196 protein-coding genes, 3 tRNA genes and 2 pseudogenes (1 of these 201 only partly in view) are annotated in these 230,686 nt (G+C 46.8%); 151 read left to right on the forward strand and 50 right to left on the reverse strand.

What is annotated here, in order from left to right:
* The 4 genes from L6468_RS00625 to L6468_RS00640 form a co-directional block, all read left to right on the forward strand.
* Positions 1-1,260 carry the 3' portion of a fasciclin domain-containing protein gene (locus tag L6468_RS00625; RefSeq protein WP_237794213.1) on the forward strand. Its footprint begins 639 nt before the window's first position, so 1,260 of the gene's 1,899 nt are visible here — the last part of the coding sequence; the start codon falls outside the window, past its left edge; the stop codon is at positions 1,258-1,260.
* A 33-nt stretch (positions 1,261-1,293) separates the two neighbouring features.
* A complete protein-coding gene (locus L6468_RS00630; protein ID WP_237794221.1) occupies positions 1,294-4,611 on the forward strand; it encodes a SusC/RagA family TonB-linked outer membrane protein in 3,318 nt (1,105 codons plus the stop codon).
* Positions 4,612-4,667: 56 nt separating this feature from the next.
* Positions 4,668-6,551, forward strand: coding sequence for a RagB/SusD family nutrient uptake outer membrane protein (locus L6468_RS00635; RefSeq protein WP_237794229.1), 1,884 nt, complete (start codon positions 4,668-4,670; stop codon positions 6,549-6,551).
* 109 nt (positions 6,552-6,660) lie between these two features.
* Complete coding sequence (locus tag L6468_RS00640) at positions 6,661-8,958, forward strand: MCP four helix bundle domain-containing protein (RefSeq protein ID WP_237794231.1); 2,298 nt, start codon at positions 6,661-6,663, stop codon at positions 8,956-8,958.
* A 756-nt stretch (positions 8,959-9,714) separates the two neighbouring features.
* On the opposite strand, the gene L6468_RS00645 is transcribed toward L6468_RS00640, so the two are convergent.
* Both L6468_RS00645 and L6468_RS00650 read right to left on the reverse strand, forming a co-directional pair.
* Positions 9,715-11,742, reverse strand: a complete 2,028-nt coding sequence (locus tag L6468_RS00645; RefSeq protein ID WP_237794233.1) for an alpha-L-arabinofuranosidase C-terminal domain-containing protein — start codon at positions 11,740-11,742, stop codon at positions 9,715-9,717.
* Positions 11,743-12,128: 386 nt separating this feature from the next.
* A complete protein-coding gene (locus tag L6468_RS00650) occupies positions 12,129-12,554 on the reverse strand; it encodes a GxxExxY protein (RefSeq protein WP_237794235.1) in 426 nt (141 codons plus the stop codon).
* 717 nt (positions 12,555-13,271) lie between these two features.
* Here L6468_RS00650 and nusG point away from each other — a divergent pair.
* The 17 genes from nusG to L6468_RS00735 all read left to right on the forward strand — a co-directional run bounded on the left by nusG (position 13,272) and on the right by L6468_RS00735 (position 27,174).
* A complete protein-coding gene (gene nusG / locus L6468_RS00655) occupies positions 13,272-14,555 on the forward strand; it encodes a transcription termination/antitermination protein NusG (RefSeq protein ID WP_237794237.1) in 1,284 nt (427 codons plus the stop codon).
* 1,499 nt (positions 14,556-16,054) lie between these two features.
* Entirely contained in the window at positions 16,055-17,269 is a 1,215-nt protein-coding gene (locus L6468_RS00660; protein ID WP_237794238.1) for an AAA family ATPase, read from the forward strand.
* 11 nt (positions 17,270-17,280) lie between these two features.
* Complete coding sequence (locus L6468_RS00665) at positions 17,281-17,877, forward strand: hypothetical protein (protein WP_237794241.1); 597 nt, start codon at positions 17,281-17,283, stop codon at positions 17,875-17,877.
* A 49-nt stretch (positions 17,878-17,926) separates the two neighbouring features.
* On the forward strand, positions 17,927-18,547 hold the full coding sequence (locus L6468_RS00670; RefSeq protein ID WP_237794243.1) for a hypothetical protein: 621 nt from the start codon (positions 17,927-17,929) through the stop codon (positions 18,545-18,547).
* 234 nt (positions 18,548-18,781) lie between these two features.
* Entirely contained in the window at positions 18,782-19,072 is a 291-nt protein-coding gene (locus tag L6468_RS00675) for a hypothetical protein (protein WP_237794245.1), read from the forward strand.
* Between the two features lie 412 nt (positions 19,073-19,484).
* Positions 19,485-20,861, forward strand: a complete 1,377-nt coding sequence (locus tag L6468_RS00680; protein ID WP_237794247.1) for an AAA family ATPase — start codon at positions 19,485-19,487, stop codon at positions 20,859-20,861.
* Entirely contained in the window at positions 20,854-21,396 is a 543-nt protein-coding gene (locus L6468_RS00685; RefSeq protein WP_237794248.1) for a hypothetical protein, read from the forward strand. Before L6468_RS00680 ends, L6468_RS00685 begins: the two co-directional genes overlap by 8 nt.
* Positions 21,397-21,765: 369 nt before the next feature.
* Positions 21,766-22,161 carry a four helix bundle protein gene (locus L6468_RS00690; RefSeq protein ID WP_237794250.1) on the forward strand — a complete coding sequence of 132 codons (396 nt, stop codon included), beginning with the start codon at positions 21,766-21,768 and terminating at the stop codon, positions 22,159-22,161.
* 391 nt (positions 22,162-22,552) lie between these two features.
* Positions 22,553-22,840, forward strand: a complete 288-nt coding sequence (locus L6468_RS00695; RefSeq protein WP_237794252.1) for a DUF7724 family protein — start codon at positions 22,553-22,555, stop codon at positions 22,838-22,840.
* Entirely contained in the window at positions 22,833-23,054 is a 222-nt protein-coding gene (locus L6468_RS00700; protein WP_237794254.1) for a DUF7723 family protein, read from the forward strand. Before L6468_RS00695 ends, L6468_RS00700 begins: the two co-directional genes overlap by 8 nt.
* A gap of 3 nt (positions 23,055-23,057) precedes the next feature.
* Complete coding sequence (locus L6468_RS00705) at positions 23,058-23,336, forward strand: DUF4160 domain-containing protein (protein ID WP_237794256.1); 279 nt, start codon at positions 23,058-23,060, stop codon at positions 23,334-23,336.
* Positions 23,337-23,406: 70 nt separating this feature from the next.
* Positions 23,407-23,616, forward strand: a complete 210-nt coding sequence (locus tag L6468_RS00710; RefSeq protein WP_237794258.1) for a hypothetical protein — start codon at positions 23,407-23,409, stop codon at positions 23,614-23,616.
* Positions 23,613-23,903: a hypothetical protein gene (locus tag L6468_RS00715; RefSeq protein WP_237794260.1), complete on the forward strand. Its 291-nt coding sequence runs from the start codon at positions 23,613-23,615 to the stop codon at positions 23,901-23,903. The genes L6468_RS00710 and L6468_RS00715 overlap by 4 nt, the downstream gene beginning before the upstream one ends.
* A 67-nt stretch (positions 23,904-23,970) precedes the next feature.
* Positions 23,971-24,333, forward strand: a complete 363-nt coding sequence (locus L6468_RS00720) for a four helix bundle protein (RefSeq protein WP_237794262.1) — start codon at positions 23,971-23,973, stop codon at positions 24,331-24,333.
* A gap of 34 nt (positions 24,334-24,367) precedes the next feature.
* Positions 24,368-25,495, forward strand: coding sequence for a GDP-mannose 4,6-dehydratase (gene gmd, locus L6468_RS00725; protein WP_237794264.1), 1,128 nt, complete (start codon positions 24,368-24,370; stop codon positions 25,493-25,495).
* A 154-nt stretch (positions 25,496-25,649) separates the two neighbouring features.
* Positions 25,650-26,051: a four helix bundle protein gene (locus tag L6468_RS00730; protein WP_237794266.1), complete on the forward strand. Its 402-nt coding sequence runs from the start codon at positions 25,650-25,652 to the stop codon at positions 26,049-26,051.
* Between the two features lie 181 nt (positions 26,052-26,232).
* Positions 26,233-27,174, forward strand: a complete 942-nt coding sequence (locus L6468_RS00735) for a GDP-L-fucose synthase family protein (protein WP_237794268.1) — start codon at positions 26,233-26,235, stop codon at positions 27,172-27,174.
* Positions 27,175-27,178: 4 nt separating this feature from the next.
* Here L6468_RS00735 and L6468_RS00740 read toward each other — a convergent pair whose 3' ends face one another.
* Positions 27,179-27,598, reverse strand: coding sequence for an N-acetylmuramoyl-L-alanine amidase (locus tag L6468_RS00740; RefSeq protein ID WP_237794275.1), 420 nt, complete (start codon positions 27,596-27,598; stop codon positions 27,179-27,181).
* Positions 27,599-27,909: 311 nt separating this feature from the next.
* Positions 27,910-28,470: an HU family DNA-binding protein gene (locus tag L6468_RS00745; protein WP_237794277.1), complete on the reverse strand. Its 561-nt coding sequence runs from the start codon at positions 28,468-28,470 to the stop codon at positions 27,910-27,912.
* 785 nt (positions 28,471-29,255) lie between these two features.
* Here L6468_RS00745 and L6468_RS00750 point away from each other — a divergent pair.
* From L6468_RS00750 to L6468_RS00885, 29 genes and pseudogenes are all read left to right on the forward strand, one after another.
* Complete coding sequence (locus tag L6468_RS00750; protein ID WP_237794279.1) at positions 29,256-30,128, forward strand: DUF2806 domain-containing protein; 873 nt, start codon at positions 29,256-29,258, stop codon at positions 30,126-30,128.
* Between the two features lie 265 nt (positions 30,129-30,393).
* Complete coding sequence (locus L6468_RS00755; protein WP_237794281.1) at positions 30,394-31,170, forward strand: hypothetical protein; 777 nt, start codon at positions 30,394-30,396, stop codon at positions 31,168-31,170.
* Positions 31,167-31,442 (forward strand): hypothetical protein, encoded by a 276-nt coding sequence (locus L6468_RS00760; protein WP_237794282.1) that lies wholly within the window; start codon positions 31,167-31,169, stop codon positions 31,440-31,442. The genes L6468_RS00755 and L6468_RS00760 overlap by 4 nt, the downstream gene beginning before the upstream one ends.
* 421 nt (positions 31,443-31,863) lie before the next feature.
* Positions 31,864-34,182 carry an AAA family ATPase gene (locus L6468_RS00765; RefSeq protein ID WP_237794284.1) on the forward strand — a complete coding sequence of 773 codons (2,319 nt, stop codon included), beginning with the start codon at positions 31,864-31,866 and terminating at the stop codon, positions 34,180-34,182.
* Positions 34,182-34,412 (forward strand): hypothetical protein, encoded by a 231-nt coding sequence (locus L6468_RS00770; protein WP_237794286.1) that lies wholly within the window; start codon positions 34,182-34,184, stop codon positions 34,410-34,412. Before L6468_RS00765 ends, L6468_RS00770 begins: the two co-directional genes overlap by 1 nt.
* A gap of 3 nt (positions 34,413-34,415) precedes the next feature.
* Positions 34,416-36,188, forward strand: coding sequence for an AIPR family protein (locus L6468_RS00775; RefSeq protein WP_237794288.1), 1,773 nt, complete (start codon positions 34,416-34,418; stop codon positions 36,186-36,188).
* Between the two features lie 289 nt (positions 36,189-36,477).
* The gene (locus tag L6468_RS00780) at positions 36,478-36,648 is read left to right on the forward strand and encodes a hypothetical protein (RefSeq protein WP_237794290.1); all 171 of its coding nucleotides are present in this window, start codon (positions 36,478-36,480) and stop codon (positions 36,646-36,648) included.
* A 105-nt stretch (positions 36,649-36,753) separates the two neighbouring features.
* A complete protein-coding gene (locus L6468_RS00785) occupies positions 36,754-37,212 on the forward strand; it encodes a four helix bundle protein (RefSeq protein WP_237794292.1) in 459 nt (152 codons plus the stop codon).
* 507 nt (positions 37,213-37,719) lie between these two features.
* On the forward strand, positions 37,720-37,869 hold the full coding sequence (locus L6468_RS14780) for a four helix bundle protein (protein WP_431356697.1): 150 nt from the start codon (positions 37,720-37,722) through the stop codon (positions 37,867-37,869).
* 118 nt (positions 37,870-37,987) lie between these two features.
* The gene (locus L6468_RS00790) at positions 37,988-39,328 is read left to right on the forward strand and encodes a Gfo/Idh/MocA family oxidoreductase (protein ID WP_237794294.1); all 1,341 of its coding nucleotides are present in this window, start codon (positions 37,988-37,990) and stop codon (positions 39,326-39,328) included.
* On the forward strand, positions 39,328-40,068 hold the full coding sequence (locus tag L6468_RS00795; protein ID WP_237796622.1) for an SDR family NAD(P)-dependent oxidoreductase: 741 nt from the start codon (positions 39,328-39,330) through the stop codon (positions 40,066-40,068). Before L6468_RS00790 ends, L6468_RS00795 begins: the two co-directional genes overlap by 1 nt.
* Positions 40,069-40,125: 57 nt before the next feature.
* The gene (locus L6468_RS00800) at positions 40,126-40,932 is read left to right on the forward strand and encodes a LicD family protein (protein WP_237794296.1); all 807 of its coding nucleotides are present in this window, start codon (positions 40,126-40,128) and stop codon (positions 40,930-40,932) included.
* Between the two features lie 11 nt (positions 40,933-40,943).
* Entirely contained in the window at positions 40,944-41,735 is a 792-nt protein-coding gene (locus tag L6468_RS00805; RefSeq protein ID WP_237794298.1) for a hypothetical protein, read from the forward strand.
* Positions 41,735-42,628 carry a glycosyltransferase family 2 protein gene (locus L6468_RS00810; RefSeq protein ID WP_255779408.1) on the forward strand — a complete coding sequence of 298 codons (894 nt, stop codon included), beginning with the start codon at positions 41,735-41,737 and terminating at the stop codon, positions 42,626-42,628. Before L6468_RS00805 ends, L6468_RS00810 begins: the two co-directional genes overlap by 1 nt.
* Before the next feature lie 19 nt (positions 42,629-42,647).
* Complete coding sequence (locus L6468_RS00815; protein WP_237794301.1) at positions 42,648-43,649, forward strand: acyltransferase family protein; 1,002 nt, start codon at positions 42,648-42,650, stop codon at positions 43,647-43,649.
* A gap of 33 nt (positions 43,650-43,682) precedes the next feature.
* Entirely contained in the window at positions 43,683-44,768 is a 1,086-nt protein-coding gene (locus L6468_RS00820; protein ID WP_237794303.1) for a glycosyltransferase family 4 protein, read from the forward strand.
* Between the two features lie 43 nt (positions 44,769-44,811).
* The gene (locus L6468_RS00825; protein ID WP_237794305.1) at positions 44,812-45,270 is read left to right on the forward strand and encodes an acyltransferase; all 459 of its coding nucleotides are present in this window, start codon (positions 44,812-44,814) and stop codon (positions 45,268-45,270) included.
* 45 nt (positions 45,271-45,315) lie between these two features.
* A complete protein-coding gene (locus L6468_RS00830) occupies positions 45,316-46,440 on the forward strand; it encodes a DegT/DnrJ/EryC1/StrS family aminotransferase (protein ID WP_237794307.1) in 1,125 nt (374 codons plus the stop codon).
* 131 nt (positions 46,441-46,571) lie between these two features.
* Entirely contained in the window at positions 46,572-47,687 is a 1,116-nt protein-coding gene (locus tag L6468_RS00835; RefSeq protein WP_237794309.1) for an O-antigen ligase family protein, read from the forward strand.
* Entirely contained in the window at positions 47,688-48,875 is a 1,188-nt protein-coding gene (locus L6468_RS00840; RefSeq protein WP_237794311.1) for a glycosyltransferase, read from the forward strand.
* Positions 48,876-48,888: 13 nt separating this feature from the next.
* Positions 48,889-49,914, forward strand: a complete 1,026-nt coding sequence (locus L6468_RS00845) for an acyltransferase family protein (RefSeq protein ID WP_237794313.1) — start codon at positions 48,889-48,891, stop codon at positions 49,912-49,914.
* A complete protein-coding gene (locus L6468_RS00850) occupies positions 49,914-50,963 on the forward strand; it encodes an acyltransferase family protein (RefSeq protein WP_237794315.1) in 1,050 nt (349 codons plus the stop codon). The genes L6468_RS00845 and L6468_RS00850 overlap by 1 nt, the downstream gene beginning before the upstream one ends.
* Positions 50,964-50,983: 20 nt before the next feature.
* Positions 50,984-52,399 carry a lipopolysaccharide biosynthesis protein gene (locus L6468_RS00855; RefSeq protein WP_237794317.1) on the forward strand — a complete coding sequence of 472 codons (1,416 nt, stop codon included), beginning with the start codon at positions 50,984-50,986 and terminating at the stop codon, positions 52,397-52,399.
* Between the two features lie 14 nt (positions 52,400-52,413).
* Positions 52,414-53,646: a glycosyltransferase family 4 protein gene (locus L6468_RS00860; protein WP_237794319.1), complete on the forward strand. Its 1,233-nt coding sequence runs from the start codon at positions 52,414-52,416 to the stop codon at positions 53,644-53,646.
* Entirely contained in the window at positions 53,643-54,734 is a 1,092-nt protein-coding gene (locus tag L6468_RS00865) for a nucleotidyltransferase family protein (RefSeq protein WP_237794321.1), read from the forward strand. Before L6468_RS00860 ends, L6468_RS00865 begins: the two co-directional genes overlap by 4 nt.
* A gap of 26 nt (positions 54,735-54,760) precedes the next feature.
* Positions 54,761-55,672, forward strand: coding sequence for a glucose-1-phosphate thymidylyltransferase RfbA (rfbA, locus tag L6468_RS00870; RefSeq protein WP_237794322.1), 912 nt, complete (start codon positions 54,761-54,763; stop codon positions 55,670-55,672).
* Between the two features lie 2 nt (positions 55,673-55,674).
* Positions 55,675-56,094 carry a sugar 3,4-ketoisomerase gene (locus L6468_RS00875; RefSeq protein ID WP_237794324.1) on the forward strand — a complete coding sequence of 140 codons (420 nt, stop codon included), beginning with the start codon at positions 55,675-55,677 and terminating at the stop codon, positions 56,092-56,094.
* The gene (locus tag L6468_RS00880) at positions 56,081-56,503 is read left to right on the forward strand and encodes a sugar 3,4-ketoisomerase (protein WP_237794326.1); all 423 of its coding nucleotides are present in this window, start codon (positions 56,081-56,083) and stop codon (positions 56,501-56,503) included. The genes L6468_RS00875 and L6468_RS00880 overlap by 14 nt, the downstream gene beginning before the upstream one ends.
* Before the next feature lie 253 nt (positions 56,504-56,756).
* Positions 56,757-56,984: pseudogene (locus L6468_RS00885) on the forward strand (DegT/DnrJ/EryC1/StrS family aminotransferase); the annotation flags it as partial.
* Between the two features lie 74 nt (positions 56,985-57,058).
* Here the strand turns inward: L6468_RS00885 and L6468_RS00890 are convergent.
* Positions 57,059-57,868 carry a transposase gene (locus tag L6468_RS00890; protein ID WP_237794335.1) on the reverse strand — a complete coding sequence of 270 codons (810 nt, stop codon included), beginning with the start codon at positions 57,866-57,868 and terminating at the stop codon, positions 57,059-57,061.
* A gap of 140 nt (positions 57,869-58,008) precedes the next feature.
* Between L6468_RS00890 and L6468_RS00895 the strand changes: the two genes are divergently transcribed.
* The 13 genes from L6468_RS00895 (at position 58,009) to L6468_RS00955 (ending at position 71,524) form a co-directional block, all read left to right on the forward strand.
* A complete protein-coding gene (locus L6468_RS00895; RefSeq protein WP_237794337.1) occupies positions 58,009-58,269 on the forward strand; it encodes a hypothetical protein in 261 nt (86 codons plus the stop codon).
* 147 nt (positions 58,270-58,416) lie between these two features.
* Complete coding sequence (locus tag L6468_RS00900; RefSeq protein ID WP_237794339.1) at positions 58,417-58,962, forward strand: hypothetical protein; 546 nt, start codon at positions 58,417-58,419, stop codon at positions 58,960-58,962.
* Positions 58,955-59,872, forward strand: a complete 918-nt coding sequence (locus tag L6468_RS00905) for a histidine kinase (protein ID WP_237794342.1) — start codon at positions 58,955-58,957, stop codon at positions 59,870-59,872. The genes L6468_RS00900 and L6468_RS00905 overlap by 8 nt, the downstream gene beginning before the upstream one ends.
* Before the next feature lie 12 nt (positions 59,873-59,884).
* Entirely contained in the window at positions 59,885-60,178 is a 294-nt protein-coding gene (locus L6468_RS00910) for an STAS-like domain-containing protein (protein WP_237794344.1), read from the forward strand.
* 215 nt (positions 60,179-60,393) lie between these two features.
* Positions 60,394-62,184, forward strand: a complete 1,791-nt coding sequence (locus L6468_RS00915; protein ID WP_237794346.1) for an SIR2 family protein — start codon at positions 60,394-60,396, stop codon at positions 62,182-62,184.
* Between the two features lie 251 nt (positions 62,185-62,435).
* Positions 62,436-63,269 carry a transposase gene (locus tag L6468_RS00920; RefSeq protein ID WP_237794353.1) on the forward strand — a complete coding sequence of 278 codons (834 nt, stop codon included), beginning with the start codon at positions 62,436-62,438 and terminating at the stop codon, positions 63,267-63,269.
* A gap of 25 nt (positions 63,270-63,294) precedes the next feature.
* Positions 63,295-64,812: a PDDEXK family nuclease gene (locus tag L6468_RS00925; RefSeq protein WP_237794354.1), complete on the forward strand. Its 1,518-nt coding sequence runs from the start codon at positions 63,295-63,297 to the stop codon at positions 64,810-64,812.
* A 402-nt stretch (positions 64,813-65,214) separates the two neighbouring features.
* Complete coding sequence (locus L6468_RS00930; RefSeq protein WP_237794356.1) at positions 65,215-66,492, forward strand: DUF2971 domain-containing protein; 1,278 nt, start codon at positions 65,215-65,217, stop codon at positions 66,490-66,492.
* Positions 66,493-66,679: 187 nt separating this feature from the next.
* Positions 66,680-67,165 carry a Panacea domain-containing protein gene (locus L6468_RS00935; protein WP_237794358.1) on the forward strand — a complete coding sequence of 162 codons (486 nt, stop codon included), beginning with the start codon at positions 66,680-66,682 and terminating at the stop codon, positions 67,163-67,165.
* Positions 67,162-68,013, forward strand: coding sequence for a hypothetical protein (locus L6468_RS00940; protein WP_237794360.1), 852 nt, complete (start codon positions 67,162-67,164; stop codon positions 68,011-68,013). Before L6468_RS00935 ends, L6468_RS00940 begins: the two co-directional genes overlap by 4 nt.
* A 61-nt stretch (positions 68,014-68,074) precedes the next feature.
* Positions 68,075-69,349 (forward strand): DegT/DnrJ/EryC1/StrS family aminotransferase, encoded by a 1,275-nt coding sequence (locus tag L6468_RS00945; protein ID WP_237794362.1) that lies wholly within the window; start codon positions 68,075-68,077, stop codon positions 69,347-69,349.
* Positions 69,346-69,939 (forward strand): sugar transferase, encoded by a 594-nt coding sequence (locus L6468_RS00950; RefSeq protein ID WP_237794364.1) that lies wholly within the window; start codon positions 69,346-69,348, stop codon positions 69,937-69,939. The genes L6468_RS00945 and L6468_RS00950 overlap by 4 nt, the downstream gene beginning before the upstream one ends.
* Before the next feature lie 166 nt (positions 69,940-70,105).
* Complete coding sequence (locus L6468_RS00955; RefSeq protein WP_237794366.1) at positions 70,106-71,524, forward strand: metallophosphoesterase family protein; 1,419 nt, start codon at positions 70,106-70,108, stop codon at positions 71,522-71,524.
* A 29-nt stretch (positions 71,525-71,553) separates the two neighbouring features.
* Here the strand turns inward: L6468_RS00955 and L6468_RS00960 are convergent, their stop codons facing one another.
* Complete coding sequence (locus L6468_RS00960) at positions 71,554-72,363, reverse strand: transposase (protein WP_237794374.1); 810 nt, start codon at positions 72,361-72,363, stop codon at positions 71,554-71,556.
* 775 nt (positions 72,364-73,138) lie between these two features.
* Between L6468_RS00960 and L6468_RS14785 the strand changes: the two genes are divergently transcribed.
* The 4 genes from L6468_RS14785 to L6468_RS00975 all read left to right on the forward strand — a co-directional run bounded on the left by L6468_RS14785 (position 73,139) and on the right by L6468_RS00975 (position 75,633).
* Positions 73,139-73,279 carry a hypothetical protein gene (locus L6468_RS14785; protein ID WP_431356646.1) on the forward strand — a complete coding sequence of 47 codons (141 nt, stop codon included), beginning with the start codon at positions 73,139-73,141 and terminating at the stop codon, positions 73,277-73,279.
* Between the two features lie 439 nt (positions 73,280-73,718).
* Positions 73,719-74,129: a type II toxin-antitoxin system HicB family antitoxin gene (locus L6468_RS00965; RefSeq protein WP_237794376.1), complete on the forward strand. Its 411-nt coding sequence runs from the start codon at positions 73,719-73,721 to the stop codon at positions 74,127-74,129.
* A gap of 297 nt (positions 74,130-74,426) precedes the next feature.
* Positions 74,427-74,948, forward strand: coding sequence for a UpxY family transcription antiterminator (locus tag L6468_RS00970; RefSeq protein WP_255779483.1), 522 nt, complete (start codon positions 74,427-74,429; stop codon positions 74,946-74,948).
* A 451-nt stretch (positions 74,949-75,399) separates the two neighbouring features.
* The gene (locus tag L6468_RS00975) at positions 75,400-75,633 is read left to right on the forward strand and encodes a helicase associated domain-containing protein (protein ID WP_237794378.1); all 234 of its coding nucleotides are present in this window, start codon (positions 75,400-75,402) and stop codon (positions 75,631-75,633) included.
* 87 nt (positions 75,634-75,720) lie between these two features.
* Here the strand turns inward: L6468_RS00975 and L6468_RS00980 are convergent, their stop codons facing one another.
* Both L6468_RS00980 and L6468_RS00985 read right to left on the reverse strand, forming a co-directional pair.
* Entirely contained in the window at positions 75,721-75,942 is a 222-nt protein-coding gene (locus tag L6468_RS00980; protein WP_237794380.1) for a DUF2188 domain-containing protein, read from the reverse strand.
* Positions 75,943-76,050: 108 nt separating this feature from the next.
* A complete protein-coding gene (locus L6468_RS00985; RefSeq protein ID WP_237794382.1) occupies positions 76,051-76,356 on the reverse strand; it encodes an HNH endonuclease signature motif containing protein in 306 nt (101 codons plus the stop codon).
* 320 nt (positions 76,357-76,676) lie between these two features.
* Here L6468_RS00985 and L6468_RS00990 point away from each other — a divergent pair, with 320 nt between their 5' ends.
* From L6468_RS00990 to L6468_RS01020, 8 genes are all read left to right on the forward strand, one after another.
* Positions 76,677-78,014: an AAA family ATPase gene (locus L6468_RS00990; RefSeq protein WP_237794384.1), complete on the forward strand. Its 1,338-nt coding sequence runs from the start codon at positions 76,677-76,679 to the stop codon at positions 78,012-78,014.
* 396 nt (positions 78,015-78,410) lie between these two features.
* Positions 78,411-79,892 (forward strand): RNA-binding domain-containing protein, encoded by a 1,482-nt coding sequence (locus L6468_RS00995; RefSeq protein WP_237794386.1) that lies wholly within the window; start codon positions 78,411-78,413, stop codon positions 79,890-79,892.
* A gap of 61 nt (positions 79,893-79,953) precedes the next feature.
* The gene (locus L6468_RS01000) at positions 79,954-80,184 is read left to right on the forward strand and encodes a hypothetical protein (protein ID WP_237794388.1); all 231 of its coding nucleotides are present in this window, start codon (positions 79,954-79,956) and stop codon (positions 80,182-80,184) included.
* Positions 80,185-80,513: 329 nt separating this feature from the next.
* On the forward strand, positions 80,514-80,804 hold the full coding sequence (locus L6468_RS01005; RefSeq protein WP_237794389.1) for a DUF7724 family protein: 291 nt from the start codon (positions 80,514-80,516) through the stop codon (positions 80,802-80,804).
* Positions 80,805-80,920: 116 nt separating this feature from the next.
* Entirely contained in the window at positions 80,921-81,130 is a 210-nt protein-coding gene (locus L6468_RS14790) for a Helicase associated domain protein (RefSeq protein WP_489146329.1), read from the forward strand.
* A gap of 163 nt (positions 81,131-81,293) precedes the next feature.
* The gene (locus L6468_RS01010) at positions 81,294-82,559 is read left to right on the forward strand and encodes an ATP-binding protein (protein ID WP_237794391.1); all 1,266 of its coding nucleotides are present in this window, start codon (positions 81,294-81,296) and stop codon (positions 82,557-82,559) included.
* A 323-nt stretch (positions 82,560-82,882) separates the two neighbouring features.
* Positions 82,883-83,113 carry a helicase associated domain-containing protein gene (locus L6468_RS01015; RefSeq protein WP_143005658.1) on the forward strand — a complete coding sequence of 77 codons (231 nt, stop codon included), beginning with the start codon at positions 82,883-82,885 and terminating at the stop codon, positions 83,111-83,113.
* Positions 83,114-83,297: 184 nt separating this feature from the next.
* Positions 83,298-84,614, forward strand: coding sequence for a Fic family protein (locus L6468_RS01020; RefSeq protein ID WP_431356499.1), 1,317 nt, complete (start codon positions 83,298-83,300; stop codon positions 84,612-84,614).
* A gap of 162 nt (positions 84,615-84,776) precedes the next feature.
* Here the strand turns inward: L6468_RS01020 and L6468_RS01025 are convergent, their stop codons facing one another.
* Positions 84,777-85,838 carry an NAD-dependent epimerase/dehydratase family protein gene (locus tag L6468_RS01025; protein ID WP_091816613.1) on the reverse strand — a complete coding sequence of 354 codons (1,062 nt, stop codon included), beginning with the start codon at positions 85,836-85,838 and terminating at the stop codon, positions 84,777-84,779.
* A gap of 12 nt (positions 85,839-85,850) precedes the next feature.
* Positions 85,851-87,029, reverse strand: a complete 1,179-nt coding sequence (locus L6468_RS01030) for a GHMP family kinase ATP-binding protein (RefSeq protein WP_237794393.1) — start codon at positions 87,027-87,029, stop codon at positions 85,851-85,853.
* A 147-nt stretch (positions 87,030-87,176) separates the two neighbouring features.
* On the opposite strand from L6468_RS01030, the gene L6468_RS01035 reads away from it, so the two are divergent.
* From L6468_RS01035 to L6468_RS01065, 7 genes are all read left to right on the forward strand, one after another.
* Complete coding sequence (locus tag L6468_RS01035; protein WP_237794395.1) at positions 87,177-87,914, forward strand: nucleotidyltransferase family protein; 738 nt, start codon at positions 87,177-87,179, stop codon at positions 87,912-87,914.
* Between the two features lie 813 nt (positions 87,915-88,727).
* Positions 88,728-88,979: a DUF2971 domain-containing protein gene (locus tag L6468_RS01040; RefSeq protein WP_237794397.1), complete on the forward strand. Its 252-nt coding sequence runs from the start codon at positions 88,728-88,730 to the stop codon at positions 88,977-88,979.
* A gap of 319 nt (positions 88,980-89,298) precedes the next feature.
* Positions 89,299-89,883, forward strand: a complete 585-nt coding sequence (locus tag L6468_RS01045) for a superoxide dismutase (protein WP_237794399.1) — start codon at positions 89,299-89,301, stop codon at positions 89,881-89,883.
* A 17-nt stretch (positions 89,884-89,900) separates the two neighbouring features.
* Positions 89,901-90,212: an MGMT family protein gene (locus L6468_RS01050; protein ID WP_091851285.1), complete on the forward strand. Its 312-nt coding sequence runs from the start codon at positions 89,901-89,903 to the stop codon at positions 90,210-90,212.
* Between the two features lie 170 nt (positions 90,213-90,382).
* Positions 90,383-91,816 (forward strand): ATP-binding protein, encoded by a 1,434-nt coding sequence (locus tag L6468_RS01055; protein WP_237794401.1) that lies wholly within the window; start codon positions 90,383-90,385, stop codon positions 91,814-91,816.
* 33 nt (positions 91,817-91,849) lie between these two features.
* Positions 91,850-92,650 carry a DNA alkylation repair protein gene (locus L6468_RS01060; protein ID WP_237794403.1) on the forward strand — a complete coding sequence of 267 codons (801 nt, stop codon included), beginning with the start codon at positions 91,850-91,852 and terminating at the stop codon, positions 92,648-92,650.
* A 3-nt stretch (positions 92,651-92,653) separates the two neighbouring features.
* Positions 92,654-93,334: a uracil-DNA glycosylase family protein gene (locus L6468_RS01065; protein WP_237794405.1), complete on the forward strand. Its 681-nt coding sequence runs from the start codon at positions 92,654-92,656 to the stop codon at positions 93,332-93,334.
* A 65-nt stretch (positions 93,335-93,399) separates the two neighbouring features.
* Here L6468_RS01065 and L6468_RS01070 read toward each other — a convergent pair whose 3' ends face one another.
* A complete protein-coding gene (locus L6468_RS01070; RefSeq protein ID WP_237794407.1) occupies positions 93,400-93,675 on the reverse strand; it encodes a TIGR03905 family TSCPD domain-containing protein in 276 nt (91 codons plus the stop codon).
* A gap of 154 nt (positions 93,676-93,829) precedes the next feature.
* On the opposite strand from L6468_RS01070, the gene L6468_RS01075 reads away from it, so the two are divergent.
* Complete coding sequence (locus tag L6468_RS01075) at positions 93,830-94,999, forward strand: FprA family A-type flavoprotein (protein ID WP_237794408.1); 1,170 nt, start codon at positions 93,830-93,832, stop codon at positions 94,997-94,999.
* Here the strand turns inward: L6468_RS01075 and L6468_RS01080 are convergent.
* The 10 genes from L6468_RS01080 to gltB all read right to left on the reverse strand — a co-directional run bounded on the left by L6468_RS01080 (position 94,996) and on the right by gltB (position 113,485).
* Positions 94,996-95,877, reverse strand: coding sequence for a FimB/Mfa2 family fimbrial subunit (locus L6468_RS01080; protein ID WP_237794409.1), 882 nt, complete (start codon positions 95,875-95,877; stop codon positions 94,996-94,998). The genes L6468_RS01075 and L6468_RS01080 overlap by 4 nt on opposite strands.
* An 8-nt stretch (positions 95,878-95,885) precedes the next feature.
* Positions 95,886-97,193, reverse strand: a complete 1,308-nt coding sequence (locus L6468_RS01085; RefSeq protein WP_237794410.1) for a FimB/Mfa2 family fimbrial subunit — start codon at positions 97,191-97,193, stop codon at positions 95,886-95,888.
* Between the two features lie 159 nt (positions 97,194-97,352).
* Positions 97,353-98,141: a Cof-type HAD-IIB family hydrolase gene (locus tag L6468_RS01090; protein WP_091851269.1), complete on the reverse strand. Its 789-nt coding sequence runs from the start codon at positions 98,139-98,141 to the stop codon at positions 97,353-97,355.
* Complete coding sequence (locus L6468_RS01095) at positions 98,142-100,358, reverse strand: helix-turn-helix domain-containing protein (protein WP_237794411.1); 2,217 nt, start codon at positions 100,356-100,358, stop codon at positions 98,142-98,144.
* Positions 100,359-100,441: 83 nt separating this feature from the next.
* The gene (gene asnB, locus L6468_RS01100; RefSeq protein WP_237794413.1) at positions 100,442-102,109 is read right to left on the reverse strand and encodes an asparagine synthase B; all 1,668 of its coding nucleotides are present in this window, start codon (positions 102,107-102,109) and stop codon (positions 100,442-100,444) included.
* A 41-nt stretch (positions 102,110-102,150) separates the two neighbouring features.
* A complete protein-coding gene (locus L6468_RS01105; RefSeq protein WP_237794422.1) occupies positions 102,151-103,383 on the reverse strand; it encodes an LL-diaminopimelate aminotransferase in 1,233 nt (410 codons plus the stop codon).
* Between the two features lie 38 nt (positions 103,384-103,421).
* A complete protein-coding gene (dapF, locus tag L6468_RS01110; protein ID WP_237794429.1) occupies positions 103,422-104,255 on the reverse strand; it encodes a diaminopimelate epimerase in 834 nt (277 codons plus the stop codon).
* Between the two features lie 185 nt (positions 104,256-104,440).
* Positions 104,441-107,134 (reverse strand): glycoside hydrolase family 95 protein, encoded by a 2,694-nt coding sequence (locus tag L6468_RS01115; RefSeq protein WP_237794431.1) that lies wholly within the window; start codon positions 107,132-107,134, stop codon positions 104,441-104,443.
* Between the two features lie 167 nt (positions 107,135-107,301).
* The gene (locus L6468_RS01120) at positions 107,302-108,756 is read right to left on the reverse strand and encodes a glutamate synthase subunit beta (protein ID WP_237794433.1); all 1,455 of its coding nucleotides are present in this window, start codon (positions 108,754-108,756) and stop codon (positions 107,302-107,304) included.
* 73 nt (positions 108,757-108,829) lie between these two features.
* Positions 108,830-113,485 (reverse strand): glutamate synthase large subunit, encoded by a 4,656-nt coding sequence (gene gltB / locus L6468_RS01125; protein WP_237794434.1) that lies wholly within the window; start codon positions 113,483-113,485, stop codon positions 108,830-108,832.
* 281 nt (positions 113,486-113,766) lie between these two features.
* Here gltB and L6468_RS01130 point away from each other — a divergent pair, with 281 nt between their 5' ends.
* From L6468_RS01130 to L6468_RS01170, 9 genes are all read left to right on the forward strand, one after another.
* Positions 113,767-114,114 (forward strand): P-II family nitrogen regulator, encoded by a 348-nt coding sequence (locus L6468_RS01130; RefSeq protein WP_091816563.1) that lies wholly within the window; start codon positions 113,767-113,769, stop codon positions 114,112-114,114.
* A 45-nt stretch (positions 114,115-114,159) separates the two neighbouring features.
* Positions 114,160-115,416: an ammonium transporter gene (locus L6468_RS01135; protein ID WP_237794452.1), complete on the forward strand. Its 1,257-nt coding sequence runs from the start codon at positions 114,160-114,162 to the stop codon at positions 115,414-115,416.
* Positions 115,417-115,554: 138 nt separating this feature from the next.
* Entirely contained in the window at positions 115,555-116,271 is a 717-nt protein-coding gene (locus tag L6468_RS01140; protein ID WP_237794459.1) for a hypothetical protein, read from the forward strand.
* 103 nt (positions 116,272-116,374) lie between these two features.
* Positions 116,375-117,271, forward strand: coding sequence for a bifunctional hydroxymethylpyrimidine kinase/phosphomethylpyrimidine kinase (locus tag L6468_RS01145; RefSeq protein ID WP_237794461.1), 897 nt, complete (start codon positions 116,375-116,377; stop codon positions 117,269-117,271).
* A 6-nt stretch (positions 117,272-117,277) separates the two neighbouring features.
* Positions 117,278-118,153: a pyridoxal 5'-phosphate synthase lyase subunit PdxS gene (gene pdxS, locus L6468_RS01150; RefSeq protein ID WP_237794463.1), complete on the forward strand. Its 876-nt coding sequence runs from the start codon at positions 117,278-117,280 to the stop codon at positions 118,151-118,153.
* The gene (pdxT, locus tag L6468_RS01155; protein ID WP_237794465.1) at positions 118,150-118,716 is read left to right on the forward strand and encodes a pyridoxal 5'-phosphate synthase glutaminase subunit PdxT; all 567 of its coding nucleotides are present in this window, start codon (positions 118,150-118,152) and stop codon (positions 118,714-118,716) included. The genes pdxS and pdxT overlap by 4 nt, the downstream gene beginning before the upstream one ends.
* A 157-nt stretch (positions 118,717-118,873) precedes the next feature.
* Positions 118,874-120,532, forward strand: coding sequence for a CTP synthase (gene pyrG / locus L6468_RS01160; protein WP_237794467.1), 1,659 nt, complete (start codon positions 118,874-118,876; stop codon positions 120,530-120,532).
* Positions 120,533-120,545: 13 nt separating this feature from the next.
* Positions 120,546-122,330, forward strand: coding sequence for an amidophosphoribosyltransferase (locus L6468_RS01165; protein ID WP_237794469.1), 1,785 nt, complete (start codon positions 120,546-120,548; stop codon positions 122,328-122,330).
* A 105-nt stretch (positions 122,331-122,435) separates the two neighbouring features.
* A complete protein-coding gene (locus L6468_RS01170) occupies positions 122,436-124,652 on the forward strand; it encodes a glutamine synthetase III family protein (RefSeq protein ID WP_237794470.1) in 2,217 nt (738 codons plus the stop codon).
* Between the two features lie 173 nt (positions 124,653-124,825).
* Here the strand turns inward: L6468_RS01170 and L6468_RS01175 are convergent.
* Positions 124,826-124,899: transfer RNA gene (locus L6468_RS01175), tRNA-Asn, on the reverse strand.
* A gap of 172 nt (positions 124,900-125,071) precedes the next feature.
* On the opposite strand from L6468_RS01175, the gene L6468_RS01180 reads away from it, so the two are divergent.
* The 9 genes from L6468_RS01180 (at position 125,072) to sufB (ending at position 138,151) form a co-directional block, all read left to right on the forward strand.
* On the forward strand, positions 125,072-126,733 hold the full coding sequence (locus L6468_RS01180; protein ID WP_237794472.1) for a S41 family peptidase: 1,662 nt from the start codon (positions 125,072-125,074) through the stop codon (positions 126,731-126,733).
* A 111-nt stretch (positions 126,734-126,844) separates the two neighbouring features.
* On the forward strand, positions 126,845-127,315 hold the full coding sequence (gene rimP / locus L6468_RS01185; protein ID WP_091816527.1) for a ribosome assembly cofactor RimP: 471 nt from the start codon (positions 126,845-126,847) through the stop codon (positions 127,313-127,315).
* Between the two features lie 12 nt (positions 127,316-127,327).
* Complete coding sequence (gene nusA, locus L6468_RS01190) at positions 127,328-128,587, forward strand: transcription termination factor NusA (protein ID WP_091816523.1); 1,260 nt, start codon at positions 127,328-127,330, stop codon at positions 128,585-128,587.
* 37 nt (positions 128,588-128,624) lie between these two features.
* Complete coding sequence (gene infB, locus L6468_RS01195; protein ID WP_237794475.1) at positions 128,625-131,552, forward strand: translation initiation factor IF-2; 2,928 nt, start codon at positions 128,625-128,627, stop codon at positions 131,550-131,552.
* A gap of 29 nt (positions 131,553-131,581) precedes the next feature.
* Complete coding sequence (locus tag L6468_RS01200) at positions 131,582-132,361, forward strand: M15 family metallopeptidase (protein WP_237794476.1); 780 nt, start codon at positions 131,582-131,584, stop codon at positions 132,359-132,361.
* Positions 132,362-132,615: 254 nt separating this feature from the next.
* Positions 132,616-134,547, forward strand: a complete 1,932-nt coding sequence (locus tag L6468_RS01205) for an FN3 associated domain-containing protein (RefSeq protein ID WP_237794478.1) — start codon at positions 132,616-132,618, stop codon at positions 134,545-134,547.
* 44 nt (positions 134,548-134,591) lie between these two features.
* Positions 134,592-134,768 (forward strand): hypothetical protein, encoded by a 177-nt coding sequence (locus L6468_RS01210; protein WP_237794479.1) that lies wholly within the window; start codon positions 134,592-134,594, stop codon positions 134,766-134,768.
* Positions 134,769-135,545: 777 nt separating this feature from the next.
* On the forward strand, positions 135,546-136,214 hold the full coding sequence (locus L6468_RS01215) for a four helix bundle suffix domain-containing protein (RefSeq protein WP_091851213.1): 669 nt from the start codon (positions 135,546-135,548) through the stop codon (positions 136,212-136,214).
* A gap of 431 nt (positions 136,215-136,645) precedes the next feature.
* Positions 136,646-138,151, forward strand: coding sequence for a Fe-S cluster assembly protein SufB (sufB, locus tag L6468_RS01220; RefSeq protein WP_091816509.1), 1,506 nt, complete (start codon positions 136,646-136,648; stop codon positions 138,149-138,151).
* Positions 138,152-138,163: 12 nt separating this feature from the next.
* On the opposite strand, the gene L6468_RS01225 is transcribed toward sufB, so the two are convergent.
* Both L6468_RS01225 and L6468_RS01230 read right to left on the reverse strand, forming a co-directional pair.
* Positions 138,164-140,164: an ATP-binding protein gene (locus tag L6468_RS01225; protein ID WP_091851210.1), complete on the reverse strand. Its 2,001-nt coding sequence runs from the start codon at positions 140,162-140,164 to the stop codon at positions 138,164-138,166.
* A complete protein-coding gene (locus L6468_RS01230; protein ID WP_091816504.1) occupies positions 140,161-140,853 on the reverse strand; it encodes a hypothetical protein in 693 nt (230 codons plus the stop codon). The genes L6468_RS01225 and L6468_RS01230 overlap by 4 nt, the downstream gene beginning before the upstream one ends.
* 142 nt (positions 140,854-140,995) lie before the next feature.
* Between L6468_RS01230 and sufC the strand changes: the two genes are divergently transcribed.
* Positions 140,996-141,751, forward strand: coding sequence for a Fe-S cluster assembly ATPase SufC (gene sufC, locus L6468_RS01235; protein ID WP_091816501.1), 756 nt, complete (start codon positions 140,996-140,998; stop codon positions 141,749-141,751).
* An 83-nt stretch (positions 141,752-141,834) separates the two neighbouring features.
* A complete protein-coding gene (gene sufD / locus L6468_RS01240) occupies positions 141,835-143,190 on the forward strand; it encodes a Fe-S cluster assembly protein SufD (protein WP_237794481.1) in 1,356 nt (451 codons plus the stop codon).
* 95 nt (positions 143,191-143,285) lie between these two features.
* Here the strand turns inward: sufD and L6468_RS01245 are convergent, their stop codons facing one another.
* Positions 143,286-144,044 (reverse strand): hypothetical protein, encoded by a 759-nt coding sequence (locus L6468_RS01245; RefSeq protein ID WP_091816495.1) that lies wholly within the window; start codon positions 144,042-144,044, stop codon positions 143,286-143,288.
* A 254-nt stretch (positions 144,045-144,298) separates the two neighbouring features.
* On the opposite strand from L6468_RS01245, the gene L6468_RS01250 reads away from it, so the two are divergent.
* The 6 genes from L6468_RS01250 to rnhB all read left to right on the forward strand — a co-directional run bounded on the left by L6468_RS01250 (position 144,299) and on the right by rnhB (position 154,262).
* The gene (locus L6468_RS01250; protein ID WP_237794487.1) at positions 144,299-147,580 is read left to right on the forward strand and encodes a SusC/RagA family TonB-linked outer membrane protein; all 3,282 of its coding nucleotides are present in this window, start codon (positions 144,299-144,301) and stop codon (positions 147,578-147,580) included.
* Positions 147,581-147,592: 12 nt separating this feature from the next.
* Positions 147,593-149,041 carry a RagB/SusD family nutrient uptake outer membrane protein gene (locus L6468_RS01255; RefSeq protein ID WP_237794491.1) on the forward strand — a complete coding sequence of 483 codons (1,449 nt, stop codon included), beginning with the start codon at positions 147,593-147,595 and terminating at the stop codon, positions 149,039-149,041.
* Position 149,042: 1 nt separating this feature from the next.
* Positions 149,043-149,834, forward strand: a complete 792-nt coding sequence (locus L6468_RS01260) for a hypothetical protein (protein ID WP_237794492.1) — start codon at positions 149,043-149,045, stop codon at positions 149,832-149,834.
* A 159-nt stretch (positions 149,835-149,993) separates the two neighbouring features.
* Positions 149,994-152,357, forward strand: coding sequence for a zinc-dependent metalloprotease (locus L6468_RS01265; protein ID WP_237796625.1), 2,364 nt, complete (start codon positions 149,994-149,996; stop codon positions 152,355-152,357).
* Between the two features lie 66 nt (positions 152,358-152,423).
* Complete coding sequence (locus L6468_RS01270) at positions 152,424-153,641, forward strand: aminotransferase class V-fold PLP-dependent enzyme (protein WP_237796626.1); 1,218 nt, start codon at positions 152,424-152,426, stop codon at positions 153,639-153,641.
* 12 nt (positions 153,642-153,653) lie between these two features.
* A complete protein-coding gene (gene rnhB / locus L6468_RS01275) occupies positions 153,654-154,262 on the forward strand; it encodes a ribonuclease HII (protein WP_091816480.1) in 609 nt (202 codons plus the stop codon).
* A 9-nt stretch (positions 154,263-154,271) separates the two neighbouring features.
* Here the strand turns inward: rnhB and L6468_RS01280 are convergent, their stop codons facing one another.
* From L6468_RS01280 to L6468_RS01300, 5 genes are read right to left on the reverse strand one after another with little or no spacing between them, the layout of a single operon-like run.
* Complete coding sequence (locus L6468_RS01280; protein WP_237794493.1) at positions 154,272-156,056, reverse strand: alpha-glucuronidase; 1,785 nt, start codon at positions 156,054-156,056, stop codon at positions 154,272-154,274.
* Positions 156,053-156,562, reverse strand: coding sequence for an RNA polymerase sigma factor (locus L6468_RS01285; protein ID WP_237794494.1), 510 nt, complete (start codon positions 156,560-156,562; stop codon positions 156,053-156,055). The genes L6468_RS01280 and L6468_RS01285 overlap by 4 nt, the downstream gene beginning before the upstream one ends.
* Positions 156,555-157,562, reverse strand: coding sequence for a glycoside hydrolase family 43 protein (locus L6468_RS01290; RefSeq protein WP_091816473.1), 1,008 nt, complete (start codon positions 157,560-157,562; stop codon positions 156,555-156,557). The genes L6468_RS01285 and L6468_RS01290 overlap by 8 nt, the downstream gene beginning before the upstream one ends.
* Positions 157,563-157,569: 7 nt before the next feature.
* On the reverse strand, positions 157,570-158,679 hold the full coding sequence (locus L6468_RS01295) for an endo-1,4-beta-xylanase (protein ID WP_091816470.1): 1,110 nt from the start codon (positions 158,677-158,679) through the stop codon (positions 157,570-157,572).
* A complete protein-coding gene (locus tag L6468_RS01300; protein WP_091816467.1) occupies positions 158,679-160,070 on the reverse strand; it encodes an MFS transporter in 1,392 nt (463 codons plus the stop codon). The genes L6468_RS01295 and L6468_RS01300 overlap by 1 nt, the downstream gene beginning before the upstream one ends.
* A gap of 167 nt (positions 160,071-160,237) precedes the next feature.
* Here L6468_RS01300 and L6468_RS01305 point away from each other — a divergent pair, with 167 nt between their 5' ends.
* The 7 genes from L6468_RS01305 (at position 160,238) to L6468_RS01335 (ending at position 169,433) form a co-directional block, all read left to right on the forward strand.
* Positions 160,238-162,172 (forward strand): sialate O-acetylesterase, encoded by a 1,935-nt coding sequence (locus L6468_RS01305; protein WP_091816464.1) that lies wholly within the window; start codon positions 160,238-160,240, stop codon positions 162,170-162,172.
* An 82-nt stretch (positions 162,173-162,254) separates the two neighbouring features.
* The gene (locus L6468_RS01310) at positions 162,255-162,923 is read left to right on the forward strand and encodes a DUF4923 family protein (protein ID WP_237794495.1); all 669 of its coding nucleotides are present in this window, start codon (positions 162,255-162,257) and stop codon (positions 162,921-162,923) included.
* Position 162,924: 1 nt separating this feature from the next.
* On the forward strand, positions 162,925-165,888 hold the full coding sequence (locus tag L6468_RS01315; RefSeq protein ID WP_284438409.1) for a TIM-barrel domain-containing protein: 2,964 nt from the start codon (positions 162,925-162,927) through the stop codon (positions 165,886-165,888).
* A 152-nt stretch (positions 165,889-166,040) separates the two neighbouring features.
* Positions 166,041-167,561 (forward strand): 2,3-bisphosphoglycerate-independent phosphoglycerate mutase, encoded by a 1,521-nt coding sequence (gene gpmI, locus L6468_RS01320; RefSeq protein ID WP_237794496.1) that lies wholly within the window; start codon positions 166,041-166,043, stop codon positions 167,559-167,561.
* Entirely contained in the window at positions 167,561-168,169 is a 609-nt protein-coding gene (locus tag L6468_RS01325; protein ID WP_237794497.1) for a RasGAP domain-containing protein, read from the forward strand. Before gpmI ends, L6468_RS01325 begins: the two co-directional genes overlap by 1 nt.
* Positions 168,166-168,831, forward strand: coding sequence for a uracil-DNA glycosylase (locus L6468_RS01330; protein ID WP_091816448.1), 666 nt, complete (start codon positions 168,166-168,168; stop codon positions 168,829-168,831). Before L6468_RS01325 ends, L6468_RS01330 begins: the two co-directional genes overlap by 4 nt.
* A complete protein-coding gene (locus tag L6468_RS01335; protein WP_237794498.1) occupies positions 168,825-169,433 on the forward strand; it encodes a DUF3109 family protein in 609 nt (202 codons plus the stop codon). Before L6468_RS01330 ends, L6468_RS01335 begins: the two co-directional genes overlap by 7 nt.
* A 1-nt stretch (position 169,434) precedes the next feature.
* Here L6468_RS01335 and L6468_RS01340 read toward each other — a convergent pair whose 3' ends face one another.
* From L6468_RS01340 to L6468_RS01350, 3 genes are all read right to left on the reverse strand, one after another.
* Positions 169,435-170,307, reverse strand: a complete 873-nt coding sequence (locus L6468_RS01340; protein ID WP_091851162.1) for a helix-turn-helix domain-containing protein — start codon at positions 170,305-170,307, stop codon at positions 169,435-169,437.
* A 112-nt stretch (positions 170,308-170,419) separates the two neighbouring features.
* Entirely contained in the window at positions 170,420-172,828 is a 2,409-nt protein-coding gene (locus L6468_RS01345; RefSeq protein ID WP_237794499.1) for a beta-galactosidase, read from the reverse strand.
* Between the two features lie 92 nt (positions 172,829-172,920).
* Positions 172,921-174,435 (reverse strand): glycoside hydrolase family 30 protein, encoded by a 1,515-nt coding sequence (locus tag L6468_RS01350; protein ID WP_237794500.1) that lies wholly within the window; start codon positions 174,433-174,435, stop codon positions 172,921-172,923.
* Between the two features lie 98 nt (positions 174,436-174,533).
* Here L6468_RS01350 and L6468_RS01355 point away from each other — a divergent pair, with 98 nt between their 5' ends.
* The 3 genes from L6468_RS01355 to L6468_RS01365 all read left to right on the forward strand — a co-directional run bounded on the left by L6468_RS01355 (position 174,534) and on the right by L6468_RS01365 (position 177,534).
* The gene (locus L6468_RS01355) at positions 174,534-175,370 is read left to right on the forward strand and encodes a phosphate acyltransferase (RefSeq protein ID WP_091816435.1); all 837 of its coding nucleotides are present in this window, start codon (positions 174,534-174,536) and stop codon (positions 175,368-175,370) included.
* 21 nt (positions 175,371-175,391) lie between these two features.
* Positions 175,392-176,462 (forward strand): butyrate kinase, encoded by a 1,071-nt coding sequence (gene buk, locus L6468_RS01360; protein WP_091816432.1) that lies wholly within the window; start codon positions 175,392-175,394, stop codon positions 176,460-176,462.
* A gap of 193 nt (positions 176,463-176,655) precedes the next feature.
* Positions 176,656-177,534, forward strand: a complete 879-nt coding sequence (locus tag L6468_RS01365; RefSeq protein WP_237794501.1) for an AraC family transcriptional regulator — start codon at positions 176,656-176,658, stop codon at positions 177,532-177,534.
* Positions 177,535-177,631: 97 nt separating this feature from the next.
* On the opposite strand, the gene gyrB is transcribed toward L6468_RS01365, so the two are convergent.
* From gyrB to L6468_RS01380, 3 genes are all read right to left on the reverse strand, one after another.
* A complete protein-coding gene (gene gyrB / locus L6468_RS01370) occupies positions 177,632-179,608 on the reverse strand; it encodes a DNA topoisomerase (ATP-hydrolyzing) subunit B (RefSeq protein WP_091816427.1) in 1,977 nt (658 codons plus the stop codon).
* 132 nt (positions 179,609-179,740) lie between these two features.
* On the reverse strand, positions 179,741-179,995 hold the full coding sequence (rpsT, locus tag L6468_RS01375) for a 30S ribosomal protein S20 (protein ID WP_091816424.1): 255 nt from the start codon (positions 179,993-179,995) through the stop codon (positions 179,741-179,743).
* Between the two features lie 169 nt (positions 179,996-180,164).
* Positions 180,165-180,239: transfer RNA gene (locus L6468_RS01380), tRNA-Glu, on the reverse strand.
* Between the two features lie 105 nt (positions 180,240-180,344).
* Here L6468_RS01380 and recO point away from each other — a divergent pair.
* A complete protein-coding gene (recO, locus tag L6468_RS01385) occupies positions 180,345-181,100 on the forward strand; it encodes a DNA repair protein RecO (RefSeq protein WP_237794503.1) in 756 nt (251 codons plus the stop codon).
* 40 nt (positions 181,101-181,140) lie between these two features.
* On the opposite strand, the gene L6468_RS01390 is transcribed toward recO, so the two are convergent.
* The 4 genes from L6468_RS01390 to L6468_RS01405 all read right to left on the reverse strand — a co-directional run bounded on the left by L6468_RS01390 (position 181,141) and on the right by L6468_RS01405 (position 184,910).
* A complete protein-coding gene (locus L6468_RS01390) occupies positions 181,141-182,181 on the reverse strand; it encodes a hypothetical protein (RefSeq protein WP_237794505.1) in 1,041 nt (346 codons plus the stop codon).
* Positions 182,178-182,996, reverse strand: coding sequence for a barstar family protein (locus tag L6468_RS01395; protein ID WP_237794507.1), 819 nt, complete (start codon positions 182,994-182,996; stop codon positions 182,178-182,180). The genes L6468_RS01390 and L6468_RS01395 overlap by 4 nt, the downstream gene beginning before the upstream one ends.
* A gap of 529 nt (positions 182,997-183,525) precedes the next feature.
* The gene (locus L6468_RS01400) at positions 183,526-184,509 is read right to left on the reverse strand and encodes an IS3 family transposase (RefSeq protein WP_255779486.1); all 984 of its coding nucleotides are present in this window, start codon (positions 184,507-184,509) and stop codon (positions 183,526-183,528) included.
* Positions 184,510-184,514: 5 nt separating this feature from the next.
* Positions 184,515-184,910 carry a glutamate--cysteine ligase gene (locus tag L6468_RS01405; RefSeq protein WP_237794509.1) on the reverse strand — a complete coding sequence of 132 codons (396 nt, stop codon included), beginning with the start codon at positions 184,908-184,910 and terminating at the stop codon, positions 184,515-184,517.
* Positions 184,911-185,362: 452 nt separating this feature from the next.
* Here L6468_RS01405 and L6468_RS01410 point away from each other — a divergent pair, with 452 nt between their 5' ends.
* The 7 genes from L6468_RS01410 to L6468_RS01440 all read left to right on the forward strand — a co-directional run bounded on the left by L6468_RS01410 (position 185,363) and on the right by L6468_RS01440 (position 191,680).
* Positions 185,363-185,782 (forward strand): hypothetical protein, encoded by a 420-nt coding sequence (locus L6468_RS01410; RefSeq protein WP_237793646.1) that lies wholly within the window; start codon positions 185,363-185,365, stop codon positions 185,780-185,782.
* Positions 185,770-186,153, forward strand: coding sequence for an IS66 family insertion sequence element accessory protein TnpB (gene tnpB / locus L6468_RS01415; protein ID WP_237793647.1), 384 nt, complete (start codon positions 185,770-185,772; stop codon positions 186,151-186,153). The genes L6468_RS01410 and tnpB overlap by 13 nt, the downstream gene beginning before the upstream one ends.
* 65 nt (positions 186,154-186,218) lie before the next feature.
* The gene (gene tnpC, locus L6468_RS01420) at positions 186,219-187,778 is read left to right on the forward strand and encodes an IS66 family transposase (protein WP_237793648.1); all 1,560 of its coding nucleotides are present in this window, start codon (positions 186,219-186,221) and stop codon (positions 187,776-187,778) included.
* 359 nt (positions 187,779-188,137) lie between these two features.
* On the forward strand, positions 188,138-188,635 hold the full coding sequence (locus L6468_RS01425) for an RNA polymerase sigma factor (RefSeq protein ID WP_237794511.1): 498 nt from the start codon (positions 188,138-188,140) through the stop codon (positions 188,633-188,635).
* Positions 188,632-189,309, forward strand: coding sequence for a hypothetical protein (locus tag L6468_RS01430; protein ID WP_237794513.1), 678 nt, complete (start codon positions 188,632-188,634; stop codon positions 189,307-189,309). The genes L6468_RS01425 and L6468_RS01430 overlap by 4 nt, the downstream gene beginning before the upstream one ends.
* A 15-nt stretch (positions 189,310-189,324) precedes the next feature.
* Positions 189,325-190,488, forward strand: coding sequence for a hypothetical protein (locus L6468_RS01435; protein ID WP_237794515.1), 1,164 nt, complete (start codon positions 189,325-189,327; stop codon positions 190,486-190,488).
* Positions 190,489-190,615: 127 nt separating this feature from the next.
* A complete protein-coding gene (locus L6468_RS01440; RefSeq protein WP_237794517.1) occupies positions 190,616-191,680 on the forward strand; it encodes a M20 family metallo-hydrolase in 1,065 nt (354 codons plus the stop codon).
* Here L6468_RS01440 and L6468_RS01445 read toward each other — a convergent pair.
* From L6468_RS01445 to dut, 4 genes are read right to left on the reverse strand one after another with little or no spacing between them, the layout of a single operon-like run.
* A complete protein-coding gene (locus tag L6468_RS01445; RefSeq protein ID WP_237794519.1) occupies positions 191,670-193,142 on the reverse strand; it encodes a peptidoglycan DD-metalloendopeptidase family protein in 1,473 nt (490 codons plus the stop codon). The two genes, L6468_RS01440 and L6468_RS01445, sit on opposite strands and share 11 nt — an antisense overlap.
* A gap of 29 nt (positions 193,143-193,171) precedes the next feature.
* Entirely contained in the window at positions 193,172-194,023 is an 852-nt protein-coding gene (gene lolB1 / locus L6468_RS01450; protein WP_091818781.1) for a lipoprotein insertase outer membrane protein LolB1, read from the reverse strand.
* Positions 194,020-195,717, reverse strand: a complete 1,698-nt coding sequence (locus tag L6468_RS01455; protein ID WP_237794526.1) for a tetratricopeptide repeat protein — start codon at positions 195,715-195,717, stop codon at positions 194,020-194,022. Before L6468_RS01455 ends, lolB1 begins: the two co-directional genes overlap by 4 nt.
* A gap of 26 nt (positions 195,718-195,743) precedes the next feature.
* Entirely contained in the window at positions 195,744-196,178 is a 435-nt protein-coding gene (gene dut / locus L6468_RS01460; protein WP_237794528.1) for a dUTP diphosphatase, read from the reverse strand.
* 140 nt (positions 196,179-196,318) lie between these two features.
* Here dut and dgt point away from each other — a divergent pair, with 140 nt between their 5' ends.
* Entirely contained in the window at positions 196,319-197,653 is a 1,335-nt protein-coding gene (gene dgt, locus L6468_RS01465; RefSeq protein WP_237794530.1) for a dGTP triphosphohydrolase, read from the forward strand.
* 74 nt (positions 197,654-197,727) lie between these two features.
* Here the strand turns inward: dgt and glsB are convergent, their stop codons facing one another.
* A complete protein-coding gene (glsB, locus tag L6468_RS01470) occupies positions 197,728-198,717 on the reverse strand; it encodes a glycine N(alpha)-acyltransferase GlsB (protein WP_091818784.1) in 990 nt (329 codons plus the stop codon).
* A gap of 31 nt (positions 198,718-198,748) precedes the next feature.
* A complete protein-coding gene (glsA, locus tag L6468_RS01475) occupies positions 198,749-199,570 on the reverse strand; it encodes a lyso-glycine lipid O-acyltransferase GlsA (protein ID WP_237794532.1) in 822 nt (273 codons plus the stop codon).
* Positions 199,571-199,851: 281 nt separating this feature from the next.
* Here glsA and L6468_RS01480 point away from each other — a divergent pair, with 281 nt between their 5' ends.
* The 19 genes and pseudogenes from L6468_RS01480 (at position 199,852) to L6468_RS01570 (ending at position 222,784) form a co-directional block, all read left to right on the forward strand.
* Positions 199,852-200,301 carry a division/cell wall cluster transcriptional repressor MraZ gene (locus L6468_RS01480; protein WP_091818786.1) on the forward strand — a complete coding sequence of 150 codons (450 nt, stop codon included), beginning with the start codon at positions 199,852-199,854 and terminating at the stop codon, positions 200,299-200,301.
* A gap of 3 nt (positions 200,302-200,304) precedes the next feature.
* The gene (gene rsmH, locus L6468_RS01485) at positions 200,305-201,219 is read left to right on the forward strand and encodes a 16S rRNA (cytosine(1402)-N(4))-methyltransferase RsmH (RefSeq protein ID WP_237794539.1); all 915 of its coding nucleotides are present in this window, start codon (positions 200,305-200,307) and stop codon (positions 201,217-201,219) included.
* Between the two features lie 3 nt (positions 201,220-201,222).
* A complete protein-coding gene (locus L6468_RS01490; RefSeq protein WP_237794540.1) occupies positions 201,223-201,735 on the forward strand; it encodes an FtsL-like putative cell division protein in 513 nt (170 codons plus the stop codon).
* A 13-nt stretch (positions 201,736-201,748) separates the two neighbouring features.
* Complete coding sequence (locus L6468_RS01495) at positions 201,749-203,878, forward strand: penicillin-binding protein (protein WP_237794547.1); 2,130 nt, start codon at positions 201,749-201,751, stop codon at positions 203,876-203,878.
* Positions 203,879-203,887: 9 nt separating this feature from the next.
* Entirely contained in the window at positions 203,888-205,342 is a 1,455-nt protein-coding gene (locus L6468_RS01500) for a UDP-N-acetylmuramoyl-L-alanyl-D-glutamate--2,6-diaminopimelate ligase (protein WP_237794550.1), read from the forward strand.
* A 31-nt stretch (positions 205,343-205,373) separates the two neighbouring features.
* Entirely contained in the window at positions 205,374-206,645 is a 1,272-nt protein-coding gene (locus L6468_RS01505; RefSeq protein WP_091818791.1) for a phospho-N-acetylmuramoyl-pentapeptide-transferase, read from the forward strand.
* Positions 206,642-207,973, forward strand: coding sequence for a UDP-N-acetylmuramoyl-L-alanine--D-glutamate ligase (murD, locus tag L6468_RS01510; protein ID WP_091818792.1), 1,332 nt, complete (start codon positions 206,642-206,644; stop codon positions 207,971-207,973). Before L6468_RS01505 ends, murD begins: the two co-directional genes overlap by 4 nt.
* 2 nt (positions 207,974-207,975) lie before the next feature.
* Positions 207,976-209,253 carry an FtsW/RodA/SpoVE family cell cycle protein gene (locus L6468_RS01515; protein ID WP_091851094.1) on the forward strand — a complete coding sequence of 426 codons (1,278 nt, stop codon included), beginning with the start codon at positions 207,976-207,978 and terminating at the stop codon, positions 209,251-209,253.
* Positions 209,250-210,362: an undecaprenyldiphospho-muramoylpentapeptide beta-N-acetylglucosaminyltransferase gene (gene murG, locus L6468_RS01520; RefSeq protein WP_091818794.1), complete on the forward strand. Its 1,113-nt coding sequence runs from the start codon at positions 209,250-209,252 to the stop codon at positions 210,360-210,362. The genes L6468_RS01515 and murG overlap by 4 nt, the downstream gene beginning before the upstream one ends.
* A gap of 9 nt (positions 210,363-210,371) precedes the next feature.
* Positions 210,372-211,751, forward strand: a complete 1,380-nt coding sequence (murC, locus tag L6468_RS01525; RefSeq protein ID WP_091818795.1) for a UDP-N-acetylmuramate--L-alanine ligase — start codon at positions 210,372-210,374, stop codon at positions 211,749-211,751.
* 24 nt (positions 211,752-211,775) lie between these two features.
* Positions 211,776-212,510, forward strand: a complete 735-nt coding sequence (locus L6468_RS01530) for a cell division protein FtsQ/DivIB (protein WP_237794558.1) — start codon at positions 211,776-211,778, stop codon at positions 212,508-212,510.
* Positions 212,511-212,532: 22 nt separating this feature from the next.
* The gene (gene ftsA / locus L6468_RS01535; RefSeq protein WP_237796629.1) at positions 212,533-213,972 is read left to right on the forward strand and encodes a cell division protein FtsA; all 1,440 of its coding nucleotides are present in this window, start codon (positions 212,533-212,535) and stop codon (positions 213,970-213,972) included.
* Positions 213,973-214,004: 32 nt separating this feature from the next.
* Positions 214,005-215,335: pseudogene (gene ftsZ / locus L6468_RS01540) on the forward strand (cell division protein FtsZ).
* A gap of 112 nt (positions 215,336-215,447) precedes the next feature.
* On the forward strand, positions 215,448-216,944 hold the full coding sequence (locus tag L6468_RS01545) for an L-fucose/L-arabinose isomerase family protein (RefSeq protein ID WP_091818798.1): 1,497 nt from the start codon (positions 215,448-215,450) through the stop codon (positions 216,942-216,944).
* Between the two features lie 123 nt (positions 216,945-217,067).
* Complete coding sequence (locus L6468_RS01550) at positions 217,068-219,119, forward strand: beta-galactosidase (RefSeq protein WP_237794560.1); 2,052 nt, start codon at positions 217,068-217,070, stop codon at positions 219,117-219,119.
* A 66-nt stretch (positions 219,120-219,185) separates the two neighbouring features.
* On the forward strand, positions 219,186-220,994 hold the full coding sequence (locus L6468_RS01555; RefSeq protein WP_237794562.1) for an AMP-dependent synthetase/ligase: 1,809 nt from the start codon (positions 219,186-219,188) through the stop codon (positions 220,992-220,994).
* Positions 220,995-220,997: 3 nt separating this feature from the next.
* Positions 220,998-222,119 carry a peptide chain release factor 2 gene (gene prfB / locus L6468_RS01560; RefSeq protein ID WP_091818801.1) on the forward strand — a complete coding sequence of 374 codons (1,122 nt, stop codon included), beginning with the start codon at positions 220,998-221,000 and terminating at the stop codon, positions 222,117-222,119.
* 26 nt (positions 222,120-222,145) lie between these two features.
* Complete coding sequence (locus tag L6468_RS01565) at positions 222,146-222,295, forward strand: hypothetical protein (protein WP_176944324.1); 150 nt, start codon at positions 222,146-222,148, stop codon at positions 222,293-222,295.
* Positions 222,296-222,298: 3 nt separating this feature from the next.
* Positions 222,299-222,784, forward strand: a complete 486-nt coding sequence (locus L6468_RS01570) for a CYTH domain-containing protein (RefSeq protein ID WP_091851076.1) — start codon at positions 222,299-222,301, stop codon at positions 222,782-222,784.
* Between the two features lie 31 nt (positions 222,785-222,815).
* Here L6468_RS01570 and L6468_RS01575 read toward each other — a convergent pair whose 3' ends face one another.
* A complete protein-coding gene (locus L6468_RS01575; protein ID WP_237794564.1) occupies positions 222,816-223,214 on the reverse strand; it encodes a VanZ family protein in 399 nt (132 codons plus the stop codon).
* Between the two features lie 96 nt (positions 223,215-223,310).
* Here L6468_RS01575 and L6468_RS01580 point away from each other — a divergent pair, with 96 nt between their 5' ends.
* Together L6468_RS01580 and L6468_RS01585 are read left to right on the forward strand one after the other, a co-directional pair.
* On the forward strand, positions 223,311-224,708 hold the full coding sequence (locus tag L6468_RS01580; protein ID WP_237794566.1) for a sodium-dependent transporter: 1,398 nt from the start codon (positions 223,311-223,313) through the stop codon (positions 224,706-224,708).
* 1 nt (position 224,709) lies between these two features.
* Positions 224,710-225,627 (forward strand): helix-hairpin-helix domain-containing protein, encoded by a 918-nt coding sequence (locus tag L6468_RS01585; RefSeq protein WP_237794568.1) that lies wholly within the window; start codon positions 224,710-224,712, stop codon positions 225,625-225,627.
* Between the two features lie 15 nt (positions 225,628-225,642).
* Here the strand turns inward: L6468_RS01585 and L6468_RS01590 are convergent, their stop codons facing one another.
* Both L6468_RS01590 and L6468_RS01595 read right to left on the reverse strand, forming a co-directional pair.
* Positions 225,643-226,083 carry a DUF6078 family protein gene (locus tag L6468_RS01590; protein WP_237794573.1) on the reverse strand — a complete coding sequence of 147 codons (441 nt, stop codon included), beginning with the start codon at positions 226,081-226,083 and terminating at the stop codon, positions 225,643-225,645.
* Positions 226,084-226,235: 152 nt separating this feature from the next.
* Positions 226,236-227,471 carry a VapE domain-containing protein gene (locus L6468_RS01595; RefSeq protein ID WP_237794575.1) on the reverse strand — a complete coding sequence of 412 codons (1,236 nt, stop codon included), beginning with the start codon at positions 227,469-227,471 and terminating at the stop codon, positions 226,236-226,238.
* A 465-nt stretch (positions 227,472-227,936) separates the two neighbouring features.
* Between L6468_RS01595 and L6468_RS01600 the strand changes: the two genes are divergently transcribed.
* Together L6468_RS01600 and L6468_RS01605 are read left to right on the forward strand one after the other, a co-directional pair.
* Positions 227,937-229,742: a helix-turn-helix domain-containing protein gene (locus L6468_RS01600; RefSeq protein WP_237794577.1), complete on the forward strand. Its 1,806-nt coding sequence runs from the start codon at positions 227,937-227,939 to the stop codon at positions 229,740-229,742.
* A gap of 468 nt (positions 229,743-230,210) precedes the next feature.
* Positions 230,211-230,420, forward strand: coding sequence for a hypothetical protein (locus tag L6468_RS01605; protein WP_237794584.1), 210 nt, complete (start codon positions 230,211-230,213; stop codon positions 230,418-230,420).
* Between the two features lie 169 nt (positions 230,421-230,589).
* Here L6468_RS01605 and L6468_RS01610 read toward each other — a convergent pair.
* A tRNA-Pro gene (locus L6468_RS01610) sits at positions 230,590-230,662 on the reverse strand.
* Between the last annotated feature and the right edge of the window lie 24 nt (positions 230,663-230,686).

Genomic DNA, 230,686 nt, shown 5'->3' on the forward strand with positions numbered 1-230,686 from the left:
CTGCCCAGCCAGAGTGTTACCGGTAGTTTCGTCAACGGTAAGATGCAGTTTCTGGACTCTGTGTTCGCACAGCGCAACGAGCTCTACAGCTATGTGGGCCTGATCAACTCTGAGGATAGTAACTATGTGATGGTGGCTCCTACCAATGCGGTGTGGAAACAGCTCATCGAGGAGTATCAGCCTTATTTCGACTATCCTGAGAAACTGCAGGATCGCGACTCAATGGCTTATACCAATGCTCGCCTGGCTATCGTCGAGGGTACTACCTTCAGTCGTACGTTCAACACGGATCAGTCGCTCAACGACTCTGCCATGTCAACATCTTGTACCCGCAGCTACACTTCTCGTAAGGCTATCTGGGGTGGCGTGCCCTTCGAGTACTATCAGTACTATATGCCTAAGGCTGCCAAGGGCGCTCTGAACCAGACGGAGATTATGCACTGCAGTAATGGTGAGGTGCGCAAGGCTACGGAGTGGAACATCGACAAGCGTATGACTTTCCATTCTTTCCGTTTGGTTGATAATTATGATCTGAAAGAGGTGAAGAAGGACTATGACAACAGCACCAAGGACTCTATCGATGCTGTGAGCCATGTAATCGACTATGTGACTGCCGACAATAAGCAGTTCTACAACAAGGTGTGGAACAACTCGTTCACGACCTTCGAGTCGCAGGTGGCTACTTCTAACCACTGGATGACTTATACCATCCCTGGTGTTCTTTCTAATATTAGTTATGACATCTACTTGGTTTACGTGCCTGCTTTGGCTGCCGATACTACAGCTACCCCTGAGCAGCGTCTGCCAACGAAGTTCAAGGCTAAGCTCATCTCTCCGGGATTGCCTTCAGATGGTTTGGACCTCCAGAACACGGCCGATCCCTACTTCCAGTCAAAGGGTTCTGCCTATCAGCCTAATCCAGATAGCATCTGCTACGTGAAACTGGCTGACGACTTCACGTTCCCCAAGGCTACCTGGGGCGTGGGCGACGAGACCATGAAGACGTATCTGAGAATTGATTCAAGTGTATCAAACAACGAGCTGAGAAAGAAGACGCATACACGTACCATGCGTATCAACTGTATCCTGGTAGTGCCTCACGGCAGCATCGAACTGGTTGACGCTCTGCCTGCAACAGTGGGTACTGGCAAGAAGATGACTAAGATTTCTGCATCGGCTCAGGGTCAGCCTGGCGTCCTGTTGTATCCTCACGGACAATACGACGACAGAGACTATAAGGCTTGGTACATGCAACGCTAATGTTCACATGACTAAAATAAAAGAAAGAACGATATGAAACGATATATCTTATTTGGAATGACGCTGCTGATGGCTTTCCCTCTCTGTGCTGTTGCGCAGGACGAAGATACTGAAGAGGAAGAGGAGGTTGTTCAGGTAAAGCGTGTAGTAAGGGTTCAGAAGCACTACGAGACGCGTACCGTCAAGGGTTATGTGTTCGACGCTGCTTCGCAAAAGCCTGTGTCGGGTGCCATCGTCCGCGCAGCCGATATCGATGGTTATAGTGTGCTGACCGACGATGATGGTAGCTACTCTCTGAAGTTGCCTCTCTTCTCTACGTCACTCTATATTTCTTCTCCCGACCACAACCCCGTGAAGATCGGTTTGTCCAAGGACGAGGCTCAGAAGAGCGTGAATCTGTATCCTTCTGCTTTCACTGCCGAGTATGGTCTGCAGACCAACGTACGTGGTGACTACGGGGCTACTGATTTCAAATATTCTCCTGCCATCAATATCAAGGACGAGGTGCAGAAGCAGCTCGGTGGTCAGGTCTACACCATCAACCGCAGCGGTACGCCCGGTATCGGTAGCGTGATGTTCATGCAGGGTCTCAACTCACTGAACGTGAACGCCCAGCCGCTGATCGTTATCGACGACGTGATCATCGACCAGCAGTATGGCCGCACCTTGCTGCACGATGGTTTCTATAATGATGTGCTGAACAACATCAACCCTGCTGATATCGAGAAGGTGACGGTCATCCGCAACGGTACCGCGCTCTACGGTTCGAAGGGTGCCAATGGTGTCATCCTGATCCAGACACGCCGCAACAAGTCCATGGCTACCCGTATCACGGCCAACATCTCTGCCGGCGTCACCATGGAGCCCAACTATATCTCGGTGATGAATGCTGACCAGTATCGCAGCTATGCTTCTGAGATGCTGAAATCTACCAATACCACACTGCGCGACTTCAAGTTCCTGAAGTCTGAGTACGATGCTAGGGGTAATAAGTACTATTACTATGATCAGTACCACCAGAACACAGACTGGAAGGACTATGTATATCGTACGGCCATGACGCAGAACTATGGTATCAATATCGAGGGTGGTGACGATGTGGCTAACTACAACTTGTCTGTGGGCTATACCAACGCACAGAGCACCATGAAGTATAATGATATGGACCGTCTGAACGTACGTTTCAATACGGACATCTCGCTGAGCAACAAACTGTCTGTTCGCTTTGACGCTTCATTCGCCAACCAGACGCGCGACATCCGTAACGACGGTGCGCCCGAGGGTTATGACGAGGGTACGCCTACCGCTCCTTCTTTCCTGGCTTATGTGAAGAGCCCCTTCATGAGTGCTTACAGCTATGGTCACGACGAGACGGGTGCAGGCCGTTTCTCTAAGGAGCACTACGACGTCGCCCCGGAGTCTTACCTGAGTGAGGCTTTGGCCAACTACAACAAATACAACTGGCAGTTGGGCAACCCCGCTGCTATCAACCAGTATGCTGAGGCTAATACCAAGAACCGTTTCGAGACATCTATGCTGAACCTCACGGTGACACCGAAACTGGAGATTGCACGCGACCTCTACGTGAGCGAGCACTTCAGCTATAACCTGGTGAACACCAACGAGATGTTCTATATCCCCATCAACGGTACGCCTAAATATTATGTCTTTAGCTTGGGTGACAATGATTTTGACAACGAGACTCGTTCTTTGGCTTCTAAGCAGAACTCAGTAATGAGTGACACCCGTATCGACTGGAAGAAGCGTTTCGACGCTCACTTCCTCCACCTCTTCGGTGGTGCCCGCATCAACTGGGAGAGCTTCACTTCTACTTCTCAGGTGGGTTACAACACTGGTAGTGATAAGACACCGTTCTTGAGCGGTTCTCTGCAGGACAAGGATGTTGTGGGTATCAGTGAGAACTGGAACTCGCTCTCTTGGTATGCACAGGCTGAGTACAATTACAAAGGTCGTTACTATGCACAGGCCAACCTGACCATCGACGGTTCTTCTCGCTTCGGTCAGGAGGGTGGCGACTTCCGCCTCTTCAAGGCTGCTTGGGGTGTGTTCCCCAGCTTCCAGGCCGGATGGGTGGTTACCAACGAGCCTTGGATGGCCGACGTGAAGGGTATCGACTACCTGAAGCTCTCTGCCGGTTACGACATCAGCGGTAACGACGATATCGACTACTATGCTGCTCGCAGTTATTTCCGTGCTGCTCAGTTCCTCCACACCATCTCTAGTATCGCTTTCGAGGGTATCGGTAACACGAAGATTCAGTGGGAGACCACCCGTCGCCTGAACCTGGGTCTGGAGGGTAGCTTCTTCGACAACCGCCTGAGCTTGGGCTTCAACTACTTCCGTTCTAAGACCGACAACCTGCTCACACTCCAGCAGCTGGGCTACCTCAGTGGTCTGAAGGAGAACTGGTCTAACGGTGGTAAACTGAAGAACGAGGGCTTCGACGTGAGCTTCACGGCTAAGGTGCTCAACCTGAAGAACTGGCAGTGGCAGATTGGTGCCAGCGCTGGTCACTATAAGAACCAGATCACCGAACTGCCTGATGGTAAGCAGTTCATTGACAACGAAATCTATGGTGCTACCGTTCGCACGCAGGTGGGTGGCGTAGCCAACGCTTTCTATGGCTACAAGACTCTGGGCGTCTTCAGCACCACGGCCGAGGCTCAGGCTGCTTCTGCAGCTGCCGCTGGTGCCGCTACCTATGATCCCAATGGTCTCTATTTCGTTGGCGAGAATGGTGTTGACCATGTGTACTTCGAGGCTGGCGATATGCATTTTGCCGACCTGAACAACGATGGCATGATTACAGATGCTGACCGCACCTTCATCGGTGATCCTAATCCTGATATCTATGGTAATATCTTCACCTCTCTGTCTTTCAAGCGCTTTAAGTTGGATGTCAACTTCAACTACTCTCTGGGTAATGATATCTACAACTATATGCGCTCTCAGCTCGAGGGTGGCTCTCGCTTCATGAACCAGACCACTGCTATGCTTCGTCGCTGGCAGGTGGAGGGTCAGCAGACGGATATTCCTCGTATCACATTCCAGGATCCTCTGGGCAACGGACGTTTCAGCGACCGCTGGATCGAGGATGGTTCTTACTTGCGTCTGAAGAGTGTCACACTCTCTTACGACCTGCCTGTGAAGTCTGAGTATCTGCAGGGCTTCCAGTTCTGGATCCAGGGCAACAACTTGCTCACCTTCACGAAATATCTGGGCAGCGATCCTGAGATGACTGCTACTTCAAGTGTCATCGGTCAGGGCTTCGACCTGGGCCGTCTGGGTCAGAGCCGTAGCATCGTGGCTGGTGTGAAGATCAACCTGTAAAGAATTGAGAATTGATAATTGACAATTGATAATTGACAATTGAAAACTAAAAGATTATGAATATTAAAAATATATATCGTAAAGGGGCTGGATCAATGGTCTGCGGCATCGCCGCAGCCATGATGGCTCTTCCCGTGCTTACTTCGTGTGAGGATTTCTTCACGCAGGAGAGCGATGATGTTCTCTATGCTGACCAGGAGCACCTGAATATTGCTGAGGACTCTATCTATTCTGTCACGGGTATCCTCACAAAGTTGCAGGCGCTGGCCGACCGCACCGTCCTGCTGGGTGAACTGCGTGGCGACTTGGTGGACTTGACTACTGTGGCTAACAATGACCTGCGCGAAATCTATGAGTTCAATGTCAGCGATGATAATAAGTATAATCAGCCTAGCGACTACTATGCTGTCATCAACAACTGTAACTACTTCATCGAACATGTGGATACGGCGCTGCACGACAACCGTGGCGAGATTATCTTCATGAAGGAGTATTGCGCTGTGAAGGCTATCCGTGCCTGGACTTACCTGCAGCTGGTGCTCAACTATGGTGAGGTGCCTTTCTTCGACAAGGCTTTGCTCAGTAAGGAGCAGGCCGAGCAGGCTGAGAGTGCCGGTAAGAAGAACATCGAGGAGATCTGTACGTATTTCATCAACGACCTGGCTACACTGCCCGAGCGCTACAACACCGAACTGCCTGGCTATCGTCAGATTCGTGGTTTGGAGTCTAAACTGCTCTACTTCCCCTTGAGCATCGTTCGTGGCGACCTCTACTTGTGGCGTGCTACCATGACCGGTAATGTGGAGGACTATAAGAATGCTGCCCGTCACTACTATAAGTATATCAGCGAGCGCAATGGTGCTTTCTCTGCTTATCCTACAACGGAGAGTCGTGTCTGCTGGACACCTGGTCAGACCAACTGGAGCAGCCGTACTGCTTACTCAGATGTGGCTTCTTTCTCTGAATTGGTGAATGCCAATGCTGAGTTGATCTCGCTAATCGCGGGCGACTCTATCCGTGCTGAGGGTCACTACAGCGAACTGCGTAACATCTTCACGTCTACTAAACTGAATGACTATAAGGTGAGCGTAACGCCTTCTCAGCGTCTGTTCGATATCTCTGAGGCTCAGAACAACTGTGTGCTGGCTGCCAATGGTCTGAGTGTTTACTACGCTCCTAAGGGTCTGAATGAACACAGGTCTGGCGACCTGCGTCTGTCATGGTATTACGATCAGTCTTATACCATCGATGCTGTTTCCAACAAGCGTATCGATACGCAGGACATCTCTAAGTACAACTCTCGTAACGTGCATATCTACCGTCGTACCATGGTGTATATGCGCTTGGCTGAGGCCCTCAATGGTGCCGGCTATCCCCGCATGGCGTTCCAGATTCTGGCCCAGGGTCTGAGCAACGAGGCTATCGAGGAGAATGTGATGTCTCGCTACTACAACTACGATGCTGAGAACGACACCATCGTGATGTCTCAGAAGGACTCACTCTTCCTGGCTGAGTTCAACTTCGACAACAACCTGTATGGTGTCTGCGACAACCTGGATCTGGCTAAGACGACTGCTGCTGGTCACAACCAGATTGGTATCCACATGCGTGGTTCAGGTTACACACCTATGGACACTACTTATGTGCTGCCTCACGACACCATCGAGACCGACCCCGTGAAGCGTGCTAAGCTCATCAAGGAGCAGCAGGCTGCTGTCGATACACTCCTGCTCACAGAGTCTGCGCTGGAGTTTGCGTTCGAGGGTACCCGCTACTATGACATCATGCGCTTCGCCAAGCGTCAGGCCAACCCTGCCGCTGCCATGAAGCAGATCATCGAGGCTCGTCGCGGAACAAAGGGCACCACGTCTGTGCCTCTCACCGACGAGAGCTCTTGGTTCCTGAAGTGGAACGGCAAGCTCGGTGTCTTCAAGAATTAACTCTTGAACTTATAACATATAGTGGCGCAAAGCGTTAAAGATTTTAAACGCTTTGCGCTACTTTGTTTTTAATTCGTATCTTTGCACTATTAACATTCTATTGACGCGTATGAAAATCTGTAACTGGCTCGTTTCATTGCTCCTTGTTGGAGCACTGATGTCGTGCTCTTCTGAAACTCAAGTGGATTTGCTTTCCTTGTCGCTCGACAACTACAAGCCCGTCGACGAGTTTGTAGATGCCTATGAGGCTATCAGCAAGCAGGAGGGACTGCAGTCGGGTAGGGACTACGACCTGGAGAAGACGGTGCGGGTGCTCAATGCGCTCGAACTGGCACAGGTGCGCTCCGAGAGTTTCGATGAGTTCCTCGACTATATGGCGCGTCAGGATTATACGGGCGTGGCGCCCGATGTGCTGGAGGCCAAGCGCAAACTGTTCCCCGTCCTGGAATATACGTACCGGTTGCGCGAGCAGGACGAGCAGCTGTCGGATGCGTGGATGCTGATGCGTGGTGCCGCCAGGGGCGGGGAGACGCTCGTCCGTAATACGTCTGCCAGCACGCTCCTCCGTGCCGCCCTGGGCGATATGTTCGCCGTCCTGGGCATCGTCAATGGCGAGGATGCCGAGCGTTCTACCAACGAGGCTTTCGCCCAGTACGAAAAGGATAAGAAACTGAAGTCCCAGCTCCGTGACGACCTCCAGAAGCTCCGCGCCTCCTACCGCCAGTACCTCGAGGACTATACCCCTATCTACAAGAAATATATGCAGGAGTACGATGCCCTCTGCATCGAGAAGGACAAGGCCTACCTCGCCCTCTATGCCGGTCGCACCGAGGAGGCCCTCTCTCACACCCAATCCATCCTCCAGAAATACCCCGACAACCCCGAGGCCATGCTCCTCCACGCCATGGCGCTGATCATCCAGTCTAAAGGGTTCAAGGTTCAAGGTTCAAGGTTCAAGGTTCAAGATTCACGGTTAATGGTTAATGATTCAGCCATCAGCCATCAGACATCAGACATCTTCCCTGACTCCGTGAATCCTGACTCTTCCCTCTTCCCTCTTCCTTCTGACATCTTCCGTGATTCCGTGATTCCTCAGCAATTGTCAATTGTCAATTATCAATTATCAATTATCAATTATCAATTATCAATTGCTTCGCAGACGCTCGCGCGCTACGCGACTCGCTACCCCTCCCGCACGGCTCCTGCCTTGGTCCTCGAGGGGCTCTTGCAACAGCAGCTGGGCAATGAGCAGGCGGCGATGAGCAGGTTCCACCAGGCCAGTGTGGAGTATCCGCGGCAGGCGGCACAGCTCACGGATATGCTCGACAGCTACAATAGGCGTAACTACCTCACGCGGACGCCCGAGGGACAGTACCTGCGGCGTCTCTATGCCTCTACCATGGAGGGCTATGGCCTCTTCTCGCCTAATCTCCTGAAGGCGAAATATTATGCCGACCAGGGAAAGATGGACCAGAGCCGTGAGGAGATCTATAACCATTTCTTCCGTCGTGGCAACCAGGGTATCTACGACGAACTGCTCTCTGATATGCAGTTCTGTGAGGAGCATCTCTACGGGGCGTTCAAGGGGTTGCTCCTGGAGTCGTCGTATATCGATGTGAGCATCGAACCGGAGTCGGAGTGGCTCTTCTGGGATAGTGATGATGTGATGCGGGTGAGGATCAACAACCGGTCCGACCTCGACCTGGAGAATGTGCGGGTCTTCCTCTGCATCCACTATACGGATATGTATAAGGATGAGTACGATGTCATCAAGGTGCCGCATACGGCGAATATCATCGCAAAGCATACCACGGCCGACCTCGACACCGTCACCCTGCGCTATCCGGGAAAGACGTATAAGGATATCACGCGTATCCGTGCTATCGCTATGACCGACGACCGCATCTGTTGGGTGGATGATGTCAACTATAAGCAGTCGCATGCGCTGAGCTTCCTGCGGGGCGGACAGCGCGATGCCAGCGCTCTGCAGGCGCAGGCCCGTGAGGAGTACCTGCGTACCTACTCTCTGGAGCCGCAGAAGTTGCGTCGCACCATCCAGGAGGGCATCACCATCCTGCCTCCCGAGGAGGATCCCACGGCCGACCGCTCGTGGTGGGACACCTTCCTCTCCTGGTTCTCCAGCCCCGACAACGACTTGAAGCTGGAGCTCCCCCGTGTGCTCGCCATGACCGACCCCGTCTTCTCCCTCCACCCGTTGGATAGCGATGATGCCATCACGCCCGAGGACAACTACCTCTCTGGCACCACTATCCACCTCCGCTTCCCCTATGTCCCCGCCTACGGCGACCATCTCCCCCTGTATATCTACACGGAGTCCGCCACCTTCCTCGCCGACATCCTCTACCGCGGCAAGGACTCCCAGGTCCTCTCAGTCACCATCCTCTAATCTCACACAGAAATCACGGAAGGTTTAGCTCGACGGCCCGAAGGGGAAAGTCAAATCACAGAAATGGGGAATCGTAGACGATTCCGGGGATACGGGTCGCCTAAAGGCTCAAAATTATAAGAAAATTAAAATAAAAAATTATAAGGACCTAAAGGTCCAGAAATAAAGTCACACAGAAATCACTGAAATCACGGAAAGTAGAATCGCCAGCGATTCTTTATTTGAGGTCGCTTCGCTCAAAATTATAAGAAAATTAAAATAAAAAAATTATAAGGACCTAAAGGTCCGGAAATGGAGGAGTGCCTCTAACGAGGCAGAAATCCAACAAAATCGGAACAAATCGAGCAAATTTTTATTTTGAACATTAATTATCATGTAATTTAACCATTAATTATCTTTAATTGCTTCGCAGCATATTTACGACCAACTCAATTGCTTTGAAAAAAAATAATTAATGAAAAATTAATGTTCCAATTATATGGCAATTATATGTTGAAAAAGAAAAATCATTGATGTTAGGGGTTTGGGCACCTTGGGCAAGGTATATATGTTTTTTCTTGTTTTTTCAAAAATTATTTGTTCGATTTTGAATAGATTTGTTCGATTTCTGGCCGATAGGCCACTCCTTTATTTCTAGACCTTTAGGTCTTTATAATTTTAGAAATTAATTTTTTTATAATTTTGAGCCGATAGGCGACCATGAAAAAAGCCCGGCGTTGGCCGGGCTGTATAGAGAGATTTTGTGGGGGAGACGGGTTAGAGGGTGTACTCCAGCATGATGAAGGTGTAGGGAGCCACGTCGAGGGTGCACTTCTTCTGAGCCTTGACGGTCTCCTTCTGAGGCGCGATGGGCTGCTTGTCGTAGTTGTTCTCATCATTGGCAGCACCAGTGAGGACAGTCTTGATGGCGTTCTTCTTAATACCGAAACGACTCAGGTTGATGTTAGCCTTCTTCACCTCGTCAGAGGCGTTACAGATCTTCACGTAGAGCTTGCGCGTCTTCACATTGAGGATGACAGACTGACCATAGTGCACATTCTCCTGAGGCTGGATGACATCAGCGGCATCGCCCTCGAACTTCACACAGTCGCCATAGTAATACTGACCGCTTGACTGACCGAAGAGCTGCTGCACATAATAGCTGCAGGTGAGGTAAGCACGCTCGTTATCGAAATAGATCATGTCGGGGTTCCAGTTGGTATTGTCCTTACGGGCGAAGAGAGGAGCATAAGAGGTCATAGACACGATATCACCATTACGCTCTACATGGAGCAGGTACAGACCCTCGGCCAGGGCATCGATCAGTTTCTTGTCCTTGGCAGCATACTCACCCAGATAGACCTTCGTCTTGCGGTCGCGGGGGTAGTTGTCGTACTGGCGCTTATTGAGGAAATAGCTGTTGGGCTCGTAGTAGTGCTCGTCGATGATAGGCATGCCCAGCTCGTTGGCCAGCTTCCAGCCATTCTCGAGGTCGGCATTACCGGGGTGAGAGCCAGGACCGGCAGTACCCACGATGATAATCTCGGGGTGGGCCTTGGTGACACGCTCGTAGATATACTTGAAACGCTCTGCAAACTCAGGAGAGATCTTCTCCTCATTGCCCAGACCCAGATATTTCAGGTTGAAGGGTTTGGGATGACCGGCATCAGCACGCATCTTTGCCCATTTATTCGTGGCGGGATCGCCATTAGCCCACTCGATGAGGTCGATAGCCTCAGCCACCCACTCGTCCATCTCGCTCATAGGAACGGCATCCTGTGCCTGTGTGGGGTACATGTTCCATCCGCCATTGGCACCCTGACAGCTGACACCGCAAGGGAGGATAGGCAGGGGCTCCATGCCGAGGTCCTCACAGAACTGGAAATACTCGAAATAGCCAAGACCCATGCTCTGGTGATAGCCCCAGGTATTCTTCAGACCCTTACGCTGCTCCTTAGGACCGATGGTGGTCTTCCAGCGATAGGTATCCCAGAAACCGTCGCCACCACCATGAACGACACAGCCGCCAGGGAAGCGCATGAACTTTGGATGCAGGTCAGCCAGTGCCTGGGCGAGGTCTTTTCTGAGGCCATGACCCTTATAGGTATCCTCGGGCATCAGTGACACCTGGTCGATATCGAGGTCGCCCAGTGTGAGCACCAGAATCTGCAGAGAAGCATTCTTACAGTCGGCCTCGGGCACGAGGACAGCCTCGCACTTCTGCCATGACTTAGCGTCGATCTCGAGGTGTGCCTCAGCCAGGAGCTTGGGGTCTTTGCCCCAGCCCTGAGGCTCGACCAATGCGATACGGATCTGGAAGGATTGAGGTTGGAGGTTTGAGGTTTGAGGTTTACGGAAGAAGGCAGAGAAGTCATATTTCTCGCCGGCCTTCACGCTGATACCGTTGAAACCGGTGTTTTCGATACCGAAGCCTTTCCAGCCCTTATAGTCATAGTACTCCTTGACACGCTCTGTGTGCAGACGCATATACGTGGGGTTGTTCGGGTGGATAGGGTTATCCATACGTACCTGGAGGGTACCCAGTGAGTGGCCCGGACGAATCTGTTTCCATGCGGTGCCTGCGCCCCAGCCGTCACGCTCTCCGGGGTTGAACTCGAAAGAGCCGTTCTGGAGGAGTTCGGCATAGAGTCCGCCATCGGCAGCGCTACTGATATCCTCGAAGAAGATACCGATCAATTCGTCACTGATTGCCTTTCCGCCAGCAGGGGCTTTCATTGTTTTCTGGGCTTGCATACCCAGTGTTGCTGCCATCATTGCAGCGCCAAGAAAAAATACTTTCTTCATTATTTGTAATCGTTAAAGGTTTTTATGTTTGGTGCAAAGGTAATAATTACACTTGAAAACACAAAGAAAATTATGTTTTATTCACACAGAGGGAGAGGCATGAAGATGCCAATTGGCTCGCGCTAAAGCGTGAGCAGAGGAATGTCACACAGAAAACACGGAAATCACAGAAAGGAGAATCGTAGACGATTCTTTATTGGGGTGGCCTAAAGGCCACTTAAATAGGAGTCGCCTTACGGCGAGAAATCTAACAAAATCGAAACAAATCGAACAAATAATATAATATCAAGATTTTGTTAGATTTTGAATAGATTTGTTCGATTTCTGGCCGATAGGCCACTTAATAATAAGAATCGCTGGCGATTCTGGATTGTGTTATGCCATCATTACATCAACTTGATTCTGTCTATGGTTCCAAGCAATGGGTCACGATGGTACCATTCACTATAAAGGCCATCAGGACTAAAATTCATGAGCATTCCATAAGGTAGATGGGTAAGATTCATATAATTCCATAACTGACGGCGATGAGGAGAATCTATATGACTTATGGCCTTAAGTTCAACTATGATCTTTTCATTGATAACAAGATCTAATCGATATGACTGATCCAATCGTACATCATCCCAATAAATTGGAAGAAATTTCTGGCGTTCTACAGTATACCCTTTCTGTTCAAGAAGGTATTTTAAGGCTGCTTCATAAGCCGACTCCAATAAACCACCATGATATTTTCGGTGAACACGCATTGCTTCGCCTGTGATATCCTTGAAAAACTCGTATCTCTTATTATATTCTTGTATTAAATCCATAATCATTAGAACTCTTCTTCATTAATTAACGACAATATCTTCATTTTCTTATAATCTGAATCATCTTTTTCTTGGAGTAGCCTAAAGGCCACTAAAAAAAGAGTCACCTTACGGTGAGTAATCGAGTTCTACTCGCTTCGCTCGTCGAAGAAATCGAACAAATCGAAACATATCGAGCAAATAATATAATATCAAGATTTTGTTAGATTTTGAATAGATTTGTTCGATTTCTGGCCGATAGGCCACTCAAAATAATAAAGAATCGCTGGCGATTCTCCTTTCCGTGCTTTCCGTGCTTTCTGTGTGACCCCCTCCCGCTCACGCTTTAGCGCGAGCCAAAATCCGTGCCATCCGTGCCATCTGTGCGACCAAAAATTTTTTCCGTGTGCGCACCCATTTCACCGACTCATTCCCCCTTTTCATCCGTTAAATCAGTTAAATCCGTGGTCAAACCAATAAAAACTTGCAATTTCTTTCCGGTTTCAGTTTAATTTCGTACCTTTGCACCGATATACACATCTCTGCTTACCAAAATGAACAGTTTTGTGTAGTATCAAGACAGGTGACTCTGCCGCCGTTCTGAAAGTACCCCCTGCGGGGACTGACAAGGGAAAACGCAAAGGCATGACGAACCAACGGGAAGGGTGCCCCGAGCACCCATAAAAGTAGAAATTGTCCAAACAGCCCACTGTGCGGACCAAGCGGAACTCGTCTCTAATGAATCGTAGCAATATAACAGGAAAAGACAATAAGGAAAAACGATGGTGCATCCTCCGTCATCCGGATGCAGACCTGATCGGAGAGATTCTCAGTGGCAGGCGAAAGGTCTTCGATGCCTCTGGGGAAGTCTCGTATTCATATAATTTCTTCATCCCCTTCGAGGACCTGAAACTCCGACAGCGCCAGGTACAAAACTCTCCTGATGACGACTATAAAGACTATGATGCCATGCTCGATGAGCGTGCGCTGCGCAGCGACCTGCACCATTTCATCTTTATCTGTGCGTCGAAGGATGATATCGTGAAGCATATCCTGAACAGCCCGTGGAACAAAGCGCTCACCCATCGTCTCTATGCCTATCGTGATGAGCATGGCGACCCGGTGGAGGTCAGCCATGCCGAGGTGCAGCGTTTCATGACCGTCATCAAACGTTACGATTTCCAGATTCTTAATGGCGAACCCTCCGACGAAGTCCGTGAGGGCGACCGTGTCACCGTCATCAGTGGTCCTATGGCAGGCAGCGATGGTATCATCCAGGAGATCCGTGAGCGTGAGGGCCAGATCCTCCTCACCATCACCTTCGCGATGTTCCAGAACAAGATGCATGTTGCCGTCCCCGGCATCCGTATCTCTGATGTCCGCTTGACGTCTGCAGAGGCCCAGCGGCTCATCCAGGACCCCGTCATCGGTCATTTCGAGGACCAGCTCATCGAGCTCCTCTGCCATCTGCATGGCAAGAAAGGCTCCCACGAGCTCAACAAGGAAGACCAGCGCCAGCTCCGCTTCCTCTACCAGTACACCACCATCCAGTTCGACGACCCCGCCAACCGCACCAAGTTCGCCGCCCTGATGCTCATCTGCGCCTACCTCATGAACGACAAAGACGAGGTAGCCCGCCGCCAGCAGGAGGTGGAACAGCTCCTGATGTCTGAGGTAGAAAAGATGTCTGATGTCGGAGGTTTGAAGTCTGATGTAGATCCTGAACTCCGTGATTCCGTGACTCCGGATCCCGTAATTCTGGGCTCCGTCCTCCGTGAATCCGTAGTCCGTGATTCCGAATCCCGTGACTCCGTGAATCCGGGCTCCGCCTTCCGTGATTCCGTGACTCCGGTTCCCGTGATTCCAAACAATGACATCTCATGTTATTTAACGATGTCATTGTTCATCGTCACTCACAACCCTGAGTACCGCTGTCAGGTGAAGGCCTGGCGTCAGTCGCACCCCGACTGTCCCCTTGTCATCCGCCGCTTCCTCTCCATCGCCAAGCAAATCCGGTGTTGACGGCATTCTCGACTTCACCTCTGAAAAACGTCCTCGCTTCTCTGCGGAATGTTTTGTCAGAGCCAAAGTCTCCGACGGAAAAACCGGTAATAAGAAAATTTGTTTCGATTTTGCTCGATTTCTCGCCCTTGGGCGACTCCTATTTCCAGAATCGTCTACGATTCTCCTTTCTGTGATTTCAGTGCTTTCTGTGTGCCCCCTCCCTCTCACGCTTTAGCGCGAGCTAATTAATGATAAATTAATGTTCCAATTAATGGTAATTAATGTTCATCAAAAAGCTGTCGTTGATGTTAGGTTCAGGGAAGAAACTGTTTTTCCTGTTTTTGCCTCGGATGCTTTCTGCGGTTCGTTAAGCGAACCCATTGATAGCACGGTCTTTGTGCGAGAACGCGTTCTCAGGCACAAACGAGCGAGGTAGCAATGAGGCCATAGGCTGCAGACAGCAGTAGAGGAGTTTTTATTGTTTTTTTCAATTTCAACAATTTGCTCGATTTTGATAAGATTTGCTGGATTTCTGCCTCGCAAGAGGCACTCCTTCATTTCTAGGACCTTTAGGTCCCTATAATTTTCGAATTTAATTTTCTTCAAATTTTGAGCTTCGCGACCTCCCTCCTCACGCTTTAGCGTGAACCTTCCGTGTTTCCGTGCAATTCGTGCTTCCGTGTTCGCCCTCAGCCATCAGCCGTCATCCATCAGCCTTCATTCACGCGACAATCACCTGTCTGTCATTTATGTCGGTTTATCCCGATTTTCTTGATTTTACCGATTCCTGCCTCCTATGAGGCATATATATAGCAAAGAGAGTAGATTTATGAAACAAGAAGAAATACAATCACTGTTTAAAAGTTACGAAGAGGCGGCCTGCATGATAGACGAGACTGAGTGAACGTAGGACAGCCACTCTCGGACCATTTTATTGACGTCAATAAAAAGGTCGAGTTGGGAAGTGGAGCATTTCGTGAAGTCGAAGATACTATGCTCACTCTAGCAAAAAAGAATAAAGAGATTTCCCACGATTTCTTCGACGAGCGAAGCGAGTAGAACTCGATATCTCGCCTTTAGGCGCCTTACTCACGCTTTAGCGCGAGTCCATCTGTGATATCCGTGCTATCTGTGTGACATTTATTTTTGGACCTTTAGGTCCCCCGATTTTAAAATAAGATTTCCCGGAAGTTAAATAAAGAAATACAAAGAGAATCATTAAGACTCTTGTTAGATATGGGTGCTTCAGTATGACAGTTACAACGTCTGACTGGGCTGGGAACTTCTGGAGCAGCGAGTGCCGTGAGTGCTTGCACTATGACGGCCGAGTCGCGACAGAAGTCAACATTGTTAAGTGACCTGATACAGCGCCTTTGACCTCCAGGTGACACGACCGTCCCCCTGATCTTTGATCTTTCTATAATGAGCCTCTAAAGTAAAACAACACAACTATAGGTGACGCGACTTGTCATTTGTCATTCACCTTGTCACCCTAGTAGAAAAGTTTTTGTATATATATGAGAAAATTGATAATCAAAAATTTTGGGCCTGTTATAAATTCAGAATTAGAACTTAAGGCCGTTAATTTACTTATTGGTGAGCAGTCTATAGGTAAGAGTACGATTGCAAAACTGATTACTATCATGACCGACATATTCTCTTTAAATATGGTTATTCGTTATGGTCATAAAGGTTGGTCAGACCAGTTGAAATCATATGGACTGGATATCTATAGTAAGGATGATTACCATATTCAATATGAGTGGTTTGAGAAAGAAATACACCTCATTTTAACAATAACAAATAAGGAGGCAAGCATCTCTCTTACGAAGGGTAAGACCAGCATAAAAGATACAGACAAAATCACTAAAACGCTTGCAGGATTGAAACCAATTTTTCATCAAGAACAGTTTTTGAGTCAACTGAAAGATTTGGTAGACAACGCAAAAGGAGCAAAGCCTAAAGATTTGATATCATCATTACAACAGTTGGTCTTTAATTCTATCTATATTCCTGCAGAACGAAACTTCTTCTCTTTTTTCAGCAAAGCATTGCCCGCTCTTAACCTTGTCAGAGAATCAATTCCTCAAAATCTTCTCCGTTTTTCTCTGGAATACCAAAATGCTAAGTCTGCCTACAATAACTATGATTCTCCGCTATTGAATGTATCATACGAATATGACGGTTCTGACGATTATTTTACGGACCATTCCAGCAATCAAAGGAACAGGTTGTCTTATGCCTCATCAGGCATTCAGTCAACAATACCTCTTTTGTTGGTTCTCCAGTATGCAGTCAATAAAAGAGAATACTCTTCTTTCGTTATAGAGGAACCAGAAACGAATCTGTTTCCTGATAAGCAGGTTAGTCTATTAAGACACATACTCAAGACTGTCAACAGCGATGGTCGGACTTTGACAATCACTACTCATAGTCCGTACCTTCTCTCTGCATTAAACAATTCTCTATTTGCTGGTTTGTTGATAAAAAAATATGGTGAAGGAATTGATAAGGAACTTGCAGAGATTATTGACAAGGATTGTTGCTTGACACAAGATGAGTGTTCCGTTTATTCTTTGGGTGAATCCGTGAATGGCAAAGATTTTTATTGCAAGTCAGTTGTTGACCCAGAGACGGGTATGATTGATAGTAATGCCTTGGATGGTGTTTCTTTGTTATTAAGTGCTGAATTCAGTAAATTGGAAGACCTTCTGTTGTCACACAATCAATAAAGCGGATAAATATGAATTTTGGAGCGATAAATAATTTACGATTAAAAGAGGCCTTCGATGAGTATGAATTGTTTCAGCATATATCCAAGGATGAAGATTGGCTGGATAAACTGTTCGAATGTGACAGCAGAGGACAATTGTTTGTGTATGATGATGCGGAAGTTGGTCACGTCGTATATGTTAAAGATACTAAAGGTCTTGGACGTGACAAAGTTTATGGATTGGTGAATAAAACCCATAAAGATGTTTTTTTGTGGCATATTGATGGTGTTATTTACGAAAAGACGTCTAAGTGCGATTGTGCTGTTATTACTGCAGATGAAATGGATTTTATCGAATTTAAGACCAATGCGTCAAATAGTACGCAAGAAGCTATTATCGATAATTATCATAAAGCAAGTGAACAGTTGCAGAAAATAGTTATGGATGTCAAGAATCGATGTTCTAAAGTGGGGGTGAAGCTGACCTCAGTCGTTCCCGTTGAGGCTCATGCAGTTTTCAATCCGACAGTTCCCTCAGACAATGCGATGAAGAAGAATATCTCTGCAAAATTTCTTTTCCGCACAGGAATCAAACTCAGTTTTGATAACATGAAGGAGTTGAAGTAATAAAGTATCTATATTCTCTTCATAGAGATTGAACATTTGAAACACAATTATGCCAGACGACTCAAAATGGAAGGTTAAAACAAAACGCTATGTGGCCTTTCTGGACATATTAGGGTTTAAAGACTATGTCTTACGGCATGGCATCGACGACGTGTATAAGCGTCTTCAGACATTGAATGCCTTACGTCCTGAAGATGACAACTCTTTTACCAATTTACGTCATTTCCTGACCTACGTGAAGAGAGTAATGCGAATGGCATTGCGTGCGGAGATTCCTCTAAAAGGTGCTATTGCATATGGGGATATTATTGTGGATGAAGAGCAGAATCTGTTCTGTGGACAGCCAATAATAGATGCTTACCTCCTTGAAGAGGACTTGCAGTATATGGGAATAGTATTCCATCATACCTTTGAGGAACCATTTGATAATCTGTCTGATGCGCACTACCATAAAGTGAAGGGGTGGATAAAAGAGGTTCGAACACCTTTTAAGTATGGTAACCGTGTGCACCTTAATCTTAATTATCCTGTGGCTGGCTCAAAAACATATGAGTTCTCTACAATCGTTGAGACTCAGCGATTCTATTCTTCAGGTGATGCTCGAAAGTACGTAGACAATACATTAGAGATGCTTAAACAATTTGAAGACAAAGATCATGGAAAAGAATAAGAGTACCAAAACCACCGTAAAGAAATCTCCTGAACCCAGACATAGTCGCAGAGTTCAGGATTCGAAGCCAAATGTTGCAAAAAGGAGAGGTGGTGGCAGTTTAGACCCTGGACCAAACAAACCTAAGAAATAATGAAATTACAAGATATCTTAGATTAGTATCATAATGATTCTGCTCAGGCAAGTGATATAGCGAGAAATCTCAATTATGCCCTTTTAGGTGTAGTGTGGATTTTGTCGAAGGAGAATGTTGGGAATCTGGTTAATTACAAAATTCTGCTATTCTTTATTGTTATCTCGCTTGCTGCTGACTTCCTTCAGTACTTCATTAAAGGACAATTTGAGAAATGTCATTTTGATGAACAAGAAAAGAAAGCGACTGATGAGAAAGGCAACATCAACGAAGAGTTTGATGCAGCTCCATATCCAGTTCGTATTAAGATCGTGGCCCAGTTGTTTTATTATTTGAAGTTGATCTCAACTGCTGTAGCAGCAATTATTATTGTTTGCAGACTAGCAGCTTAAATTGTCAGTAGAAATGTGTGAAGTGAAATCTAACATCGAACAATTAAAAGAAGACGTTGAGTTCAATAAACAGAATCCTCGGTTTGCCGAATGTGAGGAAAGTCAACATAGTTAATTATCAAGGCTTACGGGTATCAGTTACGGTGTTATACAACGAATAAATAGTAAAATGAAAGTGGGTCAGTAGAAGGTTTAGCTCGACGGCCGATAGGGAAAGTCAACCGTCCCCCCGACCCGTAGAAAAATTAATTTGCCCCATGGAGCCTACAGCCATTTAGGCATAACTCCACCGCAGGAGGCAATTAACATGAAAATGTATTATCGAAAAAGGAAATTGTAGTAAAAAACTTGCACAATTTCAAGAATTGTAATATATTTGCAGCACAGAATTGTAGTATAAAAAAATGCGAGTATGAGAATACAGATAAAGAATTTAGGAAATGTCGAATTTGGTGATTTAGATATTTCTAAGCGATTGACTGTTTTCTGTGGACCAAATAATACGGGTAAGACGTATGTTTCATACGTTATATATTCATTATTGAAGCCTCAATATTATTATGATAATACGAATGTTCCAAATCTTTCAGGAGTATTTGTAGAGGACAACGTAACTGTAGAATTACAAACAAAAAATTTGCTTTCTTTCCGAAAAAGCAAATTGCAAAACGTTCGCTCTAATTTGGAAAGTCTATTTGGTATTTCAGATAGTGATAAGCTCTCCTTATTTAAGGATTTAAACCTTCAGTACTGTTTGTCTGATGATGATTTCTTGAAGAAAGTATCAAATCTTAAACTTAAATTTCCGGTTCAGTGGAATGGGCTTACTTTTCTTGTCCAAAAAGAAGAGGGCAAATTAAGCGTTAGGATAAGTAAACCAGAAGGAGTTTCTGTTATTTCAGAGGATTCATATTTTTTTTCCTGGCAGATAATGACCTCTATCTATGAGATGCTTGTGAATTATCCTTTTTCTAAGTCTTGTATATTCCCTGTAGAACGTAATTCTATTTACACTTTTAATAAAGAACTCTCAATTCAGCGTAATGAGCTGATAGAACAGATGCAAGCATTGAAGGACAATAAGCGAATAGGCTTTGACTCTGTTGATCGTCTATTGGGTCGTAGTACTCGTTATCCACTTGCTATCCGTGATTGCTTGTCTGTTGCTAATGACCTCAACAATTATAAAAAGCATAAAAGTGAATATATGTCTTTTGCTGAGATATTAGAGCGTAAGCTATTGGGCGGAAAAATCTCAGTAACAAAGGAGGGAGAGGTGGAATTCGTACCTAAGAAGGGACAACGTTTACCTATTCATCTATCTGCATCAATAGTTAAAACGTTATCAAGTTTGACTTTTTATCTGAAGCATCTTGCCGTACGTGGTGACTTGATAATAATTGACGAACCAGAGATGAATTTACATCCCGATGCTCAGGTTATGCTTGCTCGTATTTTTGGGCAAATGGTCAATAATGGCCTGAATATATTGATTAGTACTCATAGCGACTACATAATCCGGGAATTAAATAATATGATTTCATTGGGATCAATTAGCGATCGTCAGGATTTAATGACGGAACTTAATTATTCTGAAGATGAAGTGTTGTCTGCTTCTGATGTTTCTGTCTATTTATTCAAACCCAAGAGAGCAAACTCAAAGATGGTCAAATTGGAGCGAGTAGAAGTAAAGGATGATGGTTTTTCTATGGAAACCATTGACGAGGTAATATATACGTTGAATGTAAATTCGGATCGTATCAATTACAAACTGCGCTACGATGAGTAAAACGATAGATACTTTAAAAAGAATTTTTAGTGACAGCTTTATTGAAGCATCACATGATAACATAAGTGAACCGAAGGAAGATATGGTTCGTAAGATATGTAAGGGAGGAATAGCGGATGAAGATATCCTTATCTGTCGTTTGGATCAAGAGGGTGGCTCTAATTATGCTGACCCATTTCCTTATATTAAAGGTGATTCTGTAAACCATGGACTTCGAGGAATGAAACGTGTTAGTGATTATGTAATGTTTGTGGATAAGGATGGTGTGTTATTCGTCTTGATATTTGAGCTAAAGAAAGGGAAAGAGTCTCCAAAGGAGCAGCTTGATGTAACAGAGCCTTTAATTGATTTTATCTTTAATCGAGCCAAAATCCTCAAACACTTTGGCGAAATAAAGTATGAGGTTCGCAAGATTGGAATCACTGAAGAGGTTGGTAAGCGAAGTACTTCCGAGAGAGGAGAAATAATATATGATAATAGATTTGTCAAGCTTTATAGAGGTAAGTATATTTACCTGCGGAAACTATTGCATTAATTTAATCAATGCCCCGACTGATTGACTTTACGACGCTTGCTACCATAGGGACACAAGAAGTTAAGGTGCCTCCGAAAGGCGACCTCGTCATAAGGCTCAAATGATATCTAGTCTCAGACTGTAAGATTTTGAATCAGATTTTGAAAGATTTCTCGCCTTCAGGCGACTTCATCAATTTCTGGACCTTCAGGTCTTAACAATTTTTGAATATAATTTTCTTCAAATTTTAAGCATCGCGACCCCATCCACAGAATCGCCTGCGATTCTCTGATCTGTGCCATCTGTGGCATCTGTGCGACAATCATCATGTCTGAAATTTCCGACGCAATCCAATCCAAATGTCTCGCCTTTGGCGACCGCATAATCAAATTGAATGATTACCTCCTCAAAGAGGCTGCTAATGCCAAGCCAACTTACAAACTAGTTAAGGGCAAACGGGTGTATGAGAAAACAGTCCCCGTTTATTTGCAATCAATCTCAGCATTATGTAACCAATTGCTTCGTGCAGGCACGAGCATAGGCGCCAATAACGCTGAAGCATGTAACGCTATCAGCAAGGCAGATTTCAAGTCCAAAAGTTTTATTGCTCTTAAAGAAGCACGGGAATCTTTATATTGGATTGACCTGCTTCATCGCAATAGCTACTTGGACGATAAACAATACCAAAGCATATACAACGATGCTGAAGAACTTGTTAAGATACTAGTTACAAGGTGTAAGAAATTAAATCAAGAAACATTAAATAAAGAAGATGAAAAAGAGTAGAGTAGTTGGGATTGTAGTGGGCGTTGGAATTTCTTCCTTCTTCCCTCTTACATCTTCCATCATAAAACTCTTCCCTCTTACATCAAACATCTGACATCAAGCGAAGCGTAAGTGGTCGAGTAGCATGGACTATTGACAAGTTTATTGTGTTGGTGGGCAAGTGGGCAGAGCCAATTCAAGAGCAGCTCACCGAATTGCTGGAGCAGGAGTTCTCCCTGCCGTATTTCGAGTTCGTGTACGCGGAGTGTCCTCCCATTGAATTGGGAGGAACGGCTTCCGCCTAGAAGGGCTAATCTATTAAATCCACGGCTGGTCTGGCGTCATGCCCACAACCCGATAACCCTGCGGGAATAATTTCTCCCCTCAAACCTCAAGCAAAGTAATAACGACGATGAAAAGAAACGATACAACACAAGAGGCAATCCTCAGCAGTGCGGGGGGCTTTACTGCCTTCAGCTACGGAGGGTACAACATACGATTCAAGGCACCATACAGCCTTGAACGTTACACCGATGTCCTCAAGTGGGACAACGGGTATTTGGTGGTATTGGCCAAGTATAGCCACAATGATGAGCCTGAGGAGGAGTATATCGACCTCAAGCCCATTCTGGCTGGTCTCTACATCGACTCGGATGCCTTCTTAAAACCGATAAAAACTGTACGTATAGCATATGCCTGATATCAAGACAATTGCCGACAATGCTAATATCGTTGTCAACGGATATGCCTTCACCCGCGAGGAGGATGGTATACATGTGCTCAACCTCAATAGTCCCGACAAGGCTGTCGTGTTCAGTGAGGATGGCGAGGTGCTGGAGACCACGATGGACGATATCGAACTCTCCATCGCCAGCCGTTATCTACAGCAGAACTTGAAATATATGGAGGACTGAACCATGCCGAAGTACTACGATTTCAAAGTGGCTGGCTACTATCTGTATTTCACCTCTTTCTGTGTGGTGGAGTGTATGCATGTGCATGCCAGTGATAGCAAACTGTCCGAGGGAGGTTCTGCCAAGTTCTTTGTCAAGAGCAATGGCGATGCGGTACTTCAGAACCGTGGTGCCCTTAACGACCGTGAGATTGCAAGGATTTCCGAGTTCATCAAGGACCACTATCAGGAAATGTACCTTCGCTGGTCTCAGTATAGTAGAAAGGGTTTTTATGAGAAGTAGGGGAGGCTAGGTGTCATAAATTTCTTCCTTCAAACGACAAACGAAAACAAACAATATAAAATATAACAATATGTGTACAGTAAGTGTTAAGGTGAACGAGGCATTGCTTCGTGGCATGCGGCCGGAGCTGAACTCCACGGCAGCTATCCGTCAGTGGGCACAGCAGCAGATAGACTTGCGTATTCAGCAGATGGAGCTCGACGACCAGGAAACGATGACTATCGATGAAGCCCGCGAGTTGACATTGGCGGCAGTAAGGGATGAGTATGCGAAGTTATGAAACATGTTATTAGGAAACGTTGCGCACAGAAGATAACAACCTTCTATCGCAATGTGTCCAAGAAATATAAGCATACCTATTCTCAGAAGTTGATGGAAAAGAACGTGCATGACGCCTATGACTCCATGTTTCAGATAGAGCGCACCCTCCTCCGCCGCGAGCCAACCATCTCCCAATGGGCTGGCTACCACATGGCTAATACCGATAAGTGGTACTTTGCCTACACGATAGATGGCGACACCATCACAGTAGTCGATGCTCGCCATGCACAAAACATGAGGGAATAATTTCTCCCCTCAATCGAAAAAACAATGCAAGAGCAGAGACCAAGTGCCTGATAAACGAAAACGAATTATGGATAAAGCCCGCAATTTTAGGAACTACAAGGTATGGCAAGATGCTGTAGAGTATAGCTCTATGATATATCAGGAGACAGATAAAATGCCTTGGTTCGAGAAGAAAGGGCTATGTGATCAACTTCAGCGGGCAGCAGTAAGTATTGGCAGCAACATTGCCGAAGGTTCTGCAAAGCCTTCAAATGTCGAATTTGCTCACTATCTTGATACAGCTTTAGGCAGTGCTTACGAAGTTGAAACACAGCTGCTGATTGCAAACAAAATAGGATATATAGATAACGAAAAATATAAAGAGTTGCATAACGGAATCATCAACATCGAAAAGCAACTTGCGGGATTAATCCGTTCATTGCGTCAATAGTTTTGGTTTTCGTTATGGTTTTGGTTTCAAAAGTATGAAAACAGCATTAATTACTGGTATTACAGGCCAAGACGGATCTTATTTGGCCGAGTTTTTATTAGAGAAGGGATATGACGTACATGGAACGATACGTCGTAGTTCCGTGGATTTCCGTGAACGTATAGCACATTTGGAGGGTACGCCTCATTTCCATCTGCATTATGCAGATTTGGGCGACTCTATGAGTGTGCTGGGCGTGATTGGTAAGGTACGCCCCGATGAGATATATAATCTGGCAGCTCAGAGCCATGTGCAGGTCAGTTTCGACTCTCCGGAGTTTACTGCTGATGTTGATGCAGTGGGTGTGCTCCGTATTTTGGAGGCAGTTCGCCAGCTTGGCATGACTGAGACCTGCCGTATCTATCAGGCATCTACTTCCGAACTCTATGGTAAGGTGGAGGAGGTCCCTCAGAACGAGAACACCCCCTTCCATCCCTATAGCCCATACGCTGTAGCAAAGCAGTACGGCTTCTGGATTGTTAAGGAGTACCGTGAGGCCTACAATATGTATTGCTGCTCAGGTATCCTCTTCAATCATGAGTCTGAGCGCCGTGGTGAGACCTTCGTAACAAGAAAGATTACCCTTGCTGCAGCCCGTATCTCTCAGGGAGTACAGGATTGTCTGTACCTCGGTAACATGGATTCATTGCGTGACTGGGGCTATGCCAAGGACTATGTGGAGTGTATGTGGCTCATTCTTCAGCAGGATAAACCAGAGGACTTCGTGATTGCTACAGGTGTTCAGCACTCTGTCCGTGAATTCACGGAACTTGCTTTCAAACATGCAGGTATTGAACTCGAATTCAAGGGAAAAGGTCTTGACGAAGTTGGCGTAGTAAAAACCATCAACTCAGCCATCAGCCATCATCCATCAGCCATCAAACCCGGCGACGTAGTCGTAAGGGTTTCCCCGGACTTCTATCGTCCTACCGATGTTGTTAACCTTTGGGGTGATCCAACAAAGGCGAAAGCCAAACTGAAGTGGAACCCCAATAAGACTTCATTCGAAGAATTGGTTAAGTTGATGGTCGAGCATGATATCGCAAAGGTAGCAGCCGAAGGTGCCGCCGCCAAGGTCCGCACCAACCTTGCAGAATACTTGGAGAAAGGTATTGTAAAGTAAACTTCAGAGTTTAAGGGGTTTAAAAGTTTAAGAAGTTTAAGAAACAAGAGTTCAAGTGGTTTAATGGTTCAAGAAGTTTAAGAGGAAAAGCGTAAAGCGCCTTAAACCCTTTAAACATATTAAACTTTTTAAACTGACTTACAAAGCGAATAAAATGAGCGCAGTACGGGACTTTGAAGAGCTAGCAATCTTCCAGAAAGCACGTGAGCTTTCAAAGAAGATTTATCCTGTTACTAATAGGGATGGTTTCAAGTCAGATTTCCGCTTTGTTCAGCAGATACGTGCAGCAGCTGGTTCCATCATGGATAATATTGCAGAAGGGTTCGAAAGAACCGGCAATAAAGAATTCTTAAACTTCTTATACATAGCAAAAGGCTCTTGTGGCGAAGTCCGCTCTCAGCTCATTAGAGCTAACGATGTTGGCTACTTGACTCCAGAGGAGTTTGATGAGTTATATTCAGAATGCCGTAAGCTTTCAGCTGGCATTATGAACTTCATCAAAGAAATCAAAGCGAGCGACTTGACGGGTGCTAAGTTTAAAGAGTTTAATGGTTAAAAAGTTCAAGAGGACTAGCGCAAAGAGCCTTAAACATCTTAAACCCTTTGAACATCTTAAACCTTTAAACCACCGCTTTTGCGGCTTAAACCCTTAAACCCTTTGAACATCTTAAACATTTAAACCACCGCTTTTGCGGCTTAAACCCTTAAACACCTTAAACATCTTAAACTTTTTAAGTATGAATCTTGATTCAAAAATATATGTTGCAGGACATAGAGGCATGGTTGGTAGCGCCATTGTCCGTGAACTGCAAAGACAAGGATATAATAATCTGGTGTTGAGAACCCACTCGGAGCTTGACCTGACCCGTCAGGAGGCAGTAGAAAAATTCTTTGCCGATGAGAAGCCCGAATACGTGTTCCTTGCTGCCGCCAAGGTAGGCGGCATTGTGGCTAACCAGAGCGCCCTTGCCGATTTCATGTACGACAACATGATTCTCGAGATGAACGTCATCCATGCCGCTTGGAAGAACGGCTGCAAGAAGCTCGAGTTCCTGGGCTCCAGCTGCATCTACCCCCGTCTGGCTCCCCAGCCCATGCCCGAGAGCTGCCTGCTCACCAGTGAGCTGGAGAAGACCAACGAAGCCTATGCCCTGGCTAAGATTAGTGGCCTCAAGTACTGCGAGTTCCTCAACCGCCAGTACGGCACTGATTATATCAGCGTGATGCCCACTAACCTCTACGGTCCCAATGATAACTATCATCCAGAGCACAGCCATGTGCTCCCCGCCCTTATCCGTCGCTTCCATGAAGCTAAGGAGGCAGGTTTGGAAAGCGTCACCTGTTGGGGAGATGGCTCACCACTCCGTGAGTTCCTGTATGTTGATGACCTCGCCAACCTCTGTGTGTTCCTGATGAACAACTACTCTGGCAACGAGACCGTCAATGCAGGTACCGGTAAGGAGCTCACTATTAAGGCCCTCACCGAACTGGTTGCAAAGGTGATAGGCTATAAGGGCAAAATAGAGTGGGATACCACTCGTCCGAATGGTACCCCACGCAAACTCCTTGATGTCTCTAAGGCCACCAAACTCGGCTGGACCTACAAGACCGAACTTGAAGACGGCATCCGCCTGGCCTACGAGGACTTCCTGCACAACCCGATGCGAGCAGAACGCTAGCCTGTCATTTCGGTTGCAAGTCCCGGTATTCCCTCACCGCATCAAAACACGGACACTTCTTGTTGTGCGTGAGGTCTCGGTGACCAACAATCACCGCGTCTGGGAACCGCTGATGCAACTCCTCTAAGAGCTTTCTCAGCACCCGCTTCTGCTCCGGCGTCCTGGTATCCGCGGCTTTCCCAGCCTCATTCAGTCCACCCTCATAGCAAATCCCGATGCTGTAGCGGTTATGAGGATAACAGTGAGCGCCAACCTCTTCAAGAGGTCTCCCCAGTTCCACAGTACCATCCCGTCTCACCACATAGTGATACCCGATGCCCTTCCATCCCTTATCCTTATGCCAGTCGTCAATATCCTCTGCGGAGCTCTGCTGTCCCGGACGGACAGCAGAGCAATGTACCACAATCAGCTTAATGCTTCTCATAAGCTTCTGAAACTTAATGTTTAATCTTTAATGTTTAATCTTTCATGTTTAATGTACCACGCATGAGCTAGCCCCCAGCGCCGCCACGATGGCCGTTAAGATATTGATAAGTGTTTGGATACCGAACTTCAATAATTTCTTGTTACCTGTCTTCATACAATATAAATTTAGTTGTTAATATAAATTATCCCGCCACCCTCCCTCTGATAATTATCAATTGTCAATTATCAATTGTCAATTGTTTACGGCCCTTCAGCCCTCTTACATCAGCCTTCAGACCTCTTACATCTTCCATCTTCCCTCTTCCATCATCAGGGATTCACCGGTCCGCTCTCACCGCCACCATTCGTTGGCTCTGTGTTCTCACCGGTGTTGTTTGTAGGCTCCGTGTTGTTCTGAGGGTCAGTCTCCTCCACGGTCTCCGTGAGCGCTTTCTTGACACGTTTCAGTTCTACGCGTTTCTTGAAGATGTCGTTCCAGCTCTTGGGGAGATCCACTTCGATGGTGGCGATACAATCAGAAATGGCGAGGTCACTGGTTGTCAGCTCACGATCGACATTGATTTGAGCCGCTTTCTCAGGATCCGACTCCGCCGCTTTACGAGCTACGAGCTTTGCTTTCAGCTCACTCTGCGAGATGCGACCTGACACCTTTGGACGGAACACTAGTCCGTTAGGCGAACAGATCACTTTCGCATTCAGACTCACAATCTCAGGCAGCTTATCCTCGATCTGCTGCATCACTGCCGCCACGTCGGCTGCCGTCACAGTACTGCCGTTCGCCATACGGTTACACCAGTCGTTGAAACCAACGGTCTGGGTGTTTACCACGCGAGCCTGTACCATCTGCTCATTCTTGAGCTTGTTAAACATTTTAATAAACTGTGTAGAAATCATTTATTTGCCCCTTGTCAGTAGAGGACTCAGTATTTCCGTTCAACACGACATTGTGTCTCATCGGCTGACGGTGCAAAGGTACTATAATTCACGTCCAGGAGGTTCCTCGGTATACCGTGAAACCAAATGGGTAATATATTAACATTAATTATCATAAATCATTTTTAAAAATCTACATTAGACTGATGAGATTTACATTTTCGGCGAAATTTCGTCAAGACCGCTGTCACGCCCTACTGAAGGATCTGGGCAGTGTAATCGATGACTATCGTTTGCAGAGCGGTTGTAATGTAAAGGAAATGATGGCAGAACTACACATCAGCCATCCGGTATTAAAAAAGTACTGACGGGCGAACCCGTCCACGTGTACTACGTCTTGGCGGTCCTCCTTTATGTCGTGTGTAAAACGCACATGTGGGATCAACTCAGAGACAATCTCTTAGAACACCTCAAAGAAATCATTATCAAATACAGTGAAGAAGCCCCTCCTCCCTGGGTCTTTCTCCTCTGCCCTAATACCCCCAAAATCGTCACTCGAGTGAAATCATCGATTGAGCTAGCTGAATTCATGAAATCACTCGAGTCAAATCACGATTTCAGCTATATAGGTAAAACAGAACCAAAATTTGAGCATTTTTTGGACCTGAAGGTCCTTGTATTTTTTGAGATATCTGGGAATGTAGTTCTCACTGCTACAATGTAAACAAAAACGAGAAATAACAACGGGATGTTGCATTATTATGCCCCCTACCTCCACTAATATGAGCGAAGATAATAAAGAAATCAAAGGATTATTTACTTTGAACGTAAAAGATTTAGCTGGACTCAGTGAGCCATTAAAGCGAGTGATTGATTGCCTCGATAAAGGCATCAGTTCCTTGATGCATCCGTTTGCTTTCAAAAGGGACGAACGGGCTAAAATGGTGATAGAGCAAGAGCGTTCAAATCAGAATGCAATAATTGCTCTAAAGGAGGCAATGGCTCAGGATATAATTAATGTTGCCAGGACTTCCAGAGACCGCAACGAACTCCATAATATCGCTGAAATATATGGAGGTGCTATGGCTGAGCTCCAAGGTCTTGATCCGTCAAAGTTGCCCGCTAATTTGCCAAGCGACGAGTGGTCAGCTCACTTCTTTGATTGCGCTAAAGACTGTTCTGATGATCAAATTAGGGTTCTGTGGGCAAAGATTCTAGCAGGTGAAATAAAAAAGCCGGGTAAGTATTATAAGCGAACGCTGACTTGTTTGAAGCAAATAGAGAAGCATGAGGCTGAGTGGTTTGCAGAATTATGTAAGATGTCTATAGAGAATGCTTACGTACCAGATTTTATTTTGGATGACAACAAATTCTTCCGTTTTAATCAGTTTCAGTCATTAGTTGATTGCGGATTTGTCAACGGATCAAAAGGTACAATAACGATAGATAAGGACTGCGTCTTAGAGTGTAAATCGTGCGATATAGATTTAAAATTGACTAGTGGTGAAGTCTTCTTGCATGTATTCACTTTTACGGATACCGGTTTCCAGATATGTCAATTATTAGAATGCAAAACAGACGACACATTTGTACAAGAACTGTTAGAATATCTCAATAAAAGGGGAGCAGCAAATGCTTGTGTCGTGGGTCAGTAGAACCGTCCCCCTGATTCCTGCTCCAGGGAGCAGGCTAGGAGCAGGCTAAGGCGAAGGTGAAGCGACGCAAATAGGTTATAGATGTCGAGATTCTCTGCCTTGTGATACGATAATGAAGTAATAGTAGATAGACTTTTCTGTCTTTATGTCTTCAAAGAAAAATACAAGATTACAAAGAAGGCATCGATATGTTGCATGCACAAATGATTCTACAAATAAATGCTTAACGAAGACGAATAAAAGGTCGTCTGAGACTGGTAGTGCGATGGAGATGAAGAATGAAATGAATTCAGATATGATGCCGCAGACAATACGGGATGAAAAATCTAAAAACACAGAAGGTGAGGTGAAACCTACGTTGCCTAAAGAAGACATTCCATCTGTTCCACCAGTTGATAATTCTAAGTCATCAACATGTAGTGTCAGGAGTTATAAGGAAATCTATATCCTGATAGTTATACTTACCTCCTTGTTTACGATAGGTGCTTTTTATTTGTTATCTAGAACATTTTATAATGTTTCGGAAAGAATTGTAGAGATACAACAACGAGATTATGTGAATTTGTCCCACTTATTAAGTGATACCTGTAATACATGTTTCCCAATTGATGAAAAAGGAATCTTGTCTATTGAAGAAATAATAGATAAGCATTATGAGCGCACAGAATCGTTATTGGAGCTTCAGTATAATAAATTGCAGAATGACTTCAATTTTCTTTCGATGTGGGCTGCGGTTATCACGATTGTATTTTTGGTGTTTTCTATTTACTCGATATTCAAAACAGACGAAATGCTGTCTCGTGCTAAAGATGAAACCGCAGAGATACATAAAATGTCACTTGAGGCTAAGGTACATAGTACAACAATCGAATCAGACATCAAATTGGCGGAAGAAAGGATTAAAACACTACAAGGTAGGGCTGAAAAAATTGAAACTCAATTATCGGCAATAGAGACAAGATTTGATAATATGAACAAATCTTCAGATGGTTCTTTGGATGCCTCAGAAGATTCAAACGACGAAACAGAGAGAGAAAAATGAAGGTTTATTTATTTACATTTGGACTAAGTTTTGGAAGTCGCGAAGAAGCTAAGGCAATCCTCAACAAGTGCTCTTCTGTAAAAGGTTGGAGGACGGATATGATGCGTTCTTTCTATCTTAAATCAGAAGAATCAGCCGATACTATAGCAAAGGAGATAAGAGAGCATAAAAAAACAGGTCGTTTCATTGTTGTTGAAATTACCGATAATTCTCAGGGATGGATACAAAAGGATAGTTGGAAATTTATTAATGACGAAAAAAACAAAAAATAGTCTTTCGTGTAATCCTATCCGTTTCTGTAATGCGGAAATGATAGTGGAACTTTTCCGTCCGCAGTTAGAACATCAGACATCATACTTCAGCCATTAACCATCTTTAGGATTGTACCATCACCGCAGGTGACACGAACCTGCCCCTTGTCACCCTTCAGTTAGAACATCCTACAGACCTGCAAAAGAAAGAGAAGTCAGAACGTAACGAAATACTTGCCGAAGCTATCCAGTATGGCATTCCCCTGAGGCAACTCAGTCGCCTGACCGGTATCAGTTACGGAGTGATACAGAGAATAAATAACAAAATGAAGGTTCAGAAAGTGGGTCGGTAGAACCGTCCCCCCGACCCTGAACCTGTCCCTACATTCTATCTCAGAACCGTCCCCGACCAAAAGCGCGAAGTAAAGCAAAGTAAAAGCAAATGAATCCAGTTTATATTGATATACATATCCATACCTCACCTAATCATGAGGAGCCAAATAAGAAGTACGATACTTGTACTTTGCTGGCAGGGGTGGATCGTATGGCGCAGGGTGCTGATGCACTAATCTCGCTGACGGACCATAATATGATTAATAAAGCGGCTTATCTTGCTTTGTTGGCTAACGCAGCACCGCAGGTGCACGTGCTTTTGGGCGTGGAGCTGAACATCAAGAACTACGAGGAGGCACCTTCCTACCATTGCCACATCATCTTCGATTGTGCCACCAACGAGGAGAATATAGATGCCATCAATGGCATACTTGATGAGTTGTATCCCAAGAAGCGCATCGAGCGTGACGATAAGAACATTCCCGATATTAGCAGGGTTATCAACGCTTTTGATAGTTTCGATTTTCTGTTGCTACCGCATGGCGGACAGTCACATGCCACTTTCGACCACTCAATCCCGCGAGGTGTAAAGTTCGATACCACGCTGATGCGCAGCATCTACTACAACCAGTTCGACGGTTTCACTGCCCGCACCAATGCCGGCCTTGAAGAGACCGAGCGCTATTTCAAGCGCCTTGGCATCAATGAGTTTGTGAACCTTGTTACCTGTAGTGACAACTACGAGCCCCATCGCTATCCCGAGGGAAAAGACCACACGCCTTTCATGCCTACGTGGATGTTTGCCGAGCCCACCTTTGACGGCCTGCGACTATCGCTGTCCGAGAAAACCCGCTTCCTCTATTCTGAGCAGAGACCCAGTTCATGGTCTGAATACATCAAAAGCGTACGGTTGAAGGGCGACGGCATAGATATAGATATCCAACTCACGCCCGGTCTGAATGTCATCATTGGCGGTTCTTCCAGCGGCAAGACGCTGCTAGTCGATTCCATCTACCGCAAGCTGTGTGAGAAGAGTTTTGCCGACTCTGAGTACGAGAAGTTCAGGGTGTCCAACATAGAGGTTTACAACCCCTCTTCCACGCAGCCTCATTTTCTGCCTCAGAACTATATCATTAAGATTATAGACCCCGATGCAGAGAAAGGCATTGAGAACATTGAGATTATTCGCAACGTGTTCCCTGAGAATGCTGAGCTGAAGCTGAAGGTGGCCGATGGTATCACCAAATTGCGCGAGGATATGACCCACTTGATGAACTGCGTGGAGGAGATAGAGAAGCTGGAGGAGCAGCTGCGCAAAATACCTAGCATCGGGCGACTGATTATCAAGGGCACAATTAAACGCAACATCCTGAGTAGCCTTGTGCCGTCTGCCGATGTCCGTGCCACTATCCATTATGATGAGCGTAGCTATAATGAGCATAAGAATATGTTGGACGAAATTCGGCGTTTGTTTGTCGCCAATCCTTTTGCCGCTGAGCACACGGCAGCCATGGACGAGATACTGAATGAACTCCACCATCTTTACTCCGTGAGCGAGATAGAATCCTCAGTCTATCAGACCATCAATGCCGCAAAGCGCGACTACGAGGAGATTCTGAGCACTCAGAGCTATGAGAACCAGCAGAAAAACCAGAATCAGGAAACCCTGTTGGACAGCATTACTAAATATATAGAGTTACAGCAGCGTTTTCGCGAAATTCTCAACTCCATCTCCATTTATTCCATTTCGGTGGAGACCAAGGAGATAACTTCTATGGGACACCACTTGTTCCTTCAAAACGACTTCAAGCTCACTAAGGAGAAAGTGCTGGAAACCTTTAACGAATGTCTGAAGTCGCAGTATGCGATAGCCCACTTCCAAGACATCACGCCCCAGAGCCTTGTGCAGGGTCGCTTCAGCCAGCGAGCTCCTAAAATATGCTCCTATAACGAGTTTATAGAGAAGGTGGTGGAGAAATTCTCTAAGTTGAACAAGACGCTCTATAGAATTAATACCAAGGATGGCAAGAGTTTCGATGAACTCAGTGCAGGTTGGAAAACCAGCGTACTTTTGGACTTGGTTCTTGACTACGACAAGGATATGGTTCCCATCATTATTGACCAGCCCGAAGACAATCTGGCCAGTGCCTACATCAACGACGGTTTGGTGAAAGCCATCAAGAAGACCAAGACCCGCAAGCAGATAATCCTGGTGTCGCATAACGCCACCATCCCCATGCTGGCCGACGCCCAAAACATTGTCTATTGCAAGAACGAGAATGGTTTTATAACCATCCGCTCCTCCTCGTTGGAGGGCAAGATAGACGGGGTGCCTGTCTTGGACTTGATAGCCAAGATAACTGATGGCGGCAAGACATCTGTTAAGAAGAGAGTAAAGAAGTATAACCTCAAAAAATTTACTGACTGATGAAGCTGTTTTTTAAGAAAGACGAACACGGTGAGATTATACTCGAAATCCAGAAAGGTACTGTACGCACCGGTTTCGACTATGTGGAGATGCTGCGCCAGTTGCTGGAGCATAACGAGATAGAAGAACCTGTGTTCGAGAAAATGGACGACGAAGAAATCACCAAGGTAAAAGAGTTGCTTGCCAAAATAAAGAATGCAGTGGCCGCAGGATTGGCAAAAAAAATATAAACGATGAAGAAGGAGATGGAGAATAGAATTGTTAAGAGTTATCTTGATAATTATCTGAGCAATTTTGGTATCGAGGAAAAGAATGAGACAACTGCATTTGAGCATTTTTCTAACTATTGCATTTTGTCTCATATTAACCCGGATGCGTATGCTTCTGATAAATTCTTTTACCAAGATGCCCATACGGGAGAGGGTGGCGATAAGGCAATTGACGGTATTATGATTATGGTGAATGACATTGCGGTCACTTCGCTTGAACAATTTAATTCCGTTATAGGCACTTCGCGCTCGTTTAGTGTAAAATTTGTCTTTGTTCAAGCAAAAACCAGTTCCTCATTCGAGACTCACGAAGTCCTAAAAATAGGTTCTGGCGTGAAATCCTTTTTTCAGAAAGAGAAACTGAATGCCAATCCTAAAGTTTTGCGGTACAAGGAAATCTCAGATGCTATATTTGAGAAGAGCATGCGCTTTGCCTCTAGACCAGAGTGTTATATTTACTATGTAACCATTGGTACGTGGATGGACGATGCCAATGTAAAGGAAGCGATAGAAGATGTTGAGAAACAGCTTCGTGACCTTAATTATTTTACGAATCTGAAGTTCTTTCCGATAGATGCTGACCGTATTTCAACCATCTACAGGGAACTTAACAACACCATTTCGCGAGAAATTATCATTTCAAAGAATGTAGCATTCCCGGCAGATATTCAAGGAATAAAAGAGGCGTATCTTGGACTTGTCCAGATGAAAGAATATATGAAACTAGTCACCGACGAAGACGGAGTACTTCAGGCGGGCCTGTTCTATGAGAATGTGCGTGGATTCTTGGGAGAGAACCCTGTTAATAATGAAATCCGTGAGACTCTTGAACGAGCAGAATCTATTCAGTTTCCTATTCTGAACAATGGTATCACCATAGTGACAAAGTCACTCCGTCTATCAGGAGAGAAGTTTGCTTTGACGGACTTTCAAATAGTCAATGGTTGCCAGACTACCAATGTGCTCTATCAGTGTCGTGATAAGGTATCACCTAATTTGATGATTCCTGTTAAGATTATTAGCACCGACGATAGCGAACTGATAAATAGGGTTATCCGCTCAACGAACCGTCAGACACAGGTACTTGATGAGGCATTCGAGTCTTTGAAAGAGTTTCATAAGAAATTGCAGCAATATTATGATACCTATACAGGTCCGCACCGTATCTATTATGAGCGTCGAACACATGAGTACGATTCAGAGGGAGGCATTAAGAAGAGTAATATTGTAACTTTGCCCATACAGCTTTATTCCGTTATGAGCATGTTCTATGGCGAGCCCCATAGCGTACATCGCTATTATGGAGAGTTACTACGGGCTAATGCTAGCAAAGTGTTCCAAGATGGACATCAACTGAGCCTTTACTATGCTAGCGCCTGGATGCTGCATCAGATAGAGTTCGCAATGCGCCGGAATGAGATAAAAATGGAGTGGAAAGCCTACCGCTACCACTTGTTGTATCTTATTCAGATTTATATGCGCACGCTAAAGAGGATGAATAAACTTCCATGGCTAAACTCTCATGATATGGATAGGCTTGCCAAAGCTATTATCCAGGTTGCAAATGACCAGAAAGCCTTAGGTGCATTGTTACGCTATCTAACAGAAATCCTGACAGAGGCAATAAATGAGGCACCTGCAGCGTGGTCAAAAGATGGCAATGCCTTGATACGTATCAAAGATTTTACATTTGATATAGAGGCTCGATTGTTAGCAAAGATGAATTCAAACAAATAGAATTTGCGGCAAGGAGCCGCAAGGGTTTTACGCACAACCAGCGTTCTTAATGGCGATGTGGAGTTAAAATCTTCCGCATAGTTGAAGAATTGCCAGTTAGGCCAGATAGTCAAGCTCAAATAATTTCTGGTCGCAGACTGTAAGATTTTGAATCAGATTTTTGTAGGATTTCTTCGACGAGCGAAGCGAGTAGAACTCGATTACTCGCATAGCGCCCCAAGTATAATTGACGAAAAGAGTGCTAGCTGCATTTCAAGAAATGATAATGGAGGTTTATCCAAATTTCAATGTGCAAAAGAATGAAACTCTTGTTGAGGTTAAAGGGCAAGCTCAGCAGAAGATGGTCAAGGACAGTCTTGAGCGTGCCTTCAACGAGTTGCACGCAGGCAAGGTACGTAAGGATGCCCGTAAGCTCTTCATCTCTCCACAGTCTGGCTCAACAGAACGAGACACCGAATGAGTAGCAGCGACCTCCCTCACGCTTTAGCGCGAGGCTATCCGTTCCATCCGTACCATCAGTGTTCACCTTCAGCCTTCAGCCATCATACATCAGACATAATCGAGCATGAGTGAGATTAGTGACGCAATACAATCTAAATGCCTCGCCTTTGGCGACCGCATAATCAAACTGAATGATTACCTTCTCAAAGAGGCTGCAAATGCCAAGCCTACTTACAAGCTAGTTAAAGGCAAACGGGTGTATGAGAAGACTGTTCCAGTCTATTTACAGTCGATATCAGCCCTATGCAATCAACTGTTGAGAGCTGGCACCTCAATCGGTGCAAACAACGCTGAAGCATGTAATGCTATTAGTAAAGCGGACTTCAAATCTAAAAGTTTCATTGCGCTAAAAGAAGCAAGGGAATCTTTATACTGGATAGACTTGCTACATCGTAACGATTATCTGGACGATAAACAATACAAAAGCATATACAACGATGCTGAAGAACTTGTTAAGATACTAGTTACAAGGTGTAAGAAATTAAATCAAGAAACATTAAATAAAGAAGATGAAGAAGAGTAGAGTAGTTGGGATTGTAGTGGGCGTTGGAATTTCTTCCCTCTTCCTTCTTACGTCTTCCATCAATATTCTCTTCCATCTTCCCTCTTCCTTCTTCCATCTTCTCGGTTAATCCCGGCTGGATTTTCATCCGATGCCCTTTCTTGGAGTTCCAGAATCCAACTTCCAATCACGAAAATACTGAAGGAGGCGATAACGAAAAAAGGATAATAATTAGAAATACTGCCTCGAGGCAGATATATAAAAAATCGTTACGAGGAGGGGAAGTGCTCACTTTTCTCATAAATAATAAGGTTCAATAAGGTGACCCTCTCCTCCTTTATACAAGAAAATCATGAGTAGCATAGCAGATGCAATCCAATCACAAGGCTGCGATTAAGTGAGTGTAATGTGAACTTGTTCATACATTGCCGAGCGTGAGCAGTCTCGACCGAAGGTCAAATGTATGGCATTTAGCGATAGTTATAATAAACTAAATGATTATCTCCTCAAAGAGTCTATTGGATTGACCTGCTACATCGAAATGGCTACATAGACGATAAACAATACCAGAGCATCTACAGCGATTGCGAAGAATTAGTTAAGATTCTTGTCACTCGTTGTAAGAGAATTAATGAAGAAATAGAAAAGAATAAAAATTGGGCTGAGAGAAATGAATGAGTTGTATGAATCTTAATATTAATTCTTACATCTGAGATCATAATCTCTTTCATAAATAAGGTTTCCCAGTTCTGATAACCCTACCTCTTTTTTTACATTACTTCAAAGTGTTTCAATAATGACTAAAGTTATCACATACGGAACGTATGACTTACTTCATCAGGGTCACATCAATTTGTTAAGACGGGCTAAGGAGTTAGGTGACTACCTCATAGTTGGAGTTACCAGTGATAGTTTTGACCGTGGGCGTGGGAAACTAAATGTCCGTAATAATGTTCTTGAACGCGTTGAGGCTGTAAAAGCCACTGGATATGCAGACGAGGTGATTATTGAAGATTACCTTGGACAGAAGATTGATGATATTCAGAAATATGATGTTGACATATTTGCTATAGGTAGTGATTGGATCGGGAAGTTTGACTACCTGAATGAGTATTGCAAGGTGGTGTATCTTCCTCGAACAGAAGGAATATCTTCTACTATGCTCCGAGCGGAAAGCCAGGATACATATAAGATTGGTGTCATCGGTAGTGGAAGAATTGCCAACCGTTTTGTGCCTGAAACAAAAGTTGTTAATGGCGCAGAGGTGGTTGCAGTACTAAACCCTATAGCAGAAGAGGCACTATCTTTTGCCAATTTGTATAATATTGAGGCTTATACTGAATTTGATTCTTTTATTGAGAAGGTTGATATAGTTTATATTGCTTCACCTCATTTGACACACTATGACTACATTAAGCGAAGTTTGATAGCAGGCAAGCATGTATTATGTGAGATACCTTTTACGCTGAACAAAGATGAGGCTCTTGAATTGTATCGTCTGGCTGAAGAAAAGAATCTTGTTCTGATGGAAGCCAGCAAGACGGCTTATTGCCCCGCGTTTGGTCATATTGTAACGCTTATTAAGAGCGGCATTATTGGTGATGTGGTTGATGTTAAAGCATCTCTTAGTAAGATGGTGGAACCTCCAACTCGTGAATTGGATGCTGCTCAGGCAGGTGGCGCAATGACTGAACATGCTCCTCTAACTGTAATGGCAATTATAAAGCTTTTGGGCCTTGGCTGGAAGGATATAGATTTCCATACAAAACGAGAGAATGGAGTTGATATCTACACTAAAGGTGTTATCAACTATCCTCATGCTACTTCATCATTTACTTTGGGCATTGGAGTGAAGACGGAAGGAAATCTTGTGATTTCTGGCACAAAGGGCTATGTATATGTGCCAGCTCCTTGGTGGCTTACCAGTTACTTTGAGGTACGTTATGAAGATCAGACCAAAAACAAAAAATACTTCTATAGCTATGATGGGGAAGGCCTCCGCTATGAAATTCAGGAGTTCCTTTCAATGATTGTGAACGACCGTCGAAGTTGTTACAAGTTACGCAGACGTGAGAGTGTCGCCATAGCTGAAATAATTGAGAAATACCGTAATAGAGAAAACGTAACAGAGATATGATAAAACGAATACTTGTTGTCGGTGGAGCAAATGGCATAGGGTTAAGTATCGCCACTGAGCTTTCTAAACGAACTGAAGTTGAGAGAATCTATATCGTTGATAAAGCACCTTTATTAGAGGAATTCAATCATCCTAAGTTCGAGTCTTTCCAGTTTGATTTAACCAATGAAGATTATTCCTTCTTTGAACGTTTTACTGACATTAATGCCCTTATGATAACGGCTGGGTTTGGAAAGCTTGCGCTTTTTAAGGATGTGCAAGAGAGTTATATTGTGAACTCGTTTAATGTTAATACGATACCGGTCCTTCGATTAGTGCATAAGTTCTATGGAAAGTTGGAAGCACACGAGAACTTCTATTGTGGCGTGATGGTGAGTATAGCTGGCTTTATGTCTTCACCCTTCTTTGCTGTATATGGAGCGACCAAGGCTGCATTGAAGATATTTATAGAAAGCGTTAATGTGGAGTTGAAGAAGAGTGGGGCAACTAATTGTGTTCTCAATGTCAGTCCTGGTTCACTAAAAGGCACCTCATTCACTGCTGGAAAAACAGACTTAAGTGTTACTGCACCTATGGCAAATGCGATCATTGAACGTCTTGAAGCAAAGAAGGACTTATTTATTCCACAGTATGAGGAGATTTTTAAAGGAGTACTTGAACGTTACCACTTGGATTTCAGAGCTGAAGGTATGCATAGTTATGAGTATAAAATTAAGAGTGGACGAATGAATAAACAGTAATGTCGTCCTGTATTGTATTTGTTTTTTTGACAATACTGAATAGTCACTTGTTACATTATGAAGGAGTTATCTTTGAATGAATGCCATGGTAGGCTAATTAAAATAGCTAATCTGTTTCATATTATTTGTGAAAACAATAATATTCCTTATTACATGATAGGGGGTACAATGTTAGGAGCGATTCGCCATAAGGGATTTATTCCCTGGGATGATGACATGGACTTTGGTGTTCCTCGTAAGTATTTTGACTTATTAATTGATGCCCTTGAAAAGGGGATACATAGTCCATACCGTGTTATTTCATATAAAACCGCAAATTATCCTCTAAGCTTCATAAAGATTGAAGATACAAAGACTTGGATAGATGATCCACAAAGACGTGGGCATAATGATTTACGCATAGGTATTAATATTGATATTTTCCCATTGGAAGAATGTAGTTTGGATAGTAATAAGGTAAATCCGTATATAAAAAGAAAACAATTAGATACGCTTTTAATTTCAGCGTATTATCTGTCGTTTGTACATGAGTCATGGCAAACTAGGCTGTTTCATAAAATAGTTCACATTCTTTTTAAAAATAAAAGTGTTGATTATTGGCTAGAACGAGATAGAAAGTTTATTGAGAAAGTCAATAATACTGGTGATGAGGCATATATTAATTTTTTTGGTATTTATTGTGACAGAGGAATCATAAATCGGATTTATTATGGTTCGCCTAAATTATATCAATTTGAAGATTCTTCTTTTTATGGAGTAGAACAATATGATGTCATATTAAAACAAATATATGGTAATTATATGGAGTTACCCCCGGAAAATAAAAGAAGAAATCACTCCAATAAAATTTACGAATTAGATTAAATCATTTAAATATGAATAATAGATATTCAGTTGTCGTTTCGTCTTGTGATAATTACAGTGATTTATGGGCTCCATTTTTTTCTTTGATAAAAAAATATTGGCAAGCCTTTGATTTTCCTGTATACATTTGTACAGAGAGTAAATCATTCACATATGAGGGGTTTGATATCCATTGTCCTCTTAATGTTCCTCAAACGAATACATGGTCTCAGAATCTTATTGATTTGTTAGATCATATTGATAGTGATTACATCATTTTTATGCTTGATGATTTTTGGTTGAAATCTCCAGTGAATGTGAACTTGTTAAACCATTGTATGGAAGTCTTTGAAAATGATAAGAATATGGGCTTCTTGTGTCTTATTCAACAAAAAGCTTCATCTCTTTCAGATAAAAAACAAGATTTTAGAGACGTGGTTCAAGTGCCTAAATCACAATTCTTTCGTATAACCACACAAGCAGGTATATGGCGAAAGAGTTATTTACGCCAAGTATTAAGAAAACATGAGACGGCTTGGCAGTTTGAATGGTTCGGTTCAAAACGTAGTAAAAGATTAGCTTTGCAACCTTATGTAGTTAGCGAGAAAGTTGGCAGTGTTTTTGACTATGATTCAGGTGGCGTTTTATTCAGAGGCGCATATGTAGAGGAGTATATAGGTAATTTTTTAAATAAAGAAGGAATTGTATTATCTAAAGAACGACCTATAGCCCCAAAGGCCCAATTGGAAAACAAAGAGTATAGTAAAAGGCGAAATTTATTCTCTCCTCGGTATATTTATGACTATATTCGTTCAATGATTTAATGTTTCTCATAAGTAAGAAATCAGTGAAGAACTATAAATTTACAATCTTTACACCATGTTTTAATGGCGCAGATACTATAAACCGTGTCTTTTCTTCTATGGAGAAACAGACCTATACTAATTTTGAATGGTTTATAGTTAATGACGGATCTACGGATAATAGTAAAACAACGATTATAGATCTAATTAATAATAGCACTATTAAAGATAAGATCACCTTTATTGATCAAGAAAATTGTGGTAAGCATATCTCTTGGAATAAGGTTGCAGGTCTCGCAGATAGTGATTATTTTATATGTGCAGATTGTGATGATAGTTTTGTTAACATTTCTTTGGAGTTTTTAAACGAGAAAGCGAATTATATAGAGGACCTTAATGATTCAACTATCGTAGGTATTAATGTGTGCACACGTGACCCCAATACTGGGAACATGAAATGTGACCCTTATCCTAAGGATGGTCTAATTTGTGACTATATAGAACTTGAATATAAATATAAGTGCACGGGTGAACATTGGTATATCAATAAGACAAACGAAATAAAGCAAATTGTTTTTCCTAATATTAAAAGTCGGTTTTATCCTGAAAATAGGGTCTGGTTTGCACTTTCTGTTAAAGGACTAAAACAAATTTGCTTCAATGCTTGCTTAAGGGATTACTATTTTAGTCCTAATGGGTTATGCGCGAATAGAGACTGGCAGTGGAGAATTGATATCAAAAAAGCCAAAATGTATTTGCATTATTATGCATGGATGGTATTTGTCCCTGGCCGGAGAATATTTAATATCTCTCCTTTAGCTTTCTTCCGCAGAATAAGGATGCTCATAGTTCAATTTTTCAAATATCTGTTTTTATTAGTTCTAAATGTCTTCACAGCACATACACGTGGATAAATTATATGATATATACATAATGAGGCCAGTATTAATATTAATATTGGTTTTTTACCATGCATTTGCTATTTCGAATGGTGGTTGGGATATTCCCATGGGTTATTCGGGTAATACAGTTTATTCATGGCTGGCAAGTTTCTTTTATGGCTTTATGTTGGAATCTTTTGTTTTTATGTCTGGCTATGTATATTCATTCCAATGTATAAAGCTCAACAAGAACTATACATTTTGGGACTTGATAAAAAAGAAAAGTGTAAGATTATTAGTCCCTTTTGTTGTCTTTGGAATTATATATGTTGTTTTATTTTATGATATTTCTGACGTCAAAAAAACTCTGATTGAAATTTGTTGGGGTGGAATTGGACATCTCTGGTTTCTTCCGATGCTGTTTTGGTGTTTTATTCTTTGCTGGCTATTCCAATATATAAAATTAAATGATGGTGTAAAATTGCTTATTGCTTTTTCCCTTGCTTTAATTAGTTTCGTCCCCCTCCCATTTAGAATGACGTCTTCTTTATATTACTTCTTTTATTTTTATACTGGATTCTTATGCTTTAAGAATCAGACATCTTTCATGGGGAAAATAAATAAGCTAAATGTGATACCCTTATGGATTATTTATGCCATTTTCTTCACATTAGTATTTAAACTAAGAGGGTCTTTAGAATCCATTTACTTGGAGAAATCAGAGTTGATATCTAGGGCCCTTTTGTTGGTGTTGGATAATTTACTCCACATAATGTATTCAATAATTGGCACGCTTTTGTTTTGGCTAACTTGTCTTAAAATATCCAAAAGATTTACAGTTAGTGATTGGTTGATTAGCGTTGGAAGTGGTTGTTTTGGTGTTTACATTTTTCAGCAGTTTATTTTAAAATATATATATTATTATACTGAGGTCCCTCAGTTTATCCCTTCCGTTATTTTGCCGTGGTTCGGTTTTGTGATAGCACTATTGTTCTCATATTTGTTTTCAGTATTGTTACGCAAGAACAAAGTTGGGAGGTTTTTAATCGAATAATGCTAAAAATATTATTTCGTCAAAGAAGCTAAAATGAAAAGAATTGTTTGTTTTACAGAATCTTTGTCAGGTGGAGGTGCAGAGCATCAATTGGCCATATTAGCAAATTTATTAGCTGAAAATGGTTATGAGGTTTCTTTTGTGACATATTCTGATTTACCAGATCATTATCAATTGTCTAACTCAATAAAGCGCATTAACCTAACAGACCGAAAGTCTGCCATTGGTAGATTGTTTTCTGTTTTATTATATTTTCTTCAAGTCAAAACAGACTGTGTTATTAGTTATCGACAAGCATGTAATGCAAGGGTGATTATACCTTTATTGTTCAGGAGTAAGAAGAAAATTAATCTGATTTGCGGCGAACGAAACACTCATTATGGGAAGTCAGATAAATATGAGAAATTTTTATTCGGAGGAGCTTATAAAAGAGCCAACTATATTGTCGCAAATAGCTTCACTCAAAAAGATTATATAAACACAATCCGTCCTAGATGGAGTAATAAAGTATACACGATTATTAATTATACCGATTTAAACAAATATAGTATTGTCAAACTTCCTCCTTATAAAGATTGTTTTAGAATAGGCGTTTTTAGTCGTGTCGGGCTGCAGAAAAACGTAAGGAACTTCATTATCGCAATGAATAACTTGAAGAACGAAACAAGTAAAAAATTTGAAGTTCATTGGTATGGTAATGTAGAAAGCGATTGTCCGTATAAACAATGGGCTGAAGAATATAAAACAGGAGAGTATTTGTTCTTCCATAGTGCTGTTAAAGACACGCGGCTATTCATGGGGCAATTTAATGCTATCTGTCAGCCATCACTATTTGAGGGTTTTTCTAACTCTATTTCTGAAGCAATTTGCTGTGGCATGCCGATGTTGGTTGGGGATGTTAGTGATAATAGTATTATGGTAAAGGACGGCATAAATGGTTACCTATTTAATCCGACGGAGGTTCAAAGTATCGTGTCTTCTTTCTTGAAAATTTTTCTGCTGGATGATAATCAATTGGAGCAATTTGGTAAAGAAAGTAGAGTTATTGCAGAAAGCCTATTTGATAAGGAAGTATTTGTGAGTAGTTACACTAAACTGATAGAAAATGAACCTGTTTAAGGTGTTTCTTTCTTCAAGATTAACAACATAGATTGATAAAATTATGATACATGAGCTAGCTGATTGTAAAAATAGTAACATCCCATCATCTACAAACGTGTGGCAGTTCTGTGTGATATTCCCTGATTGTAAGATAGGAGAGAATTGTAATATCTGTTCCCATTGCCTTATTGAGAACGAAGTAGTGATAGGTAATAATGTTACAGTTAAGTGTGGCGTACAAATCTGGGATGGAATTACACTAGAGGACAACGTAATGATTGGCTCTAATGTGACATTCACCAACGATATGTATCCGCGTTCTAAGAATAAGGATTGGAAGTTATTTAAAACGAGAGTATGTAAAGGCGCAACTATTGGAGCTGGGAGCGTCATTTTGCCTGGAATTACCATAGGTGAGGGCGCTTTTGTGGCCGCTGGTTCTGTGGTTACTAAAGATGTTCCTGCCGGAGAGTTGTGGTTAGGCAACCCCGCAAAGTTTTATAGAAAAGTGAACTTCTAAATCTAGTTTCAAGTTTCAAGATTCAATTATAACAAGAATAACAATATGAATATACCTTTTTTAAGTCTTAAAGACGTAACTGCTCTGCATGGAGCTGAGATTAATGAGGCTGTTAGTCGTGTAGTAAATGGTGGTTGGTATCTCCAAGGAAAAGAAAATGAGCGGTTCGAAGAGAACTACTCCATGTTTATTGGAACAAAGTACACCATTGGTTGCGCCAACGGTCTGGATGCTCTTATCTGGATTTTCCGTGCATACATCGAGATGGGTGTGATGCAGCCTGGTGACGAGGTTATAGTTCCGGCAAACACTTACATTGCCACCATCCTTGCAATCACAGAGAATGGTTTAAAGCCCGTTCTTGTAGAGCCCAAGTTGAACACTTTGGAAATTGATGATGACCTTATTGAAGCAGCTATCACTCCTAAGACCAAGGCTATCGCAATTGTCCACCTTTATGGGCGCAATGCTTATACGGATAAGATTGGTGCTCTTTGCAAGAAGTATAACCTGAAACTGGTTGAGGACAATGCTCAGGCTCATGGTTGCAAGCACACAGATGGACGTGTAACCGGTAGCATTGGTGATGCGGCTGGTCATAGCTTCTATCCAGGTAAGAATCTTGGTGCTCTTGGCGATGGCGGTGCTGTAACAACCAATGATCCAGAGTTGGCTGCTGCTGTACGTGCTTTGGCAAATTATGGTTCACAAAAGAAATATGTCTTCAAATACACGGGTCGCAACAGCCGTCTGGATGAGATTCAGGCAGCTGTGCTGGATGTGAAGTTGAAATATCTGGTGGAAGATAATGCTCATCGTAAAGAGGTTGCTCATTACTATTATGAGCATATCAACAATCCACTAATTACACTTCCTGATTTGCTACCAGATGAGCAGAATGCATACCATTTGTTCCCGATTCTAGTGGCTGAAGGCAATCGTGATGCCCTACATGATTATTTGGAGCAGAATGGTGTGGGTACGGTATGTCACTATCCCATTGCCCCCCATAAGCAGGAGTGCTATGCAAAAGAAGAGTGGAATATACCTCAGTTGAGCCTGCCTATTACTGAGAAGATAGCAGATGAAGAACTGAGCCTCCCTATAGGTTCCGCTATAACAATAGAACAAATTTCTCAGGTTGTACTTTTACTGAATAACTTTATTTAACATTAATGGTTTTCTTTTTCTTCTACTTATTTTCAATACTGGTCTTAGGTTCATATAATGTTGGACCTTACTCGATAAGAGTGTATATGACCGTTATAATGCTGATTGTTTTATTATGTAAAAGAATCAGTATGGGAAAAGCGGGGGTTGTTTTCCCAATGCCGAAAAAAGTAGTTTATTCTTACGCAATTTTCGTGATTATTACAGCTTTAACACTCTTTCTCAATGGAGAATATGGAGCGTATGATTTCACGAAGATGTTTCTATCATATTATTTGAACTGTTTCATTACATTCTTTGCTTTTGAATACTATATTAATGATCAAAAGCAGTTGAAAGCTGTAATATATTTTCTTTTAGCACTTATTATCGTAGATGGTGTCGTTACCGTATTGCAGCATATAGGGAATCCTATCGGGAAAGCTATTGCAATGGTAATAACTACGGTTTCAGATGAGGTTTCTGACATCTCAAGTGATGGTAACTATGATATTAATCAGTTATTTGGTGCATCGTTACCCATTGGTATTTTCGGCCGTGTCTTTACTAATGCTAATTGCTTGGCAACAATAGGAATAATGTCAATGGCATATATGTTCACTAAGGTTAAGAGAATCGAAAAGTTGGGCTTGATAGGTTGTCTATTTTTTTGTTTTTTTTCTTGTTTTGTGACACAAGAACGCACTGCTTTTGCTGTTTTTCTCCTTACCGCTGCCTATCTATTCTTTAAAGAGAAAAATAATAAAAAGATTTTATTTTTTGCTGTTTTAGCCATTTTAATATTCGTTGTATATTATTTACCTGATTTGTTATTAAGTGATAAGTTGGGTAGAATTAGTAATACAAACTTTAAGGAGGACGATAGAATGGTTATTTGGGCGATGGCTGTTGAATTTCTTAAGCAAAATTTGTTATTGGGCGGGCCTGTGTCTTATAGTAAAATGACAGATATTGCTCCTCATAATTTCTTTTTGCTAGCATTTATTAATAGTGGCCTTGTTGGAGGTATTGTTGCTATCTACATATATATTTATATGATTTGGATTTCTCTAAATTTCTTTTTGTCAAAAAGAATGGGTACTGTTCGTACATTAGCAGGATCTGTTTTAATCTATTCTGCTATATGTCTATTTCATAATGCATCGATTGTAACTGGTGATACTTTGATTTTCATTTTATTCCCCATTTTCTTGAAAGCGAGTCTTATATTAAAGGCTGATTCAAGAGTAATAGTAAAGCGATTTTAGATGAAGCATAATTTGTATATTTTTTCGGCTGTCTATCCGTATAATATCATGGGTGATTGTTTCTTAGAGGATGAATTAGAATATATTAGTAGATACTTTGACAGCATTATTATTATTCCATACACTTGGGAAACGGATTCAAAAAAAGGTATTCCTGATAATTATTCAGTTTTGCCTCCTATTCTAAGTAATAAATTTTCGTTTATTTTAAAGGGGATCTTTTCATTTACTGGCTTCAAGCTGCTGTTCCCTGAGTTATTTAACTTGAAAGTTTTTACCAGTAGAAAGAGATTGATTACCTGGATTAAAGCCTACTCTTTTATGAATAATCTTTGTCATAGAAATGATATAATGGGAATAGGCGATAATCTATCGAAGAATGATGTATGCTATTTCTATTGGGGGAAATGGAGTAATCTTCTGAGCGTGTTGTGGAAAGGAAAAACAAACATTGTTTCAAGATTTCACGGAGAGTGGGATTTATGGGAAGAATCAAGTGGAGGATGCGTCCCCTTAAGAAGCCAGGTGGCCGATAGTTTAGATATAGCTGTATTTATATCAAAGAAGGGGGAGAAATATTTCAAGGAACGTTACCGAACAAAACGTACAGTACATGCGCCTTTGGGGAGCAGAGATTTTGGCGTTTCTGAAAAAAGTACAGATGGGATTATACGAATTCTTTCTTGTTCTTCAATCTATCCCTTGAAAAGGGTCTCTATGATCTATGATTGTGTGAATCGATTTGCAGCCTCTCATGAAGTGTTATGGACCCATATAGGTGGCGGGGAAGACGAACTTACATTAAAAGAACGGATAAAGAATACAGCAAATAGTAATCTGAAGGCTACCATTACAGGAATTAAGCCTCACGACTATGTTGTTGATTATTATCAACATAATCAGGTGGATGTATTCATTAATCTAAGCACATCAGAAGGAATTCCGGTATCAATCATGGAAGCTATTTCTTGTGGAATCCCGGTTGTGGCTACTAATGTTGGTGGTAATAGCGAAATCGTAACAGATGAAACTGGGGTTCTTGTTAGCGATAACCCATCTATTGAAGAAGTTTGTAAGGCTATAGAAATAGTATTAAGCCATAATTACGATACTCGTTCTTTTTGGAATTCAAACTACAATGCCGATGTCAATTATTCAAGGTTTGCATTAGAATTGAATAATTTGTAAAAACGAATTTATTATGAGCCATAGAATCGAGTATCTTGACTTTTTACGTGGTATTGCAATTGTTTTTGTTGTAATGGGGCATTTTATTCAGTATAATTTGACAGGAACCACTGCAACAAGTTGTTTTAATTCCATATACAGTTTTCATATGGGTTTTTTCTTTTTTTTAAGTGGGTGTGTCGCTGCTCTTTCGTGCTCAAATAACACTTGGCAGAGATTTCCTTCATTTTTAAAAAAGAAATCCATACAGCTACTGCTCCCATTCTTAGTATGGGGGGGGGTACTTTCAATGAAACTAGGTCAGTTAAATTTTCTTGAGATTCCGAAACGCTTATTTGTTATTCTTAAAGATCCTTATATTGATGCTCCATGGTTTTTATTTGAATTATTTTTTATCCAAATTATATATTATATATGTTGTACTGTTAGTTCTGGCTGTAAAAATCGTTTAGGTCTGAATGCTTCATTACTATTGTCAGTTCCTGTTATTGTTATATTATTATTGATTAAACATAGATTAATAGGCTCTGGCTATTCATGGGTTAACCCAATGTACCTTTGTTGCTTTATATGGGGGCATATGGTGCAAACTTATTCTGACATAAAAATAAATGAGAAACTGAATATGCTGATCATTTTTATTGCGGCATTGTTTTTCTTTTGCATAGTTCCATTCTACGATTTTAAAATGGAACCAGCGTATTATAGAGAGGCTATAAAACTTACATGTTCAGTTTTGTTCTCTTTGGTGGCCTATGCGATCGTTAAGCATTATTATAGTAATATTCCTGCAAAGGTTCAAGGGCTTTATAACTATTTGGGTACACATACTATAGAAATTTACTTAACGCATTTTTGTGTCATATCAATTTGCTTGAAGTGTTGTCTAGATACAAGCATGATAAATAGTATTCCGCTGCTTCTTGCATTATATGTGATTTCTATTCCATTTGCATTACTGACAATTAAGATTTCAGATATAATTAAAGCTATACCCTTTTTGTCTTTGTTGTTATACGGAAAGAAAAGTTTATGGTAATGACCGATATTAAAATATTAAATCAAAGAACTCAAAGTAACGTTAGTTCTAGAGATAGTGCTTTGGATGTTGCTAGAGGCATGGCATTATTCTTAGTCGTGTTGTCTCATGCTTGTATTGTTTCATATTACTTGACCGAGTTTTATATCGTTGCATTTTTTTTGTTGTCGGGTTATTTGAGTAAGGAGAGAAACAGTTATTGGTCCAGCATAAAGAAAAAAAGTAAACGTGTTCTTTTGCCTTATTTCGTTAACAGTTTAATTCTTCTCATTATATATGCAGTTTTAAACTCTTTCTCTTCAGATTATATAATAACATCACTTTTAGGAGTCTTATATTCACGTAATTCAATTTACATAGGAGGTGAATCTATAATGGTTAGTGGTAATGCTCCTCTATGGTATTTAACATCGTTCTTTTCAACTTCAATTCTATTCCATGCTGTTATTGGTTATTATTCTAGAAGTTTCAGGAAAGGACTTTGTTTACTTGCTGTTCTTATTTCTGTCTCCATTGCATTGTCATCTATACCAATTTTATTGCCATGGAGTATTGATATGGTACCCTTTTTTACTGTAGTGATGCTTATAGGGTATTCTTTAAAAAACAAAAATATTAGTCTTAACTTTAATTGGTTAGCTACAGCGACCCTACTATTATGCTATATTGCAGTATGTTATGATAATGGTCCGGTAAATCTAAGCATAAGAAGATTTTGGGGGGGGCAAATTAATACTTTGATTGCTGGGATTTGTGGTTCACTGTTTTGTATTAGTTTATGCTATAAAAAATTACTTTTACCTGTTCGTCTATTTTTTGAGAAGATTGGAACGAATTCTATTGTGGTGTTGTCATATCATATTTTATTTTTTGGCTTGTATCGGAGAATAATTAGTTTGATTTTATCAAGTAATGAAGTTTCAATCGTGGATTCGTTTTGGTGTAATATGCTAATCGTAATTATTTCTATAATCACTTGTATTATCATAGGAAGAATCGTGGAGTACATCAAAACGTTTAAAATAGAGCGTGATATAAAGAGAGACTAGTTAAACTCGCAATATACGGTATGAAAAGCGAAGCAAAGAGTAGTGTTCTTTGGAGTGGTATTCAAAATATTGCAAACCAGGGAATTCATTTTATTATAACAGTAATAATAGCCCGCCTGTTGACACCTGAGGACTACGGCTTAATAGCTATGCTTGCTATCTTTTTTGGCCTAGCACAAGCTTTTATTGATAGTGGTTTATCTGGCGCATTAATTCAAAAGAAGAATTGTACAGATAAGGATTTTAATAGTGTGTTTGTTTTTGCTGTCAGTGTCTCAGTAATATTGTACCTTCTTTTGTTTATATGTGCTCCTCTAATAGCAAAACTATATAAGAATGACTTGTTAATAAGCTTAACAAGAGTATATTTGTTTAGTCTTGTTATAAATGCCATAGGGATAGTTCCTATGACAATTATGCATAAAAACCTACAATTTAAGCAATTTGCGTATATAACCACAGCTATTAATATATTTTCAGGAGTCGTAGCTATTATCACGGCATACAACGGTTTGGCTTATTGGGCCCTGGTTATCCAGATAATGATAACATCATGCTTGTCAACTATAGCTTATTTCTTTGTTACTAAATGGAAACCATCCTTTGAATTTTCTATGGAATCATTTAAGAGCATGATTTCTTTTGGCTTTCCTGTAATGTTAACTTCTGTGGTACATGCAATCTATAATAATTTGTATTCTTTAGTTATTGGAGCCAAATATGACTCAAGAGAACTTGGCCTTTACAACCGTGCGTATTCTTTCTCTAGCCTTGTACCGACAACGTTTAGTAATTTTTCAATGAGGGCAATGTTTCCTGTTCTTGCACGAGCTCAAGATAATAAAGAAGAATTAAAGAATAAAGTTTTAGAGATGCTACACTTATCATTATATGTGGTAGTGCCTATTAATGTATACTTGTTGGTTAATTGTCATGATATTATAATGATTGTGCTAGGAGACAAGTGGCTTGATTTGGTGCCATATTTAATGATTCTATGTGTCTCTTGTCTTTCCTATATATATACAAACATTCATATGACGACATTTAAAATTATAGGGAAAACAAAGAACCTTTTCGTTTCAGAAACAATTCGTAAATTACTTGGTCTGTTAACTATAATTATAACTGTTCCATATGGGGTTATGGTAATGGTTTATGGTTTATTGGTATATTCAATTCTTGATGTTATAATTAGCGCATTTATATTGGACTACAGTTTCTCAATAGGTTTCTTTAAACAGCTTAAAGCTTCTTTTACGCCGGTTTTGTTTTCCGTGATTTCGGGATTTGTTTGTTGGGGAATAATGTTGGTTTTCACTAATCTCTATGTGCGTTTTGCTATTTGTACTTTATCATTCGGTTTTTGTTACTTAGCTTTATCATTGCTAGTTAAAGAACGTGGTTTATATTTTATAAAGAATTATTTTAAATAACTTTTATTTGTCTAATGATTATTTGGTTTGTCAATAAAGAGGCGGCACCATCCACTGAATTTGCTACTCACATGAGGACTTTGCGACAAGCGAAGTTCTTTCAAGACAAGGGGTATGAAGTAAAGGTGTTCTGTTCTGCAGTCATCCATAATTCAAAGATAGTTCATAAGTTTAAAGGTATTTATCAGGAAGAGATTCATGATGATGTGCCATTGGTGTTTGTAAAATGCCCAGAATATGGGGAAAGTTTTGTGAAACGAGTGCTCTCGTTCATTGTGTTCTCCATCAATATGCTGAGAATAAAAGCAGACAAGAAACCAGACATCATTGTCCACGAATCGAAAACGCCCTTTGATATTCTCTGTATGAGGCTTGCCAAGAAATACAATGCTCGCTATATTGTTGATATTGAAGATCTATGGCCGTTTGAGTTTGAGCAAGTTGGGGTAATATCAAAGAATAATCCGATACTAAAACTTTTCTATAGGCTTCAACGTTATATCTATTCGAAAGGAGAGCATGTCGTAATCTCTATGGAGGGCGGCCAAGACTATGTAAGAGAGAGAAAATGGGATAAAGAACAGGGAGGTCCTATAGACATAAACCGTGTTCATTATGTTAATAATGGTATTAGTCTAGAAGAGTTCAAATATAATGCTGAGAACTATACTGTTTATGATGACGAATTGACGGATAAAGATACATTCAAAGTTATTTATCTTGGTAGTATCAGGCTTGCTAACAATCTCGACCAACTTCTAGATGCCGCCAAAGTACTACAGACAGAAAGGAATATAAAGTTTCTAATATTTGGTGACGGTCCTGAGCGTGCAGGATTAGAAGCACGTTGCGAAAAAGAACATATTGGAAATGTTGTATTCAAAAACAAGTGGATAGAGCTGAAATATGTTCCTTACGTTTTGTCTCATGCTGATTTGCATATACTTAACTATGGAAAAAACTGGGCACCTTATGGTGGATCTATGAATAAGATGATGATGGCATTTGCCAGTGGCAAACCGATGGTTTGCAATGCGGATTTGCCATACTCTGAAATCAATCGTCATAACTTGGGAATTGACAAGGTTTTTGATAATCCAGAAGAATACGCACAAGCTATCAAAAGCATCTATGATATGCCTAAGAATGAGTATGAGGCAATGTGTAATCGCGTGAAAGAGGTCGCCCAAAGATATGATATCAATTATCTATGTGAGAGGTTTGCTGAATACTGTGAGATAAAATGAAAGAAGTTATTGTTCCCCTGTTGAGAATGGGGTTGGGAAATAGTTTGGCAGAAGACGAGAATCTGTCAGACTATATTATGCTACCAGCAGATAAGTGGGAAGCATTAGGGAACTTAGCTCGTGAACAGGGCGTTTTGGGTATTATGCTCGACGGCGTAGATAAATTAGAGACCACGCCCTATGGTGCAACTAGGGCTTTAAAAGCTAGCCAGAAGCTAGAGTGGATTGGTGAAGTGTTGCTAATTGAGCAAAAAAATCGCCAGCAGACAGCTGTTATGAACGCCCTTGCTACGAGGTGGAAGAATAACGGTTGTCGTGTGATGGTGATGAAGGGACAAGCCAATGCTACGCTCTATCCCAAACCTGAGCATAGAAATCCAGGGGATATTGACTGCTATCTTTTCGAACATTATTCAGTTGGAAATACCATTGCTCGACAGGAGGGAAGTTCAGTAGATGAAAGTTGGTATAAGCATTCTGTTATTAACTATAAAGGTGAAACATTTGAAAACCATCAATTCTTTGTGCACACCCGTGAGGGTAAAAGAAGCAAATTATTGGAAAAGGAATTGGAAGAGGCTTTGAAAGTTGAAGAGAGTGAGTTTAAACAACTTACTCCTTCTACTGTTATGCCACCTGTTCAATGGACGGCAATGTTTCTGACCTATCATGCTTGTGCTCATTTTTTAACTGAAGGTTTAAGATTGAAGCAGGTTCTCGACTGGGCAACTTTCTTAAAGGCTCATCAAAATGATGTCGATTGGATAAAGTTCTATACGTTTTGTGAAAGATTTCATTTGAACATTTTTGCAGAGACGATAACCTCTATCTGCTGTAATCATTTAGGTGTTGAGATTTCAAATTCAGAAATTAGGATGAATGAAGCCTACGCCGAAAGAATGCTAAATAGTATTCTATATGATGATGACTATATTTACAATGAGGGTGAAGGCGGATGGAGGGAAAAGTGGCATATTGTGAGGAATCTTTTTCATTACCGTTGGAAATACGAGGATATATATAGAGATAGTATTTGGAAACAGTTGTGGTATTATGCAGCTGGATATATTTTTAATACTGAAAGTTAGTTTATTCTTTTGAAATATGTGTTGACATGAAAGGCATAGTACTCGCCGGAGGTTCCGGTACCAGACTTTACCCTATCACAAAGGGCGTGAGCAAGCAATTGCTCCCAATTTATGATAAACCAATGGTTTATTATCCTATTTCTGCACTTATGTTGGCTGGAATTAGGGATATTTTAATCATTAGTACGCCATACGACTTGCCAGGCTTCAAACGTCTTTTAGGTGACGGATCTGACTATGGCGTACACTTTGAGTATGCGGAACAACCTTCTCCCGATGGACTTGCTCAGGCATTTATTATTGGTGAGAAGTTCATTGGTGATGATAGCGCGTGTTTGGTTTTGGGTGATAATATTTTCTATGGTGCGGGGTTTACAAAACTCCTGAGAAATGCTGTGGAAGATGCTGAGGTGAATAAGAAGGCCACTGTTTTTGGCTATTGGGTTCACGATCCTGAACGCTATGGCGTTGCTGAGTTTGATAAAGAGGGAAATTGTCTCTCTATTGAGGAGAAACCTGCTAATCCGAAGTCAAATTATGCAGTGGTAGGTCTTTACTTCTATCCCAACAAGGTAGTTGATGTGGCGAAGCATATCAAACCTTCAGCCCGTGGCGAATTGGAGATTACTACCGTGAACCAGGAATTCTTGAAAGATGGCGAACTGAAGGTACAGACCTTGGGGCGTGGATTCGCATGGCTTGATACCGGTACCCATGATTCTCTCTCTGAGGCATCAACGTTTGTTGAGGTAATAGAGAAACGTCAAGGATTGAAGGTCGCTTGTCTGGAAGGTATTGCTTACCGCAACGGTTGGATTAGCGAGGAGAAGATGCGCGAGCTGGCTAAACCTATGCTGAAAAACCAGTATGGTCAATACCTGTTGCGCGTGATTGATGAACTGAAAGAATCAGTTAATTCTGATACATTTAGAAGATAACTATGGCAACAGTCGAGGACGTTAGAATAATAGAACTGCCCAAGTTTTTGGATGCTCGTGGGAACCTCTCATTTGCAGAACAGAATAACCATATTCCGTTTGAGATTAAACGGACATATTGGATTTATGATGTTCCGGGAGGTGAAGACCGTGGCGGTCACGCATTCAAAGAGAATCAGGAAGTGGTAATTGCTCTATCTGGAGCATTTGATATGTTGGTGGATGACGGAGAGCATCAGAAGAAGTTTGAACTGAACCGTTCTTATTACGGGTTGTATATCCCTGCTGGTCTGTGGCGCACTATGGAGAATTTCTCTACCAACTCGTTTGCATTGGAGTTTGGTTCAGTGAAGTATTCTGCAGAAGACTATATCCGTGATTATGATGAATTCTTAAAACTGAAGAAAGATGGCAAAATATAGTGTGTTCGACTGCTCGATGGTGGAGCTGGATAAGCACCATAGCGACCGAAAGGGAAACCTGACAGTGGTGCAGAATGGTGAGACTTTGCCATTTGATGTGAAGAGGGTGTATTACCTGTATGACGTACCGGGTGGTGAGAGCCGTGGCGCCCATGCACACAGAGATTTGGAACAATTGATCATTGCTGCATCTGGTTCGTTTACTGTGACGCTGGATGATGGTAAATGCAAACGCTCTTTCTTTTTGAACAGACCATATCAAGGACTGTATGTAAAGCCAGGGATGTGGCGTGATCTTGAGGATTTTTCTTCTGGAGCTGTATGTATGGTATTGGCTAGTGAGGTGTACCAAAAAGAGGATTATATTCGGGATTATCAGGAGTTCTTGGAGTTCCGGAAAGAGGAATAGGTTATGTTACCTTCGCAATTAAAAAGACGTTTGGAACTGTTTCTTGAAAACGAGGCTCGCTCATGTTCAATGGATTTTGGATGTGTTACACCTGAATATGTATTCCGCTCTTGGGGTGGGAGCGTTGCTATAGATGAGATAGCAACGGGACTTACTGAACTGCGGAAACAAGGAGTCCCAGAATTGGGAATATGAAGAAACCTATATTATTGAATTTGAATAATAAAAATCATAGAGTTGTAGAATTATGAACATGAAACTTAGAAATATTCCTTTTTCGCCTCCTGACATGACTGAGCAGGAGGCTGACCTCGTACGTGAGGCGATTATGTCGGGCTGGATCACAACGGGTCCGAAGACAAAAGAGTTTGAACGACTGATTGCTATGTGCTGCGGCACAGAGAAGGCGGTCTGTCTGAATAGTGCTACGGCTTGTATGGAATGCATCCTGAGAGGACAGGGGGGACAGGTCAGCGTCTCGCGGCGGCGTGAGGGTACAAGTCGAGCTGCTTAGTTCGGCTTGACTTTGATAATAGAGTGAAGAATAAAACGGTATTAGAGTTTCCCTGAATTCCAGATACGGTGGATGACTCCTTTGCCTATGCCAGTGAGTCGCTCCAGTTGTCGCAAGGAGGCGCCGCAATCTTTTAGTTCGAGAAAGACTTGTTGCTTGGTGTTGTTGTCCAACTGTTGAAAGGCATTGTTATTAGTAACACCAGTTTTCTCTATAATAAGTTTCCAAATCTGATCGTCTGAGGGCCTGCGGCGAGAGCTGCCTTCAATATCCAGGCAATAGACGTCTTCGGGTAGAGGCTCGTTTACCCAGGCTTCAAGTTCGGTAAAGGGAATACGATTCAGCACTGTCTTCGTATTGCAAATCTGAAAGACTGAATCTACGCTTCCGTCATATTCAGACCAGGAACTATACTCATAGTCTTTGACATGTTCAACAATGCCTGCCTTGACTGGGTTCTGATGGATGTAGCGCAGTAGGGTGGTGAAGTAGGCCATGTCGTTTACTGGCTCTGATTTGAATCGCTCTTTGAAGAGATGCCCATCACGGCCGTATTTCCGATTATAGTAATAAACGTAAGAACTGGCAATACGCTTGATGGTGTCTCCAACGGGTTCTTCTCGTTCACGTATTAGCAGATGGAAGTGGTTTGACATCAAGCAATAGGCATAATAGGTGCAGTTGGTGCCACAGGGATTGCCATCATCATCGTATTGGACGCGCATACGGTCGAGGGTGTTGATGAACTGGTAATAGTCCTCTGCATCGCAGAAGATCTCCTGATGGTTAATACCTCGCATCATGACATGAAAGATACCGGTGCTTGATGGTTTACGTGGCTGTCTGGGCATGAGTTTTTTCTTTTGACGCGCAAAGGTACGAAATAATTTATATAGAGAGAACGGAAAACGGGGATTTTTGAACACGAATCACTCGAATATCACGAATATGACTAAAGCGAGTCTTGGATCTATGAATTAAACTATTTAGAATGAATATAAACCCATTTAATGCCTATTGCGATGGCGCTTTAAGGACGGCTATTACTTCATGCCTCATTAACGGAAGAATTTCTGAGCAGCAGATTGACTTTGTGAAAGAGGTTATTTCAAAATTCAGAGAGGTGGAGATTGATAACTCATCCCTTCCTGATGCTGATAAGGAGAATCTGAAGCACCAATGGAAACAATGGCTTGATGCCACTGCCCATGGGATAAAGGATGAGCTGAGAGCGGAAGGGAAACTGGTGTAGCTGTTGAATATGGTGAAGAGGAAAGCAAGAATTTATTCTCAGCAGTGGAACCGGTGAGGAGAAGGGAAAGTAAGGTCTTGTCGAGATGCTCTGGAAATGGTGGTAAAGTTCGGCAATACCGCAATATTCAAGGACAAGAAGAGAAACATGATGATTACAAAAGAAAAGGTGATAGCATCACTAAAAATGTTGAAGTATATGATTCTCGGAACAAGGATAGTGAGACATCTATCCAATAACCGCTATATATACTTTACACTGGTATGTATTGCTATACCTATAATCATCTACTGGCGACACTTTGGTGCAAATGGCCTTAGCGACTCAACTGATAATTGGGGAACTTTTGGTGACTATATAGGTGGATGTTGTTCGTTAATTCTCGCATTAATAGCTCTTGTTATTACCAGAAAAATGGATAGAAAGGAGCGAAGAGATAAGAAAAGAGAAGAAGCTGCAGAAGAATTATATAATCAGATACAGAAGATTATAAGCAACGATTATGATGCAAGGCATGTTAACAAGTTGCGTCGAGATGCGGAAAAACATAGACTATATCTTTCTGAGGATTTATATCGGACCTTGATGAGACTTTCGGACTACTTTCTACAAGTTAGAGATGGAACGAAAAAGGAAAACCCAGAAAGGGAGGAAGAGGTTATCCTTAGGCTAAAGAACTTATACTATGAGTGATATTGTTTTTACAATACCTGTCGAGTTTACAATCACAACGGCGAGATACTTCTTAAAGGAGGTGGAAAGCGTTTTCAAGTGGAATGACCAAGAGAAACGGAATTTTAAACTTGAAGTTGGCTTGACAGAGAAAATAGACATTTTTGGCCAGTTATTGCTGTATAAATTCTTAGAGTATAGTGTTAAGCATCGCTGTTTCTATATGCCTAATATTAATGTGAACAGAGTTGTTACTGAAGAACTTAGAAAATCGACATTCTGGAGTTTGATAAATGACTTTATACGGAATCAAGATGTGAACTATAGAGAATTGAAGTTCCGCGAGTTTAAGGGAATATTTATCGTACCAATCAACTTGACAACCAAAACGAAAGATGAGGCAGAGGCTCTCTATGCACCTCGTATCACGCAATACTACCAGGACAGAAAGGTGCAATTTGTAGTATTGTCGTGTATGGGAGAGGTAGCCTCAAATTTCCACGAACATTCTAATGATAATACGAATGCCATATTAGTGGCATCCGGCGATAATAGTTGCTTTAGAATAGCATGTGCGGACACTGGCGTTGGAATAGTCACGTCACTTAGACCAGCCTTAGGTATCGAATACCAGCGCAAGAATAAATTTGAGGTGCTCCATAAATCTGTAGGAAAAGAAGTGACCTCCAAACGTAATACCGACCATACGGGATGTGGATTATGGCTTATAGACTCGTTTGTTACGGGTTTGAAAGGAGAACTGCATATTTACTCTGAAGGTGCATACTATATTAATCGCCAAGGAAAGATTAAACGGGGTGAGTGTTCTTATTGGAAGGGTACAATAATTTATGTGAACCTCCCGTTTAGTAATAAGAATGCTTTGATAGAAATGAGGAAACTCATGGAAGATGGACTGGTTGAAATATAAAAAGATTAAAATATGGAAAAAATTAATTTGAATAAATACGCTCCATTAATAACACGCAGAGAACTTGGTGGGGAGATTTATTCTCTTATTAGGCGTGGTCTTGATAGGAATGATGAAATTGAAGTGTCGATGACTAATATTGTTTCTATGACAACATTTTGCGCCAAACAAATTTTTGGCAAACTATATGTAGAATTGGGACGAGATGAGTATCTGCGTCGGATTCACCTCGTTAATCTCTCAGATGACGTGAACTTTATCATAAGGATTGGCATTACCAATGCAGTGAAGGAGTCGAAAGAGTAGGATGGCTGGGAGGCATGCCAAGAGAAGATGGCAGGGGGATAGTTCTGACATGAGAAATCATCAGTCACAAGTTTTTGGGTTCATGGTTCATGATTAATGGTTCATGGTCAATTGTGATTCAGGGCACTAACGGTTCATGGTGAATGATTCATGGTTCTTGAAGATAACCGTGACTCATTAATCGTTAACCGATAGTAACTAGCAAGTTTTTTAAAATGGATGAAAAAAAAGTTGATGAGATAACCAGATTGGCGATGAACATATATTCCAATAAAGGTGTGTATGCTTTATTGCTTGGTTCTGGCATTTCACTTTCTGCAGGAATTCTTTCTGGCTGGAGAGTTACTGAGGACTTGCTGAGGAAGTTGGCCTTTATGCAGGAAGGACATAATCCTGATGATGTGTTCCTGTGGTACAAAAATAAATACCACAAAGAAGCAGAATACTCGGATTTGTTGGGTCAACTGGGGCATCATCCAGCAGAGATAGGCAATTTACTATGGTCTTATTTTGAACAATCAGAAGAGGACAGGAAGAATAAACGGAAAGAGCCTACTAAGGCTCACGTGGCTATAGCTGAATTGGCTTCGAAAGGCTATTTCAAAGTCATAATCACTACTAATTTTGACAGATTGTTGGAAAACGCCCTAGACCAAAAAGGAGTGAAGTTTCAGGTGGTTTCAAATGAAACAAACTTAGAAGGGGCCGTTCCCATTGTTCATTTCCCCGTGACATTATTTAAGGTTAATGGTGATTATAAAGATACCCGTGTTAGGAATACGGAAGAAGAGCTAACTAATTATCCTCCGGTATGGAATAATTATCTGCTCGCAATACTTAAAGACTTCGGACTCGTTACATGTGGTTGGTCTGCAACTTGGGATAAGGCTGTGATAAATGATATCCTGAATAATAAACATCACCAGTATAGCTATAACTTTACTTACGTTGACAAGGATAAATCAAAGGAGATTATTTCTCTTAGTGATGATTGCAATGGTTCTACTTTTGGTATAGACGGGGCAGATGATTTCTTTACAGAACTGGCAGAGAGAATTAAGGCTTTAGAATTGATACATGACAAGGATATGGAGATAGATAAAGAAATTGCTATTGCCCGGGTAAAGGACTGTATTATGCGTGATGAAGATATAATACGCTATACAGACCTCTTTGAAAATGAAACTGCGCGAGTTATTCAAAAAGTTGGCGAGTTTACGTATACCAATGAATACATGAATGCCACGCTGTATAGTCAGATTTATTCAACGGCAATAAGTTATTTGTCAGTTCTCTTGCCTATGAGTGTTGTTGCTGTGAGATGGACCGATAGCAATCATGCAGAAGCAATTGTTAATGCTTTATCGGCCTTGGCAAATCGACCGATAATTATTAGTGGCGTGTTTACTGACGAAGGAAAGCTACAGAACCATGTTGTTGATACATTGTACCTATATGGGACGGGAATCGCATGTCTCTATTATCGGAAGTACGAACTGCTTGACAGGCTATTTAGAGTGAAACTTGATGACGCTGATAGATTATCATCTTCTTATCTGATAGATATTGCAAACTGTTGGCTAATTGATAGGGATAGGTGGAACGCTACATCACAAAACAGATTGAAGACACCGTTCAGTTGGTTGGTTTCAGATTTGTTGAGGCCCATGTTTGCAGTTATTAAGGACAAAGAGGAATTCGATACCTATTTCTGTGTCTTTGAGAAATTGCTGGCTATGTATTACTATATGCTGATATCTTCAACCATGCAGATAGAGGAATTTCGTCATAATGCTCCGATAGGACAGTTTGCATGGCAGTCGTTCTATTTTACTCGAAAGAATGACAATAAGTATGAAGCGTTCTTTAATGAAATAGTAGATCTAAAAGAGCAGTCGTCTCAACTTAGAGGAGGGTTGTTTGAGGGTAAATATGAATTATTTAACGAGGCATATGCTGAAGTTAATGAGATAGAAAAGAGGGTCAGACCTTATATGATGTATTAGGGGACGATTTCGGATGGCAGAGGCTGATTTGCGGCATAAAAAATCATTACTCACATTGTTTTAATAATTGCAAGGACCGGGGGGATGGGTACCTGTTTCACGAATAATAGGAGTCAGCAATAATCAATAGTTGAGAATGCCAAGGTGAGCGAGACAAACATCAGGAACGGGGATTTATCACGTGATGATGCGTGGTATAAATCACTAGAACCGACGCACGCAGCAGGCGCAGAGCCAAACGTGTTTGAGCTATGCCTTGCAAGAAGGAGGAAGACGAAGTCAATATTTTTGAAGAGCAAGAGGACTATTACCAGTTTCTCAAGACATTGGACATGATGGCTCTGTCGTATGAGCCTGATGGTACCCCCTCTGGAAGAAACTATATCCTTTATGCTTACTGTCTGATGTCGAACCATATCCACCTGCTCATCCGTGAACGAGAGGACACAATTGGAATGGCTATAAAAAGGATTGCTTCATCTTATGTGTACTATTATAATCACAAGTATTCTAGAGATGGTCATCTTTTTCGCGAGCGGTTTAAGAGTGAGCCTGTGAACGATATGGCTTATTTTGTAACGCTTCTCAGGTATATACACCAAAACCCTGTGAAGGCAGGTATGGTGGCAGAGGTGAAGGATTATGAGTTCAGTAGTTGGGATGAGTACATTGATAAGAATAGTACGTTGTTCCCTTTATGTGATACTCGCACTGTTTTGAACCGAATACCCTTTAGTGAGTTGAATGAACTTGTTAATGAGCCTTTGTCTGCTGATATTGTCTGCCTTGATATAGAGGATGCTTCGAAAGGACGACCTTCGGATGATCAGGTTATGATGCTGATCAAGGAAAAGACTGGCGCAACGAATAGCAGCGCTTTTCAACAATTGCCTGCAGATATAAAGAAGTCTCTGTTAATAGAATTGAAGGGTAAAAGAGCATCATTGCGTCAGTTGGAGAGATTGACTGGAATCGGAAAGAGCATGAATGATATATCGCATGTGATGAAACAGGGACCCGTCCCGGCGGTTCTCTATCGGGGAGAAGCAAGAGGGATATCGTTTACGACGCAAGATGAGAAATAGTGGTTTTATGTAAGGTTGTAATAATATGAAACTATTATTGCTAGAGCAGAATAAAGATAAAAAAGGAACACTACTTGAAACCATAGTAAAAGTCCTTTTGGAGTATTTGGGGTATAAATATGTTACCACGAACGAAATCGGTAATGGAGGTAATGAAATAGATGTACTTGCTGAGAGACGTCAAAACAATTTTGGTGGCTCTACGACCTATCCTTTGATTTGTGAATGTAAGGCTCATGAGAACCCGATTGGCATGAATGATTGGCTGAAGTTCTTGGGCAAAGTGTACAAGGAGAAGCGTAATAATTCACTTTCATCCGGACTAATGATTGCTCTTTCTGATGCAAATGGTAATGTGAAGGGTGATATCAGAAATACGAACTATCAGGACGATGCTCGTTTGTTAACTGGCGGTGATCTTATAGAGCCGATAAAATCTTATTATAGACTTTGTTCTTATTCGCATGTGGCAGAAATAGTTAAATATTGGACAAGTTTGACACAGACGGATTGTGATATTGCCTTTTACGAGAATACGCCATACTGGATCGTTTATTTTTCAAATGGAAGCTTCTCTGTTCTTGATAAAAATGGGGACTTCTTAAAAGTAGATATCCTAAATTCGATTGTAACAGAATTTACGGCAGTATCCACATATTCTTTTGATAAATACATTGATATAAGAAAAGACAGATCCGTGTATTATAAAAAGAAAGCAATTAAGGATATTTCTATTTGGGCATTAATGAGTGGACCTTTAACTTATAATCAGATTCTTGAAGAGATAAAACGAAATACTGGTAGTGAGTTGCACGTTGAAGAATATGAGGTTGACATGTGCCTGAAAGAATTGGATTTTGTTAAAGCAGAAGGTAATGAAGCATGTTTAAAGCCTATATCAGAGATTAATATGATTGAGTTTTATAAGACCGTTTTAGGGCTTGGTATCCCGACTAAACTATACAACAAATACTATATTGATCATATTGATGAAGCTCTATTGGAAGAAATTATGCTGTTGCATGACAATATTGAGCTTAACACAGAAGAACGAAAGACGGTCTTATTCTTAATGAAACATTCCCCTTCTGCATTAAGGATGGCATTGTATCCAAATCCTCTTTTTGCACCGAAGTCGAAGGTTGTAGGCGGTGATGCAAAAGCACTAAAAGAAAGCATCAAGAGTACTTTCATACAAACACTGGCAAACTGCCTTGAGGTGGACGCAGATAGCGACATCGCTATGCTGCTGTTTGACAGGTTGGAATTAAGAGACTTCTATAAACAAACGAATTATCATGCTGTTTTGAAGGATGGTTCGCAGATAACAATTCCTGTTGCCAAGAGATTATATTATATACCATTTGAAGAGGAAGACGGTGGTGTTGTAATGCAAGCAAGCCATGATTTTGTGGGTAAATATGATTCGAAGGCCGGCTACATGGTAGGAGGCAAGAAAAAGAATCAAGAGGAAAAAACATTCTTCGGAATTGTGAAGCATAAGACTGGTGTAGATGAAGAATATTTGTCTATATTTGCTTGAAAAGTAGCGGTATTATGACCCAAGACGAGAGGTGGCAGAAACGGTACCAAGAGGTAGTCGTGTTATTTATGTCAATAAGCGCAATCCATCGCGTCATCGAATAGAGGAACATGATATGCTGAACTTGGTGAAGGCGAATAGGAAAGCCCTTAATGCTGAAAAGATGAGGCCAGAAAAGGTGAGGCTTTCGGGAGGTTGATGAGGCTGTACGAACTGTATAAGAGGAAGAGTCAATATGAGTGATTCTTATGAAACGAACACAATCATTCTTCTTGCTGAGTCTAGAAATATGGCTTGTCTTTTCTTGTGTGGAAAGGATGAGCCATTTGTGCTTTAAAGAGATCATCCTGGACTTTATTATGGGACTAGAGTATAATCAGAATTCTAAAATATTTGCTGCAGATGCTATCGTTTGAATTGAAATACGACGGGAAACCGGATATAGAAGTCTGGGAAGAGGGCTTCAAGAAGTGGCTGTCGGCCATAGAGATAGATAGGGAGAAGTTCAAAGTTAAGATTGTATCGGGCTTTGATCGTCTTCCTAATCTGGGGAAGATGGTGGCTACGTATGATGGGAAACTATTGTTTGACATTCATCTATACCGGAAATATGGGCGGAGTGAAAACGGTCACAGAACAATATGCGGTATGTTTACTGTCAGCATACAAGACGAGGGAAAGATGCTGATGAAGCCAGGAGAAAAACTGCAACTGAACATTGATGATAAAGGGAGAGTGAATTATATGGGTAAACAAACGCATATTGTTGAGGCGCTGATGGATGTGTTACCATTGCGAGACGAGAAGGTTGTGAAGAAAATAGCAAATGCACTGGGTGTTGCTCCTGAGCATATTAAGATGGATACTTATCAGAAGAGGTATGTAATAGATACGCCTATTCCTGAATTGGACTGGAAGGCGGATCCTATGCCTAGTTCTTTCTATAAGTATGTTCCACTGAATGTATTCCACCTGATGTTGCTGAACGGCACGTTCAGAATGAATTCTATCATATCTCAGAGTGATACACAAGAGTCTTTCTATATTGGTGACTTTGTGTGTAGTGACTATGAGGATGAATTCAAACGGTTTGCAGGGGTAATCTCAGAACAGAACACACTGATATCCTCTTTTACCACTGAATATGACAGTGAGTATATGTGGAGAGAGTATGGCGATAATGGGCAGGGCGTTTGTCTGTGTTTCAATTTGATAGGAGGACAGACGCTAAAACAGATGCAGTACATTAATGAGGAGACAACAACCCTGTGGAAATATAAGAAGGTGGTTGACCAGTTGAAGAAAGAGGGAGTGCATGTGCATTTCTCAGCAATAGATGATTGGCATAGGTTTGTGAAGAACGACAAGTACGACGATGAGAAAGAATGGCGGTTGCTGATCGATTATAAGGGTGATATAAAATATGATTTATATGGCAACAGATGCGTATCGTACAAGGACTTTAAGTTTAAGGGGCGTGATTTGCCTGAGATTGGCTTGCAGCTAGAATCTATAGTGATAGGACCAAACCAGCCCAAAGGGGCAAGCAACTTTCCGCTACTGACCCAAAGGGCGCATAAGTTGTTTGGTGATGAGGTTGTTGTTAATAGGAGTCAGTGTGTTATGAGGCCTTTCTTGCTGAGAGCCATATCAATAATCGGCCAAATGTTATCAAAATAGAAATGATATGGAGGGAACAGATGTCTCGAAAAACTCGTCATGACAAGAGGATGGGCTCGAGATGACAGGTGGAAGTGTGGGCAAAGGATAATAGGATAAATAATAGGTATGAAAATGCGTTTTTTTGAGATAAATTGCGGGAGATTCAAAGAAAAGTTGTATTTTTGCAGGTGTAAAGTTGGTGTATATGGAAGAACTTAGGCAAATAGCATCTTATATTTGTATGCGCTATCAAAAGGAATTTGGTAGATGCATAGATGAGATGAAACTGCATAAATTATTGTATTTTGTGCAGCGGGAATCTATTGTGCAGTTGGGTGCTCCAATATTTAAAGAGGAATTCGAGGCATGGAGGTATGGTCCTGTGCTTGTTCCTGTGCGTCAACTGTACAGAGACGGTATGCTTGATACTCCATTGTCGGCAGAAGCTATAGAAAAGTATTCGGCTGTATTTGACAAGGTGTTCTCGCAATATGCGGTGAAGGACTCCTGGAGTCTTAGTTCACTTACGCATGGCGAGTATTCTTGGAGGCATGCCAGACAGGGCGTTCCTGATGATGTGAACTGTACGAATAAAATGACCGTGGAGGATATCTCTATCGATGCGCAAAGGATTAAGACGCGTCGATTGCTATTGTCTGCCCTAAAAACGTCAGAGGATTTTTCGAAATGAGAATTACAAAGGAACAACAGGAAATACTGGATTCTTTGGTTTGTGAACGTTTATCTCGTAATCCGGCGAATATGCGTGAGATAGATCAGTTCTTTAACTCGAAAAATGATAAATTGGTAGAGAGACTTCTAAACGAGGCTTATTCTGAGGATGAGGGTGACAAGATAGCCTATTATCTGGTGAAAGATAAAGAGGGGCATATCTTGTTCTATTTCTCATTGAAATGCGGACAACTATACGATAAGCATCTAGACTTCGACTTGTTTAAGTTGTTGGGCGAGTTGTATGATGGTCTTCTTAAGATGAAAAGTGAGCCGGATATTACTCCAGAGGACTCATTAGCTATTGATAAGATACTTGAGGAGATTCGTTCGCGAAAAGGTGTTCTGAAAGAGGACCTGAAGAAGATTACAAAGAAGAACCGATCTATAGAGGACTTTGAAAAGCTCTTTAAAGATGATGCGGATAAGGTAGGCGCAACTTTCTCTGGAATAGAAATCGTACAATTCTGTTCAAACGAGGACTGCTTGGACTATTGGAAAAATTTCGGTATAAATCAAAAACTGGGTGTCGTTGTCTTTTGGCAGTTTATTGTACCAATCATCATAAAGATAAAGGAATGGATAGGGTGTGAATATCTTTTCCTGTTTGCTGCAGATGACTCAGAAGATGAGAACTTGGTGAACTACTATAAGTCATGGCTAAAGTTTGAAAGCTCAAATGAGAGATCTGCGGCAACACCTGTATATGATTTGACCTGCAAATTCCTATATCAGGAAACGTGTTCTCTTGAAGAGAAACGTGACGCATTCTTTAAGAATTTCAATCCAGACGAGGATGCTGTTTGATTTTTAGTTCTAGAATCTGCAAACATATTCGCATAATACAAGAAAAACAAATAACTAAGATATGAACATGAAATTGAGAAATATTCCTTTCTCTCCGCCTGATATGACGGAGGCAGAGGTGAAAGAGGTGAGAGAGGCTATTCTCTCGGGTTGGATTACTACGGGTCCAAGAACGAAGAAACTGGAGGCACAGATCTCAGAGTTTGTGCATACTGATAAGACTGTGTGTCTGAACTCGGCAACGGCAGCACTGGAGATGGTGCTGCACCTGCTGGATATTCAGCCAGATGATGAGGTGATAGTGCCGGCATATACCTACACGGCAACGGCATCGGTAACTCAGCATGTGGGCTGCAAGCTGGTGCTGGTGGATAGCCAAAAGGACAGCGTGGAGATGGACTATGACAAGTTGGCTGCAGCTATCACGGAGAAGACTAAGGTGATTGCACCTGTAGACCTGGGCGGTATCGTGGCTGACTATGACCGCGTGTTTGAGATTGTGGAGGCAAAGAAGGGTTTGTTTAAGCCTAACAATGCTTTGCAAGCGAAGATTGGAAGGATTGTGGTGTCTGCTGACTGTGCGCATAGCTTTGGCGCCAACCGTAAGGGTAAGATGGCGGGTGAGATTGCAGACTTCTCTTCATTCAGCTTCCATGCGGTGAAGAACTTCACAACAGCTGAAGGCGGTGCACTCACTTGGAATCTTCCATTTGGCAATGAGGTGGTTCCTGCGGATGCGGATTATATGCATACAGTGCCTAAAAAGGAGGGCGAGACATGGAATGAAATGCTTTACCGTCTAAGCCAACTATTCTCTCTTCATGGGCAGAACAAGGATGCCTTGGCTAAGACAAAACTGGGTGCCTGGGAGTATGACATCATTGGCCCTTGGTACAAGTGCAATATGACTGATATCATGGCTGCAATGGGTTTGGTGCAGATGGAGCGGTATGAGGGCTTGTTGAAACGTCGTCAGGAGATTGTGGCTAAGTATAATGAGGCGTTGAAGGATCTGCCCGTGGCAGTTCTGAATCATAAAGATGCTGACCACTGCAGTTCTCATCACCTGTATCTGGTGCGCTTGCTGGGTAAGACCCGTGAGGATGCCAACAAGGTGATAGAGCAGATGGCAGAACGTGGTATAGCCTGCAATGTACACTACAAGCCACTGCCTATGATGACAGCATATAAGGCACTGGGATTTGACATCAAGGATTATCCTAATGCATATCATCTGTTTGAGAATGAAATCACGTTACCATTACATACAAAACTCACAGATGAGGATGTTGAGTATGTGATTACTAACTTCGTAGATATTTTGAAGAATTCGTGAAAAGAGCGTTTGATATAATTGCGAGCGGATTGGGACTGATAGTACTCAGTCCGCTCTTTTTGGTTTTAGCTATCTGGATTAAACTGGATAGCAAGGGGCCTGTGTTTTATCGTCAGGTGCGCGTGGGCTTTAAGAACAAGGATTTCCGCATCTTTAAGTTCCGCTCTATGAGAGTTGGGGCTGATAAAGGAAGCCTTGTAACCATTGGTGGTCACGACCCTCGTGTAACTCGCTCTGGCTATTTTATTCGTAAGTTTAAATTCGATGAACTGCCTCAGCTGATTAATGTGTTCCTTGGGGATATGTCGTTGGTTGGTCCAAGACCTGAGGTAAGGCATTATGTAGACTACTGGACGCCCGAGCAAATGCACGTGTTGGATGTCCGCCCAGGTATTACGGACCCCGCTAGCATCAAGTTCCGCAACGAGAATGAACTGATGGAGCAGGCGGAGGATCCCGAGAAGTATTACATCGAGGTCATCATGCAGGAGAAGATAAAGCTGTATCTGGAGTATGTGGAGAAGCATTCCTTCTTCTATGACATAACGCTAATCTTTAAAACCTTTTGGGTAATCGTGAAGGAACGGTAATATGGATGTTGTTGAGCGTTTGAAGTCATTCATTGAAAATGAGACTCGTTCATGTTCTATGGATTTTGGTTGCATTACAGCGGAGTATGTATATAGATGCTGGGGTGGGAAAGTGCCATTGGAAGAGATAGAGGTTGCTATGAAAGAGGTCAGGAATCTTTCATGAATGGTCTATAAAGAAAAGGATAATTGTACTGAAATCATGAACAAATTTTCGATACTTCATATTTCTGATATTCACAAGATAGAAGATGTGACATACCAGTCGCTATTGAATTCGATAAAGAAGGATATGGCGAATTGGAATAATGAGGGCATACAAAAACCTCACTTTATCGTAATCAGCGGCGATCTTATTCAAGGCGCAAAGACAGATGAGGAAATAGAAAAGCAGTACCAAGAAGTGACTTGGTTACTGGAAGAGTTGACCAACCTTATCCTTGACGGACACAAAGAGAGGCTTATTATGGTGCCTGGAAACCACGATGTGAACTGGTTTAGGTCGAATGAGAGCATGGAAGTGTCGGATGACAAGGATGCCGATAAGGATTATGACACATACTTCGCACCAATACTGACTGATGTGAGATGGAGCTGGAAGGAGAGGAAATACTTCAAAATAAAGGATTATAGTATATACAACTCCAGGTTTGAGCTGTTTGCCAATTTCTATAACAACTTTTATCAAGGGATTTACACTTTCCCCGCAGAGGCTGTAAAGGGGGCGAACCTGATTTACTTTGAGCAAGAGAAAATAGCTTTTGCCTGTTTCAACAGTAATTATAAATTGGACCACCTGAACCATAGTGGTAGCATAGACGAGGATGCCATAACAAACATCAGTGATAATCTGGAAGAACTTTATGAAAAAGGGTATCTGTTGGTGGGCGTATGGCATCATAACTATTACGGGGAACCGCGCCAAATGGACTATATGGACAAAAACATATTTGCTCCGATGTTAGCCTATAAAATAAGGATGGGTCTGTTTGGCCACCAACATATAGCACAAGTGGCTGAAGAATATGCCAATATGGAGGAGCCAGAGGAGAGCAGAAGAGAAAATAAGCTCTTGCTCATTAGCTCTGGAACTCTATTCGGTTTTGAGAAGGTACTGCGTCCAGGACAGAGGCGGCAATATAATATCATAGAGATTGAGATGGGATATGGAGAGGCTGATGTGGCAATAAACACCCGAGAAGACTGGAATCCTAACTCTAACTCAAAGATACCGATGTGGCGGTTTAAGGAGGTGCGGCAGAGTATAGACAATAAGATACACGCAAAAGTATACCTAAAGAAAACGCCACTGATGGACTATGTGCTGGAGATAGACAGAAAGGCCAGGATGACGGGAGATTATGAGTCTGCCTGTGATGAGCTGGTCTCTCTTGGACTGGAAAAAGAAGAAGTGAGGAAATTCTTTGATGACTATATTGGAAGAACATGTGACCAATATATCTGTAAGCAATTTGAGAATCTGAATTCTCCGGACGGCTATATACTGTTGTGGGAGGACAGGGGGGACAGGTCAGCGTCTCGCGGTGGCATGAGGATGCAAGTCGAACTGCTTAAAGTGGCTTGATTTGATAAAATGAAGGACGTAAATCTACATCAGAGTTTATCTGAGTTCCAGATACGGTGGATGACTCCCTTACCTATGCCGGTGAGTCGTTCCAGTTGTCGCAAGGAGGCGCCGCAATCTTTTAGTTCGAGAAAGACTTGTTGCTTGGTGTTGTTGTCCAACTGTTGAAAGGCACTGTTATTAGTAACACCAGTTTTCTCTTTAATAAGTTTCCAAATCTGATCGTCTGAGGGTCTGCGGCGAGAGCTGCCTTCAATATCCAGGCAATAGACGTCTTCGGGTAGAGGCTCGTTCACCCAGGCTTCAAGTTCGGTAAAGGGAATACGATTCAGCACTGTCTGCGTATTGCAAATCTGAAAGACTGAATCTATGCTTCCGTCATATTCAGACCAGGAACTGTACTCATAGTCTTTGACATGTTCAACAATGCCTGCCTTGACTGGGTTCTGATGGATGTAGCGCAGTAGGGTAGTGAAGTAAGCCATGTCGTTGACAGGTTCTGACTTGAAGCGCTCCTTGAACAGATGCCCATCGCGACCGTATTTCCGATTATAGTAATAAACGTAAGAGCTGGCTATGCGTTTGATGGTGTCTCCAACGGGTTCTTCTCGTTCACGTATTAGCAGATGGAAGTGGTTTGACATCAAGCAATAGGCATAATAGGTGCAGTTGGTGCCACAGGGATTGCCATCATCATCGTATTGGATGCGCATGCGGTCGAGGGTGTTGATGAACTGGTAATAGTCCTCTGCATCACAGAAGATCTCCTGACGATTTATACCTCGCATCATGACATGGAAGATACCGGTGCTTGATGGTTTACGTGGCTGTCTGGGCATGAGTTTTTTCTTTTGACGCGCAAAGTTACGAAATAATTCACATAGAGAGAACGGAAAGTAGAAAAAAACAGAAATAACCCTTTTCGATGTTTGTAGCTCCTGTAGAGCTCTAGTGATAAGTGGTATGGACTTGGCTTTAAGAGCGAGCTCTTATGCCCACTCCATGCCACTTATCGCAATAACTGCGTTATTACAAGCATCGAAAAGAAAAAACAACGGCTTGGAAAGCCTGAAAAATCATGTTTATCTCGACCATAACAGCAATGATATTCTTTTCGTGAACATGTAATTGCCATATAATTGGAACATTAATTTCTCATTAATTGGCTCGCGCTAAAGCGTGAGTAAGATATGGTCGCCTAAAGGCTCAAAATTCTAAGAAAATCAATTAAAAAAATTATAAGGACCTAAAGGTCCGGAAATGGTGATAGTCACCTAAAGGTGAGTAACCGAGTTCTACTCGCTTCGCTCGTCGAAGAAATCGAGCAAAATCTATTCAAAATCGAGCAGAATCATAACAAATCATTCTCTAAGATAAGGGAGAAATATAAGATTTGAAAGGGCAGATAAAAGGGCAGATAAATAAGCAAATAAGTAAGTAATTAATTAAGCGAAATGGTTGTAACTTGCTGAAAATCAGTGTATGTGAAAGGGCAGATAAAAGGGCGGATAAATAAGCAAATAAGTAAGTAATTAATTAAGCAAAAGCGACGCTGATGGTGCGGATAGAACGGATATGACGCAGGAAGAACGTTGGAACTTTCGGTATCAGGAGATGGTTGATTTCATTCAAACCAATCATCGTAATCCGTCGAAGTATCGGATTGAGGAGCATGACATGCTGAACTGGGTGAAGACGAACAGGAAGGCGATGAATGCGGGGAAGATGAGGCCTGAGAGGGTGGAGGCGTGCTGAAGCAACGGAATCAGGAATCCAAGGATTCACGGAAATACGGAAGATGTCGGATGGCTGATGGCTGAGGGCGTGCTTCGCAGGAATTATGGAAATGCGGAACATAGCTTCGCTGGATCTACGGAATTAAGGATCTACGGAAATACGGAAGCACTACGTGTGGAATTACGGATCTGAGCTTCGCTGGAATTACGGATCCAGGGATTTACGGAATTACGGAAATGGCTGATTGTTTTTTCAGACTGAAATGTTAAATTTGTATACGAGGAACGATTTTGTTCCAAAAATATTTGGGAGATTGGAACGAAAATGTTGCCTTTGCGCCATATTTCACAAATTAATAATTATAGATTATGAAGTTTAGTGAATTCTACAAGCTACTCGAAGAACACGGGTGGCGAAAAGAAGTTTCAATCAACAATTCAACAACAAAATCGCTATTATGAAAAGGAAGTTAGTCGGTGTTATAGAAAAGGCAGGTGACGGAGGTTACGGCATCTATGCACTTGAAGATGTGATTCCCGTAACAGGTTACGGACTCACAGAAGAAGAAGCAAAGAAGGACTTTGTGGAACAAATTAAGGAACAGGCCGACTATTACAAGGAGAAAAAAGGTATCTATCCCGATTGGTATGAAGAAAACCAGGAAGTGGAGTATAGGTATGACATGTCAGCCTTCTTTATGAGTTTCCCATTTATCAATGCTTCAGAGTTAGCAAAGAGTCTGGGTATTAATCCGTCTCTCATGAGAAAGTACAAGAGTGGGCTCGCAAAAGCGAGTGCCAAACAAAAGGACTTGATTCAGGAGAAGTTTAACGGATTGGTTGAAAGGCTAGAGTTAGTGAAATTCTAAACATTATGGCAGAAAAGAGAGAAATGGGCTGCAAGCAGTTTGCTTGTGGCTCATTTTTTTGTAAAAAAAGTGGTTGATTTGTATCAATGTCAGAAATAATTTGTATTTTTGTGGCGTTGAACGCAGCCGCGCAAGAATGGCGGCTGTGGTTAAAGTCATAGAGCGACTGAAAATCAGAGTGGTATGATGGAGACGGAAGACGGGAGAAGGCTGAGGTCTGAGGGCGGAGAACCGAGGGCTGAGGCGAGAATTGGGCGCGACACAACAGTGTGTGGTGACCCCAATCTTTGGTTTCCAATGAGGGTGACGTATGCTCGTGAGATGAAGGTGAAAGCGGAGCTGGACAGGCTTGGGATAGAGAATTTCGTGCCGATGACGTACCGGATAGTGGAATCACGGAAACAGGGAGAGGTGGAATCACGGAGGGTGTTGGTGCCTGCTATCAATAACCTGATTTTCATTCACTCTTGTCAGGAGAGGATAAGTGAGCTGAAAGCGAAGAACGAGATACTGGAGCCGCTGAGGTATATGATGGACCATACGGCTAGCGAGGCGCACACGATTATGACGGTGCCTGGCAGGCAGATGGAGAACTTTATGCGGGTGGCTTCGAAGACGGATGACAGCGTGATGTGGCTGGATGATGAGACAATCGTAGGAAAGGAGGGTAAGCGCGTGGAGATCATGGGTGGTGCGTTTGAGGGCGTGACTGGCGTGATTAGGCGGATAAAACGATGTAAGAGGGTGTGCGTGGAGATTGAGGGGATCGCGAGTGTGGCGATAGCGTATGTGCCGGTGGGACTGCTGAAAGAAGTGTGAAGGCTGATGGCTGAAGGCTGAAGTGTGAACACGGATGGTGCGGATTGGACGGATGGGTACTCTGGTCGCAGAGCTCAAAATTATTATAAAATTAATTTGGAAAATTGTAGGGACCTAAAGGTCTAGAAATGGAGAAGTGCGCTAACGCGCAGAAATCCAACAAATCTGATCAAAATCAAGCAAATTATTGAAAGAAAAAAACAAGAAAAACTCTCACGCAGTATGTGTTGGACTTGCAGTCCAGACAAGATGTGAGGCGCCTATTTTTCCTTGTGTGCAAGCACCCAGGAAAAAACAGTCACCTTACATCTCGGTCTCTTGCAGAGACAGTACATACAACGTGAGCAAAAACAACGGCTTGGAAAGCCTAAAAAATGGTGCACGCTGGATTGTTGGAGGGTAGGTTCGTGTCAACTGATGGTTCAGTGTTTATGGTTCTTGGTTCACGATTATGACACAGGAGGAAAGATGGTTGGAAAAATATCATGAAGTGGTTGAATTTATCGAAACCAATCATAGAAATCCATCGCGTCATAACCCCGAGGAGAGGTATAAATATTGCAACTGGCTAAAGCATACTAAGAAGCAATTCAATGCGGGCGAACTTAAACCAGAGAGGGTAGAGCTTTTTATTAGACTCCTTGCATTAGCAGAAGAGAATAAGCATGTAAACCAGTGGATATGATTCTACAGAAATAAAATAGGGAGTGGCGAAGCACTCCCTGTGGCAGCTTAATAACTAAAAACAAAAAAAATATTGGCAACAACCACATTAGCCCTTGGGGGGATAAGGGTCGTTTCCATAACTTCTTTTGTCGCGGATATGTCCGTCCATTGCATGAATGGTCAGTTCCTTGCCTTGATTAATCGCAATCTGCCTTCCGCGTTCAATAGCTTGGTACTGATGATCGAAGACACCTGAACTGCGAGTGCAGCCATCTTGCTTCAACTTCCAGACATTTCCGTTTCTTACTACGTGAATCTGATTTCCCATAGCGGTAACGAAATTAAGTTGTAAAAATTTAAAATAAGTATCTGAGCTCGAAGCTCGCACGAGTGGGTTCATTTCATGCATCAATTGCAAATACTCTGAACAAAGGAATTAACCAACCTTCTTATAGTTTTGATTACCGTAAGAGTAAATTGGGCATGTGAGGGGGCCGTCTTGACGAGATGCATTGTTGTACCACTGCAGAGGACGAAGATTCCAGATATAATCTGATCCTCCTTTAGCTTCAGGAACGATATGGTCTACTTCCCAACCATAAATGCTGTTTCTGTTGCCATACAGCGATTTGCAAATCCAAGCGCCGCAGTCATCTTTGCGCCACTCTGCTGGATTGTAACCAGCTACTACGTGGCCTTTTTGCCAAACGGTTTCAACGGTTTCATCAGAAAATGTTGCCATTGTTTTTACTAGATTAAAGTTGTCAAAAATTTAATTAACATAGCTGAGCTCTAAGCTCGCACGAGAGTAGTCAGCCCTATACAGTTTGCCCCTGTTGGGGCTGACGAAATCCTTATCAAAAATAACCGTAGTCATTATCCTAAATCCAATGTAGTGGTTGGTGACATGGTTAACGGGGGCAAAGATATGAATTATCAGTGAAATAACCAAACTTATTATGAGAAATTTTGGATTTCATATACAAAATGTATATTCAAATGCTTAAAATTTGGTGCTTCTGCTTAAATTTACTACCTTTGCATCCAAAAATTGTATAAGATATGATAGAGAAGATATGCATAACAAACTATCTCTCCATTAAAGAAAAGATGGAGTTTTCTTTTGTTAGTTCAAGGGAAAAAGAAAAGTTTGATGGCAAAACTACGTGGTATGAACAGTGTGGTGATAAGAAGCTTGCTAAGTTAGTATTTGTTCTTGGTAATAATGCTGCTGGTAAGACAAACTTTATTAATGCTGTTCGTACAATGAGAACGCTTGTTATCTCAAAACCTTCGGAAAGAGATGACTCGTTGGAATATATGCCCTTTATGCTTGATAAAGAATCAAGGTATAAGCCAACGACATTTGATATTGTTTATTTTACTGAAGATACCAGGTATCTTTATAGTATTACATATAATGAAACAGTAATATTAGAAGAATCCTTAAAGCAATCAAGAAGGACTCGTGAGATACCAATATACCTAAGGAGATACGACAAAGATAGAGGTTTGTCGATTGTTGAGTTTGCGCCTGACTGTGGTCTTTCTGCGTCAGAGAGGATTGATTTGCAGCGTCAGACGACGACTAATACTTCTGTTTTGTCATCGTTTTGGGGCATGAACTTAAATAGTAAAGCCTTAAGCGATAGTTATCTTTTCTTCAGAGATAAAATAGGCATGAATGTAGCCCAGGATGAAAATCTTGCTGATATATTGTCGAAGGGGACAAAAATAGAACAGAAAAGGCTCAAAAATGATCTTCTAATGTTTCTGAACATAATAAATTCTAATATTACTGACTATAAAATAACTGAGCATAGATGGAAGTCTCCTAGGCCTATGGCAAGGTTTGGAAGAATGGATATGGGCGAGATGACACCTGATATGTTTGTTATGGAAGAGCGAGTCATACGAACAATAACATTTTATCATCAAACAGAAAGTGGTGAATACCCTCTAGAGGAGGACCTCGAATCTGACGGAACGATAGCGTTGATAAGATTAATTGCAATGACGCAGACGCTAATTAATAATGGTATGACCGTGTTCTTAGATGAGCAACCGGCCGGTATTCATGAGCAGGCTTTGAAATATATGATCTCATGCTACTTGTGCTTGGCCACTGATTGTCAGCTGGTTGTTGCTGGGCAAGATACATCTTTTTTGTCATATAAGAAGTTACGTAGGGATTCCATTCGTGTTTTCAAGAAAGATAACGATGGTAATACTTATTTGTTTAAGGATGCTGATAATAAAATGTTTATGAGCAATACAAATGTACGTAATTTCGTGTTTGGCAATTCCGATATATTCCAAATTGCTGATGAATCAGATATTGAGTTTCTTTTTGAGACGCTTAAAATGATGTATTACCGAAAAAAAGGAAAAAACGGATGAACTATCCTGCCGGATGATAATCGGGAAGACACCGCTTTATGGTGATGACAATGTGCCTGCAAGGCTCTTTGACATCAGGGCCTGCGGGTGGGGGATATAAGCAATGTCCCAACCAATTATGAAAGAAATCAATAATACAATTACAAAGAGATCAGGGGACGGTTCTGAAGTGAACCCAGAAAGTTGGACACAACTGAAAGGTTCAAATGAAAAAAGAATTTAGTTTAGAAGAAAAGATGCCCGCAATTGTGTTTGTTCCCGTCCCGGTGGTTTCCGAAATTTACGGAATTAGGGATTCACGGAGATAGAGGCAGGTGGTAAGGAATACTTACGGACTGATGGATACAAAAAAATGGATGTCACAGATTGTGATACCCTATTGAAAGAGGATACGATATGACAATAGAAGATATACAGAAATCGACGGAGTTTCAGACTCTGATTGCTGAATGTACGGCATACGACTATAAGGAATCTCTGGAGGAGAAGAAACCTAAGAGTTGGCTGAAGAGCGTGAGTGCTTTTGCAAATACCATGGGCGGTTCGTTGTTCTTTGGAGTGGATAATGATGGCAACGTTAAGGGGCTGGATGATATTCAGCACGTGACAGAAACCATCAGCATGAAGATCAGAGATTATATGGATCCGCTGCCGGATGTGGAGATGATTCCGTTGGAACAGGAGGGAATGCATGTTCTCCAGCTGAAGGTGAAGGAGGGCTTGTACACTCCGTATTATTACGTTGGTGACGGTCAGCGTGTGGCTTTTGTGCGCAATGGCGACGAGAGTCTACCGGCAACAGCAGAGCAGATGGTGAGACTGGTGCTGAAAGGTACGAACAGAACGTATGACTCGTTACGTACGGATAAAAGGGTGGAGGATTATTCGTTTGCCATCCTGGCAAATACCTTCAAGGAACGTGTTCAGCAGGATTGGGACAAAAAGTATCTGCTATCGTTTGGACTGATAACGGATGATGGCTATTTGACCAATGCGGGTGCACTGTTTGCAGATGACTGCTGGCTGAGTCAGTCGCGACTGTATTGTACACGGTGGTATGGTCTGGAGAAAAGTGATGCCATCAATGATGCGGAGTATAAGGGGAATATCCTTTTGTTGCTACGTGAGGCGATGAACTTTGTGAAATCGAACACCAAGAAAGGGTGGGAGAAGCTGCCTGACGGCAGGAAGAACAAACCCGAGTATGCAGAAAGAGCCGTATTGGAGGCTATGGTGAACCATTTCATTCACAGGGACTATACCGTGATGGGCGGTGAGGTGCATCTGGACATCTATGATGACAGGATTGCTGTAACCTCGCCAGGCGGTATGTATAGCGGTCAACAGGTGCAGGATGTTCCGCTGGAGGATATTTCGTCGTTGAGGCGAAACCCTGTGCTGGCAGACGTGATGGCGCAACTGGATTATATGGAGAAGCGTGGTAGCGGCTTGAAGCGCATCTGCAACGAAACAAAGGCACTGGAGGCGTATAAGGATGACAGACGGCCTGTGTTCAAGTCTTCGCCTAGTCAGTTTATGACGATTATTTACTCTGTTGATTATAAAGATGCAGGTCAAGTAGCAGGTCAAGATACAGGTAATGTTACTAAGCAGTCACTAAGTTGGGACCAAGTTGGGACTAAGTTGGGACTAAGTAGGGACCAAGTTGAAAAGTTGCTTTTGAGCGCAATTCAGGCAACTTCTGCTGCTGAGATTAGGCAGGTCATGAATATGACGAATGCTACAAAATTCAAGAGAAATTATATAGACCCTCTCTTGGAACTGAGAATACTTGCCATGACACAACCAGACTCGCCTAAGAGTCCTACCCAGAAGTATTATCTTACAGAGTTGGGTAAGCAATTAATTAAGAAATGAAACCGTTACATCTATAGGATGGGGGTGGTGAGCAAGAAAGTGATTGCATGAAGTAAGATGTATGACGCAAGAAGAAAGGTGGAACGTGCGCTATCAGAAGGTGATGGAATTTTTAGCGAAGAACCATAGAAATCCGTCACGTCACCGTTTAGAGGAGCATGATATGCTGAACTGGCTGAAGGCCAATAGAAAGGCTCTTAATGCGGGGAAGATGAGGCCTGAGAGGGTGGAGGCTTTCGGGAGACTGATGGCTTTGATGGAGGAGTATAAACGGAAGAATCAGTATGAATAGGATAGGGAAAGTCAGCAGATGGGCTGGCTTTTCTTGGTTTATATGGGGCACGTGGAGAGAGTAAGGCGCACAGATTACGCTGATGGCACAGATATGCTCGCGCTAAAGCGTGAGAGGGGTCGCGATGCTCAAAATTCTAAGAAAATCAATTTAGAAAATTATAAGGACCTAAAGGTCTGGAAATGGATGGAGTCACCTAAAGGTGAGTAACCGAGTTCTACTCGCTTCGCTCGTCGAAGAAATTCATACAAATCGTGACAAATCATACAAAATATTTGCTTTTTTGCTCGTTAAATCGTATATTTGCACCGAAGAATAATTGGTTTTAGATGAACAATTGCAAGAATTCAAATACAAAGGATGAGGCTATCCTCAGTAGTGCAGATGGCTTTACCGCCTTTAGCTTTGGCGGCTACAACATCCGTTTCCGGGCGCCATATAGCTTGGAAAGGTATGTCGATGTCGTTAAGTGGGACGATGGCTATCTGGTAGTGCTGGCCAAGTACAGCCACAACGCTGAGCCCGAGGAGGAGTATATCGATCTAAAACCTATTCTTGAGGGATTGTATATCGACTCTGCCTCTTTTTTGAAATCCATAAAAAGTGTACGAATAGCTTAAGGACCGGGGGGACGGGTATGGTTCATGGTTCAGGGTTCATGGTTCTTCGACGAGCGAAGCGACAGAGTCGAGCGCATGGTTAAGGGTTCATGGTTATGACCCAAGATGAAAAGTGGATGCTAAAGTATAACGAGGTAGTCGTTTTTATAGAGACTAACCATAGAAATCCGTCACGTCACCGTTTAGAAGAGCATGATATGCTTAACTGGGTTAAGCAGCAAAGAAAATTGAAAAATAAGGGAGAACTGAAGACGGAGAGAGCGGAGATGTTGGAAAGGCTGTTGTCTTTGTGGGAGGAGTATAAGAGGGTGAATCAATACGTTTAGTTTACTGTTTACTGTTTACCGTTGAGAGGTTAGGAAAAGCTACGGCTAAATATGATGATTGGCCGTGTTATTTGAAAAAACGAAGTTAAAATTGAAAATCTTGGGAATTTTTGATTGAAAATCTTGGGAATTTTGTATCTTTGCACCGTCAAACTGATATAAAATGTATTACGAAAGACTTATAGAAGAGCAGATTGCGCTGAAATTGAGGACTTCAGGAGCGGTGGTTGTTGCGGGACCAAAGTTCTGCGGCAAGACTACTACGTGCATGCTGTACCAGAAGAGTTTCGTGAAACTGAACACGAAACAAGCTATTGCTATGGCCAGGATGAACCCGAAGGCAGTGCTGGTAGGGGAGAATCCAAGGCTGATAGACGAATGGCAGAAGGCTCCGGACATCTGGAATCAGGTGAAGGATGACCTGGACTTTAACTATGAGTTTGGGAAATACATTCTGACAGGCAGCAGCACGCCTGCTGACAAGACTGAAGTACATCATAGTGGTGCAGGCAGGATTGCTCCGCTGAATATGCGCCCCATGACACTATGGGAATCAAAGGAGTCGAAAGGAACGGTATCGTTGAAAGATCTGTTTGAGGGTGGTGAGAACTTCCCGTGGGACATGAACCAAGACTTTACACTGGAAGATGTGGCATTCCTGCTTTGCAGAGGCGGTTGGCCCATTGCGGTATTGGCGCCCCGTGACATTGCCTTGGAGATAACCAAGAACTACTATAACGGGCTATTTGTGTTTGAGGACAGTGAGAACGAGCGCTTCCGGAACAAGAAGCCCGAGGTGTTGCGTATGATTCTGAGGAGTTATGCAAGGAATATATCATCAGAGGCTGCTGTATCTACAATCATCAGTGATATCCGCCAGAGCAATGAGCGTACGATGGATACCAAGACGTATGATGATTATATGGAGGCGCTGAAAGACCTGTATATCATTGAGGATATGGAGGCTTGGAATCCGAATATTCGGTCAAAGACTTCGATAAGGAGTACACCGACGAGACATTTTGTGGATACCTCTATTGCTTGTAGAAGCTTGGGTGTGAGTCCTGGTGACTTGATGAATGACTTAGAGAGTTTTGGACTGTTCTTTGAGGATTTTGCCGTGAGAGACCTGAGGGTTTATGCTGACAGGCTGGGCGGAGTGGTAAAACACTACAGGGACAATGCCGGCCTGGAGTGTGACGCAGTGGTGCATCTGGAAGATGGCCGCTGGGGTGGTATTGAGATTAAGCTGGGCGGCGATGACCTGATAAATGATGGTGCAGAGTCGCTGAAAAAACTGCGAGACAAGATAGTGGAGAAGAGTGACGAGAAGGCTCCGTCGTTCCTACTGGTGCTGACTGCCGTGGGTGGTGCATACAAGCGAGAGGACGGGGTGTTTGTGGCTCCGATTAATTTGTTGAGGCCGTAAGGATTATTAGCTATTAATGATGAACAAAGAGAAACCGGTTTTCGGAACGACAGAGTGAGGATGCCTCAAATTTGAATTATATTAAAGGCTGTAGCAATGATTGTAAGTATTGCTTCAGTAAAGAAATGGCTATCCGTTTCAAGAGGAAAACGCTGGAGAACTGGAAAGAGGGAAGGACCGGGGGGACGGGTACCTGTTTCACGAATAATAGGAGTCTGCAATAATCAATAGTTGAGAATGCCAAGGCAACTTATGGTTCATGGTTAAGGGTTCTTCGACGAGCGAAGCGACAGAGTCGAGCGCATGGTTAATGGTTCACGGTTATGACGCAAGATGAAAAGTGGATGCTAAAGTATAACGAGGTAGTCGTTTTTATAGAGACTAACCATAGAAATCCGTCACGTCACCGTTTAGAGGAGCATGATATGCTGAACTGGGTGAAGGCGAATAGGAAGGTGATGAATGCGGGGAAGATGAGGCCTGAGAGGGTGGAGGCTTTCGGGAGACTGATGGCGCTGATGGAGGAGTATAAACGGAAGAATCAATATGAATAGGATATGGAAAGTCAGCCGATGGGCTGGCTTTTCTTGGTTTATATAAATTACTATCAATTTTATTCTGTATTTGAGAGATTTAGTTGTTATATAATGTTAAATATATAAGGCGATTCTTTCTAATTCTTTCCAATCCTTGCAAGATTGGAAAGTTTTTTCTATTTTTGCTGCAAAAATTTTATATATGAGTATAATAGAACCCCCTCCCCAAATAGATGATCAGGAGTTGTTCGATTCTGTAGTCAATCCTCCCCATGAAGATGTTGCAGCATTGGTGGATAAGATAAATGAGGAATATGAGTATTGGGATACTATTAAGTACAAAAAGAGTACAGAAAAGTGTTCTTCTGAGAAGTTGTGGGCTTATGTAAAGGTCTCTAGAATGAGGAATATGATTAGTGTGTGGCCTCAATTCAATATGTTTCTAGGTGTTACTAACCAAATGCAACGTATATGTCATGAGCTTGACATGAACTTTGGGGGTTCGTGGGGTACGAGTTCCATAATTTCTGGAGACTGCAAAGAGAGATACTTGGTCAGTTCGTTGATGGAAGAGGCAATATTCTCTAGCCAGATGGAAGGGGCTGCTACTACCAGACAGGTGGCTAAGGAAATGCTTCGTAAGAAGATGACTCCAAAGGATAAGTCGCAACAGATGATAGCCAACAATTATCAGACAATCCAGTTCGTTGTTCAGAATCAAGATACACCTTTGACTGTAGAACTATTACAACGCATTCATCGTCTGATGACTGAAAAAACATTAGATAATCCTGAGGATGCGGGACGATTCCGTTCGAACGACGATGTGGTGGTAGAAAACGGTATTACCCACGAAATAGTGCATCGTCCACCTTCATACACAGAGATACCTTCTTTTGTAAAAGACCTGTGTAGATTCTTTAATGATGAGAAACCAAAGGTCTTTATCCATCCGATTATCCGAGGGATTATTATTCATTTTATGGTTGCTTATATGCATCCATTTGTTGATGGTAATGGAAGAACTGCTCGAGCTCTCTTCTATTGGTATATGCTGAAGCAGAAGTATTGGCTGACGGAATATCTTTCTATATCAAGGGTTATTGCAAATTCGAAGAAGTCGTATGAGAAGTCTTTCTTGTATACAGAAGCAGATGGTAATGATATGGGGTATTTCGTAACATATAATCTGAGAGTGTTAAATACCTCGTTTAAACAGTTGCAACGTTATCTGAAAAGAAAACAGGATGAAAAGAAAGCTGCAAATACGTTCCTACAATTAGGAGATATTAATGACCGACAGGCTCAGATTATTAAGATGTTTGTTGATAATCCGAAGGAAGTTATCACTGTTAAAGATATTCAAAGTAAATACTTAATTAGTGCTACGACTGCAAAGTGTGATATTATGGGGCTTGTGAATCGTGGTCTAATTGATGAGTTTGCCTTTAATAAGGTTAAGAGAGGTTATGTGAGAAGTGATAAGTTTGAAGATGCTGTCAAACCATTCTTAAAGTAATTCTTTCCAATGTTTAAAGAATTGGAAAGGATTGGAAAGGAATAGAATATTGAACGGTTCTCTGACTAAGATAGGTAAAATGGTTGAAGTGTTACAACCTTATTCAGAATATTTTGAAACACTACGGCTAATTCATCTATTAGCCGTAGTTTTTTGCTTTAGTCATTTTTTGTAGAATTGGGCGTACCACTCGGCGAAGTGGCGGAGACCTTCGCGGAGGGTGATCTTCGGGGTGAAGCCGTAGTCGCGCTCAAGGGCGGTGGCGTCGGCATAGGTAGTGGGGACGTCGCCGGGTTGCATGGGGACGAGCTGTTTGTGGGCCTCGAAGTCGAAGTCCTGGGGGAGGACGCCGGCACGGACGAGTTCTTCCTGAAGGATGGTGACGAAGTCGAGGAGGTTCTCGGGTTGGCCGCCACCGATGTTATACACGGCATAGGGTGGGATGGGGAGGCCGTCGTCGCCCTTCTTGCGCTCGGGGGCGCCTTGCATCACGCGTACGATGCCTTCTACGATGTCATCGACATAGGTGAAGTCGCGACGGCAGTTGCCGTAGTTGTAGATCTGGATGGTATCGCCCTTGAGGAGTTTGTTGGTGAAGCCGAAATAGGCCATATCGGGACGGCCGGCAGGACCATAAACGGTGAAGAAGCGTAGGCCGGTAGAGGGGATGTCGTAGAGCTTACTGTAGCAGTGGGCCATGAGCTCGTTGGACTTCTTGGTGGCTGCATAGAGGGACACGGGGTTATCTACGCGGTCGTCGGTAGAGAATGGGACTTTCTTGTTGCCGCCATAGACGCTGGAAGACGAGGCGTAAACCAAGTGCTCAACGGGGTGGTTGCGGCAGGCCTCAAGGATGTTGTAGAAGCCGATGAGATTGGACTGGATGTAGGCATCGGGGTTGGTGATGCTATAGCGGACACCTGCCTGGGCGGCGAGGTTTACCACCACATCAAAGTGGTACTGATCGAAGAGTTTATCGATCAAAGGTTTGTCGGCAATGTCGCCCTTGATAAATTGATAATTGCAACCTTCTGGTTTCAGGGCCTCCAACTCTTTGAGGCGTGATTCTTTTAACGATACATCGTAGTAATCGTTCATGTTGTCGATATTCACGATGGTAGCGCCTGAGAGGTCCTTGAAGAGGCGCTTCACAAGGTTGCTGCCAATGAAACCGGCTGCACCGGTTACAAGGATTGTTTTGTTGTTTAAATCTATTTGTTGCATAATGTTACTATTTTAATCGATAAAGCGGGCTCCGTCGTCGGGCTTAACCCAGAAGACTTGGAAGGTGCGTTCGTACTCAGGGAACTGGGCGAGGTAGCGCTCGGTGAGGACTTTCTCGATTTCTGCTTTGTGGGCAGGGTCGACCAAGGCGATGCAGGCGCCTTTGAAGCCGGCACCAGAGAAGCGACCGCCATAGACTCCGGGGAGGGAACGCATGATTTCGTAGATGGCGATGAGCTCGGGGGAGCCGCACTCGTAGTTGTGGATGCTGGACTCGCAACTGTCGAACGAGAGCTTTCCGAAGAGCTTGAGGTTGCCTGTTTCCCAGGCTGTGACACCCTGGCGCACACGACGGTATTCGCTGTAGAAGTGCTCTGCACGGCGGGCGAAGCGGGCGGGCATGGCGATGCGGGTCTTGTCGAAGGTGGCCTTGGGGATATCGCGCAGGAAGGTCTTATCGAAGGTTTTCAGGGGCTGCTCGGTATAGGCGAGCATGTTCCATGCGGCGGTCTTGCATTCGTAGACACGGAGGTTGTAATCGGAATTGACAAGGCTTCGGGTCAGACCACTGAAGAAGATTCCAATCTCAAAAGGTAATTGAGAATTGACAATTGACAATTGAGAATTTTCTGTTGATTGCTGTTGGCCGCCAAAAGGTATCAGGCGGTATTCGTTAGAATCGCAATCTAGGAACAGGAGCTGATTCTTCTTGCCCAGGGCGATACAGGCCTGGTCGAGTAGACCGTTGTTCAGTCCGATATACTCGCGCTCGGCCTCGGAAGCGATCTTTACGACCTCGAAGGGCTGGAGGGTGATATCATTGGCCTTGGCAAAAGCCATAACGTAGGCGATGAGTACTGCTGCTGATGAGCTGAGACCGCCTACGGGCAGGGAGCCCTGGATGACACCGGTGATGCCTCGCTTGAGTTCAAAGCGTTTTTTGAGGGCATATTTGGCTCCACGGGCATAGTCGCCCCAATGGCGCTCGCGCACCTGAGAGGGTGCGTCAATATCGAAGTCTACAATGCCCTCGAAGGTCTTGGATTCAAGGTGTACATGGCCGTCGTCGGCTACATCGAACCAGAGGTCGACGCCCTTGTCGATGGCGAAACCTGTGACCAGACCATGCTGGTGGTCAACATGGGCGCCCAAGGGACATACGCGGTAGGGCGAGAAAATGTGATACTGCATAGGTGATAATTATTGATTTAGATGCAAAAGTACATAATATTTCAAAAACCACAAAAAAATATCCAGTTTTTCTAGGATTAATGCTGATGTTTGGTAATTAATTCGTATCTTTGGAGCCCGTTTTATTTAAAAGAACACTGATTTACAATGAAGAATATTGTTATTGCGGCTGGTTATGCCACGAGGCTGGGTGAGTTGACAAAGAATTTCCCGAAGCCTTTGCTGAAGATAGGTGAGAACACGATTCTGGGTAGGATGCTCGATGATATAGATAAGATTCCGGAGATCACGGAACATATTATTATCTCAAATCATCGCTTCGCTCCCATTTTCGAAAGATGGCAGAAGGAAGAGGGAAGATGGCAGAAGCCCATCACGATTGTGGATGACGGGACGGAGACGAATGAGACGCGTCTAGGTGCGGTGTGTGATTTGTTGTTTGCGATGGATAAGTTGAGTATTGATGACGATATGCTGGTGGTGGCAGCGGATAACTTGCTGTTCTTCTCATTCCAGGAGTTTGTGGACTTTGCAAAGGAGAAGGGCACGAGTTGTATCATGTGTCATGAGCAGCCTTCAATAGAGAAGTTGCAGCGCACGGGTGTGGTGGAACTCGACGAAAACAATAAAGTGCTGGGCATGGAGGAGAAACCTCAGGTGCCTAAGAGTCATTGGGCTGTGCCACCATTCTACATCTATCTGAAGAAGGATTTGGACTTGGTGCGTCATTCAGTGGAGAATGGTTGCGGCAAGGATGCGCCGGGTAACCTGGCACACTATATGGTGGAGCATACGACGATGCATGCATGGCCGATGAGTGCCGGACGGTTCGACATAGGGTCATTAGACACCTATTACGAAGCGGTTGAGAAATACGGCAAGTAACGAATACGATTTCATGAAGACAATATTAGTTACAGGAAGTGCTGGATTTATCGGTTCGCGGGGATGACAGGGGACGGTACCTGTCAGAATCAGAAAAAAACAGAAATAACCCTTTTCGATGTTTGAAGCTCCTGCAGAGCTCTAGTGATAAGTGGTATGGACTTGGCTTTAAGAGCGAGCTCTTATGCCCACTCCATGCCACTTATCGCAATAACTACCGTTATTACAAGCATCGAAAAGAAAAAACAACGGCTTTGAAAGCCTGAAAAACAATTTTTCTTGAACATATAATTACCACTAATTAAACCATTAATTTCTCATTAATTGGCTCGCGCTAAAGCGTGAGTAAGATATGGTCGCCTAAAGGCTCAAAATTCTAAGAAAATCAATTAAAAAAATTATAAGGACCTAAAGGTCCGGAAATGAGGGAGTCGCTAAAGCGAGAAATCGAGTTCTACTCGCTTCGCTCGTCGAAGAAATCATACAAATTGATTCAAAATCTAACAAATTAATAGGGTTGAAAAAAAACAGAAATAACCCTTTCTGATGTTTGTAGCTCTTATCAGAGCCTGTGTGCTAAGTGGTGTGGGTGTGTCTTTAAGAACTCTTACGCCATGCCCATAACACTTATCACGTAACTGCGTTATTACAAACACCTGAAAGAAAAAACAACGGCTTTGCAAGCCTGAAAAATCATTGTAGAGTAAAATATACCTGTGATCCGCTTGGGGGCCAACCCCAAGACCCCAAAATTTAAAAAGGTAACCGCTAACTAAGTTGAAGTACTTGGTTAGCGGTTATTTGCTATCGGAAATGAATAAAAAGGTTATAGGGTTATTACTATTTGCAGATGTTTTCGTATATTTGTCAGGGAAAATATATGAAGGTTTTAATTTGCATACCATGTGGGGACTATATGCTGATAAGGGGTATGGGGCCTGTTTAGTATTTGATAAAAATAAACTGAAACTTGCTGAAGGAGATTATGCAAGAGATGTTGAATACATGGATTATGTGCTCCCTGATTATGCTTTTCGTAACAAAAGTAAGAAAGGGCTGAAATAGGAAGCTGCCAGTATTGTCTTATGAATTCGGATTAGACTGGTATGAACTATGGAGGGATGTGCCTGATGACCCTATTTGGACTGAAATGAGTGGGTTCTATATTTGACACTTGGTATATTCATTCCAAAGTGGGGGGGCAAGTAGTTTTTTTTATGAAGTATGACACACCTGAGTTTCATGCCTTGGCGGCAGAGATTGCTAATTTTAAGTAGGAGAAAATCTAAAATGTTACGTTGGAAATTCAGAAAAAATGCAAAAATGGTGGATTTCTCGCGAAAAAGTTGTATATTCGCAGCAGAAATCTAAAACTATAAGATGTATGGGAAAGTTTGAATTGATGGTGTTGCCGTATGCGATAGACGCATTGGAGCCGGTGATAAGCAAGCAGACGCTGGAGTTTCATCATGGGAAGCATCTGGCGGGGTATGTGAATAACTTGAATGCTCTTTTAGAGGGGAGCCCGTTGGCGGGATTACCCTTGGAGGAAGTCGTGTGTAAGGCCGAGGGCGGCATGCTCAATAATGCGGGGCAGATACTGAATCATAATCTGTATTTCGAACAATTTACGGGGGAGCCGACAAAGTCAGCTCCTACAGGACAATTGGCTGACGCCATTGTGCGTGACTTCGGGTCGTTTGAGGCATTCAAGGAGGCGCTTCAGAAGGCGGGCGCTACGCTGTTTGGTAGTGGCTGGGTGTGGCTATCTTCAGATAAGGATGGTAAACTCCTGATTACGCAGGAGACGAATGCGGCGAACCCGGTGCAGAAGGGGTTGAAGCCGCTGCTGACCTTCGATGTGTGGGAGCATGCGTACTATCTGGACTATCAGAACCGCAGGCCTGACCACCTGGCTGCGCTTTGGCAGATTGTGGACTGGAGCGTGATAGAGAAGCGCTACGAGTGAGGGATTATCCTGATAAAATGACGCCAGCGCAGGCGAGTAGATTTCGCGATGATGTGCTAAACATTGTCGCTCAGATTCCTTATGGCCGGGTGACCACGTACGGCCATATTGCCGCCTTGGCAGGCTGGCCGAGTCATTCGCGGATGGTAGGCCGCACATTGAGATACACCCCAGGTGCAGAATCTCTTCCTTGTCATCGGGTGGTGAATAAGGAAGGACGCACAGCACCTGGGTGGAGTCGTCAGCGCACGCTCTTAGAAGAAGAGGGCGTCCAGTTTAAGTCTAATGGGCATGTGGATATGGCGCGGCATCTGTGGGAGCCGGAGTGATTGGCTAATATCGCGTTTTTTTTGTTTTTCGTTGAAAAAAGTGCAGAAATAGTTGTTTTTTCTTTTAAGAAAGTGTATCTTTGCGGCGGAAAGTCGTTTAAAAAAGTGTAACGATTCAATAAAAAGTCGTTAAGAAAAGTGTGATATTTTTAATGTGATTCACTTGAAAAATGCTGAGAAGAAAGATTGAAAACACGCTGGAACAGTGGAAAAGTACCTCTGGGCATAAGCCTTTGGTGATTATGGGTATCCGCCAATGCGGAAAGACGTTCATCGTGCAACATTTTGCAGCCGCCCACTACAAGACGGTTGTATATATCAATTTCATCAAGCAACCTGAGCGTATCAATGCGTTTGTGGGTTCGAAAGATGTAAACGTTATACTGCTGAACCTTTCTGCTCAGATTCAGGGCGTTTCGTTCACACCTGGCGATACCTGTTTCATCTTTGATGAGATTCAGGAGTGTCCAGAAGCACGCACCTCGCTCAAGTTCTTCAAGGAAGACGGGCGTTTTGATGTGATTGCCACAGGTTCATTGTTGGGTGTTCAGGGATATGGTGACGAGAAGAAAAAGCAACGTCGCAGACTTGTGGAGCTGAAAGAGCCTGGCATTAATTCCGTACCAGTCGGCTCGGAAGATATTATAGAGATGTTTCCACTGGATTTTGAGGAATTCCTTTGGGCAAATGGTCTCAGCGAGGATGTTGTCGAGACTCTCAGGAAGTGCTATCGCGAGGAAAAACCTGTTCCTGCTGGCATTCATGTAGCAATGAAGCAATTTTTGAATTTGTATGTAACTATCGGTGGGCTACCAGAACCTATCAATGTCTTTCTCAAGACCAACAACATGAACGAGGTTAGCAAGGCTTATAAGTCGATTTTGAAAGAATATCGCGACGATATGGTGAAGTATGCTCCAGATAAAGACAAGCCGCATATCCGAGAGTGCTTCAATTCCATCCCCAAGCAGTTGGCGAAGGATAATAAGAAGTTCCAATATAACAAGGTGAAACCAGGTGGTAGAAGTGATACCTATCTGGGGTCGCTACAATGGCTGGAGGATGCAGGCATCATCTGTCGATGCTATAATACTGACATCACAGGTTTGCCAATGGAAGGAAATGCGAAGGATAATGTGTTTAAGGTCTATACGGCTGATATAGGTCTGCTTGTCGAAATGCTGGGGCCTGGTGTTCGTGCGGACATCCTTCAGGGTAATCTGGGTGGATTCAAAGGAGCAATCTATGAGAATCTGATGGCTGATACGCTGCATAAGAAGGAACAGAACCTTTATTATTTCCAGAAGGATTCTGGTATGGAATTGGATTTCCTGGTGCGGATAAATGGCGAATGTGTACCGCTTGAGGTTAAGGCAAAGACGGCGCAAGCCAAAAGCGTTAAAACTGTGTTGAACCATCCTGAGAAGTACAAGGTCAAGCACGTCATCAAGTTTGGTGATTTCAATATCGGTAGGGACGGACAGTTGCTGACACTTCCCAATTATATGCAATTCCTGCTGAATTTGGAGCCAGAAGAAATTGTCTTGGAGCCAATCGATGTGGATGCTGTAAATGCATTGGCCAGTGAGATCATAAAAGAATGATATGTCCCTTTGCAATCAAATAGCATTAATACGATGACAGCAAAGGAGATAATCGCGTATATGGAGTCGCTGAAGAATGAGGAGCAGCGACGGGTGCTCATGGGGTTCTTTAAAACGGGGCCTGGTGAGTATGGAGAGGGCGATGAGTTCCTGGGACTGAAGGTGCCGCAGACGAGGGAGGTGGTCCGGGATGTGTGGAAGGACTTTCCTTTGGACGAGGTGCCGGAGTTACTGATGTCGAAATGGCATGAGGTGAGGCTCTGCGGATTGCTGATACTGGTGGCGAAATTTGAGAGACTGGCAACTAAACGCCTTGAGAATGATGAGAAGGCTATCCGTGGGCGCGATGAAATTCTGACGATGTACCTCAAATATGCGGAACGGGCGAATAACTGGGACCTGGTGGATTTGTCTGTACATAAAATCTTGGGGCATTGGCTGTTGTTGCCGACAAATTTGGGAGACCCCCTCTCATCCCCCTGCTTAGGGGGAGGCCTACACAAAGATTATAAATTGAAGGTGCTGGATGAGCTGGCGCAGAGCCCCTGCTTGTGGAAACAGAGGATGAGCATCGTGTGCTCGTGGAAGACGTCGCAGATGGGGGACCCGTCGTGGTGTCTGAGGTATGCAGAGATTCATCTGCACCATCCGCACGACTTGATGCACAAGGCGGTGGGGTGGATGCTCAGGGAGATGGGCAAGCGATGCTCGATGGAACTCTTGCGTGAATTCCTGCGTCAGCATGCCCATGAGATGCCTCGAACGATGCTTCGCTATGCCATAGAGAAGATGCCGGAGGAGGAACGACAATACTGGATGAAAGTTGAAAGTTGAAAAGTGAAAAGTGAGAGTTGGTTGAACACGGAGCATATCAAGAGGAGTGGGGAGGGGATTGAATATCACCCGCTGATTCCTTTTCTGCCGGAGCAGGCGAAGGTGCTGTTCCTGGGCAGTTTTCCGCCACAGCGCAAGCGGTGGTGCATGGATTTCTATTACCCGAACTTTATTAATGACCACTGGCGCATTGAGGGTCAGATATTCTATGGTGATAAGAACCACTTTGTGGACCTCGAGGCGAAGCGATTTAAGATAGATGAGATCGTGGCATTCTGCGAGGAGAAGGGGCTCGCCTTCTTTGATACCTCCACGGCTATACGTCGGTTACAGGACAATGCCTCGGACAAGTTCCTGGAGGTGGTGGAGCCAACAGATATCACGGCACTCTTGAAACGGCTACCCCATCTCCGTGCCATTGTGACTACGGGCGAGAAGGCTACGGAGACGATATGCAGGACGATGGGGATAACGGAGACCCCGAAAGTGAACTCATATGTGGAGATAACGAACACGGATGGCACGGATGAAACGGATATTTTTGCGAACACGAATAGCACGAATATGACGAATGGAGGCGGTCTGCTATTATATAGACTGCCCAGCAGTTCCCGTGCCTACCCCTTGTCCTTTGACAAGAAGGTAGAGGCTTATCGTCGATTCTTTGACTTCATAAAAATTTAATTCCTAACAACTATGAATATTGGAGACAAGGCGCCCGAGATTCTGAAAGGTGACAGGGGGTAGGGTTATTCCTCTGTCAGGGGAGCCTGCTTCAGTTGTTCGAGGGCGCGGCATAACTGGTCGGGGCAGGAGGTGCCTTTGCTGCCGCAGCGGATGCCGTTGATGCGGGGGATGACATCGTCGATTTTCTGGCCACGGACCAGTTGGCTGATGCCTTGCAGGTTGCCGTTGCATCCGCCAAGGAAGAAGACTTGCTGGATAACGTCGTGCTCGTCGGCCGTTACGTCGATTAACTGTGAACAGGTGCCGTGGGTCTGGTACTGTATGTGCTTTGTTTTCATTGTAGATTCTGTTTTTTTGATGTTTAGACTGCAAATATAGCGAATCTTTTCCGAAAAATCGCCTGGAAAAGCATTTTTTCTTCTTTCAGCATGTAATATTTGGATAATTCAATTCTTATTCCTAAATTTGCAGTCGAAGAAAAAGTTTGAAACTATGCATATGATTAGTGATACAGTTAAATATATCGGTGTGGATGATCTCGACATCGATTTGTTCGAGAGTCAGTATGTGGTGCCCGAGGGCATGAGTTATAACTCTTATCTCATCGATGATGAGAAGATTGCGGTGATGGATACGGCCGACCGTAGAAAGGGTGAGGAGTGGAAAGCGAACCTGAAGGAGGCCCTGAACGGACGTCAGCCGGATTATCTGGTGGTTCACCACATGGAGCCCGACCACTCGGCACTGGTTGCCTGGATGATGGAGACGTATCCCGGTGTGCAGCTGGTGTGCAGTGCGCAGGCCGTGAAGATGCTGTCGAACTTCTTTGAGGGTGTGGATTTCACGGGTCGTGTGCTGACCGTCAAGGAGGGCGATACACTGTCGCTGGGTAAGCATACGCTGCAGTTTATCGGTGCTGCGATGGTGCACTGGCCCGAGGTGATCATGAGTTATGACACTAAGGACAAGGTGCTGTTCAGTGCTGATGGTTTTGGTAAGTTTGGCGCTCTGGTCAACGAGACCGACGACTGGGCTTGCGAGGCACGTCGCTATTATTTCAATATCTGCGGTAAGTACGGAACGCAGGTGCAGAGCGTGTTGAAGAAGGCGGCAGGTCTGGACATCCAGGCTATCTGTCCGCTGCATGGTCCTGTGCTGAAGGGTGAGGCCCTGGCTGAGGCTGTGCGCCTGTATGATATATGGAGCAAGTACGAGCCCGAGAGTGAGGGCATCCTGATAGCTTATGCCAGCATTCATGGCGGTACGGCCGCTGCTGCTGAGCGTTTTGGAGAGATACTAAGAGAGAAAGGTGCCAAGAAGGTGGTGGTGAGCGACCTGAGTCGGTCGGACATGGCCGAGGTCATTGAGGATGCGTTCCGCTATCCTACCGTTGTGGTGGCTGCTTCGAGCTATGATGCCGGTGTGTTCCCCGTGATGCACGACTTCCTGTATCACCTGCAGATCAAGAACTACCAGAAACGCAGGTTTGGTATCATAGAGAACGGCAGTTGGGCACCCACGGCCGGCAAGACCATGCGCACGATGATAGAAGCCCTGAAGGACTGTGAGATTGTGGAGCCCATGGTGACCATCCGTTCACGCATGAAGGCTGGCGATGAGGCCCTGCTGGCGCAGTTGGCCGACAGTCTGCTGAACGATTAATAGGTGAAATACAGTTCTCCCTGCCACTGGGTGTCAATATCGACGGTGGCGGAGAACGACTCAGTGGGCGTGGACTGGATGTCGGAGAAGAGGTTGCCTTTTAGCCATGTGATCTGGTTCTGATACATGTCTACGCCCATGGATTTCTCGAACAACATATTGCCACTGGCATCGTAGGCCGTCACCTTCAGGTGAAGGGAGCCTTCTGTGCTGTGCAGGAAGGTGTAGAGGTCGTATTGCGTTTGTTTCATACCGGCCTGTACATCATACTTCATGACCTGTGTGCTGTTCACGCAACCGTATCCGGTGCTGGCGTCAAACGAGCCGCTGCCGCCCTTGTATGTGAACTCCAGCTTTGCCACGCCCTCGGGGATGGCGTCGTTGACGACGAAGCGGCAGAGCGAAGTGATGCGGTGAAGAGAGAGCGAGAGTGTCTGCGACTCCGTGCCGACAACCACTTTCTTATAGTAAAGGAAGGTGTCGGTATAGCCCTGTGAGTTGTTGAACTGTATCTTCTCGGGATTCGTCATCGTGGGGTTGCCGTTACTGCTATGTGCCAGTGCCACGATGATGTAGGTGCCTTCGGCTAACTGGAACGTGGCGGTGCCGAAGTCAGCGTCGCCCAGTTTCTGGTTTGTCTGTTTGACGCGCGTTCCTGCCGTGTCGTAGATGGCGAAGTTCAGGCGATTGCACGCCTCTGACGCAGACTTCCGTGTCAGTTCTGGAAAAGGGGTATGCTCGACCTCACAGATGGTCAGGGTGAGGTTGCCCTTCTTTTCGACCGTTTCCTCCGTGTCCGTATCGGAAATGATGGGTTTCTCGCATCCCGCCAGCATCAGCAGCAGGAGGGCAAACAGTATATGGTTGAGGTATTTCATATGTTGTCTTAGTATTTGATGTCAATGACCGGACGGAGCAGCACAAAGTCGGCAAACCCCGTTGTACCGAAATGTTGTTCCTTGCCTTCCGTTGACTCTGAGCCGTAGGTCCAGTACAGAGTCCCGTCCTTCGTGGCATAGAAACTCTTTGTCATGCCCTTTCCTTCCACAAAAGCAGCCTGACTGCCCGTTGTAAAGCAGGCGGCCTCATCGAGCGTAGGCAATCGCCAACTGTTCGTTATGCCAGATGGTTTTGCCGTAGCTGCCAGTGCGGTGTTTAATGCCTCCAGCCAGACGCTGGCCTCCTCGCCTTTTGCAGGTGCTGCATATGGGACGGTTTCGGGCGACAAGAGGACGGCGGTCCTGTTGGTGGCGTCGGTAGAAACAACATAATAGCCACTGCAGAACTTGCCTGCCTCGGGTTTGGAGAAGCCCTTCTGACTATCATCAAAATCGAATGTGATTGTGCGCTTCTCGCCCCAGTCCTCCGACGTCAGGACACCTGTCAGCGTGACGCCCTGGGCCGCCTTGCAGGTACCGATGATGGCGTAGTGGTGGTTGGCAGGGAAATCCTCTGAGGCGGTGTAGGAATAGCTTGTGGTACCATCCTCGGTGGTGAACGCTATCTTGATATTGGGCATGCCCTTCGAGGGGAACAGCATCTGGTTGGGTGACGCCTTCCATGTTTTCTCATCCTCCTGTCTGTTGAGCATGATGCGGTATGACTCCGTGGGTGCTTCAGGATATTCGCCATCCAGATAAACTCCACTGTAGAGCGGGGTGAGCATGACCTCAACCTTTGTGACGCCTGAAGGCACCTGCAGGATTTCCAGTTCATCAATACAGATGACTTTGTGGGCCAATGACATATTCTGCGTCATCTCCTCACCGTCGGCTATGCTCACCGTGGCGTGTTTAATCTGCAGGTCGTCCATGGTCTTGTCTGTCATCCGCTTGATGATACTCTTGGGGGTAGCTGATTCCTGAGAGGGCAAAATAAACCGTGAGAGGTCTTCTCCTCCCACGGCATATAGGTCGTATGTACCTGCGGCCATTGTGACTGTAGCCGCGTTGCTTTCCTCGCTGGTAGAGAGCAACTGTACACATTTTCCCTTCTCATTGAAAATGTAGATTCTGCCATCCTTCACGGCATTCTCGTCGCTGGTGGCGGCACGCATGACGATGTTGAGACGGGCTGTTGTAGGAGCCTCGATGACCGTTTCTTCTTCAGTGTTTTCATCGAATACCGCTTTCTCGCATGATGCGAAGAGAACAGCGGTGCAAAGAGTAGCAATTAGCTTAAAATTTTTAATCATGATATGTGTTATCCTTTTTTGAGGCACAAAAGTACCTATTTTCAAGGAAAATCACGTGCAGATGTAAAAACCTTTAACCAAATTTTAACTTTCATTTCTCATATCTGCCAATCTAGGGGAAAAACAGATGAATTGGACCCGGAAAACGAAGGTTTTTCCTTAAATGACATGCAGGTGCCGGAGGGCATTGAGGATACCATTATCATCTACAGACGTGGTGATATAGTCGGCCTGCTGTTTCAACTCCTCAATGGCGTTGCCCATGGCCACACCGATACCCGCCTGGATGATCATGGAGGTGTCGTTGCCGCCATCACCAAAAGCAATGGTGCGACTGACGTCGAAGCCTTCGTGGCGTGCCATGGCGAGGATACCCTTGCCCTTGTCGGCCCCGTTGGCCGTGATGTCGGTAAACTCCGGATGCCAGCGGCCAGAGACGCACTGGGGCATGCGCGCCATCAGTTCCGGTTCGTAGTCGGCCGGGAAGAACGGCGTGAGCTGCAGGATATCCTGCTGGAGCACCTCGTCGAGCGGTGACGCCTTGTCGAGATTCTTCACAGCCAGCATCTGGCGGAAGATACGGTCCACGTCGCCCTTGGGGTCGAGTACGGCCACGTCCTTACGGCCCACCACAATTAGGCTGTTGCCTTTCTCCTGGCAGTCGTTCACGCATGTCAGAACATCTTCCTTGGGGATAGGCTGGCAGGTGACCAGTTCGGTGCCCACATAGCACAGTGCGCCATTGGTGGTGATATAGCCGTCGATCAGTGGTTCGATAGCCCCCAGGTTGGTAATGATGAGCGGTGGCCGGCCCGTGGCGATATACACGCGCGAACCATTGGCCTTGGCCTGTGTCAGCGCCTGGATGGTGGACTGTGGTATCTCGTGGGTCTTGAAACTCACCAGTGTACCGTCGATATCGAAGAATAGTGCGTATGTCTGTGTCATTTATGATTCCTTTTTTTGTTGCATGTGTTGCATCACCAGGCGGATTTCATCGTAGGTGATGTCGGGTGGACAGAGGTTCTTGATAGCCTTGGAGCCCTCGGTGACGCCAATCTTGGTGATGATGCGCCGGATGGTTTGCTGGTGGTCTGCCGGCACGAGGTCGTCGAAAGATACCTCACCGGATTCCACATAGCGGGTGAGGTGTCCGATGACGGTGCCCAGCGTGAGGCTCCGTGCCTTGGCGATGAGGTCGGGCTTCATGCCATCCTGATAGAGCTGGAGGGATATCTCCCAAGTCTTGGGCTTCACCTCCTTGGGGGCCTTGGAGGCCTTCGGCTTACGCTGGCGCTTGGCCTTTACGTCATCCTCGCTTAGGGCATCGAGCATCGACATCTGTTTTTCGTGCAGGTAGTTGTCGACGGAGAATCCCATCTCGGCCATCTTCTCGAGCAGATAGCGACGACTGAGGCATGCCTGCCTGAGGTCGGGCAGGGCATTGTCGAGGCGGCGCGCTGCCTGCTTGTTTTGTGTCTCTACCTTGGCACTGAGTTCGATGGGCTTGGCCAGAATCTCTCGCAACTGGTCGGAGAAATACCCGGCACTGCGCATCACACGGTCCTGGAAGTCGGCCTCGTGCAGGCCCTCGTACGGCATCGACTGGATGATCTGCTGCCATTTGCCGGCTACGTCGAGGACGCGCTGGCGCAGGTCCATCAGGGCCTGGTCGTGCAACTGTTTCAGGGAGGCATGACTGTGGTAGAAGAACTCAGCGAAGATGCGCACCATGGTCTCCTGCAGGGCAAGGACGGAGCGGAAATCGAAGAGCTGCAACAGCAGATAGCGCTCGTATTCCTGTTTGAGCAGGGGCAGCTGACAGATGCTTCGCTCAGCCTCGTACTCCTGTTGGGCAATGTATGAGTCGACCCGTTTGTCGTTGATGATGGAACGCGCCTCCAGGGGCGATGCCAGCAGCAGACCTTCGAGGGTGCGGCAGCGGCTCAGGGCCACATACACCTGTCCGGGTGCGAAACTTTGGTTGGCATCGATGATGGCGTGGTCGAAGGTCAGTCCCTGACTCTTATGGATGGTGATGGCCCAGGCCAGTCGCAGGGGCAGTTGCTTGAAGGTGCCCTGCACCTCGGCCTCAATCTCGCGTGTCTTCTCGTTCAGCGTGTAGCGGGTGTTCTCCCATTCCAGCGGTTCCACCTCGATGGCCTCGCTGTCGCCCTCGCAATAGACGGTGAGACGGTTGTCGCCGGCCTCCATCACACGTCCGATGCGACCATTATAATACCGGTGGTCGCCCGAGGGGTCGTTCTTTACGAACATCACCTGTGCGCCCTCCTTCAGGACCAGTGCCTCGGCCGTGGGATAGGAGTATTCCGGGAACGTGCCCTTGATTTCTGCGCGGTAGGTATAGGCAGGCGTGGACAGTTTCCGCAACTCAGACTCATTATAGTTGTTGGCGATATTATTGTGAGTGGTCAGTCGGATGTAACCACTCCCCTCCCTCGCAGGGAGGGGCTGGGGGGAAAGTCTGCTGTTCAGCTTTGCCAGCACCGCTTCCGACGGATGGCCGTTGCGTACCTCATTTAATATATTGATGAACGAGGCATCCTGCTGGCGATAGACATGTTCCAGCTGGATGGTGACATAGTCAATCTGCTGGAGGGCCTTCGACGCAAAGAAGTAAGGGGTGCTGTAATAAGGTTTCAGGATTCGTTCGTCCTCAGGGGTGACGACGGGCGTGAGCTGGGCCAGGTCGCCAATCATCAGCAGCTGCACGCCACCAAAGGGCTGGTCGTGTTCACGGAAACGCCGGAGCACGGCATCGATGGCGTCGAGCAGATCTGCACGTACCATCGATATCTCGTCGATAATCAACAGGTCTATCGAGGCGATGATCTTGCGTTTCTCACGACTGAAATCAAACTTGTTTTCCACCTTGGCGCCCGGTACATAGGGCGAAAAGGGCAACTGGAAGAAGGAGTGGATGGTGACGCCCCCGGCATTGATGGCTGCCACACCCGTTGGCGCCACCACGATGGGGCGCTTCCTGGAGCCTGCCATCACCTCCTTCAGGAACGTCGTCTTTCCCGTTCCCGCCTTACCAGTCAAAAAAATGCTGCGCCCCGTGTTCTCGACGAAGTCCCACGCGGTGCGCAACATACCCGACGTGTCGTCGTCGGTCCGTAGTGTTCCGTTATTTTGTTCCATCAATCAGTATCTGTCTGTTTGCGGATACAAAATTACAAAGAAATAATGAATAATGAACGGATTGCCGGCAGTTTTTCTCAGAATTACTGATAAGCCTGTTCGTGAACACCTTTCACAGCTCGGCCACTAGGGTCGTTCATGTTCTTAAAGGCAGCATCCCATTCCAGGGCGATGGCTGTGGAGCAGGCCACGGAAGCCTCGCTGGGTACGCTCATGGCGGCAGAGTCGCTGGGGAAGTGCTCGGCAAAGATAGAGCGGTAGTAATACTCCTCCTTGTTTTTTGGCGGGTTGATAGGGAAGCGTTCGGCAGCATGAGCCATCTGTTCATCGGATACAGCCTCAGAGGTGATTTGCTTGAGCGTGTCAATCCAACTGTAGCCTACGCCATCGCTGAACTGCTCCTTCTGGCGCCAGGCCACCTCTTCGGGCAACATATCCGCAAAGGCCTCGCGGACAATTTTCTTCTCTATGGTCTTACCTGGACACATCTTGGCCTTGGGATTGGTACGCATGGCCACATCCAGGAACTCCTTGTCGAGGAAAGGCACGCGCCCCTCGACACCCCAGGCAGAGAGACTCTTGTTGGCTCGCAGACAGTCGTACAGATAGAGTTTGGAGAGCTTACGCACGGTCTCCTCGTGGAAGTCCTTGGCCGATGGCGCCTTGTGGAAATAGAGATAGCCACCAAATATTTCGTCGGCCCCCTCGCCACTGAGCACCATCTTGATACCCATCGACTTGATGACACGTGCCAGCAGATACATAGGGGTTGAGGCACGGACGGTGGTGACATCGTAGGTCTCGATGAAATAGATGACATCACGGATGGCATCCAGTCCTTCCTGAATGGTATAGTTGATCTCGTGGTGAACGGTACCGATATGGTCTGCCACGAGTTTGGCCTTGGCCAGGTCGGGCGCGCCCTTCAGGCCCACGGCAAACGAGTGCAGGCGGGGCCAGTAGGCCTTGGTCTTTGAATTGTCCTCGATGCGCATCTCACTGTATTTCTCGGCAATGGCAGAGATGACGCTGGAGTCGAGACCGCCAGAGAGGAGCACACCATAGGGCACGTCGGACATCAGCTGACGCCTGACGGCATCCTCCAGCGCATCGTGGACAGCCTCGACAGAGGCAGGATTATCCTTCACGGCATCATATTTGAACCAGTCGCGCTTGTAGTAGCGCTTCATGCCTGGGTCGGCACTCCAATAGTAATGACCGGGCAGGAACGGCTCGTAGTGCTCACACTGTCCTTCGAGCGCTTTCAGTTCGGAGGCCACATACACCTTGCCGTCGGCATCGCAACCGATATAAAGGGGAATCACACCGATGGGGTCGCGGGCAATGAGAAACTCGTCGGTCTCCTCATCGTAGAGCACGAAGGCAAAGATGCCGCTCAGGTCTTCGAGGAAGTCAACACCTTTCTCGCGATAGAGCGCCAGGATGACCTCGCAGTCGGAGCCCGTCTGGAACTCATACTTCCCAGCATAGCGGCGGCGTATATCCTGATGGTTATAGATCTCGCCATTGACAGCCAAGACCTGTTTCCTGTCGGGTGAGAACAGTGGCTGACCACCTGATTCGGGGTCAACGATGCTCAGACGCTCGTGGGCCAGGATAGCACTTCCGCCAGAATAGATGCCACTCCAGTCGGGTCCGCGATGACGGATCTTCTGACTCATCTTCAACGCTTGTTCACGCAGCTCGTGTGTCTGCTCCTTGACATTCAATATCGCAACGATTCCGCACATAATCCTATCTAATTATCAATTGTCAATTTTCAATTATCAATTTATTTCTTGCTCCAAGTGGTGATGCGGTCCAGCGCCTCATCCGTTTTCTCATGACTGCCGAAGGCCGTGAAACGCACATAGCCCTCGCCGGCAGGACCAAAGCCCACACCAGGCGTGCAGACCACGTTGGCCCCGTAGAGCAGGTTCTCGAAGAACTGCCATGAACTGTTACCGTCGGGCACACGCATCCAGATATAGGGGGCGTTCTCGCCGCCATAGACCTCATAGCCCAGCGAGCGCAGGGTGGCGAGCATCTTCTTGGCATTCTGCATATAGTAATCGATGGTGGCCTTTACCTGCTGCTTACCCTCTGGGGTGTAGATAGCCTCGGCGGCACGCTGACTGATATAACTGGTGCCGTTGAACTTGGTGCACTGGCGACGGTACCACAGGGGGTTCAGGGCGATGCGCTCGCCTGTGAGCGTGGCTGCCGTCAGGTCCTTTGGCACGACGGTATAACCACAACGGATGCCCGTGAAGCCGGCCGTCTTTGAGTATGAGTGGAACTCGATGGCACATTTGCGGGCACCACGAATCTCATAGATGGAGTGGGGGATGCTGTCGTCTTGGATATAAGCCTGGTAGGCTGCGTCGTAGAAGATCAGCGCATCATTATGAAGGGCATAGTTCACCCATTTGCGCAGTTCCTCGCGGGTGATGACCATACCTGTGGGGTTGTTGGGATAGCAGAGGTAGATGACGTCCACGCGACGTTTGGGAATCTGCGGTACAAAACCGTTCTCTGCATTACAATGCATGTAGATGACGTTTGACCATTTGCCGTCCTCAACTGTTCCGGCGCGACCAATCATCACGTTGGAGTCGATATACACCGGATAGATAGGGTCGGTCACGCCGATGGAGTTGTCCCAGCGAATCAGTTCCTGAATATTACCGGTGTCGCTCTTGGCACCGTCGTTCACGAAGATCTCGTCGATATCGAGGTGGATGCCACGCGGCAGGAAGTCGTTCTTCAGAATGGCCTCGCGCAGAAAATCGTAGCCCTGCTCAGGACCGTAGCCGCGGAATCCCTCAGCGGTGCCCATCTCGTCGGCAGCCTTGTGCATCGCCTCTATCACGGCGGGACACAGCGGCTGGGTGACGTCACCAATACCCATGGAGATGACGTCGGCCTTGGGGTGCATCACTTTGAAGGCGTTCACCTTCTTGGCTATATCTGCAAACAAATAGTTGTTTGGCAGTTTCAGGAAATGTTCGTTAACTAATGCCATATATTACTAATTGATAATTTACAATTGATAATGGATAATTATTGTTCTAGCTCGCCGTCAAAGACGAAGGCGGCAGGCCCCGTCATATAGACGTGGTTCTTCTGGAAAAAGCGTCCTCCGTCCGAGCGGTCGGCTTCGCACCATTCGATGTTCAGCGTGCCGCCATCCATCACGATTTGTGAGGTGCGGCCAGCCTTGCCGGTCAGGGCGGCTGCCACGGCCGTGGCGCATGCGCCTGTGCCGCAGGCCTGAGTGATGCCGCTGCCACGTTCCCAAACACGGGTGCGGATACTGCCGTCGGCCTCAATATGGGCAAATTCTATATTGCAGCGTTGCGGGAAGGCCGGATGGTATTCCAGTGAACGGCCAGTTTCGCCTACCTGGTCGACATTCTCTGTGAAGATGACGAAATGCGGGTTGCCCATCGATACAAACGTGCCCATATCCAGTCCTCGGGAAGCGATGAACTGTGTGGCATCTTCCAGTATCGGTTCGCCCATATCCACGGTGACGCTCTCTACGATGTCATCGGTGATATGCAGATAGAGCACCTTGATGCCCGACAGCGTCAGCAGACGGATCTCTGTCTTCGTGGTGAGGCCTTTCCCAAAGAGGTATTTTCCGATACATCTCGAGGCGTTGCCGCACATCATGGCCTCACTGCCGTCGGCATTGAAGATGCGCATGGTGAAGTCGGCCTCGGGCATAGAACTCTTGCCAATCAAAACCAATCCATCGGAGCCGATGCCCTTATGACGGTCGCTCCATTTGATGGCCGCTGCCACAGGGTCATCGATGGGGTGCTGTGCTACATTGACATAGATGTAGTCGTTGCCGCAACCGTGCATTTTTGTGAAGGGTATCTTGCTCATGTGCTGTCTTTTTTTCTTATCGGATGCAAAGGTAATGCAAAATGACAGGATATAGAAACGAACCGACTGGTTTTAGTGGTAAAAATCAGTTGAAAGTATCAAATTGAAAATATTTTGTTGAAAAAATAGCGCATTTTGATATTTCTTGTTCGGAAAATGTGGCTTTTTTGTTACAGATTGAAAGTTTACCAACAGGCCAAGGCCCCTTTCTTCAGTTTCAGGGTCTGCTGCTGGCCGTTGGCAAGGAGCGTTACCGTGCAGGGCTGTTGGGCGGTGAGCGTCAGGTGCGTGATCCGTTTGTCCTGCCATGTCATGTCGACGGTGATGCCGCCACGGGCACGGATGCCGCTGACGGAACCGTCCTTCCAGTTGTCGGGCAAGGCGGGAAGGAGTTCGAGGGTTGTGAGGGGAGACCCCTCACACACAGTGTATTCACTCTGTATGAGCATCTCGATGACACCAGCACAGCCACCGAAGTTACCGTCGATCTGGAAGGGCGAATGGGCGTCGAGCAGGTTGGGGTAGGTGCCGCCGCCACGACGGGCATCAGGACCGCGGTAGCCGTCGGGACTGACGTAGCTGAGCAGTTTGCGGTAGATATGATAGGCATTCCTGGCATCATGCAGGCGGGCGTAGAGATTCACGCGCCAGCCCGTGCTCCAGCCCGTGGTCTTGTCGCCCTTGAGTTCGAGGGTGCGTGAGGCGGCACGGTGGAGTGCCTCCTTGGTGTTGGTGCCGTCGTCGAGGTGATGGCCGGGATAGATGCCGAAGAGATGGCTCTGGTGGCGGTGGTGCGGATCCTCGTCTTCCCAGTCGTAGAACCACTCCTGGAGGTTGCCTTTCTTACCGATTTTGTAGGGGTGAAGGCGGGCGATGGCGGCGTTGAGTTCGGTGATGAAGGGGGACCCGGCGACGGAGGGGAACCCGGCGACCGAATCGCCGGGCACACTACAGGAACCGCCGGGCACACTACAGGAATCGCTGAGTACAAGGGCGGCGTCGCGGGCATCGGTGAGGCATTCGCGAATCATGGCGATGTCGGCAAAGCCACCGAAGCAGGTGCGCCCGTGATAGCCGTCGGGGGTGACGAAGGAGTTCTCGGGCGAAGTGGCAGGGGCGGTGATGAGAGGGCTGATGGATGATGTAGGATGTGAGATGTCTGATGTAAGAGGGCTGATGGATGATGTAAGATGTGAGATGTCTGATGTAAGAGGGCTGATGGATGATGTAGGATGTGAGATGTCTGATGTAAGAGGGCTGATGGATGATGTAAGATGTGAGAGGGGTGAGGGCTGAGGGGTGTAGTCGGAGAGGGGCTGAAGCCAAGCGAGGCAGAACTCGGCTGCACCTTTGAGAACGGGATAGTACTCGCGCAGGAAGGCTTTGTCGAGCGTGAAGGTGTAGTGCTCCCAGATATGGGTGGCGAGCCAGGCACCCCCCATGTTCCAGTTGGCCCACATGGGGTCGCCGGTGTGGAGACCCACAGGACAGGTCATGGCCCAGATGTCGGTATTATGTGCCAGGCACCAGCCGCGGTTGACACCGTAGTAGGCCTTGGCGGTGAGTTCGCCAGAGCCCTGCAGTTCCTTCATGAAGGTGAAGAGCGACTGGTGCATCTCGGGCAGCGCAGCCGTCTCGGCCGCCCAGTAGTTTTCCTCCACATTGATATTGCTGGTGTAGTTGCACGACCAGGGCGGCAGGATGCTCTCGTTCCACAGGCCCTGCAGGTTGGCCGGCACATTGGGCGTGCGCGAGCAACTGATAAGCAGGTAGCGGCCGTACTGGAAATAGAGGGCTTCGAGGTCGGGATTGAAGAGTGACTCGTCGGTGTAGGCACGGAGCTGGGCGTCGGTCGACTCTCCCCCATCCCCTCCCTGTGAGGGAGGGGCGTAGTAAGTTGACGAGTCGGCGGTCAATGAGAGCTTGACGCGGTTGTAGAGGGACTGATAGTCCTTGATGTGGCACTGTCGGATGGTCTTGTAGGGGATGCCGGAAAGATGGCGCAGGCGCGCGTCGGCCAGTTGCTGATATGGCTTTCCCTGTTTGACGGGGTCCTTGTCGTAGCCGTTGAACGAGGTGGCATCGACGATGTAGAGCGTCACCTCTTTGGCGCCATCCACGAGGAGCGTCTCCCCCTCGGCCCTGACATTCCTGGCGCTGACCTGCACCTTGGTGCGGAAGTGGATGCCGCGCTGAGGGTCGTAGGCGAACTTCTCCCTGGCATCGTAGTAGCTGGGCAGTGAGGCATAGCCGGCATAGCCGTCGGTGGTGAGTGTCTGGCCGTTGGCCGATGTGGTGTGGCGCAGCTGACAGCTCAGCGACAGTCGTGCATGGATGCCCCTGGGATGGTTGGTGGTGATGCGGATGACCAGTCCGGAGTCGGGATGGGACGCCAGATACTCCGTGGTATAGCGGTATTTGCCGCGCTGGTAGGTGGTATGGGCCGTGGCGTCACCGATGTCGAGCCAGCGGCGATAGCCGGAGACGGCCTCCGTGGTGTCGAGATACTCGATGGTGAGTTGTCCCAGCGGCTGATAATTCTGTGAGAAATGTCCCTGCACGTCGCGTTGCAGACGGTCGGCCTCCCGGTAGTCGCCCTTGCTGAGCGCCTCACGGATGGCGGGGATGGATTTGTGGGCGTCGGGCGAATAGACCTGCATATTACACGGCTCGCCCGTCCATAGCGTGATATCATTGAGTGATATCCTGTCGGTCCGGGTGCCGCCATAGACGATGCCGCCCATGGTGCCGTTGCCGATGACGAGCGCCTCCTCGAAGAACGTGGCCGGCTGGTTGTAGTGGAGTGTCTGGGCTCCTGTCGTGGTGGGGAGTTTCAGCCATAGGCAGATAACGGTGAAAAACGCAACGTATTTCCTCATTGTTTCCTTTGTGTTAGATTCGGGCGTCAAAGGTACGAATAAGTGAGTGAAAAACCAAATGTATTTGAGTTTTTCCGAGCGAGAGTACTATAGACGAAGTCAGAGGTACGAAAAAATCCCCGATTTCCATCACGGAGACCGGGGATTATTACTTCAAAGATAAAACGTTATTTTTGAAGGAAACCATTAACTTTCTGTGCAGTCTGACGACCACTAGCCATGGCGCGAACCACGAGTGAGGCACCGTTGGCGGCATCACCGCAGACGAAGACGTTGGCAGGGTACTCGGGGTGCTCGGGCTTCAGGAAACCCATGGCGAGGAGTACCAGTTCGGCCTTGATGACTTCGGGTTTGCCCTTCTCTATCATGATAGGACGACCACCGTCGGGGTTGGGCTTCCAGTCTATCTCTTGTACCTTCACGCCGGTAAGTTTGCCATCCTTACCCAGGAACTCCAGGGTGTTGATGTTCCAGCGGCGGGTGCAGCCCTCCTCATGACTGGATGTGGTCTTGAGGGTGCGAGGCCACTCGGGCCAGGGGTTCTTGGGATCCTCGGGTCCCTCAACGGGCTTGGGCATAATCTCAATCTGGGTGACGCTCTTGCAGCCCTGGCGGTGGGCCGTACCGATACAGTCGGAACCTGTGTCACCACCACCGATGACCAGCACATCCTTGCCCTTGGCGGTGACGCGTTCGTCCTTGCTGAACTCCATGCCTGCGAGGACGCGGTTCTGCTGAGACAGCATCTCGAGGGCGAAGTGTACGCCCTTGAGTTCGCGGCCGGGAGCCTTGAGGTCACGGGCGGTGGGGGTGCCGGTTGAGATGACTACTGCGTCGTATTGCTGCGACAGGGTCGCAACAGACAGGATGGAGGAACCCGCCGGAGAACCGGCGGGCGTGGTGGCTGCGGAACTGTCGGGCGTGGTGGCGGAACCCGCCGGAGAACCGGTGGGAGTGGTGGCTGCGGAGGTGATTTCGGTGCCGTAGCGGAAATCGATGCCCTCCTGTTCGAGCAGGGCGATGCGGCGGTCGATAACGGCCTTATTCAGTTTAAAATTAGGGATACCGTAGCGGAGCAGACCGCCGGCAGCTTCGTTTTTCTCAAACACGGTAACGGTATATCCCATGTGGTTGAGGTCGTTAGCGGCAGCGAGTCCGGCAGGACCGGCACCAATCACTGCCACCTTCTTACCGTTGCGAGCGATATCGGTCTTAGGCACGATGAAGCCCTCCTGGAAGGCCATCTCGGTGATGGCTGCCTCGTCCTCACGGTTGGTGGTCGGCTCGTGGTTGAAGCGGTTGAGCACGCAGGCCTTCTCGCAGAGTGCAGGGCAGATGCGGCCGGTGAACTCGGGGAAGGGGTTGGTGCTGTTGAGCAGACGGTAGGCCAACTCAAAGTCGCCTTTGTACAGGGCGTCGTTCCACTCGGGTGCTTTGTTGCCCAGCGGACAGGCCCAGTGGCAGAAGGGTACGCCGCAATCCATACAGCGGCTGGCCTGCAGTTTGCGTTCGCGAGTAGAGAGCGTCTGCTCTACCTCGCCAAAATCGTGGATTCTATCGTGAATCGGACGGTATCCCGCCTCCTGGCGGTGTATCTCTAAAAATGCTTTTGGATTTCCCATCTTAATACATTAAACATTAAAGATTAAACATTAAACGTTAAACATTAAACATTAAAGATTAAACATTAAATGATTAATAGTCGCGCTGGATGTCGGCAATCTTCTCGTGGAGCTTCTTCATCTTCTCCTCCTCGAGCACGCGCTTGTACTCGATGGGCACTACCTGGATGAAGTCCTCGATGTAGCGGTGCCAGTCGTCGAGCATGCGGCCTGCGAGGGCTGAACCCGTGTGCAGGTAGTGCTGGCGGATGAGCTCGAGCAGTTCCTTGCGGCTGACGCTGTCCTCAACCAGCGAGAGTTCCACCATGTCCATGTTGCAGAAGTAATCGAACGTGTGGTCGGGGTCGTAAACATAGGCCACACCGCCTGACATACCTGCGGCGAAGTTGCGTCCTGTCTTGCCCAGCACCACCACGCGACCGCCAGTCATGTACTCACAGCAGTGGTCGCCGGCACCCTCAATCACGGCGATGGCACCAGAGTTGCGCACGCCAAAGCGTTCGCCCACCTTACCGTTGATGTAGAGTTCACCAGAGGTGGCACCATAGAGACCGGTGTTACCAGCGATGATATTCTCCTCGGCCTTGAAGTCGTCGCTGCGACGGGCAGGAGGCAGGATAGAGATACGACCGCCAGAGAGACCCTTACCGAAGTAGTCGTTGGTCTCGCCCTCAAGGCGCAGATCCAGACCCTTCACGGCAAAGGCACCGAAGCTCTGGCCGGCAGAGCCCTTGAACTTGATCTTGATGGTGCCGTCGGGCAGACCGTCCTCACCGTATTTCTTGGCAATCACACCACTGAGCATGGTACCCACGGCACGGTCGGTATTCTTGATGGCATAGTCGAGTGTCACCTCTTCCTGCTCGTCGATAGCCTTTTGGGCAGCCTTGATCATCTCCTCGTCCTTCACGCCAGTCACCTTGGTGTAGGCGCCGCGGTCCCAGTACAGGGCCTTGTCGGTAGCGGGCTTGTGGAGCAGGCGGGCGAAGTCGATGGTGCGCCATTTCCCGACGGCGGCGGAACCCGATGCTGATGCCTCGGGCACAGTGGCTTCTATGAGCTCGGTATGACCGATGATTTCCTTGAGGCTCTTCACGCCAATCTCGGCCAGGTATTCGCGTACCTGCTCAGCCAGGAAGGTGAAGTAGTTGACCACGTACTCAGCCCTTCCCTCAAAGTGCTTGCGCAACTCAGGATTCTGGGTGGCCACACCCATAGGACAAGTGTTGGTGTTGCACTTACGCATCATCACGCAGCCCAGCACAATCAGGGGAAGCGTACCAAACGAGAACTCGTCGGCACCCAGCATCGCCATGATGATGACATCCTTAGCAGTCTTCAACTGACCGTCGGTCTGCAGGCGCACCTGATTGCGCAGGCCGTTGATGACCAGTGTCTGCTGCGTCTCAGCCAGTCCTATTTCAGGGCTGATACCTGCGAAGCGCATACTTGATGCAGGGCTGGCACCCGTACCGCCCTCGGCACCTGAGATGACGATGAGGTCGGCCTTGGCCTTAGCCACACCGGCGGCAATGGTTCCCACGCCACTCTCAGCTACGAGCTTCACACTGACGGCAGCCGTTGGGTTGATATTCTTCAGGTCGAAGATGAGCTGTGCCAGGTCCTCGATACTGTAGATGTCGTGATGAGGTGGGGGAGAGATGAGCGAGATGCCGGGGATGGCGTTACGCGTCTTGGCGATAATCTCGTTGACCTTAAAGCCAGGCAGTTGTCCGCCCTCACCAGGTTTTGCACCCTGTGCCACCTTGATCTGTATCTCTTCTGCATTCACCAGGTACTCGGCGGTTACACCAAAGCGGCCACTGGCAATCTGCTTGGTCTTTGAACTCAGACTCACGCCATCCACTTCTGAGTGATAGCGCGTGTTGTCCTCACCACCCTCACCGGTGTTACTGCGTGTACCCAGTTTGTTCATGGCCAGAGCCAGTGCCTCGTGGGCCTCGATGCTCAAAGCACCAAACGACATGGCACCTGTTACGAAGTGCTTCACGATGCTCTCAACGGGCTCTACCTCGTCGAGGGAGACGGAAGACCCTCCCCCCTGCCCCTCCCTGTCATGGAGGGGAGTAGTAACTTTCTTGAATCGAAGGAAGTCACGCAAGAAGATGGGAGATTCTTTCTCGTCAACCAATTTTGACCACTCTTTAAACTTCTCGTACGAGCCTTGACGGCAGGCCAGTTGCAGTTTGGCGATGGTCTCGGGGTTCCAGGCGTGCTTGATACCGTCCTTGCGCCAAGCAAACTGACCCTGGTTCTGCAGCACGGCTGTATTTGTCGCTGTGGCACAGCGACCTACTCCACCTGCCGCATGCAGACGGATGGCATCGCGTGCAATCTCCTTCAGGCCCACGCCACCGATGGTGCTCACCTCGGTACCGAAGTAGCGGCGCAGCAGGTCTTCGCTCAGTCCGATGCTCTCGAATATCTTGGCACCGCGATAGGAGCGGATGGTAGAGATACCCATCTTGGACATAATCTTCTTCAGACCCTTGTCCACCGCCTTGATGTAGTTCTTCTCGGCTGTGGCGTACTCCTCCTGAATCTTGTGGTGCTTCACCAGGTCATCAAGTACGGCGAACGTCATGTAAGGACACAGGGCGCTGGCACCATAGCCCAGCAGCAGGGCAGCGTGCATCACCTCGCGAATCTCACCGCTCTCAACAATCAGGGCGGTCTGCACACGTTTGCCCACGCTAATCAGGTAGTGGTGAACGGCACTGACAGCCAGCAGTGATGGGATGGCTGCATGCTTCTCGTCGAGGTCGCGGTCAGAGAGGATGATGTAGTTTACACCCTCGTCTACACTGGCTTCAGCCTGATGACACAGATTGTCGAGCGCCTTACGAAGTCCTTCCTCGCCCTTTGCTATCTCAAAGAGGATAGGCAACTTCTTGGTGTTGAAGCCCTTGTAGCGGATGTTACAAAGTATATCAAGTTGTGTGTTGGTCAGTACGGGTTGTGGCAGGCGCACCATCTTACAGTTGGATGCATCGGGCGTCAGGATATTCGTTCCCACAGCACCGATATACTCCGTCAGACTCATCACGAGTTCCTCGCGGATGGGGTCGATGGCAGGGTTGGTGACCTGTGCAAACTGCTGACGGAAGTAGTTGAAGAGAATTTGCGGACGGTCACTGATGACGGCCAGCGGGGTGTCGTTACCCATGGCGGCTACAGGTTCCTGTCCGGCTGTAGCCATGGGGATGATGGTCTTGTCGATATCCTCCTGACCGAAGCCGAAGGTCACCAGTTTGGCGTTGAGGTTGCTCACGCCGTTGTCCACCTTACGTCCGCTCTTCAGTTTCTCCAGCTGTACGCGGTTCTCGTTCAGCCACTCGCGGTAGGGATGGGCCTTGGCCAGTTTCTCCTTGATCTCGCCATCATAGTAGATTTTGCCTTCCTGTGTGTCAATCAGTAGGATCTTACCGGGCTGCAGACGACCCTTCGATACTACGTCGCCGGGTTCGAAGTCCATCACGCCAACCTCCGAGGCTACCACCATCATACCCTGCTTGGTGATGGTATAGCGGCTGGGGCGCAGACCGTTTCTGTCGAGCATACCACCTGCGTAGCGGCCATCGCTGAACAGCAGGGCTGCGGGACCGTCCCAGGGCTCCATCAGGATAGAATGATATTCGTAGAACGCCTTCAAGTCTTCGCTGATGGGGTTCTTGTCGTTAAAGCTCTCGGGCACCAGGATGGCCATGGCCTGAGGCAGTGAGAGACCGCTCATCATCAGGAACTCGAACACGTTGTCGAGACTGGCAGAGTCGCTCATACCTTCCTGCACAATGGGGCGCAGGTCCTTGATGTCACCCAGCGCCTCACTGTTCAGCACGCTCTCGCGGGCCTTCATCCATCCGCGGTTACCACGGATGGTGTTGATTTCACCGTTGTGGGCCAGCAGGCGGAAAGGCTGTGCCAGTTTCCATTTTGGGAAGGTGTTCGTAGAGAAACGTGAGTGGACTAAAGCCAGTCCGCTCGTAAAGTAATCGTTAGACAGGTCGGGGAAGTAGCGGCGCAGTTGTCCGCTGGTCAGCATGCCCTTATAGATAATATTCTTTGAAGAAAGGGAGCAAATGTAGAAATCGGACTCTCCCCCCTGCCCCTCCCTGTGAGGGAGGGGAGTAGATGCCTCCATTTTGGCTACCCTATTCTCGATTCTCTTCCTTATTATATATAATGTGCGCTCGAATGCCTTCTCCTCTTCGTCTGGAGTGTAATCACTCCCCTCCATTACAGGGAGGGGATGGGGGGTGGGTCCCCTCTTTACAAATATCTGCTTAATGTCGGGTTCCACCTCACGGGCAGCCACGCCCAGTACCTCCGGGTTGGTGGGCACCGTGCGCAGGTGCATCAGTTGCAGTCCCTCGCGCTCGATCTCCTCTATCATCACGCTCAGTATCTGCTGTTGGGCCTTCTCGTCTTTAGGCAGAAAAACCAGTCCGGTACCATATTTTCCTTTTTCAGGTACGGGAATACCCTGAAGAAGAATAAACTCGTGGGGAATCTGTACCATGATACCCGCACCGTCGCCGGTCTTGTCGCGTGTCTCGGCACCACGGTGTTCCATGTTCTCAAGCACCTTCAGTGCATTGTCCACCAATTCATGACTCTTGCCGCCATGAATATTCACCACCATGCCCACGCCGCAGGCATCATGCTCATACTCACTCTGGTAGAGTCCTTTTCTTTCGCTTCTTTCCATATTATCCTAAATAAAACTTCTCTTATCTATAAAATCGGGCGCAAAATTATATCAAACTGTAAGAAAAACAAATATTTTACTGCCCTTTTAATCTACATTTTTTGCTAAAATAACAAATTGTAAGCAAAGACGTATGTTTTTATTGCAGATTGTAATTTGTGTAAAAATTGTAAATCGAAAGCCGGGGAAGATGTCTTTCTATGTCGGGGAAAGGTCGTAATTTTGCCAGCGAATTCAGAATAGTCACAGTGACAAGTAGTATTAATTAAAGGTATTAAGGTATGAAAAAGATTGAAGCAATTATCCGTAAGACCAAGTTTGAAGAGGTCAAGGAAGCCCTGCTGACGTCGGATATCAACTGGTTTGAGTATCACGACGTGCATGGTATCGGACAGAGCCGCCAGGAACGTATCTACCGTGGTGTGATGTATTCTACGGATGTCATCGAGCGTGTAGCCATCACCATTGTTTGTCGTGACCAGTTCTTGGATCCCACCATCAAAGTACTGCTTGAGGTGGCCCATACAGGTGAGGTCGGTGACGGACGTATCTTTGTGAGTGATGTGCTGGAGACCTATTCTATTCGCACAGGCGAGAAGGGTGACACCGTACTGAGAGACAAGAAATAGTTCGACATTAAACATTAAAAATAAAACATTAAGATTTTCAGGATTATGAACGAAATAGGAATTTCACTCGATACCGTATGGATGCTATTAGCGGCCATGTTGGTTTTCTGGATGCAGCCCGGTTTTGCGCTGTGTGAGGCTGGTTTTACACGTAGTAAGAACACGGCAAACATCCTGATGAAGAACTTCGTCGACTTCATGTTCGGTTCTTTGTTGTTCTTCTTCCTTGGTTTCGGTATTATGTTTGGTGCCGATACCCTGGGTGGTTTCATTGGTATGCCCAACTTTGGCGACCTGAGCTTCTACGAGAGCGATCTGCCCGTAGAGGGATTCTTGATTTTCGAGACAGTATTCTGTGCTACCTCTGCCACCATCGTCAGTGGTGCCATGGCTGAGCGCACCAAGTTCTCTATGTACCTTGTTTACAGTGCCGTTATCTCACTGATTATCTATCCTGTGGAGGGTCACTGGACCTGGGGTGGTGGCTGGTTGTGTAATGATGCTGCTGACAGCTTCATGATGACCACCTTCGGTGATGTGTTCCATGATTTCGCGGGTTCTGCCATCGTTCACTCTGTAGGTGGTGTGCTGGCCCTGATTGGTGCCCTGGCACTGGGTCCCCGTGTAGGCAAGTACGACAAGGACGGTAAGAGCCGTGCTATCCCCGGTCATAATCTGGCTATGGCTGCTCTGGGTGTATTCATCCTCTGGTTGGGATGGTTTGGTTTCAACCCCGGTTCTCAGTTGGCTGCCAGCGGTGAGGTGAACCGCGTGGCTATCTCTCACGTGTTCCTGACCACCAACCTCGCTGCTGCTGCAGGTGGTGTTTCTACCATGTTCCTCACCTATATTAAGTATGGCAAGCCCTCACTCTCTTTGACGCTTAACGGTGTGCTGGCCGGTCTTGTAGGTATCACTGCCGGTTGTGACCTCGTATCACCTTTCGGTGCTGTCATCATCGGTCTGGTTTGCGGTATTGTCCTGGTTTACGCCATCGAGTTCATTGATCACAAGCTGCACATTGACGACCCTGTAGGTGCTAGCTCTGTACACGGTGTCTGCGGTATCCTGGGTACCATCATGACCGGTCTGCTGTCTGTCAGCAATGGTGCTTTCTACGGTCATGGCTGGGGATTCTTCGGTGCGGAGTGCTTCGGCGTATTCGTGATCGACCTCTGGGCTGCTGTTTGCGGATTTATCCTGTTCTATGGTATTAAATATATCCACGGACTGCGTGTCAATAAGCGTATTGAGGAGGAAGGTCTCGATATCTATGAGCACGGAGAGGCTTGCTACAACTAATCATTAATTTAAATAAAACGATTATTTAACTGAAACGAATTGCCATAATTATCATAATTTATCCATAATGAAAATAATAGAAATTACGAGTCAATTATGTGTATTACGGCAATTTGTTTCCATAAAAAAGTAAAGCGTATGAAGAAGATTGTTTTATTCGCATTGGGTATGGCCATGAGCATGACCACCTTTGCACAGGACGAAGTAGAGACAACGATTAGTGCTGACGTTGTAAGTAGTTATATCTGGCGTGGTCAGGATTTGGGTAGCACAGCTGTGCAGCCTACACTGGGCGTAGCCTATAAAGGTCTGTCGTTGACAGCCTGGGGCAGTTATGGACTCGTGAATCCTGCTGACACCAAGGAGTTTGACCTGACGTTGGCTTATACCATTGGCGGACTGAACATCGGTATCACTGATTACTGGTTTAACCAGGCTGTTGGTGGTGATCCTCTGAACCGCTACTTTAAATATGAGGCCCACGGCACCAACCATGTGTTTGAGGCTAACGTAGGATACGACTTTGGTGTGGCTTCACTCCAGTGGTTCACCAATTTCGCAGGAAACGACGGTGTAAACAAGGACGGCAAGCGAGCCTACAGCAGTTATGTCGAGGCCATTGTCCCATTTAAACTCGCTTCTGTCGATTGGACTGCCACGGCTGGCGCCGTCCCGTTTGCTACCGATTTCTATAATGGCTGGACGAGTGGTTTCGCTGTAACCAACCTGTCGTTGAAAGCAACGAAGGATATAAAGGTTACGGACTCGTTCTCTGTCCCTGTGTTTGCACAGGTTGCTGCTAACCCTTGCACTCAGAATGCCTATTTTGTAGTAGGATTAACCCTGATACCATAGTTTGTTTTCAAAAACTGCATTTTCTTTTACCGAAAGCGGAACATCCTTATTGGGTTTCCGCTTTTTTTCGTATTTTTGCAACCGTTTTAAGCGATAACAGCAGATGAACACGACGATATTGACCATTACAGGTTCTGACGGCACAGGCGGCTCTGGCGTGCAGGCTGACATCCGACTTATCCATGAGTTGGGTGGACGGGCGGCATCGGTCATCACCTCTATCACCGTACAGAATACGCTGGGTATTCAGGAGTTTCATGATCTGCCAGCATCTGTGGTGCGCCAACAGGTGGAGGCTATCATCAATGACCTGCAGCCACAGATTGTGAAGATAGGACTGTTGCGTCGTACGGATGTAGTGGAGATGCTGGCCGAGGTGTTGCGCAAATATCAGCCCCGTCAAATCATCTATGCGCCGGTGCTTACCTCTACCAAGGGTGAACAACTGGTGTCGGCCACGGTCTATGAGTCCATCAAGCGGCTTCTGCTGCCACTGTGCACCATCGTGCTGCGTCCGTCAGATCTCCCTACAGGTCCGCGTCATCATGGTGATGCCAATCAACTGGCGTCAGCTCTGGCTTATTATCTCAGTCTGGGTGAGACTCATCGGGATGCCATGCTTCATGCGCAGACTTACCTGAAAGCGTTGCCCGCAGATTATGCTGAGGGGAATAGTCGCAGCGAGGAACTGTATAACCAGTTTCTGATGGCTGTAGAGCACTATTTTAATTGCTATGCCGACGTGGCTTTCTATGCTGAGCAACTCAATGTCAGTGCCCGCTACTTAGGACAGGTAACGCGTCGCATCAACGGACGTTCGCCCAAGGCGATCATCGACGAGCGCATTATGAACGAGATAACCTCTTTGCTTACCTCTACCAACCGTCCTCTGAAAGATATCGCCCAGCGTCTTGGCTTCTCGTCGCAGGCTCATCTCTCGCGTTTCTTTAAGAAACATAAAGGGCAGTCGCCAACGGAATTTCAACACAAAAATAAATAAATACAAATGACAAACGAAAGAACATTACTCAACCGCCAGTTGGCTCAGATGCTGAAGGGTGGTGTTATCATGGACGTGACTACCCCCGAACAGGCCAGGATTGCTGAGGCTGCCGGTGCCTGCGCTGTCATGGCCCTCGAACGAATCCCTGCTGACATCCGTGCAGCGGGTGGTGTGAGTCGTATGAGCGACCCCAAGATGATACGTGGTATCCAGGAGGCCGTGAGCATCCCTGTGATGGCGAAGTGCCGCATCGGTCATATTGCCGAGGCCCAGATTCTGCAGGCTATCGAGATTGACTATATTGACGAGAGCGAGGTGTTGAGTCCTGCAGATAACATCTATCATATCGACAAGACGAAATTCGATGTTCCCTTTGTCTGCGGTGCCAAGAATCTGGGCGAGGCCCTGCGTCGTATTGCTGAGGGCGCCACGATGATTCGTACCAAGGGCGAGCCTGGCACGGGTGATGTGGTTCAGGCTGTGAGTCACATGCGATTGATGCAGAGTGAGATCCGCAGACTGGTGAGCATGAGTGAGGATGAGCTCTTTGAGGCTGCCAAACAACTGCAGGCGCCCTATGAACTGGTGAAGTTTGTGCATGAGAACGGCAAACTGCCTGTGGTCAACTTTGCCGCTGGTGGTGTGGCTACCCCTGCTGATGCCGCGCTGATGATGCAACTCGGTGCCGAGGGCGTGTTTGTGGGCAGTGGCATCTTCAAGAGTGGTAACCCCGCCAAGCGTGCTGCTGCCATCGTGCAGGCCGTGACCAACTACAAGGATGCCAAACTGCTGGCCGAACTGTCAGAGGATCTGGGTGAGGCGATGGTAGGTATCAACGAGCAGGAAATACAACTCTTAATGGCTGAACGCGGAAAATGAAAGTGGCAGTGTTGGCCCTGCAAGGGGCATTCATAGAGCACGAGCAGATGTTGCAGCGCTTAGGCGTGGAGACCTTTGAGGTCCGACAACTTAGTGACTGGCAGCAACCAAGGGATGGATTGGTATTGCCTGGTGGCGAGAGTACCGTTCAGATGCGCCTGTTGAAAGAACTCGGCTTGTACGAACCTATTCGTGAGGCTATCCTCGGAGGTATGCCCGTCCTGGGCACCTGTGCCGGTATGATACTTCTGTCGGAGGGACGCCTGGGCACGATGGATATCGAGGTGCGCCGCAACGCCTACGGACGGCAGTTGGGCAGTTTCCATACCGTGGATACCGTCAAAGGCATTGGCACGGATGTTCCCATGACCTTTATCCGTGCTCCCTATATCGAGCGCGTGCTGAGCGACAAGGTAGAAGTCCTGTCCACCGTCGATGGCCATATCGTGGCTGCCCGCCAGGGCAATCAGCTTGCTACCGCCTTCCATCCGGAGCTCGACGACGGCACCCGTCTGCACGAGTTGTTCCTGGGGATGGTTGTTGGACGCTCTGACAAGGAGTAGTTTTTGCTTGTTCGACTGGTTACAATCTGCAAGAAAATGCATTCTTTTTCTTGCAGATTGTTATTTTGGGTGAAAATGTAGATTGAAAAATGAGACGCTTTTCGGTTGAAAAGTGAAAGAATACGTAACTTTGCAGTCCATAAAATACATTCGTTTTATGGACACAAAATATATCTTTGTTACAGGCGGTGTCGTTTCCTCGTTGGGAAAAGGCATTATCTCCGCCTCAATAGGAAAATTGCTGCAAGCACGCGGCTATAAAGTAACCATCCAGAAGTTTGACCCCTACATCAACATCGACCCAGGTACGCTGAACCCCTATGAGCATGGCGAATGCTATGTGACGGCCGACGGTATGGAGACCGACCTGGACCTGGGGCACTACGAGCGCTTTACAGGTATTCATACCACGCGTCATAACTCCATCACCACCGGTCGTATCTACAAGACGGTGATAGACCGTGAGCGTCGTGGCGACTATCTGGGCAAGACCATTCAGGTGGTGCCTCATATCACGGATGAGATTAAGCGCAGGATGCTGCGAGAGGACGAGCAGAATGAACAGCTCGACTTCGTCATCACTGAGGTGGGCGGCACCATTGGTGATATTGAGAGTGCACCTTTTATGGAGGCCATCCGACAGTTGCGCTGGCAGTTGGGTAGGAATGCCGTGTGTGTGCACCTGACCTACGTGCCCTATCTGAAGGCTGCCGATGAGTTGAAGACAAAACCCACGCAGCACTCCGTGAAAGAGTTGCAGGGTATGGGTATCCAGCCGGATATCCTGGTGCTGCGCACGGAGCGTCATCTGGACGACGGCATGAGGATGAAGGTGGCTTCTTTCTGTAATGTGGACCTGGAGTGTGTGGTGCAGAGCGAGGATATGCCCTCTATCTATGAGGTGCCTGTCAGTATGCAGAGACAGGGACTTGATGCGGCTATCCTACGTAAGATTGGCATCCCCGTTGGAGAGACGCCTGCCATGAAGCCCTGGCATGATTTCCTTGACAAGCAGCGTAACGCTACGAAGGAGGTACGCATTGGACTGGTTGGTAAGTACGACTTGCAGGATGCGTATAAGAGTATTCGCGAGAGTTTGAACCTGGCCGGTATATATAATCATGTAAAGGCAAAGATTCAATTCGTTAACAGCGAGGAGGTGACAAAGGAAAATATTGCTGAGAAACTGAAGGGCATGCAGGGCGTACTGATCTGTCCGGGTTTCGGTCAGCGCGGAATTGAAGGCAAGATTATCGCTGCGGAATATACCCGTACACACGATATCCCCACCTTTGGTATCTGTCTGGGCATGCAGATGATGGTGATTGAGTTTGCACGCAACGTGTTGGGCTATAAAGATGCTAACAGCGCAGAGATGGATGCCAATACAAAATATAATGTTATCGATATCATGGAGGAGCAGAAGAGTGTCACGCAGATGGGCGGTACCATGCGTCTGGGTGCCTATGAGTGTGAGCTGGTGAAGGGCAGCAAGGTCTACGAGGCCTATGGCGACGAGACATTGATTAGCGAGCGCCACCGTCACCGCTATGAGTTCAACAACAAATATCAGGAGGAGTACGAGGCCAAGGGCATGAAGTGCGTGGGTATCAATCCTGCCGCCAACCTGGTGGAGATCGTGGAGATTCCTGAGAAGCGCTGGTACATCGGCACGCAGTTCCATCCCGAATATTCTTCAACGGTGCTGCATCCCCATCCACTGTTTATGAGTTTCATTAAAGCCTGCAATCATTCTTGCGTCCCTTCGGTAGCAAGCGCCACCCTACGGGATGTCGAGCGAAACATTAAAGATTAAACATTAAACATTAATGGAGCAGTTAAAGCATGAGTGTGGCGTGGCGATGATTCGCTTGTTGAAGCCCCTGGATTATTACGAGAAGAAATACGGTACGTGGGCCTATGGTTTCAATAAGCTCTACCTGATGATGGAGAAGCAGCACAACCGTGGACAGGAGGGTGCTGGTATTGCCTCGGTGAGCCTGACCAACGAGCCCGGCACGGAATATATGTTCCGTGAGAAGGCCGAGGGTAAGGATGCGATTACGCAGATTTTCTCTCGTGTCACGGAAGAGATGAAGGGAGAACTGCTGATGGGTCACCTGCGCTATTCTACCACGGGAAAGAGTGGACTGACGTTTGTGCATCCCTTCCTGCGCAGAAATAACTGGCGCGCCAAGAACCTGTGTCTGTGCGGCAACTTCAACATGACGAATATCGATGAGGTGTTTCATTTCCTGACGGAGCAGGGTCAAAGTCCGCGTATCTATGGTGACTCATATATCACGCTGGAGCTGATGGGACACCGTCTGGACCGTGAGGTGGAGCGACTCTATCAGGAGGCTACGGCAAAGGGACTGACGGGCACCGATATCACACAGTATATTGATGAGCATGTGGAGATGGCCAACGTGCTGCGCTCTACGATGGAGCACTACGACGGCGGTTATGTGATGTGCGGTCTGACGGGGAGTGGCGAGATGTTCTCGGTGCGCGACCCCTGGGGCATCCGTCCTGCGTTCTATTATCGTGATGATGAACTGATTGCCATTGCCAGCGAGCGTCCTGTGCTGCAGACCACTTTCGATATCCAGGCAGAGGATGTGCATGAGTTGAAGCCTGGTCAGGCTATCATCGTGCATCAGAACGGTGAGAGTCAGCTGGAGCAGATCATGCCTGCACAGAAGTTGAGCGCCTGCTCATTCGAGCGCATCTATTTCAGTCGCGGCTCTGACCGTGACATCTATCAGGAACGCAAGCGTCTAGGCGAACAGTTGACGCCGGCTATCCTCAAGGCCGTTGATAACGACGTGACCAATACCGTGTTTTCATATATCCCTAACACGGCCGAGGTGGCCTATTATGGTATGACCGACGGCTTCCGTCAGCAGGGCTATAGTGTGAGAACGGAGAAGGTGGTGTGGAAGGACATCAAACTGCGTACTTTCATCACGGACAATTCGGAACGTAATGACTTGGCGGCCCATGTCTATGACATCAGCTATGGCAGTCTGAGGGAGGGCGTGGACAACCTGGTGATTATCGACGACTCGATAGTGCGCGGCACCACACTGAAGGAGAGTATCTTCAAGATTTTGGACCGTCTGCATCCTAAGAAGATTGTGATGGTGTCGAGTTCACCCCAGATTCGCTACCCAGACTACTATGGTATCGACATGGCACGTTTGGAGGAGTTCTGTGCTTTCCGTGCCACGATGGCGCTGATAGAGGAGCGCGGCATGTGGCAGCTGGTTAACGATACCTACCTGGCTTGTAAGCGTGAGCTAGAGAAGCCGAAGGAGCAGATGGAGAACTGTGTGCGTGCGGTGTATGCACCCTTCACCGTCGACGAGATCAACCATAAGATTGTGGAGATGTTGCGCCCTGTGGATATGAAGGCGCCCATCGAACTGGTATTCCAGAGTATCGAGGGACTGCATGAGGCTTGTCCTGACCACCCTGGCGACTGGTATTTCACGGGCCATTATCCCACACCAGGCGGCACGAAACTGGTGAACCAGGCGTTTGTAAACTATATCAACAAAACTTACACATTGAAAGAAAATAATGGTGGTTTACTTTCAGATTGTAAGTAATGAAAAGTTTTTAGATTTTTGTTGCAAGCAAAATAAAGGATAATCTGACAGAACGATATAACTTTGCAGCCGTAAATAAACAAAGTGTAACCAAAAAGTAAAAAGATGGAAGCATTAAGATTTCAGGTTGTCGGAGAGGCATTCAAAAAGAAGCCACTCGACGTAAAAGCACCAAGTGAGAGACCTAGCGAGTATTTTGGCAAGAAGGTCTTCAATCGTGAGAAAATGTACAAGTACCTGCCTAAGGACGTGTACGAGAAGATGATTGATGTGATGGACAATGGCGCTCGTCTTGACAGAGCCGTGGCCGATGCTGTTGCTGCTGGTATGAAGCAGTGGGCTACGGAGAATGGCGTCACTCACTATACGCACTGGTTCCAACCTCTGACCGAAGGTACTGCCGAGAAGCACGACTCGTTCATTGAGCACGACGGCAAGGGTGGTATGGTAGAGGAATTCAGCGGAAAACTGCTGGTCCAGCAGGAGCCTGATGCTTCTTCATTCCCCTCTGGTGGTATCCGTTCTACTTTTGAGGCTCGTGGTTACTCAGCCTGGGATCCCACCTCTCCTGTATTCATCATCGACGATACCTTGTGTATTCCTACCGTGTTTATCTCTTATAGCGGTGAGGCCCTCGACTATAAAGCACCTCTGCTGCGTGCCCTGCACGCTGTGAACGTAGCTGCCGTAGATGTTTGCCATTATTTTGATCCTGCAGTGAAGAAGGTCACTTCCAACCTGGGTTGGGAGCAGGAGTACTTCCTTGTAGACGAGGGCCTCTATGCTGCCCGTCCAGACCTGTTGCTCACTGGTCGTACCCTGATGGGACACGACTCTGCAAAGAACCAGCAGATGGACGACCACTATTTTGGTTCTATCCCCGAGCGTGTACAGGCCTTCATGAAGGATTTGGAGATTGAGGCTCTGGAGTTGGGTATTCCTTGTAAGACCCGTCACAACGAGGTGGCTCCCAACCAGTTTGAGCTGGCTCCTATCTTCGAAGAGACCAACCTGGCTGTTGACCACAACATGCTGCTGATGTCGGTCATGAAAAAGGTGGCTCGTAAGCATGGATTCCGCGTGCTGCTCCATGAGAAGCCCTTCGCAGGTATCAACGGTAGCGGTAAGCATAACAACTGGAGCTTGAGCACCGATACGGGTGTGCTGCTGCATGCACCTGGTAAGACACCAGAGGCCAACCTGCGCTTCGCTACATTCATCGTAGAGACCCTGATGGGTGTTTATCGCCACAACGGCTTGCTGAAAGCTTCTATCATGAGTGCTACCAACGCTCACCGTCTGGGCGCCAACGAGGCGCCTCCTGCCATCGTTTCTTCCTTCCTCGGCAAACAGCTCTCAGAGTTGCTCGACCATATCGAGAAGGCTGACAAGGACGATCTGTTGGCAATGGCTGGCAAGCAGGGCATGAAGATGGATATTCCTGAGATACCAGAGTTGCTCATTGATAATACCGACCGTAACCGTACATCTCCTTTTGCCTTCACAGGCAACCGTTTTGAGTTCCGTGCCGTAGGTTCTGAGGCCAACTGTGCCAGCGCGATGATTGCCCTGAACAGTGCCGTTGCCGAGGCTTTGGTTGAGTTCAAGAAGCGTGTGGATGCCCGCATTCCTGAGTTTGCAGAGAAATTGAAGGGTACCGGGCACAGTGCCACCTTCCACGCTATTATCGACGTGCTGCGCGAGGATATCAAGACCTGTAAGCCTATCCGCTTCGACGGTAACGGTTACTCTGACGAATGGGTAGCTGAGGCTGAGAAGCGCGGTCTGGACGTAGAGAAGTCTTGTCCCAAGATCTTCGAGCGTTACCTTGACGAGGCCAGCATCAAGATGTTCGAGAGTCTGGGTGTGATGACCAAGAAGGAGCTCGAGGCTCGTAACGAGGTGAAGTGGGAGACCTACACCAAGAAGATTCAGATTGAGGCTCGTGTGCTGGGTGACCTCTCTATGAACCACATCATCCCTGTGGCTACACGCTACCAGAGTGAGTTGCTTACCAACCTGAACCACATGTCTGTTGTGTTCCCCATTGATACTGCTGATAAGCTTTCTGCTCGCAACAAGAAGATTATTCAGGAGATTTCTGAGCGTACTTCTGCTATCGAGAAAGGTGTAGAGGAGTTGGTTGAGGCTCGCAAGAAGGCCAACAAGATTACTGACGAGCATGAGAAGGCTATTGTCTACCATGACAAAGTAGAGCCTTATCTTGACGAGATTCGCTATCAGATTGATAAGTTGGAGCTCATCGTGGATGATGCCCTCTGGCCTCTGCCAAAATATCGTGAACTGCTATTCATCCGTTAAGGATATAAGTTCTATAAAACGAAAGTTCCGTAGGCTTCGGCTTACGGAATTTTTTTATGATCATAGGGATGAATCGGAAGGACCCGAGAATTGTCTGAGATGTGATAGGGAAATAAAAAAATACGGGAAGGAAATATAAACAAAAAATCCCAACCTTGCGATTGGGATTCTTGCGCTTCAGGATGGGCTTGAACCAACGACCCCCTGATTAACAGTCAGGTGCTCTAACCAACTGAGCTACTGAAGCAGTGCTTTCGTTTTCTCGATTGCGGGTGCAAAGGTACGGCGAAAATTTGAATTCTGCAAACTTTTCGGGAAAAATTTTCAATGAAACGTGATTTTTTTATAAAAAGTAGGGGAAAAAGGTGCATTTTTAAGTAGAATGCGCTAAATTTGCAGGCAAAATAATATATAAAGATATGAACAGGCGTATAAAAACCATACTGATATCACTACTGATGTTGCCCCTGACAGTCACAGCTCAGACCAATCATCAGTTGGAGGTGGGTAAAAATCTCGATATTTTCAATGCGTTGTACAGTAATCTGGATCTGTTTTACGTGGATACATTGAATCCCAAGCAGACCATGACGGCAGCCATTGACGGGATGTTGCGCTCACTGGACCCCTATACCGAGTATTATCCTGAGGAGGAGACCAAGAACCTGAAGATGATGCTGACGGGTAAGTATGCGGGTATTGGTGCGCTGGTGAAATATCACACCCGCTTGAAGCATGTGGTGATTGACGAGCCCTACGAGGGGATGCCTGCAGCAGAGGTGGGCTTGAAGAAGGGTGATATCATCCTGAGTATTGATGACTCCGTGATGACCGACAAGCAGGTGTCGTATGTCAGTTCGCATCTGCGTGGTGATGCCGGCACCACCTTCGTGCTGAAGGTGAAGCGCCCCTCTACCGGTAAGGAGATGAAGTTCAAGATTACCCGTAGGAATATCAAGTTGCCCGAACTGCCTTATTGGGGCATGCGTCCAGACTCTATAGGCTATATCAACCTAAACCAGTTTACCGAGGGCTGCGCCAAGAGTGTGCGTCGTGCCTTCGTGGAACTGAAACAGCAGGGTGCCAAGGGACTGGTGTTCGACCTCCGCGGTAATGGCGGCGGTTCCGAGATGGAGGCTGTGGATATCGTGAATATCTGGGTGCCCCAGGAACAGACCGTCGTAGAGAACCGTGGAAAGGTGCGTCAGGCCAACCGTGTGTATAAGACGCGCCTGGAGCCAGTGGATACAGTGATGCCTATCGTGGTGCTGGTGAATGGCGAGACAGCCTCGGCTTCAGAGATTACCAGTGGTGCGCTGCAGGACCTGGACCGTGCAGTAGTATTAGGTACGCGTACGTACGGTAAGGGACTGGTGCAGGTGCCCCTTGACCTGCCCTATAATGCCAACGTGAAGATTACCACCTCTCATTATTATATCCCCTCTGGCCGTTGTATCCAGGCGGTGAACTATAAGCGTAACGGTAAGGAGCGTATTGCCGATTCCCTGACGAACGTCTTCTATACCCGTGGCGGACGTGAGGTGCGCGATGGCGGCGGCATCAAGCCCGATGTGGAACTGAAGAACGACACCATGCCGAATATCGCCTATTACCTCTCGGCTGGCGGACTGGATTCTACGGAGGTGCTCTTCGATTATGTGGTGGACTATATTGATCATCACCCCACGATAGCACCCGCAAAGGACTTCCATCTGACTGATGCCGACTGGCAGGCATTCCGCCAGCGAGTCATAGAGAGTGGTTTCTCTTACGACCCCGTGTCGCAGAAACAGTTTGACGAACTGGTAAAGACGGCGAAGTTCGAGGGCTACTACGACGATGCCAAGGAGGCTTTCGAGGCTCTGGAGAAGAAGCTGAAGCACGACGTGGCCAGCGACCTGGATAAGCATCGTGAAACCATCCAGCAGATTCTGGAACTCGACATCGTTGGAGCCTATTATTACCAGCGTGGCAGCATTGAGGCAGGGCTCAATTACGACAAGCAGTTGAAGGAAGCCGAGCGCCTGTTGAAGACCCCTGCTGAATATCGTAAAATACTGGAACCTAGGCAGAAAAAGTAAAATATACATAGAAAAATTTGCAGGAATGGGGAAAAAGTCGTACCTTTGCACCCGTTCAGTGGAATGAGAGACCCGCAAGGGCCTCTCATTCTTGTTTAAATAACCGTTAGAATGATAACGAAAGAGACATTAAAGACTTTAACGGAAGAGTGGCTGCAAGGTCAGTCGGGCTACTTCCTGGTAGACATTGAGATGTGTGATGACGACCGTATCGTCATCGAGATCGACCATGCCGATGGCGTATGGATTGAGGATTGTGCCGCATTGAGCCGTTTCCTTCAGGAGAAGGTAGGCGACGAGATGGGCGACTATGAATTGGAGGTAGGCAGTGCCGGTTTGGGACAGCCTTTCAAGGTGGAGCAGCAGTATGCTAACCACGTTGGCGATGATGTAGAAGTTATTGATGCCGATGGCAAGAAGATTGTAGGTGTGCTGAAAAGCGTAGAGGGCCGTACGTTCGTCATTTCTACTCAGGAGAAGCAGATTCCTGAGGGCAAGAAGCGCCCTGTGAAAGTGGAAGTAGACAAGACTTACTCTATGGATGAGGTAAAATCTACAAAGTACGTGTTGAATTTTAAATAAAAAAACAGATAAATGGCAACAAAGAAAGAAATTGCAGGTCCCAGCATGTTTGAGACCTTTCAGGAGTTTAAGGAAACCAAGAATATTGACCGTACCACATTGGTGAGCGTGCTCGAGGAGAGCTTCCGCAATGTGCTGGCCAAGATGTTTGGTTCTGACGAGAACTTCGACGTGATTGTAAACCCTGACAAGGGTGACTTTGAGATCCACCGTAACCGTGTGGTAGTAGCCGATGGTGACGTGAAGGATGAAAACAAGGAGATTTCTCTCACCGAGGCTCAGAAGATTGAGCCCGACTACGAGGTAGGCGAGGAGGTTAGTGAGGCTGTAGACTTCACTAAGTTCGGTCGTCGTGCTATCCTGAACCTGCGTCAGACGCTGGCTTCAAAGATTCTGGAGCTCGACCACGATGCCCTCTATCAGAAGTATAAGGATAAGGTAGGCACCGTTATCAGTGGTGAGGTTTACCAGATGTGGAAGCGCGAGGTGCTCCTCATGGACGATGAGGGTAACGAACTCCACCTGCTGAAGGGCGACCAGATTCCTTCTGACACCTATCGTAAGGGTGAGACCGTACGTGCCGTTGTGAAGGAGGTGCAGAACGAGAACAATAATCCTCGTATCATGCTGAGCCGTACCAGTCCTGAATTCCTGAAGCGTCTGCTCGAGGCTGAGGTGCCCGAGATCGCTGATGGCCTGATTGCTATCCGTCGCGTGGCCCGTATGCCAGGTGAGCGTGCCAAGATTGCCGTTGAGAGCTTCGACGACCGTATTGATCCCGTAGGCGCTTGTGTAGGTGTGAAGGGTAGTCGTGTACATGGTATCGTTCGTGAGCTTGGTGGTGAGAATATCGACGTGATCAACTACACCAGCAACGTGCAGCTGTTTATCCAGCGTGCCCTCTCTCCTGCCAAGGTTACCAGCATCACGCTCGACGAGGCTAACCACAAGGCTGAGGTTTACCTGCAGCCCGAGGAGGTTTCACTGGCTATCGGTAAGGGTGGTATGAACATCAAGCTGGCTTCTATGCTGACAGAGCACACCATCGATGTATTCCGTGTGGTTAACGAGGGTGAGACCGATGAGGATATCTACCTCGACGAGTTCAGCGACGAGATCGACCAGTGGGTTATCGATGCCATCAAGGCTCTGGGTTACGACACTGCTAAGGAAGTGCTCAACGCTCCTCGTGAGCTGCTCATTGAGAAGGCCGACCTCGAGGAAGAGACCGTTGACCATCTGCTGGAAGTGCTCCGTGCGGAGTTCGAATAATTATCAAGTATCAATTATCAATTATCAATTCGACTAAATGGGAGTAAGATTAAATAAAGTATTAACAGAACTGAATATAGGACTTCAAACGGCAGTTGATTTCCTGAAGAAAAAGAGCAGTCTGGGCGAGATTCGCGACGACGCTACCACCAATACCAAGATTACTGACGAGCAGTATGAGGCGCTGGTGCGTGAGTTTAGTGGCGACAAGGCCGTGAAGACGCAGGCCGAGAAACTCTTCACCAAGATGAAGGAGAAGAAGGATAAAAAGCCTGCTGAGAAACATGCGGCACCCGCTCAGGAGAAAAGCGACGACGCTGCACCTGCCCGTCAGCAGTTCAAGCCCCTGGGCAAGATAGACCTCGACAGTCTGAACAAGCCCAAGGCAAAGGCTGCCGAACCTGTTGTAGAGACAAAACCCGAGCCCGAGGCACCTGCCGAGCCCGAGGCTCCCGTAGTGAAGGAGGAGAAGAAAGTGGAGGCTGTAAAGCCTGCCGAGCCAGAGGTGGCAGAGCCCGTGAAGCCTGCAGAGCCAGAGCCTGTCAAGGAGGAACCTGTCAAGGCTCCTGTGGAGGAAGTGTCAAATGATGCTCCTGAGGCTAAGGAGGCTGAAGCACCCAAGGCAAAAGAAACTCCCGCAGAAACAGAGCCTGCTAACGATGGTCCTGAGATCTTCACCCTGAAGAGCGAGGCCAAGTTGGCTCCAAAGGTGAACGTACTGGGTAAGATTGACCTCTCAACCCTGAACCAGAGCACTCGTCCTAAGAAGAAGACGAAGGAGGAGAAGCGCAAGCAGCGCGAGGAGAAGGCTGCTCAGATGCATGGCGGTGCCAACAACGGACAGCCAGGCGAGAAGCGTAAGCGCGAGCGCATCCGTGGCGGTAAGGTTGACATTGAGGAGGCTGCAAAGCAGCAACAGCAGGGTCAGAACCAGAACAACAACAAGAAGAATAAGAACAAGGGAGGCAACCAGAACTTCCAGGACAATAACAACAACCAGCAGCAGGGCGGTAAGAACAAGAAGAACAAGAACCGCCAGCCTGTTCGCTCTATCGAGGCCAACGAAGAGGATGTTGCACGTCAGGTTAAGGAGACGCTGGCCCGTCTGACCTCAAAGACCTCTCAGAACAAGAAGGGTGCCAAGTACCGTAAGGAGAAGCGCGATGCCGTCCAGGAGCGTATGAGCGAGGAGATGGCAGCAGAGGCAGCACAGAGCAAGGTGCTGAAACTCACGGAGTTCGTTACGGTTTCTGAGCTTGCAACCATGATGGACGTACCTGTTGTGAAGGTCATCGGTACCTGTATGTCTGTGGGTATCATGGTGTCTATCAACCAGCGTCTGAATGCAGAGACCATCAACCTCGTTGCCGAGGAGTTCGGTTTCACCACAGAATATGTTTCTGCCGAGGTGCAGGAGGCTATCACCGAGGAGGTGGACGATGAGAACGATCTGGTTTCTCGTGCACCTATCGTCACGGTGATGGGACATGTTGACCACGGTAAGACTTCGTTGCTCGACTATATCCGCAATACCAATGTGATTGCCGGTGAGGCTGGTGGTATCACTCAGCACATTGGTGCTTACAACGTGACGCTGAAGAACGGTCAGAGCATCACCTTCCTGGATACTCCTGGTCACGAGGCCTTCACGGCTATGCGTGCCCGTGGTGCCCAGGTGACGGATATCGCTATCATCATCGTGGCTGCCGACGACTCTGTGATGCCTACTACCAAGGAGGCTATCGCTCACGCCCAGGCTGCCAACGTGCCAATGGTGTTTGCTATCAACAAAATCGATAAGCCAGGTGCCAACCCCGATAAGATTCGTGAGGACCTGGCCAATATGAACCTGCTCGTAGAGGAGTGGGGTGGTAAGTACCAGTGTCAGGAGATCAGTGCCAAGAAGGGTATTGGTGTCTATGAACTGCTGGAGAAGGTGCTGCTCGAGGCCGAGATGCTCGACCTGAAGGCTAATCCTAACCGTAAGGCTACAGGTTCTATCATCGAGTCTTCTCTCGACAAGGGTCGTGGCTATGTCTCTACCGTGCTTGTATCTAACGGTACGCTGAAGGTGGGCGACGTGGTGATTGCTGGTACTGCCTGGGGTAAGGTGAAGGCTATGTTCAATGAGCGTAACCAGCGCATCGAGAAGGCCGGTCCTGCCGAGCCAGCTATTATCCTGGGTCTCAACGGTGCTCCTACTGCTGGTGACTCGTTCCATGTGATGGAGAGTGAGCAGGAGGCTCGTGAGATTGCCAACAAGCGTATCCAGTTGCAGCGTGAGCAGAGCTTGCGTACCACGACGAAACTTGGTCTGGACGAACTCTCACACCGTATCGCTCTGGGTGAGTTCCATGAGCTCAATATCATCGTTAAGGGTGATACCGACGGTTCTATCGAGGCCCTCTCAGACTCGTTCATCAAGCTCTCTACGGAGAAGGTACAGGTCAACGTTATCTCTAAGGCCGTAGGTCAGATTTCAGAGAACGACGTGATGCTGGCATCTGCTTCTCAGGCTATCATCGTGGGCTTCCAGGTGCGTCCTTCAAGTGAGGCTCGCCGCTTGGCTGAGCGCGAGGGTGTGGAGATCAATACCTACTCAATCATCTACGATGCTATCGACGATGTGCGTTCTACCATGCAGGGTATGCTCGACAAGGTGAAGAAGGAGGTCGTTTCTGGTCTCATCGAGGTGAAGCAGGTATTCAAGATTTCAAAGGTGGGTACTGTTGCCGGTGGTCTGGTTACCGAGGGTAAGGTACACAACAAGGATAAGGCTCGCGTGATCCGTGATGGTATCGTGGTTCACACCGCTCCTATCGATGCTTTGAAGCGTTATAAGGACGATGCTAAGGAGGTGGCTACAGGTTTGGAGTGTGGTATCTCTCTGGTCAACTTCAACGATATCCAGGTGGGCGATATGATTGAGACGTTCACTGAGATTGAGGTGGAGCAGAAGTTGTAAGAAGGTGACAGGTGAAAAAGTTTACCGCTATGAAGAGGAAAGAATTTTGGACTGCTTTTGTGCTGCTTTGCGCTGTTGTGGTGCTGAGCGCATGTGGGTCAAATCGCGACGAGGATGCGGTCAGTCCTACTGATGATTCCAGTCAGTTTGTTACGCTCACCGATGCCGTGCCCGATGCCATCCTTGAGATACGTTATTACGGCACCTACAATTTCGTAGGTGCACGTATTGACGGCTACTTGGAGCCTACGGCACTGCTCACCCGTGTGGCTGCCGACAGCCTGCGTGCTGTCAGCGACGACGTCATCAGTCAGGGTTATCGCCTGAAGATCTATGATGCCTATCGTCCGCAGAAAGGTGTAGATCATTTTGTACGCTGGGCAGAGAATGTCTCTGACACGCTGATGAAGACCTTCTTCTATCCCGATCTTGACAAGAGCGTGCTCTTTGAGCAGGAGTATATCTACGAGAAGAGTGGGCATACGCGTGGCTCTACCGTTGACCTGACGCTCTTCGACATGCAGACAGAGAAGGAGCTGGATATGGGTGGCACGTTCGACTGGTTTGGCCCTGAGAGTCATCCTGACTTCTGTGGCAATCCTGAGACGGGCGAATACACAGGCGATAACTCAAAATCGCCAGCTGGTCGCAGCATCACCCCTGAGCAGTTTCGCCATCGCATGATTCTGCGCGAGGCTATGCTTCGTCATGGCTTCAAACCGCTGGACAGCGAGTGGTGGCACTTCACTTTAGCCAACGAACCATTCCCCGATACTTACTTCACTTTCCCAGTGAAGCAACTGAAGTAAAGCTTACGGATTATACAAAATAATGAGAGCATGTCAGCAGATGCGTTGGCATGCTCTTTTTTTGTAAAGACAGAGTAACACAAGAACAAAGACACAATAACTTTTTTTAAAAGACACAATAACAAAATAACATAATATTTTTTTTGCGTTTTAATGAATATACACTAACTTTGCATCGTCATATATCTCAACCGTAAATGATAGCGCTTAGCGCTCCCATAGACCTAAATTATAGTAAACTCAATTATACAGCTATGAAACATTTTAACTTATTAAAAACGACGCTCCTGCTATGTGCCCTGATAGTAGGTAGTTTGAGTGGTTGGGCAGAAGAGACGACTGCAACTTTGGATATGACAAAAGCACAAACATCGCCAGTCGTTGTAAATGGAGTAACGTTCAGTTGGACTAGCTCTTATATTATAACAGGAGCAGCTTCCGATGCAAGTAATGGCTTTGGAGGTAAAAGTGGTACTGCAGACATGACTATCACTATTCCTGAAGGGAAAAAGTTGGTGGGAATTTCTAAAGTAAATGGAAACAACTGGGGCTCGACAAATATAAACGTTTACGCAGGTACGGATACAAAAGGTAGTTTGGTTACAGAGATTAAACAGTCTACAAATTCATATACAATTTCAACTAATAATACGGGTTCTACATATTATCTTGTAACCTCAGCTAAAAAAAATGCTTGGATAAAATCGTTAACTATTCAGTATGATGACGCCTCTACCAGTGGCAAAAAGTCTGTAGATGCTCCGACCTTCTCTCCTGCAGCAGGAGCAATCACGGCAGGAACAACGGTTACCTTGACACAAGCAACCGCTGATGAAATCCGTTACACGCTTGATGGTACAAATCCAACTAAGACCACGGGAACTGTATATTCGTCTCCTATTGAAATTACGACTCCTACTACGATAAAAGCCATTGCTGTCAAAGGTGATGATGTTAGCTCGGTGATTGCAGCCGAATATACAATTAATGTTAATTCGCCCGAATTCAATATCCTTTCTCAAGGAAACTATTTGAATGGTACAGAAGTAACGTTAGCTTCTGCTGGTAATACCATTTATTATACTACAGATAATACTACACCGACGAGTTCAAGTATACAATATTCTTCTCCTATTTCTCTTGATGGTAAGATGACAATTAAGGCAATCGCCTATGATTCTTATGGTAATTCAAGTGGGGTCGTTACTCGAACTATGACAGGTATAGCCCCAGCCACATTGCCTTTTAGTTGGGCTGGCGGTACAACAACTGAATTCACGAGTATGACGGGTGTTATAGGTGGTTCCCTTGGAAATTATTCTGATAATAATAGACCTTATCTTGTACAGATGGATAAGACGGGTGATTACATTGAAATCTTTATGGATGCAAAACCAATCAAGCTTGCAATTGGGGTTAAAATGATTGGCGGTGGATCTACCTCAAAGATTACAGTTCAGGAGTCTGTAAATGGAGTTGATTTTTCTGATGTTGAGGAACTTACAATAAGTGGCTCTCAAAACAGTGTAGTTAATCTCGAGACATCCGAAGACTTTTCTGCTACTACAAGAGTTTTAAAATTATTGTTTACGAAAGGAAGTAATATTGGTGTTGGCCCAATTAGTATAACTTCAGAAACTTCTCCCGTATCCATAAGCGCAGCAGGCTTTGCAACGTTTGTTAGTGATTTTGACTTGGATTATTCTTCTGTTCCTGGTTTGAAAGCATATAAGGCAACTGTAGATGGCGTCACTATTTCATTTGACAAAGTAACTACCGTTCCTGCAGGAGAGGGTGTTTTACTTCAGGGTGATGAAGGTACATATGATGTTCCTCTTACTTCTGGTGTTACTCCTTGGGCTGATGACGACAACGCATTCGTGCGTGGTACTGGTGCTGCTGTTGCAACAGGTGATGGTCCTTACAACTATATCTTGAACAAGGTTAATGGTGTTGTTGGCTTCTACAAGGCAAACGGCCAGACTGTTGCGAAGAACCGTGCATACTTGCAGAGCATGACTGCTGCTGCTCGTATCAGCCTGAACTTTGATGAGGAGACGACAGGTGTCTCTGAGGTAGCGAAGTCAGATGTCAATAACAAGGTATTTGATCTGCAGGGTCGTCATATTGCTCAGCCTACAAAGGGCCTGTATATTATGAATGGCCGCAAGGTACTTGTTAAATAATACGTGAAAATAACTATTCAAACTCTAATATAAAGATAAGAAATATGAAAAGAACATATATATCACCAGAAACGATTCAGGTGAACGTTGAGGTTCAAAAGCTGATGGTAAATTCGTTCACAAAGGATGCTAGTGGCGACGTTACTCAAGGTGAACTCATAGATGAGAATGCTGACGAACCTGGTTTGTCTCGTCAAAGCCTCTGGGATGACGAAGATTAAATCATTAAAGACCGATGTTCGCAAGGATGTCGGTCTTTTTTAATGTCTCACAGGATTTGTGACAATTGTGACAAATGACAACGCGTTTTTTTTCTTCTTCCACGCAGATGAGGATAGAGATGATAATAGATGATGATATTAATAATGAAATAGATAATTGATAATTTACTTACTTACTTCTATTCTTATTACTAAGCCCTTCTCCACCATGTGCGCAAAAATGACTGTCACAATTGTCACAATTGTCACAGCCTCGACGAGATGCAGCCCTTGTACTTTTTCCCATGAAGACTCCATGTTTCGGATAGTTGTCTTATTTACAATCTGTGGTCATTTGGTCAAGGTCATTTGGTCAAAATCAATTTCGGGAACGCGGTCATTGCTCACTATATATAAATATAAATATTTATATTATAGTGGCGGATTTTGACAGTCAGTTTTCGATTTTGACAAATGACCAAATGACCAAATGACCGTGCAAGACAAAATAGACAAAATACGTCGTTGACGTACTCCGTGTACGTCGTCCGCGAACTCTGAGTCCGTCGCCTACGTACGGAATAAAGAGAAACGACGAGTTACTGATAGAGAAACGACGAGTTACTGATAGAGAAACGACGAGTTACGACCACTAACAAGAAAAAACATGTGGACAGGCGTTTTTTTTCTTGATAAGTGAGAGACGTCAAAGTGTTGTTTTAGGTACTTCAGCTCTGAAATGAAAAGAAAGGTATGCTTTCCTTTTGCATTTCGCACGCTTATTCGTACCTTTGCACTATGGAATACAATACGAAGGGTAAGGTATTAAAGAAAGCTGTAGTTTGGAGAGACCTGTATTTCTACCGTAAGAGTGATGCAATCTATCAATTGACAGTTGATTTCTGCCATCGATTCCTGCCTCTTTATGGTGATCGTACAGTAGACCAAATGGTGCAGGCTGCACGTAGTGGCAAACAAAATATTGTTGAGGGTAGTGAAGATGGCCAGACCAGTTCGGAGATGGAGATAAAACTGCTGAATGTGGCACGAGGCAGTCTTCAGGAATTACGGTCAGATTATCTGGATTACCTTAATACACACCATCTTTCGATATGGCCAGCAAATAACGAACGACAGCAACGACTTCGAGTTTTTTGTCATTCTCATAATGACTTTAGTGACTATGAACCATTGGTCGCTAAAATGAATGATGAGGAGATGGCGAATCTACTGCTTACTCTTTGTCATCAGACAGACAAGATGATGTGTGCCTATTTGGAGAAACTGGAGCATCGTTTTGTGACGGAGGGTGGTATCAAGGAACGTATGCATGCGGCCCGTACAGGCTATCGTCAGGAGGTGGATGCGCGTCTGCGTGCCTTGGAAGCTGAGAATCTGCAGCTAAAAGCTAGAATTAAGGAGCTTGAGGGGTTGTTGGGAGAGATAGGGAAGCCTAGGAAGGTATAGGAAACCCTAGGCATTTTTAGGAAACCCTAGGCATTCCTAGGAAATCCTAGGTGGTCCTAGGTTAGCCTAAACAGTCCTCGAACTCCTAGTTAATTATCTGTAGTACAATGTTATACTGAGGGTAGTAGAATCTTAAAATGAACACGATAAATGTCGAAATAACACATATAAAAATCGAGGATTATTCGATGAAATATGGCAGATTAACACACTTTAACTTAAAATGCTTTCAAGATTGAAAAATCTGCTTTATCTTTGCACTCGATAAAGATGATAACATTGGTTTACTATAATTTTATATTCTACTACCTGAAATATACGCAAAAAAGGCTGAGTCCAAGTGGACATCGGCCTTTTTTATTTAAAATAGGTGAAAATGGGGTAGGAGTGGAGTTTTTTTTGTAATTTTGCAGACCGAAAAGAACTTGAGAATGGAAGATAACAATCAGAAGATACAGAATCAGCCCGAGCAGGACAACGCACTGGTGCGCCGTATTGCTGAGCAGAAATACGAATTTGGTTTCACAACAAATGTCGATACCGAGGTGATCCCCGTGGGATTGAACGAGGATGTGGTGCGACTGATTTCTGCGAAGAAAGGTGAGCCGGAATGGATGCTGGAGTTCCGCCTGAAGGCTTTCCGCTACTGGAAAGAGCAGCAGGAGCCTAAGTGGGGCCATGTGCATGTACCTGAGATTGACTATCAGTCCATTTCATATTATGCCGACCCCATGGCTAAGTCGAAGGAAAAGGGAAAAGTGAATAGTGAAAAATCTGCTACCGCTGAAATAGACCCTGAATTGACAAAGACCTTCGATAAACTGGGTATCCCCTTGGAAGAGCGTCTGGCACTGAGCGGCAATACGGCTGTGGATGCCATCATGGACTCTGTGTCCGTGAAGACTACCTTCAAGGAGAAACTGCGCGAAAAGGGCGTTATCTTCTGTTCTATCGGTGAGGCTATCAAGGAGCATCCTGACCTGGTACGTCAGTATCTGGGCACGGTGGTTCCCTATAAGGACAATTTCTTTGCTGCACTCAACTCGGCTGTCTTCAGCGATGGCTCGTTTGTCTATATCCCCAAGGGCGTGCGCTGTCCTATGGAACTGAGTTCCTATTTCCGCATCAACGCCAGGAATACGGGGCAGTTTGAGCGTACGCTGATTATTGCCGACGATGATGCCTACGTATCATACCTCGAGGGCTGTACGGCCCCGATGCGCGATGAGAACCAGTTGCATGCGGCTATCGTGGAGATTATCGTGATGAACCGTGCCGAGGTGAAGTATTCTACCGTGCAGAACTGGTACCCTGGCGACGAGAACGGTAAGGGCGGCGTGCTGAATCTGGTGACGAAACGTGGCGACCTGCGTGGTGTAGATTCCAAACTCTCGTGGACACAGGTAGAGACGGGTTCGGCCATCACTTGGAAATATCCCTCATGCATCCTGCGCGGCGACCGTTCACAGGCTGAGTTCTATAGCGTGGCCGTGACCAACAACTATCAGGAGGCCGATACGGGTACGAAGATGATTCACCTGGGCAAGGATACCAAGTCGACGATTATCTCGAAGGGTATCTCGGCAGGACACTCGCAGAACTCGTACCGCGGACTGGTGCGCGCTGCTGCTACAGCAGATAATGCGCGCAACTACTCGTCGTGCGACTCGCTGTTGTTGGGTTCCGACTGTGGTGCACATACCTTCCCCTATATGGACGTTCACAATGATACGGCTATCTTTGAGCACGAGGCTACGACCTCAAAGATTTCAGAGGCACAACTGTTCTATTGCAACCAGCGTGGCATACCTACCGAGCAGGCTGTCGGACTGATTGTCAACGGCTATGCGAAAGAGGTGATTCAGAAACTGCCGATGGAGTTTGCCGTAGAGGCACAGAAACTGCTCAGCGTATCGCTGGAGGGTACCGTAGGATAGGAAAATCCCACCTTATTTATTTAAAGGCAATGTCATGATGAAACGGGCACCGCTGGTATAAGTGGTGTCAAGGACGACGTCGCCACCCAGACGGTTGGCTATGCTGCGGGCCACAGTAAGACCGATACCCGTGCCTTCGTTGTTCTCATCGAGCTGCACAAACTCCTCGAAGATATGTTCGGCCTCGGCCTTGGGCACACCGATGCCAGTATCCTCAACGGTATAGCGTACAACCTTGTCTGAAGGCACGTCAACCTTCAGATGGATGGCACCCTCCCTGGTGTATTTCTCGGCATTGTCAAGCAGCAGCACCAAGGCACGCGTAGCAGCCTGCTCGTTGGTCTGGATACGTACGTCGTTAGTACTATTATCCTGTTGCAGGTCAATGGGAATCTTGTATTTATTGCCAATGGGGAAGGCATTCATCGCCTCTACGGCAATCTGGGTGGCAGGGATGTTTTCAGTACGCTCTATCACCGTCTTGCTGCTGGCCTCACTCATCTCCAGCATCTTGTTGACCAGTTCGGTGATGCGCACGGTATTCTCCATGATCTTACGGTTCATGTCCTGCTTGGTCTCCTCGTCGAGCTTGATATCGGGCGTAGAGATAATCTGCGCAAAACCACTCAGGATATTCAGCGGCGTACGTATCTCGTGCGACATCTGATGGATGAACGAGGTCTTCATGCGCGATGACTCCTTGGTCTTCTCGTTGGCTATCTCCAGTTGGTAGTAAGCCGTCTCCAGTCGCATGGCAGCCTTATGGCGGAAGAAGATAATCAGCACGAAGAACAGGATAATCAGGGCGAGGGCTACGATGGTGGCCACCATGCGCTGGCGTGCCATATCAGCCTTCTGCTGTACGAAGACCGTCTCTTTCTGCTGCAGGTTATAGAGGGTGGCCAGTTCCAGGGCCTCGTCCTGCTGCGTCTGTACGATAGCGCTGTCGAGGGCCGTACAGATCTCCATACCAATGTATACGGCAGAGTCGAGTTGCTGAGCACCTACATTAGCCCTGTATTTCGGCAGGAGATAATGCTGGATGATGTCGAGCGAGAGCTTGATGCCGTATTTGCTGACCTGCTCGTCGAAAATCTCAAAATTATGGGCTGCCTCTTCCCAGCGCTTAGCTGCCATCAGATAGGTGGTAGCCTCCAACTTACCCTCGTTGGTCCTGGCATAGTCGGTCAGGCGGGCCTTGTCGTAGGCCTTTGCTGCCTCGGCATGCTGTCCCAGTCCCTCCAGGGCGGTGGCACGATAGAGGTTCAGGCGCGTCTTCTGCTTGTCGAAGAAGGTCTGTTCGGCATCAGGCAACATCTGGTATTGGTTGAGCAGTTCCTCTAGGTGTGAAACCCAATAGAAAGCCTCTGTGAAACGCTTCTGCAGGAGGTAATTATCCGTAATGGTGATAACACCCACTATGGCATTGGTATACTGGCTGGCCGTAGGGTCTTTGGTGGTCATTTGGGAATAGCGCAGGTAGGCCTGGTCGAAATTCACGGCGGCCTCTGTAGGCTTCTCCAGTTTCAGTTGGCAGCAACCCAGGGTGACCAGCAGATAGGTATAGTCGGAAGTCTCGTCCAGTTTTGCCTCCTTCATCATCTCCATGGCAGGGATGGCCACCTTCATCGTGGCCTCATATTCGCCCTTGAGCAGCAGGATGCCTGCCAGTCGGTTGGCCGACTTCGCATAGTATTCCTTATCCTCGTCTGTCTGGATGTCGAGCGAGATGGCACGTTGCCAGTTGCTCTCTGCCAGGCGCATCTTCTGCTGACGCGAGAACGCATAGCCGCGCCAGTAGCAAGCCTTCATGTCAGACAGCTCGCCAGTCTTCTGCATACTGTCAGCCAGGATAATCAGACTATCGTAGTTGTGATTCTTATAGGCTATGTTGATGAGGCTGTCGGCCTGGTTGGTGTTGGCGACGATGACGTATTTCTCACCACAGGAACAAAACGTGGTGATGATGGATAAGGTTGCCAACAGGAAAAGGATAAGGCTGGTTTTCTTCATGAGAGATATTTTCCGTAATTGCTAATGGAATAGGCGATATACATAAACATGCCTGCACCTGATGTGAGGAGCAGGAGGAAGGGGATGATATCGTTGGGGAAAATAGCGGTGATAGCCACGCTGCCTATACCAAAGAGTACAATACAGTCGCAGCATACTTGCATCCAACGAATGAATTGCATCACGTTGCCGGATGTCATGCGTATCATGCGGAGACTCACGCGGTTGTAGGTCCTGTAGAACGTGAATACCGACCAGGCCGCATAGGCAAAGAAGATGCAGAAGGCCAGGCAGACATACGTTGGCGCATGGTGCCACAGCATGGCTACGGTCCAGTAGGTGATAAGGCCTACAACATAGATAAGAAGGTCGCGAATCACGACGCCCTTCGTCAGGTAATTCGGATTAAGCAGGGGAATATAGCCCCAGTTGAAACAGATGGCTCCGATATGGAAGAAGCTCACGGTGAGTGCCGATGCGGCAGTGGGCCAGGTGTAGCGCCATAGGAAGATGGCCTGGATGAAGTAGCCTAAGCCAAAAGCAACGAGCCACAAGATAGTCAGCAAACGTGCACGAAGGTATACGGTTTGCTGGCGATAGGCCTTATTGCCTACAAAAAGGATGCCCCCCATGGCCAAGTTGATAAGTCCGGTCAGTATAAGGGTAACAATGTAGATTGCCTGTTCCATTTTTTGATCGGTAGATATTTTCGCGACAAAGTTAAGCATAATAAATGAGAAAACTAAATATTATGGAGGATTTTTGCGTTTTCTCTTTGAATTTCTTATGTTTTTCCGTAACTTTGCACTCTGAAATGAATAATTACTTAAGATGTTAGAAGTAAGAAACCTGCATGCCAAGATTGGCGATAAAGAAATATTGAAGGGTATTGACCTGGTGATTAATGATGGCGAGACACATGCTATCATGGGTCCTAACGGTTCTGGTAAGTCTACGCTCAGCGCTGTGCTCGTGGGTAATCCACTCTACGAGGTGACTGAGGGTGAGGCTTTCTTCAACGGCAAGAACCTGTTGGAGATGAAACCTGAGGACAGGGCTCACGAGGGTCTTTTCCTGAGTTTCCAGTATCCTGTGGAGATTCCTGGCGTCAGCATGAACAACTTCATGAAGGCTGCCATCAACGAGAAGCGTAAGTATCAGGGACTGGAACCTCTGAACGCTGCTGAGTTCCTGAAGCTGATGCGCGAGAAGCGTAAGGTGGTAGAGCTCGACTCAAAACTGGCTAACCGTTCGGTAAACGAGGGCTTTAGCGGTGGTGAGAAGAAGCGCAATGAGATTTTCCAGATGGCTATGCTGGAACCGAAGTTGAGCATCCTTGACGAGACAGACTCAGGTCTGGATGTGGATGCAATGCGTATTGTGGCCGAGGGTGTGAACAAACTGCAGACACCTGAGACCAGTTGCATCGTGATTACCCACTACGACCGACTGCTGGAGATGATCAAGCCTCAGTTCGTGCATGTGCTCTACAAGGGAAAGATTGTGAAGACGGGTGGCCCTGAGCTGGCTGTCCAGATTCAGGAGCACGGCTACGACTGGATTAAGGAAGAAGTGGGAGAGGAGTAGTCTTAAGGGAAAAGTGAAGAGTGAAAAGTGAAAAATTTCTTGCCGTGCAAGCGTCCAAAGGCCGAGCGGCTACCGCACTTGATATGCAGTCTGAACAACAATACATAGAACTATACAATGAGGCACGTGAGATGATTTTCTCGCATGCCCCAGAGGCGATGAACGCTGTGCGTGATGAGGCCTTTGAGGACTTTAAGGCCCAGGGCTTCCCGTCTAAGAAGGTGGAACGCTATAAATATACGGATATCCAGAAGCTCTTTGAGCCTAACTTTGGTGTGAACGTCAATCGTTTGCAGATTCCTGTGGATCCCTACGAGACCTTCCGTTGCGACGTGCCCAACCTGAGTACCAGTCTCTATTTTGTGGTGAACGATATGTTTTTCCACGACGAGAAACCAAAGGGACATCTGCCTGAGGGTGTGGTTATCGGCTCTATGCGTGACTATCCTGAGCTGGTGAGCAAGCACTACACGAAGTTGGCTAAGACCAGTGAGGATGCCGTTACCGCACTTAACACGATGCTGGCGCAGGATGGCCTGCTGGTGTATGTGCCTAAGAATGTGAAGGTTGACCGTGCCATTCAGGTGATTAATATCCTGAAGGCAACGCCTCAGAATGCGCAGCGCGTGGTGCCCGACCTGATGGTGAACCGTCGTGTGCTCATCGTGGTGGAAGAGGGGGCAGAAATCAAGATGCTGTTCTGCGACCATGCCGCTGATGACCGCAACTTCCTGACCACGCAGGTTATAGAGGCCTTCGTAGGCGAGAACGCTTCGCTGGACCTCTACTGTCTGGAGGAGACGCATTATAAGAATGTACGTGTAAGCAATGTGTATATTGACCAGCAGCGCGACAGTCGTGTGACGCATAATGTCATTACGCTGCATAATGGTGTGACACGCAATAAGCTCGACCTGACATTCTCGGGCGAGGGTGCTGAGTGCCAGTGCTATGGTTGTGTGATAGCTGACAAGAAACAGCATGTGGACAATAACACGCTGATAGCACATAAGGTGCCTCATTGCACATCCAACGAACTTTATAAGTATGTGCTCGACAATCAGGCGGTGGGTGCCTTTGCCGGCAGGGTGCTGGTAGAGCATGGTGCTCAGCAGACTGCCTCGCAGATGACGAACCAGAACCTCACGGCCACGAAGGAGGCACGTATGTACACCCAACCGATGTTGGAGATTTATGCCGACGACGTGAAATGTGCCCACGGTTCTACGGTGGGACAGCTGAATGATGCGGCACTCTTCTATATGCGCCAGCGTGGTATCTCTTTGGAGGAAGCCCGTCTGCTTCTGCAGAATGCTTTTGTCAACGAGGTGATAGACCACATGCAACTGGAGCCTCTGCGCGACCGTCTGCATTACCTGGTGGAGAAGCGCTTCCGTGGCGAACTGAATAAATGCACAGGATGCAAGCTTTGTAAGTGAAAAGGGAATAGTGAAAAGTGAAAAATTTGCTACCGCAATATGAAAAAGGCGAGGACCAAAATCCTCGCCTTTGTTGTTGGTGTTATGCTTTTGTTTTACTTCTTCAGCATCTTCTTGCCTTCCTGCACGTAGATGCCTCTGTCGGTCTTGTTGAGCTTACGTCCGCTCAGGTCGTAGGTTTCGTCAGATGATGTCTTGATGGTCACGCTCTTGAGGGCTGTGACGTCTGACTGCTTGAGGTGTACGATGCGAAGCTCTTTAGCAGTAGATGCCTGCTTGTCCCAAGAGAAACCACAACGGGTGGGGAGGAAAGCCTTGTCGGCCTCGGTGCGGATAAGCACGGCCTCCAATGGGGTGACGTCCTGCTTGGCAGGAATGCCGTATAGACCGTTTTTCGTTACGGTTTCCCAGTTGCTACTGAAGGTCACGGCGTTCCCTTTGTTATCGCTCATATGGATAGCTTTCAGTTCGGTGTTGAGGTTAAGGGCATCGCTATTCTTCAGGCGCAGATACTGACTCTTGGGTGAGTTGATCAGATAGGGCACACCAGCCAGAAGACCTTCGTTGGTGCACTCCACGAAATAGAGGTTCAGCACGTTGCCTTCCTGCTGGATGCTTAGGAAGCGCTCGGCTTTGAGGTCGCCCAACTGTTCAGCTGATACCGACATGGGCAGACAGAGGGTGTTGTAGCCTGCAAAGAGATAGCGGTTCAGTTGTACGGTCTGATTCGTGTTCTGTAGCAACTCTGTGTTCAGTTTCTCAGAACTGGCATAGATGTTTCTCACCTGGCCTTGTGCAAACGCAGAGGTGCTCAGGGCCGTTACCATTGTTACTGCAAGTAATAAGTGTTTCATACGCTATAAGTTTTAAGTGTTTAGTCTCTGGGTGCAAAGATACAATTTTTTTCTTTATCATCATCACTTTTGGCGAATATTTTTTTCTGGAATCTTTCAAGGCATTTTGGTTATAGTTTTGTTGTAATTCTGCGTTTTTGGTTAGCATTTTGTTGTAAAATGGCGAAAAAAGTAAGAAAGTAGTACAACTTTTTACTCAACGCTTTGCGTTTTATGAAATTTTTTGTATTTTTGCGACCTAAAACATTCGATTCATGAGATTGTATCTTCTATTTATCTCCTTTGTTATCCTATTTGCCGGTGAAGTGAAAGCGCAACGCATGGTGACGGGTACTGTGTCAGACACAAAAGGTGAACCTCTTTATGGCGTGACGATAGCAGTCAAGAATGGAAAGCATACGGCTGTTACAGGACTTGATGGAAAGTACCGTATTCCTGTGGACAACGAGAATGCTGTCTTGCTGTTCCGTTATGTGGGTATGGAACCTTACCAGACGACCGTGAAAGGTCAGGTGACGGTGGATGTGAAGATGAAGGACCAGACAACCCAACTGGCTGAGGCTGTGGTGGTGTCAACGGGTTATCAGCGACTGAGTCGGGAGCGATCAACTGCCGCCTTCGGTTTTGTGGACTCTACCAAACTGAATCGCGTGATGCATAAGGATATCCTGTCGGCCCTGGAAGGACAGGTGGCCGGCCTGCGCATGGATATCAATCCGAATACGGGCGAGGGTAGTCCTGTATTGCGTGGCGTGGGCACATTATCTACCAGTATAGGTACGAAACCACTGATTGTGGTAGATGATATGGCCACCGACATGGAACTGAGTGAGATTAATCTCTATGATGTGGAGTCGGTAACGGTACTGAAGGATGCCGCTGCTGCCAGTATCTATGGTGCCTTGGCGGCCAATGGCGTTATCGTCGTCACAACCAAGCAGGGAAAGAGTGAGAAGACAACGGTCAGCGTGAATGCCGACTGGTATATCTCTACCAAGCCAACGTTTGATGCGATGCACTACGCCTCGACATCGGATATTATTGACTACGAGACCAATGTCTATAATGCACGTGTGAACAGCAGTGGTAGTGTGGCAACGCTCTTTAACAGTTTCTCCAAGAATTATTATTCACCGCTCTATCAGCTATACCGCGATCAGGCGGAGGGGCGCATCACGCAGGATGACGTGGACCGCACACTCGGACAATGGCGACAGAATGATTACTATAATCAGTATCGTGACCTGGTATGGCGCTCGGCAGTTACCCAGCGGTATAATGTGTCTTTGTCGCAGAAATCACAACGGTCCAACCATTTTGCCTCGTTTAACTATGAGCACGACAAGAACCGTGTGAAGAATGATAACAGCGATGTCTTCAGTATTTACTTGAAATCGAATTTCAAGCTGAATAAGTGGCTGAGCATCAAGTTGGGTATTGATACACGATTCTCCAATAGTCAGGTGCCTGATTACGCATACACCAATTATAATATCCAGGAGCGCTATGCCTCTATAGTAGATGCGCAAGGCAACCTGGTGATGACGCCGTATGTGAATATCAGCGGATTTGCAGGTGGTTCGCTCAACGGTTCGGCCATAGCTGACAGTCAGCAGCAGCTGGCCAGTTCGGATGTGCTGATGCCTTTCTCATTTAATGTGCTGCAGTCGCTTGATGAGAGTCTGACGCAGAACCGCAACCTACGTATGCGTCCGTTTGTCAATGTGGAGGCGAAATTCCTTAAGTGGTTTAAGTATAACCTGATGTTCCAGTATGAATGGACACAGTCACGTACGGAGAAGTATGACGAGCCCAACTCCTACCTGATGCGTATGACGCATAATGCGCTGATAGACCTGGATGGTGTGAGTCAGTTGCCATCGGGTGGACGTTATCGTCAGACAACCAATAACACGCGTCGTTATACCTTCCGTAACCAGTTGAACTTTGAGAAGAGTTTCCTGGAGTCAAAGCATCATGTGAATGCCATCATGGGTTTTGAGTTGAGGGAGAACCGTGCTGCACGTCCGATAGAGCAGCAGATGTATGGCTATAATGACGTGGCGCTCACTTCTGTACGCATGGACTGGGCGTCGCTGAATAATGTGGGCGTGGAGAGCCTGGTCTATGGTAACACCGTGAAACTTGGCGGTCCTGCCACCAGTCAGACGGAGATATTCCATCGCTATGCCTCATTCTATGCCAATGTAGGCTACGATTACCTGTATCGTTATAACATCACGGGTAGCATACGCTGGGATGAGGCCGACCTCTTTGGACTGGATACGAAGAATCAGCATCACCCGTTGTGGTCGGTGGGTGCCGGATGGAATATCTCTGAGGAGGCATTCATGAAGGATTTCTCATGGCTCGACTTCCTGAAGCTGCGTCTTACCTATGGTGTGAATGGTAATGTGGACCAGAGCAGCACCACATATTTCGTGGCTCGCTACCGTACGGAGAATAATGATCCTACGAATACGCAGTACTTGAGATATACGGATGACAACCTGCCGAATCCCAGACTGAGATGGGAGAAGACGTCGACATTCAATGCTGGTGTGGATTTCCGCGTGCTCAATAATGTGCTGAGCGGTTCGCTGGAGTTCTATAACCGTGTAGGTGATGACCTGCTGGTACGTAAGTACCTGGACTCTACGCTTGGTGCTACACAGCGTGTTATCAATAACGGAAAGATGCGCAACCAGGGTGTGGAACTGCAGCTTAATGCCAATCTGCTGCGCACAAAGGACTGGACATTGTCTGCTGGTTTCAACATCGCATGGAACCATAATAAGATGTTGCGTGTAGAACATTCTTCTACTGATATCGCCTCTAACTTCATTACTGCTCCTGCCAACTACTTCGTGGAGGGTACGAGCTATAATACCCTATGGGCTTATAGGTTGAGCCGTGTGGTGAATGGCTATCCTGTCATCCTTGATGCGGATGGCAACGAGATGGCTACATTTGATGCTGATGGTAATCCTACAGAGGTTCAGGTGTCATCAACGCTGAAAGGAACTGACGCGCTGGTGAATATGGGCAGTCTCGTTCCTGTCTATAATGGTTCGCTGACTCTCAGTCTGCGTTGGCGTGAACTGGAGCTGAACACGTTGCTGGTATATGCCGGTGGTAACAAACTGCGTCTGGATGCGACGGACATGAACTCATACCAGATGGTTACGGACCACGTGAACGACCATACCGTGAAGCACTATTACGAGATGCCAACAGGTAGCGTGGCTCAGCAGTATGCCTCTACTTTCTCTGAGTGGTGGCGTTATTGCGACGCACAGGTGAAGCCTGCTGACTATATCAAGATGCGTAGTATCAGTATGGCATACCATCTGCCGGAGGCTGTCACGAAGAAACTGCATATCGGACAGACACGTCTGACACTGCAGGTCAACAACTTGTTCTATTGGTCAAGGGTGGGACATGATATCGATCCGGAGTCTTATTCCCTGAACTCTGCCTCACGCACGCTCCTGCAACCCAAGACATTCAGTATCGGTTTCTCTACATCATTCTAACAGACTGTCATCATGAAGAAAATCATATATTCCCTGTTTGTCCTTCTGACAATGACAACGGTTGGTTGTGACAACTATATCGACATCACACCTAAAGGGGCGGTCACGGTTGACTCTGCCCAACAGTATTACGAGCTGATAGCTACGCCCATGCGCGCCTATTACCCTTCATCATTCATTCTTCTGAGTGATGACCAGTGGGTGAAAGAATCGGAAATCCTGGGTTATGAAAGTATATCGGCAGATGGCATCAACTTCACCTTCAATGAGAAGGCCGACCGCACTATCCTGCCTGATAATAACCTGTACGAGAATATCTATAGTTTCATTCTGCGTTCGAACCTTGTCATAGACAATGTTGACAAAGGACAGGGCTCGCAGGAACTGAAGACATTGGCAAAGGCGGAGGCACGTACTTTCCGTGCCTTTGACCATTTCCTGGCTGTGAACACGTTTGCCAAGGCCTATAACCCTGAAACGGCAGCCAGTGATGGTGGTGTGTGCATCATGGACCATTATGACCTGGAGGCAACGCCTGTGAAGTCGACGGTGGCTGAGGTATACAACTTTATCATCAATGAACTGGAACAGGCTGTGCCTCTGTTGGAAGAGAAACCAGTGAATATCTATCATCCTAACCGTGCTTTCGGTTATGCCTTGTTGGCCAAGGTCTATCTGTTCCATCGTGACTGGGCTAAGGCACAGGAGGCTGCAGAACAGTCGCTGAAACTGAATTCTCAGTTGGCCGACTATAACCTCATTAACGATGCTGGTGGTACGGCACGCTATAAGAACTTTGCCAAGGATGGCAACCCTGAGGTGCTCTCCTATCACTGGATGGCAGGCTGGGGCAGTGGTGAACAGGTATGCTTGTATCACTACGGTATGATCAGTCCTGAACTGAAGAGCCTGTTTGAGGCTAATGACCTGCGTTATAGCCTTTTCCTGCGTGATACGGGTACGAGTATCACCAGTTGGTTTGATAGTGGCTCGGGTGCCGCAATCTGGACACCTGCCATTACGAATCTGGACAGGTTTACCTATATGTCCGTGGGACTGCGCACGGCGGAGGTTTATCTGATAATGGCAGAGGCCTTGGCACGACAGAACAATCTGACGGAGGCTGCCAACTACGTCAGTCAGTTGCGCGACAAGCGTATCAAGGGTGGCAACGGACATGTGGATGCTCCTGCCACACAGGTGGAAATGGTGAAGATTATTATTGATGAGCGTCGCAAGGAACTGCTCTTTGGCTTTAACCGTTTCTTTGACCTGAAGCGACTGAATATTGAGCCGGAGTATCAGAAGACCATCACGCGTGTCTTCCCTGTGCAGAATATCAGTGAGGCACACCCGCAGCAGACCTATACGCTGAAGCCTGACTCCAGGTTGTATATCATCCCCTTCCCACACTCTGCAAGGGATAAGAATCCGAATCTGACACTTAATACTGATGAATGATATGAAGAAACTTTACGCAACAATCTTAATGGCCATGATGGCCATGGTGTCAATGGCTCAGGAAACCAACGACACGACCTATGTGATGATGGACTTCAATGCGAACCCTTGGAGCTATTCTGCGACTGAGCTGACATCGAAGTGGTATCCCGACTATACTGACTTGGATTCACCAGGTGCCATCCTGAATGAAAAGGATTTCTCATGGCCAGTCAGCGAAGGTTCATCCTCGAATGTCAAAGTGACGGTCTATCCTGTTGACCTTGATGAGTATTCAAAGGTGTCGGTATATGCCAGCTACACACTTGATGAAGCCGATGTTGCTGCTTTGGGAATCAATGCTGGTAAGACCAATATGCTTTATACCCAGCCTGGAACCACCATGCGTTTTGAGGCCCCTGCAGGATATAAGTTCGGTAAGATGGTGTTTTACAACTACCGCAATGCCAACTTCCTGGTAGGTGATGACTACGAGGAAGAGTTTGAATACGAATATAACAACACGGTGTTTAAGCAGAAGCTGAAAGTGTGGACACCTGCTTCGCCCAAGAAGAATGCATATGAATACGACATCTGGCAGGGTGATGATACCAATGTGCTGTTCAACTATTCTTACTTCTCGGCTGTTTTTGTCAAAATTGACATCCGCCTGGTACCCAACGGCTCTGCCGGCATTGGCGAAATCGTCAATGGAAAATCGTCAAATGGTGCATGCTACGACCTGCAGGGACGCCGGGTAAATGTCAAGGAGAAAGGCATTTACATTGTTGATGGCCGAAAAATTGTAAAATAAGCATAATAATTGATATAGGCTGACGTGTAATTGTCTTTTTTGTTGTAATTTTGCAACATGAAAAAGACGTTTACAGGATTATTCATTTTGGCTGCATTGCTGCCCTCTACGGGACTGCATGCAGCCAATATTGTATGTAGTGCAGATACCGTGGTCACCATGGACTGTTGTGTTGATACCACGGCCAAAAGTAAGAATGACCCATATCTTAAAACAATAAAGGAGGGGGGCTCTGTGCGTGAGGGTCTCTTCACCGTTCGTCATATTAAGAATGACTGGTATCTGGAAATACCTGACTCATTGCTGGGACGTATGATGCTGGCGGTAACCCGTTTTGCCAGTGTGCCACAGGAATTCAAGATGGTGACAGGTGAAGAGGTAAACCGTTCGGCAGTATATTTTGAGCAATATGGCGATAAGACCATCTTCCTGCGTGAATATGTACAGTCGCAATATGCGAAACCTGAAAACCGTATCGCTATCTCGCTCAAGCAGTCCACGACAGATCCTATTGTGTGGAAGTTTGATGTGATAGGTCGTAATCCTGAGACTCATGCGCAGCTGATCAATATAACGAAATGGCTCATGGGAGAGAATAAGGTGACGAATTTCTCTTCCAGCGACCGTACGATTCTTGGAATCGGTTCCGTGCAGAGTGATCGTACCTTCATAGATACTATCAAGACATATCCTATCAACGTGGAGATTGCGTCGCTGCGTACCTACGGTATGAGTTCCGGACGTGTTCCTGCAGCTAAGACCGGTGCTGCCACGCTCTCGCTGAATACATCGTTGGTATTGCTGCCACGGGAACCTATGCAGCCTCGTTATGCTGATGAGCGTGTGGGCTATTTCAACAGTAAGATAACGGAATTTAGTGATGATGAGACTTCGAATCACGAAGCTATCATTATGCGCTATCGTCTGGAACCGAAGGATCCTGCAGCCTATAAGGCCGGTAAACTGGTAGAACCGAAAAAGCAGATTGTATTCTATATAGATCCTGCAACGCCTAAGAAGTGGGCTAAATATCTGAAACTGGGAATTGAAGACTGGCAGAAGGCCTTTGAGGAGGCTGGCTTCAAGAATGCTATCGTAGCCAAGGACTGGCCAAAGAATGACTCTACGATGTCGATAGATGATGCCCGTTTCTCTGTATTGCGCTATCTGCCTTCGGAAACGGAGAATGCCTATGGACCGCGTATTGTGGATCCGCGTTCTGGTGAAATCATTGAGGCGCATATATGCTGGTATCATAACGTGATGAATCTGGTGAAGAAATGGTATATGGTACAGTGTGGCCCGTTGGACAAGAGGGCACAGAAGATGGACTTCAGCGATGAACTGATGGGACAGCTGATCCGTTTTGTGAGCAGTCATGAGGTAGGACACTCACTGGGTCTTCGCCATAATATGATTGCCTCACAGGCCACTCCTGTGGAGAAACTGCGTGACAAGGCTTGGGTGGAGAAATATGGACATACGGCAAGTATCATGGACTATGCCCGATTTAATTATGTAGCTCAGCCTGAGGATAAGATCTCAGAGAAGGGTCTCTTCCCCCGTATCAACGATTACGATAAGTGGGCTATCAAATGGGGCTATCAGTACCGCCCGGAGTTCAAGGACCCTGCCAAGGAAAAGAAGGTCCTGCGTGCCGAAACGACTAAGGTGTTGAAAGGCAACCGCCGTTTGTGGTGGTGTGGTGACGAGGGAAAAGGTAGGGATCCCCGTTCACAGTCAGAGGATTTGGGCGATAATCAGATGCGTGCCAATGACTACGGTGTGAAAAACCTTCAGCGTGTGATGGCGCATATAGAGGAGTGGACAGCACAGCCTGATGGCCAGTATGATGATCTGAGTTTTATTCACCGTGCTGTGCGTTCGCAATATCAGCGCTATGTGAACCACGTACAGAAATATCTGTTCAGCAAGTATGTGAACAATGCCCCAGGTGAAAAGCCTTATGATATTGTGCCGCGTGACTTGCAGCGCGAGGCGGTGGACTGGTTGTCGCGCAATGTGATGGAAGCACCTATGTGGCTTTATCCTAAGAGCGTTGTAAGTAAGCTTGGCGTGGATTATGCCGACGAGATACGTAACCGTCAGCAGACGCTCATTGCCATGCTGTTGTCACCCAACGCTATCTCGAATTTGATGGGGGAGCAGTTTATATCTGACAAGGCTTACCCTGTAGAGGAGTATTTCGATGATATATTCGGAATGGTATGGAAGCCTTTAACAGATAAGGATGAGGAGCAGAACAGTTTCCGCAGACTGCTGCAGCGGTCTTATGTTGATTTCCTGGGTGTAGCGCTTAATGGTGGCTCCGGAGCAGACGGAACAAATACGAGTCTGGCAACCCGTTCTGATGCCATACTCTATATAGCACAACATTTAGACAAGGTAGAGAACTACCTCCAGAATGTTTCTCAACAGCAGTCAGCGCTTAATGCTCTGCATTATAAGGATTTGCTGCTTCGTGTGAAGAAGATTCGTGAGCGTCACGAGTCTGGTAAGTAGTCTTTGCAGGCTGACTGTTGTGTTGTAAATTAAAGAGTAATATTCACGTGATAACAAATGAAGGATATGTACGACGTTAAGAAAATACGTGAGGACTTCCCCATTCTTCAGCGGGAGGTATACAAGAAACCGCTGGTTTATCTTGATAATGCGGCTACTACACAAAAGCCCTTGTGCGTGCTGGATGCGATGCGCGAGGAATACCTGAATGTGAATGCTAACGTGCATCGTGGTGTGCATTATCTGTCGCAACAGGCTACGGACTTGCATGAGGCGGCGCGTGAGACAGTACGTGCCTTCATCAATGCTCGAAAGATTGAGGAGGTGGTATTTACCCGTGGTACCACGGAGGCTATCAATCTGGTGGCACAGACATTCTGTGAGTCACAGATGAAGGCTGGCGACGAGGTGCTGGTCACGGATATGGAGCATCACTCAAATATTGTGCCCTGGCAGTTGCAGGCCAAGAAGATGGGTATCGTAGTGAAGCATTTGCCAATTGATGATAAAGGGTGCCTGGTAAGTTGCCATGACGTGGCAACATACATAACTGAACGTACCAAACTCATCAGTATCGCCCATGTGAGCAATGTGCTGGGTACTATCAACCCTGTAAAGGATATTATCAAACTGGCTCATGAGCGCGGTATCCCCGTGTTGGTGGATGGTGCTCAGAGTGCACCTCATATGAAGATTGATGTGCAGGACCTGGATTGCGACTTCCTGGCGTTCAGTGGTCATAAGATGTATGGTCCCACAGGTATCGGCGTGCTCTATGGCAAGGAGGAATGGCTGGAGAAACTGCCTCCGTATCAGGGTGGAGGTGAGATGATTGACAAGGTGTCGTGGGAAAAAACGACTTTCGAGCGTCTGCCTTTCAAGTTTGAAGCCGGTACGCCTGACTATGTAGCCACACACGGTTTGGCTACGGCTATCAAGTATATGGAGTCGCTGGGTATGGAGAATATCGAGGCACATGAGCAGGAACTGACCCGCTACTGTATGGAACAGATGCGCACGATACCCAATATGCGCTTGTTTGGCGAGGCTCCTCTCAAGGATGCCGTAGTGTCATTCCTTGTAGGCGATATTCATCATCTGGATATGGGTACGTTGCTCGATCGTCTTGGAATCGCTGTGCGTACTGGTCACCATTGCGCTCATCCGTTGATGGATCGTCTGGGGGTAACAGGTACTGTGCGTGCCTCTTTCGCTCTCTATAACACAAAAGAGGAGATTGACGCTCTTGTAGCGGGAATCCGCAGAGTCAGTGCCATGTTCTAAAAGCTTAGGTGTATGTTGCTGGATCATTATTACGAAGGAAAGGTTGAGGCAGGATGTGATGAGGCCGGACGAGGCTGTCTGGCTGGTAGCGTCTATGCTGCTGCTGTTATCCTGCCTGTGGGCTATCAGAATGAACTGTTGAACGATTCGAAACAGCTCACGGAGAAACGTCGTTATGAGTTGCGTGAGATTATCCAGCGTGATGCTGTGGCATGGGCTGTCGGCATCGTGACACCAGAGGAGATAGACAAGATAAACATTCTGAATGCTTCTATTCTGGCCATGCATCGTGCCTTGGACCAGTTGCAGGTGCGTCCTGAGGCTGTCATCGTTGATGGTAACCGGTTTAAGAAATACAAGGATTTACCTCATACGACGATTGTCAAGGGTGACGGTAAATACCTTTCGATAGCTGCCGCCTCGATATTGGCCAAGACTTATCGTGATGATTATATGAACCAGTTGGCTGAGGAGTATCCGCAGTATGACTGGCGTTCCAATAAGGGTTATCCCACCAAGAAACACAGAGAGGCCATCCGCCAGTATGGCACGACACCTTATCATCGTATGTCGTACAACTTACTGGGGGATGGCCAACTCTCGCTTGATTTTAAGGATTAAGTTGTTGCTTTATTTCTTTTCTTGTAGTTTTCCGAAGTAACCCAGACAGACGTCGCGCCACTCCTTGGCATCCTTCAACTGGCGCTGCAGACGGTCGTTGACTTCGCGCCAGCGCTGCTCGTCAATCTCAGGACGGGCTTCTTGCCAGATGTGAATAAAGTCTTCCACCTCGCTTACTCCCTGGTTATAGCGCCACTGCATCTCTTCCCAAAGGGTGCGTCCGCTGTTCATGCGACGTGTCCAAGGCACGCGGTGGAACCAAAGCAGATAACGCTCAGGACAGGTGTTGATATCGTCGTAGAGTGAGCAATAGGGCTCTGGGTATTGTCCAGTAGCATTACTACCTGTGTGGGTACGGTCAACACCGATGCTGTCGCCATTGGCACGGTGGTAGTAAACGGGGCACCACTCAATAGGATAGCGTGCAATATATCCGTCAGGCTGAGGTCCCATGTGGTGGTCGAACTTGAATATATGGTGTAGTCCCAAGGGCATCATATAGTCTACGCAGGCTTCGCGAGAACGGAGCATGACGGACGTGATAGCGGAAGCAAATTCTCTACTTTTCACTATTCCCTTTTCATTTCCAAATGTCTGCTTCAGCCATTCCTCTGCTATCTGTCGTGATGACAAGGCGGGGTTCCATGCCAGACGACCGAAGGCATACCAGTTAGCCTGCGAGAAATGATGTCCGCACCAGTTCTTGTCCAGTCCGATATTGGCTACACCAGCGATACCTACGAGCTTTTCGGGCTTTACGAAGGTAAAGAACTCTTTCCACATGGGGGCGAGATAGACTAAGTGCCAGCTCTGGCCCAGATACTCCTGTGTGATCTGCAACTCAGCCATCTGAGGCGTTTTCTGCATCTTATCGAAGATGGGTGCATAGGGCTCGCGTGGCTGGAAGTCAAGCGGACCATTCTTCGATTGCAGAATCACGTTCTCACGGAACTTACCATCAAGTTCTGCAAATTCTGATACAGCCTGGTTCACACGGTCTTCACCATGATGCTTGGCACCATAGACAAAGGAGCGCCAGATCACGATACCTTTATAAGGCGCCAGTGCATCGGCCAGCATATTTGCACCATCAGCATGGGTACGTCCGTAGTCGAAAGGACCAGGCTGTCCCTCACTGTTGGCTTTCACCAGGAATCCGCCAAAGTCGGGGATGGCAGTATATATTTCCTTGGCTTTCTTCTGCCACCAGCGCTTTACCTGTGGGTCTAACGGGTCGGCTGTCTTTGTCTCTCCCAGTGCCTTGGGTGTTCCAAAGTTCACAGAGAGATAGACCTTGATGCCCCAGGGGCGCAGAATGCCGGCAATCTCCTTCACCTTATTTATATACGTGCGTGTGAGCATCTTGGGTGATGCGTTCACATTGTTCAGCACCGTACCATTGATACCGATAGAGGCATTGGCTTCAGCGTAGGCTGCTATCTTCTCATGGTCAATGACAAGGTCGTTGTTCCACAGGATACTCTTGCCAGCATAGCCTCGTTCAATAGTGCCATCCAGGTTATCCCAGTGGTTCAGGATACGCAACTTATAGAAAGGGTGTGACTCTCCCTGTTCGCCACGCAGCAAGGCATAGCGTCCGTATAGCAGCCCCATCTTTGTGCGGGCGGTGATGGTATGTCCATTGATACGATAACCATCATCATCGGGCATGGTGGGGTCAATCTTCTCTACCACATCGTTGGGCAATTCGCTACGTAGCCACAGACGGTGACCATCCTCAGCGCTTGCCGACAATGAGAACAAGGCGAAGAGGAACAATATAAACTTCTTCACGATATATGTCTTAAGTATTTTCTGATTTCTTTTCTGGCAATGCCAAGGCGATACTCCACGGATTTGTAGTTCTCGCCTGTCTGTTGAGAGATATCGCTTACCTGCATACCGTCATAGATATGCATGCGGTATAACTCCCGGCATTTCTCAGGAACACGCAGCAGACCACGTTCCAGGAATGCCGTCATCTCGTGAATGGAGAGTGGACGTGCGGCTTCATCTTCGGCTGTAACGGTCTGCTGTCTGTAATCAATGGGCTGCATACTATATTTGATGGCCCATTGCTTCCTGCGATAATAATCCGTAATGAGGTTGCGGGCTATTGTAAAGGCAAGTGCATGAAGCGTACTCTCCATGATAGGACTGTTGTTTTGCAATAGTCGCAGGAAGACATCCTGAACGATATCTTCAGCCTCCTCTTTGCCACCAAGCCTACTGCTCACGAATGCGAGCAGCTCGGCCTGATGGTGGTGATAGTAATATTCTATGATGTTGAGGTTATTCATTGACAACGGTCTTGATGGTGCCGTCCTCGTTGTAGAACAGACGCTGCACCTTCAGTGAACGCAGATGTGTAATGTCGTTAGAGGGTACGCAGTCGTGATACAACAGATACCACTGGCCCTTGAACTCTACGATGCAATGGTGGGTTGTCCAACCTACCACGGGCTCCAGGATAACACCCTGATAGGTGAAAGGTCCGTAGGGGTTGTCGCCAATGGCATAGCACAGATAGTGGCTGTCACCGGTAGAGTAAGAGAAGTAGTACTTGCCATTGTACTTATGCATCCAACTGGCTTCGAAGAAACGGTGAGGATCACCGGCCTTCAGAGGCTGTCCGTCATTATCTACAACCAGAACCTGACGGGGAGCCTCTGCAAACTGCAGAAGATCATCGCTCATGCGTGCCATCAGGCTGGGCAATGCGGGCATATCGGGAGCGGTAAACAGTTGGGTCTTACGGTCAGGGGCAGGCCCCAGGTCAACGCCTTCCTTCAGCACCTTTTGAGGAGCTACATTCCACTGGAGCTGTCCGCCCCAAAGACCACCATAGTAGCAGTAAACCTGTCCGTCGTCATCCTTGAACACGCAGGGGTCTATGCTGTATGCACCACGGATGGGATGCTCCTGAGCAATGAACGGGCCTTCTGGACGGTCAGCAATGGCTACACCGAGATGGAACACGCCGTTATAGTCCTTAGCGGAGAAGATGAGGTAGTACTTGCCGTCTTTCTCTACGACATCGCTGTCCCACATCTGTTTCTCTGCCCACTTAACATCCTTTACATCGAGTATCACACCGTGATCGGTAGCTTCATCATTCTCAATGTCATTGAATGACAGGACGTGATAGTCTTTCATCTGGAAGTGACCACCATCATCATCGAAAGCGGCACCAGCCTCCCAGTCGTGTGAGGGATAGATATACAATTTACCGTTGAATACGTGGGCCGCAGGATCGGCCATGTAGTCACTAGGGAATAGATAACGAGGTAATTTAGCCATAGTATTGTTATTTATAAAGTTTGATGATTTCGTTAATCACTGGTTTCTCCTTGTACTGGCGGTCGAAGAGCAAGGGATAGTTTGTGCGTCCCTTGATAGGCCAGCCATTGAGCCATGAACCACCATCGCTGACACCCCACAGGTTGATGCGGGAAATCTGGTCGCGGTGCTTATAGTATATCTTGAAGAGATCAAGCCAGCGCTGGTCCACTTCCTTCTGCTTTGCAGCAGGCAGTCCCTCTGTATAGGGATTGAAACGCTTCTGCAACTCAAAGTTCTGTGCGATGTCGGCACCACCGAAACCCTCTGGGTTGGGCAGTACGTTCATATCGAGTTCCGTAATCATCACCTTCACGCCGCAGGCAGCAAAGGCGTCGATACTCTTCTCGTATTCAGCCAGGTTGGGATAATCCAGACCATTGTGGCTCTGCATGCCCACGCCGTCGATGCGCAGACCCTTGGCTTTCAGTTTCTTCACCAACTTACATACGGCCTCGCGCTTGGCGGGTTGTCCCATCGAATAGTCGTTGTAATAAAGTTCTGCATCGGGATCGGCCTCATGGGCGGCGCGGAAGGCTATCTCGATGAATTCCTCGCCCAGCAAACGATAATAGTGTGAATTGCGGAAAGAACCATTATCCTCGATAGCCTCATTCACCACGTCCCAACCCAGCACCTGTCCTTTGTAGTGACCTACCACCGTCTTGATGTGCTTGATAAGGCGTGCCTTCAGCACCTCTTTGGAGGCGGGACTGGCTGCATAACCATTGGTGAACCACCAGTCGGGGGCTTGTGAGTGCCACACCAGACAGTGGCCGATGACCTTCAGCTTGTGCTGTTCGCAATAGCTCACGAACTTATCTGCCACACGGAAGTCGAAGATACCTTCGGCAGGAGCCAGTGACTCAGGTTTCATACAGTTTTCTGCTACGGCACAGTTGAAGTGCTTATCCGTCAGAGCGTCAGCCTCAGGAACCTGTCCGTCGCTCTGCCACTGGTTGATAGCGGCACCAATCAGACAATACTTTCCGATGGCGTCTTTCAAACCCTGCTGAGCCATTGATGCCATTGGCATCATGGCCAGACAGAGCGTCAAAATCTTAAAATTCTTATTCATTATTTATTGTTACGTGCTTCAATTTCCTTATTGATCTCGTCAAGTCTCTCATCTGTGAGAGGATACTTGTAGATAAGGCATCCTACTACGACAAGGAGAATGGCGGGAATGATACAGGTAAATACCAGGATGGCATTCTGTGCGATGGCAGAATAGTTGGCCAATTTGGTGTAGTATGCATTTACCGGCGCGCTGATGAAAGATGCCAGGAATACTACGACGAAGATGCTTAATACCAGCTGCAGGCACTTGTTGGCCTTAAATTCCTGCCACATCTCGCCGAAGGTCACGGGCTTCTCTGGTGTTGTGGTGATATTCTCCTTGCTACCCATGAAGCAAAGCATCAGAAGAACAAAGCCTACAAGGGCGAATACGCAGGTGACAATAAACCAGGCGCTGGGAGCAACAGGCAGAGCTGATTCTTCGCTGGCAAAGTTGAAGCCAATCCAGCCCATTACCAGAGGCGTGATCCAACCGGCGATAGAGAAACCGGCCTTGAAAGCAACGCCAGCCAGAGCGTTCACCGTGGCAGCCGGTCTGTTGCCTGTACGATATTCTGCTTCGGTGATAACTTCAGGCACCAAAGCCCACATCAGTGAACCAACCAGCAGTCCTACGCCAGTCATCACCTTGGCAACCTGTACCAGTGTGTTGAGCTCTGCAACATCAAAGAACTTACCGATGGTGAACAGGATGGAAAATCCTACAAGACCGATGGCAAGCAGTGTGTAGTAAAGACCTTTCTTACCCAGCCATCTCTTCAGCGTGGGCAGCAAGGGCAGGATGACAAAGGCAGGAATAGTGCCGATAGCCATGAAGGTGGCCTGGTTCCAGTCGATAGCCTCGTGCACGCACATTGCCAGTCCGATGGGGAAACCTGCCTGTACTACAATCTGACCGATATTGGCACATACCATTCGTGTAGAAGTCAGAATGAGCACCTCGTCGTTGTCGCGCGTCATACTGGCCATGATAGAGCCGTAAGGGATGTTGACAACTGAATAGATCATGCTCAGTACGGTGTAGCTCACAGTGGCATACACAATCTTCATGCTCATTGACCATTCTGCAGCCTGGGGAAGCATCAGCAGACAGGCAGCAGCCGTAAGGGGGATACCGCCATAGAGCAGGTAAGAACGATACTTGCCAAGCTTAGGATTGTTGTTGTCGATATAACGACCGACTACAGGACTCCAGAAACAGTCAATGAGTCTGACGGTGAGAATCAGGCCGCTGACAAAAGCAGGGTTCAGTTTCAGAACTGTAGTCAGGTAAATCATAAGGTAGCATGCTACCGTCTGGAAAATCAGATTCTGCGCCAGGTCACCAGAGCCGAAGCCGATGCGCTGGAGCCATGAAAGCTTGTAGAAGCCTTTTGTTTCTTGGTTCATTGTCGAAATAGTTTTTAGTTTTTTATAAATTCGGTGCAAAGGTAACCTTTTTTCTTCATTTTATCATTATGGAATGTTTCATAAGTCTATTCAAATTGTATCATTGCGCGAAAAAGTCTTTTGTTTTTGGGGTATTTTAAATAGAAAAAGTGTATTTTTGCACTGTTATGAGAAAAGCAAGCTTTTTACTAATTGCACTTCTGGTAAGTGCTGTCGTGGGTAATGCCAAGGTGCGATTGCCACAGATATTTCAGTCGGGTATGGTACTTCAGCGTGGTACGACGGTACCTGTATGGGGACAGGCCGATGCTGGTGAGACCGTGGTGGTGAAACTGAATAAGAAGACCGCAACGGCTGTGGCCGATGACAATGGAAAATGGCGCGTAAACCTGCCTGCGATGAAGGCCGGCGGCCCTTATGTTATGAGTATAGAAAGTAAGACTAATCATACCTCTCATCTCTCACCTCTCAGTTCTCACATAGAATTATCCGATGTGTGGTTGGGCGATGTCTGGCTGTGTACTGGTCAGTCGAATATGGAGACCACGCTTGAACGTGTGTCACCCCAGTATCCTGACGAGTTGAATGACAGCAATGCCATGGTGCGCCTGTTTCATGTGCAGTACCAGACGGATACACATGGACCGAGTGCAGACCTGCGTCCTACATCATGGAAAAAGCTGAATCGTGAGAATGCCTGGCGCTTCTCGTCTATCGGCTATTTCCTTGGCAAACAACTGCAACGTGAGAAGGGTGTGGCTCAGGGTGTCATTGAGAGTGCCTGGGGTGGTACGCCTATCGAGGCATGGATTGCCGCCGATACCCTTGAAAAGCATTTTCCCCTGTATTACAAGCAGATGCAGCTTTATCAGAACGATGAGTATGTTGCTGCCCAACAGAAGGCTGGCGCGCAGGCAGAACAGCAATGGCAGATAATCCTGAATGCCAATGATCCCGGACTTCGGAAATATACGGAATTATCGTATGATGACTCGGACTGGACGGAGGTCAATCAATACCGTCTCTCTACTAAACGTGAATGGATTGGTTCCTTGTGGCTGCGCCAGCATGTTCAGATTGATGCTAAGCATGCAGGCAAGAAGGCACAGTTGCTTCTGGGAACACTCTATGATTGCGACTATACCTATATTAATGGAAAACTGGTTGGTAACACGGGCTATCAGTATCCGCCACGTCGCTATCAGGTACCTGAGGGACTGCTCCGTGAGGGCGATAATGTGATTACGGTGCGTTTCGTCAACAAGAGTGGCATGCCTTATTTCGTCAAGGAGAAGCCTTATAAGTTCGTCTTTGGCAAGGACGACGAGCAGCCTCTCGGTGAACAATGGCTGCTCCGCGAAGGTGCAGAGATGCCGCGCAGCATCGGTATGGGCGTCAGTCTGCAGAATCAGCCTTCAACCCTTTTCAATGGCATGATACATCCTATGGCTCCCTTTGCTGTTGCTGGTGTGGTATGGTATCAGGGTGAGTCTAACACTGGTATGCGTCAGGCTGAGGAGTATGCACCGATGTTGCGACTGCTGATGGCCAATTGGCGCCAGGCCTTCGAGCGTCCGCAGATGCCATTCGTTATCGTACAGTTGGCTAACTATATGGCATTTGTAGAGCATCCTCAGAACACGGGATGGTCGCGTGTGCGCGAGGCACAACGTGTCGTGGCGACAGAAGATCCTTACGCAGAACTAGCGTTGACCATCGATTTAGGTGAGACGGTGGATATCCATCCCCTGCGTAAAAAAGAGGTGGCACAACGTATTGCGCTCGACTTCGAACGACTTGTCTATGGCAAGAAGGTGCAATTGGCGCCAAAGGTGTTGAAGGCAGAGTCGCAGGACGGAAAAGTGGTGCTGACGCTCGACCAGAACATGCAACCTGGTGCGGTGAAGTATTTCGAATTGGCCGATGAAAAGGGCGTTTTTTGCAATGTAGAGGCAACGTTATCTGGTTCCCAGATTGTTATCACCTCTCCGTTCGCTGCTCCTAAGGCCGTGCGTTATGCCTGGAAGGATAATCCTTTGGGTGTCAATGCCTATGGCATCAACGGCTTGCCATTGTCGCCCTTTGAAATACGTTTGAAATAAACACAATAAATAGGCTGTCTGAGCGTTATCTATTTGTTACTTAAGGATGAATCAAAAAAGCAATAACTTAAAATAATTTGAAATGAAAAAGATTTTCTTATTTGCAGCAGTTGCTGCGCTGCTGATGACAAGTTGTGGTACTAACGGTTCTCTGAGCCAGGTGGGTTCTGCCGTGCTGACGGATGTGCTGACCAGTGGACAGACGGGCGCAACGACGACAACTAACACTGGAAATACCGTAAATACGGTGCTTCAGAGCGTATTGGGTATGACAGGCACCAAGGTGTCAAAGCAGAGTCTGATTGGTACTTGGAAATATAGTCAGCCTGGTTGCGCGTTTACCAGCGAGAAACTGCTGGCTCAGGCTGGTGGCGAAATCGTGGCTTCAAATGTGAAGACAAAGTTGCAGCCTACTTATCAGAAGGTGGGCATCAATGCATCTAATACGCAGGTGACCTTCAATCAGGATGGAACTTTCTCTGCAAAGATTGCCGGAAAAGCCTGGAGCGGTACCTATAAGTATGATGAGAATACCTGCAAGATTACCATGTCTGGCCTGTTGCTGAATGTCAACTGCTACGCTAAGCTCAATACCAACGGTATTGGTTTGCTCTTCGAAGGTAAGAAGTTGCTAACACTGATACAGACCATGTCGGCTCTCAGTGGTAATAATAATACGACAATCAAGACGATTGGTAATGTGGCTTCTAGCTACAATGGTCTGCGTGTGGGCTTTGATATGACCAAGTAATATGAGACGAAAAGGCCTTTTGTTTATATCCTTCATGATGGCAGCTCTAGTAAGTAGGGCTGCCATTGTGGATAGAATGGGTCATATTGTTACCATTCATCCAGACGGCGGACAGGCGAAGGTGATTCGCCTTGAGGTTGTCAATGACCGTATTATTCGTGTGCGAGCTACTTCCAAGGATGACTTACCTCAGAAGATGCAGAGTCTTATGATAGTACCCCAGCAGGTACCTCCTAAGAACAGCTATACCATCACGGAAACTCCAGAAAGCATCGAGGTTATTGCCAAACAGGTACGTGCCGTGGTCAGCAAGGCTACAGGTGAGGTGTGCTTCTATGATGGCCTGGGAAAGACACTCCTGCTGAAAGAGAGTGGCAACGGAAAACAGTTCTGGGACTTCACTGTGCCCGAGCGTGAACTGGGTCTTAAAGGCGGTGTACAGCCCACGGAGGCTCAGCTGCATGGTCTTACGTGGCAGATGAAGTTCGATTCTCCTGACGATGAGGCTTTCTATGGCTTGGGGCAACACCAGTCAGAGGAATTTAATATGAAAGGCCGTAATGAGGATCTCTTCCAGTATAACACGAAGGTTTCCGTACCTTTCGTGGTCTCTAATAAGAACTACGGTTTGTTGTGGGATGCCTACAGCTATTGCCGTTTTGGTAATCCCCATGATTACCTGCAACTGCACCGTGCTTTCAAACTCTATGACAAGCAGGGTAGGGAAGGCCATCTCACTGGCACCTATACCGACCGCCTTGGCAAGTCGTTGGTACGTGGCGAGGACTCTATCTATTATGAATATGGTACGCCGGCAAAGTCTGAGATAGCTCTGAAAACCGATAATGGTGGTATCAGGAATCTGCCTCAGGGCTTTAATCTGGCTGGTGCTCATGTGGTGTACGAGGGTTTCATTGAACCCTACGCCACATCACTGTATCAGTTCATCCTTTATTATGCCGGCTATATCAAGGTGTATATAGGTGGAAAAGAGGTGGTGCCTGAACGTTGGCGAACAGCATGGAATCCCAATGCCTATAAATTTAATGTGGAAATGGCCAAAGGTGTGCGACAGCAGTTGCGCATTGAGTGGCAGCCCGACGGCAGCGAGTCGTATTGCGGCTTGCGAGTAGCCGAACCACGTAGTCAAAAGGAGCGTGAGTCGCTGTCTATCTGGTGTGAGATGGCTCAGGACATGGATTATTATTTCGTGACAGGCCATAATCTTGACGAGGTCATCTCCTGTTACCGCACCTTGACGGGTAAGGCCTCTCTTTATCCTAAGTGGGCACTGGGTTTCTGGCAGAGTCGGGAGCGTTACAAGACGCAAGAAGAACTGGTCTCTACGCTGGCTGAGTTCCGCAAGCGCCAGATACCGATTGATAATATAGTGCAGGACTGGAACTACTGGCCTGAGGACCAGTGGGGCAGTCACGAGTTCGAGTCTTCGCGCTATCCTGATCCGCAACAGATGCTTGACAGCGTGCATCAGATGCATGGTCGCTTTATGATTTCCGTATGGCCAAAGTTCTATGTGAATACAGCCAACTACAAGGAACTAAACGAAAAAGGGTGGATGTATAACCAGTCGCCCACGGATGGTATCCGCGACTGGGTAGGGGCTGGTTATAAGAACGGCTTCTATGATGCCTACGACCCAGAGGCCCGTAAGGTCTTCTGGCGCCAGATGGATGAGAAACTTTATACTGGGCTTGGCAAAAAGGTCGATGCCTGGTGGATGGACGCTAGTGAGCCCAACGTGCGCGACTGCACCCCTATGTGGTATCGTAAGGCGCTCTGTGGTCCTACGGCCCTTGGCACGTCTACTGAGTACTTCAATGCTTATTCATTGGTCAATGCTGATGCCATCTATCATGGTCAGCGAGGCGTGTGGAAGGGTAAGAAGGACGAGCCCCGTGTGTTTTTGTTGACCCGTAGCGGTTTCGCAGGCGAACAACGTTATTCCACGGCAACTTGGAGTGGTGACATCGGCACCCGTTGGGAGGATATGCGAGCACAGATGACGGCTGGACTGAATTACTCCATGTCTGGCATTCCCTTCTGGGGCATGGATCAGGGCGGCTTCTGTGTGGAGAACCGTTACGTGCAGGCCCAACAGCTCTATGACCGTACGGGGCAGGAGAATGAAGACCTGAAAGAATGGCGTGAGTTGCAGACACGCTGGAACCAGTTTGGTACCTTCATCCCACTCTTCCGCAGTCATGGTCAGTGGCCTCTGCGCGAGATATGGAACATCGCACCCGATAATCATCCGGCCTACCAATCGTTTGCCTTCTATGATAACCTGCGCTACCAGCTGATGCCTTATCTCTACTCGCTGGCAGGATGGGCACATTTCAAAGATTACACCCTGATGCGTGCGCTCATCATGGACTTTAACGGCGACCGTGAGGTTAAGGATGTCGGTGACCAGTGGATGCTTGGTCCGGCTCTGATGGCTTGTCCCGTAGGCTATTATAAGGCCCGTAATCGCAGCGTCTATTTCCCCAGACAGTGTGGCTGGTATAACCTCTATACCAATGAGTATATAGAGGGCGGACAGCGTCTGATTGTGGATGCGCCCTACGAGCAGATTCCGGTCTTTGTGCGTGCAGGTGCTATCATTCCCTTCGGTCCTAAGATGCAATGGAGCGACGAGAAGGCTGCACAGCTTATCAACCTCTATGTCTATGCAGGTCAGGATGGACATTTCCAGCTTTATGAGGACGAGGGCACAAACTATAACTATGAGAAGGGACTGTTCTCAACGATAGATATTCATTATGATGATGCGACTCATAGCGTGACCATCGGAGCCCGCAAGGGACAGTTCTCGGGTATGCTGAAAACCCGCCGTTTCAATATTGTCCTGATAACGCCCGATGCGCCTCAGAACCTGAACTTAGAAAACCCCAGTGGACGATTGGTGGAGTATAAGGGAAAAGAGGTGACTGTTGAACTGTAAGTAATGAAGATGCATCACTTTTAACCTAAGAAAAGTCAGAAAATTGCATAAAAAGGTCTGAATGCGGAATTTTATTGCTAATTTTGCACCCGCTTATATAATAATAAGGTGAAAAGAGAGAAAGTATAAACAAGATATTAAGTATTTTTATTATGGCAAAGAAAGCACTTTTGATGATTCTCGATGGATGGGGAATCGGTAAGCATGGTAAGGGTGATGTGATTTTCAATACTCCAACACCTTACCTTGATTTGTTGACAGCTACATCGGCTCACTCTCAGCTTCAGGCTTCTGGTGAGGATGTAGGTCTGCCTGACGGACAGATGGGTAACTCTGAGGTAGGACACCTCAATATCGGTGCCGGCCGCATCGTTTATCAGGACCTTGTGAAGATTAACCGTGCCTGCAAGGATGGTTCTATCGTAGAGAATCCTCAGGTGAAGGCCGCTTATACCTATGCCAAGGAGAACAATAAGAAACTGCACCTGATGGGTCTCTGCTCTGATGGTGGTGTACACTCTTCTTTGGAACACCTGTTCAAACTCATTGAGGTAGGTAAGCACTACGGTCTGAAGAACCAGACATTCGTTCACTGTTTCATGGACGGTCGTGATACAGACCCCAAGAGTGGTAAGGGCTTCATCGAGCAGGTTACTAAGGTTTGCGCCGACAACGACGCAGCTATCGCCTCTATCGTAGGTCGCTTCTATGCAATGGACCGTGATAAGCGTTGGGAGCGCGTGAAGGAAGGTTATGACCTGATTGTGAATGGCACTGGTAAGCAGGCTACCGACATGGTGAAGGCCGTAGAAGAGAGCTATGCTGACGGTGTTACTGACGAGTTCATCAAGCCTATCCACAACAGCACTGTGAATGGTTGTATTGAGGAGGGTGACGTGGTTATCTTCATCAACTTCCGTAACGACCGTGCCAAGGAGCTCACCATCGTATTAACCCAGCAGGATATGCCTGAGCAGGGTATGAAGACTGTTCCTGGTCTGCAGTACTACTGCATGACGCCATACGATGCCAGCTTTACTGGCGTACACATCCTCTTCCCCAAGGAGAATGTTGAGAATACACTGGGTGAATACCTCTCACAGCAGGGCAAGAAGCAGTTGCATACCGCTGAGACAGAGAAGTATGCCCACGTAACCTTCTTCTTCAATGGTGGTCGCGAGCAGCCCTACGAGGGTGAGGACCGTATTCTGGTTCCCTCTCCCAAGGTGGCTACCTACGACCTAAAGCCCGAGATGAGTGCTTATGAGGTAAAGGATAAGTTGGTGGCCGCCATCAATGAGGCAAAGTACGACTTCATCGTTGTAAATTTCGCTAATGGTGATATGGTGGGCCATACGGGTGTTTACAACGCTATCGCCAAGGCCGTATGGGCTGTTGACAACTGTGTGAAGGATGTGATTGAGGCTGCTAAGGCCAACGATTACGAGGCTATCATCATTGCCGACCATGGTAATGCCGACAACGCTATCAATGCCGATGGTACTCCTAACACCGCTCACTCACTGAATCCTGTGCCATTCATCTATGTAACCAATAATAATTCGGCTACCGTGAAGGATGGTCGCTTGGCAGACGTGGCTCCCTCTATCCTGCATATCATGGGACTGGAGCAGCCACAGGATATGACTGGTGAAAACCTGATTTGTGACTAATGACTCAACAGGAGTTTCAAGCTTGTATTGAAAAACACAAGCTCGATATCGAAGAGGTAAGAGACCGTGCACACATGTTGCACGAGAGCGTGAATCAGCACTATGACAAGGTGCACCCTTATGGGTTCCACCTTGACATGGTGGCTGAATCCGTATTCAAGTACGGATATCTCGTGTGCCAGAGCGAGCACGATTTCGTACCTCTTTTCTTTGGTGCTTTCTATCATGACAGCATCGAGGATGCACGAATGACGTATAATGATGTGACAAAGGCTGCTCAACTGTTTATGGACGCTGACCAGGCCTATATCGCAGCAGAGATGGTATATGCGTTGACTAATGACAAAGGACGAACACGTGCTGAGAGAGCCGGCGAGCGTTACTATCAAGGTATTCGTGAAACACCCTATGCACCTTTTCTGAAACTGGCCGACCGACTGGCTAACGTTACCTATTCTTTTACGCACGGTAACGCTTCAAATAACCACATGAAGGAGGTATATAGGGAAGAAATGCCACATTTCCTGGAGGCTATCAATGCCCATAGTGATGATCCGCGACTGGGACTTCCTCAGGAGATGATAGATGATATCTATAAGTTATTATGAATATACAGATAGAGGAGTCGTGGAAACGACATCTGCAAGGAGAGTTTGAGAAGCCCTATTTCGCAGGACTTACAGAAAAGGTACGACAGGAGTATATGGCAGGTACGTGTTATCCGCCAGGAAAACTGATTTTCAATGCCTTTAATCTCTGTCCGTTTGATCAGGTGAGGGTTGTCATCATCGGCCAAGACCCTTATCACGAGCCAGGACAGGCTCACGGATTGAGTTTCTCTGTGCAGGATGGTGTTGCGTTCCCTCCTTCTCTTATCAATATATTCAAGGAGATACAGGATGACCTCGGTACGCCTGTACCACCTACGGGAAACCTGACACGCTGGGCAGAACAGGGCGTGTTGTTGCTCAACGCTACATTGACCGTGCGTGCCCATATGGCAAATAGTCATAGCACACTGGGATGGCAGAACTTCACGGATGCGGCTATCAAGGCTCTGGCAACAGAGCGTGAGCATCTGGTCTATATGCTTTGGGGCGGTTTTGCTCGTTCAAAGGCCTATATGATTGATAAACAAAAGAATCTGGTCTTGGAGTCTGTGCATCCCTCTCCATTGAGTGCTAATCGTGGCGGCTGGTTCGGACAGCATCAGTTCTCTCGTTGCAATGCTTATCTCCAGGAAAACGGTATAACCCCAATCGTATGGTAAACAAACTCCCCCCTATATTAGAAGTAGCAGGTGTACTCATCTCGTCGGATATCCTGACGGAAGAGTTCTGTTGTGACCTTGAAGTATGCAAGGGTGCCTGTTGTATCGAAGGCGATGCCGGTGCTCCCGTCACCCTTGACGAGGTGATGGAGATAGAGAATCATGTGGAAGGGGTATGGAGCAAGCTAAGTGCTTCTGCTCAGGCTGTGCTTGATAAGCAGGGCGTGGCCTATACTGATCAGGAAGGTGACCTGGTGACGAGTATCGTTGGAGGTAAGGACTGCGTGTTTACTTTCTATGATGACCTGACATTAACTGAAGGGAAAACCGTCGGACACTGTTGCCTCTGCGCTTTAGAGAAGATTTGCAAGCCCATCAGTTGTGCCTTGTATCCTATCCGCGAGAAGACATTCTCTGATGGTACTGTGGCCCTGAACTATCATCAATGGGATATCTGTAAGTGTGGACGTGAAAAAGGGAAGGCTCTTCACCTTCCCGTTTATCAGTTCTTAAAAGGTCCGCTGGTGCGCCGTTTTGGCGAGCAGTGGTATCAGGAACTCTGTGAAGTGGCTTCAGATTTGAAGCAGCAGGGTTACCTGTGATTTAGGATTTGCGATATTTTGACGGACTCATACCCACGTTTTCCTTGAAGTATTTTCCAAGGAACGACTGATTGGGGAAATTCATCTCTTTGGCGATGTCCTTGATGGGCTTTGTGGTATTCTTCAGCAGTACGCGCATCTCCAGTGTGACGTAGTTGTCAATCCACTCGTTGGGCGTGCGACAGCTTACATGTTTCACGGCCTCCGACAGATATTTTGCAGTAATACCCAGTTGTTGGGCGTACCAGCTTACGCGGCGTTCTGTCTTGCAGTGCACTTCCACCAACTTGATGAATTGTGTGAAGATGGCGTCTGGACGTGACTGTTTCTTCTCCTTTCCCTTGCGATTGCGATAGATAACGTTGCTCAGGTCGTAGAACATAGCCAGCATCAGTACTCTGATCAGTTCTTTCTGGAAATGATTACCCTTGTCTGAAATACGTCTGTCGATGGCGTCGAAATAGTTTCTGAATACTGTTTGCTCCTTTTTGTCAAATCGCATCACAGGATGGTTGCGTGAATAGAGGAACAGGGCAGACATCTCGCTGACGTTACGTATAATATCATGGAAGAAATTCACAGATATCACCATACTCATAGCCACGAAGTCGTCTGAGAGGGTGAACTGGTTGATGACATGGCGTTCGGAAACAATAAATGTCTCGCCAGCACGAACGGTAAACTCACGTGTGTCTACTGTATACTTTGCTTCTCCTTGGGTGCACATACCTATAATAATAAAGTTTGTGCGGCGTGCAGAATCCGGAATGGGGATACGTTTGATATTGTCAATCAAGAACAGATCGTTATCGATGTAGTGATCTTTGCAGTAGCGCTTAATGATGTGAATATTGGTTTCTTGAATTTTGTCCATTTCGTGTATTTGGATTTTTATGGTTACAAAGGTACAGAAAAAAAAGGAAAAATCAAAAAATAATGAGTGAAAATGGACAGCAGAAATTTTCTGCTGGCCATTTTATAGAATATTAATAGACGTACACCTTGAAATTTTTGATAGAACCTGGTGCTCCTTGTTCTGCTCGTGGCAGATACTCCAGCGCATTGACTGTCTGCTCTGAGCCGAGGTCAATCACCAAGAGGTGGGGTGCCGATGCCCCCTTCTCTGTCTGCCAGTAGGTTGACTCCTGCAGGTCGAAGACTTTATCGCCTAAGTGGTTGCCCCCCTCATCCTCAGAGTTGGCATACTTCGTCTTCCACGGTTCACGCGACAGACGCTTGCCGTCCTGTCCCTGCAGGTAGAGCTCAGCAATGGCCACGCGTTCGCCGTCCTTCTGTGTTGAGAGACATTCGATGGCGAGGTAGCGACCCTTTGCGGTCTTACCAAACTGGATGGTCTGCCAGCCGTTTCCAGCCTTGAAGGCACCGGTAGCTACAGGAGTTGCACTGTTGAGGTCGGGCTTGTCGCCTATGTTGTTGTGCTTATTGCTCTTCTCCAGCTGCAGCTTGTTGAGTTCAGGCTCAGCCTGGCCCCATACCACAGCCTCCTTAGGACCAACGATATCGAGTACGATAATCTCGTTCTTGCCCTTCTTCAGCCAGCAACCGGGCACATAGAGCGTCTGTTGCGGACCGATGCTCCAGATGCGGCCCATGGCATGACCATTCACATAGACCTGTCCCTTGCCCCATGTCTCGAAGTTCAGGAAGGTGTCGCCCACCTTCTTCAGGTTGAAGTAGCCGCGGTGGTAGCCGGGTTTCATGATGTCGCCAAGTTTCTTCGAGCCCTCATAGCCCTGTGTAAAGGCGAGTGCAGGAACACTACCTTTCGCCTTGCCGGCAGCTACCTGGTCGTTGACGCCCTTTACCATGTCAAGTGCCTTCGTGGCTGTCTTGTAGTCATCGGGGATGGCCACATTCATCCAGTTCTTTGGCGTCAGCACCATCTCAATGTCGTTTTTCTCCGTTGTCAACGTCACGTCGCCGACGATGCCCTTAAAGTCCTTGATGGCACGACCGAAGTTGATGCGCCCCATGCCTTCGACGATAATAATAAGTTCGGCACCCTCCTTAACGGCGGGGATGGTAAGCGACTTTTCGTTCTTCACACGGTCAATCTTGCCGATATATTTTTTGTCGATAAACACTTGGGCAAAGTCGTGGAACTCGCCGGTGAGCACACTCTGCGATGTTATCTCGGGCAGGCGGGTTGAGTACATCATCGTGCCCCAGCCCATGTCCATCTCCTCGAAGGTTTTGGGCGTGCCATTGACGGGCTTGGTCATGGCGGCTATGAAGGGCGCAAATTCCGTCAGCTCGAACTTAGGCACGGTGATGATGGACATTGGAGCCTTGGGCACAGCGGGCATCTTCTTGCCGTCGTTGTATTTCTCCATCATCTTGCGCAGTTCCCAGAACTTTGGCGTAGCCTGACCATATTCATTGATAGGCGCGTCGTAGTCGTACGAGGTGACGTCGGGTGCAAAGCCAGGTGAGTTGGCGCCTGCCCAGTGACCGAACGAGGTGCCTCCGTGGGTCATATAGAGTGAGAACGAGATGCCCTTTGAGAGCATTTCATCCATACCTTCCACCATATCCTTGGCAGGACGTGTCTCGTGGCGTGCTCCCCATTTGTCGAACCAGCCACTCCAGAACTCAGAGCACATCTTCGGGGCATTGGGACGCAGCTGGCCAAGACGACGGAACTGGTCGTTGATGTTGGCGCCCGTGCCAAAGTTCATGGTCCATGTCAGGTCGTCAAGGCCGTTCTTCTCGAAGTTGGAAGACCAGTCGCACTGGAACAATGCCAGTTCCTTGCCATAGATGCCACGCAGACAGTCGCGAATCTCACTGACATAAGGCTTGTCCTCGCCATACGAGCCGTACTCGTTCTCTACCTGAACCATGATGATAGGACCGCCCTTCTGGATGGTCAGCGGAGCCAGTTGCTCACCCACCTTCTGCTCGAAGATTTTTACGCGCTCCATAAAGTATGGGTCGCGTTCGCGAAGCTTGATATCCTTCTTCTTCAGCAGCCACCAGGGCAGACCGCCCATCTCCCATTCTGCACACACATAGGGACCAGGGCGCACGATGACATACATGCCGTTTTTCTGGGCGATACGACAGAACTCGGCCACGTCGTTATTGCCTGTGAAATCAAACTGGCCTTCTTTCTGCTCATGGATATTCCAGAATACATAGATACACACCGTGTTCATGCCCAGAGCCTTACACATCTGGATGCGGTGCTCCCAATAGGGACGAGGAATACGAGGGTAGTGTACCTCTGCAGCTTTCACTACGAATGGCTTACCATTCAACAAGAAGGTCTTGTCGCCCGTAGTAAATGTGCCAGGCTTGCCAGCCGCCTGCATCGTAGCAGGTGCTGCCATCAACAATGCCGCAAGGGCAAGATGCTTCAATAGTTTCTTCATCGTTTTTATTATTAATTCATGCGGTAGCCGCTCGAGCTCTGCTCGCTTTTACAAAGCTTCGCGACTAAAAGAAATTATTCACTTTTCACTATTCACTTTTCACTTACAAATGTTGTAATGCTACGAGGAGCAAGGGTTGCTGTTCCATCGCAAGGGGCGAGGGGCTTGAGCGTCTCGCCTTCAGCATCGCTGGTACGATAGGGCTGCCAGGTGGGCGAAGCCGAACTCCTGCCTACATTGAAGGAGACGGGTTTCTCCTGCTCGCTGTAGTTGATAGCCACGACGACCCATGAGCCGTCTTTGTTCTGATAGGCCGAGACCATCACGCCGTAGGGATCTTCCTTTTCCTTTGAAGAGATGTCGTAGCGCACGGCACCAGGACGCACAAAGCGACTGTAGTTGCCCAGTGCCCACATCAACCGGCTGTCTCTTGCCTGATGTCTGCGGTCGAACACACGGATGAGTCCGTCTTTATAGTTGCCACCACAGGCACGCCACCATGACCAACTCTCTGCATTGGCATAACAGAGGTCATGATGAATGATGCGAGCCACATAGAGAGCCGTCTTCATGGAGAAGTCATATCCACCGCCACCTCCAATCTCCTCGTCATTGCTCATGATGCAGATCTCCGACTGCCAGAACTTGGCATTGTATTTCTTCAGCGTCTTGTGCAGATCCTGGCGAATCTTCTTCATATAAGGTACGGGCGTGTTTGTCCAATAGCTGTGAGCCAGCATCAGGCGAGGCACCAGGGGCGTGTCGCCCAGATAGGTCGCCGTACTGTCTTTCGACCAGAACGACGCAATGGCGTTGCCACGCTCCCATGAGGTCTTGTAGACGCCCAACAGACAGCGCAGGTCGCTCGATTCATTGACCATGATCTGTGTGGTGAGCCCTTTTTCTGTGAAGGCGGCACTGGTCTTACGTGCCACCTCTGCAATCTCCCAGTTGGTGGCAGGAGAACCTTCCTGCTTCGGGCCTTGCCAGTTCCAGTGACCATCAGGTTCGTTGATGGGTGAGATATAGTCTACGTGGATGCCGTGCTCACGTTCCAGTCCGCTGACGCTTTCCGCCATAAACTGTGCAAAGGCATCGTAGCATTCTGAACGCAGGTTCAACGTACCCCCGCGACCAGTATTCGTAGCCAGTTCGTTCTCTGTGAAATAAACGGGAGGAGAATTCAGAAAAGCCAGGATATAAGGCACGCCACGCTGTTTGGCCATCTTCAGGAACTTTACCTGACCTGGCTGACGTGTCCAGTCGTAGGTGCCGTCAAAACGCAGGAAACACTCCGTACGTGTATCCTTATTAATATAGGAGGAGTCCCCCTGTTCGGCACTTCCTGCTCCGAGGTTGAAGCGCCATAGTGAAAGACCGATGCCCTTGGGCTTTCCGTTGGCATCATTTTCAGTAGAGAAGAGCCAGTCGGCAATCTGCTGCTGTTGCTCTTCTTCAGGCCATAGTCCGATAGTCTGCATAGACCAGGCGTCAGACGCACCGAAGTGTTCGATGGTCTGTTGTGGGTGCTTTGTGTCAATGGTATAAGTCTGTGATTCTGCGCCCATTGACAGTAAAAGCATTGTAGTTGTCAGTAATAGTTTCATTATATTGGATTTAGTTGGGTACAAAGTTAATATTTTTTCTGCAAAAAATGTGTTGGTATGAGAAAAAAATCGTATCTTTGCCAAAAGATTTGTTGGATATGAAAGCAATACAATGTTTTGATGAGCTCGTTGAGCACCTGAAAGCCAGTGGCGTACGTCGTCGTGTGGCTGTAGTTTGCGGTCGTGATGAAAGTACCAGTGGCGCTGTGGAGCGTGCCGTAAAGGCAGGTTTTGCTGAGGCTATCTACGTGGATAATGACGACGTGGATGTAGCTGCTGCTGAGGCTGTTGCGCTGGTGCGCGAGGGTAAGGCCGATGTGATTATGAAAGGTCTGCTGAATACGGATAATCTGCTGAAGGCTATCCTGAACAAGGAGACTGGCATCCTTCCTAAGGGTCGCGTGCTCACACATCTGTGTTGTGCCAAGATGGAGCAGTATGACAAGTTGTTGTTTATGACCGATGTGGCCGTGATTCCCTATCCCACGAAGGAGCAGCGCGAGCAGCAGCTCATTTACCTGCTGGATCTCTGTCGTAATATGGGTGTTGAGGAACCCCGTATCGCACTTATCAGTTGCTCAGAGAAGGTGAATCCCAAGCATTTCCCCTGCACGGTAGAGTATCGTGAGTTGGTAGAGCAGGCCAATGCAGGCCAGTTTGGTCCTTGTATTGTGGATGGCCCGTTGGATCTGAAGACCTCGTTGTCGCCAGCAGCTCTTCATAAGAAGGGACTGACTTCTCCTCTGGAGGGACGCTCTGATGGCTTGATTTTCTCTGATATCCAGGCCGGCAATGTGTTCTACAAGTCAATCACACTCTTCTGTCAGGCTCAGACGGCAGCCATCCTGCAAGGTCCGCAGGTGCCCGTAGTGCTCACCTCGCGTGCCGACTCAGCCGACAATAAGTTCTATTCTTTAGCGCTTGCCTGCGTCTAAACCTCCAATCTAATAAGCCTTATGTTTATCCTTGTAATCAATCCTGGGTCTACCAGCACCAAGATGGCCGTCTTTGAAGACGAGAAGCCGATGGTGCTGCGTAGTATTTCGCATTCTAATGAAGAACTGGCACAGTTCGGTGACGACGTGCTGAATCAGTTGGACTACCGCAAGCAGTTGGTGCTCAAAGAATTAGCCCATATGAATGTGGCTATGGAGTTCGAAGCTGTGATTGGTCGCGGTGGACTGGTGAAGCCTCTTGCCGGTGGTGTCTATGAGATCAACCAACAGATGCTCGATGATACCTATAACGGTATTGCGATGCACAACCACGCGTGTAACTTAGGATGCCTGATTGCCTATGATATAGCCAAGACCATTCCTGGCTGTCGCTCATTTATAGCCGACCCGGGCGTGGTGGATGAACTCAACGACTATGCACGTATCAGTGGCTCTCCTCTGATGAACCGTATCTGTATCTGGCATGCCCTGAACCAGCGTGCCATAGCCCGTCGCTTTGCCAACGAGATAGGTAAGCGTTACGAGGACCTGGATCTGATTATCTGTCATCTGGGTGGTGGTATCTCAGTGGCTGCCCATCAGCATGGCCGTGCCGTTGATGCCAATAATGCACTGGATGGCGAAGGACCATTCTCGCCTGAGCGTGCTGGCAGTCTGCCTGCTTCCGACCTTATCCGTCTGAGTTTCAGTGGGAAATATACGGAGAAGCAACTGCTGAAACGACTGGCTGGCAAGGCTGGACTGAATGCCCATCTGGGTACGGCTAATGTGAAGGAGATAGAAAAACGTATTGCTGAGGGTGACGCCCATGCCGAGATGATCCTGAATGCGATGATTTATCATGTAGCTAAGAATATCGTTGGGCTGGGGGCCGTGTTCTGCGGTAAGGTGGATGCTATCCTGCTGACGGGCGGACTGGCACGTTCTGAGTATGTGATTACCCGTTTGCGTAAGCGTATAGAGTTTCTGGCACCTACCTATTGTTTTCCTGGCGAGGACGAGATGGAGGCTCTGGCACTGAATGCGTTGGACGTGTTGCGTGGCAAACGTGAGGTGAAAATCTACACATAGTGTATTTTATAAACCAATTTCCTTTTATAAATGTTCAAAAAAGGATGCCCTTTTTGTGTGCGTTACGTGTTCAAAATGTAAAAATCTCTATCCCCTTTGGGTAATATTGTCTGATATGGCTAATATTTTTGTGGAAAATTCGCTTTTTTCTGAAAAAAAATGATGAAATTTGCGTGACAAAAACTATAGCTATATGACTCAAAAAAGTAATGAACAAATCGGATATGTTGACTTTAGCAACACGGTAGTGGACTATCAGGACGGTGACGTCGTGATGTTTGACCACGTGGATGTGTTGTCAAAGGCTTATCCTTTGAAACCAAAAACGACGCTCATTGGCTTCTGTAGTCAGGGGCAGATTACGTTGACGGTCAACGGGAAAACGCTGGACTTTGTTTCGGGAGATGTGTTTGTATGTCCTCCTAATGTGAAGGTAGAGCACAGTGTTCGTGGCGAGGACCTTGACGGAAAGGCTATTTGCCTGTCTGATCATATTATTCAGGCGCTGCTTCGTGACAGAATGGAGGTATGGAATCAAATGGTTTATATCAATCAGGTTTACAAGGTGTCGCTGGACGAATCTTGTGAGAAGAATATCGACCTCTACTATCAACTGTTGCAGTCTAAGATAGAAAGCAGGCGTCGCGTCCCTTCTTATCATACTTTGCAGGCGTTGCTGCGTGCCCTCCTGCTCGATTTGTGTGCCGAACTGGAGGAGGTGAATGGTGCTTTGGATGATCAGCGTCCCTCGCAGGGTAAGATGTTGTTTAACCGTTTCCTGAGTATGATATCCAATAACGAGGTGAAGCGCCAGCCCATAGCCGACTATGCCGACAATTTGGCCATCACGCCTAAGTATCTGACGATGCTCTGCTTGAAGTACAGCAATAAGACGGCTTCCGACTGGGTTATCCAATATACCTGTGAGGATATCCGTTTCTACCTGAGAAACAGTAATCTGACTATTAAGGAGATATCCAGTAAGCTGGGCTTCGCAAACATGTCGCATTTTGGCTCTTATGTCCGTAAACACATGGGGATGTCACCCAGTGAGTTCAGGCACAGGAAATAAGGGAAAAGTGAATAGTGAAAAGTGAAAAATTTGCTACCGCATCAATCACAGCGCAGTAGCAAATTTTTCACTTTTCACTATTACTTTTACCCTTACCTTACGCGTCGATATTAGCGTAGGTAGCATTCTTCTCGATAAATTCACGACGAGGTTCTACGTCGTCACCCATCAGCATTGAGAAAATCTCGTCGGCCTCGGCAGCATTCTCGATGGTTACCTGCTTCAGCAAGCGGTTCTCGGGGTTCATGGTGGTTTCCCAAAGCTGCTCTGGGTTCATCTCACCTAGACCTTTGTAGCGCTGTGTGTGCAGGGCAGAAGAGTTCTCGTCGCCAGCTACGTACTTATCGATGAACATCTGACGCTGCTGCTCGGTGTAGCAGTACTCAGAATACTTCTTGTAAGTACACTTGTAGAGTGGGGGAGTGGCGATGTAGAGGTGTCCGCCCTGGATCACCTGTGGCATGAAACGATAGAAGAGCGTCATAATCAGCGTGTCGATGTGCGAGCCATCGACGTCGGCATCGGTCATGATGATAATCTTGTCGTAGCGCAACTTGTCGATATTGGCTTCGCGGTCGCCTTCGCCCTCAACGCCGAAGCGTACGCCGATACTCTGGATGATGTTCATCACAGACTCGGCCTCGAACACACGGTGCCACTGTACCTTCTCTACGTTCAGAATCTTACCGCGCAAGGGCAGGATAGCCTGGAAATGACGGTCACGTCCCTGCTTGGCAGAACCACCTGCAGAGTCACCCTCGACGAGGAAGATCTCACAGGTCTTGGGGTCCTTGTTAGAGCAGTCGGCCAGCTTACCTGGCAGACCACCACCCGTCATGGGGTTCTTGCGCTGTACGCTCTCGCGTGCCTTGCGGGCAGCGATACGGGCTGTAGCAGCCAGCACCACCTTGTCGCAGATCAGCTTAGCCTCCTTGGGGTGTTCCTCCAGATAGTTGCTCAACGCCTCGCCTACAGCCTGCTGTACGGCACCAGCCACTTCTGAGTTACCCAACTTGGTCTTGGTCTGTCCCTCGAACTGAGGCTCAGCCACCTTGATAGAGATAACGGCTGTCAGACCCTCACGGAAGTCCTCACCTGCAATCTCAATCTTAGCCTTTTCAATCTGCTTGGAGATCTGTGGGTCGGCATCAGCGTAGGCCTTCAGTGTACGTGTCAGGGCCATACGGAAACCAGTCAGGTGAGTACCACCCTCGATGGTGTTGATATTGTTAACGTATGAGTGGATATTCTCGCTGTAATCGGTATTGTACATCACAGCCACCTCGATGGGTACACCCTGCTTCTCTGTCTTCAGGTAGATGACGTCGTCGAAGAGGTGGGTGCGGTGACGGTCCACGTAGCGCACAAACTCCTTCAGACCCTCCTTGGCGTGGAATACCTCGGGCTCGCGCAGGTTGCCTTCCTCGTCAGGACGGAGGTCGGTCAGCGTGATGGTGATGCCGGCATTCAGGTAGGCCAGCTCGCGCATACGCTTGGCGATGATGTCGTACTTATAGAGCGTGGTGGTAAAGATAGATCCGTCGGGCCAGAACTGCTGACGGGTACCAGTCTTGTCAGTATCGCCCACAATCTTCACGTCGTACAGGGGCTTACCCTTCTCGTATTCCTGCTGATAGATGTGGCCGTTGCGGAATACCTGTGACTTCATGTGGGTAGAGAGGGCGTTTACACAGCTCACACCTACACCATGCAGACCACCAGATACCTTGTAGGAACCCTTGTCGAACTTACCACCGGCGTGCAGCACGGTCATAACCACTTCCAGGGCACTCTTGTGCATCTTCTCGTGTTCGTCAACGGGGATACCGCGTCCGTTATCTTGTACTGTGATAGAATTGTCTTCGTTAATAGTCACCTCAATGTGGGTGCAATAGCCGGCCATAGCCTCGTCGATAGAGTTATCGACGGTCTCGTTCACCAAGTGGTGAAGTCCCTTCTCACTAATGTCGCCAATGTACATAGCAGGGCGCTTGCGCACGGCTTCCAGTCCCTCGAGTACCTGAATGTTACTCGCGGAATAGTTCTGTTCGGTTTGATTCAGTTCTTCTGCCATTTTTGTTAATGTCCTAAATTGGTGCAAAGGTACAAAAAAGTTGTGAGAATAACGAATTTTTTACCGATAAAAAACACGAAAAAAAGCCGCACAAGTTTTACTTGTACGGCTTCTGTTTATTTTTGCAGCTTATTAGCCCAGTTTGTTCACGTGCTGAGCGAGGCTTGACTTCAAGTTAGCAGCCTTGTTCTTGTGAATAATGTGGGTCTTAGCCAGCTTGTCCAACATCTTCTGAATCTGAGGATAGAGGGCTACAGCCTCGTCCTTGTTGGTCATAGCGCGCAATTTGCGAACAGCGTTACGCATTGTCTTGGCATAGTACTTGTTGTGCAGTGCCTTTTTCTTGTCCTGGCGAATTCTCTTCACCGATGATTTGTGGTTTGCCATTTTTTTTTAATTAAATTTTTTGTTGTTATTAAAGCTTATGGGTCTTGCGCCTTCCGGCTGCCCTGGGCGGGTTTCTGCAAAGGGTTGCCTCTTTAACAAAAATCCTCCGCCACCCCTTCCTCTTTCGAGTAGCGCTACCACAGCGCAGATGACGGATTTTAATTTCTTTTGGTAGTCCCTAGGAGAGTCGAACTCCTCTTTAGAGAATGAAAATCTCTCGTCCTAACCGATAGACGAAGGGACCATCGACGCTAAAAGCGGGTGCAAAAGTACAACTTTTTTCTTTTTCTGCCAAATTTTCTTAAAGAAAAGTGCAAGTTTTTGTATTTTTTTTGCTAATTTCGCCGCCGTGAAGACGAAAACAGAGGCTGTTGTATTGCATTCGGTGAAGTATGGCGAGCAAAAACTTATCGTGGATATGTTTACCCGCCAGTGGGGCAGATTGTCGTTTGCCCTGCAGTTGCCGCGCACTGCTCAGGCTAAGTTGAAGAAGCAATATTTTCAGCCGCTCACCTTATTAAATATAGAGGCTGATATCCGTCAGCAGGTGCAGTTGCAGAAGATCAGCGAGGCATCATTGCTGTCGCCCCTTCCCTCGTTATTATCTGACCCCTCCAAACTGGCTATCGGCCTGTTTGTCTGTGAGTTCCTGTATCATGCCCTGCGCGATGAACAGCGCAACGAACCGCTGTTCGACTATGTGCGTACCAGTATAGAATGGCTCGACGGGCGCGAACGCGACTTTGTCAATTTCCATCTTGTCTTCCTGATGCGTCTCAGTCGCTTCCTGGGCTTCTATCCGAATCTGGAATTACGGAATGGCGGAATCACGGAACTACGGAATGGTGAAAACAGTCTGTATTTTGACCTGCGTGCTGCCTGCTTCTGCGAACAGCCACCTTTGCATCGTGACTTTCTGATGCCTCAGGAGGCCAGTCGCATCCATCTGCTCATGCGTATGGACTATGCCACCATGCATCTCTTCCGTCTGGGTCGTGCAGATCGTAATCGTATCCTGGAGATTCTCATCCAGTATTATCGCCTGCATATTCCTCAGTTCCCAGAGCTCCGTTCCCTCCCCGTGTTGCAGGAGTTGTTTCAATGATTTTCGTTCAACATTGATATCTGTTGAGTCCTTTTATCACTTATCTATCACCGGATTTTAGCAATCCAATCAGTTTTGAACGCCCTTCCAGTACCTGCTTTTTAAAGAGAGGATAATCCTCGTAGGCATACAAGATTGTCTGATCCTCCTGATGATTCAGGAACTTCTTTAGGATGGACTTTGAAGCTTCGTCATCACCAAGTAATGTATAGCAGGTGGCCTGACTCAAGGTCTGGGGCGCATCGTCAGAATTCTTTTTATATTCATCGATTGCCTTTTGCAACAATACTGAGTACCTGTCCATATCATTCTGCAGGTAAGCACCAAATGCTTCGTACTCCAAACGTCTACCATCATCTTCTGGCAATAGTCCCATTGCCAGTCCCTGGTTATAATAGGCATCTCTTACCTTTCCTATACCTGCCAACAAGTTGACCTTTTGCTGATAAAGCATGAAAAGAACGTTTGTGTCTTTTTCCATACAAATCATACTATCACACTTCGCAATGTCTTTCAATGCAGCTATCGAATCTTCTGCAGACAGACAAGCCTCTACATTTCCTTCTGTCACCATACAAGAATCCACCTGACGTTCACCTTTGTTCACATCGGCATTCTTGCAACTTGTGAAGATACTAGTTATCATTAATATCCCCATCAAATGGGTAATCATACAACTCTTTTTCATTTCAGGCTTCTGTATTTTGGGGTTTTCGTCTATCTTTACGAGTTCTTCATTCCACGCAGATTCAAACTCTTCTTGGCTAATGAACTCTGAATGCATCTGCTCGATAAAATCACCAATCCCCATATTTGTGTCAGCCCAAAAGCCATAGTTCCTGTCATTTGGAGTTTTAACGACAACTCTCCCTAATACGTCTCGACCTATTTCTCGACAAACCCCATCGTTTTCATATGTCTCATCATATTCTATATACCATGTTTCTACATAATGGTAAGACTCCTCAAAATCCGGATTAGCTTTGGGAATTACAATCTCGACCAATTTTATAAGTATTTTTTCGAGAAAAGAATACTTTGGAATTGGACCAAGGTCATATTTAAACCTTAAATACTTCATATTTCCATAAGAGAATAATCGTTGTCTTTAAAAACAAAAAGGGTATGCATGCTGTGCATTCTACATTCAGCAATTACCTTTCTGTACATAGATAAATCCGATTTAGGAAGCTCACTTATGCCATCATGCGCAATGATTACTTGTCTCCAATTGCTAAGCCAAAACGGATCCTCCAGTAACTTAGGCATGACATCCCAATTACATGTGATATGCGAAGGAATACGTAGCGATGACTTCAATGCTTCTAGCAGTTCGTCTTTATTCCTCACATATGGAATTCTTGCCATAAAGACATCTTCTTCCTGGTTCCTTATGCTATCCGACGATCTATATACGTTGACATTCTTCGTCATATCCACTAATTCCAATGATACTGTTGCATCCAGAATATTCAGATTGATATATTCATTGTCATCACTCATGGCATAAAGAAACAAATTATTCCCTTCTTGTTTCATTTCAAGAATTAGCGCCAGTTCAGGCATGACAGACGAATTCTCCAACACAAAATACTCGTCTTCTGGCTCCAGCGAATATTGTATCGAAGTCCAATCCTTTATTACCAAACTGCAAGGATTCAAGACGTCCTTCTGAAGATTATCATCATAATAATAATCAAAAGAAAAAATCATCATTCTCCTTTGGATGTCAAAGGAAAAATGAGTCGTATAATTATCGTCAAATGAGTTATACATATTATCCAGAGAGCAGCGGGACATGTCTTTGATTTCTCCCACCATACGACATGATAAGATGGATGAGCATTCGACTTCGTTTTTCAATCTATCCTCGGCATGGTGATTAATCCGTTGCATAGTGCAAAGATAGGTAAATCATTTTTGTCGTGCAAATATTACTGAGACTTTTTTCTATAGGAACCGTAACTCAATGAGTTAGGGGTAGCGTTTCAATGAGTTCGTGGTCGTAACTCTATGGTTTTCGGTTGCCAAGTCATAGGTTTACGATGTCTTAGTCCATGAAATAGGATGCCTTAACCTGTAGTTTTTGATTGAACGTGAAATTTCGTGCGAAATTGGCATTTTACAAAAAAGCCTCACACCCTCACATTTCTCTGAAAAGTCCAGTGTATATGGGGGTTGAGGCTAGTGACCCTTTTGAGAAAAGGGTCACGCGAAGGGTCACATGGAGATACAAGCTGTTTTACGAATAATTGACGTTTCCTGATTTGGGTTGACTGTCAGTATGCCTAAACCCTAAGATTGGTTGACTCGGTTAAACATTAAAACTTATATAGGTTGACTCTCACCTTTTAACCCTGCAATAGGTTGACGGTTGTTGTCATAGCCCTAATCTTAGTTGACTGGATGCAAAAGTAAACATATTCTAGGGATTATGCAAGAGAAAAGTAGTATTTTCTCTTGCATTCCCTATAAATGTCATTTTTTGCCTTTCCTTGATGTGCATTTCCCTGTAGCTTGTCCAGTGCTTCTTCAGCTCCCCAGTACAAGCAGCAGCTTCCTTAGGAGTCATCATGTCAATGCTCATATGTGGTCGTTCCTCGTTGTAGAAGACGACAGCTGGATCTACGGCTTCTATGACTTCTGCAAGAGATGTAAATCGCATGCCTTTCAACAGCTCGTTCTTCATTGTGTTGTTGATTCTTTCAGCCTGAGGGTTCTCCTTTGGGTTTCCGTCCTCTGTCATGCTGATACGAATGCCATGTTTCTGCAAAAGTTCTACGTAACGGGCACTTGCATACTGTACGCCTCTGTCAGAATGGTGAATTAGCGTAAGTGTCTCCTTATCTATATTCTCTATACGCTCCAAGGCCATCAGGAGGGCACGCAGGGGATATTCCGTGTCCAATGTCGGCCCTATCGCCCAGCCTACAATCTCCTCTGTATACGCATCCAGTATCATGGACAGGTAGCAGAAGCTGTAACGGGTCTCATCCAGCCAGATTGGGATATAGGTAATGTCGCTTACCCATAGCTGGTTGGGGGCAGTCGGAATCAGGTCCTTAATGAGGTTTGGATAGAGAGGTAGGCCATGCGTAGAATCCGTAGTACGTGGTTTGCGCAAACGCTGCTTGAGCTTCAGACCGTATCTGTCTATTAGGGCTTCAAAGCGGTCACGCCCCATTGGTTTGTTGCCTGTGAATTCGCGCTTGTACATGCGCCACAGCTTTACGCCACCAAGACCAGGATCCTTTTTGCGTATCTCAAGAATATATGCCAAGGCAAACTCCTCCTGAGCAATTCTCCTCAGCAGTACGTCCTCGTCTCTCTGGAAATAAGCCTGCTTTGATACACCAAGCAGTCTGCACTGGGTTTCTATAGGATATTTGTCCTTGTCCCGTGCATGCAGGTTCGTTACTGCTTGGTGCCAGCTTTTTTTCGGATGGAGATGTTAAACTGCTTCTCGGCTACATTTATCATCTCATCATAAAGATCGGCACGCATAGACGCTTCACGAAGAGCCTTCCGCAAACGGGCCACCTCTGACTGCAAGGACTGCTTGTCGTTTGGCAATGGCGATTGGATAGAGTCCTCAATCGCTTTCTGCTTACGTTTTTCTTCTGCCATTTTCATGCGTTTACTCTTGTATTCCGGGTTTTCGGCTACAAAGTTACGAATCCATTTCGAAATAGTGTGATCTGACAAGGGAATTATTTTCTCAATTCTTTTTCTTCCCATGTGGTGGTCACGATAGAGGGAGATTACTTTGTCATAATACAACCTCTGATTTTCTGTTCGATAATTCTTCATCTTGTTGACTTTTTATGAGTCAACTTTTTCCAGGGTAAGACAAATAGTTGTAAGATAGTCAGTCAGCCAGTACGTAGGGGACGTACTCAGAGTACGAGGACGACGTAATCGGAGTACGCTAACGACGTATTTTTTATTTCCTAACTAGCCAGTAAAATTTCTCTAGTTAGCCAGTAATATTTTCCTAGTTAAAGAGTAGAGAAACGACGAGTTGCTGATAGAGAAACGACGAGTTGCTCATCGAGACTCCACCTTTTAGCATAAAAACTTCGGCAACCGCGATAAATACTGTGTTTGCGCTGGGGTGGGGTGTTGCTCCAAGACTCCCCCTAACACCCCACCCAACACTCCCCCAAACACCCCACCCAGATGTAAGCGTATCCGCTTTGACGTCTTGACTCGTATCCCAAAAGTCGGTACCTTTGCATATTCATTTTAACAGATATGCAAATATGGAATTACAGACAGCCGATGCCCGTCATGAGAAGACCTGGCATCAATTTCTTTCAGAATTAGAGAAGCAGCCTCGCTTGCGCCTTGCAGCATATCTTCGTTCTGTCCACGTAAAGCAACGATGTTTCGAGAAGTGGCTTTACGGTCGTGGCTACAGTGTGCACGATGCGAAGAGCCGCGTTCTCAAGTTTCGTAATGAGTCAGACACGTTGGATCCATCTATGTCGTCAGCACCATCGATTCTTCCAGTCCGTCTGGCATCTGAACCAGATGTTCCCATCCGTCCTTGTGACCTTCTTACGGGTATCAGCCTGACACTTCCTGACGGGACGATGATCAATATTCGTCGCGGAAGTGCCGATGCAGTCGTTTCATTCCTTAAACTTTATTCCGGGGAGGGCGTGCCATGTTCGGATTAGAGGAAAGCAGACAGTATTATGTGTGCCAGCGCTATGTGCGGATGAACATGGGCATCAACGGATTGTCAAAAATTGTAAGTAATGAACTGAGACGCCCGCTCTTGAACGGCGATGTTTTTATCTTCTTTGGCAAGAACCGCCAGATGGTGAAGCTGCTTTGCTGGGATGGTGACGGTTTCCTGCTTTATCAGAAGCGATTAGAGAAAGGGACTTTTGAGCTACCCCGTTTCAGGCCTGACCAGAAGGCCGTAGAGATGTCCTACAGGACACTTTCTGCCATTATGCGGGGCGTGAGCCTCCGAAGCGTCAGATATCGCAGGAGACTGAGAATTGACAACTTTGCGGTTTCGCAAATAGCTGACTATCAGTAAAATAAACAAAAAAAATAGTATGTTTTTTCTTTGGTAATCTCGTTCCTTTTTTGTACCTTTGTAATATGAAAAAGGACGAGATTATCAGTATGCTCCAGCAGCAGAATGCCTTCCTGCAGCAACAGCTTAGGGAGGCAAATGACCGTCTTGAAGAAGCCAACCGTAAGGTGGATGAGCTTTTCAAGAAGGTGTCATCGCTGGAGGAACTGCTCATCCGGAAGAATCAGGAGGAGAAGAAACAGCGTAATGTCATCAAGGGACTGACGAAGATACAGCAGAACAAATCGGAGAGACAGACTCCGTCCGTGTCGGCATCAAGTACCACTTCTCCAGACTCAAACAGTCAGCAGTCTGATTCCGCCCCGAAGCCGAGGGCAAGGACCAACTATGGAGCTAGACGCAAGGATCACTATGAGGTGGAGGTCGAGGAGGAGGACGTCTATCCTACAGATTCATGCTTCGATGAGATGAAAGCACGTCTGATAGATACTCACGACGTGGTACGCTACATCCTTGTACCCATGCGCTTCATCAAGAAGGTATATCACGTACGTATCTATACCCAGGACGGAGCCGTCATGGAGGGAAAGGCTCCTGTAGCTCCCCTGCTGGGCTCGAACTACGACGGTTCCTTCATCGCAGGCATCGCCCAGCTGCGCTACATCTACTCCATGCCTGTGGAGCGTATCGTCAAGTACTTTACGGAGAACGGTTTCGATATGGACAAGGGTACTGCTCACGGACTGTTGCGCAAGACGGAAGGCGTCTTCGAGAACCTGTACAAGGCGATGGGGCTGGCAGTCAAGGAAGACGACTATCTGGCAGGCGACGAGACTTATCATCGCGTACTTGTCAAGGTGCCTGGCGGAAAGGGCTCGAAGAAAGGATACATCTGGGTAGTGACAGCCATGCACACAGGACTGGTCTATTATTTTTATCACGACGGATCAAGAGGACAGGATGTCATCCTTAACTATATAGGCGACTATGGAGGAACCTTCCAGTCAGACGGATTCTATCCCTACAGGAAGATGGCTGCAAAACTTACGAGACTCTCCTGCCTACAGCATGTGAAGAGGAAATTTCTCGACTGCGATGATGACGGTGAGGCACAGACTATAGTCAGGCTTATAAACGAGCTTTACCAAATGGAGCATCATCATAGGATTGAGACAGACGGCTGGACGGTAGAGAAAAACCTCCGCTGGAGACAGAAGTATGCCCCCAAGATACTGAAAGAGATACGCAAGAGGCTTGACCGGATGGCGGCAGACCCTGAGATGCTGCCCAAGTCGGACAAGTATATTGCCGTGCACTATATGCTCAACGAATGGGAAGCCATCGGAAATATCTTCACCAGGGGAGACTATCATTTGGACAACAACCTCGTTGAGAGACTCAACAGGTACATATCGCTCTCAAGGAGAAACTCGCTCTTCTTCGGATCACACAAAGGAGCCCAGCGTGCTGCCATGTTTTATTCGCTGGCATGCTCTTGTAGACTCAACAAGATTAATTTCTTCGAGTACATCTCAGATGTCATCAACAGGGCAGCGCTGATGCAGCCAAACACCGATATCAGGGAATACAGAGCCCTGCTGCCAGACAAATGGAAAGACTTATAGTCTGCAAGGCGTCAGAGCGGATACGCTTACACCCAGATGGATTGCTCCTCAAGATGTCCTGAATAACGAGGGTGTAGTGTTGGGGTTAGTGTTTGGGGGAGTGTTGGGGTTACTGTTAGCACGACACTAACCCCTCCGATCTCCCTTTGTATAAAGGCTTTTTCTGCGATTGGGTGGGGTGTGAGGGTTCGTGTGACCCTTCGTGTGACCCTTTTCTCAAAAGGGTCATATGTCTCAGCCCGCATATACACTGGGTTTTTCAGAGAAAATGTGAGGGTGTGAGGGTTGTGTCAAAGAAATCTTCAAAAAAAGTTATTTCTTTGTTTAATATCTGCCATCTTTTTCGTTATATAAATAGAATGACGCAAGAAGAGTTTACATATATAGCCAGCGAGATGCGTGCGAACGCCGTTACAGTAGCCCTGAAATGTGGGGCTGCATCTGCTGATGCCGAGGATATTGCACAGGATGTGATGCTAAAGCTCTGGTATCTGCATGAGAAGATGGACGATGCTACTCGCATGAAGAGTCTGGTGGCGATTACCACGAGACATGTGTGCATAGACAGATGGCGCACGACACGCACTCATGCGGAGGTGGGCAGCATGATGCCGCTTGTGGATGAAGGTTCGCTGTACGACCGTTTGGAATATGCAGAACTGGAGCAATGGATGAACGATCAGATAGATGCTTTGCCCAACACCTCACGAATCGTGCTGACGATGAGACAACTGGAACATCGTGAACTGAGCGAGATTGCAGATATCCTGGGTATCAAGCAGACATCCGTATCAACTTTGCTTGCTCGAGCAAGAAACGAACTAATGAATAAACTGAAAAGGAGGAACCAACGATGAATAGAATCTATGACAAACAAGAAATTGCCCGTATGCTCGATAGGTTCATGGCTGGCGAAACCAGTCTGAACGAGGAGCAGATGTTGGCGGAATACTTCCGTACCAACGAGGTGGGCGTTGAATGGCAGGAATACAAGGAGATGTTTGCCCTGTTCGATAGCGGAAAAGTGGACATCGAACCAGAAACGGAGGTCGCACAGCCTGTCAGCATTGACAATGAAAAAGTAAAAACGCTTCCAAAGGATGTCAACACAAAGCCCAAGATACTCCTCGGATGGGTGATGACTGGCATTGCGGCGAGCATATTATTCGTTATCGGGTTCAACATCTTTAATAAAGATGGAGAGCCAGAGGCGCAGGAGGTGTTGGTGGCGCAGGTGAATAAGCCTAACAATGCAAATCCAATAATGGAAACATCTTCGATCATACCCGAAGAACCTCAGGTGCTACAGCAGCCTTTGAAAAGAAGTCATCGTAAGCAAAGAGTTAATTCTAAACCGCAAAAAGCTCCCGTACAATATATGACGGACGAAATGGTTGACCAACTGTTGTCGAATAACCGTCAAGTTACGGCACTTCAGCCGACATCCGACAACAAAGAGATAGAAAACGAAATCAGAAGGCGAGGCGAGCTGCTGACCAATGACTTGCTGGCCTTCACAACAAACAAATAAAAACGAGCAACAAATATGAAGAACTTATTGATATTATCGTTATTATACATAACATTACAGGCAAATGCACAAGGCCTCAACGAGCGTGTCATCAAGTTAACTGATCAGTTGGACTCCATTGGAGTGGCAACTTTTGAGGCAAACTATTCACATGGTCTCAGGACTGAGTATATCGTCACCATCAGCTGTGACCTGTATGATGATTCCCCTGAACCCATCAAGTATCAGGACCAGCAGGGCAACATACTTTCCGTCACGCCGGAGCAAGACAAAAGAATACGTGACCTGTGGCGACGCAGCCATGAGAGCTACGACCTGATTCGCTCCACTAGTCGTCTGTTAGCCGAGGAAGGAACAGAGTGCTACATCTGGGAAAGTCACCGCAACGGCATTGACAGCCTGCTCTACTCTGTGGCACTCAGAGACTTCACAAACCAACAGGATAAGACTTACACGCCAGACCTATCGACGAATCCAGAATGGAGCAAATACGGTGGAGCCAAGGAAGGATTCATCCTGAAAGCTAATCCATCGCGTTTTCTTCCTAACAACGATATGGAAGCCTATAAAAAGAACCGATTCCAGCCCAAAAGCGAAATCAGCTTTACTTATAGACTGACCGTAGAAGAGGAAGACGAAGACACGGTTTACTATGTGGATTACAGAGAACTAGCAGAAATTATTGACAAAGTGTTTCAAACAGATGGTGTTAAAAGTCATCCCATTCTGATTACCCATGATAAGGGGGCGAAGGTTGAGAATTTCAAACCAGAAATAATCTCAAGCGAAATCACCCATCCAGATCTTGATGGCGAGACGCACGGCACAGTCTATGAGATAAAAACAGCCGAGTTGGCTAATACCCTGCGCCGCCTATTGTCCGCCGAGATAGGCAACTATGTCGATCGTCATAGAAATCTGAACTATCTTTATCGTCCTTTACAAGACTACTCCGGCGACATGCGCGGTATGTTCAGCAGCAACAATTGGGTTATTCGCACAGAATTTCATACCAAGCATTGGTATACCTTTGACAAACATCTGTCGTGTAGAGTGCTCCTTCACCATGTCGGTTCCAAAGCCTACGTCCTCGTCCTTGAATCTGTCAACGACTTCTGGCTTCCTAAAGACTGGCATAAACTAAAAAGTTGGAAGAATGGAGTAAAGGAATATCTATAATTACAACTATAGATTATCAGGATAGAAGTAAATAATTTAGGACTTTTATTCCTGCAAAGATTCCATTTTAAAGAAAAAGATGTAATTTTGCAGACGAAAGTGTTTTCTATAAAAAAACTATGTCGATATGAGTATTGAGGACAAAAGCAGATATGTGAATGATGCAGTGGAGCTGCTGAAGGAACTGATTGCTACGCCACGCGTGAGCAGGGATGAGACCGCAGCTGCTGATAAGATGGAGGCGAAGATGCGCGAGTGGGGGATGAACCCACGACGCGAGGCTAACAACCTGTGGGTGGTATCGGACAACTATGATGAGGCTAAGCAGACCATTCTCCTCAATGCACATATCGATACGGTGAAGCCAGTGGCTACGTGGACAAAGAATCCGCATGAGCCCCTGATGGAAGGCGATAAGCTCTTTGGCCTGGGTTCGAATGACTGTGGCGGCGGACTGGTAACGCTCCTGCAGGTGTTTCGTATCCTGAATAGTATGCCTCGCACGTATAACCTTATCTATCTGGCATCGGCCGAGGAGGAGGTGTCGGGCAAGAATGGGGTAGAGCATGTGCTGCCTATGTTGCCAAAGATTGACGTGGCGATTGTGGGCGAACCTACGGGTATGCAACCTGCCATCGCCGAGAAGGGACTGATGGTGGTAGATGGTTATGCGAAGGGTGTGAGTGGTCATGCGGCCAGAAACGAGGGCGTGAATGCTATCTATGAAGCGCTGGATGACCTGGTATGGCTACGCGATTACAGATTTGGCAAGGAGAGTCCGCTGTTGGGACCCACGAAGATGACGGTGACACAGGTTGAGAGTGGCACGCAGCACAATGTGATACCAGATAGCCTGCATTTCGTTCTGGATATACGTACCAATGAGTATTATCAGAATGAGTATGTGTTTGCTTTCCTTCAGAAACACATGAAACGCTGCGAACTGAAGGCTCGTTCGTTCCGTCTGCATTCTTCCTCTATCCCTGCAGACCATCCGCTGGTGAAACGTTGCGTGGAGTTGGGGTTGAAACCTTTCGGATCGCCAACATTGTCTGATCAGGCATTGATGTTGTTCCCCTCGTTCAAACTGGGACCAGGCGAGTCGTCACGCAGTCATAGCGCCGATGAGTTTATCTGCATCAGCGAGATAGAGAAAGCATTAACACTTTATCTGGATATTCTTAGCGTCTGAGCCAAGGACGCGGATCGAGCAACTCTGTCCAGTTGCGCAACTGGAACTGCATGGTGTTGCTGGAGCCGAGTGAGCCAAGCGTCTGGTTGGTGGTCACCTTCTGTCCTGCAGCAACGCTGACGGCGGCAAGGTCGCAATAGACGGAGATATACTTGCCGTGACGTACCATCACGATGTAGGAATTACCTGTAGAGTAGATCTTGCTGACCACACCATCGAAGACGCAACGCGCTTTGGCACCAGGCTGTCCCTTCAGGTGCAGACCCTTACTGCTGAGGTGCACATTACCCAGACCTTCCACGATATTAGAGCCAAAGCTACGTACTACCTGATAGGCACCTGTGATAGGCATGGGCAGACGACCCTTGTTGCCTGCAAAACTGCCTGAGAGCTTCTGGTCGGGGTCGGCACTGGTATAGGTACTGATTTCCTTCTTGGCCTGTTCTACGTGGCGCTCAGCCGTCTTACGCTCGTTCTCGGCTTCCTGTGCCCTTTGCTTGGCAGCAGCTTTCTCCTTGGCGGTCTTGGCAGCAAGTGCTTCGGCCTTTGCCTTCTCCTCGCGTGCCTTTGCCTCGGCCAGGCGGCGCTCGCGCTCCTTGCGTTCACGTTCCTTACGTGCCAGTTCCTCGGCCTTGCGTTTCTTCTCGGCTTCTATGCGTGCCTTTTCACGGGCAATCTCCTCGGCTATGAGTCTTTCAATCTTTGCATTCAGAGCAGCCTCCTGCTGTTGTTCCTTCTTGATGAGGTCCTGTACGGTGCGCTGCTCCTTCTGCAGTTGGGCTACCATCTTTTTCTGCTCAGCCTGCTTGCGCTCCATATTCTCCTGCTCGCGCTGTCCCTTGGCAAGCAGGTTGCTCTTCTCCTGTTTGCTGGCGCTGATTTCCTGCTTCTTCTCCTCAACCTGTTGCTGTTTCACCTTCACCGCTTCACCCTGTGCCCTTTGATAGGTGGCATATTCTTTCATGAAACGGGTGCGGCGATACATCTGGTTGACGTTCTGCGCGCTGAAGAAAAACATCATCTTGTTTCTCGACTTGCGGTTACGATGCATGTATCTCACGGAATTGGCATAGCGCTCCTGACGAGTCTTCAGTTCTTTCTGGAGCGTGTCCATCTGCGCTTCAAGAAAAGCCAGGTTCCTGTTGAGTGAGTCGATATCGGTCTTGATGGTGTCGATGGTACGACGTTTTTCGCTGATTTCATCGTTGAGAACCAGCACATCCTGCATCTGCTTCTTCACCTGCTGGTCAAGTACATGCTTTCTGCGCTTTTTCTCCTCGATATCTTTCTTGAGCCTTTTCTGGTCTGCCTGCAACTGTTCCCTTTGTGTGGGTTGCTTCTTCTTGGTTTGTCGCACTTTCGTAGTCGTCTGTTTGCGCTGCGTAGTCCTGCGCTTCGACTTTTGTGCCGGCGCAGCTATGCAGACAATAAGCATCAGTAGCAGTATGCAGATCTTTCTCATTTATTCAGCTTTCAGATAATTTCGGTATGTTACAGGGCCATGAAACGGCGCAGAATCTGGTCGACATCTACCTCGTGGTATTTGTCAGACACCTTGGTACGTGTCTCCCATTCACTCTCGTTGCCCAGGTAGTTCAGGCGGATACCCAGTTTCAGTTCTTTCTCTGGGGTGGTCAGCGTCACCTTCATGTTGTTGGGGAAGGTCTTTGCTCCCATCTTGGTGAACTCCAGGTAGTCCCAATTCAGCTGGGTATTGCCTTTCAGTATGTCGCGATAGGAGATGTTGGTCATCTTGATGCGGCCCGACTGACGATTGGTCAGCCAGCTGTAGTTCATCTTTCCCTGCTCCAGACTGATAATGGCATCATCGCCGTCGATACTGGTAGTGTAGCTGGCCAGTGCGTTCTTGTCTACCTTCTGCAGTCCGGGCTTGAACAGCTCGTTCCAGAAAAGGGCCTGCAGGGTGTAGAAATTGATGCCGCTATTACGCAGGAAATCCACGTAGTTATAGGGGGCCTTCAGGTATTGCTTGTTGATACGGTCGATGATGAGCACGTAGTCCTTGGTGAACTCCAGGCGTGCAGCCTCTACGAAGCCGAAGGCCATGAGCTGCATCTGGATAACGTCATCGCGCTTCATTCTGAGGTTGCCTGTGAGCGACATCTGCTGTGAACCGTATTCTACAGAGAACTTCAGTTTGGAAGTGACGAATTGTGCCGGTTGTGCGTTACCGGTCACTTTGTCCAATATGGCAGCATTCTCCATACTCTCTTCAGAAGAGACGACGGGAGCTTCTTTAACCACTTGCTTGTTGGTGTGACATGAGGTCAGGAAAAGTGGCATTGCCAAAGCGGCAACTTTAAGGATGTTTGTTAATTTCATTGCTTGATATATTTTTTGCGTTTGATTTTCTTTACTAACAACTTGTTGTCGGGTGCTTTTGCCAGGGCCTGTTGCCAATAGCTGATGGCTGTGGACATGTCACCATTCAGGGCATAGATGTCGCCGGCATGTTCGTAGATATCCGGACTGGGCGTTGAGGCATTCTGGGTGGCCTGGTCAATATAGATGCGTGCCTCGGCATAGCGTCGCTGCATAAACAGTATCCAGGCATAGGTGTCCAGGTAGGTGGCATTCTTGGGCTCGGCCTTGATGGTCTTATAACTCATCTCCTCGGCTTTCTCCAGGTTGTCGCCCTTGAGACTGAGGAAATAGGCGTAGTTGTTCAGACAACCGATATTATCGGGCTTCCACTGCAGGCAGGAGTCGTAGGCGGCAAAAGCCTCTGCCTCGCGTTTCTTCTGGAAGAGGAGGTCGCCCAGGATAGCATAGAAATCGGACACGATCTCAGGTGAACTCTGGTCGTTGATGACATTGATGCCGTTCTTGAAGGCTTCCAGGGCATGGTCGGTATCTTCCTTGCGGTAATAGGCCATTCCCTGATAGTAATAGAATATCATCTCCTCAGGGTTGTACTGGCGGGCAGCCTGACAGAGACTGATGATACGGTCGTCATCATTGTCCTCCCAGGCATACTGTGCCAGGTGCAGACGGGCTGAGGTCCTGTTGGGGTCTAACTGCAACACCAGTTCCAGGGCAGCAGCGATACTGTCGCGTGGCATCTTCTTCAGGTCCATATAGGCAGCTCGCAGTTCGGCTATATCGGCATCGGGGTCGGGCTGTTGCAGTATCTCGCGGAAGATGTTCAGGACTTGTGTGCTGTCGCCACCTTCCTGTTCGTTCTCAGCAATCAGCTGGCGAAGCAGGTAAACCTTGTCGTTGATTTCCGTATTCTTGTTAATCAGGATGCAGCGTGTGATGGAATCGACAGCTTCTGTATCCTGAATCCTGATATAATAGTTTCTTAATGACTGTTGGGCTTTGACGTTATGAGGCTCCTCGGCAATGATCTTTTCCAAGGTGCTGAAGGCCTCATCCATCTTGTCGTTAGTCATCAGGGAATTGGCGTAAAGGGTGCGATAGTTGAGGTCGTAAGGGTGTTCCTCGGCCAGTGCCTTGATGGCGGCAAGGGCCTTCTCGTTGTCGTCCATCTCCATGTAGAGGGCACTTTTGGCCAGCGTGATGCGTTCGCTTTTGCCATCGATGAGCTCCATGCGATCCAGCACGTCGATGGCTTTCTGGTAGTTCTGCTCCTGGTAGTAGAGACGGTAGAGCATTTCCAGCAGTTCCTGGCGACTCTTGTCCTGGTTGTACATCTTCTCAACCACGGTAATGGCGTCGGCGTATTTCTCCTTGGCGATATATGACTGTGCCAGGGTCTCCATATACGTCATGTTGTCAGGACAAAGGTCGAATGCTTTCTTGAAAAGTTCCAAAGCCTTGTCTGTATTCTTCATCTCGCTATAGTATTGCGCTAGGAAGAAATAGGCTTCGTGGGCATTGGGCTTGATCTCCAGACATCGGGTAAGCAGGTCGAACGTGGCGTCATGGTGACTCTTCTGGCGCTGAAGCATGGCCTCATGAAAGAGTACGTCATAACGACGCTCTGTATCGGTCTGGGCAAAGATGCCCAGGCTGCATAGAAATATAACGCTTAAGACCGTAACCCTAATCATAACTTTCAACTCTCAACTTTCAACTTTTATTTTACTCCGGTGTGTCCGTACCCGCCTTCACCACGCTCAGTCTCATCAAGTATCTCTACTTCGATGAAATCTGCTTTTTCGTGGCGCGCAATCACCATCTGGGCAATACGCTCACTATCGTTGACGATGAAATCTTCTTGTGACAGGTTGATCAGAACCACGCCTATCTCGCCGCGATAGTCGGCGTCGATGGTACCTGGGGTGTTAAGAACGGTGATACCTTTCTTGAGGGCCAGTCCACTGCGTGGGCGTACCTGTGCCTCGAAGCCTGCGGGCAGGGCAATATGCAATCCTGTTGGGATGAGTTTTCTTTCCAGCGGCTTCAGCGTAACGGGCTCGTCGAGGTTGGCCCTGAGGTCCATTCCTGCACTCTGTTCTGTGGCATACTGGGGCAGTGGCTGATGGCCCTTGTTGATAATATTCACTTTCATCTTACACAATATTTATATATAGCGTGCAAAATTAGTGATTTATCTTCAAATAGCCATCATCCGTACTACTTATTTTATAAATTTTTGCAGATACTGTGATAGCAGATATCATTTTTTTTCGTAAATTTGCACCGATGAAAATGAATTGGCAACAACTGATAAGTAATAGGCGACTGGGGCAAGAGCATAAGCACCTGGAACGTCATGATGACCGTACGGAGTTTAAACGTGACTACGACCGACTGATTTTTTCGGCTCCTTTCCGTAGGTTGCAGAATAAGACGCAGGTATTCCCCTTGCCTGGTAGTGTTTTTGTGCATAACCGACTGACCCATTCTCTTGAGGTGGCCAGCGTGGGTATGTCGCTGGGTAATGATATCGCGAGGGCTCTTTGTTCAAAAAATCACGATTTCATCGATACATTATTGCCTGAAATCGGACAGATTGTGGCCACGGCCTGCTTGGCACATGATTTGGGAAATCCGCCTTTCGGCCATTCAGGAGAGAAGGCTATCCAGACATTCTTTACGGAGGGAAAAGGCCTCTATTTGAAAGAACGGGTATCTCCTGAGTTCTGGTGCGACATTACGAAATTCGATGGTAATGCCAATGCTTTTCGTCTGCTGGCTCATAGTTTTAAAGGCCGTCGTCAGGGAGGCTTTGCGATGACCTATAGTACGTTGGCGAGTATCGTAAAATACCCGTTTCCATCGATTGCTGCGCCCAAGGCAAAGTTCGGTTTCTTTGTCTCGGAGCGTGAACTTTACGAAGCGGTGGCAAAGGAGTTGGGTATCCTTCAGTTGGATGCAACACCTGGCCATGAACGCTGGGCGCGCTATCCGCTGGTTTATCTTGTGGAGGCTGCGGATGATATCTGTTATGAGATTATGGACCTGGAGGATGCCTTCAAACTGAAGATTCTGTCCTTTGAGGAGACAACGACGCTGATGCTTGATTTCTTCGATGAAACCGAGCAAAACCGTATTCGTTCCCGTATCAGTGATGAACAGCTGACGGATGTGAATGAGAAGGTGCAGTATCTGCGTGCCTGTGTGATTGGTAAGTTGGAGAATGAGTGTGTGAAGACTTTCCTGGAGCATGAGGACAAGATATTGGAAGGTACATTCCGGGGTTCATTGATACAGAATATCTCAGAAAGGCAACGCGATGCTTATGTGGCCTGTACGAAGGTGTCGGTTGAACGGATCTATAAGAGTCGTCCAGTATTGGATGTAGAGTTGTCGGGTTATCGTATCATGGCAACGTTGATGGAGCTGATGGTTGAGGCCATAGAGCATCCTGAGCGTTATTACTCACAACAGCTCATTGGACGAGTGAGCAGTCAGTATGATATCAGTAGTGATGATCTGGAAACACGACTGATGGCGGTGGTGGATTATATCAGTGGCATGACTGATGTATATGCCCTGGATGTCTATCAGAAGATTTGTGGTATATCATTGCCGATAATTTAAGATTTCATCGTCATGGAGATACAATAAAGTGCAGCCTTTTGGACTGCACTTTATTTATGTTTTCTTTTATCTTCTTATTTCTCCTTGTAGATGATTTTGTTGGCACCGCTGGTAATCTTTAGTGCTTCAGGGTGCTCCTTGATGAACGAGTCGATGTGACGCACGCGCTTCTCTTCCAGTACTTCGTCCATCGCAATGAGAATACCTGTTTCTTCCACATCGCCAAATCCATAGTTGATGGCTGTGCCGAAGAGCTTCATGGTAGGCGACAGACTCATGTAGGCATTTACCAATGGTGGAATGTTATAGCCCAGTGCACGTATGCGCTGGTTGAGGATACGGTAGTCTTCCTTGAAGTCGTTTTTTGTGAAAATTGCTGCAAGTTCGTTCTCGTCAGTCTCAATTTTCAACGGTTTCATCGGTATGACAAGGTTCTCCTTATCGTCGAAATGTTTTTTCAGGAAGTAGAGGATCATGTCGCGTCCCTCGCGGATATAACTGGGATACATGGTCATCTTTCCAAAGAAATATTTGACGTTGGGCATGATGACGGTGAGTGCACCAAGACCATCCCAGAGGTTGTCGAGCGCAAACAGACTCTTGGCTCCCATCTTGGAACTCTGGTAGGGCAGGCTGACGAAGGAACGGCCCAGCTCAATAGTGTAGGGCATGTATTCCTTCAGGAATTTGTCTGAGAAATGGAACATGTGGCTGGTGGCCAGAATGGGTTGTCCGTTGGCGTCCAGTTCCCATTTGTTGCCTTCCAGGTAGCGATAGCCGCCAATAATCTCCTCGGCCTCTGGATTCCATACGATAAGCTGCTTGTAGCAGTTCTCGCAAGTGTCGAATTCATCGATGTCTACCTCCTTGCCAGTACCACCGCCTGCCTCGCGAAACGCAATTTCGCGTAGTCGGCCGATTTCCCTCATCACATTAGGTGCATTGTGTGCTGTGATGATAAAAATCTGGTTGTTGCTCTTGTTGGTCATGCGCAACTGGAGCTCTGGCTTTAGTTCGGCTTTCAGGACCTCTACGGGAATCGGGTCAATGATTGTTTGTTCCATTATTTTGTTTAGTTTGCTTTTTCTGTTTGTTCTATTTTGAGAGTTTATATACTTTGTCTTTTACGAATTCTGCCCATTCCATCGGTGACTTTTCCTTGGTGAATGTCTCCCAGGGTATGGGCTTCCCAAAGGTGATGGTGAAGGTCCTGCCTGTGTTCTTGAACATTTCATCGGAGAGGAACAGCATGGCTATATTAATTTTCTTCACATATTTGTCGCTGATATTCGACAGGCGGTAAAAGAAATTGCTGTTCTGGCCTTCGAAGTAGATGGGCACTACGTCACGATGGGTTTCAACGCTTTTGGTGATGAATGTCTTTTTCCATTCAAGGTCGCGGATAATACCATGGCGTTTACGTGAACATAGTCCTGCGGGAAACATCAGGATATGGTTGTCGCCTTGGAATCCTGCTTCTACCATAGCGGGGAAGTCACGACCGTTCTTGCCTGTCTTGTTGATAGGGATGCAGAGTGGCGCCAAGCCTGGCAGGTTCATCAGCAGGTCGTTGACAAGGTATCGGAAGTTGTCGTCGTAATGTTCGCCGATAACTGATCCGATGGCAATACCGTCGATACCTCCTAAAGGGTGATTGCTCACGAATGTGTAACGGCGAGGGTCGTCCTTTGCGGGCAGGTTTTCAATGCCTTTCACCTTGATGGTTACGTTCAGATAGTCAATCGTGGATTTAAGCCATGGGGTGCCTTTTAGGTCGCGTGCATTCCAAAGGTGGAAGTTTATCTGGTCTTCGTGGACAATATGCTTGAGCCACCAAACCAGAGGACGCGGCACCCAACGGGCTTTTTTGCCCATTTTATCCTTGAGAATCTTGTCTATGTCTATGGTCTTCTCCATGACTATGCTTTCACACTTTTTCAGTATCAACGTGCAAAATTACGCAAAAACTTTCATTTTCGTCGTTTTTTTTAGATGAAAATTTATAATTTTGCACATATTAAGGATTTTTATTGTATACAAAAAGATGCACAAAAAGAACGAGATGTGTAATATCGAACAATAAAATGTATAGAAAGAAGAAAATTTTCAGATTTGCGAAAAAAAAGTGGGGAAATGTGGGGGATTGTGGTGCAAAATGATTACCTTTGCATCCAAACTCTCTAATTAATAATGTTCGTATGCGATTTTTAGGTAATATAGAAGCCAAGACAGACGCCAAAGGCCGCATTTTTCTGCCTGCTATCTTCCGTAAGGTGTTGCAGGCTGCAGGCGAAGAGGTGCTCGTGATGCGCAAGGATGTGCATCAACGTTGTCTTGTGCTCTATCCTGAAAGTACCTGGAATCGCCGTATGGATGCATTGCTGGAAAAAATTAATGAATGGGATGATGTGGGTCAGCAGGTGCTTCGTCAGTATGTATCTGAGGCTGAGGTGTTGACGCTTGACGGTAACGGCCGGTTCCTGATACCAAAGCGCTACCTGCAGATGGCTGACATTGAACAGGGGGTGAGGTTCATAGGCATCAATGATGCTATCGAGATATGGGCTGTGGAGAAAACACAACAGCCATTCTTGCCGCAAGAGGAGTTTGCGGAGAAACTGAAGGCGATAATGACAGTAACCCCTTGACGAATGATTAAGACAGCTGAGACATATCACGTTCCTGTTCTTTTGGCAGAAAGCGTTGACGGGCTGGCAATCCAGCCCGATAGCATTTTAGTAGATGTTACCTTTGGCGGTGGCGGGCATTCCCGCGAAATACTCCGTCGCCTAGGGGAAAAAGGTCATCTGTATAGCTTTGATCAGGATGCTGATGCGGAGCAGAATATTGTGGATGACGACCGTTTTACTTTCATCAGAAGTAACTTCCGCTACCTGAAGAACTGGATGCGCTATTATGAGGTGGATGGCATCGATGGCCTGCTGGCTGATTTGGGGGTTTCCTCTCATCACTTCGACGACGAGACGCGTGGCTTCTCGTTTCGTTTTGATGCGCCACTGGATATGAGAATGAATAAACGGGCAGGAATGACTGCTGCTGACATACTGAATAACTATACAGAAGAACAACTGGCTGATATCTTCTATCTCTATGGGGAACTGAAGAATGCACGCAAGGTGGCTTCTGTCATTGTGAAGGCAAGGCAGGAGATATCCATACAGACTACTGGACAACTTCTGGAACTGACGGATAAGCTGTTCCCAAGGGAGCGTGAGAAGAAGGAAGTGACAAAGCTGTTCCAGGCCTTGAGAATAGAAGTGAATCATGAGATGGATGCTCTGCGTGAGATGCTTTCAGGCGCCTGTCAGCTGTTGAAGCCCGGAGGTCGGTTGAGTGTCATAACCTATCACTCGCTGGAGGACCGAATCGTGAAAAACGTGATGCGTGCAGGTAATGCTGAAGGAAAGGTTGAACAGGACTTTTTCGGAAGGGTAAAATCGCCGTTACACCTTATTAATAATAGGGTGATTACGGCCTCGGAAGAGGAGTTGGAGGCTAACCCGCGCAGCCGTAGTGCGAAGCTGAGAATTGCAGAAAAAGTATAACGAATGAAAACAGACGAGAATAACGAAATTGAGATGATTGTCGAGGCTGGTGCTGAGCCAGAGCGAATGGATCCTGTGGTGTCTGGGAAGGATGCTGCAACAGAGGCTGTTGGTTCGCAAAGTCAGGCTGAGAAGCCTGCGATGGCTTTGAAACGTATCAAGGAGTCGACAAGCGAGGATGACGAGACACCAGTAGGTGCGCTTACCCTGAAACAGATTCTGGGTGGCGACTACCTGTTTGCGATGGTTCGTCATCATGTCATCCTGATTCTGTTCGTCGTGTTCTTCTTCGTGTTTTATATTGGTGTTCGCTATCAGTGCGAGCAGGATGTGCTGGAGATTAATCTGTTGGAGAAAGACCTGGTGGATGCAAAATACAGAGCACTCTCCAGTTCCAGTAACCTGACAGAGTTGTGCCGTCAGAGTAATGTACTGAGGGTGCTGCACGAGAATCAGGATACACTGTTGCATCTGAGTGACCAACCTCCCTATATTATTGAAGTGCCGGAAGATTGAGACGTGATGGGTTATGAGTAAGTTTAAGAGTGAGAAAGTTTTACCGCGCTATCTGGCTGTTGCCGTGCTGCTGACACTTATTGGTGTCGCAGTCATTGTCAAGGCTGGTTATACGATGACTGCAAAGAAATCGTATTGGGAGACCGTGGCCAACAGACAGAAGAGTGATAGTGACAGCGTACGTCCCAATCGTGGAAATATTCTGAGCTGTGATGGTCAGTTGCTGGCCAGCAGTATTCCTGAATACAAGATCTTCATGGACTATCAGGCAGGCGGAAATGCTGATACGGTGTGGGTGCGTAAGCGCGACAGTATCTGGTATGCCGACTTGGATAGTCTTTGCAGAGGATTGAACGTGATCTTCCCGGAACGCTCGGCAGAGGAGTTCAAGGCACGTTTGGAGGAAGGCAAGCACAAAATTATGAGAAACGGATCGGAGGGCGCCCGCCACTGGGCTGTCTGGCCGAAACGTATCAGTTATAATACATACTGCGAGGTGAAGCAGTTGCCATTCTTTAATTTACCTTCAAACAAGGGTGGTTTCCATGCTGAGTCTTTTGAAGCTCGTCGACGTCCGTTTGGCTCGTTGGCAGAGCGTACCATTGGTGATATACGCAGTTTTGAGGGTGGAAAGGATACTGCGCGTTTTGGTATCGAACTCTCTTACGACTCCCTGCTTCGTGGTAAGTATGGCATAGAGCGCAAGCAGAAGGTGCTGAACAAGGTGGTACCCTTCACGTTGACTCCTGCCGTTGATGGTACTGATGTGGTGACAACCATTGACGTCGGTATGCAGGACTTGGCAGAACAGGCGCTTATCGAAGGTTTGAAGAAATGGGATGCTTCCATGGGTGTGACAATCCTGATGGAGGTGAAGACTGGCGATATCAAGGCTATCGTTAATATGCGCCGTGCGGAGAATGGTCAGTATTATGAACGTTTCAACGATGCTATCAGCTATCGTTGCGAGCCGGGATCGGTGTTCAAGGTGGCTTCTTTCCTGGTGGCACTGGATGATGGTGTGGTAGATACGAGTTATGTCATACATACAGGATGCGGTATCTTGAATATGCATGGCGCTAAGATGAAGGATCATAACTGGCATCGTGGCGGTTATGGTGATATTAATGTGGCTCGTGCATTGGAGGTGAGTAGTAATATAGGCGTGAGTTATGTGATTGACCATTATTATGGCTCTAACCCAAGAAAATATGTGGAGGGACTCTATCGTGTAGGTATCGGACAGGATTTGAAACTTCCTATCGTGGGTTATCTGCCTCCAAAAATCCGTATGCCGGATACAAAGACATCTAACAGGGCGCTCTATTGGAGTAAGACAACGCTGCCTTGGATGAGTATTGGTTACGAGACGCAGATTGCACCGATCAATACGGTGACTTTCTATAATGCCATTGCAAATAATGGTAAGATGATGCGCCCTCGTTTCGTGAAGGGATTCATGAGGGAAGGCCAGATGATAGCGGAAACACAGCCAGAGGTTATCAAGGAACAGATTGCAAAGCCGTCGACGATTAAGACCATGCAGACGGTGCTGCGTCATGTGGTTAGTCAGGGCTTAGGTAAAAAGGCTGGCTCGCATTCGTTCCAGGTATCAGGTAAGACTGGTACGGCTCAGGTGGCAAAGGCGGGTGGCTATAAGACAGGCACTACGGAATACTGGTTGTCGTTCTGTGGCTATTTCCCCTCAGATAATCCACAGTACACCTGTATCGTGTGTATCAAGAAAATGGGTCTGCCTGCCTCTGGTGGCTTGATGTCGGGTGGTATCTTCCATCATATCTCAGAGGGTGTGATGGCCAAGAGTCTGAAGCTGAGTGTGACTGATGCCCGTGACTCAACATCGGTGCTGATTCCCAGTGTATTGAAGGGCGATAATAATGCTGCCGGCTATGTGTTGCGCCAATTGGGCGTGAATACGTCTAAGGTGTCAATGGCCTCGGTAGATGTGAAGGCTGGAAAGATGCCTGATGTGACGGGTATGGGTGCGCGCGATGCCGTGTATCAGCTGGAACGTCTGGGCGTGAAGGTGAAACTGAGCGGAAAGGGTTTTGTGGCTCGCCAGAGTATTGCACCTGGAACCACCCTTCAGACTGGTATGTCATGTATGTTGGAACTTAAATAATAATTAAATATGATACTTGAAGAACTATTAAAGAATATTGAAGTCAAAAGCATCGCCGGATCTACGGATGTAGATATCAAGGATGTTGATATTGACTCAAGAAAAGTTGCAGCAGGACATCTGTTTGTGGCTATTAAAGGCACACAGACAGATGGTCATCAGTATATCCAAAAAGCTATTGAGCTGGGAGCATCTGCTATCTTGTGTGAAGATATGCCAGATGAGCGTCAGCCACAGGTATGCTATGTACAGGTGGCCTCAACGGAGGCCGTGGTTGGCCAGGTGGCAACCACCTTCCATGGTGACCCAACGTCGAAACTGAAGTTGGTCGGTGTTACGGGAACCAATGGCAAGACCACCATCGCCACCTTATTATATAATATGTTCCGCAAACTGGGTTATAAGTGCGGACTGCTCTCAACGGTATGCAACTATATCGAGGGTGAGCCTGTGCCTGCCAGTCATACAACACCAGATCCTATTGAGTTGAATAACTTGCTTCACCGAATGGTAGATGCAGGTTGTCAGTATGTCTTCATGGAGTGCTCCAGTCATGCCATTGCCCAGAAGCGTATTGGCGGACTGACATTTGCAGGTGGTATCTTCACGAATCTGACTCGTGACCATCTGGATTATCATAAGACGGTAGAGAACTACCGTGATGCGAAGAAGGCTTTCTTTGATATGTTGCCAAAGGGCGCTTTTGCTATCACCAATGCTGACGATAAGAATGGCATGTTTATGGTGCAGAACACCAAGGCTACCGTGAAGACCTATAGCATCCGTACGATGGCCGACTTCAAGGCACGTATCATAGAGTGTCATTTCGAAGGTATGTATCTGGAAGTTGATGGCCATGAGGTAGGTGTACAGTTTATTGGTAAGTTTAATGTAAGCAACCTGCTTGCTGTCTATGGCGCCGCTGTGATGCTGGGTGAGAAACCAGAGGAGATACTCTTGGTGCTCAGCACGTTGAAGAGTGTGGCAGGTCGTTTGGAACCAATCCATTCGCCAGAGGGTTATACGGCTGTCGTTGACTATGCTCATACGCCTGATGCATTGGAGAACGTGCTGAAGGCCATTCATGAAGTGTTGGATGGTAAGGAAGGAAAGATCATCACCGTCTGTGGCGCTGGTGGCAATCGTGACAAGGGTAAGCGTCCGCTGATGGCTCAAGAGGCTGTCAAGCAGAGTGACCGTGTTATCATCACAAGTGACAACCCCCGTTTCGAGGAACCACAGGATATCATCAATGATATGTTGGCCGGACTGGATTCGAAGCAGATGAAGAAGGTGGTGAGTATTGTTGACCGTAAGGAGGCTATCCGTACGGCTTGTATGCTGGCTCAGAAAGGCGATGTGATCCTGATTGCTGGTAAGGGCCATGAGGACTATCAGGAAATCAAGGGCGTGAAGCACCATTTTGATGACCGTGAGGTGGTAAAGGAAATCTTTGAGGCATAAGAAGTTTATTGTAACGTAAAAAATAGAGAATATGCTATACTATCTGTTCAGATTCTTAGAGCAATACAATATTCCAGGAAGTCACCTGTGGAGTTATATCTCTTTCCGTGCCCTTCTGGCTTTGATTTTCTCTCTGGTTATCTCTGCCTGGTTTGGTGAGTTCTTCATCAAATGGATGAAGCGTCGCAAGATTTTCGAGACTGAGCGTGATCCGTCTATCGATCCCTTTGGCGTCGAGAAGAAAGGTGTGCCCACAATGGGTGGCCTCATTATCATTGTCAGTATTCTGGTGCCTGTACTCCTGTTAGGTCGTATCCGTAACATCTATCTGATTCTGATGGTGGTCACCACGATATGGCTGGGATTCCTCGGCTTCATGGATGACTATATCAAGATATTCCGTCGGAACAAAGAAGGTTTGAAGGGAAAATATAAGATTGTGGGACAGGTGTCTATCGGATTCATTGTTGGTATTGTGCTCTATCTGAGTCCTGACGTGGTGATGCGCGAGAATGTAAGTGTACCGCAGCAGAACAGAACGGAAGTGGTGAAGCATGAATCTGTGGCCCATAAGTCCTTGAAGACAACGATACCATTTATAAAACACCATAACCTGAGTTACTCTGACGTGATGTCGTTTGTAGGAAAGCACAAGGTGGCTGCAGGATGGATTGTCTTCGTCCTGATGACTATTCTTGTGGTGACGGCAGTGTCGAATGGTGCCAATTTGAATGATGGTATGGATGGTATGTGTGCTGGAAACTCAGCTGTTATAGGTGCCGTCTTAGGTATATTGGCCTATATATCGTCGCATATAGGATTTGCCTCTTATTTCGACATCATGTATATCCCTCATAGTGAGGAACTGGTAGTGTTCTTGAGTGCCTTTGTCGGTGCGATGGTAGGTTTCCTTTGGTATAATGCCTTCCCTGCACAGATTTTCATGGGCGACACCGGTTCTTTGACTATTGGTGGTGTTATCGGTGTGGGTGCTGTGATTATCCACAAGGAGTTGATGTTGCCAATCTTATGTGGCATCTTCTTCGTGGAAAGCCTGAGTGTTATCATCCAGACCCAGTGGTTTAAGTTCATGAAGAAAAAAGGACAGCGTGTGCGCGTGTTCCGTGCAACGCCTATTCACGATACGTTCAGAAAACTCGACTCACAGCTTGATTCAACGTCGCGTTATATTCTGAAAGGTTGGCCACACCGTCCTTTTCACGAGTCGAAAATCACTATCCGCTTCTGGATAACAACCATTATCCTGGCGGCATTGACTATTATAACATTGAAGATACGATGAAAAGAATTGTAGTTTTAGGAGCAGGTGAGAGTGGTGCCGGAGCAGCTATTCTGGCGAAGAAAGAGGGTTTTGACGTGTTTGTTTCAGACATGTCGAAGATAGCCCCGCGCTATAAGCAGATGCTTGACGACCACCAGATTGTTTGGGAAGAGGGACAGCATACGGAGTCGCTGATTCTGAATGCCGATGAGATTATCAAGAGTCCTGGTATCCCCGAGACGGCTCCTATGGTTAAGAAGGCTGTAGAGAAGGGTATTGGCATTATCAGCGAGATTGAGTTTGCTGGTCGCTATACCAATTCGAAGATGATTTGTATCACGGGTTCAAATGGTAAGACAACAACGACCTCGCTGGTCTATCATATTTTCAAGAAGGCTGGCTACGATGCCGGTCTGGCTGGCAATATCGGAAACTCGTTGGCTCTGCAGGTGGCAGAGGATCCGCATGAGTATTATATCATCGAACTGTCTTCGTTCCAGTTGGACAATATGTATGAGTTCCATGCTAATATTGCTATTCTGCTCAACATCACGCCCGACCATCTGGATCGCTATAATTTTGAGATGCAGAACTATGTGGATGCCAAGATGCGTATCATCCAGAATCAGACACCTGACGATGCCTTCATCTACTGGAATGATGATCCCATCATCCAGCGTGAGTTGCGGAAATATGACATCCAGGCTATTCAGTATCCGTTCTCTGAGCTGAAGGAGAAAGGCTCTATCGGTTATATCTCTGAGGGAGAATACACCATTGAACAGCCGGAACCGTTTAACATGGAGCAGGAACAGCTGAGTCTGACGGGACGTCATAATATCTATAACTCGCTGGCTGCAGGTATTGCTGGTGATATCGCAGGTATCAAGAAGGATATCATCCGCCAGTCACTCAGTGACTTCCCCGGAGTGGAACACCGTCTGGAGAAAGTTGCTACTGTGCGTGGCGTTCATTATGTGAACGATTCCAAGGCTACGAATGTGGATGCCTGCTGGTATGCACTCGACTCCATGAAAACCAAGGTGGTGCTGATTGTAGGTGGTAAGGATAAGGGAAATGACTATGATCCCATCAAACCGCTCATCCGCGAGAAATGTTCTGCATTGGTATATCTTGGAGCTGACAATAAGAAACTGCACGATAACTTCGATGCGCTCGGCCTTCCCGTTCGTGATACGCACTCAATGAAGGAGTGTGTGGAAGCTTGCTATGAGTTGGCCAGCCCTGGTGAGACAGTACTCCTGTCACCGTGTTGCGCATCGTTCGACCTCTTTAAGAATATGGAGGATCGTGGAGAGCAATTCAAGGAATTGGTAAGAAATCTATAGGAATGGAAAAGAAAATTGGCAATCTCTTCAAGGGCGATAAAGGTATATGGACGGTGTTCCTGTTCCTTTGTCTTATCAGCATCGTCGAGGTGTTCTCTGCCTCGAGTACGCTGACCTATAAAACCCATAACTATATGATGCCGTTGATTTATCACACGGCGATGATTCTTGTGGGTGTGGGCGTGGCTATCATCACGCTGAATATCCCATGCAGATATTTCAAGCTGCTGACGCCTTTGATGCTGGTTCTTACCTATGCCACTCTGTTGTGGGTATTGATAGGTGGTGAGAGTATCAATGGTGCCAACCGCGTTATCCAATTGCCTGGATTCACGTTCCAACCTTCAGAGATTGCCAAGGGAACGATGGTCTTGACGGCTGCGCAGATTCTCAGTGCGATGCAGCGCGAGGACGAGAGTGGTGCAGATCCCACTGCCATGAAGTATGTGCTTTGGTTGGTGGTACCAGCTACGATGTTGATTGGTCTTGAGAACCTGTCAACGGCAGTATTGCTCTTCAGTGTTATCTTTGTCATGATGTTTATTGCCCGTGTTCCATTGAGACAGATGGGTAAGTTGACGGGTGTACTTGTTTTGCTTGTTGCTATATTCCTAGGACTGGTGTTCTGGATGGCCAAATTAGATAAGGAAGGCCAGGAACTGGAACAGGCTCAGGCTAACGGACAGACAGAACAGGTGGTAAAGAGTTCGGAGAAGAAAGACAGATCTGGATGGGAAAAGTTGACCCACCGTTTCTGGACCTGGAAGAACCGTATTGCAGGTAAGGAAGACAAGAATGTTCCTGCCGAGGAGTACAAGGTAACCGATAAGAACTTCCAGGTGACTCATGCCAACTTTGCCATTGCGTCATCAGGTATCATCGGTAAAGGACCCGGTAACTCTGTGGAGCGTGATTATCTGCCACAGGCTTTCTCCGATTTTATCTATGCGATTATCATTGAAGAGATGGGACTGGTTGGTGCTATAGCCGTGGTGTTCCTATATGTCATCCTCTTGTTCAGGGCTGCGCGTATAGCCAGTAGATGTGAGAATAACTTCCCTGCTTTTCTTGTGATGGGACTGACGTTGCTGCTGGTGTTCCAGGCAGTCATCAATATGTGTGTGGCTGTTGACTTTGGTATCGTCACCGGTCAGCCGTTGCCTCTCGTCTCGAAAGGTGGTACATCGACGATTGTGAACTGTGCCTATATTGGCGTCATCTTGAGTGTCAGCCGTAGTGCAAAACGTAAAGACCAGTCTGTAAAAACTGCAGAAGTATGAAAGAATTAAGAGTAGTAATTAGTGGTGGTGGCACAGGAGGTCATATATTCCCTGCCGTGTCTATTGCAAATGCTGTACGCGAGTTGCGTCCAGATGCTAAGATATTGTTTGTTGGTGCCGAGGGTCGTATGGAGATGCAGCGAGTACCGCAGGCAGGCTATGAGATTGTCGGCCTTCCTATTCGTGGATTCCTCCGTCCGTTGTGGAAACCGGGAAACATCGGCGTGGCTTTGGATTATCTGAAAAGTAAGCGAATGGCCAAGAAGCTGCTACGTGAATTTAAGCCTCAGGTTGCTGTGGGTGTAGGCGGCTATGCCAGTAGTGCGGCTTTGGGTGCTGCCAATAGTCTTGGTATTCCTACCTTGTTGCAGGAACAGAATGGATATGCTGGACTTGCTAATAAGAAACTGGCTTCCAAGGCTGCAAAGATCTGTGTGGCATACGAAGGAATGGAACGTTTCTTCCCCAAGGATAAGATTATGATGACAGGCAATCCTGTTCGCCAGTCATTGCTGGATACGAAAATAACCCGTGAAGAAGCACTTCAGTCGTTTGGCTTGCAGGCCGACAAGAGAACGGTTCTCCTGGTAGGAGGTAGTCTGGGGGCACGTACAATCAACGAGAGTGTGTTGCAACACTTGGATGAGATCCGTCATTCTGGTGTTCAGTTTATCTGGCAGACAGGAAAATATTATAGTGCACAGATTGCTGAGAAACTGGAACAGGAGGGCTGTCCTGAGAACCTTGTGGTGAGCGATTTTATTGCAGACATGGGTGCTGCCTATCGTGCCGCCGACCTGGTTATCAGCAGGGCAGGCGCCAGCAGTATCTCTGAGTTTTGCCTGATAGGAAAGGCCGTTATACTGGTGCCAAGTCCTAATGTTGCAGAAGATCATCAGACCAAGAATGCAATGGCGTTGGTGAAGAATGGCGCTGCCTTGTGCGTCAAGGATAATGAGGCTGCCGAGAAGCTGATTCCAATGGCTGTTGACGTGGTGAATGATGCTGCATTATTGGAGTCATTAAGTGAGAATGTGCTGAAGATGGGCTATCCCAACTCAGCAAAAGTTATAGCTAAAGAAGTATTAAAACTCGCAGGAGCAGAGTAAAATAAGAAAATGGAAGCAAAGGATATAAAAGCTGTATATTTCGTTGGTGCCGGTGGTATAGGTATGAGTGCACTGGTACGTTATTTCATTCATCGTGGCCTGATTGTAGCAGGTTATGATAAAACACCTTCGGATCTGACCCGTCGTCTGGAGAAGGAGGGCGCCTTGATTCATTATGAGGAAAACGTGGATTTGATTCCTCATGCATGTAAGGACAAGGAACATTGCCTGGTGGTTTATACCCCTGCTATCCCGGCAGAGCATCAGGAGTTGTGCTATTTCCGCGAGAATGGTTTTGAAATACAGAAACGTGCGCAGGTGCTGGGTACACTGACCCGTCAGATGAAAGGACTTTGTGTGGCAGGAACTCATGGTAAGACAACAACGTCAAGCATGTGTGCACATATCATGCACCAGAGTCATCTGGATTGTAATGCTTTCCTGGGTGGTATCACCAAAAACTATGGTACCAATTATATTGTCTCTGATTCGGAATATGTGGTGATAGAAGCCGATGAGTTCGACCGTTCTTTCCATTGGCTGTCACCTTGGATGACGGTTATCACATCAACAGATCCTGATCATCTGGATATCTATGGTACAAAGGAGGCTTATCTGGAGAGCTTCCGTCATTACACAGAGTTGATCCAGCCTGGTGGTGCCCTGATTATTCACCGCGACTTGGAGATGAAGGAGCACTTGCAGGATGGTGTGAAGCGTTATGACTATTCTCTTAACGAGGGTGACTTCCATGCTGAGAATATCAAGATAGAGAATGGTGAGATTACGTTCGACTTTATCTCTCCTGTCGAGAATGTGCTGAATGTGCAACTGGGTCAGCCTATTCCTATCAATATTGAAAATGGTATTGCTGCGATGGCAATGGCACAACTCAATGGCTGTACGGCAGAGGAGTTGCGTTATGGTATGCAGACCTATGGAGGAGTAGACCGCCGTTTTGATTTTAAGATCAAGACCGATAAGCTGGTGTTCCTCTCAGACTACGCTCACCATCCCAAAGAAATCTATCAGAGTGCGCGTAGCATTCGTGAACTATATAAAGATCGTCATATCACGGCTATCTTCCAACCCCATCTCTATACACGTACCCGCGATTTCTACCAGGATTTCGCTGATGCGCTGAGTCAGTTGGATGAAGTGATTCTGACAGAGATCTATCCTGCCCGTGAATTGCCTATAGAAGGCGTTACTTCACAGCTGATCTACGATCGACTGGCCCCTGGGGTTAAGAAGCAGCTCATCAACAAGGATGACGTGCTGTCCTTCATTAAGAGCCGTTCGTTCGATGTCCTTATCGTACTTGGTGCTGGTGACCTGGATAACCAGGTTCCACAGATGGCCAAGGTGTTGCAGAGTAATAAAAACTAAAATGCTCTTATCGTGGAATAGTTGATGAACTGGAAGAAAATAGCATTTGGTACCTTGAATATTGTGCTGGGCGTATATCTCGTCCTGGCCATGACGGCGTTTAATAAGCCGGATGCTGGACGTGTGTGCCGGGATATTCGTATCAACATAGAGAAAAGTGTCGTTGAAGGATTCCTCAGTGAGGCCGATATTAAGTTCATGCTCAATCATGATGCTATCAGCCCTATTGGTCAGTCGATGGAGAAGATAAATCTCCGACAGATAGAGGAGACGCTGCAGTCTAAGGAACTGATAGAAGACGTGCAGTGCTATAAAGGGCAGAATGGCTTGGTATGTATCGATGTCCGTCAGCGTATTCCTGTGGTCAGGGTTATGAATGACCAAGGAGAGGACTTTTATGTGGATAATCACGGGAAACCAATGCCTAGTACAGACTATTCCTGTAATCTGATTATAGCTACAGGCCGCATCAATAAACTATATGCAGAGAAAAGACTGGTGCCAATGGTCAATGTCATTCTTTCCAAACCGTTTTGGAAAAACCAGGTTGTACAGTTGAATGTATTGGCTGACGGTTCGGTGGAGATTGTTCCTCGTGTAGGTGGACATATTGCCTATATCGGTCAGCCTGACGGCGTGGAAAAGAAATTAGACCGTCTGCAGAAATTCTATCGTTATGGTCTCATGCAGGCTGGCTGGAATAAATATTCTCGTGTTAGTGTTGAGTTTGATAATCAGATAGTGTGTAAAAGAAAATAAAAGATAATATATTATGGCTGAAATTAAGGATTTTATCGTTGCAATTGAACTCGGTTCATCCAAGGTGACGGGTATTGCCGGACAGAAAAAGCCCGATGGCAGCATCAGTGTCCTGGCACTGGTGCGGGAAGATTCGTCCTCATTCATCCGCAAGGGTGTTGTTTACAACATTGACAAGACTGCTCAGTGTCTGACATCTATCGTCAAGAAACTGGAAACACAGCTGAAGACACGTATCACTCAGGTATTCGTGGGTGTCGGTGGCCAGTCTATTCGCAGTGTCAAGAACACTATTGTGAAGGATTTCCCTGGTGATTGTATTATCACACAGGAGATGGTGGTGGAACTGATGGATGCAAACTGGGGACTTGATTATCCTGACAAGAAGATTCTGGATGTTGCCGAGCAAGAGTATCGTGTTGATACGCAGTTGCAGATGGATCCTGTGGGTATCCGTGCCAATCACCTCGAAGGTAATTTCCTGAATATCCTTGAACGTACATCGTTCTTCCAGAACCTGAACAAATGTTTTGAGGCAGCCAATATTAAGGTTGCAGATATGTATCTGGCTCCTCTGGCATTGGCAAATGTGGTGTTGACAGAGGCTGAGAAGCGTTCTGGATGTGCACTGGTTGATATCGGTGCCGACACGACAACAGTATCTGTATTCTGGAAGAATGTGCTCCGTCATCTGGTCGTTATTCCTTTGGGCTCCAACAATGTCACGAAGGATATTGCCTCACTTCAGATGGAGGAGAGTGATGCCGAGAAGATGAAACTGAATTATGGTTCTGCCTATACGGATAATAATGATATCGATCCTGAGATGAAATACTCTATCGATTCTGACCGTCAGATAGAAGCTCGTCGCTTCATTGAGATTGTCGAGGCTCGCGTGGAGGAGATTATCGAGAATGTCCGTTATCAGATTCCTGCTGAATACTACGATAAACTGCTGGGTGGCATCATCCTGACTGGTGGCGGCGCAAACATGAAGAATATTGAGGTTGCTTTCACGAAGTACACTCATGTTGATAAAATCCGTGTTGCAAAGTTTGTTACTGCAACAGTTAATTCCAGCATCGAGCAGATCAGGTCTCACAACGGTATGTATAACACCGTACTCGGTCTGCTGATAAAGGGTGATATCAACTGCGCAGGCAGGGATATTGATCCTAATGGAAATCTGTTTGATGAGGAGGAACATGAGGAGCAGGTTGCTCCGGAACGCAGACCGCGTCAGATTCATGAGATTGAGACGGGTACTATCCGTACGGCTCAGGAAGAAGAACGTGCTGCCGAGGAGGCTCGTCGTAAGAAAGAAGCTGAAGAAGCTGCCGAAGAGGAGATGAGACGTTTGCAGGAAGAAGAGCAACGTCGCTTGAAGAAGGAGAACAGCTGGTTCAACAAATTCAAGAAAGGCCTCACTAAGTTCGGCAAGGATATTGTCAGCGAGGAATAATTCAATATTCAACCTTCAAAAAAGTAACTCATATGGAAGATTTCAATAAAACAAACGATATTCTCGATTTCGGTGTTCCCGAAGAGAAACACAGCATCATTAAGGTCATCGGCGTTGGTGGCGGTGGTGGTAATGCTGTTAATCATATGTATAAAGAAGGTATCCACGACGTGACCTTCGTAGTGTGCAATACGGATAATCAGGCCCTGAATGATTCTCCTGTGCCTGTTAAGCTGCAGTTGGGTGTAGTGAGGGCCTTGGTGCCGGTAACCGTCCTGAAAAGGCACGCGCAGCAGCTGAGGAAAGCATTAATGATATCCATAACATGCTGAATGATGGTACCCGTATGGCCTTTATTACCGCAGGTATGGGCGGTGGTACAGGTACTGGTGCGGCTCCTGTCATTGCCCGCGTGTCAAAGGAGATGGATATCCTTACCGTGGGTATCGTTACCATTCCTTTCCGTTTCGAGGGAAATAAAAAGATTGACCAGGCTCTTGACGGTGTTGAGGAGATGTCAAAGCACGTGGATGCCTTGCTTGTTATTAATAATGAGCGTTTGCGCGAGATATATCCTGACCTGTCGTTCCTCGATGCTTTCGGAAAAGCTGATGATACGCTGTCGGTGGCAGCAAAGTCTATTGCGGAGATTATCACCCTCCACGGTACGATGAACCTTGACTTCAATGATGTGAAGACCGTACTCCAGGATGGTGGCGTGGCTATCATGTCTACGGGTTATGGCGAAGGTGAGGATCGTGTGAAGAAGGCTATTGACGATGCCCTTAATTCTCCGTTGCTTAACGATAATGACATCTTCAATTCAAAGAAGATTCTGCTGAATATCTCGTTCTCACACCAGAAGGATTCTAAGGATAATTTCATGATGGAGGAGATGAACTATGTTCATGAGTTTATGGATCGCTTTGGCAATGACTTCGTATTCAAATGGGGTGTTGCTGTTGATCCTGAACTGGGCAAACGCGTAAAGGTTACCATTCTTGCAACAGGTTTCGGCATGCAGGATGTGGACGGTATGGAAGAGCGACTGCTTCGTCAGCAGACCAAGGAAGATGCAAACAGACTGGCAGAAGAACAGGAACGTACAGCCAAGCGTGAAGAACGACGCGGACATTACTATGGTGACAGTGATTCTGCAAGGATTCATAAGCGTCGTCCCAATATCTATATCTTCGGTCCTGAAGATTTAGATAATGATGATGTTATCTCTGCAGTGGAACAGACGCCTACTTATAAGCGTACACGTGAAATTCTGGCTAGCATTGGTAATCAGAATGTTGTAGAAGAAATACAGCGTCCGGAAACGCCAGAGACACAGCAGGGCGTAATCAGTTTTGTTTAAAAAAATCTCTTATTTATTTGGCTAGTCGCTCTGAAAAGTGTATCTTTGCATCCGAAAGTACCCGAATGAGTGTATAACCTAAAATTATTCATAGAGATAATATCTGTTTAAAATGAAAAATGTACCAGTAGTTAAGGTTGGAATCGTCGCTGTAAGTCGCGACTGTTTCCCCGAGTCATTGGCTGTTAACCGTCGTAAGGCTGTTATCGCCGAGTATGAAAAAAAGTTTGGAAAGGATGGCATCTATGAGTGCCCCATCTGTATCGTAGAGAGCGAGATTCACGCTAAGCAGGCTCTTGAGGATGTACAGAAAGCTGGTTGTAATGCCCTCTGTGTATATCTTGGCAACTTCGGTCCTGAGATTTCTGAGACCATGATTGCTGACTGGTTCCAGGGCCCCACCATGTTCTGCGCTGCTGCTGAGGAGACTCAGAACGACCTGATCGACGGTCGTGGCGATGCTTACTGCGGAATGCTGAACGCTAGTCAGGCTCTGAGCCTGCGTAAGACCCGTGCTTATATTCCTGAGGAGCCTGTTGGCGACGCAGGTGAGTGCGCAGAGATGATTCATGAGTTCCTGCCCATCGCACGTGCTATCATCGGTCTGCAGAACCTGAAGATTATCAGCTTCGGTCCTCGTCCAAACAACTTCCTGGCTTGTAATGCTCCTATCCGTGCCCTCTATGATCTCGACGTTGAGATCGAGGAGAACTCAGAGCTCGACCTGCTCGAGGCTTTCCAGAAGCACCAGGGTGACCCACGTATCGACGACGTGGTGAAGGATATGGCTGCCGAGTTGGGCACTGGCAATAAGATACCTTCAGTTCTGCCTAAGCTGGCTCAGTATGAGCTGACTCTCACCGACTGGATCGAGGCTCACAAGGGCTCACGTCAGTTTGTTGCTATGGCTAACAAGTGCTGGCCTGCATTCCAGACCATGTTCGGTTTCGTACCTTGCTACGTTAACAGCCGTCTCACAGGTCGTGGTATCCCCGTAGCTTGTGAGGTTGATATCTATGGCGCTCTGTCTGAGTACATTGGTACTTGCATCACTGAGGACGCTGTAACCCTGCTCGACATCAACAACTCTGTACCTAAGGATATGTACGAGGAGAGCATCAAGGGTAAGAAGTTTGAGTGCGACACCTATACAGAGAAGGAAATCTTCATGGGCTTCCACTGTGGTAATACCGCTTCTTCTAAGGTCTGCAACTGTCAGATGTGCTTCCAGCGCATTATGGCCCGCGCTCTGCCTGTAGAGGTAACTAACGGTACACTTGAGGGTGACCTGACTCCTGGTAAGGCTACAATCTATCGTTTGCAGTCAACAGCCGATACGAAGCTCCGTGCTTATATCGCTCAGGGTGAGATTATTCCTGTGGCTACTCGCTCATTCGGTTCTATCGGTATCTTCGGTATCAAGAACATGAGCCGCTTCTACCGTCACGTGCTCATCGAGAAGCACTACCCACACCACGCAGCTGTGATGTTCGAGCACGCTGGTAAGTACCTGTGGGAGGTTCTGAAGTACATGGGTATCCCCGTTGAGGAGATTGACTACAACTTCCCCAAGGGTGACTACTATCCCACAGAGAATCCTTTCGCATAAGCGATAGAACGGAAGTTCTGTTATAATATTCAAGGCAATCTGTCAAAAAAATCGTTGACAGATTGCTTTTTTTTATTTATATGTCGTACCTTTGTAGGCGAAAACTTAAAAACAGGTAAACTGATGAATCAGCTACTAAGATTTTCTGTTACAATATACATACTCGTATTATCGTTTACGAATGCAAGGGCACAGCATATTCCCTCTGTAACATGGGATAGTCAGAGCCTTATCATTGACGGTCATCGCGTCTGTCCTGTGATGGGCGAGATACACTATTCGCGCATTCCTGTCAATGAATGGGCTGACGAAGTCAGGAAGATGAAAGAGGGTGGTGTCACTATTATTGCCACCTACCTGTTTTGGAATCATATAGAAGAGCAGGAAGGTATCTTCCGCTGGGACGGACAGCGCTCGTTGCGCAACTTCCTGGAAGTGTGTAAGAAGGAGCAGATGCCAGTTGTCCTGCGCTTGGGACCGTTTTGTCATGGCGAGGTACGTAATGGTGGCATTCCAGACTGGGTCTTTGCTAAAGGCTGTAAGTTACGTGAACAGAATCCAGTATTTCTGGGCTTAGTCGAAACACTCTATCGTCAGATCTTTACACAGGTGCAGGGCTTGCAGTGGAAAGATGGCGGCCCGGTCATTGCGGCACAGTTTGATAATGAGTATCATGGACGCGGTGAGTACCTGATGGCCCTTAAACAGATAGCTCTGAAGATAGGCTTCGATTTGCCGTTTTATACCCGTACTGGATGGCCGGAGCTGCGCACGCCAGTACCCTTTGGTGAGATGCTTCCCCTTTATGGTGACTATGCCGATGGCTTCTGGGATAAGGAGGTAACTGAAGGCTGTGGTAATTATTATAAGGCCTTTAATTTCAAAGGCTTCCGTTCTTCTACAGCCATAGGCACCGACCTCTTAGGAAAGCAAGAGGAGAAACTCAATGAGGGTGATGAGCAATATCCCTATTTCACCTGTGAACTTGGAGGTGGAATGGCTACCGCTTATCATCGTCGTCCGTACGTCTATCCTGAGGATGCTTACTCCATGGCATTAGTAAAACTGGGTAGTGGTTCAAACCTCTTGGGATACTATATGTATCATGGCGGTACGAATCCAGAGGGACTCCTCCACACGATGAATGAATGTCAGACATCGCCTGGTACGGCCAATAATGACCTACCTGTGATGACCTACGACTTCCAGGCTCCTTTGGGCGAGTTCGGACAGACCTATCCCCAGTATTATATGTTGCGTCCCCTTCATCTCTTCATGCATGACTGGGGTGAGACTCTGGCACCTATGGAGGCTTCTTTCCCTGCTCCACAGGATCTGAAGAAAGGTGAGGATACCCAGTTGCGCTGGGCTATAAGAAGTGCAAAGGGAGAGGATGCTTCTGCCTTTATCTTCGTTAATAACTACGAACGTTTCCATAACCTCTCTGCCAAGAAAAATGTGCAGTTGGAAGCATGTGGCGTAAAACTGCCTAAGTTGACTGTTCCAAGTGGCTGTATGGCAATCTTCCCTGTCAATGTTGACGGTATCCGTTATGCTACGGCGCAACTCGTGGCCCGTCGTGACGGAAAAGTCTATATGATGCAGGTTCCTGGCATCCCCTCAACAATCTGTATGACAAATGGCAAGACGCTGAAGAATGTCAGGCCGCGTGGCACCAGGAACCCCATTTACGATAATATCTATCTGATCACGAAGGCTGAGGCTGAACGTCTTTTCCTGTCTGAAGAGGAAGAGACAAAGAGTATCGCTCTAGCTGCTGAAAAGGTGAAGGAGGCAGGCCCTTTGCGTACGATTGTGAAGGGTAGGGCTAAAGTGGCTGAGGCACCATCCGAACAGGATTGGCAGCAAGCTGCAGTCTATAGGATACAGATACCGGCTCCTGACAAAGCTGGGGTAGGGGCGTCTCTTCTTTCCATCTCCTATCGTGGCGACTGTGCCCGCTTATATGCCAACGGTCATTTGATAGCCGATAATTTCTATTATGGCCGTCCGTTCCTTTATGGTCTGTGGCGCTTGCCTGAGAACTGCTCACAACTGGAGCTGCGTATACTTCCATTGCAACCGGATGCGCCTGTCTATCTGCCACGCGAGGCCGATAAGACGGCAGGTGAACAGGTTTACAATGTCGAAATCATCCGGAAGAAGGATATTTAATGACGAAACATTTGGCAGTCTGACCTATTTTGAGTACTTTTGCACCAACAAATAAAATGGGTTATTATGCAGATAAACAGCCATCTTTCCCGATTGGTGTATGATGTGGCTGCCAAGTATGGCGACCGCGAGGCGCTGATTTACAAGAACTTCAGTGGTAAAGAGTGGAAATCATGCTCGTGGAATCAGTTCTCGGGCATTGTAAAACAAGTGGCTAATGCCATGTTGGCTTTAGGCGTTAATGTGCAGGAGAATCTGGGTGTCTTCTCTCAGAACTCTGTGCAATATCTATTCACCGATTTTGGTGCATGGGGCATCCGTGCCGTTACCATACCTTTCTATGCTACCAGTAGTGAGCAGCAGATACAGTTCATGGTCAACGATGCTAAGATCCGCTTCCTGTTTGTGGGTGAGCAGGAACAGTTCGACAAGGCACGTCGTGTGTTCCCCACTTGTCGTTCTTTGGAACGTATCATCGTGTTCGACTCAGCAGTAAAACTGCCCGAAGCCGACCCAACCGTGATGTCATTCACCGACTTCCTGAAACTGGGCGAGGGTCTGACTCGTCAGGCCGAGGTAGAGCAGCGACAGCAGGACGCTACGATGGATGATATTGCCAATATTCTTTATACCAGTGGCACAACGGGCGATTCCAAAGGCGTAATCCTCTCTATGGGACAGTTCCATGCAGCCATGGAAGCTAACCACAAGGATGTGCCTGTTGATGAGAACGACCGTGTGATGAATTTCCTGCCATTCACGCATATCTTTGAGCGTGGCTGGGCTTTGCTTTGTATCTCCGTTGGTGCTCGCCTGATTGTGAATACCTATCCACAGGAGGTACAGAAGTCTATGCGTGAGCAGCATCCTACGTGTATGTCCAGCGTGCCCCGTTTCTGGGAGAAGGTGTATCATGGCGTGCAAGAGAAGATAGAGACCAGTGGTACCGTACAGCGCAAGCTCTTCAGGCATGCGCTTGAGGTAGGTCGCAAGCATAATATTGAGTATCTGGCAGCAGGCAAGCAGCCTCCTATGGCACTGCATCTGGAATACGAGTTGCTCAATAAGACCGTATTCTCATTGGTGCGTAAGGAACTGGGACTTGAGAATGCTCATTTCTTCCCCACGGCAGGCGCAACCGTAGCTTCTCACGTAGAGGAGTTTGTCCATAGCATTGGCCTGAACATGGTTGTAGGCTATGGCCTGACCGAGTCTTTGGCCACTGTTTCGTGCGACCATTTAGGAAAGCCTTTCCAAGTAGGTTCTGTGGGCTTCCCCATCCAGGGCATCGATATCAAGATTGGTGAAGAGGGAGAGATCCTTTTGAAGGGTCCCACCATCACCCGTGGCTATTATAACCGTGATGATATCACGGCTCAGTCGTTCACGGCTGATGGCTATTTCAAGACGGGAGACTCTGGTTACCTCAAGGATGGCGAACTCTTCCTGAAGGACCGTATCAAGGACCTCTTCAAAACGTCAAACGGAAAATATATCGCTCCGCAGATGATTGAGTCAAAACTCCTGGTTGACAAGTATATCGACCAGATAGCCATCATTGCCGACCAGCGTAAGTTTGTCTCTGCGCTCATTGTGCCCGAGTATAAGTTACTGGAGGAATATGCGCGTACCCACGATATTGCTTTCAATAGTCGTGAGGACCTTTGCAAGGATAAGCGTATTATCCGCATGCTCAGCGAGCGTATTGAGACCTTGCAGCAGCAGTTGGCTCATTACGAACAGGTGAAGCGATTCACGTTGCTCCCCAAGGGCTTCTCCATGGAGCGTGGAGAACTGACAAACACGCTGAAAATCAAGCGTCGCGTACTCAACGAGAACTACAAGGCTGAGATTGATAAAATGTACGAGGAATAAAGAATGATAACACAGGATCAATTAAAAGACGTATTAGACAGAGCCGAGAAGCTGTTTCACTATCTGAAGATAGACCAGAAACAGATTGAATTCGAAGAAGAAGATCTTCGTACTCAGGCGCCTGACTTCTGGGAAGACCCCAAGCGTGCTGAGGAGCAGATGAAGAAGGTAAAGGCTATCAAGAAATGGATTGATGGCTATAATGATGTACGTACCAAGGCCGACGAATTGCAGCTGGCCTTCGATTTCTATAAAGACGAGATGGTGACCGAGCAGGAGGTGGATGAAGACTACCAGAAGGCTGTCGATGCCATCGAGGAACTGGAACTTATGAATATGCTGCGCCAGAAGGAAGACCCCATGGACTGCGTGCTCAAGATTAACTCTGGTGCTGGTGGTACTGAGGCTCAGGACTGGGCGCAGATGCTGATGCGTATGTATATGCGCTGGGCTGAGGCTCATGGCTATAAAGTCACAATCAGTAACTTGCTCGACGGTGACGAGGCTGGTATCAAGAGTGTCACCATGCAGATAGAGGGTGGCGAGTTTGCCTATGGCTTCCTGAAGAGTGAGAATGGCGTGCACCGTTTGGTGCGTGTGTCACCCTATAATGCGCAGGGTAAGCGAATGACATCCTTCGCTTCTGTCTTCGTTTCGCCCCTTGTCGATGATACCATCGAGGTATATGTTGACCCCGCTAAGTTGTCGTGGGATACTTTCCGTTCAAGCGGTGCTGGTGGTCAGAACGTGAACAAGGTGGAATCGGGTGTGCGCCTGCGTTATTGGTACACCGACCCTGATACGGGCGAGGAAGAGGAAATCCTCATTGAGAATACGGAGACGCGCGACCAGCCAAAGAATAAGGAGCGTGCTATGGCGCTGCTCCGTTCACAACTCTATGACCGTGCCATGAAGAAACGTCTTGAGGCACAGGCTAAGATTGAGGCTGGCAAGAAGAAAATCGAGTGGGGTAGTCAGATCCGTTCTTATGTCTTTGATGACAAGCGAGTCAAGGACCATCGTACCAATTTCGAGACCCGTGATGTCGACAGCGTGATGAATGGTAAGCTGGATGGCTTTATCAAGGCATACCTCATGGAGTTTCCAGTAAGTGATGAAGATTAATACCTAACATTAAATTTCATATTACTATGTCTAAAGAAAAGCATTTAAACGCTAAGCAGAAGGCTTACGCTGAGAAACAAGAAAAAGAGGGACGCAAAGTAGTTAACTGGATTTTCGGAATCCTGATTCTTTTTGCCATCGCCTTCTGTGCTTACACTATCTACAATTTCGCTTAATCTATGAGCGGAATGGAGATAGAACGGAAATTCTTGGTGCGCGGCAATGATTTCAAAAGCCGCGCACACAAGAGTTATCGTATTAAGCAAGGTTATATCAGTAGCGGGAATGGACGCACGGTACGTGTTCGTATCCGTGATAATCAAGGCTTCCTGACCATCAAGGGTCCTTCGCTCGATGGCGGCTTGAGTCGTTATGAGTTCGAGAAGGAGATTGCTCTTGAAGAAGCTAATCAGCTTTTCATGATTTGTGAACCTGGCGTTATCGATAAGACCCGCTATCTTGTTGCCAGTGGCAAACATACCTTCGAGGTCGATGAGTTCTATGGCGACAACGATGGATTGGTGATAGCCGAGGTAGAACTGTCATCACCTGACGAACCCTACGAAAAGCCCGATTTCATCGGTGAGGAAGTCACTGGTGATAAGCGATATTATAATTCGCACCTGCGTAAGAATCCTTATAAAATGTGGAAGAACGAGGCCTGACTCTTCTTCCACATTTTTCTTTTTATAATTATTACATTGTTTCTTTTTTGCATTTTATAATTCTCCGTAGGAGTAGTCCCACGCCTACTGCCAAGGTGCACCCTACGGCATCGGCTGCCAGGTCAAGCCATTCGCCGGAACGGTTGGTGGTGCAATAGGCCTGCACCAGTTCAATGACTCCTCCCATCAGGGTTGGGGCAAGCCATGCCCAAAGGAATAGTTTTTGTTTGTTAAGGCTTTGGTGACTGCGCAGGTATTCAAACCAGATGACCGAGCAAGTTCCTCCATACATCACGAAGTGTGTCCATTTATCCAGGAAGTTGATGCTGGGCAATTCGATATAGTCAGGCGGTAAGAACCAAATAGACAGATACCAAACAAGTGCCAAACACACCAGCGAGAGGGGATATTTCTTAAAAAATCGTATCATTTTTGTATTTTTACTTTCAATCAGGGCGCAAAAGTACGAAATATTTTATAATTTTGCAAGCGATTTCAAAAAATAGGGATTCAGGTTTATAGAAAGATGACAACAGAGAGAGCAAATTTCGGAACTAAATTAGGCATCATACTTGCTACTGCCGGTTCGGCTGTAGGACTTGGAAATGTATGGCGTTTCCCTTATATGACAGGTCAGAACGGTGGTGCCGCTTTCCTTTTGATATACATCGCATGCGTCGTTATCCTGGGTGTACCCTGTATGCTCAATGAGTTTATCATTGGTCGCAGGGCTCAGGCAAATACGGCTCGTGCCTATTCCAAGTTGGCTAATGGCACTCCTTGGCGGTTGATTGGCCTGTTTGGCGTGTTCACCGGCTTTATGATCACCGGCTATTATGTTGTTGTTTCAGGTTGGTGCCTGCAGTATATCTATGCCTCTGTAGCCGGTCATCTGAATGGTGATGCCTCTTACGTAAAGAGTTATTTCGATACCTTTGCCGCGCATCCCTGGAAACCTATCCTGTGGATGCTTGTATTCATGCTGATGTGCCATTTCATCATCTCCAAAGGTGTGGAAAAAGGTATTGAGCGTGCCTCTAAGCTGATGATGCCCCTGCTGTTTATCCTGCTGATCATCATCGCTGTTGCATCGTGTTTGTTGCCAGGCGCAGGTCGAGGTATATCTTTCCTGTTTAATCCCGATTTCTCTGGCGTTGACAGCAAGACCTTCCTTGGCGCCTTAGGTCAGGCTTTCTATTCACTGAGTCTCGGCATGGGCTGCCTGTGTACCTATGCCAGCTATTTCAAGCGCGACACGCATCTCACGAAGTCTGCCGTGCAGATTGTAGCTATCGATACACTGGTAGCCGTGTTGGCAGGTCTGATGATATTCCCAGCCTTCTTTGCCAGCTATCCTGATGCGGCCGATAAGTTGGCCGACCCAGAGTTGGCTGGTCAGTATTCTGGTCCTGGCCTGGTGTTTATAACCCTGCCCAATGTCTTCCAGCAGGCATTCTCTGGTGCTCCGCTGATAGGCGAGCTGGTGGCATTGCTGTTCTATTCCCTGCTGTCGCTTGCTGCCCTCACCTCTCTGATGTCACTTCACGAGGTAAGCACAGCCTTTTTCCATGAGGAGTTGAAGATATCCAGGAAATGGGGTGCTGCTATTGTTACAGTTCTTTGTGCGCTGATAGGCGTGTTCTGTTCGCTTTCGTATGGCGACACGCGTGAGTGGCTCGTCTTTGGCGGACAGTCACTTTTCGGTTGGTTCGACTTCCTCACAGGTCAGATATTCCTGCCTACAGGCGGACTGCTCACCTGTTTGTTTCTGGGCTGGTATGTACCAAAACATATTGTGAAAGAAGAATTTACGAATGAAGGCACATTGCGTGGCCGATTCTTTGGAATCTACCTGTTTGCTGTGCGTTATGTATGTCCCATCTGTATTCTACTTATCTTCTTACATCAGTTTGGTGTGATTTGACATGAAACTTAGTGATCTTTTTTATCTGAACCGTCATGATCGTCGTATCCTGCTGGTTCTACTCTCTGTGGCTGCTGTGGCCTTTGGCTTGATGTTCTTTGTGGATGAAAAAGGGGAAGAACCTACTAGTTATGCTGGTTTTGCTGGCTCAACTAGTTCTACTAGTAAGACTAGTCCCACTAGTTCTCCCTCTTACTACCAGCAACCCGCGCGTCGCCCTGAGCGTTTTGCCTTTGACCCTAATACGGCTGATAGCACCCAACTGCTCAGACTTGGCCTGCAACCTTGGCAAGTCAGGAATATCTATAAGTATCGTGCTTCAGGCGGCATCTATCGCAAGAAGGAAGACTTTGCCCGTCTCTATGGCCTCACGGTGAAGCAGTATCGTGAGCTGGAACCTTATATCCATATCTCTGCCGACTATCTGCCTGCCTCCACGCTGATAAAGGAAGAACAACGTCAAGAGCAACAAGTAGAGCAACGAGTGGAGCACCAGCGCGACACCCTGCGCTTTCCCGTGAAGATTGCCGAGGGTGAGCATATCGATTTGAATGCTGCCGACACCTCTTTGTATAAAAAGGTGCCAGGCATAGGCAGTTACTATTCGCGCAAGATTGCCGAGTATGGACGCAGACTGGGAGGCTATGTCAGTACCAATCAGTTAGACGAGATAGAAAACTTCCCTTCAGAGGCAAAGAAATATTTCTCTGTCAATGCATCCAATGTGCATCAGCTGAATGTCAATCGCCTGTCATTAAACGAACTGAAGCGCCATCCTTATATCAATTACTATCAGGCCAAGGCCATCATCGACCATCGTCGTCTGCAAGGTCCCCTTCATTCCTTGTCCGAGTTGCGTCTCTTGCCAGACTTCTCTCCTGAGGCCATCAAGCGACTGGAACCCTATGTCTGCTACTAAGAAGACGTTTTCTTTTCACCACTCATAATCCTCGATGAAACCGTCGAAAATGATGTCGCCGTTCCAGCCGGCCTCACGGAAATACTGGCGTATCTCCTCCTGAACGGCAGGAGGGATGAGGCGCGTGCCATTGCGATACTCATAATAATAGGTGTGGCAATGCTTGCTGATGAGGCTCTGACGCACGTATGGCTCCACCCGTTTGGGCATGTCGTCATTGAAGATGTGCATCATGCCCTTGGCATACTTCACCTTCTCAGCCTTGCGGAAAAGGGAACAGTTGGCTGTGCCTACATCTTGAAAACGGGGATTGACACAAGAGTAAGTACTTCTGGAGTCAGACATCTGCTGACCCACCAGATAGTGCAGGCAACGCTCCTTTAATGGACACTTGTCTGCGAAACAAAAAGTATAGCCATTTTCGGCTTTTTCTTTGAAGATATCTTTTTCTTTCATGTTTTTTTATTAGGAGTTAAGGAGTTAAGAAGTTAAGACAATAGTTTTTCTTTCACCTCTCACTCAAATCTCTTGAAACGCCCTGTGGTAAAGGCTTTGAGGGCGGTGAGAGGGTATTTTGACCTCTCACTCACCTCTCACTGCCCTCTCACTCAGGCTGCCTTTATAGCTTTCGTTTCTTGTTTGACTAACGCAACTCTATAATAGGATACATGGCCTCGGCTGGTGCTGTCAAAATCCAGCGAACTCATGGCCTGACCCAAGCGAATCCTTGTGCTCAGATTGTCAGGAAGCGAAGGGTACTTTTTACGCATGTAGCGCAACAGTTCCGTTGAGTTCATCGCCTGAACAGCGTCACCCTCCTCAGGCTTGCGGAAACAGAGGTTGATAATCTCCACGATATCCTTCTGCTCCATATACTCCTGGTTGAGCTCCTGAATACGTGCCACCTCGTCGTTGTTAAACCAGTAAGGTGCCTTCTGTTCCCTCAGTTCATAGACCACCTGCGCATAGAGCTGGTCATAGTCTATCTCGCCAGCGTTGTCGATATACTGACCCTGAGGAATCTGCAGACAGATATAGCGGCGACTACCCGTAGCATCCGACAGCGGATGGGGATTATTCGTTGTAGAGACAAATGAGGCAAAGCGGGCACGGTCTTCCTGCGCACATCCGTAGATAGGACGTCCGTTCACCTTACTCTTAGAGAGCGTCTGCTTCAGGGATGCCTGCTGACTGGGACGGATAGCTTCCAGCTCATCCAGACAGACCAGCAGGTTGTTCGTCAGGGCCATCTCCTTATCGAACTTGTTCGACAGGTTCAGATGGTCCAGGAAATACTGGCGCAGGTTGGCTGGAAGCAGGCGCTTGAAGAAGGTGGTCTTACCGCATCCCTGAGCGCCGATGAGCGTAGGCACAATCTCATTGCCGTGCAGGGTATCCATCTGGAGCCAATGGGCCACCGTTGAGCGGAGCCAGATAGAGAGGAACGACAACTGCTCAGAACTGAGTCCTGGCAGGCGCGAGAAGAGTTGGGCCACATGGTTCTGTCCGTCCCACTGTGGCAGGTTGTCCAGGTATTCACGGATAGGATTGTACGCGCATACCTCTTCAGAATGGATAAATTCCACAATGTCCGTCTTTGGATTGCTGCCCTCGCAGATATCCTCGCGCTTGGCACGCAGGATGATGCTGTTCAGGGCCTCCTGGGTCAGCGGACGATAGTCAGATGCCTGACCGTCAGCCTGCTTTGTGGCGAACTCCACCTTTCCGTTCAGCAGGTTGCGACGGAAACAGTAGTTCTCGGTTAGAAACTGTTCTGCGGCGAGCGCAGACACGACAGGAGCATTGAGAGCCCCACCGTTAATGAGTACTTCGTTTTTTTTCATAAAAAGATTTTTAAATTATGTTTTAAATGGTTTTTTAAGGTCCCCCGTCTCAGGTTATCCTTGCACCCGCAGATACCCCCACGAATGCAACCGCAAAGGTACAAAAAAAATGGCCGGTTTGCAAGACTTTTACCCAAAAAGTTGCACATTTAACACTTTATTCTGGACAAAAAAATCTGGGGCACGTCAGACTGGTAAAAATACGTCGTTGACGTACTCCGAGTACGTCGTTCGCGGACTCTCAGTACGTCCCCTACGTACTGGCTTTTTTGATAGAGTGAGAGGTCCAGTGAGAGGTGAGTGAGAGGCCAAAATATCCTCTCACTGGGCTCCGTGCCTTTGTGCATCGGTGTTTCAGGAGATTTGAGTGAGAGGGGGAGGTTTATCATATATATAAGTAGAAAAAACAAAAAGCATTTGATTGTTTGTGGAAAATTGATTAATTTTGCACGCAAAATGGAAAAAATGGAACAAATCCGCGTTTTAGGATACAAGTATATAATAGGTATAGTTGCCGTTGTGGCATCGTTGGTGCTTACAGCTTGTGGTGGAAAGGGTGACAGGTTGCAGGGTGACATTCCCTACAAACTGGAACGTACACGTGGCGATAGTATTGCTCTTGCCGCCAGGTTCTCGGGCGATTTCGAATATTTCCTTGCTGTGACTGACAGTCTGGCTGAGGCAGGTGAACTCTCGCCGATACGTGCCGACGGTTATCGTGGCGTGGCCTATTTTCAATTGGGACAGACAGACAAATGTGTAGAGGTGCTCCGTCGTGTCGTAGCTATAGACAATCCCCCCGCCGAGGATTTTTGGGAATATATACATGCAGGTACCAACCTCGTTATCATGCTGACTACCAATCGCGACTATGATAACGCGATGCGTACCGCCCTTCGGTTGATAGATAAGCTGAAGGACGTGGACAGTCCGCGACGCGCCACAGAGATGCAGACGCTCTATCTGTGCTTGGGCGACACGCAGATGATGCTGGAACGTCTTGACGATGCAAGGAAAAGCTATGACGAGGCTTACCAATGGGTGCTTCGCACGCCTAACGACTCCACCTGCCGACCTATTGCCGCGAGTATTGAGACTTTGGAGAATATCTCCTTCAGTCTGCTCAACCATCATCTGGATGAGGCTGGCGTATGGGTGGATCGCATGGACTCGCTGGTGACGCTCTACGAGAAAGAGCCTAAGGTGATAGAGAAAGAGGTGAAGACGTTGCGTGCGCTGGTCTTCCTTCACCGGGCGCGATTTCTGCAGATGCGTGGTCAGAGTAAAGAGGCAGCCTACAATTATGCTCAATATGCCCAGAGTGACTACGGACAGGGACTTGAGGGGCGCATCAATGGTTGTGACTACCTGATGGCGGCCAATCGCTATGGAGAGGCTGCCGATATCTATACGAATCTGGACCAGTTTATCAAGGAATGGGGCTACGATTACGATTTGGAGACCATCAGACAAAATCTGCTGCCTAAATTCCGTGCCAACTACCTGTCTGGTCGCCAGGACTCTGCCTTGCGTGTGGCTATGCAGATAGCAGAGGTCTATGATACTGCCCTGGTACGACAGAAACGAAGTGAGTCGGCAGAGCTTGCCACCATCTACGACACACAGGGCAAGGAGCGTAAAATCCTGGAGCAGCGTGCAGAGAATCGTCTTGTAACGGCTATCAGTATTGCCATTGCCATCCTGGCTCTGCTGATTCTGGCTTTTGCTGTCTATATCTTCCATCAGTGGCGCAACACAAAAAAGAAGAATCGTATCTTCGTGGACCAGATTAACGAGGTATTGGAATATAAGAAGAAGTACAGGGAGCTGAAACAGAAGACCCAAGCCCAACAGACCCACCCCCAGCCCCTCCCTGTAATGGAGGGGAGTGGGTCGCTCTCTATTTCCGACATGACCGAACTCACCGACGAACAGCTCTTCCTCTGTCTGCGTGATTTGATAGAGAATGAAAAGTTGTTCCTGAAGCCGGACTTCGGTCGTCAGACTCTTATCGAGCATACTGGTCTTTCCAAGGAGCGTATCGGTGCCGCTTTCGCACAGGGTAGCGACAGCGTATCCCTGCCAGCCTATGTCCGTGAACTGCGACTCGACTATGCCGTCCGACTGATGAACGACCAACCCGACATTGCTGTGGAGGTGGTCAGTCAGTCCAGCGGTTTTACCAATGCCGACACCTTTACACGCAATTTCCGCGCTAAATATGGCATGACGCCTACCACCTATAAACAGACGCTAAACAGCGATAAGTAGCCGACATTTCGTCGATACCATCCGACGAACCGTCTTTTTATCCGACTATTTGTCTGAAACCACCCGACCATTTGTCTGTGCCCTTGTGGGCACGGACTTTTTGTTATACCTTTGCATCGGATTTCAGAAACAATCTTTTCAATATATATCTATATCTAAATATTCTATACTACGATAACCTTTTTGACAATTTCTGATGCAGCACGTACTTGAGACGAGACGCCAGCTGCGACACCGGAGCCCAGACCAACAAACATTTCGACTACAGACAAAAGATTGGTCTGGGAGCTTCGGTTAATTTAAAAACAATGTAGGACAATTCGAAAACGAAAATATAAACATAAAATATATGGGAACGACAAACCTGACTATCATGCTGATCTACGCCCTGGTGATTCTCGCCATGGTCGTAGGCTTGTTTGTACTCGACACAGTTCATCATAGGTCTAATAAATAAGGTAAATGTATATGGAAACGGCAATGTTGATGATTCTGATGGCTTCAGCCTTGTTGGTGCTAGCCATTATAGTAGGAGTGCTGGTCATTCACCTGCTACATAAGAGTGATGAGTTGAAAGAGAAAAACGACGTCATCGTACGCGAGGTGCGCCGCAACCAGGCACTCATCGACCGTGCCGTGCAACTTGGTGTCAATCGTGCGTCGATGCTAACTGTTTAGCAGACAAAAATTTCAGCAATTTCGGGACAGCAACTTTGGTTAGGAATCATAACTCTATGGTTTACGGTTGCTAAGTCATAGGTTTACGATGCCTTAACCTGCTTTCCATATAAAAACAGAGAAAGTGGTTGATTTCAGCCACTTTCTCTGTTTTCCGACTTGGTACTTGTCGGGATGAGGCGACTCGAACGCCCGACCCCTACGTCCCGAACGTAGTGCGCTACCAACTGCGCTACATCCCGATTGCTTTGCGGGATAGCCTGCAA

Source organism: Prevotella communis (assembly GCF_022024115.1).
GTDB lineage: Bacteria > Bacteroidota > Bacteroidia > Bacteroidales > Bacteroidaceae > Prevotella > Prevotella communis.

What these genes read in the sequence shown, in the direction of transcription:
- L6468_RS00630 (WP_237794221.1), top strand. Translation starts at nt 1,294, where the DNA reads ATGAAACGATATATCTTATTTGGAATGACGCTGCTGATGGCTTTCCCT.
- L6468_RS00635 (WP_237794229.1), top strand. Translation starts at nt 4,668, where the DNA reads ATGAATATTAAAAATATATATCGTAAAGGGGCTGGATCAATGGTCTGC.
- L6468_RS00640 (WP_237794231.1), top strand. Translation starts at nt 6,661, where the DNA reads ATGAAAATCTGTAACTGGCTCGTTTCATTGCTCCTTGTTGGAGCACTG.
- L6468_RS00645 (WP_237794233.1), bottom strand. Translation starts at nt 11,742, where the DNA reads ATGAAGAAAGTATTTTTTCTTGGCGCTGCAATGATGGCAGCAACACTG.
- L6468_RS00650 (WP_237794235.1), bottom strand. Translation starts at nt 12,554, where the DNA reads ATGGATTTAATACAAGAATATAATAAGAGATACGAGTTTTTCAAGGAT.
- nusG (WP_237794237.1), top strand. Translation starts at nt 13,272, where the DNA reads ATGAATCGTAGCAATATAACAGGAAAAGACAATAAGGAAAAACGATGG.
- L6468_RS00660 (WP_237794238.1), top strand. Translation starts at nt 16,055, where the DNA reads ATGAGAAAATTGATAATCAAAAATTTTGGGCCTGTTATAAATTCAGAA.
- L6468_RS00665 (WP_237794241.1), top strand. Translation starts at nt 17,281, where the DNA reads ATGAATTTTGGAGCGATAAATAATTTACGATTAAAAGAGGCCTTCGAT.
- L6468_RS00670 (WP_237794243.1), top strand. Translation starts at nt 17,927, where the DNA reads ATGCCAGACGACTCAAAATGGAAGGTTAAAACAAAACGCTATGTGGCC.
- L6468_RS00680 (WP_237794247.1), top strand. Translation starts at nt 19,485, where the DNA reads ATGAGAATACAGATAAAGAATTTAGGAAATGTCGAATTTGGTGATTTA.
- L6468_RS00685 (WP_237794248.1), top strand. Translation starts at nt 20,854, where the DNA reads ATGAGTAAAACGATAGATACTTTAAAAAGAATTTTTAGTGACAGCTTT.
- L6468_RS00695 (WP_237794252.1), top strand. Translation starts at nt 22,553, where the DNA reads ATGAAAAGAAACGATACAACACAAGAGGCAATCCTCAGCAGTGCGGGG.
- L6468_RS00700 (WP_237794254.1), top strand. Translation starts at nt 22,833, where the DNA reads ATGCCTGATATCAAGACAATTGCCGACAATGCTAATATCGTTGTCAAC.
- L6468_RS00705 (WP_237794256.1), top strand. Translation starts at nt 23,058, where the DNA reads ATGCCGAAGTACTACGATTTCAAAGTGGCTGGCTACTATCTGTATTTC.
- L6468_RS00710 (WP_237794258.1), top strand. Translation starts at nt 23,407, where the DNA reads ATGTGTACAGTAAGTGTTAAGGTGAACGAGGCATTGCTTCGTGGCATG.
- L6468_RS00715 (WP_237794260.1), top strand. Translation starts at nt 23,613, where the DNA reads ATGAAACATGTTATTAGGAAACGTTGCGCACAGAAGATAACAACCTTC.
- L6468_RS00720 (WP_237794262.1), top strand. Translation starts at nt 23,971, where the DNA reads ATGGATAAAGCCCGCAATTTTAGGAACTACAAGGTATGGCAAGATGCT.
- gmd (WP_237794264.1), top strand. Translation starts at nt 24,368, where the DNA reads ATGAAAACAGCATTAATTACTGGTATTACAGGCCAAGACGGATCTTAT.
- L6468_RS00730 (WP_237794266.1), top strand. Translation starts at nt 25,650, where the DNA reads ATGAGCGCAGTACGGGACTTTGAAGAGCTAGCAATCTTCCAGAAAGCA.
- L6468_RS00735 (WP_237794268.1), top strand. Translation starts at nt 26,233, where the DNA reads ATGAATCTTGATTCAAAAATATATGTTGCAGGACATAGAGGCATGGTT.
- L6468_RS00740 (WP_237794275.1), bottom strand. Translation starts at nt 27,598, where the DNA reads ATGAGAAGCATTAAGCTGATTGTGGTACATTGCTCTGCTGTCCGTCCG.
- L6468_RS00745 (WP_237794277.1), bottom strand. Translation starts at nt 28,470, where the DNA reads ATGTTTAACAAGCTCAAGAATGAGCAGATGGTACAGGCTCGCGTGGTA.
- L6468_RS00750 (WP_237794279.1), top strand. Translation starts at nt 29,256, where the DNA reads ATGAGCGAAGATAATAAAGAAATCAAAGGATTATTTACTTTGAACGTA.
- L6468_RS00755 (WP_237794281.1), top strand. Translation starts at nt 30,394, where the DNA reads ATGGAGATGAAGAATGAAATGAATTCAGATATGATGCCGCAGACAATA.
- L6468_RS00760 (WP_237794282.1), top strand. Translation starts at nt 31,167, where the DNA reads ATGAAGGTTTATTTATTTACATTTGGACTAAGTTTTGGAAGTCGCGAA.
- L6468_RS00765 (WP_237794284.1), top strand. Translation starts at nt 31,864, where the DNA reads ATGAATCCAGTTTATATTGATATACATATCCATACCTCACCTAATCAT.
- L6468_RS00770 (WP_237794286.1), top strand. Translation starts at nt 34,182, where the DNA reads ATGAAGCTGTTTTTTAAGAAAGACGAACACGGTGAGATTATACTCGAA.
- L6468_RS00775 (WP_237794288.1), top strand. Translation starts at nt 34,416, where the DNA reads ATGAAGAAGGAGATGGAGAATAGAATTGTTAAGAGTTATCTTGATAAT.
- L6468_RS00785 (WP_237794292.1), top strand. Translation starts at nt 36,754, where the DNA reads ATGAGTGAGATTAGTGACGCAATACAATCTAAATGCCTCGCCTTTGGC.
- L6468_RS00790 (WP_237794294.1), top strand. Translation starts at nt 37,988, where the DNA reads ATGACTAAAGTTATCACATACGGAACGTATGACTTACTTCATCAGGGT.
- L6468_RS00800 (WP_237794296.1), top strand. Translation starts at nt 40,126, where the DNA reads ATGAAGGAGTTATCTTTGAATGAATGCCATGGTAGGCTAATTAAAATA.
- L6468_RS00805 (WP_237794298.1), top strand. Translation starts at nt 40,944, where the DNA reads ATGAATAATAGATATTCAGTTGTCGTTTCGTCTTGTGATAATTACAGT.
- L6468_RS00810 (WP_255779408.1), top strand. Translation starts at nt 41,735, where the DNA reads ATGTTTCTCATAAGTAAGAAATCAGTGAAGAACTATAAATTTACAATC.
- L6468_RS00815 (WP_237794301.1), top strand. Translation starts at nt 42,648, where the DNA reads ATGAGGCCAGTATTAATATTAATATTGGTTTTTTACCATGCATTTGCT.
- L6468_RS00820 (WP_237794303.1), top strand. Translation starts at nt 43,683, where the DNA reads ATGAAAAGAATTGTTTGTTTTACAGAATCTTTGTCAGGTGGAGGTGCA.
- L6468_RS00825 (WP_237794305.1), top strand. Translation starts at nt 44,812, where the DNA reads ATGATACATGAGCTAGCTGATTGTAAAAATAGTAACATCCCATCATCT.
- L6468_RS00830 (WP_237794307.1), top strand. Translation starts at nt 45,316, where the DNA reads ATGAATATACCTTTTTTAAGTCTTAAAGACGTAACTGCTCTGCATGGA.
- L6468_RS00835 (WP_237794309.1), top strand. Translation starts at nt 46,572, where the DNA reads ATGGGAAAAGCGGGGGTTGTTTTCCCAATGCCGAAAAAAGTAGTTTAT.
- L6468_RS00840 (WP_237794311.1), top strand. Translation starts at nt 47,688, where the DNA reads ATGAAGCATAATTTGTATATTTTTTCGGCTGTCTATCCGTATAATATC.
- L6468_RS00845 (WP_237794313.1), top strand. Translation starts at nt 48,889, where the DNA reads ATGAGCCATAGAATCGAGTATCTTGACTTTTTACGTGGTATTGCAATT.
- L6468_RS00850 (WP_237794315.1), top strand. Translation starts at nt 49,914, where the DNA reads ATGACCGATATTAAAATATTAAATCAAAGAACTCAAAGTAACGTTAGT.
- L6468_RS00855 (WP_237794317.1), top strand. Translation starts at nt 50,984, where the DNA reads ATGAAAAGCGAAGCAAAGAGTAGTGTTCTTTGGAGTGGTATTCAAAAT.
- L6468_RS00860 (WP_237794319.1), top strand. Translation starts at nt 52,414, where the DNA reads ATGATTATTTGGTTTGTCAATAAAGAGGCGGCACCATCCACTGAATTT.
- L6468_RS00865 (WP_237794321.1), top strand. Translation starts at nt 53,643, where the DNA reads ATGAAAGAAGTTATTGTTCCCCTGTTGAGAATGGGGTTGGGAAATAGT.
- rfbA (WP_237794322.1), top strand. Translation starts at nt 54,761, where the DNA reads ATGAAAGGCATAGTACTCGCCGGAGGTTCCGGTACCAGACTTTACCCT.
- L6468_RS00875 (WP_237794324.1), top strand. Translation starts at nt 55,675, where the DNA reads ATGGCAACAGTCGAGGACGTTAGAATAATAGAACTGCCCAAGTTTTTG.
- L6468_RS00880 (WP_237794326.1), top strand. Translation starts at nt 56,081, where the DNA reads ATGGCAAAATATAGTGTGTTCGACTGCTCGATGGTGGAGCTGGATAAG.
- L6468_RS00890 (WP_237794335.1), bottom strand. Translation starts at nt 57,868, where the DNA reads ATGCCCAGACAGCCACGTAAACCATCAAGCACCGGTATCTTTCATGTC.
- L6468_RS00895 (WP_237794337.1), top strand. Translation starts at nt 58,009, where the DNA reads ATGAATATAAACCCATTTAATGCCTATTGCGATGGCGCTTTAAGGACG.
- L6468_RS00900 (WP_237794339.1), top strand. Translation starts at nt 58,417, where the DNA reads ATGATGATTACAAAAGAAAAGGTGATAGCATCACTAAAAATGTTGAAG.
- L6468_RS00905 (WP_237794342.1), top strand. Translation starts at nt 58,955, where the DNA reads ATGAGTGATATTGTTTTTACAATACCTGTCGAGTTTACAATCACAACG.
- L6468_RS00910 (WP_237794344.1), top strand. Translation starts at nt 59,885, where the DNA reads ATGGAAAAAATTAATTTGAATAAATACGCTCCATTAATAACACGCAGA.
- L6468_RS00915 (WP_237794346.1), top strand. Translation starts at nt 60,394, where the DNA reads ATGGATGAAAAAAAAGTTGATGAGATAACCAGATTGGCGATGAACATA.
- L6468_RS00920 (WP_237794353.1), top strand. Translation starts at nt 62,436, where the DNA reads ATGCCTTGCAAGAAGGAGGAAGACGAAGTCAATATTTTTGAAGAGCAA.
- L6468_RS00925 (WP_237794354.1), top strand. Translation starts at nt 63,295, where the DNA reads ATGAAACTATTATTGCTAGAGCAGAATAAAGATAAAAAAGGAACACTA.
- L6468_RS00930 (WP_237794356.1), top strand. Translation starts at nt 65,215, where the DNA reads ATGCTATCGTTTGAATTGAAATACGACGGGAAACCGGATATAGAAGTC.
- L6468_RS00935 (WP_237794358.1), top strand. Translation starts at nt 66,680, where the DNA reads ATGGAAGAACTTAGGCAAATAGCATCTTATATTTGTATGCGCTATCAA.
- L6468_RS00940 (WP_237794360.1), top strand. Translation starts at nt 67,162, where the DNA reads ATGAGAATTACAAAGGAACAACAGGAAATACTGGATTCTTTGGTTTGT.
- L6468_RS00945 (WP_237794362.1), top strand. Translation starts at nt 68,075, where the DNA reads ATGAACATGAAATTGAGAAATATTCCTTTCTCTCCGCCTGATATGACG.
- L6468_RS00955 (WP_237794366.1), top strand. Translation starts at nt 70,106, where the DNA reads ATGGTCTATAAAGAAAAGGATAATTGTACTGAAATCATGAACAAATTT.
- L6468_RS00960 (WP_237794374.1), bottom strand. Translation starts at nt 72,363, where the DNA reads ATGCCCAGACAGCCACGTAAACCATCAAGCACCGGTATCTTCCATGTC.
- L6468_RS14785 (WP_431356646.1), top strand. Translation starts at nt 73,139, where the DNA reads ATGGTTGATTTCATTCAAACCAATCATCGTAATCCGTCGAAGTATCGG.
- L6468_RS00965 (WP_237794376.1), top strand. Translation starts at nt 73,719, where the DNA reads ATGAAAAGGAAGTTAGTCGGTGTTATAGAAAAGGCAGGTGACGGAGGT.
- L6468_RS00970 (WP_255779483.1), top strand. Translation starts at nt 74,427, where the DNA reads ATGAGGGTGACGTATGCTCGTGAGATGAAGGTGAAAGCGGAGCTGGAC.
- L6468_RS00975 (WP_237794378.1), top strand. Translation starts at nt 75,400, where the DNA reads ATGACACAGGAGGAAAGATGGTTGGAAAAATATCATGAAGTGGTTGAA.
- L6468_RS00980 (WP_237794380.1), bottom strand. Translation starts at nt 75,942, where the DNA reads ATGGGAAATCAGATTCACGTAGTAAGAAACGGAAATGTCTGGAAGTTG.
- L6468_RS00985 (WP_237794382.1), bottom strand. Translation starts at nt 76,356, where the DNA reads ATGGCAACATTTTCTGATGAAACCGTTGAAACCGTTTGGCAAAAAGGC.
- L6468_RS00990 (WP_237794384.1), top strand. Translation starts at nt 76,677, where the DNA reads ATGATAGAGAAGATATGCATAACAAACTATCTCTCCATTAAAGAAAAG.
- L6468_RS00995 (WP_237794386.1), top strand. Translation starts at nt 78,411, where the DNA reads ATGACAATAGAAGATATACAGAAATCGACGGAGTTTCAGACTCTGATT.
- L6468_RS01000 (WP_237794388.1), top strand. Translation starts at nt 79,954, where the DNA reads ATGACGCAAGAAGAAAGGTGGAACGTGCGCTATCAGAAGGTGATGGAA.
- L6468_RS01005 (WP_237794389.1), top strand. Translation starts at nt 80,514, where the DNA reads ATGAACAATTGCAAGAATTCAAATACAAAGGATGAGGCTATCCTCAGT.
- L6468_RS14790 (WP_489146329.1), top strand. Translation starts at nt 80,921, where the DNA reads ATGCTAAAGTATAACGAGGTAGTCGTTTTTATAGAGACTAACCATAGA.
- L6468_RS01010 (WP_237794391.1), top strand. Translation starts at nt 81,294, where the DNA reads ATGTATTACGAAAGACTTATAGAAGAGCAGATTGCGCTGAAATTGAGG.
- L6468_RS01015 (WP_143005658.1), top strand. Translation starts at nt 82,883, where the DNA reads ATGACGCAAGATGAAAAGTGGATGCTAAAGTATAACGAGGTAGTCGTT.
- L6468_RS01020 (WP_431356499.1), top strand. Translation starts at nt 83,298, where the DNA reads ATGAGTATAATAGAACCCCCTCCCCAAATAGATGATCAGGAGTTGTTC.
- L6468_RS01025 (WP_091816613.1), bottom strand. Translation starts at nt 85,838, where the DNA reads ATGCAACAAATAGATTTAAACAACAAAACAATCCTTGTAACCGGTGCA.
- L6468_RS01030 (WP_237794393.1), bottom strand. Translation starts at nt 87,029, where the DNA reads ATGCAGTATCACATTTTCTCGCCCTACCGCGTATGTCCCTTGGGCGCC.
- L6468_RS01035 (WP_237794395.1), top strand. Translation starts at nt 87,177, where the DNA reads ATGAAGAATATTGTTATTGCGGCTGGTTATGCCACGAGGCTGGGTGAG.
- L6468_RS01040 (WP_237794397.1), top strand. Translation starts at nt 88,728, where the DNA reads ATGAATAAAAAGGTTATAGGGTTATTACTATTTGCAGATGTTTTCGTA.
- L6468_RS01045 (WP_237794399.1), top strand. Translation starts at nt 89,299, where the DNA reads ATGGGAAAGTTTGAATTGATGGTGTTGCCGTATGCGATAGACGCATTG.
- L6468_RS01050 (WP_091851285.1), top strand. Translation starts at nt 89,901, where the DNA reads ATGACGCCAGCGCAGGCGAGTAGATTTCGCGATGATGTGCTAAACATT.
- L6468_RS01055 (WP_237794401.1), top strand. Translation starts at nt 90,383, where the DNA reads ATGCTGAGAAGAAAGATTGAAAACACGCTGGAACAGTGGAAAAGTACC.
- L6468_RS01060 (WP_237794403.1), top strand. Translation starts at nt 91,850, where the DNA reads ATGACAGCAAAGGAGATAATCGCGTATATGGAGTCGCTGAAGAATGAG.
- L6468_RS01070 (WP_237794407.1), bottom strand. Translation starts at nt 93,675, where the DNA reads ATGAAAACAAAGCACATACAGTACCAGACCCACGGCACCTGTTCACAG.
- L6468_RS01075 (WP_237794408.1), top strand. Translation starts at nt 93,830, where the DNA reads ATGCATATGATTAGTGATACAGTTAAATATATCGGTGTGGATGATCTC.
- L6468_RS01080 (WP_237794409.1), bottom strand. Translation starts at nt 95,877, where the DNA reads ATGAAATACCTCAACCATATACTGTTTGCCCTCCTGCTGCTGATGCTG.
- L6468_RS01085 (WP_237794410.1), bottom strand. Translation starts at nt 97,193, where the DNA reads ATGATTAAAAATTTTAAGCTAATTGCTACTCTTTGCACCGCTGTTCTC.
- L6468_RS01090 (WP_091851269.1), bottom strand. Translation starts at nt 98,141, where the DNA reads ATGACACAGACATACGCACTATTCTTCGATATCGACGGTACACTGGTG.
- L6468_RS01095 (WP_237794411.1), bottom strand. Translation starts at nt 100,358, where the DNA reads ATGGAACAAAATAACGGAACACTACGGACCGACGACGACACGTCGGGT.
- asnB (WP_237794413.1), bottom strand. Translation starts at nt 102,109, where the DNA reads ATGTGCGGAATCGTTGCGATATTGAATGTCAAGGAGCAGACACACGAG.
- L6468_RS01105 (WP_237794422.1), bottom strand. Translation starts at nt 103,383, where the DNA reads ATGGCATTAGTTAACGAACATTTCCTGAAACTGCCAAACAACTATTTG.
- dapF (WP_237794429.1), bottom strand. Translation starts at nt 104,255, where the DNA reads ATGAGCAAGATACCCTTCACAAAAATGCACGGTTGCGGCAACGACTAC.
- L6468_RS01115 (WP_237794431.1), bottom strand. Translation starts at nt 107,134, where the DNA reads ATGAGGAAATACGTTGCGTTTTTCACCGTTATCTGCCTATGGCTGAAA.
- L6468_RS01120 (WP_237794433.1), bottom strand. Translation starts at nt 108,756, where the DNA reads ATGGGAAATCCAAAAGCATTTTTAGAGATACACCGCCAGGAGGCGGGA.
- gltB (WP_237794434.1), bottom strand. Translation starts at nt 113,485, where the DNA reads ATGGAAAGAAGCGAAAGAAAAGGACTCTACCAGAGTGAGTATGAGCAT.
- L6468_RS01130 (WP_091816563.1), top strand. Translation starts at nt 113,767, where the DNA reads ATGAAAAAGATTGAAGCAATTATCCGTAAGACCAAGTTTGAAGAGGTC.
- L6468_RS01135 (WP_237794452.1), top strand. Translation starts at nt 114,160, where the DNA reads ATGAACGAAATAGGAATTTCACTCGATACCGTATGGATGCTATTAGCG.
- L6468_RS01140 (WP_237794459.1), top strand. Translation starts at nt 115,555, where the DNA reads ATGAAGAAGATTGTTTTATTCGCATTGGGTATGGCCATGAGCATGACC.
- L6468_RS01145 (WP_237794461.1), top strand. Translation starts at nt 116,375, where the DNA reads ATGAACACGACGATATTGACCATTACAGGTTCTGACGGCACAGGCGGC.
- pdxS (WP_237794463.1), top strand. Translation starts at nt 117,278, where the DNA reads ATGACAAACGAAAGAACATTACTCAACCGCCAGTTGGCTCAGATGCTG.
- pdxT (WP_237794465.1), top strand. Translation starts at nt 118,150, where the DNA reads ATGAAAGTGGCAGTGTTGGCCCTGCAAGGGGCATTCATAGAGCACGAG.
- pyrG (WP_237794467.1), top strand. Translation starts at nt 118,874, where the DNA reads ATGGACACAAAATATATCTTTGTTACAGGCGGTGTCGTTTCCTCGTTG.
- L6468_RS01165 (WP_237794469.1), top strand. Translation starts at nt 120,546, where the DNA reads ATGGAGCAGTTAAAGCATGAGTGTGGCGTGGCGATGATTCGCTTGTTG.
- L6468_RS01170 (WP_237794470.1), top strand. Translation starts at nt 122,436, where the DNA reads ATGGAAGCATTAAGATTTCAGGTTGTCGGAGAGGCATTCAAAAAGAAG.
- L6468_RS01180 (WP_237794472.1), top strand. Translation starts at nt 125,072, where the DNA reads ATGAACAGGCGTATAAAAACCATACTGATATCACTACTGATGTTGCCC.
- rimP (WP_091816527.1), top strand. Translation starts at nt 126,845, where the DNA reads ATGATAACGAAAGAGACATTAAAGACTTTAACGGAAGAGTGGCTGCAA.
- nusA (WP_091816523.1), top strand. Translation starts at nt 127,328, where the DNA reads ATGGCAACAAAGAAAGAAATTGCAGGTCCCAGCATGTTTGAGACCTTT.
- infB (WP_237794475.1), top strand. Translation starts at nt 128,625, where the DNA reads ATGGGAGTAAGATTAAATAAAGTATTAACAGAACTGAATATAGGACTT.
- L6468_RS01200 (WP_237794476.1), top strand. Translation starts at nt 131,582, where the DNA reads ATGAAGAGGAAAGAATTTTGGACTGCTTTTGTGCTGCTTTGCGCTGTT.
- L6468_RS01205 (WP_237794478.1), top strand. Translation starts at nt 132,616, where the DNA reads ATGAAACATTTTAACTTATTAAAAACGACGCTCCTGCTATGTGCCCTG.
- L6468_RS01210 (WP_237794479.1), top strand. Translation starts at nt 134,592, where the DNA reads ATGAAAAGAACATATATATCACCAGAAACGATTCAGGTGAACGTTGAG.
- L6468_RS01215 (WP_091851213.1), top strand. Translation starts at nt 135,546, where the DNA reads ATGGAATACAATACGAAGGGTAAGGTATTAAAGAAAGCTGTAGTTTGG.
- sufB (WP_091816509.1), top strand. Translation starts at nt 136,646, where the DNA reads ATGGAAGATAACAATCAGAAGATACAGAATCAGCCCGAGCAGGACAAC.
- L6468_RS01225 (WP_091851210.1), bottom strand. Translation starts at nt 140,164, where the DNA reads ATGAAGAAAACCAGCCTTATCCTTTTCCTGTTGGCAACCTTATCCATC.
- L6468_RS01230 (WP_091816504.1), bottom strand. Translation starts at nt 140,853, where the DNA reads ATGGAACAGGCAATCTACATTGTTACCCTTATACTGACCGGACTTATC.
- sufC (WP_091816501.1), top strand. Translation starts at nt 140,996, where the DNA reads ATGTTAGAAGTAAGAAACCTGCATGCCAAGATTGGCGATAAAGAAATA.
- sufD (WP_237794481.1), top strand. Translation starts at nt 141,835, where the DNA reads ATGCAGTCTGAACAACAATACATAGAACTATACAATGAGGCACGTGAG.
- L6468_RS01245 (WP_091816495.1), bottom strand. Translation starts at nt 144,044, where the DNA reads ATGAAACACTTATTACTTGCAGTAACAATGGTAACGGCCCTGAGCACC.
- L6468_RS01250 (WP_237794487.1), top strand. Translation starts at nt 144,299, where the DNA reads ATGAGATTGTATCTTCTATTTATCTCCTTTGTTATCCTATTTGCCGGT.
- L6468_RS01255 (WP_237794491.1), top strand. Translation starts at nt 147,593, where the DNA reads ATGAAGAAAATCATATATTCCCTGTTTGTCCTTCTGACAATGACAACG.
- L6468_RS01260 (WP_237794492.1), top strand. Translation starts at nt 149,043, where the DNA reads ATGAAGAAACTTTACGCAACAATCTTAATGGCCATGATGGCCATGGTG.
- L6468_RS01265 (WP_237796625.1), top strand. Translation starts at nt 149,994, where the DNA reads ATGGACTGTTGTGTTGATACCACGGCCAAAAGTAAGAATGACCCATAT.
- L6468_RS01270 (WP_237796626.1), top strand. Translation starts at nt 152,424, where the DNA reads ATGTACGACGTTAAGAAAATACGTGAGGACTTCCCCATTCTTCAGCGG.
- rnhB (WP_091816480.1), top strand. Translation starts at nt 153,654, where the DNA reads ATGTTGCTGGATCATTATTACGAAGGAAAGGTTGAGGCAGGATGTGAT.
- L6468_RS01285 (WP_237794494.1), bottom strand. Translation starts at nt 156,562, where the DNA reads ATGAATAACCTCAACATCATAGAATATTACTATCACCACCATCAGGCC.
- L6468_RS01290 (WP_091816473.1), bottom strand. Translation starts at nt 157,562, where the DNA reads ATGGCTAAATTACCTCGTTATCTATTCCCTAGTGACTACATGGCCGAT.
- L6468_RS01295 (WP_091816470.1), bottom strand. Translation starts at nt 158,679, where the DNA reads ATGAATAAGAATTTTAAGATTTTGACGCTCTGTCTGGCCATGATGCCA.
- L6468_RS01300 (WP_091816467.1), bottom strand. Translation starts at nt 160,070, where the DNA reads ATGAACCAAGAAACAAAAGGCTTCTACAAGCTTTCATGGCTCCAGCGC.
- L6468_RS01305 (WP_091816464.1), top strand. Translation starts at nt 160,238, where the DNA reads ATGAGAAAAGCAAGCTTTTTACTAATTGCACTTCTGGTAAGTGCTGTC.
- L6468_RS01310 (WP_237794495.1), top strand. Translation starts at nt 162,255, where the DNA reads ATGAAAAAGATTTTCTTATTTGCAGCAGTTGCTGCGCTGCTGATGACA.
- L6468_RS01315 (WP_284438409.1), top strand. Translation starts at nt 162,925, where the DNA reads ATGAGACGAAAAGGCCTTTTGTTTATATCCTTCATGATGGCAGCTCTA.
- gpmI (WP_237794496.1), top strand. Translation starts at nt 166,041, where the DNA reads ATGGCAAAGAAAGCACTTTTGATGATTCTCGATGGATGGGGAATCGGT.
- L6468_RS01325 (WP_237794497.1), top strand. Translation starts at nt 167,561, where the DNA reads ATGACTCAACAGGAGTTTCAAGCTTGTATTGAAAAACACAAGCTCGAT.
- L6468_RS01330 (WP_091816448.1), top strand. Translation starts at nt 168,166, where the DNA reads ATGAATATACAGATAGAGGAGTCGTGGAAACGACATCTGCAAGGAGAG.
- L6468_RS01335 (WP_237794498.1), top strand. Translation starts at nt 168,825, where the DNA reads ATGGTAAACAAACTCCCCCCTATATTAGAAGTAGCAGGTGTACTCATC.
- L6468_RS01340 (WP_091851162.1), bottom strand. Translation starts at nt 170,307, where the DNA reads ATGGACAAAATTCAAGAAACCAATATTCACATCATTAAGCGCTACTGC.
- L6468_RS01345 (WP_237794499.1), bottom strand. Translation starts at nt 172,828, where the DNA reads ATGAAGAAACTATTGAAGCATCTTGCCCTTGCGGCATTGTTGATGGCA.
- L6468_RS01350 (WP_237794500.1), bottom strand. Translation starts at nt 174,435, where the DNA reads ATGAAACTATTACTGACAACTACAATGCTTTTACTGTCAATGGGCGCA.
- L6468_RS01355 (WP_091816435.1), top strand. Translation starts at nt 174,534, where the DNA reads ATGAAAGCAATACAATGTTTTGATGAGCTCGTTGAGCACCTGAAAGCC.
- buk (WP_091816432.1), top strand. Translation starts at nt 175,392, where the DNA reads ATGTTTATCCTTGTAATCAATCCTGGGTCTACCAGCACCAAGATGGCC.
- L6468_RS01365 (WP_237794501.1), top strand. Translation starts at nt 176,656, where the DNA reads ATGACTCAAAAAAGTAATGAACAAATCGGATATGTTGACTTTAGCAAC.
- gyrB (WP_091816427.1), bottom strand. Translation starts at nt 179,608, where the DNA reads ATGGCAGAAGAACTGAATCAAACCGAACAGAACTATTCCGCGAGTAAC.
- rpsT (WP_091816424.1), bottom strand. Translation starts at nt 179,995, where the DNA reads ATGGCAAACCACAAATCATCGGTGAAGAGAATTCGCCAGGACAAGAAA.
- L6468_RS01390 (WP_237794505.1), bottom strand. Translation starts at nt 182,181, where the DNA reads ATGAAGTATTTAAGGTTTAAATATGACCTTGGTCCAATTCCAAAGTAT.
- L6468_RS01395 (WP_237794507.1), bottom strand. Translation starts at nt 182,996, where the DNA reads ATGCAACGGATTAATCACCATGCCGAGGATAGATTGAAAAACGAAGTC.
- L6468_RS01405 (WP_237794509.1), bottom strand. Translation starts at nt 184,910, where the DNA reads ATGAAGAATTATCGAACAGAAAATCAGAGGTTGTATTATGACAAAGTA.
- L6468_RS01410 (WP_237793646.1), top strand. Translation starts at nt 185,363, where the DNA reads ATGGAATTACAGACAGCCGATGCCCGTCATGAGAAGACCTGGCATCAA.
- tnpB (WP_237793647.1), top strand. Translation starts at nt 185,770, where the DNA reads ATGTTCGGATTAGAGGAAAGCAGACAGTATTATGTGTGCCAGCGCTAT.
- tnpC (WP_237793648.1), top strand. Translation starts at nt 186,219, where the DNA reads ATGAAAAAGGACGAGATTATCAGTATGCTCCAGCAGCAGAATGCCTTC.
- L6468_RS01425 (WP_237794511.1), top strand. Translation starts at nt 188,138, where the DNA reads ATGACGCAAGAAGAGTTTACATATATAGCCAGCGAGATGCGTGCGAAC.
- L6468_RS01430 (WP_237794513.1), top strand. Translation starts at nt 188,632, where the DNA reads ATGAATAGAATCTATGACAAACAAGAAATTGCCCGTATGCTCGATAGG.
- L6468_RS01435 (WP_237794515.1), top strand. Translation starts at nt 189,325, where the DNA reads ATGAAGAACTTATTGATATTATCGTTATTATACATAACATTACAGGCA.
- L6468_RS01440 (WP_237794517.1), top strand. Translation starts at nt 190,616, where the DNA reads ATGAGTATTGAGGACAAAAGCAGATATGTGAATGATGCAGTGGAGCTG.
- L6468_RS01445 (WP_237794519.1), bottom strand. Translation starts at nt 193,142, where the DNA reads ATGAGAAAGATCTGCATACTGCTACTGATGCTTATTGTCTGCATAGCT.
- lolB1 (WP_091818781.1), bottom strand. Translation starts at nt 194,023, where the DNA reads ATGAAATTAACAAACATCCTTAAAGTTGCCGCTTTGGCAATGCCACTT.
- L6468_RS01455 (WP_237794526.1), bottom strand. Translation starts at nt 195,717, where the DNA reads ATGATTAGGGTTACGGTCTTAAGCGTTATATTTCTATGCAGCCTGGGC.
- dut (WP_237794528.1), bottom strand. Translation starts at nt 196,178, where the DNA reads ATGAAAGTGAATATTATCAACAAGGGCCATCAGCCACTGCCCCAGTAT.
- dgt (WP_237794530.1), top strand. Translation starts at nt 196,319, where the DNA reads ATGAATTGGCAACAACTGATAAGTAATAGGCGACTGGGGCAAGAGCAT.
- glsB (WP_091818784.1), bottom strand. Translation starts at nt 198,717, where the DNA reads ATGGAACAAACAATCATTGACCCGATTCCCGTAGAGGTCCTGAAAGCC.
- glsA (WP_237794532.1), bottom strand. Translation starts at nt 199,570, where the DNA reads ATGGAGAAGACCATAGACATAGACAAGATTCTCAAGGATAAAATGGGC.
- L6468_RS01480 (WP_091818786.1), top strand. Translation starts at nt 199,852, where the DNA reads ATGCGATTTTTAGGTAATATAGAAGCCAAGACAGACGCCAAAGGCCGC.
- rsmH (WP_237794539.1), top strand. Translation starts at nt 200,305, where the DNA reads ATGATTAAGACAGCTGAGACATATCACGTTCCTGTTCTTTTGGCAGAA.
- L6468_RS01490 (WP_237794540.1), top strand. Translation starts at nt 201,223, where the DNA reads ATGAAAACAGACGAGAATAACGAAATTGAGATGATTGTCGAGGCTGGT.
- L6468_RS01495 (WP_237794547.1), top strand. Translation starts at nt 201,749, where the DNA reads ATGAGTAAGTTTAAGAGTGAGAAAGTTTTACCGCGCTATCTGGCTGTT.
- L6468_RS01500 (WP_237794550.1), top strand. Translation starts at nt 203,888, where the DNA reads ATGATACTTGAAGAACTATTAAAGAATATTGAAGTCAAAAGCATCGCC.
- L6468_RS01505 (WP_091818791.1), top strand. Translation starts at nt 205,374, where the DNA reads ATGCTATACTATCTGTTCAGATTCTTAGAGCAATACAATATTCCAGGA.
- murD (WP_091818792.1), top strand. Translation starts at nt 206,642, where the DNA reads ATGAAAAGAATTGTAGTTTTAGGAGCAGGTGAGAGTGGTGCCGGAGCA.
- L6468_RS01515 (WP_091851094.1), top strand. Translation starts at nt 207,976, where the DNA reads ATGGAAAAGAAAATTGGCAATCTCTTCAAGGGCGATAAAGGTATATGG.
- murG (WP_091818794.1), top strand. Translation starts at nt 209,250, where the DNA reads ATGAAAGAATTAAGAGTAGTAATTAGTGGTGGTGGCACAGGAGGTCAT.
- murC (WP_091818795.1), top strand. Translation starts at nt 210,372, where the DNA reads ATGGAAGCAAAGGATATAAAAGCTGTATATTTCGTTGGTGCCGGTGGT.
- L6468_RS01530 (WP_237794558.1), top strand. Translation starts at nt 211,776, where the DNA reads ATGAACTGGAAGAAAATAGCATTTGGTACCTTGAATATTGTGCTGGGC.
- L6468_RS01545 (WP_091818798.1), top strand. Translation starts at nt 215,448, where the DNA reads ATGAAAAATGTACCAGTAGTTAAGGTTGGAATCGTCGCTGTAAGTCGC.
- L6468_RS01550 (WP_237794560.1), top strand. Translation starts at nt 217,068, where the DNA reads ATGAATCAGCTACTAAGATTTTCTGTTACAATATACATACTCGTATTA.
- L6468_RS01555 (WP_237794562.1), top strand. Translation starts at nt 219,186, where the DNA reads ATGCAGATAAACAGCCATCTTTCCCGATTGGTGTATGATGTGGCTGCC.
- prfB (WP_091818801.1), top strand. Translation starts at nt 220,998, where the DNA reads ATGATAACACAGGATCAATTAAAAGACGTATTAGACAGAGCCGAGAAG.
- L6468_RS01565 (WP_176944324.1), top strand. Translation starts at nt 222,146, where the DNA reads ATGTCTAAAGAAAAGCATTTAAACGCTAAGCAGAAGGCTTACGCTGAG.
- L6468_RS01570 (WP_091851076.1), top strand. Translation starts at nt 222,299, where the DNA reads ATGAGCGGAATGGAGATAGAACGGAAATTCTTGGTGCGCGGCAATGAT.
- L6468_RS01575 (WP_237794564.1), bottom strand. Translation starts at nt 223,214, where the DNA reads ATGATACGATTTTTTAAGAAATATCCCCTCTCGCTGGTGTGTTTGGCA.
- L6468_RS01580 (WP_237794566.1), top strand. Translation starts at nt 223,311, where the DNA reads ATGACAACAGAGAGAGCAAATTTCGGAACTAAATTAGGCATCATACTT.
- L6468_RS01585 (WP_237794568.1), top strand. Translation starts at nt 224,710, where the DNA reads ATGAAACTTAGTGATCTTTTTTATCTGAACCGTCATGATCGTCGTATC.
- L6468_RS01590 (WP_237794573.1), bottom strand. Translation starts at nt 226,083, where the DNA reads ATGAAAGAAAAAGATATCTTCAAAGAAAAAGCCGAAAATGGCTATACT.
- L6468_RS01595 (WP_237794575.1), bottom strand. Translation starts at nt 227,471, where the DNA reads ATGAAAAAAAACGAAGTACTCATTAACGGTGGGGCTCTCAATGCTCCT.
- L6468_RS01600 (WP_237794577.1), top strand. Translation starts at nt 227,937, where the DNA reads ATGGAACAAATCCGCGTTTTAGGATACAAGTATATAATAGGTATAGTT.
- L6468_RS01605 (WP_237794584.1), top strand. Translation starts at nt 230,211, where the DNA reads ATGGAAACGGCAATGTTGATGATTCTGATGGCTTCAGCCTTGTTGGTG.